Origin of the sequence: Curtobacterium sp. 9128, assembly GCF_007673775.1 — a bacterium.
Lineage (GTDB): Bacteria > Actinomycetota > Actinomycetes > Actinomycetales > Microbacteriaceae > Curtobacterium.
Window position 1 is genome coordinate 114,006 of sequence record NZ_VEAF01000002.1, and the last position, 170,590, is coordinate 284,595.

At 71.7% G+C, this 170,590-nt stretch carries 153 protein-coding genes, 2 tRNA genes and 1 riboswitch (1 of these 156 running past the window's edge); of the genes, 55 read left to right on the top strand and 100 right to left on the bottom strand.

The annotated features are described in order from the left end of the window. The 4 genes in view from rlmB to FS641_RS03805 are tightly spaced (at most 32 nt apart) and all read right to left on the bottom strand, a layout consistent with a single transcriptional unit that may run on beyond the window. Window positions 1–518, bottom strand: the 5' portion of a protein-coding gene (gene rlmB, locus FS641_RS03790; RefSeq protein ID WP_144760189.1) for a 23S rRNA (guanosine(2251)-2'-O)-methyltransferase RlmB. Its footprint begins 493 nt before the window's first position; 518 of the gene's 1,011 nt are visible here — the first part of the coding sequence; it begins with the start codon at window positions 516–518; its stop codon lies off the left edge, out of view. Between the two features lie 28 nt (window positions 519–546). Then, the gene (gene cysS / locus FS641_RS03795; RefSeq protein WP_144760192.1) at window positions 547–1,956 is read right to left on the bottom strand and encodes a cysteine--tRNA ligase; all 1,410 of its coding nucleotides are present in this window, start codon (window positions 1,954–1,956) and stop codon (window positions 547–549) included. 32 nt (window positions 1,957–1,988) lie between these two features. Continuing rightward, window positions 1,989–3,191 (bottom strand): 2-C-methyl-D-erythritol 4-phosphate cytidylyltransferase, encoded by a 1,203-nt coding sequence (gene ispD / locus FS641_RS03800; RefSeq protein ID WP_144760195.1) that lies wholly within the window; start codon window positions 3,189–3,191, stop codon window positions 1,989–1,991. Window positions 3,192–3,198: 7 nt separating this feature from the next. Continuing rightward, on the bottom strand, window positions 3,199–3,681 hold the full coding sequence (locus FS641_RS03805; protein ID WP_017888066.1) for a CarD family transcriptional regulator: 483 nt from the start codon (window positions 3,679–3,681) through the stop codon (window positions 3,199–3,201). Between the two features lie 165 nt (window positions 3,682–3,846). Between FS641_RS03805 and FS641_RS03810 the strand changes: the two genes are divergently transcribed. Beyond that, entirely contained in the window at window positions 3,847–4,458 is a 612-nt protein-coding gene (locus FS641_RS03810) for a hypothetical protein (protein ID WP_144760198.1), read from the top strand. 110 nt (window positions 4,459–4,568) lie between these two features. Here the strand turns inward: FS641_RS03810 and FS641_RS03815 are convergent, their stop codons facing one another. Next, window positions 4,569–5,249: a response regulator transcription factor gene (locus FS641_RS03815; RefSeq protein WP_144760201.1), complete on the bottom strand. Its 681-nt coding sequence runs from the start codon at window positions 5,247–5,249 to the stop codon at window positions 4,569–4,571. Then, window positions 5,246–6,412, bottom strand: a complete 1,167-nt coding sequence (locus FS641_RS03820; protein ID WP_144760204.1) for a cell wall metabolism sensor histidine kinase WalK — start codon at window positions 6,410–6,412, stop codon at window positions 5,246–5,248. Before FS641_RS03820 ends, FS641_RS03815 begins: the two co-directional genes overlap by 4 nt. Before the next feature lie 157 nt (window positions 6,413–6,569). On the opposite strand from FS641_RS03820, the gene phoU reads away from it, so the two are divergent. Next, window positions 6,570–7,235: a phosphate signaling complex protein PhoU gene (gene phoU, locus FS641_RS03825; RefSeq protein WP_144760207.1), complete on the top strand. Its 666-nt coding sequence runs from the start codon at window positions 6,570–6,572 to the stop codon at window positions 7,233–7,235. Window positions 7,236–7,302: 67 nt separating this feature from the next. Continuing rightward, window positions 7,303–7,842 carry an AAA family ATPase gene (locus tag FS641_RS03830; RefSeq protein WP_186317566.1) on the top strand — a complete coding sequence of 180 codons (540 nt, stop codon included), beginning with the start codon at window positions 7,303–7,305 and terminating at the stop codon, window positions 7,840–7,842. Window positions 7,843–7,909: 67 nt separating this feature from the next. Here FS641_RS03830 and FS641_RS03835 read toward each other — a convergent pair whose 3' ends face one another. Beyond that, a complete protein-coding gene (locus FS641_RS03835; protein ID WP_144760213.1) occupies window positions 7,910–8,656 on the bottom strand; it encodes a phosphoglyceromutase in 747 nt (248 codons plus the stop codon). 44 nt (window positions 8,657–8,700) lie between these two features. Here FS641_RS03835 and FS641_RS03840 point away from each other — a divergent pair, with 44 nt between their 5' ends. Continuing rightward, entirely contained in the window at window positions 8,701–9,474 is a 774-nt protein-coding gene (locus FS641_RS03840; protein ID WP_144760216.1) for a class I SAM-dependent methyltransferase, read from the top strand. 51 nt (window positions 9,475–9,525) lie between these two features. On the opposite strand, the gene FS641_RS03845 is transcribed toward FS641_RS03840, so the two are convergent. From FS641_RS03845 to FS641_RS03855, 3 genes are all read right to left on the bottom strand, one after another. Continuing rightward, window positions 9,526–10,593 carry a folate-binding protein YgfZ gene (locus FS641_RS03845; RefSeq protein ID WP_144760219.1) on the bottom strand — a complete coding sequence of 356 codons (1,068 nt, stop codon included), beginning with the start codon at window positions 10,591–10,593 and terminating at the stop codon, window positions 9,526–9,528. Then, window positions 10,593–11,207, bottom strand: a complete 615-nt coding sequence (locus tag FS641_RS03850; protein WP_144760222.1) for an FABP family protein — start codon at window positions 11,205–11,207, stop codon at window positions 10,593–10,595. The genes FS641_RS03845 and FS641_RS03850 overlap by 1 nt, the downstream gene beginning before the upstream one ends. A gap of 151 nt (window positions 11,208–11,358) precedes the next feature. Continuing rightward, window positions 11,359–11,640 carry a hypothetical protein gene (locus tag FS641_RS03855; protein ID WP_144760225.1) on the bottom strand — a complete coding sequence of 94 codons (282 nt, stop codon included), beginning with the start codon at window positions 11,638–11,640 and terminating at the stop codon, window positions 11,359–11,361. An 85-nt stretch (window positions 11,641–11,725) separates the two neighbouring features. On the opposite strand from FS641_RS03855, the gene FS641_RS03860 reads away from it, so the two are divergent. From FS641_RS03860 to FS641_RS03870, 3 genes are read left to right on the top strand one after another with little or no spacing between them, the layout of a single operon-like run. Continuing rightward, the gene (locus FS641_RS03860) at window positions 11,726–12,409 is read left to right on the top strand and encodes a response regulator transcription factor (protein ID WP_144760228.1); all 684 of its coding nucleotides are present in this window, start codon (window positions 11,726–11,728) and stop codon (window positions 12,407–12,409) included. Further along, entirely contained in the window at window positions 12,406–13,236 is an 831-nt protein-coding gene (mshD, locus tag FS641_RS03865; RefSeq protein ID WP_144760231.1) for a mycothiol synthase, read from the top strand. Before FS641_RS03860 ends, mshD begins: the two co-directional genes overlap by 4 nt. A 47-nt stretch (window positions 13,237–13,283) precedes the next feature. Continuing rightward, on the top strand, window positions 13,284–15,323 hold the full coding sequence (locus FS641_RS03870; protein WP_144760234.1) for a serine/threonine-protein kinase: 2,040 nt from the start codon (window positions 13,284–13,286) through the stop codon (window positions 15,321–15,323). Between the two features lie 12 nt (window positions 15,324–15,335). Here the strand turns inward: FS641_RS03870 and FS641_RS03875 are convergent, their stop codons facing one another. Genes FS641_RS03875 through FS641_RS03885 form a run of 3 tightly spaced genes read right to left on the bottom strand, consistent with a single transcriptional unit; the run spans window position 15,336 to window position 23,769 of the window. Continuing rightward, window positions 15,336–19,586 (bottom strand): FtsK/SpoIIIE domain-containing protein, encoded by a 4,251-nt coding sequence (locus tag FS641_RS03875; protein WP_144760238.1) that lies wholly within the window; start codon window positions 19,584–19,586, stop codon window positions 15,336–15,338. 53 nt (window positions 19,587–19,639) lie between these two features. After that, entirely contained in the window at window positions 19,640–21,010 is a 1,371-nt protein-coding gene (locus tag FS641_RS03880; RefSeq protein WP_144760241.1) for an ABC transporter substrate-binding protein, read from the bottom strand. Next, window positions 21,007–23,769 carry a hypothetical protein gene (locus FS641_RS03885; protein WP_144760244.1) on the bottom strand — a complete coding sequence of 921 codons (2,763 nt, stop codon included), beginning with the start codon at window positions 23,767–23,769 and terminating at the stop codon, window positions 21,007–21,009. The genes FS641_RS03880 and FS641_RS03885 overlap by 4 nt, the downstream gene beginning before the upstream one ends. 274 nt (window positions 23,770–24,043) lie before the next feature. Between FS641_RS03885 and FS641_RS03890 the strand changes: the two genes are divergently transcribed. Then, window positions 24,044–24,514, top strand: a complete 471-nt coding sequence (locus FS641_RS03890; RefSeq protein ID WP_144760247.1) for a hypothetical protein — start codon at window positions 24,044–24,046, stop codon at window positions 24,512–24,514. Window positions 24,515–24,536: 22 nt separating this feature from the next. Further along, window positions 24,537–24,929, top strand: a complete 393-nt coding sequence (locus tag FS641_RS03895; protein ID WP_144760250.1) for a hypothetical protein — start codon at window positions 24,537–24,539, stop codon at window positions 24,927–24,929. A 51-nt stretch (window positions 24,930–24,980) separates the two neighbouring features. Here the strand turns inward: FS641_RS03895 and FS641_RS03900 are convergent, their stop codons facing one another. The 4 genes from FS641_RS03900 to FS641_RS03915 all read right to left on the bottom strand — a co-directional run bounded on the left by FS641_RS03900 (window position 24,981) and on the right by FS641_RS03915 (window position 31,621). Then, on the bottom strand, window positions 24,981–25,370 hold the full coding sequence (locus FS641_RS03900) for a hypothetical protein (protein ID WP_144760253.1): 390 nt from the start codon (window positions 25,368–25,370) through the stop codon (window positions 24,981–24,983). A gap of 20 nt (window positions 25,371–25,390) precedes the next feature. After that, on the bottom strand, window positions 25,391–25,813 hold the full coding sequence (locus tag FS641_RS03905; RefSeq protein WP_144760256.1) for a hypothetical protein: 423 nt from the start codon (window positions 25,811–25,813) through the stop codon (window positions 25,391–25,393). Then, the gene (locus tag FS641_RS03910) at window positions 25,810–31,233 is read right to left on the bottom strand and encodes a DUF6531 domain-containing protein (RefSeq protein ID WP_144760259.1); all 5,424 of its coding nucleotides are present in this window, start codon (window positions 31,231–31,233) and stop codon (window positions 25,810–25,812) included. Before FS641_RS03910 ends, FS641_RS03905 begins: the two co-directional genes overlap by 4 nt. A 106-nt stretch (window positions 31,234–31,339) precedes the next feature. Further along, window positions 31,340–31,621 carry a hypothetical protein gene (locus FS641_RS03915; RefSeq protein WP_058740961.1) on the bottom strand — a complete coding sequence of 94 codons (282 nt, stop codon included), beginning with the start codon at window positions 31,619–31,621 and terminating at the stop codon, window positions 31,340–31,342. 239 nt (window positions 31,622–31,860) lie between these two features. On the opposite strand from FS641_RS03915, the gene FS641_RS03920 reads away from it, so the two are divergent. The 6 genes from FS641_RS03920 (at window position 31,861) to pstB (ending at window position 39,418) form a co-directional block, all read left to right on the top strand. After that, on the top strand, window positions 31,861–34,026 hold the full coding sequence (locus FS641_RS03920; RefSeq protein ID WP_144760262.1) for an RNA degradosome polyphosphate kinase: 2,166 nt from the start codon (window positions 31,861–31,863) through the stop codon (window positions 34,024–34,026). Next, a complete protein-coding gene (locus FS641_RS03925) occupies window positions 34,023–34,970 on the top strand; it encodes an NUDIX hydrolase (protein WP_144760265.1) in 948 nt (315 codons plus the stop codon). Before FS641_RS03920 ends, FS641_RS03925 begins: the two co-directional genes overlap by 4 nt. Before the next feature lie 411 nt (window positions 34,971–35,381). Continuing rightward, on the top strand, window positions 35,382–36,491 hold the full coding sequence (locus FS641_RS03930; protein WP_144760268.1) for a phosphate ABC transporter substrate-binding protein PstS: 1,110 nt from the start codon (window positions 35,382–35,384) through the stop codon (window positions 36,489–36,491). A gap of 86 nt (window positions 36,492–36,577) precedes the next feature. Beyond that, window positions 36,578–37,525: a phosphate ABC transporter permease subunit PstC gene (pstC, locus tag FS641_RS03935; RefSeq protein WP_144760271.1), complete on the top strand. Its 948-nt coding sequence runs from the start codon at window positions 36,578–36,580 to the stop codon at window positions 37,523–37,525. Between the two features lie 14 nt (window positions 37,526–37,539). After that, entirely contained in the window at window positions 37,540–38,619 is a 1,080-nt protein-coding gene (pstA, locus tag FS641_RS03940; protein ID WP_144760273.1) for a phosphate ABC transporter permease PstA, read from the top strand. Window positions 38,620–38,638: 19 nt separating this feature from the next. Further along, a complete protein-coding gene (gene pstB / locus FS641_RS03945; RefSeq protein ID WP_144760276.1) occupies window positions 38,639–39,418 on the top strand; it encodes a phosphate ABC transporter ATP-binding protein PstB in 780 nt (259 codons plus the stop codon). A gap of 228 nt (window positions 39,419–39,646) precedes the next feature. On the opposite strand, the gene FS641_RS03950 is transcribed toward pstB, so the two are convergent. From FS641_RS03950 to FS641_RS03960, 3 genes are all read right to left on the bottom strand, one after another. Next, complete coding sequence (locus FS641_RS03950; RefSeq protein ID WP_144760279.1) at window positions 39,647–40,498, bottom strand: anti-sigma factor domain-containing protein; 852 nt, start codon at window positions 40,496–40,498, stop codon at window positions 39,647–39,649. Beyond that, a complete protein-coding gene (locus tag FS641_RS03955) occupies window positions 40,495–41,094 on the bottom strand; it encodes a sigma-70 family RNA polymerase sigma factor (RefSeq protein ID WP_144760282.1) in 600 nt (199 codons plus the stop codon). Before FS641_RS03955 ends, FS641_RS03950 begins: the two co-directional genes overlap by 4 nt. Window positions 41,095–41,638: 544 nt before the next feature. Beyond that, window positions 41,639–42,268, bottom strand: a complete 630-nt coding sequence (locus FS641_RS03960; RefSeq protein WP_144760285.1) for a DNA-directed RNA polymerase subunit beta — start codon at window positions 42,266–42,268, stop codon at window positions 41,639–41,641. A gap of 136 nt (window positions 42,269–42,404) precedes the next feature. Here FS641_RS03960 and FS641_RS17915 point away from each other — a divergent pair, with 136 nt between their 5' ends. The 4 genes from FS641_RS17915 (at window position 42,405) to FS641_RS03970 (ending at window position 43,327) form a co-directional block, all read left to right on the top strand. Beyond that, on the top strand, window positions 42,405–42,566 hold the full coding sequence (locus FS641_RS17915; RefSeq protein WP_186317567.1) for a hypothetical protein: 162 nt from the start codon (window positions 42,405–42,407) through the stop codon (window positions 42,564–42,566). Between the two features lie 63 nt (window positions 42,567–42,629). Continuing rightward, window positions 42,630–42,702: transfer RNA gene (locus FS641_RS03965), tRNA-Lys, on the top strand. A 59-nt stretch (window positions 42,703–42,761) separates the two neighbouring features. Continuing rightward, window positions 42,762–42,834 (top strand) — tRNA-Lys (locus FS641_RS17920). Window positions 42,835–43,003: 169 nt separating this feature from the next. Then, window positions 43,004–43,327, top strand: coding sequence for a hypothetical protein (locus FS641_RS03970; RefSeq protein ID WP_144760288.1), 324 nt, complete (start codon window positions 43,004–43,006; stop codon window positions 43,325–43,327). Here FS641_RS03970 and FS641_RS03975 read toward each other — a convergent pair whose 3' ends face one another. Then, window positions 43,328–44,260: an aldose 1-epimerase family protein gene (locus FS641_RS03975; RefSeq protein WP_144760291.1), complete on the bottom strand. Its 933-nt coding sequence runs from the start codon at window positions 44,258–44,260 to the stop codon at window positions 43,328–43,330. Next, window positions 44,257–45,114, bottom strand: coding sequence for a DeoR/GlpR family DNA-binding transcription regulator (locus tag FS641_RS03980; protein WP_186317568.1), 858 nt, complete (start codon window positions 45,112–45,114; stop codon window positions 44,257–44,259). Before FS641_RS03980 ends, FS641_RS03975 begins: the two co-directional genes overlap by 4 nt. A gap of 65 nt (window positions 45,115–45,179) precedes the next feature. On the opposite strand from FS641_RS03980, the gene galT reads away from it, so the two are divergent. After that, window positions 45,180–46,277 (top strand): galactose-1-phosphate uridylyltransferase, encoded by a 1,098-nt coding sequence (galT, locus tag FS641_RS03985; protein ID WP_186317569.1) that lies wholly within the window; start codon window positions 45,180–45,182, stop codon window positions 46,275–46,277. After that, window positions 46,274–47,407, top strand: a complete 1,134-nt coding sequence (gene galK, locus FS641_RS03990; protein WP_144760297.1) for a galactokinase — start codon at window positions 46,274–46,276, stop codon at window positions 47,405–47,407. The genes galT and galK overlap by 4 nt, the downstream gene beginning before the upstream one ends. Window positions 47,408–47,519: 112 nt before the next feature. Here galK and FS641_RS03995 read toward each other — a convergent pair whose 3' ends face one another. Both FS641_RS03995 and glyA read right to left on the bottom strand, forming a co-directional pair. Then, window positions 47,520–48,446, bottom strand: coding sequence for a tetrahydrofolate dehydrogenase/cyclohydrolase catalytic domain-containing protein (locus FS641_RS03995; protein ID WP_260855702.1), 927 nt, complete (start codon window positions 48,444–48,446; stop codon window positions 47,520–47,522). A 2-nt stretch (window positions 48,447–48,448) separates the two neighbouring features. Next, complete coding sequence (gene glyA / locus FS641_RS04000) at window positions 48,449–49,795, bottom strand: serine hydroxymethyltransferase (protein ID WP_260855678.1); 1,347 nt, start codon at window positions 49,793–49,795, stop codon at window positions 48,449–48,451. Window positions 49,796–49,846: 51 nt separating this feature from the next. Continuing rightward, window positions 49,847–49,932: riboswitch (ZMP/ZTP riboswitch) on the bottom strand. Between the two features lie 37 nt (window positions 49,933–49,969). Between glyA and clpS the strand changes: the two genes are divergently transcribed. Then, on the top strand, window positions 49,970–50,257 hold the full coding sequence (clpS, locus tag FS641_RS04005; RefSeq protein ID WP_144760300.1) for an ATP-dependent Clp protease adapter ClpS: 288 nt from the start codon (window positions 49,970–49,972) through the stop codon (window positions 50,255–50,257). Beyond that, window positions 50,254–50,730 carry a DUF2017 family protein gene (locus FS641_RS04010; protein ID WP_144760303.1) on the top strand — a complete coding sequence of 159 codons (477 nt, stop codon included), beginning with the start codon at window positions 50,254–50,256 and terminating at the stop codon, window positions 50,728–50,730. The genes clpS and FS641_RS04010 overlap by 4 nt, the downstream gene beginning before the upstream one ends. Before the next feature lie 33 nt (window positions 50,731–50,763). Here FS641_RS04010 and FS641_RS04015 read toward each other — a convergent pair whose 3' ends face one another. Further along, window positions 50,764–51,636: an NAD(P)H-binding protein gene (locus FS641_RS04015; RefSeq protein ID WP_144760305.1), complete on the bottom strand. Its 873-nt coding sequence runs from the start codon at window positions 51,634–51,636 to the stop codon at window positions 50,764–50,766. 59 nt (window positions 51,637–51,695) lie between these two features. Between FS641_RS04015 and FS641_RS04020 the strand changes: the two genes are divergently transcribed. From FS641_RS04020 to nagA, 6 genes are all read left to right on the top strand, one after another. Beyond that, window positions 51,696–52,154, top strand: a complete 459-nt coding sequence (locus FS641_RS04020) for a MarR family winged helix-turn-helix transcriptional regulator (protein ID WP_144760308.1) — start codon at window positions 51,696–51,698, stop codon at window positions 52,152–52,154. Between the two features lie 49 nt (window positions 52,155–52,203). Continuing rightward, the gene (locus tag FS641_RS04025) at window positions 52,204–52,623 is read left to right on the top strand and encodes a MarR family winged helix-turn-helix transcriptional regulator (RefSeq protein ID WP_144760311.1); all 420 of its coding nucleotides are present in this window, start codon (window positions 52,204–52,206) and stop codon (window positions 52,621–52,623) included. Next, window positions 52,512–54,062 carry an MFS transporter gene (locus FS641_RS04030; RefSeq protein ID WP_260855679.1) on the top strand — a complete coding sequence of 517 codons (1,551 nt, stop codon included), beginning with the start codon at window positions 52,512–52,514 and terminating at the stop codon, window positions 54,060–54,062. The genes FS641_RS04025 and FS641_RS04030 overlap by 112 nt, the downstream gene beginning before the upstream one ends. A gap of 225 nt (window positions 54,063–54,287) precedes the next feature. Continuing rightward, window positions 54,288–55,166: a formyltetrahydrofolate deformylase gene (gene purU / locus FS641_RS04035; RefSeq protein ID WP_144760317.1), complete on the top strand. Its 879-nt coding sequence runs from the start codon at window positions 54,288–54,290 to the stop codon at window positions 55,164–55,166. Window positions 55,167–55,174: 8 nt separating this feature from the next. Next, a complete protein-coding gene (locus FS641_RS04040; protein ID WP_144760320.1) occupies window positions 55,175–55,582 on the top strand; it encodes a YrdB family protein in 408 nt (135 codons plus the stop codon). Beyond that, window positions 55,579–56,727, top strand: a complete 1,149-nt coding sequence (gene nagA, locus FS641_RS04045) for an N-acetylglucosamine-6-phosphate deacetylase (protein WP_144760323.1) — start codon at window positions 55,579–55,581, stop codon at window positions 56,725–56,727. The genes FS641_RS04040 and nagA overlap by 4 nt, the downstream gene beginning before the upstream one ends. A 143-nt stretch (window positions 56,728–56,870) precedes the next feature. On the opposite strand, the gene FS641_RS04050 is transcribed toward nagA, so the two are convergent. After that, window positions 56,871–57,767 carry an SDR family NAD(P)-dependent oxidoreductase gene (locus tag FS641_RS04050; RefSeq protein WP_186317570.1) on the bottom strand — a complete coding sequence of 299 codons (897 nt, stop codon included), beginning with the start codon at window positions 57,765–57,767 and terminating at the stop codon, window positions 56,871–56,873. Window positions 57,768–57,831: 64 nt separating this feature from the next. Here FS641_RS04050 and FS641_RS04055 point away from each other — a divergent pair, with 64 nt between their 5' ends. Then, window positions 57,832–58,407: a TetR/AcrR family transcriptional regulator gene (locus FS641_RS04055; protein WP_144760329.1), complete on the top strand. Its 576-nt coding sequence runs from the start codon at window positions 57,832–57,834 to the stop codon at window positions 58,405–58,407. Window positions 58,408–58,412: 5 nt separating this feature from the next. Then, window positions 58,413–59,594, top strand: coding sequence for a MalY/PatB family protein (locus tag FS641_RS04060; protein ID WP_144760332.1), 1,182 nt, complete (start codon window positions 58,413–58,415; stop codon window positions 59,592–59,594). Window positions 59,595–59,639: 45 nt separating this feature from the next. On the opposite strand, the gene nagB is transcribed toward FS641_RS04060, so the two are convergent. Further along, complete coding sequence (gene nagB / locus FS641_RS04065; protein ID WP_144760335.1) at window positions 59,640–60,425, bottom strand: glucosamine-6-phosphate deaminase; 786 nt, start codon at window positions 60,423–60,425, stop codon at window positions 59,640–59,642. Between the two features lie 58 nt (window positions 60,426–60,483). On the opposite strand from nagB, the gene FS641_RS04070 reads away from it, so the two are divergent. Beyond that, a complete protein-coding gene (locus tag FS641_RS04070; RefSeq protein WP_144760337.1) occupies window positions 60,484–60,963 on the top strand; it encodes an NUDIX domain-containing protein in 480 nt (159 codons plus the stop codon). Window positions 60,964–61,007: 44 nt separating this feature from the next. On the opposite strand, the gene FS641_RS04075 is transcribed toward FS641_RS04070, so the two are convergent. Genes FS641_RS04075 through FS641_RS04090 form a run of 4 tightly spaced genes read right to left on the bottom strand, consistent with a single transcriptional unit; the run spans window position 61,008 to window position 65,033 of the window. Then, window positions 61,008–62,078: an ABC transporter ATP-binding protein gene (locus FS641_RS04075; RefSeq protein ID WP_144760340.1), complete on the bottom strand. Its 1,071-nt coding sequence runs from the start codon at window positions 62,076–62,078 to the stop codon at window positions 61,008–61,010. Beyond that, window positions 62,075–62,944 (bottom strand): ABC transporter permease, encoded by an 870-nt coding sequence (locus FS641_RS04080; RefSeq protein WP_144760343.1) that lies wholly within the window; start codon window positions 62,942–62,944, stop codon window positions 62,075–62,077. The genes FS641_RS04075 and FS641_RS04080 overlap by 4 nt, the downstream gene beginning before the upstream one ends. Next, complete coding sequence (locus tag FS641_RS04085) at window positions 62,941–63,888, bottom strand: ABC transporter permease subunit (protein WP_144760346.1); 948 nt, start codon at window positions 63,886–63,888, stop codon at window positions 62,941–62,943. Before FS641_RS04085 ends, FS641_RS04080 begins: the two co-directional genes overlap by 4 nt. A 5-nt stretch (window positions 63,889–63,893) precedes the next feature. After that, window positions 63,894–65,033 (bottom strand): ABC transporter substrate-binding protein, encoded by a 1,140-nt coding sequence (locus FS641_RS04090; RefSeq protein ID WP_144760349.1) that lies wholly within the window; start codon window positions 65,031–65,033, stop codon window positions 63,894–63,896. A gap of 177 nt (window positions 65,034–65,210) precedes the next feature. On the opposite strand from FS641_RS04090, the gene FS641_RS04095 reads away from it, so the two are divergent. Further along, window positions 65,211–65,648, top strand: coding sequence for a YdeI/OmpD-associated family protein (locus tag FS641_RS04095; protein WP_144760352.1), 438 nt, complete (start codon window positions 65,211–65,213; stop codon window positions 65,646–65,648). A 129-nt stretch (window positions 65,649–65,777) separates the two neighbouring features. Here the strand turns inward: FS641_RS04095 and FS641_RS04100 are convergent, their stop codons facing one another. The 6 genes from FS641_RS04100 to FS641_RS04125 form a co-directional block, all read right to left on the bottom strand. Beyond that, window positions 65,778–66,659 (bottom strand): NAD(P)H-hydrate dehydratase, encoded by an 882-nt coding sequence (locus tag FS641_RS04100; protein ID WP_144760355.1) that lies wholly within the window; start codon window positions 66,657–66,659, stop codon window positions 65,778–65,780. After that, window positions 66,643–67,392, bottom strand: coding sequence for a histidine phosphatase family protein (locus FS641_RS04105; RefSeq protein ID WP_144760358.1), 750 nt, complete (start codon window positions 67,390–67,392; stop codon window positions 66,643–66,645). The genes FS641_RS04100 and FS641_RS04105 overlap by 17 nt, the downstream gene beginning before the upstream one ends. Window positions 67,393–67,651: 259 nt before the next feature. Further along, on the bottom strand, window positions 67,652–70,660 hold the full coding sequence (locus FS641_RS04110; protein WP_144760361.1) for a glycoside hydrolase family 38 C-terminal domain-containing protein: 3,009 nt from the start codon (window positions 70,658–70,660) through the stop codon (window positions 67,652–67,654). A gap of 142 nt (window positions 70,661–70,802) precedes the next feature. Next, window positions 70,803–71,633 carry a PhzF family phenazine biosynthesis protein gene (locus FS641_RS04115; protein ID WP_144760364.1) on the bottom strand — a complete coding sequence of 277 codons (831 nt, stop codon included), beginning with the start codon at window positions 71,631–71,633 and terminating at the stop codon, window positions 70,803–70,805. Between the two features lie 97 nt (window positions 71,634–71,730). Next, the gene (locus FS641_RS04120; protein ID WP_144760367.1) at window positions 71,731–73,983 is read right to left on the bottom strand and encodes a lamin tail domain-containing protein; all 2,253 of its coding nucleotides are present in this window, start codon (window positions 73,981–73,983) and stop codon (window positions 71,731–71,733) included. Window positions 73,984–74,137: 154 nt separating this feature from the next. Next, a complete protein-coding gene (locus FS641_RS04125; protein ID WP_144760370.1) occupies window positions 74,138–75,385 on the bottom strand; it encodes an ROK family transcriptional regulator in 1,248 nt (415 codons plus the stop codon). Between the two features lie 107 nt (window positions 75,386–75,492). Here FS641_RS04125 and FS641_RS04130 point away from each other — a divergent pair, with 107 nt between their 5' ends. Together FS641_RS04130 and FS641_RS04135 are read left to right on the top strand one after the other, a co-directional pair. Continuing rightward, entirely contained in the window at window positions 75,493–75,945 is a 453-nt protein-coding gene (locus FS641_RS04130) for a GNAT family N-acetyltransferase (RefSeq protein ID WP_144760373.1), read from the top strand. Continuing rightward, a complete protein-coding gene (locus tag FS641_RS04135; protein ID WP_144760376.1) occupies window positions 75,945–76,271 on the top strand; it encodes an MGMT family protein in 327 nt (108 codons plus the stop codon). The genes FS641_RS04130 and FS641_RS04135 overlap by 1 nt, the downstream gene beginning before the upstream one ends. Here the strand turns inward: FS641_RS04135 and FS641_RS04140 are convergent. The 8 genes from FS641_RS04140 to sucC all read right to left on the bottom strand — a co-directional run bounded on the left by FS641_RS04140 (window position 76,268) and on the right by sucC (window position 87,822). Next, a complete protein-coding gene (locus tag FS641_RS04140; protein WP_144760379.1) occupies window positions 76,268–76,693 on the bottom strand; it encodes a DUF805 domain-containing protein in 426 nt (141 codons plus the stop codon). The two genes, FS641_RS04135 and FS641_RS04140, sit on opposite strands and share 4 nt — an antisense overlap. Before the next feature lie 128 nt (window positions 76,694–76,821). Continuing rightward, window positions 76,822–78,678, bottom strand: coding sequence for an ABC transporter ATP-binding protein (locus FS641_RS04145; protein WP_260855704.1), 1,857 nt, complete (start codon window positions 78,676–78,678; stop codon window positions 76,822–76,824). 65 nt (window positions 78,679–78,743) lie between these two features. Continuing rightward, a complete protein-coding gene (locus FS641_RS04150; RefSeq protein WP_144760382.1) occupies window positions 78,744–80,552 on the bottom strand; it encodes an ABC transporter ATP-binding protein in 1,809 nt (602 codons plus the stop codon). Between the two features lie 812 nt (window positions 80,553–81,364). Next, a complete protein-coding gene (purH, locus tag FS641_RS04160) occupies window positions 81,365–82,987 on the bottom strand; it encodes a bifunctional phosphoribosylaminoimidazolecarboxamide formyltransferase/IMP cyclohydrolase (RefSeq protein WP_144760387.1) in 1,623 nt (540 codons plus the stop codon). After that, the gene (purN, locus tag FS641_RS04165; RefSeq protein ID WP_144760390.1) at window positions 82,984–83,577 is read right to left on the bottom strand and encodes a phosphoribosylglycinamide formyltransferase; all 594 of its coding nucleotides are present in this window, start codon (window positions 83,575–83,577) and stop codon (window positions 82,984–82,986) included. Before purN ends, purH begins: the two co-directional genes overlap by 4 nt. Before the next feature lie 29 nt (window positions 83,578–83,606). Next, window positions 83,607–85,658: a DUF6350 family protein gene (locus FS641_RS04170; protein ID WP_144760393.1), complete on the bottom strand. Its 2,052-nt coding sequence runs from the start codon at window positions 85,656–85,658 to the stop codon at window positions 83,607–83,609. Between the two features lie 95 nt (window positions 85,659–85,753). After that, a complete protein-coding gene (gene sucD, locus FS641_RS04175) occupies window positions 85,754–86,641 on the bottom strand; it encodes a succinate--CoA ligase subunit alpha (protein ID WP_144760396.1) in 888 nt (295 codons plus the stop codon). A gap of 11 nt (window positions 86,642–86,652) precedes the next feature. Further along, a complete protein-coding gene (sucC, locus tag FS641_RS04180) occupies window positions 86,653–87,822 on the bottom strand; it encodes an ADP-forming succinate--CoA ligase subunit beta (RefSeq protein ID WP_144760399.1) in 1,170 nt (389 codons plus the stop codon). 176 nt (window positions 87,823–87,998) lie between these two features. On the opposite strand from sucC, the gene FS641_RS04185 reads away from it, so the two are divergent. The 8 genes from FS641_RS04185 (at window position 87,999) to FS641_RS04220 (ending at window position 95,222) form a co-directional block, all read left to right on the top strand. Then, entirely contained in the window at window positions 87,999–89,624 is a 1,626-nt protein-coding gene (locus FS641_RS04185) for an ATP-dependent DNA helicase RecQ (protein ID WP_144760402.1), read from the top strand. A gap of 148 nt (window positions 89,625–89,772) precedes the next feature. Continuing rightward, complete coding sequence (locus tag FS641_RS04190) at window positions 89,773–90,207, top strand: ester cyclase (RefSeq protein WP_144760405.1); 435 nt, start codon at window positions 89,773–89,775, stop codon at window positions 90,205–90,207. A gap of 74 nt (window positions 90,208–90,281) precedes the next feature. Continuing rightward, window positions 90,282–90,575 (top strand): hypothetical protein, encoded by a 294-nt coding sequence (locus tag FS641_RS04195; protein ID WP_144760408.1) that lies wholly within the window; start codon window positions 90,282–90,284, stop codon window positions 90,573–90,575. A gap of 62 nt (window positions 90,576–90,637) precedes the next feature. Then, complete coding sequence (locus FS641_RS04200) at window positions 90,638–91,432, top strand: oxygenase MpaB family protein (RefSeq protein ID WP_186317571.1); 795 nt, start codon at window positions 90,638–90,640, stop codon at window positions 91,430–91,432. Window positions 91,433–91,471: 39 nt separating this feature from the next. Next, window positions 91,472–92,305: a phosphoribosyltransferase family protein gene (locus FS641_RS04205; RefSeq protein WP_144760413.1), complete on the top strand. Its 834-nt coding sequence runs from the start codon at window positions 91,472–91,474 to the stop codon at window positions 92,303–92,305. Continuing rightward, a complete protein-coding gene (locus FS641_RS04210) occupies window positions 92,302–93,864 on the top strand; it encodes a nicotinate phosphoribosyltransferase (protein ID WP_144760416.1) in 1,563 nt (520 codons plus the stop codon). The genes FS641_RS04205 and FS641_RS04210 overlap by 4 nt, the downstream gene beginning before the upstream one ends. Next, on the top strand, window positions 93,861–94,589 hold the full coding sequence (locus FS641_RS04215) for an NUDIX domain-containing protein (RefSeq protein ID WP_144760419.1): 729 nt from the start codon (window positions 93,861–93,863) through the stop codon (window positions 94,587–94,589). Before FS641_RS04210 ends, FS641_RS04215 begins: the two co-directional genes overlap by 4 nt. 18 nt (window positions 94,590–94,607) lie before the next feature. Then, entirely contained in the window at window positions 94,608–95,222 is a 615-nt protein-coding gene (locus FS641_RS04220; RefSeq protein ID WP_144760422.1) for a pyridoxal 5'-phosphate synthase, read from the top strand. A gap of 22 nt (window positions 95,223–95,244) precedes the next feature. Here the strand turns inward: FS641_RS04220 and FS641_RS04225 are convergent, their stop codons facing one another. The 3 genes from FS641_RS04225 to FS641_RS04235 are packed head-to-tail and all read right to left on the bottom strand — an operon-like array spanning window position 95,245 to window position 100,633. Next, a complete protein-coding gene (locus FS641_RS04225) occupies window positions 95,245–97,584 on the bottom strand; it encodes a GNAT family N-acetyltransferase (RefSeq protein WP_144760425.1) in 2,340 nt (779 codons plus the stop codon). After that, complete coding sequence (locus FS641_RS04230; RefSeq protein WP_144760428.1) at window positions 97,581–99,017, bottom strand: lysine N(6)-hydroxylase/L-ornithine N(5)-oxygenase family protein; 1,437 nt, start codon at window positions 99,015–99,017, stop codon at window positions 97,581–97,583. The genes FS641_RS04225 and FS641_RS04230 overlap by 4 nt, the downstream gene beginning before the upstream one ends. Continuing rightward, on the bottom strand, window positions 99,014–100,633 hold the full coding sequence (locus FS641_RS04235; protein WP_144760431.1) for a pyridoxal-dependent decarboxylase: 1,620 nt from the start codon (window positions 100,631–100,633) through the stop codon (window positions 99,014–99,016). Before FS641_RS04235 ends, FS641_RS04230 begins: the two co-directional genes overlap by 4 nt. Window positions 100,634–100,838: 205 nt before the next feature. On the opposite strand from FS641_RS04235, the gene FS641_RS04240 reads away from it, so the two are divergent. After that, window positions 100,839–101,324, top strand: a complete 486-nt coding sequence (locus FS641_RS04240; RefSeq protein WP_144760434.1) for a GNAT family N-acetyltransferase — start codon at window positions 100,839–100,841, stop codon at window positions 101,322–101,324. Between the two features lie 22 nt (window positions 101,325–101,346). On the opposite strand, the gene FS641_RS04245 is transcribed toward FS641_RS04240, so the two are convergent. From FS641_RS04245 to FS641_RS04260, 4 genes are read right to left on the bottom strand one after another with little or no spacing between them, the layout of a single operon-like run. Continuing rightward, window positions 101,347–103,797 carry an ATP-dependent helicase gene (locus tag FS641_RS04245; RefSeq protein ID WP_144760437.1) on the bottom strand — a complete coding sequence of 817 codons (2,451 nt, stop codon included), beginning with the start codon at window positions 103,795–103,797 and terminating at the stop codon, window positions 101,347–101,349. Window positions 103,798–103,808: 11 nt separating this feature from the next. Further along, window positions 103,809–104,840: a glycerophosphodiester phosphodiesterase family protein gene (locus tag FS641_RS04250; protein ID WP_144760440.1), complete on the bottom strand. Its 1,032-nt coding sequence runs from the start codon at window positions 104,838–104,840 to the stop codon at window positions 103,809–103,811. Window positions 104,841–104,850: 10 nt separating this feature from the next. After that, window positions 104,851–105,936, bottom strand: coding sequence for a LacI family DNA-binding transcriptional regulator (locus FS641_RS04255; RefSeq protein ID WP_144760443.1), 1,086 nt, complete (start codon window positions 105,934–105,936; stop codon window positions 104,851–104,853). 7 nt (window positions 105,937–105,943) lie between these two features. Further along, window positions 105,944–107,188 (bottom strand): Gfo/Idh/MocA family protein, encoded by a 1,245-nt coding sequence (locus tag FS641_RS04260; protein WP_144760446.1) that lies wholly within the window; start codon window positions 107,186–107,188, stop codon window positions 105,944–105,946. 160 nt (window positions 107,189–107,348) lie between these two features. On the opposite strand from FS641_RS04260, the gene FS641_RS04265 reads away from it, so the two are divergent. Together FS641_RS04265 and FS641_RS04270 are read left to right on the top strand one after the other, a co-directional pair. Then, on the top strand, window positions 107,349–108,344 hold the full coding sequence (locus FS641_RS04265; RefSeq protein ID WP_144760449.1) for a DUF817 domain-containing protein: 996 nt from the start codon (window positions 107,349–107,351) through the stop codon (window positions 108,342–108,344). A 64-nt stretch (window positions 108,345–108,408) separates the two neighbouring features. After that, a complete protein-coding gene (locus FS641_RS04270; RefSeq protein WP_144760452.1) occupies window positions 108,409–109,266 on the top strand; it encodes a Bax inhibitor-1/YccA family protein in 858 nt (285 codons plus the stop codon). Between the two features lie 498 nt (window positions 109,267–109,764). On the opposite strand, the gene guaA is transcribed toward FS641_RS04270, so the two are convergent. The 12 genes from guaA to FS641_RS04325 form a co-directional block, all read right to left on the bottom strand. Beyond that, complete coding sequence (gene guaA / locus FS641_RS04275) at window positions 109,765–111,345, bottom strand: glutamine-hydrolyzing GMP synthase (RefSeq protein WP_144760456.1); 1,581 nt, start codon at window positions 111,343–111,345, stop codon at window positions 109,765–109,767. Next, entirely contained in the window at window positions 111,342–111,788 is a 447-nt protein-coding gene (locus FS641_RS04280; protein WP_260855680.1) for a DUF3817 domain-containing protein, read from the bottom strand. Before FS641_RS04280 ends, guaA begins: the two co-directional genes overlap by 4 nt. Before the next feature lie 10 nt (window positions 111,789–111,798). Further along, window positions 111,799–112,554, bottom strand: coding sequence for an SURF1 family cytochrome oxidase biogenesis protein (locus FS641_RS04285; protein ID WP_144760462.1), 756 nt, complete (start codon window positions 112,552–112,554; stop codon window positions 111,799–111,801). Window positions 112,555–112,559: 5 nt separating this feature from the next. Further along, window positions 112,560–113,975, bottom strand: a complete 1,416-nt coding sequence (locus tag FS641_RS04290) for a cation:proton antiporter (protein WP_144760465.1) — start codon at window positions 113,973–113,975, stop codon at window positions 112,560–112,562. 6 nt (window positions 113,976–113,981) lie between these two features. Next, window positions 113,982–114,515, bottom strand: a complete 534-nt coding sequence (locus tag FS641_RS04295; protein WP_144760467.1) for a cation:proton antiporter regulatory subunit — start codon at window positions 114,513–114,515, stop codon at window positions 113,982–113,984. Between the two features lie 71 nt (window positions 114,516–114,586). Then, window positions 114,587–116,347: a glycerol-3-phosphate dehydrogenase/oxidase gene (locus FS641_RS04300; RefSeq protein ID WP_260855705.1), complete on the bottom strand. Its 1,761-nt coding sequence runs from the start codon at window positions 116,345–116,347 to the stop codon at window positions 114,587–114,589. 174 nt (window positions 116,348–116,521) lie between these two features. Continuing rightward, the gene (locus FS641_RS04305) at window positions 116,522–117,643 is read right to left on the bottom strand and encodes a GuaB3 family IMP dehydrogenase-related protein (protein ID WP_144760473.1); all 1,122 of its coding nucleotides are present in this window, start codon (window positions 117,641–117,643) and stop codon (window positions 116,522–116,524) included. A 20-nt stretch (window positions 117,644–117,663) separates the two neighbouring features. Further along, complete coding sequence (locus FS641_RS17925; protein ID WP_186317572.1) at window positions 117,664–117,840, bottom strand: hypothetical protein; 177 nt, start codon at window positions 117,838–117,840, stop codon at window positions 117,664–117,666. A gap of 348 nt (window positions 117,841–118,188) precedes the next feature. Beyond that, window positions 118,189–118,914 carry an ABC transporter ATP-binding protein gene (locus tag FS641_RS04310; RefSeq protein WP_260855706.1) on the bottom strand — a complete coding sequence of 242 codons (726 nt, stop codon included), beginning with the start codon at window positions 118,912–118,914 and terminating at the stop codon, window positions 118,189–118,191. An 83-nt stretch (window positions 118,915–118,997) separates the two neighbouring features. Continuing rightward, the gene (locus FS641_RS04315) at window positions 118,998–119,987 is read right to left on the bottom strand and encodes an ABC transporter ATP-binding protein (protein WP_260855681.1); all 990 of its coding nucleotides are present in this window, start codon (window positions 119,985–119,987) and stop codon (window positions 118,998–119,000) included. After that, window positions 119,980–120,966 carry a branched-chain amino acid ABC transporter permease gene (locus FS641_RS04320; RefSeq protein WP_144760479.1) on the bottom strand — a complete coding sequence of 329 codons (987 nt, stop codon included), beginning with the start codon at window positions 120,964–120,966 and terminating at the stop codon, window positions 119,980–119,982. Before FS641_RS04320 ends, FS641_RS04315 begins: the two co-directional genes overlap by 8 nt. A 12-nt stretch (window positions 120,967–120,978) precedes the next feature. Then, window positions 120,979–122,418, bottom strand: coding sequence for a branched-chain amino acid ABC transporter permease (locus FS641_RS04325; RefSeq protein ID WP_260855682.1), 1,440 nt, complete (start codon window positions 122,416–122,418; stop codon window positions 120,979–120,981). Window positions 122,419–122,682: 264 nt separating this feature from the next. Between FS641_RS04325 and guaB the strand changes: the two genes are divergently transcribed. After that, a complete protein-coding gene (guaB, locus tag FS641_RS04330; protein ID WP_144760485.1) occupies window positions 122,683–124,185 on the top strand; it encodes an IMP dehydrogenase in 1,503 nt (500 codons plus the stop codon). A 344-nt stretch (window positions 124,186–124,529) separates the two neighbouring features. After that, window positions 124,530–125,861, top strand: coding sequence for an ABC transporter substrate-binding protein (locus FS641_RS04335; RefSeq protein WP_144760488.1), 1,332 nt, complete (start codon window positions 124,530–124,532; stop codon window positions 125,859–125,861). An 81-nt stretch (window positions 125,862–125,942) separates the two neighbouring features. Here the strand turns inward: FS641_RS04335 and rarD are convergent, their stop codons facing one another. Next, entirely contained in the window at window positions 125,943–126,878 is a 936-nt protein-coding gene (rarD, locus tag FS641_RS04340) for an EamA family transporter RarD (protein WP_260855683.1), read from the bottom strand. A 131-nt stretch (window positions 126,879–127,009) separates the two neighbouring features. Continuing rightward, on the bottom strand, window positions 127,010–127,306 hold the full coding sequence (gene groES / locus FS641_RS04345; RefSeq protein ID WP_056121496.1) for a co-chaperone GroES: 297 nt from the start codon (window positions 127,304–127,306) through the stop codon (window positions 127,010–127,012). Window positions 127,307–127,453: 147 nt separating this feature from the next. Here groES and FS641_RS04350 point away from each other — a divergent pair, with 147 nt between their 5' ends. Next, complete coding sequence (locus FS641_RS04350) at window positions 127,454–128,647, top strand: class I SAM-dependent methyltransferase (RefSeq protein ID WP_144760492.1); 1,194 nt, start codon at window positions 127,454–127,456, stop codon at window positions 128,645–128,647. 138 nt (window positions 128,648–128,785) lie between these two features. Here FS641_RS04350 and FS641_RS04355 read toward each other — a convergent pair whose 3' ends face one another. The 6 genes from FS641_RS04355 to FS641_RS04380 form a co-directional block, all read right to left on the bottom strand. Further along, a complete protein-coding gene (locus tag FS641_RS04355) occupies window positions 128,786–129,589 on the bottom strand; it encodes a DUF4190 domain-containing protein (protein ID WP_144760495.1) in 804 nt (267 codons plus the stop codon). A gap of 68 nt (window positions 129,590–129,657) precedes the next feature. Continuing rightward, window positions 129,658–130,713, bottom strand: coding sequence for a tRNA (adenosine(37)-N6)-threonylcarbamoyltransferase complex transferase subunit TsaD (gene tsaD, locus FS641_RS04360; protein WP_144760498.1), 1,056 nt, complete (start codon window positions 130,711–130,713; stop codon window positions 129,658–129,660). Further along, window positions 130,700–131,230, bottom strand: coding sequence for a ribosomal protein S18-alanine N-acetyltransferase (gene rimI, locus FS641_RS04365; RefSeq protein ID WP_186317573.1), 531 nt, complete (start codon window positions 131,228–131,230; stop codon window positions 130,700–130,702). The genes tsaD and rimI overlap by 14 nt, the downstream gene beginning before the upstream one ends. Next, the gene (gene tsaB, locus FS641_RS04370; RefSeq protein WP_144760502.1) at window positions 131,227–131,835 is read right to left on the bottom strand and encodes a tRNA (adenosine(37)-N6)-threonylcarbamoyltransferase complex dimerization subunit type 1 TsaB; all 609 of its coding nucleotides are present in this window, start codon (window positions 131,833–131,835) and stop codon (window positions 131,227–131,229) included. The genes rimI and tsaB overlap by 4 nt, the downstream gene beginning before the upstream one ends. Window positions 131,836–131,876: 41 nt before the next feature. Next, window positions 131,877–134,486: a polynucleotide kinase-phosphatase gene (locus FS641_RS04375; protein ID WP_144760505.1), complete on the bottom strand. Its 2,610-nt coding sequence runs from the start codon at window positions 134,484–134,486 to the stop codon at window positions 131,877–131,879. Next, window positions 134,483–135,976 (bottom strand): 3' terminal RNA ribose 2'-O-methyltransferase Hen1, encoded by a 1,494-nt coding sequence (locus FS641_RS04380; RefSeq protein WP_144760508.1) that lies wholly within the window; start codon window positions 135,974–135,976, stop codon window positions 134,483–134,485. The genes FS641_RS04375 and FS641_RS04380 overlap by 4 nt, the downstream gene beginning before the upstream one ends. 257 nt (window positions 135,977–136,233) lie before the next feature. On the opposite strand from FS641_RS04380, the gene FS641_RS04385 reads away from it, so the two are divergent. Further along, window positions 136,234–136,983, top strand: coding sequence for a glycoside hydrolase family 16 protein (locus FS641_RS04385; RefSeq protein ID WP_144760511.1), 750 nt, complete (start codon window positions 136,234–136,236; stop codon window positions 136,981–136,983). A 79-nt stretch (window positions 136,984–137,062) separates the two neighbouring features. Here the strand turns inward: FS641_RS04385 and FS641_RS04390 are convergent, their stop codons facing one another. From FS641_RS04390 to glmS, 7 genes are all read right to left on the bottom strand, one after another. After that, window positions 137,063–138,568 carry a transglycosylase SLT domain-containing protein gene (locus FS641_RS04390; RefSeq protein ID WP_144760514.1) on the bottom strand — a complete coding sequence of 502 codons (1,506 nt, stop codon included), beginning with the start codon at window positions 138,566–138,568 and terminating at the stop codon, window positions 137,063–137,065. Between the two features lie 96 nt (window positions 138,569–138,664). Further along, complete coding sequence (locus tag FS641_RS04395; RefSeq protein WP_186317574.1) at window positions 138,665–139,339, bottom strand: SGNH/GDSL hydrolase family protein; 675 nt, start codon at window positions 139,337–139,339, stop codon at window positions 138,665–138,667. A gap of 76 nt (window positions 139,340–139,415) precedes the next feature. Beyond that, the gene (gene tsaE / locus FS641_RS04400; RefSeq protein ID WP_144761516.1) at window positions 139,416–139,874 is read right to left on the bottom strand and encodes a tRNA (adenosine(37)-N6)-threonylcarbamoyltransferase complex ATPase subunit type 1 TsaE; all 459 of its coding nucleotides are present in this window, start codon (window positions 139,872–139,874) and stop codon (window positions 139,416–139,418) included. A 38-nt stretch (window positions 139,875–139,912) separates the two neighbouring features. Beyond that, complete coding sequence (gene alr, locus FS641_RS04405) at window positions 139,913–141,076, bottom strand: alanine racemase (RefSeq protein ID WP_222122043.1); 1,164 nt, start codon at window positions 141,074–141,076, stop codon at window positions 139,913–139,915. After that, window positions 141,073–142,176: an alanine racemase gene (gene alr, locus FS641_RS04410; RefSeq protein WP_186317575.1), complete on the bottom strand. Its 1,104-nt coding sequence runs from the start codon at window positions 142,174–142,176 to the stop codon at window positions 141,073–141,075. Before alr (FS641_RS04410) ends, alr (FS641_RS04405) begins: the two co-directional genes overlap by 4 nt. Before the next feature lie 144 nt (window positions 142,177–142,320). Further along, window positions 142,321–142,701 (bottom strand): holo-ACP synthase, encoded by a 381-nt coding sequence (locus tag FS641_RS04415; protein WP_144760523.1) that lies wholly within the window; start codon window positions 142,699–142,701, stop codon window positions 142,321–142,323. Window positions 142,702–142,706: 5 nt separating this feature from the next. Continuing rightward, entirely contained in the window at window positions 142,707–144,554 is a 1,848-nt protein-coding gene (glmS, locus tag FS641_RS04420; RefSeq protein WP_144760526.1) for a glutamine--fructose-6-phosphate transaminase (isomerizing), read from the bottom strand. A gap of 72 nt (window positions 144,555–144,626) precedes the next feature. Between glmS and FS641_RS04425 the strand changes: the two genes are divergently transcribed. Further along, a complete protein-coding gene (locus tag FS641_RS04425; RefSeq protein ID WP_144760529.1) occupies window positions 144,627–145,112 on the top strand; it encodes a glutathione peroxidase in 486 nt (161 codons plus the stop codon). 139 nt (window positions 145,113–145,251) lie between these two features. Next, entirely contained in the window at window positions 145,252–146,196 is a 945-nt protein-coding gene (coaA, locus tag FS641_RS04430; RefSeq protein WP_144760532.1) for a type I pantothenate kinase, read from the top strand. 101 nt (window positions 146,197–146,297) lie between these two features. Here coaA and glmM read toward each other — a convergent pair whose 3' ends face one another. The 10 genes from glmM to truA all read right to left on the bottom strand — a co-directional run bounded on the left by glmM (window position 146,298) and on the right by truA (window position 156,172). Next, window positions 146,298–147,671: a phosphoglucosamine mutase gene (gene glmM / locus FS641_RS04435; protein ID WP_144760535.1), complete on the bottom strand. Its 1,374-nt coding sequence runs from the start codon at window positions 147,669–147,671 to the stop codon at window positions 146,298–146,300. Window positions 147,672–147,693: 22 nt separating this feature from the next. Beyond that, window positions 147,694–148,179 (bottom strand): 30S ribosomal protein S9, encoded by a 486-nt coding sequence (gene rpsI, locus FS641_RS04440; protein ID WP_144760539.1) that lies wholly within the window; start codon window positions 148,177–148,179, stop codon window positions 147,694–147,696. 39 nt (window positions 148,180–148,218) lie between these two features. Then, window positions 148,219–148,665, bottom strand: a complete 447-nt coding sequence (rplM, locus tag FS641_RS04445) for a 50S ribosomal protein L13 (protein WP_144760542.1) — start codon at window positions 148,663–148,665, stop codon at window positions 148,219–148,221. A gap of 296 nt (window positions 148,666–148,961) precedes the next feature. Further along, window positions 148,962–151,997: an ExeM/NucH family extracellular endonuclease gene (locus FS641_RS04450; protein WP_144760545.1), complete on the bottom strand. Its 3,036-nt coding sequence runs from the start codon at window positions 151,995–151,997 to the stop codon at window positions 148,962–148,964. 93 nt (window positions 151,998–152,090) lie between these two features. After that, on the bottom strand, window positions 152,091–152,348 hold the full coding sequence (locus tag FS641_RS04455; protein ID WP_144760548.1) for a hypothetical protein: 258 nt from the start codon (window positions 152,346–152,348) through the stop codon (window positions 152,091–152,093). After that, window positions 152,345–153,055 carry a hypothetical protein gene (locus FS641_RS04460; protein ID WP_144760551.1) on the bottom strand — a complete coding sequence of 237 codons (711 nt, stop codon included), beginning with the start codon at window positions 153,053–153,055 and terminating at the stop codon, window positions 152,345–152,347. The genes FS641_RS04455 and FS641_RS04460 overlap by 4 nt, the downstream gene beginning before the upstream one ends. Then, window positions 153,052–153,921 carry an ABC transporter ATP-binding protein gene (locus FS641_RS04465; protein WP_144760554.1) on the bottom strand — a complete coding sequence of 290 codons (870 nt, stop codon included), beginning with the start codon at window positions 153,919–153,921 and terminating at the stop codon, window positions 153,052–153,054. The genes FS641_RS04460 and FS641_RS04465 overlap by 4 nt, the downstream gene beginning before the upstream one ends. Window positions 153,922–153,983: 62 nt before the next feature. Next, window positions 153,984–154,406 carry a hypothetical protein gene (locus FS641_RS04470; protein ID WP_144760557.1) on the bottom strand — a complete coding sequence of 141 codons (423 nt, stop codon included), beginning with the start codon at window positions 154,404–154,406 and terminating at the stop codon, window positions 153,984–153,986. Window positions 154,407–154,526: 120 nt separating this feature from the next. After that, window positions 154,527–155,273 carry an MBL fold metallo-hydrolase gene (locus FS641_RS04475; RefSeq protein WP_144760560.1) on the bottom strand — a complete coding sequence of 249 codons (747 nt, stop codon included), beginning with the start codon at window positions 155,271–155,273 and terminating at the stop codon, window positions 154,527–154,529. Further along, the gene (gene truA, locus FS641_RS04480; protein WP_260855684.1) at window positions 155,270–156,172 is read right to left on the bottom strand and encodes a tRNA pseudouridine(38-40) synthase TruA; all 903 of its coding nucleotides are present in this window, start codon (window positions 156,170–156,172) and stop codon (window positions 155,270–155,272) included. Before truA ends, FS641_RS04475 begins: the two co-directional genes overlap by 4 nt. 89 nt (window positions 156,173–156,261) lie before the next feature. Between truA and FS641_RS04485 the strand changes: the two genes are divergently transcribed. Further along, on the top strand, window positions 156,262–157,251 hold the full coding sequence (locus tag FS641_RS04485) for an ATP-binding cassette domain-containing protein (RefSeq protein ID WP_144760563.1): 990 nt from the start codon (window positions 156,262–156,264) through the stop codon (window positions 157,249–157,251). After that, window positions 157,248–158,078 (top strand): ABC transporter permease, encoded by an 831-nt coding sequence (locus FS641_RS04490; RefSeq protein WP_144760566.1) that lies wholly within the window; start codon window positions 157,248–157,250, stop codon window positions 158,076–158,078. Before FS641_RS04485 ends, FS641_RS04490 begins: the two co-directional genes overlap by 4 nt. 11 nt (window positions 158,079–158,089) lie before the next feature. On the opposite strand, the gene FS641_RS04495 is transcribed toward FS641_RS04490, so the two are convergent. From FS641_RS04495 to infA, 8 genes are all read right to left on the bottom strand, one after another. Further along, window positions 158,090–161,299, bottom strand: a complete 3,210-nt coding sequence (locus FS641_RS04495) for a BTAD domain-containing putative transcriptional regulator (RefSeq protein ID WP_144760569.1) — start codon at window positions 161,297–161,299, stop codon at window positions 158,090–158,092. Between the two features lie 189 nt (window positions 161,300–161,488). Next, window positions 161,489–162,613, bottom strand: coding sequence for an FUSC family protein (locus FS641_RS04500; RefSeq protein ID WP_144760572.1), 1,125 nt, complete (start codon window positions 162,611–162,613; stop codon window positions 161,489–161,491). Between the two features lie 230 nt (window positions 162,614–162,843). After that, window positions 162,844–163,431, bottom strand: a complete 588-nt coding sequence (rplQ, locus tag FS641_RS04505) for a 50S ribosomal protein L17 (protein WP_144760575.1) — start codon at window positions 163,429–163,431, stop codon at window positions 162,844–162,846. Window positions 163,432–163,496: 65 nt separating this feature from the next. After that, entirely contained in the window at window positions 163,497–164,492 is a 996-nt protein-coding gene (locus FS641_RS04510) for a DNA-directed RNA polymerase subunit alpha (RefSeq protein WP_056121453.1), read from the bottom strand. Window positions 164,493–164,697: 205 nt separating this feature from the next. Continuing rightward, the gene (rpsK, locus tag FS641_RS04515) at window positions 164,698–165,096 is read right to left on the bottom strand and encodes a 30S ribosomal protein S11 (protein ID WP_017885507.1); all 399 of its coding nucleotides are present in this window, start codon (window positions 165,094–165,096) and stop codon (window positions 164,698–164,700) included. 9 nt (window positions 165,097–165,105) lie between these two features. After that, a complete protein-coding gene (gene rpsM, locus FS641_RS04520; RefSeq protein WP_144760579.1) occupies window positions 165,106–165,480 on the bottom strand; it encodes a 30S ribosomal protein S13 in 375 nt (124 codons plus the stop codon). Window positions 165,481–165,661: 181 nt separating this feature from the next. After that, window positions 165,662–165,778, bottom strand: a complete 117-nt coding sequence (rpmJ, locus tag FS641_RS04525; RefSeq protein WP_022903266.1) for a 50S ribosomal protein L36 — start codon at window positions 165,776–165,778, stop codon at window positions 165,662–165,664. 70 nt (window positions 165,779–165,848) lie between these two features. Continuing rightward, the gene (gene infA / locus FS641_RS04530; RefSeq protein WP_017885509.1) at window positions 165,849–166,070 is read right to left on the bottom strand and encodes a translation initiation factor IF-1; all 222 of its coding nucleotides are present in this window, start codon (window positions 166,068–166,070) and stop codon (window positions 165,849–165,851) included. Window positions 166,071–166,332: 262 nt separating this feature from the next. Between infA and FS641_RS04535 the strand changes: the two genes are divergently transcribed. Further along, window positions 166,333–167,568 carry an LCP family protein gene (locus FS641_RS04535; protein WP_260855685.1) on the top strand — a complete coding sequence of 412 codons (1,236 nt, stop codon included), beginning with the start codon at window positions 166,333–166,335 and terminating at the stop codon, window positions 167,566–167,568. Between the two features lie 79 nt (window positions 167,569–167,647). On the opposite strand, the gene map is transcribed toward FS641_RS04535, so the two are convergent. Genes map through secY form a run of 3 tightly spaced genes read right to left on the bottom strand, consistent with a single transcriptional unit; the run spans window position 167,648 to window position 170,396 of the window. Next, window positions 167,648–168,481 (bottom strand): type I methionyl aminopeptidase, encoded by an 834-nt coding sequence (map, locus tag FS641_RS04540; protein WP_395878945.1) that lies wholly within the window; start codon window positions 168,479–168,481, stop codon window positions 167,648–167,650. Window positions 168,482–168,486: 5 nt separating this feature from the next. Then, window positions 168,487–169,077: an adenylate kinase gene (locus FS641_RS04545; protein ID WP_144760582.1), complete on the bottom strand. Its 591-nt coding sequence runs from the start codon at window positions 169,075–169,077 to the stop codon at window positions 168,487–168,489. Next, entirely contained in the window at window positions 169,074–170,396 is a 1,323-nt protein-coding gene (secY, locus tag FS641_RS04550) for a preprotein translocase subunit SecY (RefSeq protein WP_144760585.1), read from the bottom strand. The genes FS641_RS04545 and secY overlap by 4 nt, the downstream gene beginning before the upstream one ends. Between the last annotated feature and the right edge of the window lie 194 nt (window positions 170,397–170,590).

Sequence of the window (170,590 nt, forward strand, 5' to 3'; positions counted from 1 at the left end):
TCCTCGGCGACGGCGTACTCGTACGCCGGGACCTTGAGCGCGACGCCCTGGTGCACACTGTCGTGCCCGGTGATGCGGTCGAGCTCCGGGCGCATGATCTCCATGATCGGCACACCGCGGTGGTTGGCGAGCGCCAGGATCTCCTTGACGCGGTCGTCCACCTCGATCCGTGCGGCGATGTAGAGCGTCGTCGACGGCGTCTTCGTTCGGAGCGCCTCGAGCACCGAGTTGCGCCCGGTCACCAGTTCGGAGTCGTCGGTCTTCCGCTGCGGCGGACGGCCAGTCCGGTTCGACGGCGAGCTCGATGCGCCGTGGCGTCCGCGGGCGGCCTCGTACCGCTCCTTCGCCGCCTTGCGCTTGCCGGCGGGGTGGTACGGGCGGTCCTCGGCCTTCGGCGTGGGCTTGCGCCCCTCGAGCGCCTGGGCGCCCTGGCCGCCGGAGCCGACCTGCTTGTTGCCCTTGCGCCCGGAGCGCACGGCACCGGGACGGCCCTTCTTGTTGCCCGAGACGTTCTTCATGGTTCTCTCCTGTTCGGCACTGCCGTGGTCAGGCGATGCTCCAGCGTGTTCCGGACGTCGTGTCCTCGATCGTGATGCCCGCGGCCGCGAGGTCCTCGCGCACCCGGTCGGCCGTGGCGAAGTCCCGCGACGCCCTTGCGTCGGAGCGCTCCTGGACGAGGCGTTCGACGAGCGCGGCGAGCGGTGCGGCGGAGGGGTCCTGTCCGGCACCGGACCAGTGGGACGCCCGCGGGTCGATGCCGAGCACCTCCACCATCGCGGCCACCTGATGGTACGCGGTCCCGAGCGCTTCCGCATCGTCGGCGTCCGCCGCGGCGTTCCCGGCACGGACGGTCTCGTGCAGGACGGCCAGCGCCTGCGGGACCGAGAGGTCGTCGTCCATCGCACTGGCGAAGGCCTCGGGGACGCCGGGGGCGTCGGCGAGCGAGACCCCTTCCAGCCGGGCGGCGGCGCGGTCGAGGAACCCGGAGATCCGGTCGAGTGCAGCCTCGGCCTCGGCGAGGGACCCCTCGTGGTGGTCGATCGTGGAGCGGTAGTGCGCGGCGCCGAGGAAGTACCGCACGACGATCGGCCTGGCCGCCCCGAGGAAGTCCGCCGCGAAGATCGAGTTGCCGAGCGACTTCGACATCTTCTGGCCACCGACCGTGACGAGCCCGTTGTGCAGCCAGTACGAGGCGAAGGGGTCGCCGGCCGCGGTGGACTGGGCGAGCTCGTTCTCGTGGTGCGGGAACCGGAGGTCGAGTCCGCCGCCGTGGATGTCGAACGCGGGACCGAGGTAGCGCCGGGACATCGCAGAGCACTCGATGTGCCACCCGGGTCGGCCGGCGCCCCACGGGGAGTCCCAGCTCGCCGTGGCCGGCTCGCCGTCCTTCGCGCCCTTCCAGAGCGCGAAGTCGCGGGCGTCCCGCTTGCCACGGGGGTCGGCGTCGGCGGCCTCGACCATGTCCTCGCGACGCTGTCGGGTGAGCGCGCCGTACGCGTCCCAGCTCGCGGTGTCGAAGTAGACGTCCCCGGAGCCGTCCGCCGCCGGGTAGGCGTGGCCGCGCTCGATGAGCGTGGCGATGATCGCCTGCATCTCGGGGATGCTCGCGGTCGCCCGTGGTTCGTACGTCGGCGGGAGGATGCCGAGGGCGGCGTACCCGGCGGTGAACTCGAGCTCGACGCGGTACGCCCGCGCCCACCAGGGCTCGTCCGTCTGAGCCGCGAGGTCGAGCACCTTGTCGTCGATGTCCGTCACGTTCCGCACGAGGGTCACGCGGTACCCGCGGTGCGTCAACCAGCGACGCCAGATGTCGTACACCAGCGCGGAGCGGAGGTGCCCGATGTGCGGCGACGACTGCACCGTCGGACCGCACACGTACATGCTGACCTGTCCGTCGACCAGGGGAACGAGGTCGACGACGTCTGCGGCGCGGGAGTCGTAGAGGCGAACGGTCACGGCACAACCCTAATCGGCACGGGCACGCCGTCTCAGGAGGCGCGGACCAGCGCCGTCGCGATCGCCGCGAGCCCCTCGCCGCGGCCGGTGAAGCCGAGTCCGTCCGTCGTCGTGCCGGAGACCGCGACCGGGGCCCCGACCACCGCCGACAGCGCGGCCTCCATCTCGGTGCGCCGCCCGCCGATCCGGGGACGGTTCCCGATCACCTGCACGGTGACCGACGTCGGGGCGAGGCCGGCGTCCAGCAGTGCCGCGACCGCACCGCGCAGGAAGACGTCCCCGGTCGCACCGGCGTACGCGGGGTCCGCCGTGCCGAAGCGGCCGCCGATGTCACCGAGCCCCCCGGCGGAGAGCAGGGCGTCGCAGACCGCGTGCGCCACGGCGTCGCCGTCGCTGTGCCCGGCGAGGCCGTGCTCGCCCGGGAAGTCGAGGAGTCCGACGCGGCACGGAGCATCGGCGTCGAAGGCGTGCACGTCGACCCCGAGGCCGAGCCGCACGTCGGGTGCACTCGGTTCCGTGCGCGCCGACACGATGCTCGTCGCCCGGCGGAGGTCCCACGGCGTCGTGACCTTGAACGCGTCCGCGTCGCCCGGGACGACCCGGACCGTCCCGCCGGCGGCTTGGAACACCCCGGCGTCGTCGGTCTCGGACCGCTCCGACGCCGCGTACGCCGCGCGGAGTCCGGCGAGGGGGAACCCCTGCGGTGTCTGCACGCCGACGAGCGAGGACCGGTCGACGGTCGCCTCGACGACGGCACCGGACACCCGCTTCACCGTGTCGACGACCGGCAGCGCCGGAACGATGCCGGCTCCGGTGGCGTCGACCGCGTCGAACACCGCCGCGAACTGGGCGGCCGGCGTCAGGCAGCGTGCGGCGTCGTGCACCAGCACGGTCTCGATCGAGGACGGCAGCGCCTCGAGGCCGGCCTGCACCGAGGCGTGTCGGTCGGCGCCGCCCGCGACCACCGCGGTGTACCCGACGGCCGGACCGGCCACCTCGGCGACGACCTCGGCGCACCGCGCCAGCAGGTCCGCGGGGGCGACCACGACGACGAACGTCGGGGACTCCAGGCTGAACAGCGGCGTCAACGCCCGCTCGAGCATGAGCTGCCCGGCCACCGGCACGAACGCCTTCGCGGTACCGAGGCCGAGTCGCGTGCCGGAACCGGCCGCGACGACGACGACCGCCCGGACTGCATCAGTCCGGGCGGTCGTCGTGGAGTACTGCTCCGTCACAGCGTCGTCAGGAGGCGAGGACCTCGTCGAGGACGGTCGATGCCTTGTCCTCGTCGGTCTTCTCCGCGAGCGCCAGCTCCGAGATCAGGATCTGACGCGCCTTGGCGAGCATGCGCTTCTCGCCGGCGGAGAGACCGCGGTCCTGGTCGCGGCGCCAGAGGTCGCGGACGACCTCGGAGACCTTGATGACGTCACCGGAGGCGAGCTTCTCGAGGTTCGCCTTGTAGCGACGAGACCAGTTCGTGGGCTCTTCCGTGAACGGTGCGCGCAGCACTTCGAAGACCTTGTCGAGGCCTTCCTTGCCGATCACATCTCGGACGCCGACCAGGTCGACGTTGTCCGCCGGCACCTCGATCGTCAGGTCACCCTGCGTGACACGCAGCTTCAGGTAGACCTTTTCCTCGCCCTTGATGACTCGCGTCTTGACTTCAGAGATGGTTGCCGCCCCGTGATGGGGGTAGACGACGGTCTCGCCGACCTCGAATTGCATGTATCAAGCTCCGTTCCGCAACACCCAGTTTACCACAAGGGAATTTCGGGTAAGGCTTGCCTGACCGCGAGCACTCCCGGCTGATCGGTAGGATGGAGGGCGCGCGGGACCGATCGGCCAGCGCATCGTGATCTTCGGAGGAATCTCTTGCGAGCTCGGGTACTCGTGTCCGTCGCCGTTGCGGCAACCATCGCGATCGGTGCGACCGGCTGCGCGTTCATGACGCCGCAGGACACCACGATGATCAAGCAGATCACCGACGGCGTCAACGTCACGACCGGCAAGATCGACGTCCGCAACGCGCTGCTCATCTCCGACACCGGCAAGAGCGCCCGCTTCGTGGGCACGGTCGTGAACAGCAGCAACGACGACATCACCCTGACCGTCGAGGTCTCCAGCGTGGCCCAGACGATCGTGGTCCCCGCGAACTCGCACGTCGACCCGTCCTCGTCGTCGTCGCAGCGCGCCGAGTCGAGCGTCGAGAGCGGCGACTCGGAGCAGGGCACCCGCGCCGCCGAGTCCGACGACGTCGTGTTCACCGGCGTGAAGACCCGTCCTGGCTCGCTCGTCAAGGTGTACTTCTCGTACCCGGGCGCCGAGGGCGTCTCCGCCAGCGTCCCCGTCCTGACGAACGCGCAGGAGGAGTACCAGACCCTCGCGCCGACGCCGTCCCCGACCTCGCGCGTCACGCTCCCGGCCGAGTCCCCGACGGCGACGCCCGGTGCCGACGGCACGGCGACGCCGAGCGACGACACCACGGCCACCCCGGCCGGCTAGTCCCCTCCGGCCCGCCCCGGGCCGAGAACGCACAGCCCCACACCGCACCGCACCGCACCGGGCCCGCGTCGCCGAGCCCGTGGCGGCGCGGCCGGGCCTCCTGTCCGTCGCTACGCCTCGATGCGGTACCCGAGACCGCGGACGGTGACCAGCACCTCCGGCGCCGAGGGGATCCGCTCGATCTTCGAGCGGATCCGCTTGATGTGCACGTCGAGCGTCTTGGTGTCGCCGAAGTAGTCGGACCCCCACACCCGGTCGATGAGCTGTCCGCGGGTGAGCACGCGCCCGGCGTTGCGGAGGAGCAGCTCGAGGAGCTCGAACTCCTTGAGGGGCATCGGCGTCTCCGTGCCGTCGACGGACACCGTGTGTCGCTCGACGTCCATCTTGATGCCGCCGACCTGCAGGACGCCGCTGTCGCCGGGGTCGTCCTCGGTGCGTCGGCGAAGCACCGCGCGGATGCGGGCCAGGAGCTCCCGGGTCGAGTACGGCTTCGTCACGTAGTCGTCGGCGCCGAGCTCCAACCCGACGACGATGTCCACCTCGGAGTCCTTCGCCGTCAGCATGATGATCGGGGCGTTCGACCGCGTGCGGATCTGCCGGCACACCTCGGTGCCGGACAGTCCCGGCAGCATGAGGTCCAGCAGGACGAGGTCCGGGTTCTCCGCGTCGAACTTCGACAGCGCGGTCACGCCGTCCGCCGCGACGGAGGTCTCGTACCCCTCGCGCTGCAGGAGGAACTCCAGGGGCTCGCTCAGGGCCGGCTCGTCGTCGACGATGAGGATCTTGGTCACGATGGCTGCTCTTCCAGTTGCTCTTCGAGTGCTGTTGTCAGTTCGGAGTCCGCCTCGGGCAGGCGGATCGTGAAGGTCGAGCCCTTGCCGGGCTGGGACCACACGCGCACGTCGCCGCCGTGGTTGCCGACGACGTGCTTCACGATCGCGAGGCCGAGGCCGGTGCCCCCGGTGGCACGCGATCGTGCGGGGTCGACGCGGTAGAACCGCTCGAACACCCGGTCGAGGTCGGCCTCCGGGATGCCGACGCCCTGGTCGGTCACCGCGATCTCGACGAAGCCCTTGCTGCTCCGGACGCCGACGCCCACGCGGGTGTGGTCCGGGGAGTACTTGACCGCGTTCGCGATGAGGTTCGACACCGCCACCTGCAGCAGGCCGGGGTCGCCCATCACCCGCAGGCGGGACTTCTTCGCCCGGACCAGCTCGATGTCGCGCGCCCGCGCGACGACCTCGTTCGCGTCGACGGCGGCCTGGACGACCTTGTCGATGGACGTCTCCTCGCTGGCCTCGAGCGCGTCGACGGACTGCAGCCGGGACAGCTCGATGATGTCCTTCGTCAGGGCGCCGAGCCGCTCGGACTCGGTGACGAGCTGCGCGGCGAACTTCTTCACGTGCACGGGGTCGTCCGCGGCGGCGATGAGGGTCTCGGACAGCAGGCCGATCGCGCCGATCGGGGTCTTCAGCTCGTGCGAGATGTTGGCGACGAAGTCACGCCGGACCTCGTCGATGCGGCGGGACTCGGTGAGGTCGTCCGCCGTGACGAGCACGTACCGGTTGCCGAGCTGCGCCGCCCGGAAGCTCAGGTAGCTGATGAGCTCGCCGCGGTGCCCCCGCGGGAGCTCGAGGTCCTCGGCGCCCATCTCCCCGCTCGCCCGCACCCGGTCCACGAGTGCGCGGAGCTCGTCGTGCGCGAGCCGGCGTCGGACGACCAGCCCGACGGTGAGGGCCTGCGGCGACGCGGCGACCACCGTGTTCGACGGGTCGACGACCACGGCGGGGTTGTGCATCGTCGCGATCACCGCTGCGACGCCGTCCGGCAGGGTGCGTTCGGCGACGTCGGCTGCACGTGCCGTGCGCTCGGCGGTGATGATCAGCACCACGACGCCCGCGCCGAAGACCCCGCCGAGGAGCATCGACAGTGGCACGAGCCACGCGTTGTCCATGCCGTCAGTGTAGGAGTCGTCACGAGGGGTTCCGGCACCGTTCACCCGCTTCGGGCCCGCTCTGCCCGTCGGATCGCGAAGCGTTCAGGCACAGGTCACCATCCGTTCACCTGCGCTGACGACACTCTCCCGGTACGCATCAGAGAGGCCATCCCCCATGCGCGAAGTGTTCCAGCAGGAACTCCAGGACGTCCAGGAGCGTCTGACCGACATCGCCGGGCTCGTCGAGTCCGCGATCACCCGGGCGACGCAGTCCTTCAGCGAGTCGGACGTCGCCCTCGCCGAAGAGGTGATCGCCGACGACGCGAAGATCGACGAGGCCGCATCGAGCCTCGACGAGATCGCGATCGACATCCTCGCCCGCCAGGCTCCGGTGGCGCGTGACCTCCGCGTCGTGGTGACCGCGCTCCGTGTCAGCTCGTCGCTCGAGCGCATGGGCGACATGGCCGAGCACATCGCGCAGCTCACCCGGCAGCGCTTCCCCGAGAAGGTCGTGCCGAAGGGCCTGCGCGGGACGTTCAAGAAGATGGGGCAGCTCGACGTCGCGATGGCGCAGAAGCTGACGCGGCTGCTCGCGACCGAGGACATCGCCCTGGCCGGCGAGATCCGCGACGAGGACGACGCCATCGACGAGCTGCACGCCAGCGTGTTCGACTTCGTGCTCGGCGAGACGTGGAAGGGTGCGCCGATCGACACCGTCGACGCGACCCTGGCCTCGCGGTACCACGAGCGCTTCGCGGACCACGCGGTCTCGATCGCCAAGAAGGTCGAGTACCTGGCGACCGGCGACTGGGTGGGTGCGAGCTCCAGCGCGAGCGTCTGACCGACGACGACGAGGACGGCCAACCCGGATGGGTCGGCCGTTCCGTCGTCTCTGCCAGGATCGTTGCATGGCTCAGGTCGCGATCGTCGTCAACGGCATGCCCGCTTCGGGCAAGAGCACCATCGGTGCCGCCCTCGCCGAGGTGCTCGGCTGCCCGTTCCTGTCGAAGGACCGGATCAAGGAACCCCTGGCGGACATCGCCGGGCCGATGATCCCGTCGCGGGAGCTCGGTGCGATCGCCATGGACACGATGTGGCAGATGGCCGGCGCGGTGGCGAACGGCGTGGTCCTCGACGCCGTCTGGCTGCCGTCGCGCGACCGCGCCTTCCTGGAGGCCGGGCTCACCACCGCCGGGTCACCGCGCGTCGTCGAGGTGTGGTGCCACGTCGACGCGGACACCGCCCGGGAGCGGCTGGCGGACCGGTACGACCCGGGTGCTCCCGTGCGGCACGAGGTGCACGGCGACCTGGCCGACATCCTCGCGTTCTGGGACGAGCACGGGCCCGACGCGGGTCCGGTCGGGGTCGGGCCCGTCGTCCGGGTCGACACCACGGAGCCCTACGACGTCGGCGCGCTCGTGCAGGAGATCGCGTCCCACTTCGTCTGAACCGTCCGGCAGACGTGACGGTGCCCCGCGGGTCTCCCCACGGGGCACCGTCGTCGTGAGCGGTGGGCTACTTCTTGGCGCCCTGGGCGGCGACGGCGGCGGCACCGGCCGCTGCGGCCTCGGGGTCGAGGTAGTACGAGGGCTTCGTCGGGCGGAAGTCGTCGTCGAGCTCGTACACGAGCGGGATGCCCGTCGGGATGTTGAGCCCCGCGATGTCGTCGTCGGAGATGCCGTCGAGGTGCTTGACGAGCGCGCGGAGCGAGTTGCCGTGCGCCGTCACGAGGACGGTCTTGCCGGCGCCGAGGTCCTTCGTGATGTCGGACTCCCAGTACGGCAGCAGCCGGTCGATCACGAGCTTGAGCGACTCGGTCCGGGGCAGCTGGTCGCCGAGGTCGGCGTACCGACGGTCGCCGAACTGCGACCACTCGGCGTCGTCGGCGATGGGGGGCGGCGGGACGTCGAACGACCGACGCCACTCCATGAACTGCTGCTCGCCGTACTGCTCGAGCGTCTGCGCCTTGTCCTTGCCTTGCAGGTCGCCGTAGTGCCGCTCGTTGAGGCGCCAGTCGCGCTTGACCGGCAGCCACGCCAGGTCGGCTTCGAGCAGGGCGATTTCGGCGGTCTGGATCGCGCGGGTCAGGAGCGACGTGTAGAGGACGTCGGGGACGATGCCGGACTCGGCGATGAGTTCGCCGGCCCGCTTCGCCTCCTTCTCGCCCAACTCGGAGAGCCGGACGTCGACCCAACCGGTGAACAGGTTCTTCTGGTTCCAGTCACTGTTGCCGTGACGGAGCAGGACGAGCGTGGAGGTCATGCCCAGGAGTCTACCGAGCAGCACGCTCCGTCTACCCTTGGGGGATGCCCATCGGGAACGTCACGCGCGGCACGACCGGGGTCAACCGGCTCCGACGCGTGGACCGGTGGATCGCCGCGCTCCCGGCCCTCCGGCGGACGTCAGACCCCCTCGTCGCGGACGTCGGCTACGGCGCGAGCCCGACGACGACGCTGGAGCTCCGCGACCGCCTGGCCGCCGTGCGTCCGGACGTCGAGGTCACCGGGATCGAGATCGAGCCGGCGCGCGTCGCGCTCGCGAACGCCGGCACCCGCGACGGCGTGACCTTCCGCCTCGGGGGCTTCGAGACCCCGACGCCGGGCGGGCGGCGACCGGCGGTGATCCGGGCGTTCAACGTGCTCCGGCAGTACGACGAGTCCGAGGTCGAGGCGTCGTGGCGGATCATGCAGGACCGTCTGCAGCCGGGCGGCGCGCTCGTCGAGGGCACGTGCAACGAGGTGGGCCGTGTCGCGTCGTGGGTGACGCTCGACCCGGAACGACCGGTCGCGTTCACGGTGTCGCTCCGGCTCGCGGACCTCGACGTGCCGAGCATCGTCGCGGAGCGCCTGCCGAAGGCGCTCATCCACCGGAACGTCCCGGGTGAACGCGTGCACGGGTTCCTCCGCGACCTCGACCTGGCCTGGGCGGTCGCCGCTCCCCTCGGGACGTACGGCCCGCGGCAGCGGTGGCTCGCGACGGTGCGCGGGATGCGCGACCGCGGCTGGCCGGTGCTGCACGGCACGACGCGGTGGCGCCTCGGCGAACTCAGCGTCCCGTGGTCGTCGGTCGCCCCGACCTGACCTGCCGACCGACCGGCCGCCGCACCCGGACTCGGCGCAACCGGGCCGCGACTAGGAGCGGCGGACGGCGCCGAGCCGCGGTAGCCGCGGCACGTCGGCGGTCGCGCCGGCGCCCGGCGGGACGATGGTCTCCTGCGCCGCGGTGACGACGACGTCGTCCACGGTGAGCGTCAGCACGGCGGCCGGGTCGAGGGACCGCTTGACGACAGCGAGGCCGACCGGCCCGAGTTCGTGGTGCACGGCGGAGGCGGTGAGCCGTCCGACGTCCTTGCCGTCGAGCGTCACGGTCGTGCCGGGTGCGGGCAGCACGGCGTCCGACCCGTCGAGGTGCAGCATCACGACCCGGCGCGGCGGGTGCCCGAGGTTGTGGACCTTCGCCACGGTCTCCTGCCCGCGGTAGCACCCCTTGCTCAGGTGCACGGCGGACCGGAGCCAGTCGAGCTCGTGCGGGATCGTCCGCTCGTCGACGTCGGCGAGCGAGGGCCGCCACGCCGCGATGCGGAGCGCCTCGACCGCGAGGAGCCCCGCTGCGGGCCGGTCGGTCGCGGCCAGGGCGACCGCGGCGGTGGACTCGAGGACCGCGATCCGCAGCGTCCACTCGGAGCCGGGATGGGCCTCCTGGTCGGCGTAGCCCCAGCCGCCCGGCGTGACGGTGCTCCACGGGTCGACCCACTCGACGACCGTGCCGTCGACGGGTGCGGACCCCGCGAACGAACCGACGGTGACGAACGACGCCGACACGTCGGCCACCTCGACCCGGAGCATGAAGCGCATCGACGACAGCCAGGCCGCGAGCGGCTCCGCGTCGGCGGCCTCGGTCAGCAGCCACGTCGTCGCACCGTCGTCGACGACGCGTGCCGCGTGCTCGACCCGACCCGACTGGTCGAGCACGAGCGTCTCGGTGCTGACGCCGGGCGCGAGCCCGAGCAGCAGCTGCGACGTGATCGAGTTCAACCACGACAGCCGGTCGGGACCGGTGACCGTGACGACCCCGAGCCCGAGCTCGACGACCGCCGAGCCCCCGGCGAGCAGGCGCTGCTCACCGAGCGGGTTGCCGAAGTGCGCGGCGGGACCGCCGTCGGACGCGACGAAGCCCGCGCGCGCCGAGAAGACGGCCATCAGTCGACCTTCGCGAGCTGCCCCGAGGCGTGCGAGGTGAGTTCCCGGCCGAGCGCCGCGATGTCCCACGCCCAGAAGAGCTTGCCCTCGACGAGCCCGTACATGCGGGTCGCCGCGGAGTAGTCCTTCGCGTTCGCGGAGCGCATCACGGCGTCGGTGGCGAGGTCGATGCGGCCCTTCCGGACCTGGCCGACGTAGAGCTCGTTGACGCCCGTCGGGTGGATGATCGCCGCCTCCACGTCGAAGCCGTCGTTCGCGTTGCGCAGGGTCTCGACGCTCTGGGTGGTGGTGAACGGGACGACGCCCTCGCCCATCAGCATCGCAGGGCCGCGGTCCCCCGGCTCCGACGGACGGTCGAGCCGCCAGTAGCCCATCTCGGCCGCCAGCGGCGTGTGCTCGTCGTCGAGCAACCACGTCGTCGACGAGTAGTTGAGGTAGGGCAGGCCGTCGTGGCTGAAGCTGACGCGCTGGCCGAACTCGTACGTGCGGACGTCGGGCTCGTCGCCCTCGGCCGCACCGACCGGGTACTCGACCACGCCGGTGCCCTCCCAGACGCCGACCAGCCAGGACAAGGGCACGAGTTCGGGGGCGAGGCCCTCCGGCAGTTCGATCAACGCTGACCCTTGAACAGCTTCACGACGACGGTCACCGAGACGAACGCGATCGCGAGCGACGCCAGACCCAGCAGGCCGACGTAGAAGAGCTCGAGCGCAAGCAGCGAATCCATGCCAGGAGTCTACGCGGCCCCCTCAGGAGCGCGCTGCCTCAACGCGCCAGGAGCACCACGGCCGTGACGAGCACGACGACGAACGACCCCGACGACGCGATGCTGATCCGCTCGACCAGGCCGTCCTTCGTCGCGGTGATCAGCTGCAACACGAAGCTGACGAACACCGTCGCCACGAACACGAGCAGCAGCCAGGCGAAGGAGTCCTTCTCGCTGAGGGTCAGCACGAGCACGGCGCCGACGATCGCCAGCAGCCAGACGGGCAGCACGGACGTGAGCTTGAGGCGGCGCTGGTCGGCGGGCGGGACGGGCTCGGTCACGAGGCCATCATTGCAGGCCGGTCGGGGGGACTTGTCGAGCATCACTAGGATGTCCGCACGACGTCTCATCCGTTCTGGAGGTCCTGTGGCACAGCTCCTGGTACTCACCTCGGCCGCGCCCGGCGACGTCCTGCCGAGCCTCGGCCTGCTGAGCCACCGGATCCGCCACGTGCCGGCCGAGGCCGCACAGCTCGTGAACGCGCCGCAGAGCGACCTGATGTTCGTCGACGCCAGGACGGACCTGGTCAGCGCGAAGGCCCTGTGCAAGATCCTCTCCACCTCGGGGTCGACCACCCCGATCGTGCTCGTCGTCACCGAGGGCGGTCTCACCGCGGTCACGAGCGAGTGGAACATCGACGACGTCGTGCTCGAGACCGCCGGTCCCGCCGAGGTCGACGCCCGCATCCGACTCAGCGCCGGCCGCGCCGCGAAGAACCAGACCGGCTCGAAGATCCAGGCCTCCGGCGTGGTCATCGACGAGGCGAGCTACTCGGCGAAGGTCCGCGGCAAGCCGCTCGACCTGACCTTCAAGGAGTTCGAGCTCCTGCGCTTCTTCGCCACGCACCCCTCGCGCGTCTTCACCCGCGAGCAGCTCCTCAGCGAAGTATGGGGCTACGACTACTTCGGCGGCACCCGCACGGTCGACGTGCACGTCCGGCGCCTGCGCGCCAAGCTCGGCGACCTCGAGTCCCTCATCGGCACGGTCCGCAACGTCGGCTACCGCTTCAACGTGTACGACGACGAGGCCGAACGCCTCATGGGCCAGTGACTGCGACGCCGGACCTCGCGCGCTTCGCCGTCCCCGGCGAGGCTCCCCCGTTCTCCGACCAGACCCTGGTCGACGTCCGCGCCGGTCGCGCGGTGGTCCTCGTCGAGCCCGACGGATCCGCGGAACCCGACGGGGTCGCCGTGGTCCGCGACGGCGAGCTGGAGCTCGTGGTCGGCCTGGAGGCACGGGGGCACGGCATCGGGACGCGCCTGGTCGACCGGGCGCTCGCCCTGGGCGGCGGGGCCGCTCCGCGGCTCGCCTGGGCACACGGCGACGCCCCGGCGGCACGCGCGATCGCGACCCGGTACGGGTGGGCCGCGACCAGGACGCTGCTGCAGCTGCGCGCGCCGGTGCCGACGTCTGCACCCGATGCGAGCCTCCCGCCCGGGTACACCGTGACCGCGTTCCGGACCGGCACCGACGAGACCGACTGGCTGACCCTGAACCGTGCGGCGTTCGCGTCGCACCCGGAGCAGGGCTCGATGACGCTCGAGGACCTGCGGGCCCGGGAGGCCGAGCCGTGGTTCTCCGGTGACGACCTCGTGCTGCTGCGCGACGCCGCCGGCGACCTGGCCGGGTCCTGCTGGCTCAAGGTCGAGGACGGCATCGGCGAGTTCTACGCCGTGGCCGTGCGCCCCGACCTGCAGGGACGGGGCCTCGGCGGGGTGCTCATGCGCGCCGGGACCGCACGGCTGGTCGGTCGCGGGCTGACCGCGGCCGCACTCTACGTCGAGGGCGACAACGAGCCGGCGCTGGCGCTCTACCGTCGGTCCGGGTTCACGGAGGCCGCCGTCGACGTGCAGTACGCGGCGCCCACCGGCCGGTAGCCTGGACCGGTCGGCGCGGGGCCGACCACGGCGGACTCGGGGGACCTGTGGCGCAGTACGGGCAAGGGGAGCCGCTCGGTGCCTCCTGGCGGCTGGTCGAGCTCCTCGGCTCCGGCGCAACCGGCGAGGTCTGGCGCGTCGACCACGGTCCCACCGGTGACGCCGCCGCGGCGAAGCTCCTCCGCGCCGAGCTCGCCGCCGACCCGGGCATCGTCGAGCGCTTCGTCCGCGAACGTTCCGTCCTGCTCGGCCTGCAGCACCCGTCGATCGTCCGCGTCCGCGACCTCGTCGTCGAGGGTGACCGGCTCGCCATCGTCATGGACCTGGTGCCGGGAGGGTCGGCCCGCGACCTCCTCGCGGCCGCCGGCACGCTGTCGCCCCGGGACGCGCTGACCATCACGGCGGAGACGCTCGACGCCCTGGCCACCGCGCACCGTCAGGACGTCGTCCACCGCGACGTGAAGCCCGACAACGTGCTGCTCGACGCGGAGTGGTCGCCCGGTGCGACGGGGCTCGTCCGGGTCACCGACTTCGGGATCGCCTCGGTCGTCGCCGAGCGGGAGCGCACGACCACGGGCCTCCTCGGCACCCCGCAGTACATGGCGCCGGAGTCGATCAGCCACGGGCGCTCCGGGCCGGCCGCCGACGTCTACGGCGCCGGCGTGATGCTCTACGAGCTGCTGTCCGGACGCACACCGTTCGCCGGCCCCGGGACGGACTTCGCGGTCGCGTACCGGCACGTCACGTCGACGCCCCCGGTGCTCGAGGTGCCCGACGCCCTCTGGTCGACCCTGGCGACCATGCTCGCGAAGGACCCCGCTGCCCGGCCGTCCGCGACCGACGCCGCCGCGACCCTCCGTCGGCTCGCACGGTCCCTCGCCGACGTGCCCGCGCTCGAGCCGACGGTCGACCCGGAGGAGTTCGCCGCGGTGGAGCGCCCGGCGACGGTCGTCCGCGGATCGGTCGCGTCCGGTGCTACCGGAACAGCCGGGACTGCCGGACCGGACGGCGCTGCGGCCGACGACGACGTAGCGGAGGACGACGGCACAGCGGGGTCGGTGCCGGAGCTCGGTCCGGCGGGCTCGGCGACCGTCGTCCGACCGATGGCCAGGCAGCCGCTCCCGGTGGCGTCGGACCCGGCCGCCTCCCCCGCGACGCGGACAGCCCGGTTCCGGCGCCCGGACTGGTTGACGAACCGCGCGGCCGGCTTCGGCGCGCTCGGCCTGGCACTCGTCGTGGTGCTCGTGGTCGGGGCCGTCGTCTGGCTGCCGGGCAGTCGGGGCACCACGCCCGGACGACAGGCCACCGCGCAGGCCGCCAACGCGTACCAGCAGGACCGGCCCCTCCCGACCGGACTGACCACCACCCGCAAGGCGACGCTCGACCCCGAGTCCGGCGCCGTCGAGCTGACGACGACCTACACCGCCCAGGGTGCGACGCTCTCCGGGCCGCTGGTCGAGGTCCTGCCGGCGGCCCGGTCGGGCGGCTCCTGCCCCACCGTCCGGTGGCGTGACGGCCCCGTCACCGCCACACGGAACCAGCCGTCCGTGACCGGGGTCGACACCGCATGCGCCTGGTCCCTCAGCGGCGCTGCAATCGAGCCGGGGTCCGACGTCGCGGTGCAGGCGACGGTGCGGGTGCCCTCGGTCACGGACGGTGCCTCGCTGCAGACGTGGCTCGACGCCGTCGGCACCGCGACCACCGGGGTCGTCACCGACCAGTCCGTCAGCGGGACGGCCTACCCGGTGCAGCGGCTGCAGGACGTCGTCGTGCGGACGCCGGACCGCACGGTCAGCCAGACGGCGCTGCCGGTCACCCTGCTCCCGGTGTGGCCGAGCGGGACCGACGAGCTGAACCCGCTGTACCGCAGCCCCGCGAGCGGCGCACCGTCGCAGATGCTGCAGGACGTGGCCGGCGGCGAGTCCGGCGTGCGGTTCGCCGACGGGTGCTCCGGCGCGCTGGCGGTGTCCTCGGACGGCCTCGTCGTGACCGCGCTGTCGGTGGCACCCGCGTGCACGGTGCGCGCCACGGTCGGGGCGTTCTCCGACCTCGAGAGCGCGCCGTTCAGCATCACGACACGCGACTGAGCGCCGAGCGTCTCAGGACGTCCGCTCGACCGCGAGGTCGGCGCTGGCCGTCTGGACGAGGCGGACCCGACCGCCGGACACGGCGTAGCCGCGACCCGCCGACATCGCCACCGGGGACCGACGGGGCACCTGGACCCCGAGCAGCTCCCCGTCGTAGTCGACGTCGGGCTGCAGCAGCACGCCGCACCGGCTCTTGCGGACGGCCTTCGTCCAGTGGCTGTACAGCGAGCGGAGGTCCACCGAACGACCGGCAGCCACCACGCAGAGCCCCGGACGCTCCGACGCGAGCAGCCCGGCCAACGCCTGGTCGCCGTCGTCGAAGCGCTCGGCGTCGTCCACGAGCAGCAGCACGGGGCCGCGCTCGAGCCGCAGCCCGGCGACGAGGGCCGGGACCTCGTCCGGACCGACCGCGAGCCGGTCGAAGTCCCCGGAGGCGAGCGGCGAGCGGCGGTCGCAGATCGCCCACACCGCGGGCCGCGTGCCCTCGGCACGCCGGGCGGTGTCGGCGAGCGCCAGCAGGACGCTCGACTTGCCCGAGCGGGCCGGGCCGGCGACGAGGACGTGCTCGCCGTCGTACACCTCGAGCGCGGTGGTGGCGAGGTCGTCCTCGGCGAGACCGATCGGCAGGCGCCACGGCTCGGTGTCGAAGGACGCGGGCACCGCGAGCTCCGTCACGGTCACCACGTCCGGCAACCGCCCGACGGCGCTCGCCTTGCGCGGTGCGTCGCTCCAGCGCTCGGCCGTGTGCGTCACGGCGTCGGCGAGGGGCACGTCGGGGGTCGCCACGTGGGACTGCAGGCGGGCGACGGAGTCGATGAAGCGCCCGGGCACCGGTGGCGGGACGTCCTTGGGTCGCACACCGATGGAGGAGTAGTCGTACGGGTCGGCGAGCCGGAACAGCCACTTCTGGGTCGTGACCTCGTCCATCGCGCTCGGGACGGCCTTCGCGCGGGTGGTCGACACGGCGAAGGAGATGCCGAGTGCCGGTCCCTCCGCGTACACGCGGTACAGGGCGTCGAGCAGCTGCTGCCCCTCGAAGTCCTGGTACTCGTCGCGGAGCGCCGCGAGACCGTCCAGGAGCACGACCGCTCGACGTCCGCCCGGTGCCGCCCGACGGCGTTCCAGCTCCGTGCGCAGGTGCCGCAGGAACCGCGCCTGCAGCTCGCCGGCACCCGGTCCGGAGCCGACGTACGCGGTGGTGTGCGGGAGGTGTTGGAGCGGTGCGAGGTCCCCCGCGCCCATGTCGAGCACGAGCAGGTCGAGGTCGGCCGGGTCCGTCGCGGCGGCCAGACGCAGGGCGATCGCGGCGAGGGCGGTGCTGGTGCCGCTGCCCGGGATCCCCATGAGCATGAGGTTGCCCTGCGCGAGGTCCCACCCCGTGGTCACCTGACGCTGGTGGTCCGGGTCGTCGGCGAGCGCCACCGGCACGACCTCGGCGCGGGTCGAGCCGGTGTCGAGCGCGGCCACGTCGACCCGCTCGCCGAGGGCCTCCGGCCAGATCGGCCGCGGCGGGGCGAAGCCGGCGTCCGCGTTCGCCTGCGTGATCGCGTCGATGAGCCGGTCGAGGTCGGTCTCGTCGGCGGCGGTCGGCGCTGCGGAGGGCGCGGGCGCCGGGACGCCGAACACCCCGGTCGGCCGGACGGCCACGGCGGCCTCGGCGGCGGCGTCGCGGGCTCGACCCGTCACGAGGGCGGTCTGCACCGGGGTGATGTCGTCCTGGCCGAGCTTGACGTAGGCGCGCCCGGTCTGCTGCCGGCTGATGGCCGAGGCGGCGGGGACACCGATGACGTTGACGGAGTCCTCACGGCTCTGCACGCGCAGCGCGACCCGCATGTTCGTGTTCGCGAGGATGTCCTCGCTGACGACGCCGGCCGGTCGCTGGGTCGCGAGGACCATGTGCACGCCGAGCGTCCGGCCCACGGCGGCGATGCTCACGAGCGAGGTCAGGACGTCGGGGAAGTCCTTGGCGAGCATCGCGAACTCGTCGACCACGAGCAGCAGCCGCGGCATCGGTTCCGTCGGTCGGGTCGCCAGGTACGCGTCGAGGTTGTCGATGTCGGCGCCGGCCTCGGCGAACACGCGCTGCCGGCGTTCGAGTTCCGCCTCGAGCGCGCGGAGCGCCCGGTCGGCGAGCTGCTCGTCGAGGTTGCTGATCGTGCCGATGGTGTGCGGCAGCCGCTCACACGCGGCGAAGGCGGCACCGCCCTTGAAGTCGACGAGCAGGAAGTTCAGCGTCGTCGGTGCGTTGCGCGCCGCGAGACCGGCGACGAGCGACCGCAGGAACTCGCTCTTGCCGGACCCGGTCGTCCCGCCGACGAGCCCGTGCGGCCCGTCGCGGACCAGGTCGAGTTCGAGGGGTCCCGACTCGGACGAACCGATCGGGGTGGAGATCCCGGTCCGGGCGTCCCACGCGGCGCGGACGGCCTGCGGGGTGTCGACCCGCACCAGGTCCGGGAACCGGACGAGCGACGGCAGGGACGCACCCGGGACCGAGAGCTCCGGGTCGTCGAAGTGCGCGAGGTCCCGCGCACAGCGCTCGGCGACGGCCGTCGAGAGCCCGGCGAGGACGACGTCGCGCACCTCGGTGCGGTCCTCCGGCCGGTACACCGTCGCCGCGGCGTCGGCCTCGACGGTGATGATCGTCGTGCACGCTGCCGGGAGCTGCTGGGCGTTCGCCGCGATCACGATGCCGCTGACCCGGCGGGGCTCCTCGTCCGGACGGAGCGTCCGCCCCGGGACCGAGCGGCCCTGCCCGAGCAGGCTCCGTGCCGGGGCGTCGCGGCCCTCGGTGAGCACCTCGGAGTCGATGACGACGAGCATCGTCTGCGTGGGGAGGTCGTCGACCGAGTCGCGGAGCCCCCGGAGCACGGCGGCGCTGTGGTCGCGCTGCGCCGACATCCACCGTTCGCCGGTGCTGCTGCCGGCCACCCGGGTGTGGGGCAGCCAGGACGCCCACGACCAGTCCGCCTGCCGTCCGTCGTCGCAGAACACCCCGATCGTCAGGTCGGCGGGCCCGCAGTGCACCGCCGCCTGCGCGAGGAGGCTCCGGGCCAGGGCGAGTGCGCCGTCGCGGTCGCCGACGATGCCGACCACGCCGGCGTCGGACAGGTCCGCGACGACCGGCGCCGCGGTGAGCCTGCTGTCCGCGATGGCGGCCTTCGCCTCGTCGTCGAGCTTCGCCGACGTCGCCCGTGCGTCGACCTCCGGTCGCCAGGGGGCGTCACCGGTGCCGGCGTGCAGGGTGAGGAAGTCGGCGTCGGCGGACCGGCGCTGCCAGAGCGTGGTCGTCGGGAGGGCGGCGCGGCGGACGACGGTCGCCGGGTCCGGGACGAGTTCCTGTCGCCGCGCGGCCTCGACACCGGCCGCGGCGGCGATCTCCTGGCGGAACGCCTCCACCGCCCCCGCGAAGCGCTCGTCCTCCTCACGCAGGTTCCGTGCCCGGCGGTGCTTCTGCTCGAACCACATGCCGATCGCCGTGACCGGGCTCAGCAGCGCGAACAGGGCGAACCGGGCGTCACCGAGGAGCAGCACCATCGCGCCGGCGAGCACGAGCGGCGCCGCGATCGTGATCCAGCTGAACTTCGAGGCCGGCGGGACGTCCTTCCGGGTCGGCGGGACGACGGTCTCCTGCTCGGTGTCCCGCCCCGGACGCGGCGGGCGGTTGTAGGGCGCGGTCGCCGCCGGGGTGAGGTTCGGCAGGGTGCCGGGCGCGGGCACGGTCGTCTCGTGCAGGGCCGGTCGGACGAGCAGCACCGCCCCGCCGACGATGACGCTGGTCGTGCCGGTGACGAGGACGCCCTCGTCGTCGAGGCGGGCCCCGGCGACGACGGTGCCGTTGGTCGAGCCGGCGTCGCGGATCCGGACACCGTCGGCCTCGCGCTCGATCGTGCAGTGCTCCCACGACGCGGTCTCGGTGGGCAGGACGAGGTCGGCCTGCGGGGCACGCCCGACGACGAGCGGTCGGGAGCGCGGCACGGCGAGGACCCGGCCGGCGTCGAGTCCCCCGGCGAGGGTGACCGTCCAGCCGTCGACCGTCCGCGGACGGTCCTCCGGGGTGCGGGCGATGCGCGACCCCTCGAGCAGCACCAGGTCGCGCAGCGGCGTCTCGGCACTGGTCACGTGGGCGTCCACCGCCAGAGTGGCGTCCGGCTCGAGGACGGGTCCGACGGCCGCCGCGACGAGCTGCCCGAGCGTGGACGTCTCGGCCCAGCCGTCGACCTCGACCGCTTCGACACGGTCGTCGAGCTCGATCACCACCCGCATGCGCCTGCTCCTGTCGTCGTGGTCCGGTCGTGGCGACCCGTGATGGGCCGGTCCTACCGACCCGTCGTGTCCTCGAACCAGACCAGCGCCGGCGCCGAGGTCGTCTCGGGTCGCAGCCCGAGCGCCTGCGCCGAGGAGGCCAGGACGGTGGCCCCGGTCCCGAGCGCCTGCGGGTCGGTGAAGTCGAGCGCCGGACCGGCGAGCCCGTCGTCGACGTCGAGCGACGTCGTCGCGAGGGCATCCGTGACGGCCTCCGGGTCGGTGCTCCGCGCGGCACCCACCGCGTGCACGAGGGCGATGACCGCGTCGTGGCTCCGGGCGTCCGCGGCGGCGGCCACCGCCGAGAACGGCTGGTCACCGGTCAGGTTCCGCGCGTCCTGGTCCTTCGCGACGACCCGGACCGCGCCGAGGAACGCCGACATGGCCCGTCCGGCGGCCCCGGCGTCGAGTGCGGTCGCGTCGTCGGTCGCCACCCCGGCGGTGCGGAAGTCCCCGGAGACGCTGCCGCCCGCCGCGGTGAGCGCCGAGCCGAACGCGGGGCTGGTGGCGTCGGGGGTGAGCACGACGGGGACGGTCACGTCCGTGGCCTGCAGTGCTGCGACGAAGGCCCCCTGCCGGGCAGCGCTGCCGCTCACCACGACGGCGTCGGAGTCGGCGGCCGGGGCGTCGCCGCCGGTGTTCGTGTCGCCGTCCGGCGTCGAGGTCGGCACGGCGCCGGTCCTGGCCGCGACGGTCGTGGCGAGGGACGTCATGTCGGTGTCGCCGGCCGGCAGGACGTGGGCGACCCGCAGCCCGGCCGGTGCCCCACCGCCGAGGTCGACGAGCAGCGGCGAGGCGGCACCGCCGAGTGCCCGCTGCATCGCGCTGGCGACGGACTGCGAGGACGGCGCGGTGGACCAGGCGTCGTCGACGGCGCCGGCGTACGGCATGACGACCGGGATGCCGGCGTCGGCGGCAGCTGCGGCGGCCGCGGCGACGTGCGCGCCGGACGAGGCGACGACGATCCCGGCGACGTGCTGGCGGACCAGCTCCTCGACGGCGGCACGCGCGCCGTCGGTCGTCCCGCTGTCGTTCTGCGTCACGAGCTGCACGCGGGTCCCCCCGAGCGCCAGACGCCGCTGCGCGACGACGGCACCCTGGGCGGCCTGGTTCCACTCGGATCCCTCGCCGTCACCCAGGGTGACCACGACGCCGATCGCCACCCGGTCGGGGACGTGCGCCACGGTGACCGGGACGGGGACCGTCGCCGGGACCGCCTCGGCCGGCTCGGCCGAGAGCGCACGGAACGTCAGCACGGCAGCGACGACCGCGGCCACGAGCAGGACGGCCAGACCGACCACCAGGAGCCGACGTCGGGAGGCGGGCCGAGCCTCCTGGCCGTCCACCGTCTGGTCGCCGTCGACGGTCTGCGGCTGGTCGGTCATCGGTCGTCCCCGATCCGGAAGGCGTAGAGCGTCGTCGACGTGGCGGTCGACGGCACGTCGAGCGCGAAGGCCGGCAGCTTCGTCGCGGCGTCGAGCGACGCCCGCAGCTGCTCCTGCTGGAGCAGGATGCCCGCGACGTCCTCGGCACGGACGTTGGCGTACCCGGCCGCGTTCTGCGACGCCAGCGCCAGCTGGTAGTCGGCGGAGTCGGACTTCGCCGCGCTCGTCGCCATCGCACCGAGGATGCCCGACCCGTTCACCTTCCGGTCGCCGAGGTCCAGCATCACGCGGTTGAGGTCGCCGGTGAGCAGCGTCCGCGCACCCTCGACGTCGCGGGTGGACGCGCTCGTGCTGGCGTCGATGCGCTGCAGGCTCAGGGCGGTCTGCGCGTCCACGGCGCCCGCGAGCGTGCCGCTCTCCCGCTGCAGCGTGCCCTTCTGCGTGTCGATCGTGCCCTTCGCGTCCTTCGTGACGTCGCCCGAGGTGGACCGCAGCCCGGTGATGGAGGCGTCGAAGGCCTGGATCACCGCGTCACGGCTGCCCGTGGCGGTGTCGCTGACCTTGCGGACCTGCTGGTCGACGATGTCCTGCACCTGCTTCGCCGACTCGTCCGAGGCGTCCTGGAACGCCGCCGTGACCGCGTCCTGCAGCGTCTTCTGCTGGTCGCTCACCGCGACGAGCTGGGTGTGGACCGCGGCGCTCTCGCCGCCGGCCTGAGCGAGCAGGGCACGGAGCCGGGCGACCTCGCCGCTGATCGTGCCGTCGTCGCTGCTGACCGCGCGCCGCACGTCGGCGACCGCGGTCGTGACGGCGTCGAGGTGCGTGGCGAGGGTCTGGACCGCACCGCCGACACCGACCTGCGCGTCGGGGTCCGTGGCGGCGACGACGGCGTCCCATGCGTCGGCCTGCGCGGTGAGCCGCTCGTCCATCGGCGTGCTGAAGCCGAGGCCGGGACGGAGCGTCGTGCCCTCCGGCGCGCCGGCGCACGGTGTCGCGGTGAGGTACCCCCGCAACGACGCCGCCTCCTCCGGCGAGAGCTCCCCCGCGGCGGCGAGCACGCAGAGCTGGTCGGCCACGGCGCTGTTCTGCGCCTGCATGGACGAGCTGAGCACGCGGTCCCCCGCCGTGCCGAGCTCCGCCCGCGTGGCGATCGCCTGGCGGTGCACGGTCCGCACCGACTCCCGCAGCGGGTCGAGGTCCTGCTTCGCCTGCGCCACGGCGGCGTCGAGCGCGTCGAGCGTCCGTGCGACGTTCCCGTCGCCGTCGCTGCCCACACCGTCCAGCGAGGTGGCGAGCTGACCGAGCGTGCCGTTGAGGGCGTCGGACTGCTCGATCGCCTTGTCGGCGAGCTGCGGGTCGAGCTGGTCGGCGAGCGCCTGCCCCTTCGCCACGAGCCCGATCAGGGACGACGAGACGGCGGACGACGACGCGAAGAGCGCGCAGGTGAGCGAGTCCTGGTTCTCGGGGACCGCACACGTGGCGGTGTCCGGATCGGTCGGACCGACGGCCGATGCGAGCTCGCCGCTCACCTGCTGCTTGCAGGCCTCGCTCGCGTCGGCGTACCCGTCGAGCTGGGCGGAGACCCGGAGCAGGTTGCCGTAGACGCTCGAACCGGCGGTCGGGGTCGTCGGGGTCGCCGCACACCCGGCGCCGTCGAGCGTCACGGGCGGTGCCGTGGCCGAGGTGTCGCCGAGCAGCGCGTCGAGGCTCGACGTGGTCTGCTGGAGCTGCTGCAGCACGGTGGACTGGGTCGCCTTCGCCGTGGAACCGAGGTCGCTCTGGAGCGAGCCCAGTTCACCGGTCAGCGACTGCATCGTGCCCGCGAGCGCCGCGCTGCTCTGCTGCAGCCGCTCCGCCGTCTGCACGCCGAGGGTCTGCGACGTGGACTCGAGGTTCGTCCGGACCTCGGTGATCGTCCCACCCGCCCGTGCGAGGACCTCGTTGACCTGGGCGATGAGGTCGATCGTGCGGCGTTGCAGGGCGAGCTCGGAGTCCGCGTCCGACCCGAACGCGCCGTTCATCACGCCGGCGGCGGACAGGTCCGTGGTGATCCCGGGCTGCGCGGCGATGTCGATCGTGGGGGCCGAGAAGTCGTGGACGTCGGCGACGAGGTGCAGCGTGCTGCTCGCACCCGACGTCGGCGGAGCGAGCAGTCGCCCCCACTGCACGACCGCGTCGCCGTCGTGGTTCGTGCTGACGACACCGTCCGTCGCCGTCCCGTGGGCGTCGGCGCCGTCGGTGACGACCGCGTCCGCCTTCGTCCCCGGCAGCACCGTCGACGCCGCGACGCTGAACGGAGCACCCACCAGCGCCGGCGTCGTGCGCGACGACCCGGCGACGTCGTACGTGAGGTTCTTCGACCGCACCGTCAGGTTCTCGATCGTCAGGTCGATCTCCACCCGCCCGGAGTACCCGTCGAGGTCGGCGAGGTCACTGCCGGTCTTCTTCGCCGTCGTGTACTGGGTCGTCACCCGCAGCGGCAGGTCACCGGCCGCCTTCGCCGGGTCGTGGTCGGTGGTGGTGCTCGAGGACTCCTTGCCCGCGACGGAGATCGCGGTGTCCTGGATCGACCGGACCGAGCCGTCCGCGGCGAGACGGGTGTCGACGGTCTGCAGGACACGCGACGGGTCCTCGACGGTGTCGTCCCGGGCGGTGCAGCCGGCGAGCACCAGCGCGACGACGCCGGTCAGGGCGGCGGCCCCCAGGATCCGCTGTCCGGCCTGTCGTGCACCGGTCGTACCGGCACGGTTGCTGATCACGTTCTTTCCCCCCGAGAGAATGGACGACCCCGTCGATGCTAGTTGCTCCGACCCGCGAGGGCCCGGCCCGGAACCCACTCCGGGACCCCCCGTTCGGGCCACGGACACACGGGAGCGCACCCTGATACGTTGCACGCGACATGTGCACAGCGGGCGCCGCCTCGGGGAGGCGCCGACGTCTCGCTGTCACCGTCCACCCGACGGCGCCGCCGTCCGGGACCGTCCGACCCCGGACCGACGTCCGCGGGGTCACCACACCAGGGGGATCACGACCATGACCAGCGTTCGCCGAATCGGCTCCTTCGTCCTCACCGGAGCCCTCACGGTCGGCCTCGCCGGCTGCGCGGGCTCCGACACCAGCACGGCATCGGACGGCCCGACCCGCTCCGACATGTCGCAGGCGCAGCGGAAGGCGGCGCTCCCGGACCTGCAGCGCGACGCGGAGACGGTCGCGAACGGCATGCTCGAACGGATCGGCGCCGGGGACCTCACGGCCGACGGTGACGCCTGGGTCGACGCACACCCGCTCGCCGAACACCACCACCTCGGGAAGTGGACGATCAAGGACGAGTCAGCGTCGACGGGCTTCGTCACCGGGACCGTCTGCGTGGAGTACCGCCCGGCGAAGGGCAGCGAGGCCGTCGCGATGGCCACCGCGAACGTGCAGTACATGCTCGCGCACGGGTCGTCGCCGGCGGACGGGCGCATCGGCTTCGTGGGGACCGGTCTCAACGTGGGCTGCTGACGGGCGTCCTACGATCAGCTGCATGGCAGAGCCCGCTCCCCTCCCGGAACCGCACACGTGGGACGTCGACGGCGTCCGGGTCACCGCTTCCGCGGAGACCGGCCGCTTCCGGCGCCGTCCCCACCTCGTCGTGACCCTGGAGGCCCCTCGGCTCACGAGCAGGTTCCGGGGCGACGACCTCGTGCGGCTCATCGACGGCGAGGCGCGACAGATCGACTCCGATTCGGAGCCCCTCGCGTTCCTGGTGGCCGGCGGCGGGCCAGCCATCGGAGCCGCCATCGACCCGGTGCGCACGCAGACACCGAGCGACGCGATCGCGCTCGTCGTCACGCCCGACGTCGGGTGGGCGGTGCACACGTTCTCGGCTGCGGACGTCGAACAGCTGCGGTGGTGGCCCCGGGGCAGCCGGCACTGAAGTAGCAGGCACCGAGGCGCGGCGCTCGGGCAGCGGACTGCCGGGAGCTCGTCACCCTCCCGGGAGCTGGCGGACCCAGGCCTCGAAGGAACGGGCTTCGTCGGGGTGCAGCACGATCGGCTCCTCGGCCTCGGACTCGCTCAGCAGGACCAGACTCCCCTGGGGGACGGTCCCCATCGACGCGGCCGCCGACGAGCCGCGCGTTGGCGCGTCCGGCGTGCAGAGGTACACGAGGGGGTCGTCCCCTCTCGACTCCGCGATGCGGATGGACCCGTCGAGCAGCTCGAGCAGCTCGGCACCCCAGAACTGGACGTCGTGGCCGAACGCAGCGACGCGGACTCCGGGCTCCTGACGGCCCCGTCGTCGGATGACCGGGTCCCACGCCGCCTCGTGCGGACCCCGTCGCCACGTGGCGTCGAACGGCTCAGGTGCCCCTTCCACACGCCTGCCCCACAGTGCCATCAGCGGTCACCGTCCTTCCCGATCGGCGCTGTCCGGGGTCTGGACCGGAGCCACGCGCGATGTCGCAGCCCGGAGCCGAGGGCCGAGCCGGCGAACGTCCCGAGCAGGTAGCCGGGCACCGCCAGCTGCCAGCCTCGTCCGACGGTCGAGAAGACGACCACGGCGATGACGAGTGCCACGATCATGACCGGGGTGCCCGCTGAGGCCGGGGCGAGCCGGAGGGCCAGGAGCCCGACGGCGACGCCGAGCAGCGAACCGGCGACCGCGTACGGCAGGACGCCGAGCACGTTCCCCACGCGCGCCCCGATGACCAGCGGGATGAACAGTCCCACCAGCGCGATCACCAGCGCGAACACCGCCCTGCCGCGGCTGAGAGGGGCCCCACCTCGGTTGCGCTCGTTCCCCGCGTCCGATCGCTTCACGCCAGTCCCACCGTCTTCGCCACCTCGTGCAGTCCGTCGACGCCGAACCCGACTCCGGCACCGACACCAGCCGAGCTCCACAGGCGCAGCGCGTTCGCTCCGGTGCTGAACACCCCATCGACGCTGCTCGGGTTGAACCGTCCGAACTGGTTGAGGGTCGATGCCTGTTTGGGCCCGCCGGGGATCAGCGTACCGCCAGCGCCGGCGGCACCGTTCCAGAGCAGGTCGAGGCCAGAGGTCTGGTCACCCGCGATGGTGTTCCCCGTGTACCCGCCGAGCATCGATCCGCCGCCGGCGACGGTCGCACCCCACGCGGACGCGACCCGCGAGGTCGCACTGGAGCCGGTGACCTTCGCGAGCGTTCCGCCGGCCGGACCCGCGATCCCGCCGATCCCGCTCGCGATGCCACCGCCGACCATGTTCCCGACGAGACCCCGCGGCGTCCAGTCGGGGTTGTGTGCCACGTAGGACACACCGCTTCCCGCACTGCCGACGGCACCGTTGACGCTGGCGTTCGCGACCACTGCGCGCCCGACTCGACCGGCGGACGAGGCCGTCTTCGCCACGAGCGCACCTGCGCGCGCGCCGGCACCACCCAACAGTCCAGTGACACCGCCGATGACGGTGTCCACTCCGACGGCACCCCAGTCGACCTTGCCGTCGTCGCCTCGGTGCCCCTGGATGGAGAGGCCGCCGGCCAGGGCCGCCCCACCACCCGCAGCGAGAGCGAGCGCGACGACCGGACCGAAGGGGGTGAACATCGAAGCCACGGTCAGCCCGACGCCCACGACCATCGCCACCTTCGAGATGGCATCCGCATGCTCGTCCGCCCAGTCACGCAGGTCACCGAACATCCCCTGGTGCGCATCCCGGTAGCCCTGGATGTCCTCGTCCGTCGCGGGACGCAGCCCCAGCGGGTCCAGCGCGTGCAGCGGGTCGTTCCCCGCGTACGAGTACGGGTTCCCCGACCACCCGGTCCCGAGCACCGGCTCGAGTGGGTCCACGGAGAGGAACCCCCGCGCCGCCGGATCGTACACGCGGGCCCCGAGCCACTCGAGGCCGCCGATGCTGACGCTGCCGTTCGGGGTGAGCCCGACGCCGTCCGGCAGGGTGGCGCCACCGACGCCGGCGAGCACCGCCCACGGGTCGGCCGCGTCGGTCGCACGCGCACCGCGCCAACCGGGTGCCGCCCACTCCGACCCGACGGCGGCGACGCCCCCGGGCAGGTCGAGCACGCTCGTCCCCGCGATCGACACCAGGGACGGCACCGTAGCGGCGGTGTCCCACCACGCCTGGACGCCGTTGACCGTGGCGAGCTCCCCGAGCGCGTCCGCCCAGACCTCGGTGCGTGCCGACTCGGCGTAGGCGCGGTCCCGGACGACGACGCCGGCCAGGTAGCCGAGCGCCGACCACGCGTACTCGGTCGTCGAGCCGTCCGCGTCGGTCCGGCGGACGCGTCGGCCGAGCCCGTCGTGGACGTACTCGGTACGGAGGCCGTCGCGGACGGACGCGGTGAGCTCCCCCGCGATGTCGTACTCGTGGACGGTGGTCACCCCGCCCACCGTCTCGGCGACCATCCGGCCCGCGGAGTCGTACTCCCAGCGGGAGTCCCCGGCACGGACGAGCTGCCCCGCGGTGTCGTGCCCGTACTCGACCCGCCCGTCGCTCCCGACGACCGCGACGATCCGGCCGTCGTCGTCGCGCTCGATGTGCGTCGTCTCCGCGCCGTCGAGCGTCGTCGTGGTGTGCGCGACGAGCACGCCCCGCTCGTACGACCACGCCTGGACGACGTCGCCCGTGGCGGACTGCACGATCCGCCCGGCCGCGTCGTACGCGAACGTCCCGGCGCCCAGGCCGTCGCGTTCGACCGCCACGATCCGGCCGGCGGCGTCGCGGCGGTACGCCGTGCGGGTGCCGTCGGGGTCGACGCGGGCGGTCCGGAGGCCGTCGGCGTCGTACTCCCAGCTGATCGCCGCGCTGCCTCGGGCCCGTCGGACGAGCAACCCGCGACGGTCGAGTTCGAGCTCGTGGTCGACGGCACGTCCGGCGCCGCGGGTGTGGTCCGTCACGACGAGGGTGCGGGCCACCGGGTCGTGTCGGATCTCGGACTGCAGGACCCCGTCGACCAGCAGCTGGTGCTGTCGGCCGGCGGCGTCGAAGGTCCACGTCGTCGTGCGGCCGTCGGGGTCGGTCTGCCCGGTCTGCCGGCCCGCCGCGTCGTAGGTCGCGGTCGTGGTCCGGCCGAGCGGGTCCGTGACGGCGACGAGTCGGTCCGCGTCGTCGTACACGCGCCGTGTCACGCCGCCGGCGGCGTCGGTGACGCTCGTCAGACGACCGCGCTCGTCGTACGCGAACGCGGTGACCCCGCCGACGCCGTTGACGACCTCGACGAGCTGGCCGGCGGCGTCGTACCGGAACCGACGCTGACCGAAGCGGACGTCGGTGCTGGCGACGAGCCTCCCGGCCCGGTCGTACCGGAACCGCGCCGTGCCGGAACCGGGAGCGGTCTGCGCGACGACCCTGCCGAGGGCGTCGCGGGTGATCTCCTCGACGTCGCCGGTGGGGAGGGTCCGCCGGACCACCCGGGAGTCCGCGTCGTAGGACAGCGTCGTCCGTGCCCCCGCGGCGTCGGTCGCCGCGACCGGCCGGCCGCATGCGTCGTGCTCGTACACGGTGCGAGCACCCGACGGTGCGACGACCGCGACGACGCGACCGGCGAGGTCGCGCTCCAGTCGGGTGAGCCCGCCCTCCCCGTCCACCAGCTCGACGGGCCTGCCGGCCGCGTCGTACGTGACGAGTTCGGATCCGGTCCGGTCGCTGGTCGACTCGACCGGACGACCGTGGGCGTCGAAGCGCACGGTCGCCACGGCGAACGCGTCGCGCAGCGTCGCGACGCCTGCCTGCGGGTCCGTCGTGAACTCCTGGCGGACGCCGGTCGGGTCGGTCGTGGCGGCCAGGCCTCCGGTGACGTCGTACTCGCGTCGCCACGTCGCGCCGGTGGGGTCGGTGACGGCCAGGAGGCGCGACAGGCCGTCGTGCGCGAACGTCCAGACCGCGCCGCCCGGCGTCTCGAGCCGCGCCAGCTCCGCCTGGTCGTCGTACGTCCGCCTCGTGGTGCGACCCAGCGGGTCGGTCACGGTGTGCAGCTCGCCGTCGGGCGAGTACGTGTACTCCGTCCGGCCACCGAGCGGATCGACGACCGCGCTGGTCCGGCCGCCCACGGTGTGTTCGAAGCGCCAGACGGCGCCGTCCGGGTCCTGCCGGGCGACGAGCAGGCCGGCGGCGTCGTGGCGGAACTCCGTGCGGGCGCCGGACGGATGCACGGCCGCGACCACGCGACCGGCCGCGTCGTACTCGATGCGGGCGGTGTTCCCGGCGGCGTCCGTCGTCGCGACGACCTCGCCGAAGGCGTCGTGCTCGAGCGTGATCGTCACGCCGGTCGGGTCGACGACACGTCGCAGCAGGCCGTCGTCCCAGGTCAGCTCCGTCCGGCCGCCGACCGGGTCGACGACGACGGACGGGTCACGGTCGTCGCCCACGTACTCGTACGTGACGACCGCTCCGGCGTCCGTGACGACCGTCGTCACGCGGTCCTGGTCGTCGTACCCGTACGTGACGTCGCCGCCGGAGGGAGTGACCGTGCGGGTCTTCCGGCCGCGACCGTCGTACGCGTGCACCGTCACGGAGCCGTCGCGTTCGGTCACCGCGACCAGGTTGCCGTGGGCGTCGTAGCTCATGGACTGGCGGTGGTCGTCCGAGTCGACGATCCCGACGAGTCGTCCACGCGGGTCGGCGATGTACGAGTTCGACCGGCTGCCGTCCGGGTCCGAGACGACGGTCACCCGCCCCGGGAGGTACGCGAACCGCACCGTGCGACCGTGCGGGCTGACCTGCTGCGTGACGCGGCGCTGGGCGTCGTAGGTGTTGTCCACCTCGACCACGCCCGCGGCCGAGGTGACCGTGCTGATCAGGTCGTCGTCGTTCCACCCGTAGGTGCGGGTGCCGACCGCGTCACGCACCGACGTGAGGCGCCCGCGGTCGTCGTAGCCGTACTCGACACGGCGGCCGTCGGAACCCCGGAGCACCGCCACCCGACCGTCCACGTGCTCGACGTCGACCGACCGGCCCCGCTCGTGGACGAGGCGCGTCACGAGGTCGTCGGCGTCGCGCTGCACCGAGATCGCGGTCCCCGGTGCGCCGCGCTGCCCGAGCCACTGCCCGGACGGGGTGAAGTCGATGCGGCCGCCCGCGTTGTCGCGGACGACGAGCAGGCCGTCCTCGGTCGCGAGCCAGCGGTTCTCGCCGATGCCCCGGCTCCAGCCCGCACCGTCGCGGGGGAACCGGATCTGCCGGCCGTCGGCACCGACGAAGGACGCACCCTCGTCGTCGAGGAGCAGCCGGGTCTCCAGGACCGAGGACCAGCCGAGCCCGAAGACCCCGACACGGTCGTCGAGGGAGTTGTACATCCGGGTGACCTGCAGCGCCGCCGACGCCCCCGCGAACGCCAGGTCGACCTCCGGCTCGAGGAAGTTGCCGGTCGTGGTGTTGACCGGGTCCATCGAGAACCCCGTGGTCGGCTGCGCGCCGTACGCCGTCGGCGGGTCGAACTGCACGTCCGACCGGCTCGCACCGACTCCGGCGGCCTGCAGCGCCGCGGCGAGCGCCGAGTCCGACACCGTCGAGACGTCGCCCTCGCCCCCGGCAGCGGCGAAGGCGTCCGCGAGCGTCTTCGCCCAGGTCACGTCGTCGTCGTTCGCCGCGAGCCACTGTCGGAAGGCCGACACCAGGCTGCCCGCGTCGATGTGCGCCCACGAGCACCTGCTGGCGAAGTCGTCGAGCTTGCCGGACACCTGCCCCGGCTTGCCGTCGAGCTGCTGGTTCAAGCCGGCGGACCCGGTGGCGAACGACCGGAGGTCCGAGGGGCGCGCGGACGAGGTCCCACCGCCACCGCCACCGCCACCGCCGGGGTTCGGCGTCTGCCGCGGTGTCGCCGTGACCGCCGGTGCGGGGAAGGACGGCGGCTCCGTGTTCTCGACCTGCGGCATGGGGTCGTAGTGGAACGTGTCGTTCCAGAAGTCCTGGAACCCGTTCCGCTCGTCCTCACGCTCCTGCCACTCGCGCGCCTTCTTCCGGTTCTCGCGCTCGGTCTTCGCCGCGGCCTTCATCTTCTCGACCCAGCCGGCGACGGTCCGGAGCGCCTCGGAGATGTCCGTCGCGTCGGCTGCCGCCGTCGCGGCGTTCTCGGTGAAGAGCTGCGAGAAGCGTCCGCGGAACTCCTGCGAGGCGGTGCTGACGAACGAGCGACGCGACCCCGTCTGTCCGGAGATCGCCTCGGCAGCGCCGTTGAGCGCGGTGATGAGCGCGTCAGCGGTGCCGTCGTCGAACTCGATCGCTTCGGTGTTGGCGTGGATCTTCGCCATGGTCGTCCCCCCGGAGGTGTTGCTGGATGTCGTGCTGGCCGGCCCGCCCCGGACCGAGGACGCCCGGGCCACCGTGGTCACGGCAGCCCGGGCGTCGACGTGCTGACTACGCGCCGCCGCCCGCGGTGAAGATGTCCTGGGAGATCTTGTCGAGCTGGGTGCGGAGCTGCTCGAGCTCGGTCTTCGCCTTGTCGAGCGCCGCCTTGGTCTCCGGCCAGGTCGACCCGCGGAACGTCGAGGCGAGCGGCCCGTCCCAGACGTTCGAGTCGGACAGGATGCGCCCCTGGGCGTCGAGCTGCGAGATCTGGTCGGTGAACCCGCCGTTGACGATCGACTGGATCTGGCGGATGGCCGACTTGGCCTGCTCGGTGGAGAGCACACGTGACATGGTGAACCTCTTTCGTTTCGTAGCTGCACCCCCGCGCAGTGGAATCCCCCCGGAGGCTCTGACCCCGCCACCATACCCACGTGCGTCGACAGATGTCACCGGCCGCATATCGTGACGATTCCTCCCCCCGTTCGGGTGACAACGCATCGGCGCGGTCCTGACACCCGATCGGAGGAGGGTCGTCCACAGGCACGCCGGCAACCCCCGCTGCGGCGATCGTCGGGTGGCAGGATGTGGGGATGGACACCGAACCGCAGCTCGACGGCGACTCCGTCGCGCCCGACCTCGACGACTTCGACGAGGTCGTCGAGATCGAACACGAGTCGCTGCCTTCGGATCGCTACTCCGACCGCGAGATCAGCTGGCTCCGGTTCAACCAGCGCGTGCTCGAGCTCGGCGAGGACCGCACGGTGCCGTTGCTCGAACGCGCGAACTTCCTGGCGATCTTCGCGTCGAACCTCGACGAGTTCTTCATGGTCCGCGTCGCCGGCCTCAAGCGCCGCATCGACACCGGGATCGCCGTGCCGACGAACGTCGGCCGGGCGCCGAGCGACGTCCTCCGCGACATCGCGACGAAGGCGCACGAGCTGCAGGACCGGCACGCCCAGGCGTTCATCGGCTCGCTGAAGCCCGACCTCGACGCCGCGGGCATCCACATCGAGCACTGGTCCGACCTGGCCGAGGCCGACCGGCTCCGGATGCGCGAGTACTTCGCCGAGCAGATCTTCCCGGTGCTCATGCCGCTCGCGGTCGACCCGGCGCACCCCTTCCCGTACATCTCCGGGCTCTCGCTCAACCTCGCCGTGCGCGTCCGCAACCCGAAGTCGCAGCGCCAGGAGTTCGCCCGGCTCAAGGTCCCGCAGAACTTCTCGCGGCTGATCGCGCTGCCGGACGACAACTCCGGACGCATGCGGTTCATCCCGCTCGAAGACCTCATCGCGAACCACCTGGACGACCTCTTCCCGGGGATGGAGGTGCTCGAGCACCACGTCTTCCGGGTCACCCGCAACGAAGACGTCGAGATCGAGGAGGACGAGGCGGAGAACCTCATCCAGGCCCTCGAGCGCGAGCTGCTGCGTCGGCGCTTCGGTCCACCGATCCGCCTCGAGATCACCGAGGACATGGACCCGGTGACCCTCGACCTCCTCGTGCGCGAACTCGACATCACCGAGCAGGAGGTCTACCGACTCCCGTCGCCGCTCGACCTCGGGTGCCTGTTCGAGATCGCGAAGATCGCCCGACCGGAGCTGCACTACCCGAAGCACGTGCCGACGACGCCCGTGCAGTTCCAGCCGGGCGAGCCGAACACCAAGCCCGACCTCTTCCGCGCCATCGCGGCACGGGACGTCCTGGTGCACCACCCGTACGAGTCCTTCGCGACGAGCGTGCAGGCCTTCCTCGAGCAGGCCGCCGCCGACCCGAACGTGCTCGCGATCAAGCAGACGCTGTACCGCACCTCCGGCGACAGCCCCATCGTCGAGGCCCTGATCGACGCCGCCGCGGCCGGCAAGCAGGTCCTGGCACTCGTCGAGATCAAGGCCCGCTTCGACGAGCAGAACAACATCACCTGGGCGCGCAAGCTCGAGAAGGCCGGTGTGCACGTCGTGTACGGCCTGGTCGGGTTGAAGACGCACTCGAAGCTGGTGCTCGTCATCCGGCAGGAGGGCGGCACGCTCAAGCACTACAGCCACATCGGCACCGGCAACTACAACCCGAAGACCTCGCGCATCTACGAGGACATGGGGCTCTTCACGTCCGACGACACCGTCGGCAAGGACCTCACCCGGCTGTTCAACGAGCTCTCCGGCTACGCCATCGAGAAGAAGTTCAAGCGACTGCTCGTGGCGCCGCTGCACCTGCGCAAGGGACTGCTCAAGCGCATCCAGGTGGAGACGGACAACGCCGCCGCCGGCAAGCCCTCCGGCATCCGGATCAAGGTCAACTCGATGGTGGACGAGCAGATCATCGACGCGCTGTACCTGGCCAGCCAGGCCGGGGTGCCCGTCGACGTCCTGGTCCGTGGGATCTGCTCCCTGAAGCCCGGGATCGAAGGTGTCAGCGAGACGATCCGCGTCCGCAGTGTCGTCGGCCGGTACCTCGAGCACTCGCGGGCATTCGCCTTCCACAACGACGGCGACCCCTTCGTGTTCATCGGCAGCGCCGACATGATGCACCGCAACCTCGACCGTCGCGTCGAGGCCCTGGTCCGGCTGTCCGACCCCGCACACGTCGCCGAGGTCCAGGAGATCTTCGACCTGGCGATGGCGGACACGACCAGTTCGTGGCACCTGGAGTCCGACGGCGAGTGGACGCGCCACTCGACCGACGACGCCGGTCACCCGCTCGACGACGTGCAGAATGTCCTCATGCGGAAGATCTCTGCCCGGAAGCGTTCCACGCGGTGAGTGGCGGGTCAACGGGTCCCGTCCTCGCGGCGGGTGCGGTGGTCTGGCGTGAGCAGGGCGGGGTCCCACTCGTGCTGCTCATCCACCGTGAGCACCACAAGGACGTCTCGTTCCCCAAGGGCAAGGTCGATCCGGGCGAGGCCGTCCCGACGACCGCTGTGCGCGAGATCGAGGAGGAGACCGGGTACCGCGTCCACCTCGGGGCGCCGCTCGGGACCGCCGAGTACGTCCTGCCGAACGGTCGCGACAAGGTCGTGCACTACTGGTCCGCCCGGGTGGGGACGAAGGAGTTCGAGCGTGCCGGGGAGTTCACGCCGAACGACGAGGTCGCCTCGCTCGAGTGGGTCTCGATCGACCAGGCACGCACCCGGCTGACCTACGCCCGCGACGTCGCGATCCTGGAGCGGTTCGCCGAGCGCGCCGCCGTCGGACACCACCGCACGTTCGCGCTCATCACCCTGCGCCACGCCAAGACGGTCCCCGGCTCGGACTGGCAGGGCACGGACGCCACCCGTCCACTGCTGCCCGTGGGGCGATCGCAGGCGAAGGCCGTCGCGTCCCCCGTCGCCGCGTTCGGCCCGCGCAAGATCGTCAGCAGCACGGCGGCTCGGTGCCTGGCGACCGTCGAACCGCTGTCCGCCGCGACGAAGCTCGGTGTCGCCAGCACGCCGGACATCAGCCAGGACGCCCACGACCACGGCGCGGCCGACGTGAAGGGCGTCGTGCGGAAGCGGCTCGAGAAGGGCAAGACCACGGTGCTGTGCTCGCACGGCCCCGTGGTCCCGGACATCATCGCCCGCATCGCCACGGTCACCGCCGACGACAGCGGCCGGTTCGACCTCCGCCGGGCCGCGATGCTCTCGGTCGGGGACTTCTCGGTCATGCACATCGCCGACGGGCACCTCGTCGCCGTCGAGACCCACCGCAACACGATCTCCGCGTAGCACGACCGGCCGATCCTCCCGAGAACCGGCCGATCCTCCCGAGAACCGGCCGGTCCTCCGGCGACCGGCCGGGGGGCGGGGGCGGGCACCACGTCGGGGGCGCCCCCCGGCCCCCCCCCCCCGAGCCCCGGCCGGCCCCCGGGCGCCGGGCCGGGAGCCGGGGCCGAGCACCACGTCGGAGCCGACCCGGGCCTCCCGTCCGCACCCCCAGACGCAGGCACGCTGTTCCCGAGCATGCCCCCGGATCCGCGGGAGCGCGCGGATTCCGCGCCGGGTCAACACGTCGTTCACCTTCCGTTCACCAACGGGCGTGATGCCGGTCACTTCGCGTCCCTACAGTCGCTCCCGGGTCAGCACCGGCCCACGGGACCGACAGCGGTCCCACCTGCATTCATTCCCGAAGGGACCCCTGTGAACATCAAGCGAATCGGCATGGTCGCGGCGATCGCGATCGCCGGCGCGGTCGTGCTCTCCTCGTGCGCGGCGAACGAAGGCGGCTCGGGCAGCACCGCGTCGGCTTCGGCCTCGGGTGTCGACTACTCGAAGCTCTCCGGCACCCTGACCGGCTCGGGCTCCTCCGCCCAGCAGACCGCCGAGGCCACGTGGGCCGCCGGCTTCCAGGACCAGGCCTCCGGCGTCACGGTGAACTACTCGCCCGACGGCTCGGGTGCCGGCCGCAAGAACTTCATCTCGGGTGCCGCGGACTTCGCCGGCTCCGACGCGGCCCTCTCCGACGAGGAGCTCTCGGGCTCCTTCGGCCTCTGCGCCGCGGACTCGAAGGCCATCGACGTCCCCGTCTACATCTCCCCGATCGCCATCGCCTACAAGGTCGACGGCGTCAAGGACCTGACGCTGGACGCCAAGGCGATCGCCGGCATCTTCTCCGGCAAGATCACCAAGTGGAACGACTCGGAGATCGCGGACCTGAACAAGGACGCGAAGCTCCCGGACGCGAACATCACCGTCGTGCACCGCTCCGACGACTCCGGCACGACGCAGAACTTCTCCGAGTACGTCTCGGCGAACGCCGGTGACGTGTGGACCCAGGCTCCGAGCCAGACCTACCCGTACCAGATCGGTGACAGCGCGAAGGGCACCTCGGGTGTCGCCTCGGCCATGCAGGGCGCCTCGAACGCGATCACCTACATCGACGACTCCGGCGCGGGTTCGCTCGACAAGGCGAAGCTCATGGTCGGCGGCAAGGCCACCACGATCTCGGCCGAGGGCGCTGCCCAGGTCGTCGCCGACTCGAAGACCGTCTCGGGCCGTGAGACCAACGACCTCGCGATCGACATCGACCGTAAGGACACCGCCAAGGGTGCATGGCCGCTCGTCCTCGTCTCCTACGCCATCGCGTGCCAGGAGTACAAGGACTCGACCAAGGCGGACCTCGTGAAGTCCTACCTGACCTACGTGGTCTCGGACGACGCCCAGAAGGCCGCCGCGTCGGAGGCCAAGTCGGCCGCCCTCTCGAGCGACCTCGCGAAGAAGGCCGCTGACGCGGTCGCGTCCATCAAGTAACACCTCCTGAGAGCCCGGATGCCGGTCCGTCACCACCGACCGGCATCCGGGCCCTTCCCCGTATCCCGACAGGAGTCCTGCGCCCCATGACGACCGCACCGGTCCGCCCCGCGTCACCGACCATCCCGAAGCCGAAGCCCGTCGTCCGTGTCGGCGACCGGGTCTTCTCCGCCGCCTCGGTGATCTCCGGCGGCCTCATCCTGATCGTGCTCGCGCTCGTCGCGGCGTTCCTCGTGTGGCAGAGCATCCCCGCCTTCTCCGCGAAGGTCGGCGAGCTGCCGAACCAGGCGACGAACTTCTGGGACTACGTGGGACCCCTCGTCTTCGGGACGGTCTGGTCCGCGCTCCTGGCGCTCGTCATGGCCGTGCCGCTGTCGATCGGCATCGCGCTCTTCATCTCGCACTTCGCACCGCGCCGCATCGCGCCGGTGCTCGGCTACGTCATCGACCTGCTCGCCGCGGTGCCCTCGGTGGTCTACGGGCTGTGGGGCATCGTCGTCCTGGCCCGCTTCGTGCAGCCGTTCTACGCCTTCCTGAACGAGTACCTCGGCTGGATCCCGCTCTTCTCCGGCCAGGTGTCCGGCACCGGGCGCACGATCCTGACGGCGTCGATCGTCCTCGCCGTCATGGCCATCCCGATCATGACCGCGGTCATGCGCGAGATCTTCCTGCAGGCGCCGACGCTCAACGAAGAGGCCGCCCTCGCCCTCGGGGCCACGCGCTGGGAGATGATCCGCCTGTCGGTCCTGCCGTTCGCGAAGTCCGGCATCGTGTCCGCGATCATGCTCGGGCTCGGGCGAGCGCTCGGCGAGACGATGGCGATCGCGCTCGTGCTCTCCGTCTCGACGAACGTCACCTTCCAGCTGCTCACGTCGCTGAACCCCTCGACGATTGCGGCGAACATCGCCCTGCAGTTCGCCGAGGCATCCGGGCCCGCCCTGAACGCGCTCATCGCGTCGGGCCTGATCCTGTTCGTCATCACCCTGGTCATCAACATGCTCGCGCGGTACATCGTCCGCAAGCGCGTCAGCTGAGAGGTCGCACCCCGATGTCCCTCGCACTCCGTCAGTCCTCCGGCAACGTCTTCGCCAACGGGAAGCTCCACGCCTCCGTCCCGTGGCTGCTGCTCGCCGGCAGCTGGGTCGCCCTGGCCCTCGTGTTCGCGCTCCTCAACGCGGGCGGCTCCCTCAAGGACTTCAACATCGTCGCCGCGCTCTTCCTCGGCACGGTCCTGTTCGACGTCCTCATCGTCGTGGTATCGCGGATCGTCGAGGGCGGCCGGAAGGCGGTGGACCGGCTCGTCACGTCGCTCGTCGTCACCGCCTTCGTCATCGCGGTGCTGCCGCTCGTGTCGCTGCTGTACACCGTCCTCGCCGACGGCCTCGCGCGCTTCGACGCCCAGTTCTTCTCGTACTCGATGCGCGGTGTCATCTCCGTCGGCGGCGGCGCGCTGCACGCCCTCATCGGCACGATCGAGATCACGCTCTTCGCGGCGCTGATCAGCGTGCCGATCGGCCTGCTCACCTCGATCTACCTGGTGGAGTACGGCACCGGCCCCCTCGCCAGGGGCATCACGTTCTTCGTCGACGTCATGACGGGCATCCCGTCGATCGTGGCCGGTCTGTTCGCCTACTCGCTCTTCGCGCTGTTCCTCGGACCGGGGGCACGCTTCGGCCTGGTCGGCTCGGTCGCCCTCGCGGTCCTGATGATCCCGATCGTCGTGCGGTCCACCGAGGAGGTCCTGAAGATCGTCCCGATGGAACTCCGCGAGGCGTCCTACGCCCTCGGTGTCCCGAAGTGGCTCACGATCGTCAAGGTCGTCCTGCCCACCTCGCTCGCCGGCATCACGACGGGCGTCATGCTCGCGATCGCCCGCGTCATCGGTGAGACGGCCCCGCTGCTGGTCACGGCCGGGTTCACGACGAGCATGAACTACGACCTGTTCGGCAACCCGATGATGACGCTGCCGGTGTTCGCGTACACGCAGTACTCGCAGCAGGGCGCCAACCCGGTGCCGTTCGTCGACCGGGCGTGGACCGCGGCACTCGTCCTCATCCTCATCGTGATGGTGCTCAACCTGCTGGCCCGCTTCATCACCCGCCTCTTCGCTCCCAAGCTCTCCCGCTAGAACCTCCGGAAGGTCCACTGTGTCCAAGCGCATCGAGGTCGACGGCCTCAACGTCTACTACTCGAAGTTCCGCGCCGTCGAGGGCGTCGACATGACGATCGAGCCCCGCACGGTGACGGCGTTCATCGGCCCGTCCGGCTGCGGCAAGTCCACCTTCCTCCGCACGCTGAACCGCATGCACGAGGTGATCCCCGGCGCCTACGTCGAGGGCTCCGTCAAGATCGACGGCGACGACCTGTACGCGCCCGGCGTCGACCCGGTCATCGTCCGCCGTCAGGTGGGCATGGTGTTCCAGCGTCCGAACCCGTTCCCCACCATGAGCATCAAGGACAACGTCCTGGCCGGTGTGAAGCTCAACAACAAGCGCGTCTCCCGCTCCGAGGCCGACGACATCGTCGAGCGGTCGCTGCAGGGCGCCAACCTCTGGAACGAGGTAAAGGACCGCCTCGACAAGCCCGGCATGGGCCTCTCCGGCGGTCAGCAGCAGCGTCTGTGCATCGCGCGCGCCATCGCCGTGCAACCGGACGTGCTCCTCATGGACGAACCCTGCTCGGCGCTCGACCCGATCTCGACCCTGGCGATCGAGGACCTCATCGAGGAGCTGAAGAAGGAGTTCACGATCGTGATCGTGACCCACAACATGCAGCAGGCATCCCGGGTCAGCGACAAGACGGCGTTCTTCAACATCGCCGGCACGGGGGCGCCCGGGAAGCTCATCGAGTTCGACGACACGGCGACGATGTTCTCGAACCCGTCCGTGCAGGCCACCGAGGACTACGTCTCCGGCCGCTTCGGGTGACCGCGCGGGTCGGCCGGGCCTCCTCGTGTCGACTCGGAACGACAGCGTCGGGCCTCCTCGTGCCGACTCGGAACGACAGCGTCGATGTCGCACGACATCGACGCTTTCGTCGTCTGCGGCCGCAACTGCCGGCGCACGCAAGGAACGACGGAGTCGCTGTCGTACGACAGCGACTCCGTCGTTCCGAGTCGACCGGGCCGGACCCGGACACCAGCCCCGGCCAGCGCCCTACGCCGTGGGAACCGCCACGATCGGCGCCGAGGTCGGCTGCTTCGATCCCCCGGCGGGCTCCACCGTGATCCCGACCGTCGCGCCGGAGGTCATCGCGCCGCTCAGCACCGCCGAGCGCACACCCCCGTCGACGTCGTTCATGAGCCCGGCCGACTTGATCGTGCCGCCGGATTCCTGGGAGTTGATGTACCAGAGCTCGTAGGTCTTGTCGGACGGAGCAGCCTGCACGCCGTCGAGGATGACCGCGGACTTGCCGAGCTGCTGGGACCACACGACCGTGGCCGTGCCGCCGCCGGACACCTGCGACGTGGAGCGCCGGAAGTCGGCTGCCGCGTAGATCTGGTCGAGGCCGGAGGCTGCCTGGGAAGCACTCGTGCCGGGGCCGCTGTCCTGCCCGAAGAGGACGCCACCGGCGCCGAGCCCGAGACCGAGGAACGCCACACCACACGCGGCGGCGACGCTCACCATCGCGGCCGGACGCTGGAACCACCGGCGGCGAGCAGCGGAGGACGCGGCACCACCGGCGGAGGCGACGTCCGTGACGGAGGCGATCGGAGCCTCCTCGACGGGCTCGTCGGCGACGTGACGCGCAGCCGGAGCTGCGGACGGGGCCTCTTGAGGCGTCGTCTGGATCGCTGCCATCAGCGATGCCTTCAGCGACGCGGGCGGCTCGACGGGCTCGACCGCGAAGGCCAGGGCCCGTGCGGTCTCGGCGAGCGAGTCGACCTCGCCGCGCAGCTCGGGCCATGCGGTGATCGCAGCCTCGACCTCGTGCCGCTCGGCGTCGTCCAGGGCGTCGAGTGCGTAGGCACCGGTGAGGAGTGCCGGGTCATCGTGCCGTTCGGTCATGATGCCACTCCCATCTCGTCGCGCAGTCTGATCATCCCGTCACGGAGACGGGTCTTCACGGTGCCGATCGGCACCCCGAGCATCTCGGCCATCTCGCTGTGCGAGTAGCCGCCGTAGTAGGCCATCTGCACGGCCTGGCGTTGGAACTCCGTCAGCCGGCCGAGGGCCCTGCTGACACGTTCGTGTTCGATCCGGATCTCGACCGACTCAGAGACCTGGTCGAAGCCGGACTCGAAGTCGCGGATGCCGATCTTGGTGTCGCGGTCGCGGGACGCCTGAGCGGCACGCACCCGGTCGACCGCGCGGCGGTGGGCCATCGTCAGCACCCAGCTCGAGGCGCTGCCCCGGTTGGTGTCGAACTTGGCGGCCTGCTGCCACACCTCGAGGAAGACCTCCTGCGTGACCTCTTCCGACTGCGCGCGGTCCTTGAGGAGGCGCGTGATGAGTCCGAGGACACGGCCGGAGAGCTCGTCGTAGAGCTCGGAGAAGGCCTGCTGGTCGCCCTGGGCGACTCGGACGAGGAGGGAGTCCGGCGACGACGGGACGGGCTCGGTCGAGCTCCAACGTTCAGTGTCGCGTTCCACGATCGCAAGCATTGCAGGTTTTCCTCCTTCCGGTGTCCGGGTTGCCTGGTACTGAGCAGATCCGCTGAGACCTTGCAGCGAGGGCCCCGTGCGGCCCGCAGGGAATTACTCCGGCGGGTGAGCCGGGTCGGATCGCACGGGGACCCTCGCTGTGTGACGACCAGGGGATCGTCACGGAGATGATTCGGCACCCTCGCCCCGACGGATTGGACCGGATCGGTACTGATCCTCACCAGTTGCGTGGCGCGCCCGGGATCCGGTGTGTCCACCGAGAGTGAACACAGCGGCGCACACAGCGTGTGTCTCGTAGAATCGATATCGCCGGGCCGCAGCAAGCCCCGGGCTCCAAAATTCGCCGCTTCGAGCGGCCTCGCGCCGAGAGGCGCTTCTGCGGCCCGGCTTTCGCATGCCCGGCGCCGGCTCGTCCGGTTGCGGGCTCGTCCGGTTGCGGGCTCGTCCGGTTGCGGGCTCGTCCGGTTCCGGGCGCGGGCGGCTGCAGCCGTCCGGCCTGGAGGCTCGGGTCGGCTCGGAACCGCCAGTCGCGCCCGCGGGCGCTTCAGTCCAGTGCGTCGCGCCGCCACAGCGCGGCGGCTGCGGACAGGTCCTCTGCGAGCTCGGACAGCCGGAAGGCGCGGACCGTCAGGACACTCGCCCGCTCGTCGGCGGTCAGGTCCGAGTCGTCCGCCACGCTCGTGGCTCCCGCGGCAGCGAGGCGGCAGAACGCGGCACCACGATCGAGCGCCACCGCGAAGTCGCCCGTGTACAGCCCGTGCAGGATGCTGTCCGCGAGCGTGAGGATCTCCCCCGGCCCGGTCGGCTGCTCGGCACCCGCGACGGCCTGGTCGATCGTCCCGATCTGCTCCGTCCCGCGGGTGAAGAGGAACGCGACCTCGTCCGGGTTCTGCCGGATCACCGTGCGCATGAGGTAGATCCGCCAGAGTGCCCCCGGCAGCGTGTGCGCCCCGACCCGTGCCCACAGCTCCGCGACGGCCTCGATGCCGTGCACGTCCGTGTAGGTCACCAGGCGCTCGACGACCTCGGGGTCCGGGTCCTGCCGCACACGGTGGAGCAGCGCGTTGGCGGTCTCGTGCGCAACGCGGTTCACCAGCGCCGGGTCCTCGCCGCCCTGGATGGCGGCGAACTCGGCGTCGGTGAAGTGGACGGGACGGTGGTGATCGCGAGGCACCGCAGCAGTGTAGGCGTCGCCGGTGACGCCCCCCCCCCCCCCCCCCCCCCCCCCCCCGCCCCCCCGGGGGAGCGCACGAGTACCGTCCTCGGGCGTGAGGGAGACATTCCTCCCACATGCGAAGAGAGGACCCCCCATGAACGCCCTGCTCATCATCCTGGCCGTCATCGCCGTGATCCTGCTGTTCGTCGGCGGGTTCGCCGCGAGCCTGAAGTTCCTGCTCTGGGTCGGCCTCGTGCTGCTCGTCATCGCGATCATCGCGTGGCTGCTGCGGACGCTGACCGGACGTCGCGGCTGACACCCGACGTCCATCCGACCGAGTTCGGTCCTGGAGGCCCTTGCCCGCTAGCCTTGCGGGTGAGGGCCTCTAGCTCAGTTGGTAGAGCACCGGACTTTTAATCCGAGGGTCGTGGGTTCGAGCCCCACGGGGCCCACCTCTGGTCGGCCCGCCCACCGGACTTTTCATCCGAGGGTCGTGGGTTCGACCCCCACGGGGCCCACCTCTGGTCGGCCCGCCCACCGGATTTTTCATCCGAGGGTCGTGGGTTCGAGCCCCACGGGGCCCACCTCCGTCACCACCGGGGTACACGCACCCCACAGCTTCTCCTCTGCCGATCCACTGCACAGTCCAGGCTCCGTTCAGCGGACTGCTGGGGCAGCGACGATATGGTCGTTCCCGGATCCACACCTCGTGGATCACCAGCAGCACCAGCACGAGAACGAACGGGGTACACCGTGACCGAGCCCATCGACGCCACGCAGACCAGCACCACCGGTGCCGCGCGCCGCATCGTCGAGCTCGCAGCATCGACCGGCACCGTCATCAGCGACGAGCTCCTGCTCGACACGCTCCGCCGCAACGCCCAGGTCAGCACCCGCCACATCCGGAAGGACTTCGTCGAGGTCGCGACCTCGTCGAGCGTGCTCGGCTACGTGTGCCGGCAGCGCAAGCAGTTCATCGCCCTGCGCGGGGACGACCCCGCGTGGGCGCAGGAGATCGGCCGCTACGACTCCGAGTCGCTCGCGGTCGAGGCCCTCCGGATGCGCCGCGCTTCCTGATCAGGACCAGACGCGGCGGATCCCCCACGAGCCCGTCCAGGTCTCGTCGGGCTCGAGCCACCGGAGTCCTTCGCCGGAGTTGAGCGCGTCGGCCGGTGCGGTCATCGGCTCGACGGCGACCGCCAGGCCCGTGCCGTCCCCGCGCGGGAACGTCCGCGACGTGAACACCTGCACGTACGGGAACGACGGGTCCTGCCAGAGCTGGACGCCGTCGCCCTCCGGGCCGTGCAGCGTGGTGCGGCGGATGCCGTCGGCGTCGGGGGTCACGTCGGTGTAGGCGGTGTCGAGGTCGGAGTCACCGGCGCGACGCCCCTGGCGGAGGTCGCGGTCAGTACCCTCGACCGGCTCCGTGCCGTTCGGGATCTTCCGGTCGTCGACGGTGAAGGCCGTTGCCGCGTCGAGCGTGACGACGAGGTCCTCGGCAGGGGTGTCCCCGGCACGCAGGTAGGGGTGGGCTCCGACGGCGAAGGGTGCGCGGACGTCCGAGCGGTTCGTGATCTCGTGGGTGATCCGGATGCCGTCGTCGACGAGTTCGTGGTGCACCCGGGTCTCGAGGGTGAACGGCCAGCCGTGCTGCGGGTGGACCGTGGCCTCCTGCACCAGGGCGCTCTCGGACTGCTCCACCACGCGGTACGGCGAGAACCGGAGCAGTCCGTGCGAGGCGTTGCCGTACTTGGGCTCCGAGATGTCGAGCTGCTGTGCGGCGCCGTCGAGGACCCACCTGCCGCCCGCGACGCGGTTCGGCCACGGCACGAGCACGATGCCGTTCGCCCCTGCCGGCGCCTCGGACGCGGGGAACGGCTCGGTCAGGTCGAAGCCGGCGACCCTCAGCTGGCGGATGCCGGCGGCGACCTCGGTCACGACGGCCTCGACGACCCCGTCGGGTCCGGCGTGACGGAGGTGGTACTGGCCCCCGGTGGGTGCTGCGGTCATGCGCTGTGGTTCCTTCCCGGTCCGGTGCCGTCGGTCCGGCCGTCGTCGGCGAGGACGACCTCGACCCCGGCGGCACGCACCTGCTCGACGAGCTCGGGGGGTGCCTCCGCGGTCACGACGACGTCGATGTCCTCGAGGCCGCTGACGACCCCGACGTGGGCGCGCCCGAACTTCGAGCCGTCCACCACCACGACCGTACGCCCGGCCCGGGCGACGAGCATCCGCTTCGCCTCGGTCTCGGGCAGGTTGACGTTCGTGAGTCCGTGCTCGGCGTCGAGCCCGGTCCCGCCGAGGAACACCACGTCCGCCGCGATCATCGGCAGGACGGCCGTGTTGAAGGGCGCCACCAGGGAGTGCTGGAGCGGGCGGAGCGTCCCACCCGTCACGACGACCGTGAAGCGGGGTACCGCGCGTTCGAGGGCGAGCGCCGTGGTGAGCGAGTTCGTGACGACCGTGACGTCGACCAGGTCGTCACGGGCGACGAGCGCCTCCGCGACGGCGGCCGGTGTCGTGCCGACGTCGAGCACGACGCACTGGCCGGAGCGCACGAGCGCGGCCGCCGCGCGGCCGATCGCGGCCTTCGCCGCCGGGTGTTCGACCGCGGTCTCCTCGAAGGGCCGCTCGCCGGAACCGGCACCGAGACGGAGCGCACCGCCGTGCACCCGCCGGAGCCGTGCCTCCCGGTCGAGGACCGCGAGGTCCTGGCGGACCGTCACCTCGCTCGTGCCGAGTGCCGCGGCGAGCGCGGTGGTGCGGACCATCCCGGGTGCGCCGTCGACGATGGCGACGATGCGGTCCTGTCGGAGCGGTGCCGGCATCGCGCCGGCGAGGAAGGAGAGGTCGGCGTCGCTCACCACCCCAGTTTCACTTGCTTCCGGTCGCTTTCGCAATCCTTCGTTCATCGGGTACGCTCGGTCGGGTGATCACCAAGCGCGCGACGACGCTCGCGGACGGCCGCGACCTCATCTACTTCGACGACGCGGACACGACGCTGCCCGCCGACCGCCGGGTCGACGAGCGGACGCTCGACCCCCGTCCGCCGACCGCGCACATGCGGCAGGACGTCCTCACGGGCGAGTGGGTCTCGATCGCGAGCGCCCGGCAGAACCGCGCGTTCCTGCCGCCGGCCGACCAGGACCCGCTCGCGCCGCAGAGCGACGCCAACCCCTCGGAGATCCCGAGCCGCTACGACGTCGCCGTGTTCGAGAACAAGTCCCCGTCCTTCGGCCCGGACCTCCAGGCGGACGACGCTCCGGATTCGCTCGCGTCCCTGACCGACGTCGGGTTGAACCGGACGTTCCGTTCCGTCGGCCGGTGCGAGGTCGTGTGCTTCTCCCCCGAGACCTCGGGCTCGTTCGCCTCGATCTCGGAGTCGCGAGCGCGCACCGTGGTGGAGGCCTGGGCGGACCGCACGGCGGCGCTCTCCGCGATGCCGGGGATCCAACAGGTCTTCCCGTTCGAGAACCGCGGTGAAGCGATCGGTGTCACGCTGCACCACCCGCACGGGCAGATCTACGCCTACCCCTACGTCACCCCGCGCACGCAGCGCCTCCTGGAGTCGATCGAGCGGTTCGGGCCGGACCTGTTCGAACGACACCTGGCGAACGAGCGGGACTCCGAGCGGGTCGTCCTCGCCGGTGAGCACTTCACCGCCTTCGTCCCCTTCGCCGCACGCTGGCCCCTCGAGATCCACATGCTCCCGCACCGGCACGTCCCGGACTTCGCCGGCCTGACCGACGCCGAGAAGGACGAGCTCGCGCACATGCACCTGCGCCTGACGCGGGGGATGGACCAGCTCTACGGTGACCCCACCCCCTACATCGCAGCGTGGCACCAGGCGCCGGTGCACACCGCCCGGGACACCGTGCGGCTGATGCTGCAGATCACGTCTCCGCGACGGGCCGAGACGAAGCTGAAGTTCCTGGCCGGCAGCGAAGCCGCCATGGGGGCCTGGATCGGCGACGTCGTCCCCGAGCAACAGGCCGAGTTCATCCGAGGAGGGATCGAGCGCGCATGACGTTCCAGCAGGAGTTCGGGTACGAGCCCACGGTGCGGTACTCCGCCCCCGGCCGCGTCAACCTGATCGGCGAGCACACCGACTACAACGACGGCTACGTGCTGCCCTTCGCGATCGACCGTCGGACGACGGCGTCGATCGCCCAGCGCGACGACCGCGTGCTCCGGGTCGCGTCGGCGTTCTCCCCCGGTGAGGTCGTCACGCTCTCCCTGGACGACCTCGCACCGGACGCGATGGACGGTTGGTCCGCGTACGTCCTCGGCATCGCGTGGGCACTCCGCGAGCAGGGCGCCGACCTGTCGGACACGACCGGCTTCGACGTCTTCATCGAGTCGGACGTACCGGTCGGCGCCGGGCTGTCCTCGAGCGCGGCCATCGAGTGCGGGGTGGCGCTGGCCTTCAACGACCTGTGGGAGCTGGGACTCGACCGCAAGCAGCTCGCCCGTGTCGGCCAGTACTCCGAAAACCACGCTGTGGGCGCGCCGACAGGGATCATGGACCAGTCGGCGTCGCTCCTCGGGGAGCGCGATGCCGTCGTGTTCCTCGACTGCCGCACGCTCGACACCGAGGTGGTGGACCTGGCGCTCGAGGCGAACGGGCTCGAGGTCCTCGTCGTCGACACGCACGTCGAACACGCCCACGCGACCGGCGGCTACAAGGCCCGGCGGGAGTCGTGTGAGCGCGGGGCGCAGGTCCTCGGCGTGCGGGCCCTCCGCGACGTGACCGTGGACGACCTGCCGCGGGCCGCGGAGCTCCTCGACGACGAGACGTTCCGGCGCGTGCGCCACATCGTGACCGAGGACCAGCGCGTGCTCGACACGGTCCGGACCCTGCGCGAGCAGGGCCCCCGCGCGATCGGCGACCTGCTCGTGGCGTCGCACGCGTCGATGCGCGACGACTTCGAGATCTCGGTGCCCGAGCTCGACCTCGCCGTCGCGACCGCGATGGAGCACGGTGCGGTGGGCGCGCGGATGACCGGCGGTGGTTTCGGTGGTGCCGCGATCGCCCTGGTCGACCGGGAGGCCCGTGATGCGATCGCGACGGCCGTCACCTCGGCCTTCGCCGCGGCCGGGTACCGCGAGCCGACCGTGTTCACGGTGCACGCTGCGCAGGGCGCCCGCCGCGACTGAGCGCGGCCGCGCGGCGCGGCGCCGCCGCGTCGGCGCCCGGTTCACGCGCTGAGCGACAGTCCGCGGGGCCGAGGGCCCGTGGACTGTCGCTCAGCGCGAGGAGTCGAGTCGGCTAGTGCAGGTGCCGCTCGGCGGCCTCGACGACGTTCTTCATGAGCATCGCGCGGGTCATCGGCCCGACACCACCCGGCGTGGGCGACATGAAGCCGGCCACCGCGGCGACCGCGGGGTCGACGTCGCCGCGCAGCTTCGCCTTGCCGGTCTCCGGGTCGACGACACGGGTGATGCCGACGTCGATGACCGCCGCACCGGGCTTGACCCAGTCCGGCTGCACGAGTCCCGCGACCCCCGCAGCGGCCACGATGATGTCCGCTCGGCGACACTCGGCGGCGACGTCCTCCGTGAGGGAGTGCGTCAGGGTCGCCGTGGCCTCGAGCCGGGTCAGCAGCAGGCCGAGCGGGCGCCCGACCGTCAGCCCCTGACCGATGATCGTGACGTGCTGCCCGCGGATCGGGATGTCGTACGCCTCGAGCATGGCGACGATGCCGCGCGGTGTGCACGGCAGCGGGGCGTCGATCGTGCCGGCACCACCGGGCACGGCGAGCACGAGCTCACCGAGGTTCGTCGGGTGCAGGCCGTCGGCGTCCTTCGCCGGGTGCATGAGCTCGAGCATCGGGATCGGGTCGATGCCCTGCGGCAACGGGAGCTGCACGATGAACGCGGTGACCCGCGGGTCGTCGTTCATCTGCAGGATCGCCGCCCGGATGTCGGCGGCACTCGCCGTCTCCGGCAGGTCGATGCGGATCGAGTCGAGCCCGATCTGCGCCGAGTCGCGGTGCTTGCCGGCGACGTACGACATCGAGCCGGGGTTCTGCCCGACCATGATCGTCCCGAGTCCGGGGCGGAACCCGTGGTCGTGCAACCGGTCGATCCGGACCTGCAGGTCGTCGAGGGTCCGGGCGGCGAGGGCCGTGCCGTCGATGCGCACGGCGGAGTCCTCGCCGTCCCACCGGGTGTGCGGGAGGGCCGGCAGCGTCACGGTCACGCGTACAGCGGGAACGCGTCGGTGAGGGCCTTCACCCGGGCCGAGAGCGCGTCGATGTCGGGGTCCGGCATGAGCGTCAGCGCGATGATGTCCGCCACCTCGGTGAACTCGGCGTCGCTGAACCCGCGCGTCGCGAGCGCCGACGTGCCGATGCGGACACCCGAGGTGACCATCGGCGGGCGCGGGTCGAACGGGACGGAGTTGCGGTTCACGGTGATGCCCACGGCGTGCAGGAGGTCCTCGGCCTGCTTGCCGTCGACCTCGGACTCGCGCAGGTCGACGAGCACCAGGTGCACGTCGGTGCCGCCGGTGAGGACGTCGATGCCAGCGGCCTTGGCGTCGTCCGCGGTGAGACGGGCGGCGAGGGCCTGGGCACCGCGGATGGTGCGCTCCTGGCGGTCCTTGAACTCCGGGGTGCCGGCGAGCAGGAACGCCGTGGCCTTGGCGGCGATGACGTGCATGAGCGGGCCGCCCTGCTGCCCCGGGAACACCGCCGAGTTGAGCTTCTTGAACAGCGACTCGTCGTTCGACAGGATCAGGCCGGAGCGCGGGCCGGCGAGCGTCTTGTGCACGGTCGAGGAGACGACGTGCGCGTGCGGGACGGGCGACGGGTGCAGACCGGCCGCGACGAGCCCGGCGAAGTGCGCCATGTCCACCCAGAGCTTCGCGCCGACCTCGTCCGCGATCTCCCGGAACTTCGCGAAGTCGAGCTGGCGCGGGTACGCCGACCAGCCGGCGATGATGACCTTCGGCTGGTGCTCGACGGCCTTCGCGCGGATGTCGTCGTAGTCCACCTCGAACGTGGTGGGGTCGACGCCGTACGACACCGCGTTGTAGATGCGGCCGGAGAAGTTGAGCTTCATGCCGTGGGTCAGGTGGCCACCGTGCGCGAGCTCGAGACCGAGGATGGTGTCCCCGGCGGACGCGATGGCGTGCAGGACGGCGGCGTTGGCCGTGGCACCGGAGTGCGGCTGGACGTTGGCGTACGCGGCGCCGAACAGTGTCTTGGCCCGCTCGATGGCGAGCGACTCGGCGACGTCGACGAACTCGCAGCCGCCGTAGTACCGCTTGCCGGGGTAGCCCTCGGCGTACTTGTTCGTCAGGACGGACCCCTGCGACTCGAGCACGGCGCGGGGGACGAAGTTCTCGGAGGCGATCATCTCGAGGTAGTCGCGCTGTCGTCCGAGCTCCTGCTGCAGGACGGCGGCGATCTCGGGGTCGACCTCGGCGAGCGGGGCGTTGAAGGCGGCGCGCGCGGCGGCCTGGGCGGCACCGGCGGACGCGGCCGCGGGCTCGGCAGGTCCGGTCTCGGCGACGAACGGGGGCAGATCGGTGATGGACACGGGACTCCTACGGTGTGCGGACGACCTCGCGGTCGTGCTCGGACGGTCGGTGGGCGCTGCCCAGGCGTACGGCAGCGCTCCGTGTCATGTGTCGCTCCCCGATGGTGACCCATCCAACGCCAGTCGCGACCCCACGATCGTACCGAGCAGCCTCGGCTGTGTCACCCTGGAGACATGACCATGCTGTCCCCGGACGTCGACGAACGCGCCGGCACCCGTGCTGATGCGCCGTGGGTCACCGTGGTCTGGGACGACCCGGTCAACCTGATGACGTACGTGACGTACGTCTTCCAGAGCTACTTCGGGTTCCCGAAGGCGAAGGCCGAACGGCTCATGCACCAGGTCGACTCCGAGGGCCGGGCCGTCGTGGCCACCGGGCACCGCGAGGAGATGGAGCGGCACGTCGAGGCCATGCACGGCTACGGGCTCCAGGCCACGGTCGACCGGGCCCCGGGGGCGTGATCCCGTTCGTCCGTCGAGGTGACGGCATCCACCTCGACATGGCCTCCGGCGAGCGCGCCGTGCTGACGGACCTGACCGAGCAGCTCCGGCAGATCCTCGACGGGGACATGGACTCCGACCCGGTGACGCTCCGGATGTTCCCGGACGCCTACCCCGGGGACCGTGCGGCGAGTGCCGAGTTCCGGCGGTACACCCAGAGCGACCTCCGCACGGCGAAGTCCGCGAACGCGCAGGTCGTGCACGACTGGCTGACGGGGACGAAGGACGGCGCGTTCGCACCGACGGACGAACAGGCGTGGATCCGGTGCCTCACCGACCTCCGCCTGACGATCGCCGACCGACTCGGGATCGTGGACCAGGCGACGGAGGACGCGACCCGGACGGGGAACGGCGGCGTCGGGCTCCGCGACGTCTACGACTGGCTCGGCTTCGTGCAGGAGCACCTCATCACGACGATGACCGAGGACCGCTGACACGACGGTCACGACGCCCGGAGGGGGCCGGGCTCAGCCGAGCAGCTCCCGTCGGTGGTCAGCAGCCCATGCCCGCATCGTGCGGGGCGGGACACCGGTGATCCGCGTGACGTCGTCGCTCATCACGTCGACCCCGTCCAGACCCCGGCGGAGCACCCGACCGAACTGCTGACGCAGCCCCTCGGCCTGCCACGCCGGCACGCCGCCCGCCCGGACCACCGCGCGCCAGACCCGACTCGGCAGCTGCTGCGACCGGACGCGGCGACCGAGCCCGGCGGTCAGCTCCGCCGCGATCCCCCGGGCGTCGAGCGCCGCCGGACCGGTGAGCACGGGTTCGGTGCCGTCGTGGTCGGTGCTGGTGAGGACCGTCGCGGCGGTGCGGGCGATGTCGGCGGTGTCGATCCAGCCCGCGCGGCCGCGCCCCGTGGTGTGCGGGTACCAGCCGCGGTGGATCGCCGGTGCGGAGGGGAGCAGGTTCGTCATGAACGCGGAGGGGTGCAGGATCGTCCAACCGAGTCCGCTCGTGCGCAGGAGGCGATCGGTCTGCCAGGCCGCGGCGGCCCAGGGCATCGGCGAGTGCTCGGCAGCGTCGCCGCCCGACAGGTGCACGACCCTGGTCACACCGGCACGCTGCGCCGCCCGGATCCCGGCGGCTCCGTGTTCCGCCTGGCGGGGGCTGACCGGCGTGACCAGGAACAGGCGGTCCGCGCCCTCGAGCGCCGCGGTGAGGGCGTCGACGTCGTCGAGGTCGGCAAGCCGGGCCTCGATCCCACGACGAAGGAGCGTCTCGACCTGCTCGGGGCGGCGGACGACGGCACGGACCGTGCTCTCCGCGTGCTCGAGCAGGTCGATGGTCTTGCCTCCCACGTCCCCGGTGACGCCGGTGATTGCGATCGTCTCGGTCATGGACCACTCCTTCGGTATCAGTTAACTGTTTCTGGAGACTACGTCGGTAGCATCGGGACGTGCCCAGCAACTTCTCGGTGACGCACGACGACGTCGACGCGATCGCGACCTGGACGGTGGTCCGCGCGGCCCGGGAGCTCGCCCGTCGCCTGGCCGAGGAGCTGGCGCCGCTCGAGCTGTCCCCGGTGGACTTCGGCGCCCTCGTCCAGCTGGCCGCCGGTGGCGAGCTGAACCAGGCCGAACTCGCCCGCGCGGTCGGGGTCCGCGCCCAGAGCATGAGCGCCGTCGTCGGCGCGCTCGAGGCGCGGGGACTCGTCGCGCGCGGTGCTGTGCCGGGCCGAGGACGAGCCTCCCGTCTGCGCCTCACCGACGCCGGACGCGACCTGCTCGCCACGGCGTGGCCGCGCGTGCAGGCGAGCAACGCGTGGTTCGCGGACGACGGCGACGCCGTGGGACGGACGCTCCGTCCGTTCACGAGCCGGGGCACCCTGCGCGGAGCGGCGGACGGCGTCGCCTGATCGGAAGGATGCCTTGCAAGTTCTGCTGCGAAAGTAGTACCGTCACGGTATGGAATCGCACGTCGAGCTCGCCGGCGACCTCCTGACCCTGCACGGGCGGATCCGCCGGACCCTGCTCACCGGCAAGGCCGACGAGGTCACCGCATCGCAGACGGCTGCACTCGGCCGGCTCCTGCGGTACGGCGAGAGCACCGTGGCCGACCTCGCGCGCGCCGAGGGCGTCCGACCGCAGTCGATGGGCGCGACCGTCCAGGGTCTCGTCGACCTCGGCCTGGTCGAGCGGCGCCCGGACCCCGCGGACGGCCGACGGACACTCGTCCGCGCGACCGAGACCGGGGCCCGTGCGCGCGAGGACTCGTGGGCGACCCGCACGGGGGTGCTGGCCGACCGCCTCGCCGCACTCCCCGAGGACGACCGCGCGACCGTGGCCCGTGCCATCGCGATCCTCGCGCCCCTCACCGAACCCTGACCGTCCCTCCCCGGAAGAAGCCCGCCACGTCCACGCCCACCGCGCACCAGCCCGACACCGCCAGCGTCACCACCGGCGGGTCCGGCTTCGGCCCGAAGCTGCTCATCCCCGTCCTGGTCGGCCCGCTCCTCAACCCGATCAACACCACGATGGTGTCCGTCGCCCTCGCGCCGATCTCGCGCGACCTCGGCATCGGCGCGTCCCAGGCGATCTGGCTCGTCGCGGCGCTCTACCTCGCCAGCGCGATCGCGCAGCCGACCATGGGCAAGCTGGCGGACCGCTTCGGGCCGAAGAAGGTGTTCATGGCCGGGCTCGTGGTGGTGGGGGTCGCCGGACTCGTACCGGAGGTCCTGACGGGCTTCGGCGGCGCGGTGTTCGCCCGGGTGCTCATCGGCATCGGGACGTCATCGGCGTACCCGGCGGCGCTCACCACGCTGCGACAGCACTCCGCGCGGATCGGGAAGCCGACCCCGTCGCTCGTCCTCGGTGCCCTGTCGATCACGTCGCTCGTGTCCGCCGCCGCCGGACCGCCCCTCGGTGGTGCGCTCATCGCGGCGTTCGGGTGGCACGCGATCTTCCTGGTGAACGTCCCGCTGGCGGCGTTCGGCCTCGTCGTCGCCGGGCTCTGGCTGCCGTCCGACCGGCTCCGGCCCCGCTACGACGCCGACGTGCCGGTGCTCACCGCGCTCGACCCGTTCGGCATGGTGCTCATGACGGGCACGGTGTCCGCGCTCCTGGTGTTCCTGCTCGACGTCTCGGCGGGGCTCTGGTGGCTCCTCGGCGTCGCCGTCGTGCTGCTCGTCGCGCTCGTGGCGTGGGAGCTCCGCGCCGCGAAGCCGTTCATCGACGTGCGGATGCTCGCCCACAACGGGGCACTGTCCCGCACGTACGCACGGCTGTTCCTCGTCTACATGCTCGCGTACACGATGACGTACGGCTTCTCGCAGTGGGTCCAGGACGTCGCGGGCTACTCGAGCGACGCAGCCGGGTACATCCAGCTCCCCGCCGCGGTCGTCGCCGGGATCGTGTCCTTCGTCGTCGCCCGGAAGACCGCCGTCCGCGGGCCGCTCGTCGTCGCCGCCACGGTGCCGATCGTCGGCGGGCTGCTGCTGCTCGGGCTGCACACCGGGTCGCCCGTCGTGCTGCTCGCCCTGGCGCCGGCCCTGTTCGGCATCCCGCAGGCCCTGGCATCGGTGTCGAACCAGGCGGCGCTGTACCGGATCGTGCCGCCGGAGTCGATCGGGACGGCCGCCGGCCTCTCGCGCACCAGCATCTACATCGGGGCGATCGCCGCCTCGTCGCTCATCGGCGGGGTGTTCGGCCAGGCCCCGACGACGGCGGACCTGCACGTGCTCGGGTGGGTCATCGCGGGGATCGCGGTGCTGCTCACCGTGCTGACGGTGTCCGACCGGGCGCTCGGCGACCGCGCCGCCCGCTGAGCGCGGCGGGCCGTCGCCGTGGTCCGTGGTCCGTGGTGCATCCGCACAACCGGAGGCACGACGCGCAACGCAACGACGCGGCGCGACCGGCTTCCCGTTGTGCGAACGCGGAAGATGCGGCCGGCACCACCGCCGCTCCCCCACAGGCCCGCGGACAGCACCGACTCGTCCACAGGAGGCCCGCCGCGAGGCCGAGCCGCGCCTCCCGGCCGGTAGCCTGAACCGGTGACCGACCCGACCGACGCAACCGCGACGCAGCCCACGCACTGGACCCTCACACTCGTCTGTGACGACCAGCCCGGGATCGTGCACGCCGTCTCCGGAGCGGTCGTCGCGGCGGACGGCAACATCACCGAGTCGCAGCAGTTCTCGAGCGTCGACACGAACACGTTCTTCATGCGTCTGCAGGTGATGGCCCCGGTGGACCGCGCCACGTTCGAAGCCGCACTCGCCCCGGTCGCCGAGCGGTACGGTGCGCGGGTCCAGCTCGACGTGGTGGGCCGACCGCTGCGCACGCTGGTCCTCGTCTCGAAGGCGGGGCACTGCCTGAACGACCTGCTCTACCGGCAGCGGGGTGGGCAGCTCCCGATCGAGGTGCCCCTCGTCCTGTCCAACCACACGGAGCTCGGCGGGTTGGCGTCGTTCTACTCGGTGCCGTTCGAACACCGGCCGGTCACCGACGCGGCGAGCAAGCAGGCGATGGAACAGCGCATCCTGCAGGCGGTGCAGGAGCACGACATCGAGCTCGTCGTCCTCGCCCGGTACATGCAGATCCTCTCGCCGGAGCTCTGCGCCGCGCTCGAGGGCCGCGCCGTCAACATCCACCACTCCTTCCTGCCCGGCTTCAAGGGTGCGAACCCGTACCGGCAGGCGCACGCCCGCGGGGTGAAGCTGATCGGCGCGACGGCGCACTTCGTCACGAGCGACCTCGACGAGGGCCCGATCATCGAGCAGAACGTCGTCCGCGTCGACCACACGAAGGACCCGTCCGAGCTCGTGTCGATCGGCCAGGACGAGGAGTCCCGCACCCTCACCCAGGCGGTGCGCTGGATCGCGGAGGACCGCGTCCTCCTCGACGGCGCACGCACGATCATCTTCAAGTAGGACCCACCATGAGCAACGCACCACGCTCACCCCTCGACTGGGGCGACACCCCGGATCCGTCCGCGATCGGCAAGCCCCGGCGCGAGTTCGACGCGTGGAAGGTCCTCCGGGTCGTCGTCTGCACGTTCGGCCTGCTGTCGCTGGCGTACTGGGGCTACATCGCGTGGCCGTTCCCGATGCCCGGCATCCTGTTCATGATCGGCGCGCCGGTCTTCGCGATGCTGGTCTGGTACTTCTTCCGGTCGCCGCGGTCCCCCATCGAGACCGACATCGTCGGCAAGACCATCGTCGAGGTGGCGCTGGTGATCGCGGCTGGTGGCTGCTGGGTCTCGATCGGGCACCCGGTGGTGGGCCTGGTCTTCGTCGTGGTCGCAGCGGTCTCCGGGATCGTCACGTTCCGGCAGGAGACCCGATGACCGGCCTGGAGGCCCGACGCGCGCTGGTCCGCGCCGCCCACGTCGTCGACGTGGCCGGGTCCACCGCCGACGGCTGGGTCCTCCTCGACGGTGACACCATCCGAGCGGTCGGCTCCGGTGCCGACGCCCCGACGGCGGACGCGGTCCTCGACCTCGGCGACGCGGTCCTCACCCCGGGCTTCATCGACCTGCACGGGCACGGCGGCGCGACCGAGTCCTACGAGGACGACGACGTCGCCGCGGCCCTCGCGATGCACCGGTCGCACGGCACGACCCGTTCGGTGCTCTCCCTCGTCGCCAACCCGGTCCCGGACACCGCGGCGTCGCTCGCCCGGATCCGCACCCTGATGCACGACGACCCGCTCGTGCTCGGCGCCCACCTCGAGGGCCCGTTCCTCTCCCCGCACAACAAGGGCGCCCACAACGAGGCGTTCCTGGTCGATCCGACGCCGGCGTCCGTCGATGCCCTGCTGTCGGCCGGCGACGGGGTCGTCCGCCAGGTCACGATCGCCCCGGAGCTGCCCGGCGCGATCGACGCGGTCCACCGTCTCGTCGCCGCGGGTGTGGCCGTCGCGGTCGGGCACACCGTGGCCACGTACGACCAGGCCCGGGCGGCGTTCGACGCCGGCGCGACGATCCTGACCCACGCGTGGAACGCCATGCCGGGGCTGCACCACCGCGCACCCGGGCCGATCGGCGCGGCCGTCGCCGACGATCGCGTGACGCTCGAGCTCATCCTGGACGGCGTGCACGTGCACCCCGTCGTCGCCACGGCGCTGATGCGGGCCGCTCCGGGCCGGGTGGCACTCATCACCGACGCGATGGGGGCCGCCGGCGCCGCGGACGGGTCCTACCGACTCGGCTCGCTCGACGTGACCGTGACCGACGGGGTGGCGCACGTCGCCGGGACGGACACGATCGCGGGATCGACGCTCACGCAAGACGTCGCGCTGCGGAACGCCGTGACGCTCGTCGGTCGTCCGCTGCCCGATGCTGTCGCGGCGCTCACGAGCATCCCGGCCGGGGCGCTCGGACTCGGCGACCGGCTCGGGCGCCTCGCTCCGGGGTTCGCCGCCGACCTCGTGGCGCTGTCGCCCGAGCTCGCGGTGCAGCGCGTGTGGGCAGACGGACGAGCGCTGCGCTGATCCGCCCCTGACCGATCCCGTGCCGTTCCGCTCGGCCTGACGACGACTGCACGTGCGGGCGCGCGTGCGGTCGTCGTCCACGCGAGCAGGTCCCACCGGATCGCCGCGCGGTCAGCCCGCCGCGCGGTCAGCCCGCACCGCGATCAGACCGCCGCGCGCTCGACGACCCCCGCCACGAAGGCCCGGACCCGGTCCCGGAACGCCGGGTCCGCCGCGGCGCCGCGGACCGGCACGGGGTGGAGACGACGGTCCGAGCGCCGCAGTGCCGGACCGATGAAGGTGCCCTCGGGGACGTCGGCCGCCGTCGCTGCCCACAGCGTGGAGCGGGCACCGTCCTCGGCGGTGCGGGCTGCGAGCCGCGCGACCCGGCCGGCGAGCCTGGCGCCGAGGGTCTCGGCCTGCCCGTTCATCCCCGTCGCGGCGATGCCCGGGTGCGCCACGACCGACCGGACCGGCGACCCCGATGCCCGCAGCCGCAGCCCGAGGTCCACCGCGAGGGCAGCAGCCGCGGTCTTCGAGTCGGTGTACGCCGCGAACTGCCGGTAGCGCTCCGGCCGGTCGACCGCGTCGAGGTCCGGCACCCGGGACGTCCGCTGCGACAGGTTCGACCCGACGAGCACGACGCGCGGCGCCGGGCCGCCGAGGACGGGCAGCATCGCCTCGGCGAGGACCGCGGGCCCGACGACGTTCGTCGCCCAGGTGCGCTCCACCCCGTCGACGCTCCGGGCGAAGCGTGGGACGGAGACGCCCGCGTTGTTGACGAGTGCGTCGACGACGACCCGGTCGTCGTCGAGGCCGTGGACGAACGCCCTGACCGAGGCGACGGACGCGGTGTCGAGGAGCCGTGCCTCCAGACCGTCCAGGGCGGGCAGGACGCGAGCGGCCTTGTCGAGGTCCCGGACACCGGCGACGACGCGCGCACCGGCGGCGGCGAGACGCGTGGCGACGACGAGACCGAGGCCGCCGGTCGCGCCGGTCACGACGACGGTCCGGCCGTGCTGGTCGGGCATCTGGGCGGGTTCCCACGGGAAGGGCTGCATGGTGACTCCTGACGAAAGCGGATGGATGATCCGGAACGGTAGCACAACCGGATAGACTGTCCGCATGGTCGAACTCGCCCGCCCGGACTCCCTCCGCTCCGACGCGCTCCGGAACCGGTCGGCCCTGCTCGAGGTCGCCCGCCAGCACCGAGACCGAGGCGAGCCGGCGCAGCTCAACGCCGTCGCGCGCGAGGCCGGCGTCGGTGTCGGGACCGCCTACCGGCACTTCCCGACCCAGCAGCACCTGCTCGAGGCACTGGCGATCGACGGGTTCGAGGCGATGCTCGACCGTGTGCGCGTCGCGGTGGTCCTGCCGGACCCCGAGGACGCCTTCCGCGGCGTCGTCACGGCGGCGTTCCACGGGATGGTCGAGGACACGGCCCTCGGCGACCTCCTCACCGACGGCGGCTTCTCGTGCGCGGACACGACGGCACTCGCCGGCGACCTGGTCGACGAGGTGCGCGCGCTGCTGGAGCGGGCCTCGGCCGCCGGGGTCGTCCGGGCCGACGTCGGGCCGGACGACCTCCGTCGGCTCATCTGCGGGGTGCGGACGGCCGCCACCGCGGGCGGCGTGCCGGTGCCGGATCCTGAGCGGTACGTCGACATCCTGCTCGCCGGGCTCCGACCACTGCGAGGATGAGCCCCATGAGCGTGATGGTCTCCCTGTTCGACGCCAGCCGGTCCCGCACGAGCGAGAAGTACACGGCATACCCACCGGACGTGCTGCCGATGTTCGTCGCGGAGATGGACAGCTCCCTCGCCGAGCCCGTACGGGATGCCCTCGTGGCCGCGGTCAGCGCCGGGGACACCGGGTACGTGGGGCACGGGCGCGCACTGCCCGAGGCGTTCGCGGACTTCGCGGCCGACCGGTGGGGGTGGCGGGTCGACCCCGACCTGGTCCGGACGACCACCGACGTGTCCGTCGCGGCGGTGGAGGTCCTCCGTCGGGTGATCGAACCCGGCGACCAGGTCGTCGTCATGCCGCCCGTGTACCCGCCGTTCTGGGACTACGTCACCGAGGCCGGCGGCTCCGTGACCGAGGTCCCGCTCATCGCGCCGGAGGGGGAACCCGATCCGTTCGACACGACCGCCGGGTGGCGGATGGACCTCGACGGCATCCGGCGCGCGTTCACCGACGGTGCTCGCACGGTGCTGCTCTGCAACCCGCACAACCCGCTCGGGCTCGTCCACGACCGCGACGCCCTCGTGGCGCTGGCGCAGCTCGCCGCCGAGTTCGACGCCGTGGTGGTCTCCGACGAGATCCACGCGCCGCTCGTGCACGCCGACGCGACCTTCACGCCGTTCCTCGACTCGTGCCCGGAGGCCGCTGCGCTCGGCGTCGCCCTGACGAGCGCGAGCAAGGCGTGGAACACCGCCGGCACGAAGTGCGCCCTCATGGTCGGCGCGTCAGACCGGGCGCGCGGGTGGTTCGACGGACTGCCGGCCGAGGTCGTCGAACGCACCAGCATCCTCGGCTACACGGCCAGCGTCGCCGCGTTCCGGGAGGGCGGCCCCTGGCTGGCGTCCCTGCTGGCCGAACTCGCCGCGAACCGGAGGATCCTCGCCGAGGAACTCGCCACGGCCCTGCCCGGTGCGCGAGCCCGACAGCCGCAGGCGTCGTACCTGTCGTGGATCGACATGACCGCCCTGCCGTGGGGCGACGACCCCGCGGCAGCGCTGGTCGACGAGGCCCGGGTCGCGCTCGCCAGCGGGCCGGCCTTCGGGCGGCAGGGGCGCGGCTTCGCGCGGCTCAACTTCGGGTGTTCGGAGGAGACCCTGCGCGAGGGGCTCTCCCGCCTGCACGCCGCGTACGACGCACGACGCTGAGCCACGGGTCGGCCCCGCGGCGGGCCGACCTGACCGGCGCCGCGGCTACTCGAACCGCTGCCAGGACGGCTTGTTCGCGTACGTGTACCGGTAGTAGTCGGCCAGGCGCAGCCCGGCGGCGGCCTCCTCGTCGACGACGACGGTGGCGTGCTCGTGCAGCTGCAGCGCGCTCCCCGGCACGAACGACGACAACGGCCCCTCGACCGCCGCAGCGACCGCGTCCGCCTTCGCCGACCCCTGCGCCACCAGCACCAGCTCCCCCGCCTCGAGGATCGTGCCCAACCCCTGCGTCATGCAGTGCGTCGGCACCTGGTCCGGGCTGTCGAAGAACCGAGCGTTGGCTTCGCGCGTCGACGGTGCGAGCGTCTTGATCCGCGTCCGCGAGGCGAACGAGGACGTCGGCTCGTTGAACCCGATGTGTCCGTTGGCCCCGATGCCGAGGATCTGCACGTCGATCCCGCCGGCTGCACGGATCGCCGCGTCGTACTCCTTCGCCGCGAACTCGATGTCGTCAGCACGCCCGTCCGGCACGCGGACCCGCGACTGGTCGAAGCCGAGCGGCTCGACGACGTCCCGCGCGATGACACTCGCGTACGACTCGGGGTGTTCCTCCGGGATCCCGACGTACTCGTCCAGGGCGAACCCCCGTGCAGCGGCGAAGGAGATCTCCCCCGCCTCCACTCGACGCCGCAGGTCGGCGTAGATGCCCTGCGGACTCGACCCGGTCGCGAGACCGATCACGGCGGACGGCTTCTTCGCCACGACCGAAGCGATCTTCGCCGCAGCGACGCGACCGACCTCGGCAGGCGTGGGCAGGATGATGATCTCCACACGACCACCCTACTGGTCATGACCAGTCCCGGACAGGGTGGATCAGTAGCGTGGTGCCATGCCGACGCCTGACTTCGTCCTGTCCCTCCGCCGAGCGATCGGCCACGACCCGCTCTGGCTCACCGGCGTGACCGCGGTGGTCACCCGCGGCGAGGGGCCGGACCGCGAGCTCCTCGTCGTCCGCCGTGCCGACACGGGGGCGTACACGCCGGTCACGGGCATCGTCGATCCCGGCGAGGAACCCGCCGTCGCCGCGGAGCGCGAGGTCCTCGAGGAGGCCGACGTCGTCGCGGTCGCCGAACGCCTGGCGTGGGTGCACGTCCTGCCGGAGATGACCTACCCGAACGGTGACCGGTCGCAGTACATGGACCTCGTGTTCGCGTGCCGGTGGGAGTCGGGCGACCCGTTCCCCGCCGACGGCGAGAACACCGAGGCGTTCTGGGCCCGCCTGGACGCCCTGCCCGAGATGGGCGCCGACATGCGTGCCCGGGTGGCGGCGGCGCTGGCCGACGAGGGCCCGACCCGCTTCGAGCGCTGACGGGAGGCGCGGGGCGGGCCCGCCCCGCGCCTCCCGTCAGCGCGCTACGCGATCGGAGCGACCGCCACCGGGGCGCCGAGCAGGCGGACGGCGACGGGGTCGCCCGTGGCGCGGCGGTCCCCGACGTCGTGCTGCACGGTCACGACGGTGTCGTCGTCGAGCCGGACCGTCGTGCGGCGGATGGACCCGAGGAAGCTCGACGCGACGACCGTGCCGGTGACGCCCTCCGACGCGAAGGCGACGTCCTCCGGGCGGACGTAGGCGATGACCGGGCCGTCCGTCGCCGCCGGGTCGAGGGCCGGCACGCGGAACCCGTACACGAACACGTCCCCGCTCCGGAGGTCGCCGCGGAGCCGGTTCGACTGCCCGACGAAGTCCGCCGTGAACGCGGACGACGGTGCCCGGTACAGCTCCTCCGGTGTGCCGATCTGCTCGATGCCGCCGGCGTTCATCACCGCGATCCGGTCGGAGACGGCGAGCGCCTCTTCCTGGTCGTGGGTGACGAACACCGTGGTGATGCCGAGGTCGGACTGGATGCGCCGGATCTCGTCGCGGAGGGACACCCGCACCTTGGCGTCGAGTGCCGACAGGGGTTCGTCGAGCAGCAGCACCCGGGGCCGGGTGACGAGCGCACGGGCGAGGGCCACGCGCTGCTGCTGACCCCCGGAGAGCTGGTGTGGGTACCGGTCGGCGAAGTCCGCCAGGTGCACCATGTCGAGCGCGTCGATCACCCGTTCGCGCCGCGCGGCAGCCGGGACCCGCCGCATCTCGAGGCCGAACGCGACGTTCTGCCGCACGGTCATGTGCGGGAACAGCGAGTACTGCTGGAAGACCATCCCCATGTCGCGCTTGTTCGCCGGCGTGCTCGCGACGTCGGTGCCGTCGATGCGGATCGCGCCCGCGTCGACGGACTCGAGGCCGGCGAGCGCACGGAGCGCGGTCGTCTTGCCGCAGCCCGACGGGCCGAGGAGCGACAGGAACTCCCCCGGCTCGATGCGGAGTGACAGGCCGGCGAGCGCGAGGTGCGTGCCGTAGCGCTTCTCCACGGCCTCGAGCTCGACGACGGCGCCGGTCTGGGCCAGCGAGGCCGGGGCGACGGGGGTGATGGTGGTCATGCGGACTCCTTGGTGGGGCGGCGACTGCCGATCCGCCCGATGGCGACGAGCAGCACGAAGCCGAACACGAGTGCGCCGAGCGAGAAGATCGCCGAGACGTACGGGTCGGTCTGCTGCACGAGCACGAGCGCCGTCTGGAACGTCGTGCGGGAGAGGAACGAGGCGAGCGTGTACTCGCCGAGGACGACCGTGATCGCGAGGAAGCACGCGGCGAGGATGCCGCGGCGGAGGTTCGGCAGCAGCACCCGGCGGGTGACCGTCCACCACGAGGCGCCGAGCGACCGGGCCGCCTCGGACAGCGTCGTCATGTCGGTCGCGGTGATCGCCGCGGCGATCGGGCGGAACGCGAAGGGCAGCGCGACGATCCCGATGGCGAAGGACAGCGTCCACGCCCCGGACCCGAGGACCTGCGAGACGACCTGGTAGACGGGCACGAAGCCGACGACGAGCACCACGGCGGGGACGGTGATCGGCACGATGCAGACGAACTCGAGGACCCGACGGAGCCGCGGGTACCGCAGTGCCGTGACGACCTGCGCGGGGAGGAGCACGAGCAGCACGATCGCGACGGTGATCAGGGCGATCACGAGGCTGGCACCGAGGCCGTCGAACACGGGCTGGTACGTCGCCTGGTTCACCGGGTCGACGATCGCGGCGTAGTGCGCGCCGGTGAGGGCGCCGGTGGTGCCCTGGCGGAACGTGAACTGCACGAGCGCGAGCAGCGGCACGGCGAAGACCACGCCGACGACGACCAGGACGACCACGGCGGCGCTCCGGGACGGCGCCGCGCCGAACCGTCGCGCGGTGGGACGTGACCGACGTGCGTCGACCTGCTCGGGGCGAGCCGAGCCTCCCGTCCCGCTCATCGCTGCCACCTGGCGGCCCGGCGCTGCAGGAGCGAGTAGGCGCCCATCACGACCGCCATCACGACGACCATGCCGAGCGCCAGGACCCCGGCGACGTTCTGCAGCCCGATGATCGTCTCGCTGGTGAGCTGCGCGCGGATCGTCAGCGGCACGATGCCGCCCTGCGAGATGAGCGCGGCGGCGGTGGCGAACGACGAGAACCCGTTCGCGAACAGGAGCAGCAGCGACCCCCAGAACGCCGGGGCGAGCACGGGCACCGCGATCCGGCGCCAGTACGTGGCGCGGGACGCTCCGAGTGTCGCGGCGGCCTCGCCCCACTGCGTCTTCACGCCCTCGAACGCCGGCATGAAGGTCAGCACCATCAGCGGCACCTGGAAGTACACGTAGGGGATGACGAGTCCGGGGACCGTGTAGAGGAACGCACCTCCGGCATTGAGGTCCCAGTGGAAGACCGACGCGAGCCACGCCGTCACGAGGCCCTGGGTCCCGATCGTCGCGATGAACGCGAACGCGAGCATCACGCCGCCGAACTGGGCGAGGACGCTCGCGGCCGAGTCGATCATCGACCGGACGACGCCGTCGGGGCGGAGCGCCGAGAGCGCCCAACAGACGACGGCCCCGATGACCGCGCCGATCACGGCCGACACCGCCGACAGGCCGGCGGAGGCGCCGAACGCCCGGAGCACGCTGGGGTCGGCGAACGCGGCGAGGTTCGCCAGCGTCGGCGTCCCCGACGCGTCGAAGAACCCGCTGCCGACCGCGATCGCCGCCGGGACGGCGAGGAACAGCAGGACGTAGGCGGCGAACGGGGTGAGACCGAGCCACGCGACGCCGCCGCGTCGCCGGACACGGGGTCCGACGCCGCGGCGGGCGGTGGCACCGGCCTGCTCGCTCGTGACGAGCGTCGCGCCGACGGTGGGCGCTGGGGCCGATGCGGTGGTCATGCCGGTCAGGAGCCCATCGTGGCGGACCACTTGGCGGCGAGGACCTCGGCGGCCTTGGTCACCTGTGCGTCGGAGAGCTCGACGTAGTCCTTCGGCGCGCCACCGGCGGCGTCGAGGGCGTCCTGGTCGACCTTGCCCGACTTCTCCAGCGCGGCGAGGGTCGAGGGGAAGGCGCCGGCCTGCAGGTACAGGTTCTGCACGTCGGGGCTGGCGATGTACTCCTGCCACAGGCGCGCGGCGGCGGGGTGCGGGGCGTCCTTGTTGATCGCCTGCGAGTAGTACGAGCCGAGCGCCTGCCCCTCCGGCACGACGGTCTTCCAGTTCTGGTTGCCGGAGGACCCCGCGGCCGGGCCCCACGCCAGGTTGTTGTACGACCACTGGATGACGACCGGGGTCTCCCCGGAGGCGACCGTCGCCTGCGTCGGCAGCACGTTCTGGAAGTTGCCGGCCTGCTTGAGCTTGCCGAAGTAGTCCACGCCCTTGGTGATGTCGTCGGCCGAGCCGCCGTTCTCGAGCGCCGCGAGGTAGACGGCGCTGGCGGCCTGGTTCGCCTGGGTCGGGTCGCCGGAGATCGAGACCTTGCCCTTGTACTCGGAGCCGAGCAGGTCGCCCAGGTCCTTCGGCGCGCTCCTGATCTTCGACGAGTCGTACCCGATCGACATCAGGCCCGTGTAGTCGCGGGTCCACTTGCCGTCCGCGTCCTTGAGGTCCGTGGGGATGTCGTCCCAGTTCGCCACCTTGTAGTCCGTCAGCAGGTCGAGGTTCTGCTGCAGCACCGCGTTGCCGAGGTCGAGCACGTCCGGTGCGGTGGACTGGCCCTTCTGGGACTTCACGGCGGAGACCTCGTCCGCGCTCGACCCGTTCGGGTTCGCGGAGGTGACCTTGATGTCGTACTTCTTCGTGAAGCCGTCGATGATCTTGCCGTAGTTGGCCCACGACGGCGGCAGCGCGATGACGTTCAGCTGTCCCTCCGCCTTCGCGGCCTTCACGAGTGCGTCCATGCCACCGGCGCTCGCGGCGCTCGTCGCGGTCTTCCAGTCGGAGTCGGAGCCGGAGGCGGCGGAGCTCGTCGCCGAGCAGCCGGCGAGGGTGACCACGGCTGCGGCGGCCAGGGCGAGGCCGGCGAGGGTGCGCTTGTACTGCACGGGAGGTGCCTTTCGGGTTCATCGGGCCCGGGGACCGGGTTCGCCATGATCGTGGCCCCGGCCGGTTTCCGGCCCGTGCTCGGAGGGTGAACGGTGGCGGAACGGCGGGTGCGGCGGTACGGTCGGCGCACGCGGCGCGTTGCGGGCGGCGCGGCGGGTGACGGACTGGAGGCTCGGGTGGAGTTCACGACGACGGTGCTGCAGGCACGGAAGACCGCGACCGGACTGCCGGTGCCGGCCTCGGTCATCGACGCGCTCGGCGCCGGCAAGCGCCCACCGGTGGTCGTCACCCTGGACGGCGGCTACACCTACCGGTCGACGGTGGGTGTGATGCAGGACCAGTTCCTGGTCCCGCTGTCCGCCGAGCACCGTGCGGCCGCCGGGGTCGCAGCCGGCGACTCGGTCGTGGTCACGATCGAGATCGACACGCTCCCCCGGTCGGTCGACCTGCCCGAGGACCTCGCGGCAGCGCTCGGTTCGGCCGGTGTCCGGGCGGCGTTCGACACGCTCTCGAACTCGCGGCAGCGCGCGCTCGTCGACCCCGTCGTGCAGGCTAGGGCGCCGGAGACCCGGCAACGGCGGATCGAGAAGGCCGTGGAGTCGCTGCGGGGCTGAGGTCTCCGACGGTGGCAGCCGTCCTTTCGCGCTCAGCGACACCTCACGGGCGCGCACGGCCGTGAACTGTCGGTGAGCGCGTGAGGACGTCGGGACGCGCGCGCAGCTGCACCCGCCCGCCCGCGCGCCTCAGGCGCCGAACTCGACCAGCACGCGCGGGATCTCGGCGAGCAGTTCGCTCGCCAGGTACCCCATCGGTCCGACCTGCACCGCGAGCCGGTCCCCGGCTGCCGCGTGCACCTGCGTCGCCCACGCCGTGGCCTGCGCGACGTCGGCACCCCGGGCGAGGAGACCCGTGATCGCCCCGGAGAGCACGTCACCGCTCCCGCTGGTCCCGAGCCCGCCGGCCCCGGTGCCCTTCGACCACGTGCGACCGTCGGGTGCGGCGACGACCCCGCCGAGCGACACGACCGCTCCGTAGCGGTCGGCGATCTCCAGCGCGTCGGCCAGGTCGTCGCCCTCGGACCCGTCCTGCCGGCCGAGGAGCCGCGCGGCCTCGCCGGAGTTCGGCGTCATCACGAGCCGCCCCCGGAGCGGTGCGAGTGCGTCGTGGAGGTCCGCTGCGACACCGAGCGCGAAGGCGTCGAGCACGACGACGGTCTCCGCGCCGACCGAGCCGGCGACCCCGCGGACGAGGTCACGGCTGCCGTCCGGCTCGTCGAGCCCCGGGCCGACGAGCACCGCGTCGGCAGTGCCGAGGTCGTCGACGAGCACGCCGACCGCGCCGACGGCCACGTGTCCGCCGTCGTCCTCGTCGAGGGGCTGGACGCCGGACTCGGGCAGGGCCACCGCGACGTGTGCGGACACGCTCCGGGCGACCGCGAGCGTGAGGCGGCCACCGCCGACCCGCAGCGCCGCGGTGGCGGAGAGCATCGCCGCGCCGGGGGTCTTCGCGGCACCGCCGACGACGAGGACCTGCCCGCGGCCGTACTTGCTGCCGCCCGGTTCCGGCAGCGCCCACGAGCGGAGCAGGTTCGGGGTGATCGGTGTCGGGTCAGCGGACACGGGCATCGTCCTTCCGGCCGCTGTGCTCGGTGACCTCGGCGTCGGCGTCCTCGGCGAGGTGCTCGACGGCGGAGAACTCCTCGAGCGTCCACGGTGCCCCGACCGCGTCGCGGCGGAGCCGGGTCAGCGAGGCGTTCGCGACGGTGTGCGTCGCGGCGAAGTCCATGAGCGCGTGTTCGTCGAGGTCGAGACAGGTCGACACGACGAGCATGACGACGGCGTCGTGCGCGGCGACCAGCAGCCGCTCCGGGCCGTCGAGCCGGTCCACGTCGACGAGCACCGAGCGCAGCCGGAGCACGACGTCCGCCCACGACTCGCCGCCGGCCGGCCGGTGGTAGTACTTCCCGAGCCACTGCCGACGGCGTTCCTCGTCCGGGTGCAGGTGCTGCACGCCCGTGCGGGTGAGGAGGTCGAGGACCCCGAGCTCGCGGTCGCGCAGCCGTTCGTCGACGCGACGCGGCGGCTCGGAGAGACCCCCGGAGCGGAGCGCGATGTCGATCGTCTGCTGCGCCCGGAGGTACGGGGACACCCAGAGCGCGACCGGGACGTCGTCGACCCCGCGCTCCGCGAGCTCCGGACCGAGGGCGCGCGACTGCTCCTCGCCCAGCGGGCTCAGCGGGACGTCGGCATCGCGGTGGTCGACCTCGATGACGTCGGCGCCTGCGGCCTCGGCGCGGGCTGCGGCGACGTTCGCGGTGGACTCCCCGTGGCGGACGAGCCAGATCTCGGTGACTGCCATGCCGCCACGGTAGGCCCCGGCGGATCACACCGCGGACAGGAACGTCCGGCGCGGGTCGAGCGCCGCGAACAGGAACGTCCGGAGGTGGTCGGGCGACCCGACCGCCTCCGGACGGTTCGACCCCCGACGCGCGGGTCGGCCGCCGGCCCTCTCCCCAGAACCGGCGACCCGCCCCACGCGGGGACCTGCGCACGGAGCTGCCACTCCGCGCGACACGATGCCGGACGGACGCACCCGTGCCCGTCCGGCGTCGCGGTCTCTACGCCCGCCGCACCCGCAGCGTGACGATCTCGAACGGCCGGAGCGTCAGGACGACGGGGTCCCCGGCGTCCCACGAGCCCGTCAGCGGGCGCTCCAGCAGGTCGACCTCGGTCACCGAGGCGACGTCGAAGCCGAAGTCCACCGCCACGTCCGTCGCCCGGCCGCCGAGCGCCTCGTACAGGCGCACGACGACGTCACCGGAACGGTCCTCGGCGAGCTTCACGGCCTCGACGAACACCTGCGGCGACGAGACCCGCACGAGCGGCTCGACGGTCGCGGACCCCGCGACCGACCGCACCGGCAGGTTGAGCCGGTAGCCGGAGTCGGCGGCGTCGAGCACCGACGCCCCCACACGCAGCACCGTGCGGAACACGTGGTGCCCCTGGTCGGCGTGCGGGTCGGGGAACGTCGGCCCGCGCAGGAGCGACTCGCGGACGACGGTCGTCGTGCCACCGTCGGCCCGGGTCGCCCGGGTGATGTCGTGCCCGTAGGTGGAGTCGTTCGCCACGGCGACGCCGAACCCGGGCTCGGCGACGTGCACCCAGCGGTGCGCGCTCGTCTCGAAGCGGGCGAAGTCCCACGAGGTGTTCTGGTGCGTCGGTCGGTCGATGTGCCCGAACTGGATCTCGCTCGAGGCCTGGTCGGCCTTGAGGTCGAGCGGGAACGCGAGCTTGAGGAGCTTCTGCTGCTCGTGCCAGTCGACCTCGGTCTCGACGGTCAGCTCCGGCTGTCCGGCAACGGCCGAGTAGCGGGTCGTCACGGTCGACGAACCCACCGACCGCACGACCACGACGGTGTCCCCCTCGATCTCGACGCTCGACGCGGTGAGCGGGTTGCCGTTGCGCTGGTAGGCGCGGTCGATGTCCCACGCCTCCCACTGGTTCGGGGTGTCCCGGAACAGCGTGTACTCCGCGGCGGCGGCGCCCGGAGCGATGGCGTCGCGGCCCGTCGCCCGCTCGACGAACGACACGACGTGGCCGGCAGCATCGATGGTCGCCGTGACGACGCCGGTGTCGAAGACCAGGTGGTCGCCCGAGCGGACGGGAGGCACGGCCTCCGTGGACACGACGACGGAACCACCCAGGGCGGTTGCGCTACCCGCGGAGACGGGCGAGGCGTTGAACTGGACGACGGAGCCGTCGGCTGCGCCGCCGGCGAGCGCCGACGTCGCGGTGCCGATCAGTCCCTCGAGCACCTCGGCGACCCTGGCGTAGTTCTCCTCGGCGTTCTCGTACACCCAGGCGATGGAGGACCCGGGCAGGATGTCGTGGAACTGCTGGAGCAGCACCGTGTGCCACGCGTCCTCGAGTTCCGCGTACGGGTACTCCGCACCGAGTCGCACGGCTGCCGTCGCCGCCCAGAGCTCGGCCTCGCGGAGGAGGTGCTCGGACCGGCGGTTGCCCTGCTTGGTCCGGATCTGCGACGTGTAGGTCCCGCGGTGGAACTCGAGGTACATCTCACCGGACCACACGCCGGGGACCGGGAGCGCACGCTCGAGCTCCTCGAAGACCTGTGCCGGGGTGCCGAGGTCGACCCGCGGCGAGCCGTCGAGGTCGTGCTGGCGGTGGGCCGCGGCGAGCATCTCGCGCGTGGGGCCGCCGCCGCCGTCCCCGAAGCCGTAGAGCAGCATCGACGTGTTCGCGGTGCCGCGCTCCTTGTTCTGTCGCTCGCCGCGGTGCAGGTCCGCCGGCGAGACGTCGGAGTTGTAGGTGTCCGCCGGCGGCAGGTGCGTCAGGATGCGCGAGCCGTCGATGCCCTCCCAGTGGAACGAGGTGTGCGGGATGACGTTGGTCTCGTTCCACGACGGCTTCTGCGTGACGAACCACTTCGAGCCGGCGGCGCGGACGATCTGCGGGAGTGCCCCGGTGTACCCGAACGAGTCCGGCAGCCAGGCCTCCGGCGTGTCCACCCCGAACTCCTCGAGGAAGAACCGCTTGCCCGCGACGAACTGCCGGGCGAGCGCCTCGCCACCCGGGAGGTTCGTGTCGGACTCGACCCACATCCCGCCGACGGGGATCCACCGCCCCTCGGCGACCCGCTCCTTGATGCGCGCGAAGATCGAGGGGTACTCGTCGCGGATCCAGGCGTACTGCTGCGCGGAGGAGCACGCGAAGGTGAACTCCGGGTCGCGGTCCATCAGGTCGAGCACGTTCGAGAACGTCCTGGCGCACTTGCGCTTGGTCTCCCGCACCGGCCAGAGCCACGCGGAGTCGATGTGGGCGTGTCCGACGGCGATCGCGCGGTGTGCGGCCCCGGATGCGGGCACGGCGAGCGCCGGCGCCAGCGCCGCCCTGGCGTCCGCGGCGGTCCCGGCGACGTCGTCGGGGTCGAGGGCATCAGCTGCCCGTTCGAGCGCCCGGAGGACGTCGGCGCCGCGGGTGCCGTCGGTCGGCAGCTCGGCCATCAGCCCGCGCAGGACCCAGACGTCCTGCTGCAGCTCCCAGACGGTGTCGTCGCGCTCGGCCACCTCGACCGCCGTGAGCCGGTAGATCGGCTCGTCGCCCGCGGTCGACCGGGACCCGAGCGGGGTCGCACCCTGGAAGGAGTCGCCACCGATGTCCGGGTTGGCGCCGGCCTCGACGTAGAGCTCGAACGACTCCCCGGGCGCCACCTGCAGCGGGACCGCGTTGTTCCACGGCTGGATGGCCTTGATCGTCGTGCCGTCCGGCCGGAACGCCAACCCCTCCGCCTGGAACCCCGGGTGTCGGCCCGAGAACCCGAGGTCGACGTGCAGCTCGGCGGTGGTGCCGTCGGCGGTGCCGAAGTCCTCGGGCACGGTGCCCGTGATCCGGAACCACGTCGTGCCCCACGGCCGGCCGCCCCACGGGTCCCCGATGGTGAACGGCGTGAAGTCCTGGGTGAGGGCGACGTCGACGGGGACCGGCTCGTCCGGCACCTCCCAGGCCTCGACCGTGACGGGCGCGGTCCGCCGGTACACCGCGGGGTCGATGCGGTCGCGGACGAGGCGGGCGATGCGTGCCTCGACGAGGGGTTCGTCCTTGTGCATGGTCTTCCTCCAGGGGCGTCGTCGTTGTCACACCCCCGGTTACTCCACCGTATTGACTTATTTGTTGTCAAGGGTCGTCGGCCGATCGGTGGAGAACGGCGGAAGGTGGCCAGCCCGGGGAGGAGTCGCGACCGGGCGCGGTTCAGATCGGAGTCGCGCCGCCCCGCACGGTGATGCCGCCGGACGCCGGCACGTCGACGAGCAGGATGCTCGGACGTCCGACGTGCCGGCCCTGGCGGATGACGATCCGGTCCCCCGCCGCCGCACGGCCGATCGCGCGCAGGTAGGCGCCGGTGGAGGCTGCCGCCGACCCGGTCGCGGGGTCCTCCGTGATGCGGCCGGCCGGGAAGAGGTTGCGCGCCTCGTACTCCCCCGGGCAGGTCGGGTGGAGCACGGTGACGGTCCCCGCCCACCCGCGCTCGCGCTTGAGCTCGGCGAGCGCGACCGGGTCGAACCGGAACTGGTGGAACAGCTCGGCGTCGGCGAGGACCACGACCGGGTGCCGGTTGCCGGCGAAGGACTCCAGCAACGGGTACCCCGCGGCGACGTCGTCCGTCGTCAGCCCGAGCAGGTGCAGCAGCGGTGCCGCGTCGAAGGGCCGGACGTCGGGCTCGACGCTCGTCATCGCCACCTCGACATCGCCGTGCTCGTCCACGACCGTGTCGAGCGCGATCGCCCCCGCCGCGGTCGCGAAGACCCGCGGACCTGTGCCGTGCCGCTCGGCGAGCGCCACCGCGAGGGCGACGGTCGCGTGGCCGCAGAACGGGACCTCGGCGGCCGGGGAGAAGTAGCGGACGCGGGGACCGTCGTCGGTCCATCCGGTGACGAACACGGTCTCCGGGTACCCGACCTCGGCCGCGACGGCCTGCATCGTCACGGCGTCGAGCTCCGCGGCGTCGAGCACGATGCCGGCGGGGTTGCCGCCGCCGGGCTCGGCGGCGAACGCGGTGTAGCGGAGGACCTCTGGCTGCATGCGTCCAGGGTCCCACGCCGCCGGGGTCGGAACCGCTCCCGACGTGGGACGGGAGGCGCGGTGCCGGCCGACACCGCGCCTCCCGACCGGTGACCGCCTACGCGGCGCTGGCGCGGCGGCGGCGTGCGACGAGCACACCGGCCCCCGCTGCGAGGAGCAGCAGTGCTGCGACGACGGCGCCGCCGAGGTCTGCACCGGTGTACGCGAGCGCCCCCGGACGCGCGGTGGCACCGCCACGGTCACCGACCGCGGTGGGCAGGACCGGCGTGGTGCCGCCACCCTGCTGCGGACCGGTGCCGGCGGCCGGACCGGTCGGGTCGGTCCCCGGCTCCGTCGGGTCGGTGCCCGCATCGTCCGTCCCCGGGAAGGTGCCCGCACGCAGCGAGGAGCCGTCGGTGTCGTTGTCGTCCGCGTAGAACGTCCGGCGGACGCCGTCGACGCTGCCGTCGGTGATCGCGAAGCCCTCGTTGGCGAGCGCGCGGTCCGCGTTCGCCGGCGCCTCGTACACGGTGTCGAGCGTGAAGACACCGTCCTGGATCGTGTACAGCGCCGTGCGGCCGGAACAGGCGTCGTCGCAGACGACCCAGAGCGCGTCGAGCGTGGGGTCGAACTGCACCTCGGCGACGACCGCGAACGGCGACGCGATCGTGGCGACGCGCTGGAACGAGCCGTCGTCCATCAGGGCGTAGCCGTACGTGCTCGCGGTGCCCTCGACGCCGACGAAGAACAGACCGGCACCGTGCCCGGGGTAGCTCGACGGCGCGTAGGCGGCACCGGTGTGCTCGTCGACGAAGCCCTGCGCGGTGAGCCAGGAGTCCGGGATCCAGGTGACGCCCTCCAGGCCGGCGTTCGCGCCGAGGCCCGGGAAGTCCGCAGCCAGGTCCCACTCGTCGGTGGCGTCCAGGGCCGACTCGGACCCGTCCTGCGTGGCGAAGCGGAGGACCGCGGGTCGGCTCGTCGACGACACGTCGTTGTCGCGCTCGGTCGAGACGTAGACCGCACCGGGATCGTCGCCGGTCACCGTCACCCCCTCGGCGTCCGGCGTGCCGGAACCGTCGGCGTAGTGCAGCTCGGTGCCCGCGGTGTTCGCGGGCGCCCAGCCGCCCCTGCCGTCGGAGACGATGCGGTAGAGCAGGCCGTCGCCGTTCTGCACGCCCCAGAGGACGCCCCCACCGGGAGCGGTGGACGAGGACTGCCAGTCGAGGCCGCTGAGGTCGACGGAGAAGGTGTCCTCGGCGTCGAGCGCGGTCTCGTCCGGGCTGCCCGGCCACGCCTCGGCCGTCACGACGCCGGCGAAGCGGTTCGCGGCGCCCTTGGTCGGCGCAGCGGTCTCGGCGAAGTCGCCGGTGCCGTCGGGGTTGCGGCCGTAGGTCGTGGCTGCGTGTGCCGTCCACGAGTACCCGTCGACCTGGGTGCCGTTCGGGTCGAACAGGCGGACGGCGTCGGCCTTGCCGAGTCCGAAGCCGAAGGCCGACTCGTCGAGCACGGTGAAGCCGCCGGGAGCGACGGTCGTGCCCGCCGGGATGCGGTAGGCGTGGTCGTCCTCGCTGTCCTTCAGGACGTAGCCGCCGAGGTCCACCGCGGTCGTGCCGGTGTTCGTCAGCTCGACCCAGTCGCCCGGTGTGCCGTCCTGCGACTCGACCTCGTTGATGCGCACCGGCGAGGAGCAGTCGTTCGCGGCACCCTTGGTCGAGCGCGTCGTGTCGACGAACGCGCCGGAGCCGTCCGGGCAGCGGCCGTCGGTGACCGCCGCGTGGTCCTGGTAGGCGTGGTCGAGGACGAGTGCGCCGGAACGGTCGAAGATCCGGACCTCGTCGGGGTTGCCCAGACCGAAGTCGAACCCGGGCGCTGTCGTCGACTTCTGGTTCAGCACGAACCACCCACCCGGTGCGACGACCGAGCCCGTCGGCAGCACGTACGGAGTGTGTGCGTCGCTGTCGTCGAGCATCGAGAACCCGCTGATGTCGATCGCGACCGCCGAGGTGTTCTTCAGCTCCACCCAGTCGACGTCGTCGCCGTTCGACTCGACCTCGTTGATGACGAGCCCGGCGGGGGCGGCTGCGGCGGGGGCCGCTGCGGGCACCGCTGCGGCCCCCGGTCCCGCTGTCGAGGTCGGTTCCGCTGTCGGGGTCGGGGCGACGGCGGCCGGGTCAGCGGCGGCGGGCGCAGTGCTCGTCTCCGCGGCGGACGCGGCGGGCGCGCTGGTCTCGACGTCGGACGTGGCGGCGGGCGCGCTGGTCTCCGCGTCGGGCGCGGCGGACGCGGCGGCGGGCCCGCTGGCGAGGACACCGGCGACGAGCACGGCGCAGGTCGCGGCAGCGGCACCGATGCGCTGGACTGGGGTGGGCATGCAGGATCCTCCGAGCGGGACGAGGCGGACCTGCACGATCGTTCAGCACCCCGGCGTCCGCACGGTGACGCGACGGTGAACGACCGGTGTCGTCGCCTCCGCCACCCGCGCCGACGACGGTGCCGATCCCGGCGCCGCTGCAGCCCGCGCCGGGTCAGTGCCGGATGAGCAGCGCGCTCGCCCGCGGTGACAGCGCGGCGTCGAGCACGAGACACGCGGCACCGACCGCGGCCACGTCCGTCCCGCGGTCGCTCGCCACCACCGTGACGGGGTGCTTCGGCACGAGCAGCGGCGAGCCCGTGATCGCCGCACGGGCCGCCGGCAGCGCGGCGTCCGAGATCCGCGACCAGAACGGGCCGCCGAAGACGACCCGGTCGATGTCGAGCAGGTTCACGATGAGCACGACGGCCCGCCCCATCACCGTGCCGGCGTCCGCGGCGAGCTCGAGCGCCGTCGGGTCCCCGGTCGCGATGGCCTCGGCGAGCGCGTCCCACGCCCGGTCGACGTCCTCCGCGCCCACGTCCGCCGCTGCGCCGAGGTCGAGTCCCCGTTCGGCGGCGACCCGCACGAGTCGCGCCGGGGAGACGGCGGCTCCGACCTCGCCCCGGTCCCCGCTGCCGTCCCGGGTGCCGGCGAGCGCCCCCTGGTCGACCATGAGGTGTCCCGCGTCGCCCGCGTTCGCACCGGTCCCGCGCACGGGCTCGTGGTCGAGCACGAGCCCGACGCCGAACCCGGTGCCGAAGTACACGAACGCGAAGTTCCGCGTCGACGCCTCACCGGCCAGGAACATCTCACCGACCGCGGCCGCCGTGACGTCCTTCTCCAGGAGCACCGGGTGCCCGGTCGCCGCACCGAGCGCGTCGCGGAGGGGCACGTCCCGCCACCGCGGCAGGAACGGCGGGTCGACGACGATGCCGGCGTCGATGTCGATCGGGCCGGGGCTGGCGATCCCGAGGCCGAGCACCGCGTCCCGGTCGACCTCCGCGTCGACGACGAGACGGTCGACCGCCGATGCCATCGTCCGCACCACCTGCTCCGGGTCGTCGGCGGTCGGGGTCGACGTGGTGGTCGAGGCGACGACCGTGCCCGCGAGGTCGAGCAGCACGTAGGTGACGACGGCGGGGTCGACGTGCACGCCCACGGCGAACCGGCTGCCCGGTTCGAGCCGCAGGATCGTCCGGGGCTTCCCACGCCCGGACACGACCGTGCCGGACTCGACGATCATGCCCGCGTCGATGAGGAACCGCGTGACGTTCGACACCGTCTGTGCGCTGAGTCCGGTCCGTCCGGCGAGCTCCACCCGGCTCAACCCCTCGGGGGAACGACGGATGGCGTCGAGCACGACCGTGCGGTTGAACCCGCCGATCGACGGCAGGTTCGCGCCGCGCCGGTGATCCGCCATGTCTGGACCATACCGCTCCCGGCCGCGCCCGATGCCCGCGCGGGTCCCGCGCTCCCCGGCGCCCCGCGCACTGGCCCCCGCACGGGTACCACCGTTAGCCTGACCGCATGACGGACCTCCGCCTCGAAGAACTCTCCGCGTCGACCGCCGCCGCGGCCAACTCCCTGACGCTCAAGCCGGGTCAGGAGCAGTTCGTGCAGCCCACGACCTACGGCGTCGCCGAGTCCGACGTCAAGCCGAGTGCGGCGTGGCCGAGGGTCGTCCTCGACGGGGACGAGGTGGTCGGGCTCATCATCGGCAGCTTCGACGCCGAGAACCCGGAGGAAGAGCTGCAGGCCTGCATCTGGCGCGTCAACGTCGCCGCCACGGCGCAGGGTCGCGGGGTCGGCCGGTTCGCCGTGCACGGGCTCGCGGACGAGGCGCGGAGCCGCGGCTTCGAACGCCTCACCGTCGTGTACGAGCCGGGTGAGGGCAGCCCGGAGGCGTTCTTCCGCGCCGTCGGCTTCGACGTCGTGCGCGAGACCCGGTACGGCGACCACTTCGCGGTGCTGACCCTGTAGTGTCGGACCCCGCGGACTTCGGCGCCGCCGTCGCGGAGGTCGTCCGGTCGATCCCGCCGGGACGCGCGATGACGTACGGCGACGTCGCCGCCGTGCTCGGCTCCCGCGCGTCGCGTGCGGTCGGCAAGGTCATGGCCCACGAGGGTGCCGACCTGCCGTGGTGGCGTGTGGTCCGGTCCGGTGGGCTGCCGCCGCTCGGCCACGAGGAGCGTGCACTGGCGCAGTACCGCGCCGAGGGCACGCCCCTGACGTGGGGCCGGACGGCCTGGAGGCTCGACATGCGTCGGGCGCGCTGGTCGCCGGAGACGGACGACCCGCTGGACTAGCCGTCGAAGCGCGCGCCCTTCGGGTTCGCCGACAGCAGGAACATCACGAAGAGCACGAGCGACCCGATGCCGGGGATCACGTGCAGGAACTGCCAGAAGCCGGACAGGTTCGCGTCGTGCAGCCGTCGGGCGCCGAGCGCGAGGGAACCGACGAGCGTGGCGACGACCCAGAGCACGAAGAGGTACGAGCCGACCGGGTTCTCGAGCATCGGGGTGTCCGGCGTGAAGACCTGCGGCACGAGCTGCAGCACGAGCCCGATCGCGAACGAGGTGATCCACCACCACCAGAACTCGGAGCGGGACGCCCGCCCGGTGAACCTGGTGTACTTCCGCCAGAACCGGCGGACGGCCTCGGTGAACGGTGCGCCGTAGAAGGGGTCGCCGAGGGCCACACCGCCGGGCTGCGGACTGTCGTTGGTCATCCGCCCAGCCAACCACGCGCGCCCTGCCGATCACGGCCGGACACGGGACACGCGCCCGGAGACGGACATCGCGCCCCGTCGGGACGGGGCGCGATGTCCGTCGCCGGGGTGCGATGCCGGTGGGGGCGCTAGACGAGCGAGTCGCGCCAGGCCGCGTGCAGCTGGGCGAACCGCCCGGTGCCGGCGATGAGGTCGTCCGGCGTGCCGTCCTCGACGATCCGGCCGTACTCCATGACGAGCACCCGGTGGGCGATCGCCACGGTGGAGAGCCGGTGCGCGATGATCACGGCCGTGCGGTCGGCGAGCAGGGTCTCGAGGCCCTCCTGCACGAGCCGCTCGGACGGGATGTCGAGCGACGCCGTCGCCTCGTCGAGGATGAGCACCTTCGGGTCCGCGATGAACGCCCGCGCGAACGAGAGCAGCTGTCGCTGCCCCGCCGACACGCGGCCACCGCGCTTGTTCACGTCGGTGTCGTACCCGTCGGGCAGCGCCATGATGAACTCGTGCGCGCCGACGGCCTTCGCCGCCGCCTCGATCTCGTGACGCTCCGCCCCGGGCTTGCCGAGGGCGATGTTGTCCGCGACCGTGCCGGAGAACAGGTACGCCTCCTGCGTGACCATGACGATCGCACGGCGCATGTCCCGCGGGTCGAGGTCACGGAGGTCCACGCCGTCGAGCCGCACGGAACCCCGCGTGGGGTCGTAGAAGCGCGCCATGAGCTTGGCGAGCGTCGACTTCCCCGCACCGGTGGACCCGACGAGGGCGATCGTCTGTCCGGCCGGGATGTGCAGGTCGAACTCGGGCAGGACGACCTTGCCCTTGTTGTAGGCGAACTCGACGCCGTCGAAGTCCATCTTCCCGTGGGCGTCCGCGAGTCGGGTGGGCTTCGCCGGCTCCGGCACGCTCGGCCGTTCCTCGAGGACGCCGGAGATCTTCTCCATCGCCGCCGACGCCGACTGGTACCCGTTGTAGAACATCGCGAGTTCCTGCGCCGGGTCGAAGAACCGCTTGGCGTACAGCGCGACCGCGAGCAGCGCGCCGACCTCGAGCGTCCCCCCGACGACCCGGAACCCACCGACGATGACCACGGCGGCGAGCGTCGCGTTGCCGATCAGCACGAGCACCGGGTCGAACGTCCCGAACAGGTTGAACACCTTCGTGTTCGCCACGCGGTAGTCCTCGACGTACCCGCCGTACTCGTCCCGGTTGCGGGACTCCTTGCGGAAGGCCTGCACGGCCCTGATGCCCGTCATCGTCTCGACGAAGTGCACGATCACCCGGGCCGAGGTGACACGGGTGGAGCGGAACAGGGTCTGCGAGTTCGTCTGGAACCAGCGGATCAGGAACCACAGCGGCACGAGCGACACCGCGAGCACGAGCCCGGAGGTCGGGTCGAGCGACACGAGCGCGATCGCCGTGAACGCCATGTACAGCACGCCCTGGATGAGCTGGTTCAGCCCGGAGTCGAGCAGCTCACGGATCGAGTCGAGGTCACTCGTCTGGCGGGAGATGATCCGGCCGGACGTGTACGTCTCGTGGAACTCGAGCGAGAGCCGCTGCGTGTGCAGGAACACGCGCTTGCGGAGGTCGAACAGGATCGCCTGGCTGATCCGAGCCGCCAGCACCGTGTACCAGGCGGTGAGGACCGCGCCCGCGATCGCCACGACGACGTACGTCGCGACGACGGCGAACGCCGGCATCCAGTCGTTCCGGTCGAGGACGTCGGGCAGGGCGTTGTCGATGCCCCACGCGATGAGCGCCGGACCTGCGACCTGTCCGCCGGTCGAGACCACCACGACGAACCCGAGCAGCACGAGGCGCAGCTTCAGCGGCGCCGCGAGCGACCCGAGGAGGGCGAGGGACCGGCGCCGCAGGCGCTTGCTCTCGGCCTTGGTGAAGTCCTCGCGCTCCTCGCCGCGCACGCCGAGGGTGGTGATCGACGCGGTGACGGGTGCGGCAGCCTGCGCAGCCGCGGGGTCCTGCATCTCGGGATCCGGGCCTCCAGGCCGGTCCGTCGTCTCGACCAGGCGGTCGGTCTCTCCCTGCTGGCTCATGCCATCGCCTCCTCTCGGGCGGTGACGTCGTCGTCGTCGAGCGACGAGATGACGTAGCGGTAGTGCTCGTTGGTGGCCATCAGCTCCGAGTGGGTGCCGACGGCGGTGATGACGCCGTTCTCCATGAGCGCGACCCGGTCGGCCAGCGTGACGGTGGACGGACGGTGCGCGACGATGAGCGACGTGGTGTCGGCGAGGACCCGGCGGAGGCCGGCCTCGACCCGCGCCTCGGTGTCGACGTCGAGCGCGGACAGCGGGTCGTCGAGCACGAGGACCGACGGCCGCGCCGCGATCGCGCGGGCGAGTGCGAGGCGCTGCCGCTGTCCACCGGACAGCGAGAGTCCCTCTTCGCCGACGCGGGTCTCCACGCCGTCGGGCAGGTCGTCCACGAACGAGGCCTGGGCGATGTCGAGGGCCTCGCGCATGAGGGCGTCGGCCTCCGCTCCGGTGACGTCCGGACGTCCGAGCAGGACGTTCTCGCGCACGGTCGTCGAGAACAGGGTGGCGTCCTCGAAGGCGACACCGACGTGGCGGCGGAGCTCCTCGCGGGTGAGGTCGCGGATGTCGACGCCGTCGATCGTCACCGACCCGCCGGTCACGTCGTACAGGCGCGGCACGAGCGAGAGCAGCGTCGTCTTGCCGGACCCGGTCAGCCCGACCAGTGCCATCGTCTCGCCCGGCTGCAGCTGGAGCTCCACCCCGTTCACGAGGTCCGGGTACTGCGGCGGCGAGTCCTGGTAGCGGAAGTGCACCGCGTTGAACGACAGCGCACCGTGCGGCTCGGCGATCGTCTTCGGGTGCTCCGGGTCCGTGATGGTGTTCTCGGAGTCCATCACCTCGAAGAACCGGTCGACCGCCGTGCGGGTGTCGAACGTCATCGACAGGAAGAACCCGATCGACTCGATCGGGAAGCGCAGCACCGTCGCCGTCGCGAAGAACGCGAAGAGCTGCCCGACGCTCAGCTGCCCCTGGCTGGCGAGCCAGATGCCGGCGAGCAGACAGAGCGCGAAGGCGACGTCCGGCATGAGCAGCAGCCACAGCCAGATGCTCGCGATGGCCTTGGCCTTCTGGATCTCGGTGCCGCGGAGCGCCTCGGCCTGCTCGCTGAACTCCGCGAGCTTGTGGCCGCCGCGACCGAAGGCCTTGAGCACGCGGATGCCGTGCACCGACTGCTCGACGCTCGTCGCGAGGTCGCCCACCTGGTCCTGGCTGCGACGAGCGACGACGGAGTACTTCCGCTCGAACAGCAGGCCGTTGATCCAGAGCGGGATCGACGCGACGAGGAAGATCAGGCCGAGCAGCCACCCGAAGGTGAACAGCACGACGAAGCCGACGATGATCGTGACGATGTTCACCACGAGCAGCACGACGCCGAACGCCAGCCAGCGGCGGATCAGCGACAGGTCGGACACCGAGCGGGACAGCAGCTGCCCGGACTCCCAGCGGTCGTGGAAGGCGACGGGCAGGTCCTGCAGCTTGGCGTACAGCGCGTTGCGCATGCTCGTCTCGATGCGGGTCGACGGGCGCATCACCATGCGGCGGCGCGAGGCGATGAAGAACGCCTCGAGCACGCCGAGGGCGAGCACGCCGAGGCCGGCCGGCCAGATCTGGGCGTCGTCCTTCGAGGACAGCGGGCCGTCGACGAGCCACTGCAGGACGTACGGGATGGCGAGCGCGACCAGGGAGGCACCCATCGCCGCGGCCATGCCGGCGATGAGGCGGCCCTGGTAGGGCTTCACGTAGGGGTAGATCCGCGCGATCGCGCGGAAGGTGGACGGGCGCGCCGTGGTGGGCGACTTGGACATGCGTTGCGTCCTCATGCGTCTGCCGAGACCGGCAGGTCGGTCCGTGGTGTGCTCGGACCGGGCCTGGAGGCTCGGTGCTGCGTTGCGTGGTCGTCGTCGGCCGGGCGCGTGGTCGCGCGCCACCGCCGTCACGCGTGTGACGTCGGTCGGGCCGGAGGGCACCGAGGGACACTCGTCCCCCGGGTTCTCAGCGGGTGGTTCGCGGGCGCCGGACTTGCTCGGCGCCGCGGGGCCGTGGGAGCGGCCTGGCTAGGCGGCGGCCGCGGCCCGGTCGGATCGTGCTCGAACGGATCGAGCTCGGCCGGTTCGCGGTGCGGGAGTGGTCCCCACGATCCACACGCGACCTGCCCGGGCAGCCGTCGCCACTGTTCCGGTCGTCGTGTCCATCGTCACTCCAGTCGTCGTCGTCGTCACCGTTGTGTCCGCGGTGCCGCCGACTCCTGGGAGCCGTCGGCGTGCCTGCCGCGGAGCCTTACAGACTATTCGCAGCAACTCACAGCGCGCAATGGGGTTCGCGAGATTTCTTCCGTTCGTTGGACGAAGTGCCCGCCCGCGAGGCCGCACCGCGAGGTTCCGCAGGGTGCCACCCCGAGGTTCCGCAAGGCCCCACCCCGAGGTACCGCGGGCTGCCACCCCGAGGTTCCGTAATTGCGGCATCTCGGGGCTCGCAACCGGGCATTCGTGGAACCTCGGCGGACATGAGCGGCGAGTTGTGGAACCTCGGAGAGACCCCCGCCCCGTCCCCACGCGGCCCAGGCCCCGGCCCAGGCCCCGGCTCAGGCTCAGGCCCAGGCCCCGGCTCAGGCTCAGCCTCAGTGGAAGAAGTGCCGCTCGCCGGTGAAGTACATCGTCACGCCGGCGGCCGTCGCGGCGGCGATCACCTCGTCGTCCCGGACGCTGCCCCCCGGCTGCGCCACCGCACGGACCCCGGCGTCGAGGAGCACCTGCAGCCCGTCGGCGAAGGGGAAGAACGCGTCGGACGCCGCGACCGAACCGGCAGCGCGGTCCCCGGCGCGATTCACGGCGAGGTGGCACGAGTCGACGCGGTTGACCTGCCCCATCCCGACACCCACCGAGGCGCCGGCGTTCGCGAGCAGGATCCCGTTCGACTTGACCGCACGCGACGCCTTCCACGCGAACGCCAGGTCCGCCAGGGTCTGGTCGTCGGCGGGCTCGCCGGACACCAGGTCCCAGGTGGACTGGTCGAAGGCCGTGAAGCGGTCGGCGTCCTGCACGAGGAACCCACCGGAGATCTGCTTCACCTCGCGCGCGGCGAGTGCGAAGTCTGCGGGGAGCGTGAGCAGGCGGATGTTCTTCTTGCGGGCGAGGAGCTCGAGCGCCTCGGGCTCGAAGCCGGGGGCGACGACCACCTCGGTGAAGATGTCCGCCACCGTCTCGGCCATCGCCAGCGTGACCGGACGGTTCGCGGCGATGACCCCACCGAACGCCGACAGCGGGTCGCAGGCGTGCGCGGCCGCGTGGGCGGACGCGATCGGGTCCGCGGCGTCGGGCGCGCCCACGGCGATGCCGCACGGGTTCGCGTGCTTGATGATCGCCACGGCCGGCTCGTCGAAGTCGAACGCGGCGCGCACGGCGGCGTCCGCGTCGACGTAGTTGTTGTACGACATCTCCTTGCCGTGCAGCTGCGTCGCCTGCGCGATGCCCGTGCCGTCGTCGGCGGTGTACAGCGCCGCCGCCTGGTGCGCGTTCTCGCCGTAGCGGAGCGTCGCCGCGAGGTCCGCGCTGAGCGCGAGGGAGGGTTCGAACGACCCCGGCGTCTCGATGTCCCGGTGGGTGTCCGCGGCGACGACGTCCGACGCGAAGTACGCGGCCACGGCGCCGTCGTACGCGGCGGTGTGCGCGAAGGCCTGGGCGGCGAGGCGCTTCCGGAGCTCGAGCGACGTCCCGCCCGCACGGACGGCCTCGACCACCTCGGCGTAGGACGCCGGCGACACGACGATGGCGACGTTCGGGTGGTTCTTCGCCGAGGCTCGGACCATCGCCGGGCCACCGATGTCGACGTTCTCGACCACGGTGGCGGTGTCGGCGCCGGACGCCACCGTCTCGACGAACGGGTACAGGTTGACGACGACGAGCTGGAAGGGCTCGATGCCGAGGTCGGCGAGCTGCTGCTCGTGCGACTCCAGCCGCAGGTCGGCGAGGAGTCCCGCGTGCACCGACGGGTGCAGGGTCTTCACGCGGCCGTCGAGCGACTCGGGGAAGCCCGTGACGCTGGCGACGTCGGTCACGGCGTACCCGGCATCGCGGATCGCCTGCGCGGTGGAGCCGGTCGAGACGATCTCGACCCCGGCGTCGGCGAGGGCCCCGGCGAGCTCGAGCAGGCCGGACTTGTCGCTCACCGAGATGAGTGCTCGGCGCACGGGCACGACGTCCCGGTCGCGGTACAGGCTGGGGTCGGCTGCGTGCACGCTCATGCGCTCGTGGTGCCCTTCAGGTCGGTGGTGCCGTTGGCGATGTCGAGGACGGTCTGGATGAGGAGGCGGCGTTCGACCGGCTTGATGCGGTCGTGCAGTGTCGACTCGGAGTCCCCCGGCAGCACGGGGACCCGCTCCTGCGCGAGGATCGGCCCGCTGTCGACCCCGTCGTCGACCTGGATCACGCTGGCACCGGTCTGTTCGACGCCGGCAGCGAGGGCGTCCCGGACACCGTGCGCCCCGGGGAACTCGGGCAGGTAGGCGGGGTGCGTGTTGATGATCGCCGGCCCGAACTCGGACACCACGGCCGGCGGCAGCAGCCGCATCAAGCCGGACAGCACGAGCAGGTCGGGCGACCACGGGCGGATCTGCTCGGCGAGCGCCTGCCCCCACTCGGCACGGGACGCGTAGCGCGAGAACGGGACCGTGAAGGTCGGGATCGCGTACTCCTCGCCGAGTCCGAGCCCGTCGGCGTCGCGATCGGCCCCGATGGCGACGACGCGGGCCGGGTACTCGGCGTCCCGGGTCGCTTCGAGCAGGGCCCGGAGATTCGATCCGGTACCGGAGATCAGGACCACCAGTTCGAGCACGCGACAAGCCTACCGGCGGCGGTGCGTCGCTACGTTCGGTCGTCCTCGGACCGGCGCCACCAGGGCAGGTCCTCGTCGGCGACCTGGTCGGTGGCGTCCCAGCGTGGGCGGGTCGGCGGCGTGGCGGGTGCCGGGTCGGCCGGCTCGTCGTCGCGTCCGGCGACGAACTCCTCGGTGCTCCAGGGGAACGCCGGCTGTTCGTCCCCGAGGCCGGCGGCGGCCGCTTCACGGGGCCGCTCATCGCGCACGGTGCCCGGCTGGGCCGACCGTGCCGCATCCGACCGCGCTGCGTCCGACCGCACCGCGTCCGGCCGTGCAGCGTCCGGCCGCTCGGCGTCCGCACCGGTCACCCGGTCGCGCAGGTCCCCGGCACGGTCGCGGAGGCCGCCGGCGCGCGCACGGAGTCCGTCGGTCCGGTCGCGCACCCCGTCCGCCGCGTCCCGGAGGCGGTCGCGGATGCTCCCGCCGCGTCGTCCGGTCGTCGACGGCGACGCGGGCTCGGTCATCGGAGCCCCGACCGCTCCGGTGCGCGCCCACTCGGGCAGTTCGACGTCCGCATCGGCGTCGCGTTCCGGTCCGGTCGGCGCGGACGGCGCCGGACGGGAGGCTCGTGCCGCGTCCGTCACGACGCGCACGTCGTCCGCGATCGGCTCGGTCACGTCGTCCGACGGAGTCGGGGCAGCCGTCGCTCCGGCGCGGGCAGGGGCGTCGTGCGCCTCGGTCACCACGAAGCGGTGCACGTCCGTCGTCCGACCGGCACCGGCGCGGTCGAGCGCGTCGAGCAGCGAACCCGCCTGCTCGACGGACTCGGCGGTGTCGTCCTCGGTCTCGTGCCAGCGCTCCCGCTGCCAGGTGCGCTCGGGCATCCGGACGAGGTCCTGTCCGACCGCGAGCGCGACGATCGCCGGGACACCCACCTCGAGTGCGGCGAGGGCACCGACGGCGAGCGCGTCCGGCCCGACGTCCGCGAGCCGCCCCGGTCCGAACGACCCGGAGGACAGCCAGGCGACGAGCCCGGTCGCGATGCCGGCGACGATGCCGGTCGCGAGCCCGCCGGCGGCGCGGAACAGCGCGCTGTCGGCGGTCCCGAGCGCACGGACGAGCCGAGGCCGGAGCAGGCCGCCGGCGGCGAACCCGGCGAGGACCGGCACGAGCACCCAGAGCAGTCCGAAGGTGTGGCCGGCCGCGGGCAGCGCGCCGAACACGGGGAGGGCGGGGATGGGGCCGAGGGTCGTGCCGATCGGGGACACACTCGAACCGGTGCCGATCGAGAACCCGGGTCCGACGAGCCACGCGGTCGCCCAGCCGATGAAGTCGGGGAGGAACGCGAGCTGCCCGATCGTCAGCGAGATACCGCCGACGACTCCGGCGTGCGAGCGTTCGTAGAGCGTGATGACCTCGGCGAAGGACCCGAGGAGGACGAAGCCGACGACGACGGCGGCCACCGCGACGACCATCGCCGACGCGGCCGTGCCCGCGCGGAACCCGAAGCCGATCACGGCGCGCCAGACGGCGGGCACCCGGTCGGCCAGGGCCACGACCCGCGCGGTGACCCGGTCCGCCGCGAGCGACCGGCGTCGACGGGTGACCTCGGCGGCGACGAGCGCCGGGATCCCGAACCACAGCGCCGGGAAGACCACGGCCTGCCAGACGGTGGGGTGCGAGGCGGCGGAGGTCGAGGACAGCGCGAGTCCGAGCCCGAGGACGGCGACCACCCCGGTGCCGACGAGCACTCCCGTGACGCGGTGGTCGGTCTCGGCGAAGCGCCGTCCCGCGCGGCCGCCGAGCCAGGCCGTGACGACCGCGAACCCGAGCGCCGCGAGCGTCACCGCGATCGGGGCGCCGGCGCCGCTGACACCGGAGGCCTTCGCGGCGGCGGAGCCGAGGACGAAGGTCACGTCGACGCCGTGCCCGACGAGCCAGACGCTGCCCGCGGCCTTCCAGAAGACGTCCCAGTCGACCTGCAGGCCGTACTCGAACCCCCACAGCAGCGTCAGCGGCACGAGCGCGATCCCCACGCCCACGCCGACCGTCACGATCGCCTCGACGGCGGCGAGCAGAGCGGTTCCCAGGCGGTTCATCGCAGCGAGGATACGTGCCGAGCCACGGGAACAACGGGAGGCTCGGCGCGGAACCCGCGCCGAGCCTCCTGGCAGTCCGGTCAGCCGTGTGCCGCTCAGCGAGCGGCGACCACCTCGCGCAGCAGCGCGGCCGTCTCGGACGGCGTCTTGCCGACCTTGACGCCGGCGGCCTCGAGCGCCTGCTTCTTGGCCTCGGCCGTGCCCGCCGAACCGGACACGATCGCGCCGGCGTGGCCCATCGTCTTGCCCTCCGGCGCGGTGAAGCCGGCGACGTACCCGACGACCGGCTTCGTGACGTGCGCCTTGATGTAGTCGGCCGCACGCTCCTCGGCGTCACCGCCGATCTCGCCGATCATGACGATGGCCTCGGTCTCGGGGTCGGCCTCGAACGCGGCGAGCGCGTCGATGTGCGTCGTGCCGATGACCGGGTCGCCGCCGATGCCGATGGCGGTCGAGAAGCCGAGGTCCCGCAGCTCGTACATCATCTGGTAGGTCAGGGTGCCCGACTTCGACACGAGGCCGATCGGCCCCTTGCCGGTGATCGTCGCGGGGGTGATGCCGACGAGCGACTCCCCCGGGGTGATGATGCCGGGGCAGTTCGGCCCGATGATCCGGGTCTTCCCGCCGAGCGCCTTGGCGTGTGCCCAGAACGCGGCGGAGTCCTGCACCGGGATGCCCTCGGTGATGACGACGACGAGCGGGATCTCGGCGTCGATGGCCTCCATCACGGCGTCCTTCGCGAACGCCGGCGGCACGAAGACGATCGAGACGTCGGCACCGGTGGTGTCGATGGCCTCGCGGACCGAGCCGAAGACGGGGAGCTCGACGTCGCCGTGGGTGACGGTCGTGCCGGCCTTGCGGGCGTTCACGCCGCCGACGACCTGGGTGCCGGCCTTGAGCATGAGCGCGGTGTGCTTGGTGCCCTCGCCGCCGGTGATGCCCTGGACGATGACCTTGGAGTCCTTGGTGAGGAAGATCGACATGGTCAGTCCCTTCAGGCCGCTGCAGCGGCGAGTTCGGCGGCCTTCTCGGCCGCGTCGTCCATGGTCGCGGCGACGGTGACCAGCGGGTGCGCTGCCTCCGCCAGGATCCGACGACCCTCGTCCACGTTGTTGCCGTCCAGGCGCACGACGAGCGGCTTGGTGGCCGCGTCGCCGAGGATGCCGAGGGCGGCGACGATGCCGTTCGCGACGGCGTCACAGGCGGTGATCCCGCCGAAGACGTTCACGAACACGCTCTTGACCTGCGGGTCGCCGAGGATGACGTCGAGGCCGTTGGCCATGACCTCGGCCGAGGCGCCACCGCCGATGTCGAGGAAGTTCGCGGGCTTCACGCCGCCGTGACGCTCACCGGCGTACGCGACGACGTCGAGCGTCGACATGACGAGCCCGGCGCCGTTGCCGATCACGCCGACCTCGCCGTCGAGCTTGACGTAGTTGAGGCCGTGGGCCTTCGCCTTCGCCTCGAGCGGGTCCTCGCTGGCGGTGTCCTCGAGCTGCTTGTGCGCGTCGTGGCGGAAGTCGGCGTTCTCGTCGAGCGAGACCTTGCCGTCGAGCGCCAGGATCTGCCCGTCGCCGGTGCGGACGAGCGGGTTCACCTCGACCAGGGTGGCGTCCTCGCCGGCGAAGACGTCGTAGAGCTTCACGAACACGCCCGCGACCTGCTCGACGAGCTCGTCCGGGAACCCGGCCTGCCGTGCGATCGCCTCGCCGGCCTCCTGGTTGATCCCGGTCAGGGGGTTCACCTCGACGCGGGCGAGCGCCTCGGGCTTCTCGACCGCGAGCTGCTCGATCTCCATGCCGCCCTCGACGCTGACGAGCGAGAGGTACGAGCGGTTGGCGCGGTCGAGCAGCACGGAGAAGTAGAACTCCTCGGCGATGTCGGCTCCCTGCGCGACCATGACGCGCTGGACCGTGTGGCCCTTGATGTCGAGGCCGAGGATCGCCTGCGCGTGCTCGAACGCCTCGTCGGGGGTCTTCGCGACCTTGACGCCGCCGGCCTTGCCGCGGCCACCGACCTTCACCTGGGCCTTGACGACGACCACGCCGCCGATCTGCTCGGCCGCTGCCTTCGCCTGCTCTGGGGTGTCGGCGATGATGCCCTGCAGCACAGGGACGCCGTAGGACTCGAAGAGGTCCCTGGCCTGGTACTCGAAAAGATCCACGCTGTTCTTCTTCCCGCACGGTTCGTGCGATCGGCATCGGTTCCACGCGGTCGCAGCACTCTCCATCGAGGGTCGCTCGATGTCGAGACAACGGCCGACACCGAGCCTAGCGCCGCGAAGTCCGGGGGACGCACTCTCCGTGCACCTCACCAGGGAGCGCCCGGCACGGTGGTCCGGTGCACCAGGAACTCCTCACCCGCGCCGCCGACGTGTTCGGCTGGCAGCTCCACGCCGACCAGCAGACCGTGATCGACGCCGTCCTCGACGGCCGCGACGCCGTCGCCGTCATGCCGACCGGCTCGGGCAAGTCTGCGATCTACCAGGTCGCCGGGTTGGCGCTCGACGCCGTCGTCCTCGTCGTCTCCCCGCTCGTCGCGCTGCAGGAGGACCAGGTCGTCGGGCTCGCCGAGCACCCCGACGCCCCGCGCGCCGTCACCGTGAACGCCACCAAGCGTGCTCGCGACCTCACCGAGGCGTGGGACGCGATCGACGCCGGCGAGGTGCGGTACGTCTTCCTCGCCCCGGAGCAGCTCGCCAAGCCGGACGTGCTCGAGCGTCTGCAGCAGGTCGGTGTCGGACTCGTCACCGTCGACGAGGCCCACTGCGTCTCCTCGTGGGGCCACGACTTCCGGCCCGACTACCTGGCACTCGGCGAGGCCATCGAGCGCCTCGGACACCCGCCGGTGCTGGCGCTCACCGCGACGGGTCCCGGACCCGTGCGGGACGACATCGTGGAACGCCTCGCCATGCGGGACCCCTTCGTGCTGGCGACCGGGTTCGACCGGCCGGAGCTCCGCCTCGAGGTGCGCCGCCACGAGGACGCCGAGGCGAAGCGGGAGGCCGTCGTCGCCCAGGTCGCCGGGCTCGAGGGGACCGGCATCGTCTACGTCGCGACCCGCGCCGAGACGCTCGTCTACGCCGACGAGCTCGTCGAGAACGGACGCGTCGCGCGGCCGTACCACGCGGGTCTCCGGGTCGTCGACCGCGAGGAGGTCCTCACCGGCTTCCACGACGGCTCGATCGAGGTGGTCGTCGCCACGAGCGCGTTCGGCATGGGGATCGACAAGGCCGACGTCCGTTTCGTCGTGCACGCAGACGTCCCGGAGTCGGTCGACGCCTACTACCAGGAGGTCGGTCGCGCCGGCCGTGACGGCGACGCCGCGCTCGCGACGCTGCACTACCGGGCGGAGGACCTCGGCCTCCGCCGGTTCTTCGCCTCCGGGTCCCCGCGCCCGGCATCGCTGCGTGCCGTCTTCGGGGCCGTCCCCGCGACGGGCAGCATCGACCGCGCCGAACTCGCGTCGGCATCGCAACTGGCCGGTCGGACCGCCGGACGCGCCACGAACGCGCTCATCGAGGCCGGCGTCCTGGTGGACGGGCGGGACGGCGTGGCCCGCGCGCCCGGGGTCCCCGACGACGCCGCGGCAGCGGTGGACCGTGCGAAGGAGCGAGCGCACGAGCGTGAGCGGGTCGAGGAGTCCCGGATCGCGATGATGCGACAGCTCGCCGAGACCGGTGGGTGCCGTCGGCAGTTCCTGCTCGGGTACTTCGGCGACGAGATGCCGGAGCCGTGCGGCAACTGCGACACGTGCACCGCGGGCACCGCGGAGCAGACGCACACCGTCGACGGCGCTCGCGACGAGGAGTGGCCGCCGAACGCCGACGTCGAGCACGCCGAGTGGGGCCGCGGCACGGTGATGAGCACCGAGGACGACCGGATGACCGTGTTCTTCGAGTCCGCCGGCTACCGCACGCTCGCGATCGCCGACGTCGAGCAGCGACACCTCCTCGAGCGCGTCTGACAGCACGCCCGACAGCGCGTATGAGAGCACGATCGGCAGCACGTCCGAAGTGCGCGTCCGACGACCGGGCTCACCACGAGACTGCGGACGAGCTGGGCTGCTCCCGAGCCCGACGGCGTACACATGGACCCCCACGGAAGGAGCGCGGATGAGCGCGGAACAGAACCAGCAGGCACAGGAACGACTCGGCGAGATCCTGGAGGCGCGGGCCTTCGACCGCTTCTCCGAGGTCTGGGCAGAGGACGTCGTCGACCACGACCCGGCGCCCGACCAGGGACCTGGTCTCGCGGGCATCGTCGACTTCTGGACGCAGTTCACGACGGCGTTCCCCGACCTGTCCCTCACGCCGGACCCGCTCGTCGTGACGGACGACTTCATCACGGCGGTCTTCACCATCCGCGGGACGCACACCGGCCCGTTCCAGGGGCACGAGCCGACCGGTCGGTCGTTCGAGGTGCGCGGCATCCAGGTGTCGAAGTTCCGCGACGGCAAGATCGCCGAGCGCTGGGGCGCCACCGACGAGCAGGGCATCGCCGAACAGCTGCACCTCGGCGAGCCCGACACGAAGTTCGTCAGCGCCTGACGTCGAAAGCCTGACGTCGAGCGCCTGACGTCGAGCACCTGACCACGACCCCCACCACACAAAGGAGCACCACCATGAGCGATCCCGGCATCAGCCCCGTCGACGACTTCGACTCGCAGCAGCGCCGCGACGACGACGTCGACCGCGAGCACGTCGGCCCGTACGAGGTCGACGAGGACGACGCGGCGCAGGAGACCGTCACGAACGACGCCGTGGCCGGCGAGACCGTCGAGCCCCAGCCGGGCGACGGCACCGACGACGGCCCCACCGGCGGCGCGCCTCGCGAGGGCTCCCCCGACCTGTGGGAGCACGACGACGACACCGAGCGTCCCGACCTCGGGAACGACCTCGGGACGAAGCCGCTCTGATCCGCTCGCAGCGCGGCCGCCCGGGTCGCGGGACGACGGTGGGCCCACGGACGGGAGGCTCGGTGCCGGACGCGCACCGGGCCTCCCGTCCGTCCGCTGGTCGCGCCCACGACCTGGACCGGTTCCTCCGCGACGCGACGCCGGTCCTGGCCGGCGGTCGCGCGATCCTGCTGCAGATCGCCGACCCGGTGGTCGCCGCCGGCGTGCGCCGGCACTCCGACTTCGCCCGCCGCCCGCAACAGCGGCTCGTGCACACGCTCATGTACGTCTACGCGGTCGTCATCGGCACGCCCTCGGACGCGTCCACGGCCACGTCGTTCGTGAACCGTGCGCACACCCCCGTCGCGGGTGCGGACGACGTCGACCGCCAGCTCTGGGTCGCCGCCACGCTGTACGACTCCGCGCTCCGGGCCCACGAGGCGTTCGGCGACCCGGTGCCGCCGGAGTTTGCTCGTCGCGTGCTCGACGCCTACGCACCGCTCGGGGTCGCGCTCCGGGTACCAGCCGAACGCTGGCCGTCCACCGTCGCCGCCTTCGAGGAGTACTGGGCGAGCACCCTCGCCGCGGTGCGCGTCACCGACGACGCCAGGAGCGTCGCGCGGGACCTGCTGCACCCGCGTCTCGCGCCGGCATGGGTCCGGGCCGCGATGCCGCTCGTGCGCGTCGTCACCGTCGGGATGCTCCCCGATGCCGTGCGCGCGCAGTACGGCTTCGCGTGGGGCCCCCGCGAGCGACGTCGCTACGAACGTGTCACGACCGGGCTACGCTGGTTCCGCGCCGTCGTGCCCGGCCCGCTCCTCCGCCTGCCGGGGCCGCTGCTGCTCCGGCGGATGCGGACCATGGGGACCCGACACTAGTTATTGTCAGACTGACAAGTACCGTGCTACGCTCGGGCCATGGCAGTCGAACTCAGCACCCGGGACGCATCCGGGACCATGGCGACCCCGACGTTCTCCACCATGCGGTTCCCCGCTGGTGAAGCGCACGTCAAGGTCGCGAACGACGACGCCGACGCGGGGGGCCTCACCGAGATCGCGACCCTGCGCGGCGCGAGCGGCGACGACCTCCTCATGCTCGGCATGTGGGCGGACGCCGTCCGGCAGCGCGGCTCGAGGTCCGTCGCGCTCGTCCCCTACCTCCCCGGCGCGCGGCAGGACCGCGGCCTCCCGTTCGGCGCGCGGGTGTACGCCGACGTCCTCAACGGCTTCGGCATCGGCCAGGTCATCGCGTTCGACCCGCACTCGCCGGTCATCGTCGAGCTCGTCGAGCGCCTGACCGTCGTCACGAGCGAACAGGTCGTCCGCGACGCCGTCGTCGCCGGGTCCGACTACGTCGGCGTCATCGCCCCCGACAAGGGCGCGGTCGCCAGGGCCACCGCGGTCGCCGACGCGTCCGACCTGCCGGTGTTCCGCGCGGAGAAGCACCGCAACCCCGACACCGGCAAACTCGACGGCTTCACGTGCGAACCACTCCCCGACGCCGGTCGACTGCTCGTCGTCGACGACATCTGCGACGGCGGCGGGACCTTCATGGGCCTCGCGAGCGCGACGGGGCTGCCGAGGGAACGACTCGGCCTCTGGGTCTCGCACGGGGTCTTCTCCGGCCGCGCACCGGCGCTCGCCGACCACTTCGGCGAGATCGTCACCACCGACTCGTACCCCGCGCAGAACCCCCCGACGGGCCTGCGCACGATCGAACTCGCACCGTCCCTGCTCAAGGAGATCCGATGACCACCACGACCACCGCCGGCATCGAGCCCCGCCACACCGCGCCGAGCCCGATCGCACCGCTCCTCGCCGTCGACGGCTACAAGCACTCGCACCGGCAGGTGTACCCGGCCGGGACCACCCGGATCCTCATCAACTGGACGAACCGGTCGAACGCGCACATGCCCGAGTCGACGCACGCCGTCGTCTTCGGCCTGCAGGCGTTCATCCAGCGCTCGCTGGTCGAGGCGTGGGAGCCGTTCTTCGCGGCATCGGAGGACGAGGTCGCCGACCGCTTCGAGCAGGCGCTCGAGGGCTACTTCGGGCCGAACCACATCGGCGTCGACCACGTCCGCGCGCTGCACCGGCTCGGGTACCTCCCGCTCACCATCAGGGCCCTGCCCGAGGGGACGCTCGCGCCGATCGGCGTCGCGACCCTGACCGTCGAGAACACCGTCGACGAGTTCTTCTGGCTGCCGAACTACATCGAGACCGCGCTGTCGGCGTCGATCTGGCACCCGTCCACCGTCGCCACGAAGGCCCTGGAGTACCGGGACCTGATGGAGGACTGGGCAGCGCGCACGGGCGCCGTCCCCGAGGGCATCGACTACGCCGCCCACGACTTCTCGTTCCGCGGCCAGTCGAGCATCGAGTCCGCAGCGGCCGGCGGCGCGGGACACCTGCTGTCGTTCCTCGGCACCGACTCGATGCCGTCGCTCGACTTCATCGACCGCTACTACCCCGGTGACAACGGCACGGTCGCGGCGAGCGTCCCGGCGACCGAGCACAGCGTGATGTGCGTCCGCGGTGCCGACGGGGAGCTCAAGACCTTCGAGCAGATCCTCGACGTCTACCCGACCGGGATCGTGTCCGCGGTCAGCGACGGCTTCGACCTGTTCAAGGTGATCACCGAGACGCTCCCGGCACTCAAGGACCGGATCACCGCCCGCGACGGCAAGCTCGTCATCCGCCCGGACTCCGGCGACCCGGTCGACATCGTCACGGGGACCGTCCACGACGTCCCCGAGGCCGAGCTCACCGATCCCGCGCGCAGCCACGAGGAGAAGGGCGTCGTCGAGCTCCTGGACGAGGTGTTCGGCCACACGGTCAACGCGGCCGGGTACAAGGTCCTCGACCAGCACATCGGCGTCATCTACGGCGACAGCATCACCCTCGACCGTGCGCGTCGGATCTACGAGCGACTCGCGGCCAAGGGCTGGTCGAGCGACAACATCGTGCTCGGCATCGGGTCGTACACGTACCAGTACATGACCCGCGACAACCTCGGGAGCGCGGTCAAGGCGACGTGGGCGCTCGTGGACGGCGAACCCGTGGACATCCAGAAGGACCCGAAGACGGGCAGCGGCAAGAAGAGCGCGAAGGGTCGCATCGCCCTGCACCGGGACGCGACCGGTGAGATCCGGCAGACCGACCAGGCGAGCGCGGAGGACGAGGCGACGAGCCTCCTCCAGCCGGTCTGGACGGACGGCCGCTTCCTGGTGCACCAGTCCTTCGCCGACGTCCGGGCCACGCTCCGTCGCGAGCGCGCCGACCGCGCGGCCCGCCGGGCGGCATCGGCGTGACCACCGGCGCCGTGGCGACCCGCGACCAGCCGCTCATCGCGATCGACGTCGTGCCGATGTCCTTCACGACGAGCGAGGGGCTGCGGGTCGCCACCGCGCGTCGGGCGTACGACCCGTACGCCGGACAGGAGGCCCTCCCCGGCGTGCTCCTGGACGCTGCGGAACTCCTCGCGGACGGGGCGCGGCGCGCGCTCCGCACCAAGGCCGGGATCGACGACGAGTCGGTCCGGCACCTCGCGCAGGTCGGCGCGTTCGACGGGCCCGAGCGGGACCCGCGGTCGGCGGCGATCAGCATCGCGTTCGTCGCGGTGGTGACGGGTCCCGATCCCGACGCCGACGCCGAGCTCGCGGCAGAGGGCTCCGGTGCGGGCGGACACCAGGGGGTCGGTGCACGCACCGGGGCCGCCCCCGCGGCGGTGTGGCGCGACCCCGCCCAGGCCGACCAGGGCCTCCCGTTCGACCACGACCGGATCATCCAGGCAGCACTCGACCACGTGCGCACACGGTTGTGGCGGGACCTGCCGCTCACCCGCGCGCTCCTCGGGACGTCGTTCACGACGGCGGACGCGAGCCGGCTGCAGACCGCGGTGACCGGCGTCACCCCCGACCCCGGCAACCTGAACCGGGCCCTGCGCACCAACCCGTCGCTCGTGCGGTCGGCAGCAGCCACGTCCTCGGGTCAGCGCGGCGGACGTCCCCCGGTCTCCTGGACGTGGGTGGACTGACCGGGGTTGGCTGAGGGCATGCCAACAGCACCCCTCTCCGGTGACCCGTCGTTCGCGTTCCCCGAGTTCACCGACCCGCCCGCCACACCGATGGCCGCCGCACGGGCGTGGCTCGCGGGCGCCGATGACGTGTCCGAGCCGCTGTCCATGACCCTCGCGACAGCGGCGGACGGGGTGGTCAGCGCACGGACCGTCGACGTCAAGCGGCTCGACGACGACGGGCTCGTGTTCGGGTCGTCGACCGAGAGCCCGAAGGGACGCCAACTCGCGGCGAACCCGGCTGCAGCACTGCAGGTGTACTGGCGCGAGACGATGCAGCAGATGCGCTTCGAGGGGGTCGTCACGGTGCTCTCCGACGACGAGTCCGACGGGCTGTTCGCGGACCGGTCGCCGAAGTCCCGCGCCGCGACGGCCGCCGCACGCCAGTCCGAGCCGCTCGACGGCACGTTCGACGACCTGCTCTCCGCCGCCGGGGCCCTCGGCGACGACGTCCCCCGTCCGGCGTCGTGGGTCGCCTACCGACTCGAACCCGTCACGGTCGAGTTCTGGCACGGCAGTCGCGACCGGATGCACCGACGCCTGCAGTACCGCCGGACGGACGACGGGTGGGCGACGCGCGTGCTGCAGCCGTGAGCTGAGCACGCGCGCCGGCGACTCATGTGCGCGCGATCGGGTTCGGCATCGCCCCCGCTCGGATGAGCGACGACGACTGGTCCGCCAGGTCGACCATCGCCAGGGTGTTCCGCAGCTGCAGCCGGTTCAGGCAGGAGTGCTCGAACACCGACGCACGCAGGTCGAGCGGGCGGCGTCGGTCCGGGTGGGCCTCCGCGTGCCGGTCGACGCACGCGCCGACGAGCTCCCAGAACCGGGACTCCGGCAGGACCCCGTCGTCGTCGAGGATCGCCGCGACGAACCGCAGCACCCCGTCGAACACGTCGGTGAACACGGCGAGCGCCGCCTCGTCGTCGCCGACCGGATGCACGATCCGCTCGATCCCGGCCGGGACGGCGACCGGAGCGAGCACCACGACCTCCTCCCCGATGTCCTTCATCACCGCCCGGGTCACGACGCCGTCGCGGAGCACCAGCACGACGTTCTCCCCGTGCGGCATGAAGGCGAGGTCGTGCATGGTCAGGCAGTGCACCACGGGGAGCAGGTACGCGTCGAGGTAGCGCCGCACCCACTCGTCCGCCGGCAGTCCCGACCGGTCGATCAGCGCGGCCACGACCGAGGCCCCGGCACCGTCGCGGTGCAGGAGCGCCGCCATCGTCATGAGCTGCTCGCCGTCCGCCAGCCGCGACACGGGGCTCTCCCGCCAGAGCGCCGCGAGCATCTTCCGCTGCGGTGTGGGCACGTCGACGCGGTGGTACGCGTCACCCGTGTAGCCGACCGCCGCGTGCTCGCGCAGCACCGTGAAGCCAGCGGACCGCAGTGTCGGATCGGCGGCGACGATCCCGGCGACCCAGTCGTTGACCGCCGGGGTGGTCCGCATGTACGCGGGCGACATCCCGCGGAGGAACCCCATGTTCTGCACCGCCAACGCCGTCTTGACGTACGACCGGGTCGGGTCCGTCCGGTCGAAGGCCGTCCGGATCGACTGCTGCGGCTGGAACGCATCCGGCCCCTCGCCGAGGTCGACGAGGTCCTGCCGCCCGAGGTCCGGTGCGAACGTCACGGCGATCCGGTGCTGCCACTGCCAGGGGTGCACGGGCAGCCACACGTGGTCGTCCGGGTCGAGCCCGCGCCGCTCCAGCGTCCGCCGGAAGCCCGCGACCGTCGCGGCGGGCAGTTCTGCCGCCCAGTGCGCTTCCTCGGTCCGGTCGGCGGCGAGTGCCAGGTGCGTGTGTTCCCGGCGGGCCGCGAGCCAGCGGTACCGGAACGTGCGTCCCGACTCGGGCGCGTAGGACCGGTACTCGTCGAGTCCGAACCCGATCCGGCCGTTCGAGGCCACGAACGCCGGGTGCCCCTCGGTCATCGCCGCCTCGGTCGCCTGGAACGCCGCGACCACGTCCGCCCGTCCCCGCGCGAGCTGCGCTGCGGACGGGCCGCCGCGCCGGTGCTTCGCCGCGGCGCTGGCGAGGGTCGAGGCGATCTCCTCGAGGTAGGTGCCGAGCAGGTCGTCGGGGATCCCGAGGACGTCCCGGAGCTCGAGGACGAGGTCCTGCGCGCTGAGCGGCGCGGGTACACCGTCGCGGGTCCGGGTGAGCGAGTGCTCCTCGATCGACCAGTGCTCGAGCGCGTGCAACCGTGCGGCGAACCGGTACGTGGACCGCCCCGCGGGGACGCACCACCCGTCACCGTCGGTCTCCGGGGTGATCAACCGCTCGTGCGTGAACTCGGCGAGCGCCTTCGCCACGAGGTGCCGCTCCGCGACGTCGAGGTGCTCCGGCCGCAGGTGGGCCGCAGGGCCGTCGTCGTCCGGCACGCCGATCCGGTCGGTGTCGAGCACCGACAGCAGTGCGCGCTTGCCGTCGACGTCGACCTCGCGGAGCACCCGGAAGCCGACCTCGGCGTTCTTGACGTGCACCGCGGTGTTCCGGACGTCGGGTTCGACGACGACGCGGCGCGCACCGAGGGCGTCCCGGCAGTGCTCCACCACGGCGCGCATCACGGCGCTGGTGAGCCCGTGCACGCGACCCTCGGCCGGTGGCGGCGCGACGAGCAGGTGCATGCCGACGTCCCCCGGGACGGCGGGCCAGACGTCGGTCAGCAGCACGGTGGCCGGGTCGTACGTCTCGGCGAGGAAGCAGGCTTCGCCGTCACGGCGCCCCAGCCACGCCGCCTGCGCCGGGTCCGCCTGCACGCCGGCCAGGTAGGCGCGTACGGCGTCGACGTCGAGGTGGCCCATCTCCCACCACGAGGACGCCGGGTGGGCGAGCCACGCCTGCACGACGGCGGCGTCGCGATCGGGGTCCACGGGTTCGATGGACACCACGCCCGGGGTGACGCCCGCCGCGCCGGGCTCGCCGAGCCGGGTGGTGCCGTCCCCGGTCATGCGCGCACCGCCCCTCGCTCGGTGCCGCGCCGGTCCGGGGCGGCACCGGGCGCTCCGGACCGTCGTGTGGCGGGCAGGCCGAACTCCTGGAAGGCGATCCGGTCCTCCAGTCCGTGGACGGGGCGACCCGTGACGGACCGGATGATCGATGCGTTCCGCCAGGCACCCATGCCGAGGTCCGGGGCGGTCACCCCGTGCGTGTGCTCCTCGGCGTTCTGCACCCAGATCCGGCCGCCGATGGTGTCCACGTGGTGGTCGCGAGCGACGGCGAACCGCCCACGGGAGTCGCGCGCGACCAGGTGCTCGACCGGATCGAGGAACCGCGTCGAGCGCGGTGCGTAGCCGGTCGCGAGGACCAGCCGCTCCACCTCGTGCTCGTACGTCTCGCCGAGCTGTTCGTGTCGGAGCGTCAGTCGGTACGTGCCGCGGTCGGCGAGCCAGGTCGCGTCCACGACGCTCGTCTCGGTCCGGAGCGACGTCGGCACCGGGCCCGCGGCGCTGATCCGGTACAGCGCGTCGTAGAGGTCGTCGACCAGGTCGGCACTGATGCCCTTGTACAGTCCCCGCTGTTCGCGACCCAGGCGGTCGCGGAGGTCCTCGGGCAACCCGTGGAAGTGGTCCGTGTACTCGGGGCTCGTCATCTCGAGCGTGAGCTTGGTGTCCTCCATCGGGAAGAACCGTGGCGACCGGGTGATCCAGTCGAGCTCGTAGCCGTGCGCCCGGACGTCCTCGAGCAGGTCGCGGTAGACCTCGGCGGCGGACTGCCCGCTGCCGATCACCGCGATGCTGCCGGCGCTCCGGAGGGCATCCCGGTTCGGCACGTACTCGGCGGAGTGGATCACCGGGCCGGGGAGGTCGCGGAGCGCCGCCGGGACGGACGGCTCGGTGCCGACGCCGATGACGACGTGGCGCGCGCGGTACGTCTCCGGGCCGTGGTCGGTGTCGGCGTGCACGGTGAACAGGTCCGTCGCCTCGTCGTGTTCGACCGCCGTGACCGTGCGGCCCCACCGGAGGGTGTCGAGGCGCTCGGCGGCCCAGCGGCAGTACGCGTCGTACTCGCTGCGGAGGGGGTGGAAGTCCTCGCGGATGTAGAACGGGTAGAGCCGGTTCGTCTCCTTGAGCCACGCCAGGAACGAGAACGGGGACGTCGGGTCGGCCATCGTCACGAGGTCGGCCATGAACGGCACCTGGATCGTGGCGTCGTCGAGCATCATGCCGTGGTGCCAGGCGAAGCCGTCGGCGGCGTCGAGGAACACCGCATCGAGGTCCTCCAGCGGATCGGTCAGGCAGGCGAGGCCGAGGTTGAAGGGGCCGATGCCGACGGCGACGAGGTCGTGGGGCGCTCGGGGTCCGCGTGGTGCGGCGGACGTTGGTGCGGATGCGGGGGCGGGTGCGGATGCGGGTGTGTGGGGTGCGTGCGTTGGTGTGCTCATCGTGACGCTCCGGCGGCTGCTCTGGGGGTGGCGCTGGGGGTACCGCTGGGGGTACCGCTGGGGGCGCCGGTGTCGCTGGGGGCGCCGGGGGCGCCGGGCGTCGCTCTCGCGGCCGCCGTTGCTGCCGCCGTCCGCGCCACGTGGTCGAGGGACGCGCGCATCTGGTCCGGCGTCGTCTCCGGGTTGAGCAGCGTGAGCTTGTTGCACGGCCGCCCGTCGATCACGGTCTTGGCGACGAGGACCCGCCCCTCAGCGAGGAGCGCGGCGCGGATCGGTGCGACCAGGGCATCGGCCTCGTCGTCGGCCATCCCCGCCGGCTGCCAGCGGAACAGCACCGTGCTGAGCTCCGTCGGTGCCACGAGCTGGAGGTCGTCGTGCTCGGCGACGATGGTGTGTGTCGCCGCCGCGAGGTCGATCACCGCGTCGAACGCCGCGCCGATCGCGTCCGCACCGGTGGCTCGGAGCGTCGCCCACAGCTTCAGGGCGTCGAAGCGCCTCGTCGTCTGCAGGGACTTGTCGACCTGGTTCGGTTCCGCCGCGTCCTCGGGGTTCAGGTAGTCGGCGTGCCAGGCGATCCTGCGGAGGTCGTCGGGGTCGCGGACCAGCAGGGCGCTCGAGGAGACCGGTTGGAAGAACGACTTGTGGAGGTCCGTGGTCACGCTCCGCGCACGGTGGATGCCGTCCAGCAGGTGCCTGCGGGTCGGCGACACGAGCAGGCCGCACCCGTACGCGGCGTCGACGTGGAGCCAGACGTCCTCGAGGTCGCAGACGTCGGCGATGGGTTCGAGCGGGTCGATGACGCCGCGGTCGGTCGTGCCGGCCGTCGCGACGACGGCCAGCGGGACGCGGCCGGCGGCGCGGCTCTCGGCGACGGCTTCGGCCAGGGCTGCGGGGACCATGCGGCCGATGGCGTCGGTGGGGACGATGCGCACCTCGCCGATCCCCAGCAGGCGTGCGGACTTCGCGACGCTGAAGTGCGTCTCGGCGGTGGTGAAGACCGTGGTCGGCGCTCGCCGTTCGCGCTGGTCGGAGCGGTCTCGCTGGTCGGAGCGGTCTCGCTGTCCAGGGCGGTCTCGATGCTCGGGGTGGGCTCGCTGCCCGGGGTGCTCCTGCTGTCCGGGTCGCTCGAGTCGCTCCCGCGCGATGAGGAGCGCCTGCAGGTTCGACTGCGAGCCCCCCGACGTGAAGATGCCGTCCCCCGCCGCGAAGCCGATCCGGCCCGCGAGCCAGTCGACGACGTGTCGTTCGATCTCGGTGCCGATCCGGGACTGATCCCACGTGTCGACGGACGGGTTCACCGCCGCGAGGACGGCCTCCGCGGCCACGGCGGGCAGCGCCACCGGACAGTTCAGATGTGCGAGCGAGCCCGGATGGTGGAACCACACCGCCTCCCGGACGAACAACTCGTCGAGTTCGGCGAGGGCCTGTTCCGTCCCGAGCGGCGCCCCGTCGAGGTCGATCCCGGTGACACGGTCGTGGAGGTCGGCGGCCGGCGTGCTCGTCGTCGGTGCCGTCACTCCGGCGACGCGCTCGGCGAGCCGGTCCACGGTCGATCCCACGAGGTCGCGGTACCGGGCAGCGGTGGTGTTGGTCAGCGTTTCGATCAGTGGTGTCACGTTAGGTAAGGCTAACCTCACTCGTCTGCCGTGTCACCCGAAAAGGGGGCCGGGCGTGGCGCACAGCGTCCGCGACGGCGCAGGACGGGGAGCTCGAGCACACGACTCTTGGGGGCACGAGGCCGTCCGGGCCGCGGGATGCGGGATGCGGGACGCGGGATGCGGGACGCGGGATGCGGGATGCGGGATGCGGGATCATCGTCAGATGAACGACCCCGTGATCCGTCCCGCGAGCGTCCCGGACGCCGACCGCATCGCACAGGTGCACGTGCAGGCCTGGCGGGAGGCGTACGCCCATCTGCTCCCGGCGTCGTTCCTGGCGTCCCTCGACGTCGACGCACGGGCCGATCGGTGGCGTCGCATCATCGCCGACCCCCAGACCGACGTGGTCCTCGCCACGATCGACGACGTCGTCGTGGGGTGGGCGTCCGCGGGGCCCGGGCGCGAGGCCGGCGCGCCCCGCGAGCGCGAGCTCGAGGGCATCTACGTGGTGGCCTCGGCGTACGGTTCGGGTGCCGGGCAGGCGCTCCTCGACGAGGCCGTCGGCGACGCGCCCGCCTACCTGTGGATGGCGGCGGACAACCCGCGCGCCGAGGCGTTCTACCGGCGCAACGGGTTCACCCGGGACGGAGCCGCGAAGGAGCAGCAGCTCGGCCCGCACGCGATCGACACGGTCCGCATGGTGCGCTGAGGCACGGCGCGGTCCGACTCGGTCAAAGTTTCTCGATCGGCGCGATCTTGATCAGGAGCTTCTTGCGGCCGGCACTGTCGAACGCGATCTCCGCGATGCGCTTCGCCCCCTGCCCGGTGACCGCCGAGACCGTGCCCTCGCCGAAGTCGACGTGCTTGATGCGGTCGCCCGAGGCGAGCTCCATGTCGCCGTTGTCGCGGACCTGCCCGGACACCCGGTTCGCCCATTCGGTCTTCGGACGGGTCTTCGCCGCCGCAGCCGCACGGTCGTAGGACCCGCCGCCCCAGCCGCCTCCGCCGCGGTAGCCGCCACCGCCACCGCCACCACCGAAGCCGCCACCGTCGCGCTTCGCGTTGAGTGCCCTGGGCTCGGTGCCCCCGCGACTGTTCGCCATGCCCGGCGACTGCTTCCAGTCGATGAGGTCGGCGGGGATCTCCTGGAGGAAGCGCGAGGGCATCGCCACGTTGACGTCGCCGAACTGCGCGCGGGTCATCGCCAGCGACAGGAACAGCGACTTCTTCGCGCGGGTGATGCCCACGTAGAACAGACGACGCTCCTCGGAGGGGCCGCCCGGTTCGTTCGCGGACATCCGGTGCGGCAGGAGGTCCTCCTCGACGCCGGTCAGGAACACCGCATCGTACTCGAGGCCCTTGGCGGTGTGCAGCGTCATGAGCGACACCGTGCCCGATGAGTCGTCGAGTTCGTCCGCCGCGGCCACGAGCGACACCTCGGTCAGGAAGTCGCTGAGCGTGCCGTCGGGGTTGTTCTTCTGGAACTCCCGTGTCACCGCCACGAGCTCGTCGATGTTGTCCGCGCGCGCGGAGTCCTGCGCGTCCGGGGACTTCCGGAGCTGTTCGAGCAGCCCGGACCCGTCGAGCAGCTGCGTCAGGGTGTCGACGACGGGCTGGTCCGGCGCCTTGGCGGACACCTCGTCCAGGAGCGCCGCGAACGCGGTGATCGCGTTCCGGACCTTCGGGCCGAACCCGAGCTCGTCCGCGTGCCGCAGGGCTTCGCGCATGGTGACGTCGTGGTCGTCGGCGTACCGCTGCAGGGTGGTCTCGGTCACGGCACCGATGCCGCGCTTCGGGACGTTGAGCACGCGACGCAGCGCCATCGGGTCCGCGGGGTTCGCGACCGTGATCAGGTACGCCATCGCGTCCTTGATCTCGGCCCGCTCGTAGAACTTCGTCCCACCGAGCACCCGGTAGGGGATCGCCGCGCGGATGAAGATCTCCTCCAGCGCACGGGTCTGCGAGTTCGTGCGGTAGAACACCGCCATGTCGCGGTAGTCCGTTCCGTCCTCGTGGAGCCGCTGGATCTCGTCGGCGACGAACTGGGCCTCGTCGTGGCCGGTGTAGCCGGTGAACCCGACGATCTTGTCGCCCGCGCCGACCTCGGTGAACAGGTTCTTCACCTGGCGGTCGAAGTTGTTCGCGATGACGGCGTTCGCGGCGTCGAGGATGTTCTGCGTGGAGCGGTAGTTCTGTTCGAGCAGGATCACCTTCGAGTTCGGGAAGTCCCGCTCGAACTCCACGATGTTGCGGATGTCGGCGCCGCGGAAGGCGTAGATCGACTGGTCGGAGTCACCGACGACGGTCAGCGACGCCCCGGCGATCGACCCGTCCGCCTCCCGCATGCGGGCGACGTGCTGCCCCTCGTCCTCGAGCCGGTCGACCTGCTCCACCGGCACCGGACGCGTGAGCTCGCGGATCAGGGAGTACTGCGCGTGGTTGGTGTCCTGGTACTCGTCGACGAGGATGAACCGGAACCGCCGCTGGTAGAGCGCAGCGACCTCGGGGAAGGCGCGGAACAGGAACACCGTCTGACCGATGAGGTCGTCGAAGTCGAACGCGTTCGCGCGGCGGAGGTCGTTCGTGTACCGCCGGAAGACCTCCGTGAACATGACCTCCTGCGGGTCGTTCGCGTTGATGTTCCTGGCGTACGAGTCGATGTCCTGCAGCTCGTTCTTGAGCTTGGAGATCTTCGAGGCCGCTGCCCCGACGGTCAGACCGAGCGAGTCCGCTTCGAGGTCCTTGATGATCCGCTTCAGCAGCGCACGGGAGTCGGCGGAGTCGTAGATCGTGAACGACTGCGGGAACCCGAAGCGCTCGGCCTCGCGACGGAGGATGCGCACGCAGGCCGAGTGGAACGTCGAGATCCACATGCCCTCGGACGCCTGCCCGACGAGCGCCCGTACCCGCTCGCGCATCTCGGCCGCGGCCTTGTTCGTGAACGTGATCGCCAGGATCTGCGACGGCCAGGCCTCACGGTTGGCCAGGAGCAGGGCGATGCGCCGGGTGAGCACGCTGGTCTTGCCGGACCCCGCGCCGGCGACGATGAGCAGGGATTCGCCGCGGTACTCGACCGCTTCCTTCTGCTGGGGGTTCAGACCCGCGGTGAATGGGTCTTCGTAGGGACGGTCCCCGGCACCCGGCTCGGGCGTCGAGTCGAATGGGTCGAGCACGATCGTCATGTCCGAACAGTCTAGGCCGGGCCCCCGACACCGGAGGCGAGGTCCTCGACGAGCGAACGCGCCTGCACCGCGAGGTCGGCATGGTCGGCGAAGACGCCGTCGACCCCCGTGCGGATCACCGACGTGAACCACTGCCGCCAGTCGCCGTGCGCCGCGACGTCGCCGCCGCGGCGGAGCGGAGCCGGCAGGAACCGGTTCTCCGGACGCAGCGTCCAGGTGAACACCAGGAGCCCGGCCGCGTGCGCTCGGTCCACGATCGCGGAGCGGACCTGACGCGGGTCGTCGACGGGCACGGGATCGGTCCCCGCCATCAGCGTCTTCAGGGCGACGCTGATGCCGTCGAACTCCTCGGCCAGCGACGCGAGCGCACCGTCGGTGCGCTCCTGCGCGTAGGTGGGAGCGGAGGACCCGTGGACGGCGACCTCGTCCGCGGCGCTGCCACGGGCCTCCTGGAGGTACACGAGCCGGCCACCCGTGCCCCGCGAGCCGAGGTCGCGCAGCACGCCCTTCTCGAAGCTCTCGATCGTGAGGCGCTCGTCCCCGCGCCACCCCGCTGCGCCGAGTGCGTCGTCCACGAGCGCCCCCATGGGGAAGCCCGCGCGGTCGAAGAAGGCGGCGTGCTTGACCTCGGCGACGAGACCGACCGGCCGCGGGGCGGCGTCGAGGACGGCGAGCAGGTCCTCCAACCGCAGGATCGGATCCGTCCCGTCGTGCTCGGCCGACTGCGGGCGCAGGGCGGGCAGTCGCTCGCGGGTGCGGAGCGTCGCGAGCTCGTCCCACGTGAAGTCCTCGGTGAACCAGCCGGTGAGCTGCTGCCCGTCCACCGTCTTCGTCGTGCGCCTGTCGGCGTACTCGGCGTGGTCGGCCACGTCGGTCGTCCCGGAGATCTCGTTCTCGTGGCGCAGGACCAGGACGCCGTCCTTGGTCGGCACCAGGTCCGGTTCGATCGCGTCCGCGCCGAGGGCGATGGCACGTTCGTAGGCACTGCGGGAGTGCTCCGGACGGTACCCGGAGGCTCCGCGGTGGGCGATCACGAGCGTCATGCGGCCGACCCTACTGCTCGTGTGCGACGGGTTCGTGGGCGTCAGGGGCGCCGTCGTGAGGATCCTCTCGGGCAGTGCCGTCGGCTCCGTGCTCGCCGCAGGAGGCTCGGATGACCAGCTCCGGCGCGAACTCCCGGTGCTCGCCACCGGGCTCCCCCACCAGACGCGCGACGGCGGCCTCGGCCATCGCCACGACGGGCTGCCGGACGGTGGTGAGGGGCGGCCAGGTGTACTCGGCTTCCCACGAGCCGTCGAACCCGACCAGTGCGACGTCCTCGGGCACCCGGACCCCGACCTCGTGGAATGCCCGGAGCACCCCGACCGCCGTGCGGTCCGACGCGGCGAACACCGCATCGGGACGGTCCTCGGAGTCGGCGATCACGAGTCCCGACACGAACCCGCCTTCGCGGGTGTACCCGCCGTCCAAGACCGGCCCTGGAGGCACGCCCCACCGCTCGCACGCATCCCGCCATCCGCGGTGGCGGGCTTCCTGGCCGTCGAGCTCGCCGACGAAGGCCACCGTCCGAGCGCCGTGCTCGAGGAGGTGCTCGGTGGCCCGTTCAGCCCCACCGCGGAGGTCCGTCCCGACACTCGCGACACCGGCACGCGGAGACGACACGTTCAACTCGACCCAGGGCAGGCCGACCGGGTCGATCGTCGTGGGGTCGGCGGCTCCGCTCGAGAGCACGAGGACGCCGTCGACCATGCGGGCAGCGAACTCCTCGAACCGTGTGCGGAGCCGCTCCGGTTCGAAGCTCGTCGCGGTCGTGTAGAGCGCGTAGCCCCGCTCCCAGGCTGCGGACTCGATCGCCGCTGCGTACTCGGCGAAGAACGGGTTGGCGAAGACGGGGTCGTCCCGGTCCGGCACCGCCAGCACGAGCGTGCGGGCAGAGCCGGACCGGAGTGCCCGAGCCGCCTGGTTCGGCCGGTACCCGAGCTCGGCCACCGCCTCGAGGATGCGACGACGAGTCCCCGGGGCGACCGGCGCGCCGCCGTTGAGCGCGTAGCTCACCAGAGCGTCCGACACCCCGGCGAGCCGGGCGACGTCGCGCCGCGTCGCCTTGCGTGGACGCTCGTCCTGCGAACCCGTTGTCACCGGTCGATCATGACACCCGGTCGGCCGTGGGCAGCGACTCGCCGACCGGGACGGGGGCGTCACCCTGGTCCGGGATCGGCAGGCGTTCGCCGTCACGCCGAGCAGACTCGAGCGCGATCAGCCCCGGCAGCGTGTACCGAGCCGCCTGCCACGCGTTGACCGGCGGCAGCACTCCGTCGTTCACAGCCCGGACGAAGTCGTCGGCCAGGAGCTGGTGGGACCCTTCGTGGCCGTTCGGCGCGAAGGCGAACTCCTCGGGGAGCCGGTCCGTCAGCCCGTCGTGCACCGGAGCGTGCCCGGAGACGAAGGAGCTCCGCAGTGCCGGCGAGACGTCCGCCAGACGCGGGTCGTCCTCGGACATGGTGGGCCGGGTCGCGATCTGGTCCGATACGTCGGTGACACCCTCTCGGTCCTGCCACACGGAGGTGGTGACGAGCTGCTCGAAGCTGCCGTCCGTGCCGAACCAGCGGAAGCGGCTCTCACGGATGAAGGACGGGAACCCGACCCGGCGGAACTCGTTGATGCGCATCGACCCGCCACCGTCGAGCTCGAACAGCGCGGTCATGTTCGAGAAGTCGTTGTCGAACATGCTCACCTCGGTGTCGAACACACCGTCACCGCGGTCGTCGTGGACCCCGAGGCAGCTGACGCTCGTGGCGTGCCGAGGCACCGCGCCGAGGACGCCACCGATCGCGTGAGTCGGGTACCACATGGGCGGGTAGCTCGCGGTGGCCTTCCAGTCCTCGCCACCGCTGTACCGGTAGGCGTCGTAGAAGCCGAGGTCCATGTCGTGGACGTAGTCACCCTCGGCGTAGAAGACCCGGCCGAACGCACCCTGCTCGGCCTTCTGGCGCGCGAAGACCGTGGCGGGGTTGTACTGGCTCGTCTCGCCCATCATGTACGTGAGGCCGGTCTCGCGCACCGCGGTGATGATCGACTCGATCTCGGTGACGCTGGTCGCCATCGGCACGGCGGAGTACACGTGTTTGCCCGCGCGCAGGGCCTGCAGCACGAGCGGGCCGTGCGTCCAGCGCTGGGTGAAGATCGCGACCGCGTCGACGTCGGCGCTGTCGAGCATCGCCTCGAAGCTCGGGAACGTCCCGGCGAGGTCGAGCTCGGCGACGAGCTGCTCCGCGCGTTCCGGGACGACATCGGTGGCGTACACGTCGGAGATGCCCGGGTGCTTGGCGAAGAGGGTCGCGAAGTGGCTGGCGAACTGGCCGGCTCCGACCATGCCGAGGGTGAACGTCATGCTGGCTCCTTGGGTGGTTGCGCGTCGTTGCCCGTCCATTCTGCTGACTCGGGTTTACTCGTGTCAACGCCCGAGCTCGGACGGGGACAGCGATGTACCCAGGGGCACATGTGGAGGAACGACAACCTCGGACCCCAGGCGGCGGAGTCACCATCCCGCCATGACCGAACGCTCCCTGGCCACCGTCGTCGAGTCCCGCATCGACCGTGCCGCACGCCGGATGCTCGATGCGGGGCGGCAGCCCAGGACACCGACACGACAGTTCGTGACCGAGTTCCTCGTCTTCGGCGCGAAGCAGGCGTGGGCCTGCACATTCGGGGTCGCGCTCCTCGGCACGATCGTGCTGGCGCGAGCAGTGTGGCCACCGGAGGCTCCGCTGGCCAGGAACGACGCCGTCACGATCGCGGCGGTCCTCGTCCAGGTCGCGATGCTCGTGTTCGGACTCGAGACGGTGCGGGAACTCCGGGTCGTCCTGCTCTTCCACGTCGTCGGCACCGTCATGAAGGTGTTCAAGACCGATGTCGGCTCGTGGAGCTACGACACCGGAGGAGTCCTGCGCATCGCAGCCGTCCCGCTGTTCTCCGGCTTCATGTACGGCGCCGTCGGGTCGTACATGGTCCGCGTGTACCGACTGTTCGACCTGCGCTTCTCGCGGTGGCCCCGGCAGTGGTGCATCGTGGTGCTCGCAGCAGGTGTGTACGGCAACTTCTTCACGCACCACGTGGTCTGGGACGCACGGGTCGTGCTGCTCGGACTCGTCGTCCTGCTCTTCGCCCGCACGACCGTGCACGTCCGAGTGCACTGCGCGACGATGCGGATGCCGGTCCTCGTCGCCATGGGTCTGGTCGCTGTCGTCATCTGGATGGCGGAGAACCTCGCGACCTGGGCCGACGCGTGGGCATACCCGGCGCAGGCAGCTGCTTGGACGCCGGTCGCTCCCACGAAGATCACGGCCTGGCTGCTGCTCATGACGATCTCCGTTGCGCTCGTCACCTGGCTGTACCCGGCGCGTCCACCCGACGGGTGCTCGGCGAACTCCCGACATGCACCGAACCATCCCGCAGCCGGCGCCCGTAGAGTGCTCCCACAGACGGCAGCAGAGCCGTCCGCTCGCCGCGAATCCTCAGCCTTTCGGCGCGACGCACACCTAGGCTGAGAGGACGTGAAGGAACGGTCAGTCGTTCATCACGACCCGAACACAGAGGAATGACGAGGACACCATGGCCTTCAAGCCCGGTTTCGACCAGTCCCCCGCCTTCAACGACGCGGGCCGGAACGCCTGGGGTGCCGGCGCCGGCTCGAAGCAGGGCGGATGGGGTCAGACCCCGCAGCCGACCGCGGGCATGACGCCTGAGCAGCTGCAGTACATGTACGACCGCCCGTCGGCGAGCACCGTCGACACCGACCGGATGTCGTACGAAGACACCATCGTGAAGACCCTCATGGCGTTCGGCGTGCTCATCGTCGGCGCCGTGGCCGGCTGGAACCTGCCACCGGTCGTGTGGATCGTCGGCGCGATCGTCGGGTTCGTCCTGGCGCTCGTCAACACGTTCAAGAAGAAGCCGTCCGCGGGTCTCGTGCTGGCGTACGCGTTCTTCGAGGGTCTGTTCGTCGGCGGGATCTCCAGCGCGTACAACACCATGTGGGACGGCATCGTCACGCAGGCCGTGTTCGGCACGCTCGGCGTCTTCTTCGTGACGCTCCTGCTCTTCCGCTCCGGCAAGGTCCGCGCGACGCCCAAGGCTACGCGCTTCTTCCTCGTCGCGATCGTGGGCTACATGGCCTTCTCGCTCGTCAACCTCGTCCTCATGTGGACCGGCGTGACGAACACCGCCTTCGGCCTCCTCGGCGTGACCGTGTTCGGCATCCCGCTGGGCGTCGTGATCGGCATCTTCGTGGTGGTCATGGCCGCGTACTCACTGATCCTCGACTTCGACCAGATCAAGACGGGCGTGCAGCGTGGTGCTCCGCGGGTCTACGGCTGGACGGCAGCGTTCGGGCTCATCGTGACGCTGGTCTGGCTCTACCTCGAGATCCTGCGCATCCTCGCCATCATCGCGAGCAGCTCCCGCAACTAGCGGCAGCGCACACGCGAAGGGCCCCGGCACGCGCCGGGGTCCTTCGTCGTTCCCGGACCCGCCGCGTCCGTCGCGCTCGATCGACGATCGCCGCCGAGCGGTCACGAAGCCCCGCTCACGATCGCTGACAGGGCAGGATCGGTCGTCATGTCCCATGCCGAGCGACAGCTCTCGACCGCTCGGCGTCGGCCGACGGGGTGACGTGACCGCGCGATGAGTGCGAGAGCACGGCGAGAGCTGTGCGAGAACACGGCGAGAACACGGCGAGAACACGGCGAGAGCACGGCAAGGGCACGCACCGGGCCCGCGCCGGACGAGGTTCCACGACTCGCCGCTCCCCACACGTGGGGGTTCCACGACTCACCCGTGGAGCACGCCGAGATGCCGCAATTGCGGAACCTCGAGCCCCGCCGAGCCCCGCCGAGCTCTGCTCCCCCCGCCCCCCGCACGCAGAAGGGGCCCGGCGCGCCAGCGCCGGACCCCTTCAGGACGGGAGGGTCACTCCCACTCGATCGTCCCCGGCGGCTTCGACGTGACGTCGAGCACGACGCGGTTGACGTCGCGAACCTCGTTCGTGATGCGGTTGGAGATCTTCGCGAGCACGTCGTACGGCAGACGCGTCCAGTCGGCCGTCATGGCGTCCTCGGACGAGACCGGACGGAGCACGATGGGGTGCCCGTAGGTTCGCCCGTCGCCCTGCACGCCGACGGAGCGGACGTCGGCGAGGAGCACGACCGGGCACTGCCAGATCTCGTCGTCCAGACCGGCTGCGGTCAGTTCCTCGCGCGCGATCGCGTCTGCGGCGCGGAGGATCTCGAGTCGGTCCTTGTCGACGGACCCCACGATGCGGATGCCGAGGCCGGGGCCCGGGAACGGCTGGCGTCCGACGATGACCTCGGGCAGCCCGAGCTCGCGGCCGACGGCGCGGACCTCGTCCTTGAAGAGGGTGCGCAGCGGCTCGACGAGTTCGAAGGTCATGTCCTCCGGCAGTCCGCCGACGTTGTGGTGCGACTTGATGTTCGCGGTGCCGGATCCGCCGCCGGACTCGACGACGTCCGGGTAGAGGGTGCCCTGCACGAGGAACTTCACCTCGGCGTCGCCGTCCGCCGCGCGGGCCTCGAGCACGAGGGCCTCCGCCGCCTGCTCGAACGTCCGGATGAACTCGCGACCGATGATCTTGCGCTTCTGCTCCGGGTCGCTCACACCGGCGAGGGCGTCGAGGAACTGCTCCTCGGCGTCCACCGTGATCAGGCGGACACCGGTCGAGGCGACGTAGTCCTCCTCGACCTGCTTGCGCTCGTCGGCACGCAGGAGCCCGTGGTCGACGAACACGCACGTGAGCTGGTCGCCGACGGCACGGTGCACCAGGGCAGCGGCGACGGCGGAGTCGACGCCGCCGGAGAGCCCGGCGATGACGCGGGAGGAGCCGACCTGCTCGCGGATGCGGGCGACCTGCTCCTCGATGACGTTGTTCGAGTTCCAGTCACCCGGGAGGCCGGCAGCGCGGTGCAGGAAGTTCTCCAGCACGGCCTGGCCGAACGCGGAGTGCTTGACCTCGGGGTGCCACTGCACGCCGTAGAGCTTGCGCTCGTCCGACGCGAAGGCCGCGACGGGCGTCGAGGAGCTCGATGCGAGGACCTCGAAGCCCTCCGGCGCAGCGGACACCGAGTCGCCGTGCGACATCCAGGTGGTCTGCGACGCCGGCTGACCGCCGAGCAGGACACTGTCCGTGCCGGTCACCGCGACGTCGGTGGCGCCGTACTCGCGCAGGCCGGTGTTCGCGACGGTGCCGCCGAGCGCGGATGCCATCGCCTGGAAGCCGTAGCAGATGCCGAGCACGGGGACGCCGAGCTCGAGGATCGCGCCGTCGAGTGCGGGGGCACCGTCTTCGTACACGGACGACGGGCCTCCGGACAGCACGATCGCTGCCGGGTCCTTCGCACGGATCTCTGCGGCACTCATCGAGTGCGGGACGATCTCGCTGTAGACGTTGGCCTCACGCACGCGACGAGCGATGAGCTGCGCGTACTGGGCTCCGAAGTCGACGACGAGGACGGGACGCTGGTCGGTCTCGCTCACCGAGCGGCCTCCTTCTCACGCGCCTGCTGCGCGTTCAGCTCGTGGTAGGTGTCCATGGCGATCTTCTGCATGCGGTGCTCGACCACGAACGACATGAACGGGATGATGCCGCCGAGCGCGATGAGCAGGAAGCGGATCGGCTTCCAGCGCATGATGCTCCACAGGCGGAAGTCGGTGAAGAGGTACAGCACGTAGAGCCAGCCGTGGGCGATCAGGATGCCGATCGACAGGTTGAACGTGCCCGGCTCCTTGCCCGCCGTGCCCTCCGGCACGAAGAACGCCCCGCCACCGAGCTGCATCTCGAGGTGCAGCGGTGTGTACTTGATGGCCATCTCGAGCACGAGGGCGAGCAGCAGCACACCGGTGATGTAGGCCGACACGCGGTACCACTTCACCGCGCCCGGGATCTTCGGGACGTCGCGAGGTCGGACGGTCAGAGCCATATCGGCCATCCTACCGTCGAGCGAGGAGGACCTCTTCGTCCTCGTTCTCACGTTCCCAGGCGTCCTTCACGAAGCGCCACCACAGGAACACGGCGAACCCGGCGAAGACGACCCACTCGACCGCGTAGAAGAGGTTCAGCCAGTCGAACTGGACCTCGCGCGTCGGTGCGCGATCGGCGACGGTGCCGAGATCGGCGGCCTTCGCGGTGGTGCCGTCCGCGACGACGTACCCGCCGTACATGCGGTCGTCGAAGGCTTTCCAGGTGTTCACGAAGCGCGCCGGCGCGACGGCCGAGTACTCGCCCTTCTGGAAGGCGTCCTGGTCCGGCGACTCCGCCGGGTAGTACCGGCCCTCGACCGTGACGGTCGCGCCGTCCGCCATCCGGTCACCGCCGGCAGCGGCGGTCGCCTTCTGGTCGGACCACCCGATGACGACCGGGAGGCTCGCACCGGTGGTCGTGTCGACCATGTGTCCGACGGTCTGCCAGCGTCCACCCCCGCTGCGTCCGGTGAGCAGGGTGGTGTCGCCCGGCACGAACCGCCCCGTGACGGTCACCTTCTGACCGGCGAGGCTGTCGCCCACCCCGCGCTCGGGCTTCGCGACGTCGGACAGCACGTGTCGGGTCTCGGTGGTGGCCGGCAGCGGCTTGCCGTTCTCGATGCTCCGCTCGAGCTGCCACTTGCCGAGGAAGGCGAACACCGCTGCGAGGACCAGCGCGAGCAGCAGCAGCGCGATCCACCTCGGTCGTCGGGCTACGGCCCACATGCGTATCAGTACTCCGGATCGCGCTGGCGTGCCGGGCGTTCGGGACGCTCGGCGGGGATCTCGACCGACGACGTCCCGGTGCTCACCGTCTCCGGTTCGCGCTCGGTGGTCGTCTCCGGTCGCCCATTCTCTCGCTCCTGGCTGCCAGCTGCCTCCACGAGGGCGATCTCCTCCGCGAACCGGGCGTCCCGCTCGGCCTTGCGGGCGGCTGCCGCCTCGGCAGCGGCCCGCTCGCGCCCGCGCAACCGCCTGACCCGACCGGGCCGCTCCACGAGGCGGCCGATCCGGTCCGAGTTCACCGCGAGCAGCGGCCCGAGGATCGCCATCACGAGGACGTACAGGCCCGCGAACGCGGTGATCCGGGCCTCCAGTCCGGCGGCAGCCGAGAGCGTCGCGAGGATCAGCGCGAACTCGCCACGGTTCACCAGGATCACGGCGGTGTTGATGCCCTGCTGGACGTTGAAGCCGTTCATGCGGGCGACGAGCTGCCCTGCGACGGCGTTCAGCACGACGGTCATGCCGATGGCACCGAGCACGGGCCAGAGGACCTCGCCGAAGGTCGAGATGTCGAGGCCCAGGCCGAAGTTCACGAAGAAGAAGGCGGCGAAGACGTCACGCATGGGGAGCGCGAGCTGCTCGATCCGGTCGCGGTAGCGCGTGGCGCCGCAGAGCAGGCCGATGACGAACGCACCGATCGCGTCGGTGACACCGAGCAGGTCGCCGATGCCGCCGAACATCACGGCGAGCCCGAAGAACAGGATCGTGAACAGCTCGTCGTCGCGGGTGGCGAAGATCCTGGAGACCTGCTTGCCGCCCCAGCGCGCCAGGCTGAACATGACGACGAGGAACCCGAACGCCAGCGCGAGCTTCCCGATCACGCCCCAGAGGTTCGTGTCGCCGGAGAGCACCACCGAGACGATCGCCAGGTAGATCGCGATGAAGACGTCCTCGATGACGGTGACGCCGAGGATCATCGGGGTCTCGTCGTTGGCGAGCCGCCGGAGCTCGATGAGGAGCTTCGTCACGATCGCACTCGACGACGTCGCCGTCATCCCCGCGATGATCAGGGCTTCCCGGGTGCCCCAGCCGAGCGAGAACCCGAAGGCGAACCCCACGCCCATGTTGATCGCGACGTAGGTGCCACCGGAGACCAGGAGCTTGCCGGCGTTGCCGTAGAACTCCTCCTGGTCGAACTCCAACCCGAGGTTGAACAGCAGCAGGATCAGCCCGAAGGTGGCGATGAGCTCGATGGTGTGGGACTCGACGCTCAGCCCGATCCACGGCGTGTGCGGGCTCGCGATGAGCCCGACGATCATGTAGATCGGGATGGCGGGCAGGCCGATCAGCTTGCCGAGCCGTCCGAGGACGTAGGCGATGAGGAACAGGCCGCCGATGGTGAGCAGCTCACCACCCAGGTGCATCCCGGACTACCTTCCGGGCGGGGCCTCGGCAGCAGCAGCCGCCGCGAGCTCTCCGCTGCGGTAGAACGAGAACGCCTTCGCGACCTTCTCGGGAGCACCGGCGACGACGATGGTGTCGCCGGGGAAGACGACGAAGTCCGGGGAGGGTGCCGGGTTGGCGCTGTCGCCGCGGACGACCGCCACGACAGTCAGGCCGATGAAGCCGGAGTCGTGCAGGTCGCCCAGGGGCTTGCCGGCGATCGCGTCGTCGTAGTCGACCGAGAACCAGTCGATCGACAGGCCGGGGATCTCGTCGAGCTTGTCGAGCCCCTCGGTGATGCGGGTGCCGCCGAGCAGCTCGGCGAGGGTGTGTGCTTCGTCCTCACTGAGGCGCAGCGACACCTTCTCCGACTTGTCGGCGCCGTCCGAGACGTCCGCGAAGGAGATGAGGTCGGAGTGGCCCGACCGGTGCGTGATGACACCACACTTGCCACCGTCGTCGGTGTAGAAGCTGTGCAGCACGCCGACTCCGGGGAGTTTGACGCGGTGAACGTCGACCATGATGGCTCCCTTTTCGAGTACGCCCATGCTAACCATCGCAGCAGCCGGGCCATTCCCCCTGTGGATGAGTCCTACTCCGGTTCGGTCGTCTTCTCCCCCACGACCTGCTCGTCACTGGCGGACGCACCCTCGGCGCCGTCGCTGCGACCGCCGCCGACGACCACGTCGTCCTCGTCGAAGCCGAACGCGATGTCGGGAGCCTCGAGTCGGACGCGGTCGGCGGACTCGTCGTCGGGCTGGAGCTGCGACGCCCGCTCGGCGGCCACGCGCTTGCGGTAGTTGGCGACCTCGGCCTCGGTCTGCTCCTGGTCCCACCCGAGCACACCGGCCATCAGCCTCGCCGCAACCGGTGCTGCGGACTCGCCGCGGTCCCACGCCTCGATCGAGATGCGGGTCCGTCGGGCGAGCACGTCCTCGAGGTGCAGGGCGCCCTCGTGCGAGGCCGCGTAGACCACCTCGGCCCCGATGTAGTCGTCGGCTCCGGGCAGCGCCTCGGCGAGCGCCGGGTCCTCCTTGACGAGCTGGAGCACCTCGGTGCTGAGCGTGCCGTAGCGGTTCAGCAGGTGCTCGATGCGCACCTTGTGCAGGCCGAACGTGCGCGCGGTGCGCCCGCGCTTGTTCCAGGCCGCCGGGTAGCCTTCGGCGCCGAGGAGGGGGATGTCCTCGGTCGTGGACTCGGCGATCTTACCGTCCATCGCGGCCACGGCCTCGTCGATGGCGTCCTTGCCCATCACGCGGTAGGTGGTCCATTTGCCGCCGGCGACGACGACGAGCCCGGGAGCGGTGTGCGCGACGACGTGCTCACGGCTGAGCTTCGACGTCTGGTCGGACTCCCCCGCCAGCAGCGGACGGAGTCCGGCGTAGACACCCTCGACGTCCTCGCGGGTGAGCGGGACGCGGAGGACCTGGTTGACGTGCTCGAGGATGTAGTCGATGTCGGCCGCGGTCGCCGCCGGGTGCGCCTTGTCGAGGTACCAGTCGGTGTCCGTCGTGCCGACCAGCCAGTGCCGCCCCCACGGGATCACGAACAGCACGCTCTTCTCGGTGCGGAGGATCATGCCCATGTTCGACTGGAAGCGGTCGCGCGGGATCACGAGGTGCACGCCCTTCGACGCCCGCACCTTGAACTGCCCCCTGGTGCCGACCATCGCCTGCGTGTCGTCGGTCCAGACGCCGGTCGCGTTGACGACCTGCTTCGCGCGGATGTCGAAGCGCTCCCCGGTCTGGATGTCGTGCGCGTGCGCGCCGACGACCCGCTCGCCGACCTTGATGAAGCCCTCGATGCGGATCCGCGACGCGGCGTGTGCGCCGTAGGAGACGGCGGTGCGGACGAGCGACGAGACGTAGCGGGCGTCGTCGACCTGGGCGTCGTAGTAGGTCATCCCGCCGACGAACGCGTCCTTCTTCAACGACGGCATGGACTTCAGCACCTGCGTGCGACTGAGGTGCCGGTGGTGCGGGACGCCGGGCGGACGACCACCGGACCAGCTGAACGCGTCGTACATCGCCATGCCGATGCCGATGTAGAACCGCTCCCACACGCGGTGGTTGAGCGGGTACAGGAAGCGGACTGGCTTGACCAGGTGCGGGGCGATCCGCTGGAGCAGCAGCCCGCGTTCGATGAGGGCCTCACGCACGAGCGCGAAGTTGAGCTGCTCGAGGTACCGGATGCCACCGTGCACGAGCTTCGACGAGCGGCTCGAGGTCCCGGAACCCCAGTCCCGCGCCTCGACGATGCCGACGCTCAGGCCGCGGGTCACGGCGTCGAGCGCGCTGCCGCCGCCGACGATGCCGCCGCCGACCACGAGGACGTCGAGCTCCCGGGTCTTCATCGCCTCGATCGCGGCAGCGCGTTCGTCCGGTCCGAGCTTCGCCCGGGGGTCGAACCCCGCCGTGCCGAACGCACCCTCCGGTGCCTTCTTGCCCGAGACCGTCGTTGCCATCATCGCCTCCGCTGCCGTTGCGAGCGGCGCCGGAGGGTCACCCGACCAGTGCGGGTGCCACCGTCACTGCTGGTGGTACGGCGCCACGACCACTTCTACTCGCTGGAACTCCTTGGCGTCGGAGTACCCGGTCGTCGCCATCGAGCGGCGGAGTGCGCCGACGATGTTCGCGCGGCCGTCCCACGTCGGGGTCGGGCCGTTCAGGATCGTCTCGAGCGGGCCGATCGTGCCGACCTCGACCCGGCGGCCGCGGGGCAGCTCCGGGTGGTGTGCCTCCGCACCCCAGTGGAACCCGCCACCAGGGGCCTCGCTCGCACGCGCCAGCACGGTCCCGAGCATGACCGCGTCCGCGCCCATGGCGATCGCCTTGACGACGTCACCGGCGGTGTCGAGGCCGCCGTCGGCGATGACGTGCACGTACCGTCCGCCCGACTCGTCCATGTAGTCGCGACGGGCACCGGCGACGTCGGCGACCGCGGTGGCCATCGGCGCGTGGATGCCGAGCGCGGCACGGGTGGTGGACGCAGCTCCGCCGCCGAAGCCGACGAGCACGCCGGCCGCGCCCGTGCGCATGAGGTGCAGCGCCGCCGTGTAGGTCGAGGCGCCCCCGACGATCACGGGGACGTCGAGCTCGTAGATGAACTTCTTGAGGTTGAGCGGCTCGGTGTTCTGCGACACGTGCTCCGCCGACACGGTGGTGCCGCGGATGACGAACAGGTCGACACCGGCGTCGACGACCGTCTGCGAGAACTCCTGGGTGCGCTGCGGGCTGAGCGAGCCGGCTACGGGCACCCCGGCTGCGCGGATCTCCGCCAGGCGTGCCGTGATCAGCTCGGCCTTGACGGGCTCCGCGTAGATCTCCTGCATGCGCTTGGTGACGTTGCCGTCGGTGAGCGCCCGGATCTCGGCGTAGTAGGGCTCCGGGTCCTCGTACCGGGTCCAGAGTCCCTCGAGGTCGAGGACGCCGAGGACGCCGGCCTTGCCCATCTGGATCACGGTCGACGGGGACGCGACGGAGTCCATCGGTGCGGCGAGGATCGGCGCTTCGAAGGTGAACGCGTCGATCGACCACTGGACGTTGACGTCCTGCGGGTCACGCGTGCGGCGCGAGGGGACCACCGCGATGTCGTCGAACGCGTACGCGCGGCGTCCGCGCTTGCCAGCACCGATCTCGACTTCACTCACCCGGCAAGCCTAGCGGTGGGCTACCGCGTGCGTCGTCGGCGGAGTAGACGGAGCGTCAGGCCGAGCGCGAGCGCCAGCACGACGAGCACCACGAGCAGCGCGGCGGCGACCTTCACCAGGAGCGCGGCACCCACGAAGAGCACGACGAAGACGACCCAGACGAGCACGTCCATGGCGACCGCAGCGAACCTGTCCACGTCTCGAACGCTACCCGCACGGCGGGGCCGAGCCGAGCCTCCCGTCCGGGTGCGACGCGACCGAGCGTGAGCGAGGGGCCGTGCGGCGCATCAGCGACTTCGCACGACCCCTCTCGGTGCCGGTACCGCCCCCACAGCGGTACCGACGGCCGACACCGCTCAGCGAGCGGCGTCGGCGTCCTTGCGCGGAGACCGCACAGTGACCATCGAACCCCACTCCGTTCAACGAGCGGCGTCGACGTCCTTGCGCGGAGACCGCACAGTGACCATCGAACCCCACTCCGTTCAACGAGCGGCGTCGACGTCCTTGCGCGGAGACCGCACAGTGACCATCAAACCCCACTCCGTTCAACGAGCGGCGTCGACGTCCTTCGCGAGCGTCCCCAGGTAGAGCTCGATGACCTTCGGGTCGTCGGCGAGCTCACGCCCGGTGCCCGAGTACGCGTTCTTCCCCTGGTCGAGCACGTACCCACGATCGCAGATCTGGAGACAGCGTCGCGCGTTCTGCTCCACCATGATGATCGACACACCGGCCTTGTTGATCCGGCGGGTCCGGATGAAGGTCTCGTCCTGGCGTACCGGCGACAGTCCGGCGGAGGGCTCGTCGAGCAGCAGTACCTTCGGGTCCATCATCAGCGCCCGCGCCATCGCCACCGACTGCCGCTCACCACCGGAGAGCGACCCAGCCCGCTGGCCGCGACGCTGCCCGAGCACCGGGAACAGGTCGTAGATCACCTCGAGGCGCTCGGCGAACTTCTTCGGCCGCAGGTAGAGGCCCATCTGCAGGTTCTCCTCGATGGAGAGCGACGGGAACACGTTGTTCGTCTGCGGCACGAACCCCACGCCCGCCTGCACGAGCTTGTTCGCCTTCATGTTGGTGATGTCCTCGCCCTGCAGCGTCACCGACCCCTCGCGGACCGACACCAGGCCGAAGAGCGCCTTGAGGAGCGTGGACTTCCCCGCACCGTTCGGGCCGATGATCCCGATGAGCTCGCCCGGGTAGCAGTCCAGGTCGCAGCCGTTCAGGATGTTCACGCCCGGCAGGTACCCAGCCACCAGCCCGCTCGCCCGCATCACCGGCTCGAGCGTGGCGGTGCCGCCCGCCGTCGTGCCCGGACTGGAGGCCCGGCTCGGCTCCGCCGGGTTCGTCGCGTCGGTCATCGGGTCGCCTTCCCGTCGTCGGCGGCAGCGCTCTCAGCGCCGCCGTCTGCTCGCTGTTCGTGTGCCTGCTGCTCGTGCTCGTGTGGCTGCTCTTCCTCGGCCACCTCGTCGGCGAGCTCCTCGTACGTCTCCTCGGTGAGGAGCGAGTCGTCGCCGAGGTCGGTGTCGTGGTGTGCGCCGAGGTACGCGTCGATGACCGCCTGGTCGTCCATCACCGTGCTCGCCGGACCCTCGGCGACGACGCGGCCCTCGGCCATCACGACCACCCAGTCGGAGATGTGCCGGACCATGTGCATGTCGTGCTCGACGAAGAGCACGGTCATGCCGTCGTCGCGGAGGGACTGGATGTGCCCGAGGAGTGACTGCGTCAGCGCCGGGTTCACGCCGGCCATCGGCTCGTCGAGCATGATCATCGTCGGGTCCGACATCAGCGCCCTGGCCATCTCGAGGAGCTTCCGCTGGCCGCCGGAGAGCGAACCGGCGTAGTCGTCCTTCTTCTCGAGGAGCTTGAAGCGGGCGAGCAGGTCCTCGGCCTTCGCGGTGATCTCCCGCTCCCGCTTCCGCCAGACGGGGGCGATCAGCGCGGCGAAGAAGTTCTCCCCCGGCTGGTCCTTCGCGCCGAGCAGCATGTTCTGCATCACGGTGAGCCGCGAGAGCGCCTTGGTGAGCTGGAACGTGCGGACCATCCCGGCACGTGCGACCTTGGCCGCGCCGGTGTTGCCGAGTGTCGCGCCGTTGAAGACCCAGCTGGCGTCCTTGCCGCTCGAGGGCTTGTCGAAGCCGGTGAGCAGGTTGAAGAACGTCGTCTTGCCGGCACCGTTCGGGCCGATCAGGGCCGTGATCGACCCACGCTGGACCTCGAGGTGGTCGACGTCGACCGCGGTCATGCCGCCGAAGCGCCTGGTGATGTTGTCGACGGTGAGGATGGCGTCGGGCTTCGCAGCCCCGGGCGTGTGCGCCACCGGGGTGGCCTGTGGTTCAGACACTGAAGGTCAGCTCCTTCTTGTTCCCGAGGAGTCCCTGTGGACGGAAGACGATGAGCAGCATGAGCGCGACGCCGACGAGCACGTAGGAGAACTGCTCCGCCTGCTGCGCGTTCATGATCGAGTTGGGGATGAAGTCCCCGGCGAGGGTCCGGATCGCGAGCCGCAGCACGAAGAACAGCACGGCCCCGAGCACCGGCCCGAAGACGGTGGCCGCGCCGCCGAGGATGAGCGCCGTCCAGATGAAGAAGGTCATCGAGCGGCCCATCGCATCGGGCTGCACCGAGCTCGGCAGGACGTAGATGACCCCGGCGAGCGCACCGAGGGCACCACCGAAGACGAGCGCCTGCATCTTGTACGAGTAGACGCTCTTTCCGAGGGAGCGCACGGCGTCCTCGTCCTCGCGGATGGCCTTCACCACGCGACCCCACGGGCTCCGCATGAGCAGGAAGAGGACGAGGGTGAACAGGGCCACCAGGCCCCATCCGACGATCCGGATCCACCAGCCGTTGACGCCGTTGTTCGAGTACGTGAACCACAGGATCGTGGTCGTGCCGTCCGGCAGGAAGCTCAGCGCGTTGAACGGGTCGCGGTAGCTCGAGCCGGTGATGCCGTTCGATCCGCCGGTGGTGGTGGTCAGCAGGCTCGACCTGCCGACCATGCGGATGATCTCCGCGCCGGAGATCGTCACGATGGCCAGGTAGTCGCCGCGGAGCCGGAGCGTCGGGATGCCGAGGATCACGGCGAAGACCATCGCCACGAGCAGCGCGACGAGCACCGCCATCCCGAGGGGCAGCCCGTTCGAGATCGAGATCGCGAACCCGTAGGCACCGAGCAGCAGGAACGCGGCCTGGCCCATGTTGACCAGGCCGGTGAGCCCGAAGTGCACGTTCAGCCCGATCGCGGCGAGCGCGAACGCCGCCGTGGTGGGCGCGAGGGCCTCCTGCGTCAGTGCGCTGAGGAGGTTGACGATGTAGTCCATGACGGCGCTCCCTTAACCGATCCGCTCGGCGCGACCGAAGATGCCCTGCGGCCGGAACAGCAGGATGAGGATGAGGATGACGAGTGCGGTGGCGTACTTGAAGTCACCGGGCAGCACGAGGTTCGTGAGCTCGACGACGACGCCGATGATCATCGACCCGACGAGGGCGCCGTACGCCGTGCCGAGACCGCCGAGGGTCACCGCGGCGAACATGAGCAGGAGCAGCTGCAACCCGGTCTGCCAGTTGACGCCGTTGAGCACGAGCCCGAGCATCACGCCGGACAGTCCGGCGAGGCCGGCGGCGAGCGTCCAGACGAACCGGATCACCCGGTCGACGTCGATGCCGGACGCGGCGGCCAGCGCCGGGTTGTCCGACACCGCCCGGGTGGCCCGACCGAACCGGGTCTTCGCGAGGAACAGCCCCGTCGCGACGAGCACGACGAGCGCGATGCCCATCGCCACGTAGGACTGCACCGTCAATGTGACCCCGGCGAACGTGACGGTCGACGGGTTGCTCTGCTGGATGCGGACGGTCGAGGCGCCGAAGAAGTACTGGAACGCGTACTGCGCCGCGATGGAGAGCCCGATCGTGACGATCATCAGCTGCGTGAGGCTGATCCGTCGTCGTCGGAGGGGCCGCCAGATGAGCATGTCCTGGAAGTACCCTGTCGCCGCGCAGAGCACCACCACGACGATCCCGGACAGCCAGATGTTCCAGCCGAGCTGGTTGGCGAACACGTACGCCAGCAGACCGCCGAGGGTCACCTGCTCGCCGTGGGAGAAGCTGGAGAGCCCGGTCGTGCCGTAGATCAGCGACAGGCCGATCGACGCGAGCGCGATGAGCAGGCCGAGCCGGATCCCGGACACGAACTGTTGCCACGCCCGCGCGGCCGTCACGCTCGTGGTGTCGTCGCTCGTGGTGACGCCCTGCTGGTCGGACAGCTGGAAGATCTGTCCGGCGTTGGCGTTGAGGTTCGCCTGCACCGTGCGTTTGGCGTCCGCCGCGTTCGTCAGGAACTGGCCCTTCGGCAGGGTGTCCTGGTCGACGGTGACCGAGTACTGCCCGGCGGCCGGGACGCTGACCGACCACCGCCCGGCCGACGTGGTGGTCGACGTCGCGGTGAAGCCGCCGGGGCCGGCGACGTCGACGTCGATGCCGGAGGCCGGCTTCCGGTCGGAGTCGAGGATCGTGCCCTGGATGCAGCCGTTCGTCGGGCTGACGGTGCAGGGCTGGGTGCTGGACGGCGCGGTGCCGGTGGTCGCGCTCGCACTCGCACTCGCACTGGGTGCGGCGGTGGCTCCCTGGGCGGGGAGCGTGACGGCCCAGTCGATCAGGAAGGTCGCCAGGAAGGCCGCGACGAGCACGACGACGAGCACCAGTCGGCGACGACCTGGCGCACCGGGGCGGAATCGGCGCAGGAGCGCAGACCCCGCAGGAGTGATGGATCCCACGGAAGAGCCTCTCGTTCGGATGCCGAGGAACCTATGGCGCATTTGTGTCGCGGGTGTTTCCGAAACGTTCCCTGTGTGATTCGTTCCAAAACTGTGACCCTGTGGAGGAACGAGCACCGAGGACGGGGACGAGACCGGCGGGCCGTCGAGCCGGGCTGTGCCGGTCGGAATGGGCGGTCGGTCGCGCGCGTTAGCATGGTCCATCCGGAACCGACGCTGCGTCCGGTGTTGCCGACCACTTCACCTCGCCCACGAAGGGGACCCATGGACCAGCCGGATCCGTTCGGATTCATCGGACTCACGTACGACGACGTCATGCTCCTGCCGGGGCACACCGACGTCATCCCGAGCGAGGCGTCCACCGCGTCCCGGCTCACCAAGCGGATCTCCGTCAACGTGCCACTGCTCTCCGCAGCGATGGACACCGTCACCGAAGCCCGCATGGCCATCGCCATGGCGCGGCAGGGCGGCATCGGGATCCTGCACCGCAACCTCTCGATCGAGGACCAGGCCGCCTACGTCGACAAGGTCAAGCGCTCGGAGTCGGGCATGATCACCAACCCGGTCACCACCACGCCGGACGCGACCGTGGCCGAGGTGGACGCCATCTGCGGCCAGTTCCGGGTGTCGGGCCTGCCCGTGGTCGAGCCCGACGGTACGCTCGTCGGCATCATCACGAACCGCGACATGCGCTTCGTGGCCGCGTTCGAGCAGCAGACCACGCTCGTCCGCGACGTCATGACGAAGGCCCCGCTGATCACCGCGGCCGAGGGCATCGACCCGGAGGAAGCGGTCGCGATCTTCGCGCAGCACAAGATCGAGAAGCTGCCCCTGGTCGACGCCGACGGCAAGCTCCGCGGGCTGATCACCGTCAAGGACTTCGACAAGAGCGAGCAGTACCCGGACGCCACCAAGGACGACGAGGGCCGCCTGCGTGTCGGCGCTGCGATCGGGTTCTTCGGTGACGCCTGGGAGCGCGCGGTCGCCCTGCGCGACGCCGGGGTCGACGTGCTCGTCGTCGACACGGCGAACGGCGAGAGCGAGGGCGTGCTGGACATGGTCCGCCGCCTGAAGGCCGACGCGAGCTTCGCCGCCATCGACGTCATCGGCGGCAACGTCGCGACCCGTGCCGGTGCGCAGGCGCTCATCGACGCCGGTGTCGACGCGGTCAAGGTCGGCGTCGGACCCGGCTCGATCTGCACCACCCGCGTCGTCGCCGGGGTCGGCGTCCCGCAGGTGACCGCGGTCTACGAGGCCTCGCTCGCCGCGCGCGAAGCCGGTGTCCCGGTCATCGCCGACGGTGGTCTGCAGTACTCGGGCGACATCGCGAAGGCCCTGGTGGCCGGTGCCGACACCGTGATGCTCGGCTCCCTGCTCGCCGGCACCGACGAGTCCCCCGGCGACCTCGTGTTCGTCAACGGCAAGCAGTTCAAGGCCTACCGCGGAATGGGCTCGCTCGGCGCACTGCAGACGCGCGGCAAGAAGACCTCGTACTCGAAGGACCGCTACTTCCAGGCCGACGTCCCCTCGGACGACAAGCTGATCCCCGAGGGCATCGAGGGCCAGGTGCCGTACCGCGGGTCGGTCGGCAACGTCGTGTACCAGCTCACCGGTGGGCTCCGGCAGTCGATGTTCTACGTCGGCGGCCGCACGGTCCCCGAGCTCAAGGCCCGCGGCAAGTTCGTCCGCATCACCGCGGCGGGACTCAAGGAGTCGCACCCGCACGACGTGCAGATGGTCGTCGAGGCGCCGAACTACACGCGCTGACCCACAGCACCTCCACCGACACAGCAGCGCCGGCCCCGTGTGGGCCGGCGCTGCTGTGTCGACGGGACCGTGGGCCGGCCCCCTCGACCCGATGCATGCGTCGGGAACGGACGCCGTGCCTCCCGGGCGCGCAGCCGGACCATCCGCCGGCCGCGACGGCCGCTGCACTGCCGACGTTCCCGAACGGTTGCACAGCTTCGTCACGGCTCGGTAACGAAACGTCCAGGTTCTGATTTCGTCACACGGGCGAAACACAATGACCCTACTTTTGCTCGCATCCCACACGGAGGCGTCGCACTCGACCCGATGCGATTCCGCCTCCGTGCCGAGAAAGGGTTCCACGGATGATCAGAACCACCCGCGTCACCACGGCGCTGGCACTGGCGGGAGCGGCAGCGGTCCTGCTCGCCGCGTGCTCGACCACCAGCAGCAGCAGCGACCCGTCGTCGTCCGCGTCCGGGGCGAAGAAGGACCCGGCGTCGAGCTGCAAGGCGCCGTCGTCGCCTGGTACCGACGCGCTGAAGATCGGCACCATCCTGCCGCTCACCGGTTCGCTCGCGTACCTCAACCCGCCCGCCGAGTCCGGTGTGGGCCTCGCGGTCGAGGACATCAACGCCGCGGGCGGTGTGCTCGACAAGGACGTGTCGATCGACCCGCAGACGGACTCCGGCGACAGCACGGACATGACCGTCTCGAGCTCCGCCGCGACGAAGCTCGTGAACGCGAAGGTCCCGGTCGCGATCGGCGCCGAGTCGTCCTCGGTCACGCTCAACGTCATCGACCAGCTGACCAGCAACTGCATCGTGGAGATCTCGCCGGCGAACACGGCCACCGACCTGTCGGGCTACTCGTCGTACTACTACCGGACCGCTCCGCCGGACTCGGTGCAGGGGTCGGCGCTCGGCCAGCTCGTCACGGGTGACGGCAACGCCAAGGTCGCGTTCCTCGTCTTCAACGACACGTACGGCACGGGCCTCCGCAACTCGGTGCAGAAGGCCGTCGAGGCCTCCGGTGGCCAGGTCGTCTACGGCGGCAAGGGCAAGGGCCAGGAGTTCCCCCCTGGTCAGACCACGTTCTCGTCCGAGGTGACGGCCGCGCTCGCCACGAAGCCGGACGCGATCGTCGTCCTGGCGTTCGACGAGACGAAGTCGATCATCCCCGAGCTGAAGTCGCAGAACGCGGACATGGCGAAGATCTACATGTCCGACGGCAACACGGCCGACTACTCGAAGGACTTCGACCCGGGCACGCTGAACGGCGCGCAGGGCACGATCCCCGGTGCCTCGCCGAAGGACGAGCTCAAGCAGCGCCTGGTCGACTACTACAAGCAGTCCTCGGGCAAGGACCTGGCGGACTTCTCGTACGCCGCTGAGTCCTACGACGCCACGACGCTCGCCGCCCTCGCCGCCGTGAAGGGCAAGGGCACCGACTCCGGCACGATCCAGGCGAACATGGCCAAGGTCTCCGGCGCCGACGGTGGGACCGAGTGCTCGACGTTCAAGGACTGCAAGGCGCTCCTGGACGACGGCAAGGACATCCACTACACCGGCCCGTCGGGCATCGGCCCGTTCGACGAGAACAACGACCCGTCGACCGCCTACATCGGCATCTACAAGTTCGACGGTGACAACAAGCCCGTGTACCAGAGCGCCATCCAGGGCTCGGTCGCGAAGTAACCACACCACCACGAACGGCCCCGGCAGCACTGCTGCCGGGGCCGTTCTGCGTGCGGAGGGCAACGCTCCGTCACGCCTCGGTCAGCGCGGAACCACGGCGAGCGCGCGGGCGCGGCGCGCTGCCACGAAGGAGTCCGTGGTCAGGACCACGAGGGCGAGCCAGACGATCGCGAAGCCGATCCACCGCGAGGTGCTCATCGCCTCGTGCTGGACCGTCACGCCCACCACGAGCTGCATCACGGGCGTCAGGTACTGCGTGAGCCCCAGTGTGGACAACGACAGCCGTCGAGCCGAGGACGCGAAGAGGAGCAGCGGCACGGCCGTCGCGGGACCGGCACCGATCATGAGGAGCGCGTGCGCCCACCCCTCGGCCCCGAAGGTGACCCCGCCGCCGAGGCCGGTGACGCCGAGCACCACGAGCGCGGCGACGGCGAGCGGGGTGAGCCACATCGTCTCGACCGTCAGCCCGGACAGGGCGTCGACGGTGCCCCCGACGCGCTTCTTCACGAGGCCGTACAGTCCGAACGAGAACGCCAGCACGAGCGAGATCCACGGCATCTGCCCGTAACCGACGGCGATCACGACGACGGCGACGATGCTGATGCCGACCGCTGCCCACTGCGCCGGACGGAGTCGCTCCCGGAGGAGCACCACGCCGAGCGCGATCGTGACGAGCGGGTTGATGAAGTAGCCGAGTGCGGCCTCCACCGTGTGACCGGTCGTCGTGGCGAGCACGTACACGGTCCAGTTCACGAGGATGAGCACCGCGGCGACCGCCATCACCCCCATCACCCGCCGTCGGACGAGCAGGGCGCGGGTCCGGAGCCACGACCGGGTCACGGCGATCGCGATCGCGCAGAAGCCCAGCCCGAAGACGATCCGCCAGGCGACGATCTCGAACGCGCCGGCGGGCGCCATCGCCGTGAAGAGCAACGGCATGAGGCCCCAGAGCCCGTAGGCGACGACCGCCTGCAGGACCCCGACGGATGCTTCGCTCCTGGCCTCGCGCTCGCTCACGAACCAATGCTACGGACGCACTGGACGCGAGAGCCCGCGCCGCGAGACTCCCCGGCGGTGCGCCACCGTGTCGGGAACGACGAACGCCCCGCCAGCGGAAGCTGGCGGGGCGTTCGACGGTGGAACTGGGTTCAGTGCTCGATGACCGCGAGGACGTCGCGAGCCGAGAGGACCAGCAGGTCCTCGCCCGAGTACTTGACCTCGGTGCCGCCGTACTTCGAGTAGATGACCTTGTCGCCGACGGCGACGTCGAGCGGGACGCGGTTGCCGTTGTCGTCGATGCGACCCGGACCCACGGCCACGACCTCGCCCTCCTGCGGCTTCTCCTTCGCGGTGTCCGGGATGACGAGACCGGAAGCGGTGGTCTGCTCCGCTTCGACCTGACGGATGACGATGCGATCTTCGAGCGGCTTGATGGTGACGGCCACGGTGACCTCTTCTTTCTCGGTACTGACTCGGTACAGATGAAAACCGGTTGGCACTACGCACACGAGAGTGCCAGGTCCAACTGTAGGGCGCTGCTGGCACTCGGTCAATCCGAGTGCCAGCACGTCCGATGATGCCAGGATCGTCTCATGGACGCAGCCGATCTCGCCGAGCTCTTGACCCCGGACGGCATGGCGCTGCTCGATCGCACACCGGGCGTCTCCGACGACGGCGAGATCGTCCGCGTGGTGTCCCGGCTCCGCGCCGAGGGACACGCACCCGGGCTCGTCGCCGCCGTGCTGACGCAGGCGAGGCTCCGGCAGAAGGCCCGCGCGAAGTTCGGCGACTTCGCCGGGCGGATGCTCTTCACCGAGGCCGGCCTGGAGCAGGCGACGCGCCTGTCGGTGGCCGCACAGCACGCGGGTCGGTTCGCCGCGGCCGGGTTGCACCGCGTCGCGGACCTCGGCTGCGGGATCGGCGGGGACGCGATGGCGATGGCGGCGCTCGACCTCGACGTGACGGCGGTGGACCGCGACGAGGTGACAGCGGCGGTCGCGACCCACAACCTCGCACCGTGGCCGGACGCGCGCGTGGAGCTCGGCGATGCAGCGACGTTCGACCTCTCCCGTGTCGACGGCGTCTGGATGGACCCGGCGCGGCGGACGGCGGGTCACGCGAACACGCGTCGTCTGTCCGACCCCGACGACTGGTCACCGTCGCTCGACACCGTGTTCGCCGCCGCGACGACGACGCCGACCGGGGTGAAGCTCGGTCCGGGGATCGACCGCGACCTGATCCCGGACACCGCGGAGGCGCAGTGGACCTCAGTCGACCGCGAGGTCGTGGAGCTCGCCCTCTGGTTCGGCCCGCTCGCGCGTCCCGGCGTCACCCGCGCGGCGACCGTCATCGGTGCACACGGCATCGCCGAGCTGACCGCCCCCGGCGACACCGAGGACGAACCCGTCGGGCCGATCGACGAGTACCTCTACGAGCCGGACGGCGCCGTCATCCGTGCACGGTTGATCGGCGACCTCGCGCGGTCGATCGGCGGCCACATGCTCTCCGACGGCATCGCCTACGTGACGTCCGCGCGGGCGGTGACCACGCCGTTCGCGCAGGGCTTCCGGGTGCTCGACACGATGCCGCTCGACGTGAAGCAGATCGCGGCACGCCTGGCCTCGGACGGCGTCGGCACCGTGGAGATCAAGAAGCGCGGGGTCGACGTCGACCCCGCGCAGTTCCGGAAGCGCCTGCGACTCCGGGGCGGGACCGGCCGCATGACGCTCGTGCTCACGCGGCTCGAGGGGCGGCACACGGCCGTCCTCTGCGAGCGGCTCGTCTGACGCCCATCAACCGCCGGACCGTGCCCTCGTCTGACGCCGAACACCCGCCGACCGCGCCCTCGCCGAGCCGCACACGCGGAAGCGCCGCGGCCGCCACGAGGAACGTGGCGGCCGCGGCGCCGGACCTGCTGACGGCGCTCAGCCGATGAACGCCCCCGTGTTGCCGGAGTCGTACGACCCGTCGTCGTAGTAGCCGTCGCCGGCGTGCCCGACGACGGCGACGAGGAGCACGATCCAGGCGATCCACACCGCCGTCATGACCCACCCGGCGATGATGCCGGTCAGGGCGAGCCCACGGCCCTGCTCACCGCTGCGCTTGATCCTGCCGAGCGCCAGGTGGCCGAGGACCGCGCCGGCAGGGCCGAGCAGGATCGCCATGAAGAACAGCGGGACGGCGCCGAGGCCGAACACGATCGACAGGATCGCGAGGAGGTTGGTCTTCGGGCGCTGCGCGTACGGCTGGTACCCCGAGCCGTACGCCCCGGGCGCTGCGTAGGGGTTCGCGGAGGGCGCGGCGTATGAGTTCTGAGGCGCGCCGTACTGCGGCTGCTGCCCGTACTGGGTCTGCCCGCCGTACTGCGGCTGCTGGCCGTACTGCTGCTGCTGCCCGTACTGGGCCTGCTGGCCGTACTGCTGCCCGTACTGCGCCTGCCCGCCGTACTGCGGCTGCTGGCCGTACTGCGGCTGCCCACCGGGCTGCGACGCCCCGTACGGGTTCGGCTGCTGCCCGCCGGACTGCTGCCCGCCGGACTGCTGCGCACCGGACTGCTGCGCACCGTACGGATTCGGCTGCCCGTACGGGTTCGGCTGCTGCGGGGTGTCCTGCCCGTACCCGCCCGGCTCCGCGACGGACCCGGGAGCGGGAGCGGGCGTCGACGCGATCGGCTCGTGCGAGTCCGGCTGCTGCTCGCCCGGCTTCTGCCACTGGTTCTGATCGGACACGGTGCACCCCTCCCGACGACCCGTGCGGCCGTCGGGATCGATCCTCCCACAAGCGCGGGAACCCGGGTTCAGACCTGGACGGTCGTCACCGGCAGGGTCGAGTCCGCGGCGATGCCGAGGTCGCTCGGGGCGTGTCCCTCGGCGACGAGTCGCGCACCGACCGCGGCGATCATCGCCCCGTTGTCGGTGCAGAGGTCGAACGGCGGGATCCGGAGTTCCACCCCGGCTGCGGCGCAGTGCTCGGTGGCGACCGCGCGGAGCCGGGCGTTGGCCACGACGCCGCCGCCGAGCAGCAGCCGGTCGACGCCGGTGTCCCGACAGGCGGCCAGCGCCTTCGTCAGCAGCACGTCCACGACGGCCTCGCGGAACGAGGCGGCGACGTCGGCGACCGGGACCTCGCGCCCCTCGTCACGGCAGCGCTCGACCCAGCGCGCCACGGAGGTCTTCAGGCCGGAGAACGAGAAGTCGTAGCGGTGCGCTGCCATGTCCTTGGGCAGGGTCAGGCCGCGCGGGAACCGGATCGCGGTCGGGTCGCCCTCGGCCGCGGCTCGGTCGATCTGCGGTCCGCCCGGGTACGGCAGCCCGAGCAGCCGTGCGACCTTGTCGAACGCCTCGCCGGCGGCGTCGTCGATCGTCTCGCCGAGGAGCTCGACGTCCCCCACCAGGTCACGGACGAGGAGCAGCGACGTGTGGCCGCCGGAGACCAGGAGCGCCACGGTCGGCAGCGCGATCGCAGTGCCGTCCGCGCGCAGGACGTCCGCGCCGACGTGGCCGACGAGGTGGTTGACGCCGTAGAGCGGCTTGCCGGTCGCGACGGCGAGTGCCTTCGCGGCCCCGACGCCGACCATGAGCGCTCCGGCGAGCCCGGGTCCGGCGGTCACGGCGACGGCGTCGAGCTCGTCGAGGGTCACCCCGGCCTCGTCGAGTGCCCGGGTCAGCGTCGGGGTCATCGCCTCGAGGTGGGCGCGCGCGGCGACCTCGGGGACGACGCCGCCGTAGCGCGCGTGCTCGTCCATGCTCGACGCGATGACGTTGGCGAGCAGCGTGGTCCCCCGCACGATGCCCACGCCGGTCTCGTCACAGCTGGTCTCGATGCCGAGCACCAGCGGTTCAGCTGCGGTCATCGACGGCCTCCTGCCCGATCGGTCCTGGTCCCGGTGTCGAGGGCGCGAGCGGCAGGCGCATCACCCACGCGTCGACACCGTCCGGCTGGTAGTACCGCGGACGGACCGCGATCTGCTCGAAGCCCGCGGCGGTGTACATCGCCTGGGCGACGGGGTTGTCGGCGCGGACCTCGAGGAACACCTCGTCCACCGCGCGGCGGCGGGCCTCGTCGAGCAGCTCGGTGAAGAGCACCCGCCCGATCCCCTGCCCGCGGTGGTCGGCCGCGACCGCGATCGTCTGTACGTCGGCGACCGGGTTGCCCGGCAGCGAGGAGAGCCCCGCGTACCCGACGACCGTCGGCGCACCGTGCTCGGTGGTCTCCACGACCACGTAGTACCCGTGCGGCGAGTACAGCTCGCCGGCCATCTGCGACGCCGACCACGCGTCGGTCGGGAACGAGGCGTGCTCGAGCCACATCACGTCGTCGAGGTCCTGCGGGACCGCGCGCCGCAGGCGCAGCCCGTCGGGCAGGGTCACCGCGCCACCCGCTTCGGCGCGCCGGGCACGGTGACGTCGGGGTCGCGGAGGTAGAGGGGGGTGTCGTCGGCGAAGGGCGCGCCGGAGGCGAGCCGGTCCGCGGCGAGCGCGCCGAGCCTCCGGGCCGGGATCGTGGCGGCCGTGACCCGCCGTTCGGCACGGGAGGCTCCGAGCACCTCGTCGAGGTCCGCCGGCTTCGCGAGTCCGGGGCCCGCGGTGCGCGCGCCGGTCTCGTCGTACACGGTCCAGTAGACCTCGCGGCGGCGCGCGTCGGTCAGGACGACGACACCGCCGGTCTCACCGGCGGCGACGGCGTCGTGGCTGACGAGCGGCAGGAACGGCACGCCACGTGCCGCGGCGAACGTGCGCGCGGCGGCGATGCCGACGCGGAGGCCGGTGAACGGTCCCGGCCCCATGCCGGCGACGACGCCCGTGACCTCGGACGCGGTGATGCCGGCCTCGTCGAGGACGCCCTGCAGGAAGGGTCCGATGACCTCGGCGTGCCGTCGGGTGTCCTCGGTGGAACGGTCGGCGAGCAACTGCCGCGTCGCCGGGTCGACGACGGCGACGCTCGTTCCGGCGGACGTGTCGATGGCGAGGAGCACCCGTCCATCGTAGGTGTCCTGGTGCGCCGCGGTGCGCGGCCTCAGAGCCGCGGGTCGACCGGCTCCGACTCCATCGCGAGCACGGCGAACACCGGCTGGTGCACGCGCCAGAGCGGCTCACGGGCGACGAAACGCTCGAGGGACTCCAGGCCGAGGGCGTACTCCCGCAGCGCCATGGAGCGCTTGTGACCGAGCTGCCGGTCCTTGAGCCGCGCCAGGTTCGCGGGCTCGGTGTACTCGGGGCCGTAGATGATGCGGAGGTACTCGCGGCCGCGGACCTTCACCCCGGGCTGGGCCAGTCCGGCCGGGCCGCGCACGAGCCCCGCCTCGGGCTTGACGACGGCGCCCTCCCCGCCGGCCGCGGTGAGGTCCTGCCACCACGCGGTCCCGGCGGCGACGGACTCCTCGTCCCGCACGTCGACGAGGAGCGAGCGGGTCGGGTGGACGACGTCCGGGCTGGCGGCGGCGAGCCGTGCGGCGACGTCCATGTGCCAGGCGTGCGGCTCGGCGGTGAACGTCCGGCCCTCGGCGGCGAGCACCTGGAACGGTGCGAACCGGACGTCGGCGATGCTCGCCGCCGGTGTCGCGTAGCGGCGGTACGACGCCACGTAGGCGTCCGCGTCCGCCGCACGACGCTCGGTGCGCTCGAGCAGCGCCCCGACGTCCACACCGCGGCCGCGAGCGCGGGCGAGGGCGTCGAGGGCGTTGGGGAACGCCCCGGCTGCGGCGGCTCCGACCTCGGCGTACCAGTCGCGGATCATCGACTCGGCCTTGACCGCCCACGGCAGGACCTCGCCGTCGAGCAGCACCCAGTCGGAGTCGAGCTCGGCCCAGACGCCGGCACGCTCGAGCGCACCGTCGAGGGCACCGAGGAACGTCGCGGTGTCGGCGGTGTCGAAGAACGACCGACCCGTGCGCGTGTACAGGACGCCACGCCACCCGGCGGGCGCACCGAAGCGCTCGGGGTCGCGGGCGAGCAGCACGGTGCCGCGGGAGCCCATGTGCTTCTCCTCCATCCGCACCCGGTCGACGCCTGCCTTCCGGTAGGCGGCGAAGGCGTCCTCCGGGTGTTCGAGGTGGTCCGGGCGCGACGACGACGACACCGGGCTCATGGTCGGCGGCAGGTACGGCAGCCAGCGGGGGTCGATGGCGAAGCGGCTCATCACCTCGAGGGCGCCAGCGGCGTTCTCGCTGCGGACGGCGACGCGGCCGTGGTGCCGGGTCTCGACGACCTGTCGGCCGGTCACGTCCGAGACCGCGAGCAGCCCGGGGACGCGACGGGGCGTGGCGGTGCCGGCCACGGGCCTCCCGTCCGCCATCGCCGGCGCGGCAGCCGGACCGTCGGACGCGGCAACGCGCTCCGCCCGGAGCGGCTCCAGCGGCTTCGCCGGTGCGTAGTGCTCGCGCTCCGCGGGCACCTGGACGACCTCGCGCTCCGGCCAGCGCAGTGCGGAGAGCTTGCCCCCGAACACGCATCCGGTGTCGAGGCACATGGTGTCGTTGATCCACTCGGTGTCGACGGTCGGCGTGTGGCCGTAGAGCACCGTCGCGGAACCCCGGTACGAGTCGGCCCACGGCAGGCGCACCGGCAGCCCGTACTCGTCGCTCTCACCGGTGGTCTCGCCGTAGAGCGCGAACGAGCGCACGCGGCCCGACGCCCGCCCCTGGTAGGCCTCGAGCATGCCGGCGTGCGCGACGACGAGTGCGCCGCCGTCCAGGACGAGGTGGCCGACGAGCCCGCGGCAGAACTCGCGCACCTCCGCACGGAAGTCGTCGGACTCCGCCGCGAGCTGGGTCAGCGTCTCGGCGAGCCCATGCGACGTCTGCACCTTCCGCCCGTCCAGCGCACGCACGAGCTTGTCCTCGTGGTTCCCGGGCACGGCGAGTGCGTGGCCCGCGCGCACCATGCCCATCACGAGCCGGAGGACGCCCGGGGTGTCCGGCCCCCGATCCACCAGGTCGCCGAGGAAGACCGCCCGACGACCGTCCGGGTGGGTGGCGTCGACCGGTCGTCCGAGGTCGTCACGGACGACGTCCCAGCCGAGCCGACCGAGCAGGGACTCGAGCTCGGAACGGCAGCCGTGGACGTCGCCGATCACGTCGAACGGCCCGAGCTCGTCGCGACGGTCGTTCAGGAGCGGCTCGCGGACGACCGTCGCCGCGGCGACCTCGTCCTCGCCCCGGAGGACGTGCACGCGCCGGAAGCCCTCCTTGCCGAGGGCCCGCAGCGAGCGACGGAGCTGCCCGTGCTGCCGCCGGACGACCGCGGCGCCCACGTCACGGCGCTCGCGGACCGCGTTGCGCGCGATGCAGACGTCCTCGGGCAGGTCGAACACGACGGCGACCGGCAGGACGTCGTGGTCCCGCGCCGTCCTGACCCAGGCTCGTCGGGCGTCGGGCTGGACGTTCGTGGCGTCGACCACCGTCAGGAGTCCGGCGCGCAGCCGCTTCTCGACGACGTACCGCAGCGCGTCGAAGGCCGCCGGCGTCGCGGACTGGTCCTCCTCGTCGTTCGACACCAGCCCACGGAAGAAGTCGCTCGACAGCGTCTCGAACGGCGCGAAGTGCTGCGCCGCGAACGTCGACTTGCCGGATCCGCTGACGCCGACGAGGAGCACCAGGGACATGTCGGCGATGCGCAGGACGCTCATGCGGAGGCCTCTCGGGTCGGGGCGACGGCGGTCCGGCGGAACAGGGCGAGCTGGGTGGGCGGACCGACCTCGGGGTCGTCGTCCCCCACCGGGCGGAACTCGACGGTGTAGCCGTGCCGGTCGCCGACGGCCGTCGCCCATGTGCGGAACTCCGCGCGCGTCCACTCGAAGCGGTGGTCCTGGTGGCGGAAGCGGCCGGCCGGGAGGTGCTCGAAGCGCACGTTGTGCTCGGCGTTCGGGGTCGTCACGACGGCTGCTCGTGGTCGTGCGGCCTGGAACACCGACGCCTCGAGCGACGGGAGCCGCTCCGGGTCGACGTGTTCGACGACCTCCATGAGGACCACCGCGTCGAGCCCGGCGATCCGGTCGTCGGAGTAGGTCACCGAGGACTGCAGCAGCTGCACCCTGGCGCGCTTGGCGTCGCTGGCCTCGTCGAGGTGCAGGCGCCGCTCGGCGCGTTCGAGTTCGCGGGGGGCGACGTCCGTGCCGATGACCGTCGTGTACCGCTCGTCGACGAGCAGGCGCGCGAGCAGTGCCCCTTCGCCGCATCCGACGTCGGCGACCGTGCGGGCGTCGACGTCGCGCAGGGCGGTGAGGACCGCGTCGGCGCGACGGCGGTACAGCGGCGTGGGGGTCGGCGTGGCGGCAGCTGCGGCCGCGGCGCCGTCCGGGCTTCCGGCCGGGCTTCCGGCCGGGCTTCCGGCCGGGCTTCCGTCCGGACTGGAGGCTCGGGTCGTCTCCTGCGGCTCGGCTGCGGTGATGCGCGCGGTCGCGTCCTCGATCAACTCGCGCTGGTGCGCGAGCGACCTGGTGGTGATGAGCTCGCGGAGCGGGTGCTCGTGCAGCCACCCGGCGCCGCGCCGCAGCAGCTTGCCGACCTCGTCGTCGCCGACCCAGTAGTGCTTCGCGTCGTCGAGCACGGGGAGCAGCACCGTGAGCTGCCGCAGGGCGTCACCGAGGCGGACCGAGCCGCGGAGGCGCAGCCCGACCGTCGCTGCCCCGCCCCACTCCGGACGCGTCGTGTCGAGCGGCGGCCGGGACTCCTCGACGTCCCACCCCAGCGGCGCGAAGAGCCGTGTGGCGAGGCCGGTCCCCGTGCCGTCGGGCTCGCTCGGCACCGACGTCAGGGTGATCTCGAGGTCGATCGGCGCCGCGGCGCGCTCCGGTCGGGACTCGCTCCGTCCGGCCATCGCACTGCGGAAGACCTGCCCGATCGCGACCGCCAGCATCGAGGTCGACGCGTAGGGACGGTCGTTGACGTAGCGGGACAGGGCCTGCGCGTCGGCACCGTAGCGCTTGCTCCGTGCGAGCGCGACGGCGTCGACCTCGAGCAGCAGCGCGACGGTGCAGACCTCGCCGTCGTCCTCCGGGTAGAACACGTGCGCGGTGCCGACGGTGAGGTCGAACTCCTGCGCCCGGCCCGGGTGCTTGTGCAGCAGGAACGACAGGTCGGGTGCGGCGACGCCCCGTGTCGACAGGGTGAGGATCACTGGGGCTGCCTCTCGGGCTCGGGCGACGCATCCGGCGGGTGTCCGCCGACGGCCCGGCGGAGCGGGCAGGAGGACGAGCCTAGCGCCGGTGTCCGGAGCGGACCAGGCCCTCCGACTGGGGGGAGCACCGGGCTGTCGGGCGGCCCGCCTCGTCCGACAGTGGCGGGTGCAGGCCGATCCGCGTCGGGTTCCGTGACCGGGTCGACGTGCTCCGCGCGGGCCACCGTGGTCCGCCTCGACGCAGGGAGCCAGAGCGCATGCAGCAACGCACGATCCGGTCGGTGGCCTCGGCCGTGTTCCTCAGCGCGGCCCTCGTCGCGGTGTCCGTCGGCGGCGGGTCCGCCGCGCAGGCCGCGGCGCCGACCGGGAAGACCGCGGCCGCGCAGTCCTTCCGCGAGGACTTCAGCACGCCGGCGGCGGCGAAGGGGCAGTTCGCGAGGACGTACGCGCGGTCCTGGCAGCCGTACCCGGACGGCATGGGGGACGGCAAGTACTGGTCGGGGACGCAGATCAGCGCGCACGGCGGCGTGATGGACGTCGCCCTCGACGGCAAGCACGGTGCCGCGGGCACGTTCGGCACCCCGACCGGGGCGTGGTCGCACGTCGGCGGCACGTTCAGCGTCCGCGCGCGGGCGACCGGCGGCACCGGCAACGGGGCGGCGTTCATGCTGTGGCCGACGTCGAACGTCTGGTCCGACGGCGAGGTCGACTTCCCGGAGAGCAACTTCGAGGACACCCCGATGGCCCACCAGCACGCCATGGTCCCCGGCAGCGAGTGGAACGCCACGAGTGCGTCGACACGCGTGTCGTGGCGGGACTGGCACATCTACTCCGTCGAGTGGGTGCCGAGGAAGTCGGTGACCTACCTGGTCGACGGGCGGGTGGTGCAGCGGGTCACGAGGGACGTCCCGTCCACGCCGCACCGCTTCATGTTCCAGGTGGGGAACTGGGGCGCCCCCGGACACCTCGAGATCGACTGGGTCAGCACCGCCGACCTCCGTCCCTGACCGGCGGGACCCCTGGACGACGCCGGGGCTGCCGGACACGCACTGGTCGTGTCCGGCAGCCCCGTCGTGGTGGTGGCGGTCAGCGCGGCAGGATCGCCGGGCTCGTCCCCGCTGCCATTCCGACACCGAAGGAGGTGGCGGCGTTCGTGTTCGTGACGGTCCAGAGGTCACTCGAGTTCGTCTGCACCGCGACGACGTACCCACTCCCCACGGCGGCGATCGACGGGCTCGTCCCCGCTGCCATCCCGATCGAGAAGTGCGTCGCGGCGTTCGCGTTCGTCACGCTCCACAGGTCGCCGTTGTTCGCCTCGGCCGCGACGACGTAGCCGCCGGACGTCGCGAGGATCGCGGGACTCGTGCCCGCCTGCATCCCGATGTGGAAGGCGGTCGCGGCGTTCGCGTTCGTGATCGTCCACAGGACGTTCGTGTTCGTCTGCACGGCCACGGTGTACCCGCCGGAGGTCGCGGCGATCGACGGACTGGTCCCGGCGGCCATGCCGACGTCGAACGCGGTCGCGGCCTTCGTGTTCGTGATCGTCCACAGCTTGCCGGTGTTCGCCTGCACCGCGACGGTGTAGCCGCCCGGGGTGGCGACGATCGACGGGCTCGTGCCCGCGGCCATCCCCACGTCGAACGCCGTCGCCGCCTGCGTGTTCGTGATCGTCCAGAGCGCCCCGGAGTTGGTCTGGACGGCGATGACGTAGCCACCGCCGGACGTCGCGATGATCGACGGGCTCGTGCCGGCCTTCATGCCGACCGGGAAGTGCGTCGCCGCACCGCCCGACGTGATCGACCAGAGGTCACCACCGGACGCCTGGAACGCGATGACGTAGCCGCTGCCCTGCGCGGCGATCGCCGGACTGGTGCCGGCCGCGACGCCGACCGGGAAGGACGTCGCCGCCTTGCTCGACGTGATGCTCCACAGACCGGTGGTCTGCACGTGGGCCGCGGTGACGTACGACGACGACGACGGCGGCGTCGGCGTGTTCGGGATCCCGGGGCCGTAGGTGGCACCGGGCTGGGAGGAGTTGTGCGTCCCGGACGGGGCGGACCCGCGCGGCGTCCACTGGCCCGGGTCGGCGATGTACGCGGGTGCGACGGACTGCAGGTACGACGCGTAGGACCCGTTCGTGTAGGTCGTCCACGGCGAGAAGCTCTCGCCCGCGGCGGCGTACTTCGCGAACGCCGCCTCCGCGTTGTTCCACGGGTCGAGCATCTGGAAGTCCTGGCCGTACTTCGGCACGGAGTTGCCACAGGTGATCTGCCACAGCCCCCACCCGGCCCGGTCGCTCCCGGCGCCGCAGTAGCCGACCCCCTGCTGGATCGCACCGGGGTTGCCGCCGCTCTCCGCGATGGCGATCGCCGCAGCGGTCTTCGCGGACGCGGGAGTGCCACCGGCGTCGACCCAGAACCCCTCGATCGCCGTGTACGACAGTGCCCCGCTGCCGCCCGATGCCGCCGATGCGGACGTGGTGCTGGTCACGGCAACCCCTGCCATGACCAGTGCTCCGACGGCGACGCCGCCCATGAGCCTGAAGAACGAGAACCGCTTGCGCCGGTGGACCGACGCCTCCCCTGGTGTCATGGGATCAGGCTGGACCTCGAACCCGTCCTGAGCGGTCCTCGAACCTGGGAAGGACGACGGCAGCCTGAGAGTCTCGGAAGCTCGACGGGCGGGCTCTCAGAGTCGGACGCCTGCGCGGCGCAGGTCCTCCGCGAACGCCTCGGCCAGCACCCGCTGCCCGGCGGCCGTCGGGTGCTCGCTGTCGGACTGCAGCATGCCGGCCTTGCCGGCGATGGGTTGCCCGACGTCGACGAACGTCCCGCCGACGGCCGAAACGGCGGACCGGAGGGCGTCGGAACTCGCCGCCACCTCGTCCGGCACGGCTCCCGGCTGGTCCCACAGGGTGCTCAGGCCGACCAGCCGTGCGTGCGGCAGGACGGCGTGCAGGTGGTCGATCGTCTGGGTCGTCGCCTGCCGGAGCGTCGTGGTGTCCTGCCCCTCGTCGTTGTCGGACGACTGCACGATCACGACGCTCGGCTTCGCGGCGACCGCCTGTGCGACCAGACCGTCGTAGTCGGTACCGCACTGCCCGTCCGCGACGAACCCCGCACCGCTGCAGGCGACGTTCGTCAGCCGGACGTGCTCAGCGCTCGCCAACAGTGCCGGCCACGCGTCCGCGGTGCCGGACAGGCCGTACCCGGCCATGATGGAGTCGCCGATGGTCACCACACGCGGCTCGGCGGCGGTCGTGGTCGCGGTGGCGGAACCGGTCCGGAAGGCGCTGACGCCGGCGACGAGGGCGACCACGGCGGCCACTCCCGCGGCGACGAAGAGGACCCGGCGTGCTCGCATGGCCCCACGGTAGCGGCCGTGACCGGATCGTGACCTCCCGGACGGCGGAACACCCAGGAGCTTCATCACCGGTCGATCAGATCGTGACGTCCGCCCACCGTGGTCCGGTGCCGGTGACGACGACCCGGCGCGGCTCGTCGGGGACGTCGTCAGGGTCGAGGTCGGCGCCCGGGGCGGTCGTGTCCGCTCCGGTGGCGCGGACGATCTCGACGTCGAGCACGCTGTCGGACACACCGTCGACGAACCCGCGGCCCCACTCCACGACGACGATCGCGCCGTCCCAGTCGAGGTCGAGGTCGTCGAGCTCGACGGGGTCCGAGAGCCGGTACGCGTCGACGTGCACCAGGTCCGGTCCGGCGGTCGTCGGGTGCGTGCGCGCCAGGACGAAGGTCGGGCTCGACACCTGTCCCCGAGCACCGAGCGCGGCGCCGAGGCCGCGCGTCAGCGTCGTCTTGCCGGCGCCGAGCGGCCCCGTCAGCACGACGAGGTCCCCCGCGCGGAGGACCGCGGCGAGCCGGGCGCCGAGCGCGCCCATCGCGTCCGTGCCGTCCACCGTGGTGTCGAGCAGGACGCTCACGCGTGCTCGCCCCGGAGGTACTCGCCGACCCGACCCTCGACCGAGTGGCCCTGGTACACGCGCTGCACGCGCGACCCGATCCGGCAGACGACCTCCTCACCGATCGTCCCGAGCGCCGCGCCCCACTCGAGCACGGTCATCTCGTCGCGTTCGCCCGTGCCGAAGAGCACGACGGTGTCACCGACGCGGACGTCGTCGTCCCCGACGTCGACCAGGAACTGGTCCATCGCGACGCGACCCGCGATCGGGTAGCGCCTGCCGCCGATCGTCACCTCGAGCCGTCCCTGCGCCGACCGCGGCACCCCGTCGGCGTACCCGACGGGCACGAGCGCCAGTGTCGTCTCCGCGGTGGTGCGGTAGGTGTAGTCGTAGGAGACCCCGGTGTCGACGGGCACGCGCTTGGTCTTGGCGACCGAGGCGGTGAGCGTCATCACGGGTTCGAGCCCGAGGTCCGCCGCGGAGACGCCGTCCGCCCCGGGGATGCCGAACAGGTTCGCACCCATCCGGACCATGTCCTTCCGGAACTCCTTGCGCTCGAGCCCGGCGAGCGACGCGGCGACGTGTTCGACGGGGATGTCGAGGCCGAGGTCCTCCGCACGCTCGACCGCGGCGTCGAAGAGCCCGACGGCCGCGCTGTCGTCCTCGTCCGACGACTCGGCGAGGTGCGTGTAGGCCGCGACGACCTCGATGCGGCCCGCGCGCTGGGCGTCCCGAGCGGCCTCGACCAGCGCCGGCCAGTCGTCGACCGAGGACCCGTCGCGGTGCAGGCCGGTGTCCACGCCGAGGTGCACCCTGGCCGGTCGCTGGTCGACGGCGTCCACCACGCGCTGCAGCTCGGCGACGTTCGACACCCCGAGGTCGACCGCGGAGTCGATGGCGTCCCGGAAGTCGAGCGCCGGGTCGTGCTGCCAGGTGAACAGGTGGACGTCCTCGCCGACCCCGATCGACCGGAGTCGCAGCGCCGCGGGCACCGTGAGGACGCCGATCCAGCGCACACCGGCGTCGACGGCGGCGAGCGCGACGGGCTCGAGGCCGTGGCCGTAGGCGTCGGCCTTCATGATCGCCATCACCTCGACGGGGTCCATCCACTCCCGGACCAGGTCGAGGTTGGCGCGGTAGGCGTCGAGGTCGATCTCCGCCCGACGCAGCGACGCGGTCACGTCGTCCTCCGTTCGATGCTCCGGCCGAGCCGGGCCACCACCTCGTAGTTGATCGTGCCGACGGCTGCCGCCCAGTCCTCCACGGCCGGGTCGCCGTTCGCCGGGTCGCCCCAGAGCACGACCTCGTCCCCGACCGCCACCTCGGCGTCGCCGATGTCGATGTGCATCGCGTTCATGGCCACGCGGCCGACCACCGGGAACGTCCGGTCTCCGATCCGCACCGAGACGTGGTTGCCGAAGGCCCGGTCGAGTCCGTCCGCGTACCCGAGGCCGATGACCGCGAGCCGCGTGTCCGAACCGGCGCGCCACGTGTACCCGTAGCTCACGCCGTCGCCCGCCGGCACGACGACCGTGCGGAGCACCGACGCGGTCAGACGCATCGCCGGCCGGAGCCCGAGCTCGGCCGACGTCCGGTCCGCGAAGGGGCTCAGCCCGTAGAGCGCGATGCCGACGCGGGCGAGGTCGCGGCGGGTCTCCGGCACCGCGATGCTCGCGGCACTGGCGGCGAGGTGGACCACGCCGGGCACGACCCCGACCGCGGCGAGGCCGTCGAGTGCCCGCTGGAGCGCGGCGTCCTGGTCGAGGTCGTCGGTGCGCGAGGCGTTCGACAGGTGCGACATGAGTCCCTCGACGCGGGTCCTGGCACCGTTCTGCAGGAGACGACCCGCGGTCGCGAAGAGCTCGGGCCACTCGGACTCGACGGCGCCGTTCCGGCTGAGGCCGGTGTCGACGCAGATGTGCACGGCCGGCACCTCGGAGTCCGCCGCGGCGGCCAGCTGCGAGACGCTCGACACCGCCGGGGTGATCCCGTACTGGGCGGCCCGGCGGAAGTCCTCGTCGGGGGCGTGCAGCCACGCGAGGATCCTGACCCCCTCGTCGATGCCCGCCTGCCGGAGCGCGATGCCCTCGTCGATGTCGGCGACGCCGAGCCACTCCGCGCCGGCGTCCACGAAGGCCTGCGCGGCGTCGGCCGCGCCGTGCCCGTACGCGTTCGCCTTCACGACCGCGATGACGCCGGACGGGGCCACCTGGTCGGCGAGGGTCGCGTAGTTGGCGATCAATGCCTCCCGGTCGACCGTGATCCCCGTGAACGCACTCACCTGACACTCCTGTCGGCGATCAACGACAGAACCGTCGACCGGCGGTCGACCGTGATCCCCGTGAACGCACTCACCTGACACTCCTGTCGGCGATCAACGACAGAACCGTCGACCGGCGGTCGACCGTGATCCCCGTGAACGCACTCACACCGGTTCCCCTGTTCCTTCCAGCACCACGAAGGCCGTGGCGATCCCCCCATCATGGGAGAGCGACAGGTGCACGCTGGTCACGCCACGCGCATCCGCCACCTGCCGCGCCTGTTCGTGGAGCGTCAGCGACGGGTTCCGCTGGTCGTCGGAGACGACCTCGAGGTCCTGCCAACTCAGTCCGGCGCTCGACCCGAAGGCCTTGATCAGCGCCTCCTTCGCGGCGAACCGCGCAGCCAGGGACGCCAGCGGCCGCGGCTCGCCGTCACGGAGCTGCTCGGAGCTGGTGAACAACCGCGTCCGCATCGCCGGTGTCCGCGTCAGCACCCGCTCGAACCGCTCCAGGTCGACCACGTCGACCCCGATCCCGATGATCACGACGACTACTCGACGGTGACCGACTTCGCGAGGTTGCGCGGCTGGTCGACGTCGAGGCCCTTGGCCGCGGCGAGCTCCATGCCGAACATGTGCAGCGGTGCGACGGCGAGCAGCGGCTCGAACAGCGGCGTCGCGAGCGGGATGCGCAGGACCTCGTCGGCGAACGGCAGCACGGCGGCGTCGCCCTCTTCGGCGATGGCGATCACCCGGGCGCCGCGGGCGCGGATCTCCTGGATGTTCGACACGACCTTCGGGTGCAGCGACCGGGCGTCGCGCGGCGACGGGACGATGACGAACACGATCTGCCCTGGCTCGATGAGCGCGATCGGACCGTGCTTCAGCTCGCCCGCGGCGAAGCCCTCGGCGTGGATGTACGCGAGCTCCTTGAGCTTGAGCGCCCCCTCGAGCGCGATGGGGTACCCGACGTGGCGCCCGAGGAACAGCACGCTGCGGGTGTCCGCCATCCACTTCGCCAGCTCGGCGACACCGGACGCGTCGTCGATGGTCTGCTGCAGCTTCGGCGCCAGGGACTCCAGCTCAGTGACCTGCTCGGCGATCTGCTCGGCCGTCATCGTCCCGCGGAGCGTCGCGAGGTGCAGCCCGAGCAGGTAGAGCGCGACGCCCTGCGCGAGGAACGCCTTCGTCGAGGCGACCGCGACCTCCGGCCCGGCGTGCGTGTAGATCACCGCGTCGGACTCGCGCGGGATGGTCGCGCCCTGGGTGTTGCAGATCGAGAGGACCTGCGCCCCCTGCTCGCGGGCGTACTTGACGGCCATGAGCGTGTCCATCGTCTCGCCGGACTGGCTGATCGAGACGACCAGGGTGCGGTCGTCCAGGACCGGGTCGCGGTAGCGGAACTCGTGCGCCAGCTCGACCTCGACGGGCACCCGGGCCCACTGCTCGATGGCGTACTTGCCGAGGATCCCGGCGTAGGCGGCGGTGCCGCAGGCGATGACGATCACGCGGTCGACCTGCTGCAGGCGCTCGGCGATCGGGTCGAGGTCGGTCAGGGTGACGGCACCGTCGTGCACGCGGCCGAGGATCGTCTTCGCGACGGCCTCCGGCTCCTCGCTGATCTCCTTGGCCATGAACGACGACCAGCCGCCCTTGTCCGCCGCCGATGCGTCCCAGTTCACCTCGAACTCGGTGCGGTCGGCCGGGGTGCCGTCGAAGCGGATGACGTCGACACCGTCGGGGCGGATCGTCGCGATCTCGTCCTGCCCGATGGACAGCGCGCGCTGCGTGTACGCCACGAAGGCGGCGACGTCGGAGCCCATGAAGTTCTCGCCGTCGCCGAGCCCGACCACCAGGGGCGAGTTGCGGCGGGCACCGACCACGACGCCGGGCTGGTCGGCGTGCACGACGAGGAGCGTGAAGGCCCCTTCGAGCCGCTGCACGGTCTGCTGCATGGCCCGGGTCAGGTCACCGGTCTCCCGGAACGCGCGGGCCACGAGGTGCGCCGCGACCTCGGAGTCGGTCTCGCTGAGGAACTGCACGCCATCGGCGACCAGCTCCGCGCGGAGCTCCGCGAAGTTCTCGATGATGCCGTTGTGGATGAGCGCGAGCTTGCCGCCGTCCGCCAGGTGCGGGTGCGCGTTCTCGTCCGTCGGGCCGCCGTGCGTCGCCCAGCGGGTGTGCCCGATGCCGGTGCCGCCGTCGGGGATCGGGTGCGACTCGAGCTCGTCGACGAGGGCCTGGAGCTTGCCGGCCTTCTTCGCCGAGGACAGCGCACCCGACGGGTCGATGACGGCGATCCCGGCCGAGTCGTACCCGCGGTACTCGAGCCGACGGAGGCCGCCGAGGAGCACGTCCGTGCTGCTGTTGGTCCCGACGTAACCCACGATTCCACACATGTTCCCGATCCTACGGTCTGGCCGGGGTCGCTCCCTGCGAGGGTCCGGATCGTGCGGGATACCGTGAGCACCATGGGACGCTTCGACGACATCGACATCACGACGCTGCACGGTGAGCACACCACCTTCGGCGCCTTCGCGGACAGGGCGGTGCTCGTGGTGAACGTGGCGTCGCGCTGCGGCCTCGCTCCGCAGTACGAACAGCTCGAGGAGCTGCAGAAGACGTACGGTCCGCGCGGCTTCACGGTGCTCGGCTTCCCGAGCAACCAGTTCCTGCAGGAGCTCGGCTCGTCCGAGGCGATCGACGAGTACTGCTCCACCACCTGGGGCGTGACCTTCCCGATGTCCGAGAAGGTCAAGGTGAACGGCGGGAACGCGCACCCGCTCTACAAGGAGCTCAAGCAGACGCCGGACGCCTCCGGCAAGGCCGGACGGGTGATCTGGAACTTCGAGAAGTTCCTGGTGGCACCGGACGGCACCGTCAGCCGGTTCCGTCCGACGACCAAGCCGGACGCCCCGGAGGTCATCGCGGCCATCGAGGCGGCCCTGCCCGCCTGAGCGGGCTCCGGACTGGGCCCACGCCGCCGGTTCCGGACCGACGCGCCAGCGGCGGGTCGGCCGTGCCGGTGGGGAGAGGCTCGGCGGAGGTCCGCCGCGTCGCCCGCCTGCGCCGCGCCTCCCGTCTACGCTCGGACGCATGCCGATCCCGGAAGCCACCGTCGCGCACCCCACCCCCTTCGTGGAGATCCCCCGCGACGACTGGGCGCAGCTCGCGCCGAAGGAGCACCTCTCCCTGAGCGAGACGGAGATCGTGCAGCTGCGGGGCCTCGGTGACCGCCTCGACATGCAGGAGGTACAGGAGGTCTACCTCCCGCTCTCCCGGCTGCTCACCCTGTACGCGGCGGGGGCACGCGACCTGCACGCGGAGACCAGCCGCTTCCTCGGCGAGCGGGCCGGACGGACGCCGTTCGTGATCGGTGTCGCCGGGTCCGTCGCCGTGGGCAAGAGCACCGTCGCCCGCCTGCTCCGCGAGCTGACCAAGCGCTGGCCGGACACCCCCCGCGTCGAACTCGTCACGACCGACGGCTTCCTGTACCCGAACGCCGAGCTCGAGCGCCGCGGGATCATGGACCGCAAGGGCTTCCCGGAGTCGTACGACCGCCGCTCCCTGCTGCGCTTCGTCAGCCAGGTGAAGAGCGGCGCGACCGAGGTCCGGGCGCCGTACTACTCGCACCTGGTCTACGACATCGTCCCAGACGCCGAGATCGTCGTGCGGCAGCCGGACGTCCTCATCGTCGAGGGCCTCAACGTGCTCGCGCCGCCGGTGCACGGGCGGCTGGCGCTCTCCGACCTGTTCGACTTCACCATCTACGTCGACGCGAAGACGAAGGACATCGAGTCCTGGTACGTCGACCGGTTCCTCGCCCTGCAGGAGGAGGCGTTCGCGAGCCCCGACTCGTTCTTCCACCGGTTCGCGAGCCTGTCGCGGGAGGACGCGATCCGCACCGCGACCGAGGTCTGGCGCGCGATCAACGAGCCGAACCTCGTCGAGAACGTGCTGCCCACGCGCTCCCGGGCGACGCTCGTGCTCAAGAAGGGCGCGAACCACAAGGTGAACTCGGTGCTGCTCCGCAAGATCTGAGGGTGCGCGGGTCTTCGCACCCCAACACGAACATCGCACCCCGTCGTGACGGGGTGCGATGTTCGTAGCGGGGTGCGAAGCGCACCCGGGGTGGGTCGCCCCTACGCCGCGTGCAGCGCCAGGCGGTCCTGGACCACCGCGGCGAGCTCCTCCGCGACACGCTGGGCGACGTCCTGGGACGCGGCCTCGACCATCACGCGGACGACCGGCTCGGTGCCCGACGGCCGGAGCAGCACACGCCCGGTGTCCCCGAGCGACGCGGTGGCGGCAGCGACGGCGTCCTGCACACCCTGGTCCGCGAGGCCGTGTCTGTCGACGCCCTTCACGTTGAGGAGCACCTGCGGGAAGACCGTCATGCACGACGCGAGCTCCGCCAGGGTCTTGCCCGTCCTGGCCATCTCGGCGACGAGGTGCAGGCCGGTGAGGATGCCGTCGCCCGTCGTGGCGTACTCGTTGAAGATGATGTGGCCGGACTGCTCGCCACCGAGCGAGTACCCGCCCTCGGTCATCTTCTCGAGCACGTAGCGGTCGCCCACACCGGTCTCGAGCATCGTGATGCCCGCATCGGCCATCGCCCGCTTGAGCCCGAGGTTCGACATGACGGTCGCGACGAGGGTGTCGTCGTGCAGCCGACCGCGCTCCTGCAGCGACAGCGCGAGGATGGCCATGATCTGGTCACCGTCGACGGCGTTGCCCGCGGCGTCGACCGCCAGGCAGCGATCGGCGTCGCCGTCGTGCGCGATGCCGACGTCGGCGCCGTGCTCGAGCACCGCGCGGGCGAGGTTGTCGATGTGGGTGGAGCCGACACCGTCGTTGATGTTCATGCCGTCCGGGTCGGCCCCGATGAGCGTCACCCGGGCACCGGCGTTCACGAACACCTCGGGCGAGACGCCGGCCGCGGCACCGTTCGCGCAGTCGAGCACGACGTGCACCCCGTCGAGCCGGTGGGGCAGCGTGCCGAGCAGGTGGACCACGTAGCGGTCCTCGGCGTCGGCGAACCGGGTGATCCGGCCGACGTCGGCACCGGTGGGGGTCGGTGCGGACTGGTCGTGCATGGCCGCCTCGATGCGGTCCTCGACCTCGTCGGGGAGCTTGCGCCCACCGGCGGCGAAGAACTTGATCCCGTTGTCGGGCGCCGGGTTGTGCGATGCGGAGATCATCACGCCGAAGTCGGCGTCGATGTCCGCGACGAGGAACGCGGCAGCGGGGGTCGGGATGACCCCGGCGTCGAGCACGTCGACGCCGGCGGAGGCGAGCCCGGCCGCCACCGCGGCACCCAGGAACTCGCCGGAGACGCGCGGGTCGCGCGCCAGGACCGCGCGGGGGCGCGGTCGGCCGGACGCCCGGCGGGCGTCCGCATGGTGTCCGTGTGTGAGCACGGCCGCGCTCGCCTGGGCAAGACCCAGTGCGAGCGCGGCCGTCAACTCGCCGTTGGCGAGGCCACGAACGCCGTCGGTACCGAACAGACGCGGCATTGCATCCTCCGCCGTCGGTTGATCAGCGCTTCGAGAACTGCGACGCCTTGCGGGCCTTCTTGAGACCGGCCTTCTTGCGCTCGATGACGCGGGCGTCACGGGTGAGGAAGCCGGCCTTCTTGAGGGTGGCGCGGTTGTTCTCGCGGTCGATCTCGTTCAGCGTCCGGGCGATCGCGAGGCGGAGGGCACCGGCCTGACCCGAGGGGCCACCACCCGTGATGCGGGCGGTCACGTCGTAGGCGCCGAGGAGCTCGAGCACCTTGAACGGGTCGTTGATGAGCTGCTGGTGCAGCTTGTTCGGGAAGTAGTCCTCGAGCGAGCGACCGTTCACCGTGAAGGTGCCGGAGCCCGGGACGAGGCGCACGCGGGCGATGGCCTCCTTGCGGCGCCCGACGGCACCGCCGGAGACGTTGAGGATCTGACGGGGAGCGGCCTCGGCAGCGGCGGGTGCGCTCTCCGTGGTGAAGCTCTCCGGGGTCTGGTCGAGGGAGTCAGCGATCTGAGCCATGAGTTTTCTCTAGTCCTTGGAAGTCGTCGTGGCCGTGCGCTACTGCGAGACCTGGTCGAAGGTGTACGTCGTGGGCTGCTGCGCCGCGTGGGGGTGCTCGGCGCCCGCGTACACCTTGAGCTTCTTCAGCTGCTCGCGGCCCAGCGTGTTCTTCGGGAGCATGCCGCGGATCGCCTTCTCGACGGCGCGGGTCGGGTGCTTCTCGAGCATCTCCGGGTACGAGGTCGCCGTGAGGCCGCCCGGGTAGCCCGAGTGACGGTAGTAGACCTTCTTCGCGAGCTTGGAGCCGGTGAGGGCGACCTTGTCCGCGTTGATGATGATGACGTAGTCACCCATGTCCATGTGCTGGGCGAAGGTGGCCTTGTGCTTGCCGCGGAGGATCGCCGCGGCGTGGGAGGCGAGGCGGCCGAGGACGACGTCGGTGGCGTCGATGACGATCCAGTCGTGCTGGACGTCTGCCGGCTTCGGTGAGAACGTGCGAGTCACAGGAGTGCTGCTTTCGTGTCGAGGTGAGGAGTCCGTGAATCCCGCTCCGGTGGGGTGTTCCGGCGGGTGACACCCGCTGAACGCCCCGGTGGAGGGCTCATCTGACTGTCTGGCACACGGCGGTGCGCAGACCAAGGTGAGAGCCTACCGGACGCCGGTCGACCCGGTCAAACGCGGGCACGATGGACGGGAGGCTCGGTGCCAGCCGGCACCTGGGCCCACGCCGGCCGGTTCCGGACCGACGCGCCAGCGGCGGGTCGGCCGTGACCGGTGGGGAGCCTCCCGTCTGGCGGTCCCTACGCGGCGCTGGGGCGGCGGCGACGCGCGACGAGCACGCCGGCTCCCGCTGCGAGCAGCAGCAGCGCCGCGGCGACGCCGCCGGTCAGCTCGGCACCCGTGAAGGCCAGCTGGCCCGTCACCGGGTCGATGCGGATCGTGGTCCACCCGATCAGCGAGCCGTCCGCGGCGGTCACCGCGAGCCGGTGCTCCCCCGCGGTCGTGCCGGTCGGGATCGTGACCCGAACCGTGCCGTCGGCAGCCACCACCACCGTGCCGAGCAGCGTCGGCGTGGAGTACAGGAACACGCTGATCCGCTCACCGGCGTGCTCGCGGCCGACGCCGACCGTGATCGTCTCCCCTGGGCGGGCCGACGCCGGTGCCGTCACCGAGCCGCGGTTCGCCGCCGTCAGCGACGTCCCCGCCGGAGCGGCCGGAGCGGCGCCGGTGCCGCCGCCAGTGCCCGGACCGGGGCTCGTTCCCGGGCCCGTCGGCCCCGTGCCGGGGTCGGCGGGCTCCGTGTCGCCGGCCAGGTCGAAGCCGACCAGGATCGGGTCGTGGTCGCTCGCCCGGTAGACGTCGTCCGAGTAGAGGATCGTCGTGTTGGAGTTGTAGCGGCTGTACTCCAGGGCGACGGACTCGACGGAGTTGATGTTCCAGATGTCCACGCCGGTGACCGTCGCGAGCGCGGCGGGCGAGGCGAGCACGTGGTCGAGCGACCCGCTGAGACCGCTGAACACGTACGAGTACTCCGATGGGTCGAGCGCCGGGCCGAGGTCCGTGTAGCCGGCGTCGTGCAGGACGACCATCGGGTCCTCCTGGCTGTACGCGTTGAAGTCGCCGAGCATGAACACCTTGTCGGTGCCGTACTGCGTCTGCATCGCCGTGGAGAACGTGGCGAGCGCCGTCGCCTGGCGGACGCGGTCGGCGTTCGACGCCCCCTGGCCGTCGCCCTGGTCGGCGTTCTCGCCGGAGCCGGAGCCCTTGGACTTGAAGTGGTTCGCGATGACGAGGAAGTCGTCGTCCGCGGTCCCACCGACCGGGCGGAACGCGTCCGCGACGGGCTGGCGGGCGTTGGTGAACGCGGAGTCGAGCAGGATCGTCGATCCGCCGGTCGGCTGGACGCGGGCCTTCTTGTAGACGAGCGCCAGTCGGATGACGTCCTCGCTCGCCGGCAGGACCGCCGGGGACCGCACGTAGTCCCAGGTGTCGGAGCCGGTCGCGGCGTTGAGGGCGGCGACGAGGGTCTTCACGGCCGCGTCGCGGTCCTCGCCGAACCGAGCGGAGTTCTCGATCTCCTCGAGCGAGACGACGTCGGCACCCAGGCCGTTGATCGCCGTGACGATCTTGACCTGCTGGCGCTGGAGGTCCTCCTGCTCGGCGGCGCCGCGGGCGTCGCAGCCGGAGTTCACCGTGACGGGGTCGCCGTCGCGGTCGGTGTAGTACGTGCAGCCCGGGAGTTCGTCACCGGTCGTCGGGAAGTAGTTCAGGACGTTGAACCCGGCGAGCTTGAGATCGCCGCCGACGTCAGCGGGCTTCGCGGTGCGGACGTTCGAGAACGTCGTGGGGAGGTCGGCCTTCGGGGTGGCACCCGTGATCGGCGACGTCGGCTGGAACTTCCACGCGTCGTTGCGGTAGTCGAGCACGACCGGCTTGGTGAACGTCGCCGCGGCACCGACCGTGACGGGGCCGTCGTTCGACAGCCACGACACCGGGATGCTGGTGTTCGCCTTCGTCAGGAAGTTCGTGCTGCCGCCGTCGTCGAGCGTGACCCGACGCGCGGCGTTGTCGGCCTCGACGGCCTTCGCGGCGGCCGAACCGGGGCGAGCGACCTCGGTCGGCTGGATGAGGCGCTCCGTACCGGACGCCAGGACGATCTCGCCGTACTGGTTCGTCGTGTAGTTGTCGGCGACGGTGTAGTCGCCCTGCGGCGCGACGAGCATGCTCTCGAGGGACTCGCGCTGCGCGTCGGTCGCCGGGAACGCCACGGCGGCGGGCTGCGGTGCCGCGACGGTGTCGGTGAGCTTCGTCATGCCGCCGGCGGCGACGTTCAGCTCGGTGAGGCCGTTGTACTCCGCGACCGAGCCGGTGACCCGCACGTGGTCGCCCTCGGCGACCTGCGGTGCCGTGGCGGCCGAGAAGACGAAGAGGCCGTCGGACGCGGTGTGCGTCGCGAGGTCGAGCGCGCCACCGGTGCCCGGGGTCTGCACGGTGTAGCCGTTGAAGCCGCCCGTCGCGTACACGGCCGTCACGACGCCCGTGGTGACGACGTTCTTCCCGACGTAGGGGGAGGTGTCGGTGGTGCCCTGGACCTGGGCGATGGTCACGGTCTCGGCCGGCGTGCCCGGGTCCGTCGGCGTGCCGGGGTCGGTGGGCTCGGTCGGCGTGGTGGGTGCCGACGTCTCGCCCTTGGAGTTCGTCGGCGTGATCGTCGACGTGAGCGTGAAGTCGGCCGCGTTGTCGTCGGTGTCCGTGCCCGCGGCGTTCCGGACGAGTGCGTCCGGGACGTCGTTCGCGCTCGCCGGGTTCGTGGCGGGGGCCGTCTCGAACGTGTTCGACGTGCCGTACCCGAGGACGTCGACGACGCCGGCCGTTCCTGCTGCGACCGGACCGGCCGGCAGCGTCAGCGCCGTTGCCTGGTCGGCGAGGACGAGCGTCCCGCTGGCGCCGGAGGTGTTCAAGGACGACGTCACGTCGGGCGTCGGCAGCGCCGCACCGTTCTTCCCGTTCGACCCGCCCGACACGAGGAACGTGCCCTTCGCCGGGACCGTCCCCGTGAGCGGGACCACGGTCGACGACTTCCCGGTGCTCGTCGCGGCGCGGTACTGCAGCGACCAGCCCGCGACCGACACGGGGGCGTCGGTGGGGTTCCGGAGCTCGACGAACCGGTTCGTGAACGGCTGGTTCGCGCTGCCGCCCTTGAGGAAAGCCTCCGCGATGACGAGGCCGGTCCCGGCGGTGTCCGCGCTGGCGGCGGAGACGGAGGCGAGTGGCGCTGCGAGGAGCGTCGCGGCCACGGTGGCGCACAGCAGGGTGCGCCCGACGATCTTGGGCATGCTGACCTTCGGTCGGAGACGGGGATCGTCCGACCGTACCGACCTGCGGAGTCCCTCAGGTTGCGCTCCGGTAAACCCTTGCGATCGATCCCGTCAGCCCTCGCTCAGCACGCGCAAGAGCGTCACACCGATCGCGATGACGTACCAGCCGACCATGTTCCCGCGCCTCGTGGCGAGTGCCAGCGAGCCCGCCATCGCGGCGAGCGCCACGGCGGCTGCGAGGAGCCGGATGGCCGGGCTCTGGTGGTCGACGCCGACCACGCAGCAGGCGAGCGTCGCGAGGACGACCAGTAGTGCGGTGAATCGCCTCCGTCGGGGAGTGCCTGTGCCCAACGAAGTTTGTTCGCTCACGGCGCCACCGTCCTGGTCCGCAGCCAACCAGCAAGGACCGGAAGCACGATCCAGATCAGGCCTGAGGTGATCGTCGCGAGGATCTCACCCTCCCCCGTCATGCCGTTCTGCACCGATCCGAAGCGGATGTAGGCGGTCCAGGACCCGAGGAACGCGAGGACGACGTCGAGCACGAGCATCACTCCGAGAACAGTCACGAGGCCGAGTGCCAGGGAGCGAAGACTCGCGCCGATGCCGAACCCGAAAGCCGCTGAGGAGAAGCAGAGAGCGGCAACCTGCAGGACGGACGCTCCGATGGACCACGAGGAGAGGTGGCCCCCGAGTGCGACGCCCACGAGCGCTCCTGCTGAGCCCACCAGGGCCGTGAACACGATCACGCCCGCGATGATCGCACCACATGCAACGAACCTCCCCCAGTAGATCGCGTCACGGGTGAGGCCGGCGAGCAGGCCATCACGTTCGCCTCCGCGTGACGCATCGCCAACGCCGACCACGACGCCGACGATCGACGCAGCCAACGCCGCGGGAAGGCCCGCCGTCACGATGACCTCGCCCGCGTTGAAGCTCGACGTCTTCGTGATCAGCGAAACACTGAATCCACCGCACACGACGATGAGCAGCGCGAGGACTCCGAAACCCGCGGCCGCACCCGCGGTGTCGAGGCGCTTCAGCACCTCGATCTTCGTCAGCTCGACGAAGGTGATCACTGCACTCCCTCCGCTTCGAACTCAGCCGAGGTGATCTCCTCGTACAGCGATTCCAGCGACCGCGCCACGGGCGCCGCAGACAGCACGTCGACGCCGATGGCGGTGGCGATCCGGACTGCCTCGGCTGTAGTCGTTCCGAGTCGCACCGCGCTGCGGTGCAACGTCGCAGGCACACCACGCTCGCTGGCCGCCGCCACCAGAACGGCGGGATGGTCGACCTCGAGCTCGCACGCAACAGCCTTCGAAGCGCTCATGCGCTCGACGCGCACGATCTCCCCCTTGCTGACGAACACTGCGTCGTCGATCATCGTCTCCAACTCGCCGAGCAGATGACTCGACACGATCACTGTCGCGTCGGCGCGGCGCAGGCTCGCTACGACCCCCCGCACCCAGGTGATGCCGTTCGGGTCGAGACCGTTCATCGGTTCGTCGAGGAGAACGAGGTCCGGCGACCCGAGGAGTGCAACCCCGATCGAGAGCCGCATCTTCATCCCCAGCGACAGCGCTCCCACACGGCGCTTCAGTACGGCTCCGAGGCCGACCTGGTCGGCCATCGCGGCAGCAGCGGCAGGACCGGCGCCCACGAGTCGAGCGCGGAGGAGCAGCACCTCCCTGACCGATCGGCCACGATGCAGGTCCGCGTCACCGAACACGGCACCAACTGCTGCCCCGTGTTGCCACGGCACCCCTTCGAGCGAACCCCGGTCGGGCAACACGAGGCCCGCGAGAACAGACAGCAGTGTGGACTTCCCCGCACCATTGGGACCGATCAGACCGTAGACCCGTCCCGGTTGCAGCTGTATCGAGGCCTCGCTGAGACGAGGCCTCCCGCGCCCCCGGAGACTGACGTTGCTGATTTGGATCATCTTTCGTCCCCTTCAACGGTGTGGGCGACCAGATCGCCCGGCCGCCCACACCACGACTCAGATCATCCGAAGAAGTAGTCCCAGAGAGCACTGAACAGCTCCTGGAGGCTCATCTGCGCGATCGCGTTGATGCCTGCTCGGATCCACGCTGCGAGCCCGTTCCACCAGCTCTTGAACGCATTGACGCCGTTCCGCAGTGCCGTCTTCATCGCTGGGATGACGGACGACGCGTTGCGCTTGATCCAGTCGACGATCGGTCCGATCGGGACGCGATCGGTCGAAGGCTCACCCGCCGGCGCGTTCGTCCCGGCCACCGACCCATTGGTGACCGTGACGGGCATGGCCCTTGAATTGGTCGCGGTCCCGCCGATGCTCGTTGGGCTGATGCTCGCCGGCTGCGCTGAGGCAGCAGTGACCCCGACAGAACCGAGCATCGCTCCCGCGACGATGACCCCGACGACACCAGCGACACGGATGTTCTTCATGGTGATTCCCCAATCGTTCAGCGGCTTCTCTGCCGCAGAACCACCATGTCATACATCTCGTCTCATATTCCAGTGGCTCGGCGATGGTGGAGATGGGAACAAGGCATCGGGTCCGGATTGTCAGGACCCCACCGGCACCCACTCCCGCCCCACCCGGTGCACCGCGGGCCCGTGCCCCGGCAGCACGATCTCCGGGATCGGCAGCGCCCGCGCGGACTCGAGCGCGACCGCCTGGTCCGCCGTGAAGAACGGCGTGATCATCCGCGGCCTCGGTGCCCACGACGCCGGCTGCGTGTCGTGGCGGGAGACGACGGCGTCCCCGGTGACGATCGCATCAGCCGCGGGCAGCAGGTACGCGGTGGACCCGTCGGTGTGCCCGGTGGCGGGGAACGGCGTGATCGCCCGACCGTCGAAGTCCGCCGCGGTGAACGCGCGCACGCTCGGCACCTCGGTGCGCCGGAGTGCGTCGGACCGCACCGCGCTGGCGAGCCAGCGCAGGACCCGCGGCGCGGCGAGCCGGCCGCCGAGCTCGGCGGGCGTGACCTGCTGGCGCGACGGTCCGCGGACGTTCGCGACCTCGTCCGCGTGCGCGAGCACCTCGACGTGCGGGTGCCGCTCGAGGATCCCCGGGATGCCGCCGACGTGGTCGACGTGCCCGTGCGTCACGTAGACCCGGCGGAGGTCGTCGAGGTCGTGTCCGGCGTACCGGACGGTGTCGAGCACGAGCTCGGTGTCGGCCGGGTAGCCGGCGTCGATCAGGGCGACCCCGTCCTCCTCGGCCAGGACCACCCAGTTCGACACCGGTCCCTCGACGAACACCACCCCGGGTGCGACGGAGACGACGGAGCGGGGTTCGCGAGCGGTCATCCACCGACGCTATCGGAGCCGTCGTCGGCCGATCGCTTCGCGCGCGTCTGCACGGCGCGGGCGGCCAGCTCGTCGTCGGCCGGGTAGCCGACCTCGGTGAGCGTCAGCCCCTTCGCGGGTGCGACCTTGAACGCGCTGGTCCGCTCCCCCGCCACCCGCAGCTCCTCGAGCCGCTCCGGCCCGAAGCGGCCCTCGCCCACGGCGATGGTGGCCCCCACCATCGCACGCACCATGGAGTGACAGAACGCGTCGGCCTGGAGGCTCGCCACCAGCACGCCATCCGGCTCGCGGTCCCAGCGGAACTCCTGGAGCGTCCTGATGGTCGTCGCGCCCTCGCGCGGCTTGCAGAAGGCCGCGAAGTCGTGCAACCCCAACAGCGTCAGCGCACCTCGCTCCATCGCTGCCGCGTCGAGCCGCGCCGGGTGCCAGAGCGTGTGCCCACGACGCCGTGGATCGCGGGGGGCGTCGAGGTCGGCGACCCGGTAGGCGTAGCGCCGCCAGAGCGGGGAGAACCGGGCGTCGAACCCGGCAGGTGCGACCGAGGCCCGCGCGACGACGACGTCCCCCTCCGGTCCGGCCAGGCCGTTGAGCCGCCGCACCAGCCCGTCGAGCGACGCCGCTGGCGAGCCGCGCTTCGCCACGAGCGCCGCCCACTGCTCGGCCGTGAGGTCCAGGTGCGCGACCTGCCCGGACGCGTGCACCCCGGCGTCGGTGCGCCCGGCGACGGTGAGCTGCGGGGCGTCCCCCCAGCGCGTGAACACGGTGGCCAGCGCCGCCTCGAGCGCCCCCTGCACGGTCCGCAGCCCCGGCTGCCGGGCCCACCCGGAGAACGCCGCCCCGTCGTACGCGACGTCGAGCCGCAGCCGCACCCCGTCCTCCTGCAGCCCGGTCTCGCTCACACCCCCACGGTACCGATGTCAGCGCCGCGTCAGCGCCACGTGAGTGCCGGGCGGCAGCATCGGTCACGACATCGACGAGAGGAACAGCGATGACGACGACACCACCCGCCGTGGAGGCCATCGGCCTGGTCAAGACGTTCGGCCAGAACCGCGCCGTGGACGGGGTCGACCTCCGCGTGGAGGCCGGGACCGTGTACGGCGTGCTCGGCCCGAACGGCGCCGGCAAGACCACCACGATCAGCATGCTCGCGACCCTGCTGAAGCCCGACGCCGGCGAGGCCCGCGTCTTCGGCCACGACGTCCGTCGGGAGCCCCAGCAGGTCCGCCGGCTCATCGGCGTCACCGGCCAGTACGCGAGCGTCGACGAGACGCTCAGCGCGACCGAGAACCTCGTCGTCTTCTCGCGGCTGCTCGGTCTGTCCCGCGCCGAGTCGAAGCGGAAGTCGGCCGAGCTCCTCGAGCGGTTCGGCCTGACCGAGGCCGCCAGGCGCCCGCTCAAGGCCTTCTCCGGCGGCATGCGACGGCGTCTCGACCTGGCGGCGAGCCTGATCGCGCAGCCGCCGCTGATCTTCCTCGACGAGCCGACGACCGGCCTCGACCCGCGGACCCGCGCGCAGATGTGGGACACGATCCGGGAGCTCGTGCAGACGGGCTCCACGGTGCTGCTGACGACGCAGTACCTCGACGAGGCCGACCAGCTGGCCGACCGGATCGCGGTGATCGACCACGGTCGTGTCGTCGCCGAGGGGACCGGCGACGAGCTCAAGGCGTCGATCGGCACCGCGTCGCTGCAGCTCCGACTCGCCGACGCCCTCCGGCTCGACGCCGCGAGGAGCATCGTCCGGACGACCCTCGGCGTGGAGGCGGTGGTGAGCCCAGAGGGCTCCCGCCTGACCGCGCCGATGGCCGAGCCGGACCGGGTCACCGACCTGCTCGTGTCGTTCCGCGACGCCGGCATCTCCCTCGCCGAGATGAGCGTGCAGAAGCCCACGCTCGACGAGGTCTTCCTGACCATCACGGGTGCCCCGGCCACGGCCGACGAGGACACCCAGCGCGAGCTCGAAGGGAGCATCGCATGACCACGCTGACCCCGTCGGCCCCCACCACGCCCCGCATCACCCCGCGGCCCGGAGTCGGCGGCACCGGACTCGGTGCCACGGTCCGGCAGTCCTTCACGATGGCGTACCGCGGCCTGGTCAAGGTCCGTCGCACGCCGGAACAGCTGTTCGACGTGACGCTCATGCCGATCGTCTTCACGGTGATGTTCACGTACATCTTCGGCGGCGCGATCTCCGGCAACGTGGCGGCCTACCTGCCGATCATCATCCCCGGCATCCTCGTGCAGACGAACATCACGTCGTCGATCGTCACCGGTGTGCAGCTCCGCGAGGACATGGACAAGGGTGTCTTCGACCGCTTCAAGTCGCTCCCGATCGCCCGCATCGCCCCGCTCGCCGGGGCGCTGCTCGCCGACACGGTCCGGTACGCGATCGCGACGACCATCACGTTCATCACCGGCTTCGCGATGGGACTGCGTCCGGCCGGTGGCCTCGGTGCGGTCGTGCTGGCCGCAGTGCTCGTCATCGTGGTCGCGTGGGCGATCAGCTGGATCTTCGCCTACTTCGGCGTCGTGGCACGCACCGCGTCGAGCGTCTCCGGCATCTCCAACCTGGTGCTGTTCCCGCTGACCTTCCTGTCGAACGCGTTCGTGCCGGCCGACACGCTGCCGGACTGGCTGCGCTGGTTCTCCGAGGTCAACCCGATCTCGCACCTCATCACGGCGGTCCGCGACCTCGTCAACCACGGCCAGGTCGGCGGGGACCTGGTGTTCTCGCTCGTCGGCGCCGCGGTCGTCGTTGCCGTGTTCGCACCGCTCACGGTGCGCGCCTACATGCGGAAGGCCTGACACCTCCGGGTTCAGGCGACGGTGCACAGCTCCTCGAGCAGTGCCCGCAACGCCGTCACGGCCTCGGTCCGGTCCCATCCGGCCGAGGCCGTCTCGGCGTCCACGACCGCATCCGCTCCGACCACGTCGACCAGCAGCGGACGCAGCCGGCGGTGGGCGAGCACCGCGAAGTCCTGCCGCGAGCCGAACCGTGTCGCCAGGCCCCAGCACCTGGCAGCCTCAGCGGGCATCCCCCGGCGCAGCGCGACGAGCGCGATCCCGATGAGCGTGGTGCCGATGACCGGCAGGTCCAGCCACCACGGGTGCAGACGCAACATCACCAGGGCCCCGATCCGCAGGTGGCGCGCGATGGCCCGCTGCTCGGCCTGGAGGCCCGGCTCGGTCCCGCCGGACCGGCTCGCCGCCGCCTCGTCCTCCGCCACGATGCGCGCGGCCCCGGCCATCAGCCACCAGTTCTGCGTGCGCTTGCGTCGGGGCACCACGAAGTCCCACGCGCGGCGCCAGTGCTCGGCGGCGCCGTCGAGGTCGCCGTCCGCGCGGCTGCACTCGGCGTCGATGGCGATCGCGATCACCCCGACCTGCACGGCGTCGTCCTCGAAGCCGCCGCGGTTCGCCACCGGCTGGTCGCCGAGGTCGGCGGCGATCGACCTGGCGAGGTCGACGTCCCCGGTGGCCGCGGCACAGAGTCCGACGGTCCATCCGATCTCGTACAGGTCGTCCTCGGCGCCGAACACCTCGAGCCGTTCCCGCGCGACGGCCGCCGCGGCGAGCGCCTCGGCGTGCTGCCCGTCCTGTGCGAGGAGCTGTGCCAGCGTGACGGCGACGGAGCCCAGCGCCCACGCGTCGTCGACCCGTTCGGCGAGCTCCCCGGCGCGATGGGCGAAGCGCAGCGCGTCCGCGTGCTCGCCGTCGTTCTCGGCCAGGGGTGCGCTGAGCAGGAACGCGAGACAGGCCACGCCCTCGTCGTCGCCGTCCCGGTAGCGCGCGAGCAGAGCCATGCCGTCGTCGGGGCGCCCGAGGGTGAGGAGCAGGGCCGCCTGGGCGTCGAGTGTCGCCGCGCCGGTGGGCCCGAGACGCACCACCCGGCGGAGCGCGGAGATGGCCCACGCGGCGGTCCGACGGTCGGTGAAGACGGACGACGCCCCGATCAGGACCAGCCCGAGCGTCACGGCGGCGCGGTCCTCCGGCAGCGGCGGGGTCCGGCGGAGCATCGGCAGCAGGTCCGGGGCGATCGTGACCACCTCACCGTGCGCACCACGGAGCGTCCAGTACCCGCCGAGCGCGGCGAAGACCTGGGCGACCGTGCGGTGGTCCCCGTCGTGGAGCCCCCACCGGAGCAGCGTGACGAGGTTGTCGGCCTCGTGCCCGACCTCGCGGAACCACCGGCGCTGCCGCTCCCCCGTCGCCGTGAACATGTTGCGTTCCGCCGAGAAGTCCCGTCCCCAGCGGAGCATGGCCGCACGGACGGCATCCGTGGCGCCACGCTCGGCGAGCCGGGCCGCACCGAACTCGCGCACGGTCTCGAGCAGGCGGTACCGCACCGGCTCACCCTCGTGCTCGACGAGCTGCACGAGGGACTGCTCGACGAGCTCCGCCAGGTCGTCGAGGGCGTCCTCGTGCCGGGCCGGGTCGGCAACGGCTTCGACCGCGTCGACCGCCAGCCCGTCCGGGAAGAGCGCGAGCCGGGTGAGCAGGTCGCGGGCTCCGTCGTCGAGCAGCCGCCAGCTCCACTCGATCACGGCGAGGAGCGTCCGGTGTCGCTCGGGCGCACTGCGGTCGCCGCCGCGGAGCAGGGCGAACCGGTCGTCGAGCCGCCCTTCGATCTCCTCGGCGCTCATCCCCCGGATGCGTGCTGCCGCGAGCTCGATCGCGAGCGGTGACCCGTCGAGTCGCGTGCAGATGCTCCGGACGGTGTCGACGGGGAGCACGGCACCGGGGCGTGCGGCCCGTGCTCGTTCGGTGAACAGCCGGACCGCGGACCCGTCGGCCTCGACGGGCAGCGGTGCGAGGGCTGCGACGACCTCGCCGGCGATGGCGAGGGGTGCCCTGGACGTCGTCAGCACGCGGAGCGACGGCAGCACGGCGAGCAGGTCGGCGGTGAACGCGGCGGCGGCCTCGACCAGGTGCTCGCAGTTGTCGAGCACGAGCATGGTCGGTTCCTCGGCGAGTGCCCGGACCACCCGTCCCCACAGGTCGGAGACGACCGCATCCCGGAGCGATCGAGCGCCCCGCACCTCAGCGATCCCGAGCAGCGCCCCGAGCGCGGGCACGATGTCCTCGCCGACGGTGAGCGGCGCGAGTTCGAGCACGACCACACCGCGGTCCTCGGCGACCGTGGCCGCGACCGCCTGCGCCAGCCGTGTCTTGCCGAGCCCACCCGCCCCGAGGATCGTCACCAGCCGCCCCTCGGACAGCAGGTCCGTGACGGCCGCGAGGTCGGCCTCCCGTCCGACCAGCGTGTTGGGCGCTGCCCGCAGGCCGACGCGGCGGACGGCACCGGGACCGGCGGGCGCTCGGCGGAGCATCTCGGCGTTCAGCCGCACGAGCTCTGCGGACGGGTCGGCACCGAGGCCGTCGGCCAGGCGTTCCCGGTGGGCGGCGAAGGCGGCGAGCGCCTCGGCGGTGCGTCCGGCCGCGTCGAGCGCGCGCATCGAGCCGGCGACGGCGGCCTCGTCGAACGGGTCGGCATCGGCCTGCTCTCGCCAGACGGCCACGGCGCCGTCCGCGTCCCCGGCGTCGAGCAGGGCCGAGCCGAGTGCGCGGCGGAGTGCACGGCGAGCCACGTCCGCTCGGTGGGCGAGCGCTTGCCCGAGGTCACCCTCGACGTCGTCGCCCGGCTCGCCACGCCAGGTCGCGAGCGCCGCCCGGAGTCCGGCGTCCGCCCGGGTGCCCTCGGCGGCCAGCTGCTCGGCGCAGGCGAGGTCGACGTCCTCGGGGCGGACGCCGAGCGCGTACCCGGTCGCCGTCGAGACGACCAGCCCGTCGGTGGTGGTCCGTCGGAGCCGTGAGACGAGGGTCTGGAGCGCTGCCCGAGCGCCCTTCGGCGGGGTGTCGCCCCAGAGCTGGTCGATGAGCGCGTCCGTCGTCATGGCGTGCCCCCGAGCGAGGACCAGCGCGGTCACGAAGGCCCGCGCGAGTGCTCCGGGCACCGGTGCGGGGACGCCCGTCGGGTCCTCGACCAGGACCGGTCCGAGGACGGCGATGCGGGGGTGCGCTGCCACAGAGCGAGTCTAGGTCGGGGACGGCGGACGCGGTCTTCTCGTCCACGCCGGGTGCGGCCTGGCGCACGTGCGACGACACGGCTTGCACGGTCGACGTCGTCCACGACGGCACGTGGACGCGGTACTTCCTCACGAAGCGGGTCGCGCCGGACACCGGTTCCGCCGTCCAGCGGTGGGCGGAGTCGTCCTTCAGCTCCGCGGCTGACCGACCTCGGAGCCGAACGGTCCGGTCTTCGTGTCGAGGGACTCCGTCGCGCGGCGCTCCGACTCGACGATGCCCCGCAGCGCCACGAGCGCCGCGGACGTCACCGCCACGTCCGACGGGTTCTCGCGGCTCGCGTCGAGGGCACGCTCCACCTCGGCGATCGCCTCGTCGCCGGCGCTCGCCGGGCACTCGCCCCGGATCATGCACGCGAGGTCGCGGAGTGCCTTCGCGAGCGGTCCCGCGAAGGCCGGGTCCGGGCGTCCGAGCCCGGCGGAGACCGGACCGGTCCGGGCGACGAGCTCGGTGAGGTCGGTCGTGTACCAGGCGACCCGCTCCAGCGCACGGAAGCGTGCGCCGTCCTGCTGCAGACGAGCCCGCGATCCCCGCAGGGCCCCGCGCGGGTTCAACTTGCGGCTCTCGTGGGCGATCGAGACGCGAGACCGGACGTCGGCGATCGCGCGGTCCAGCCGGTCCTGCTGCTGGTCCCAGGCACGCTCGTCACGCTCGCCGGTCTCGAGGACCTCGGCGAGGCCGTCGATGTGGTCCGCGAGCACCCCGTTCACCGCGTCGATGCGGTGTTCGGCGTCCCAGAAGCGCAGCGGCGGGAAGATGAGGAAGTTCACGAGCAGACCGATCACCACGCCGACCGCCATCTGCACGAGGTACCCGAGCGAGTACCCCTCGGCGTGCGCGCCACCGACGAGCAGGACGAACAGGGCCGCCGTGGAGACCCACGAACTCCCCTCACCGAGGATCCGGAACCCGCCGACGAGCACGCCGATGCCGACGGCGAGGGCGATCGCGATGAAGCCCGGGTCGCCGATCCACATCGTGAAGCCGGCGATGACGATCCCCAGGCCGATGCCGACGAGTGTCTGGATCCCGCTGCGGAGCCCGGCGAACACCGTCGTCTGCATCGCCACCACCGCGCCGAGCGGGGCGTAGTACGGGTACTCCGACGCGACGCCGGGGACGTGCTGCGCGACGAACCACGCCAGGCACGCGGCGAACGCGGCCTTCGCGGCGTGCAACAGCCGCGGCTGTGTGCCCGACGTCCGGCTCCAGCGCCAGACCCGCGTCCCCGCCCCCGCGACGTGTTCGAATCCCATGCGTCCCTCTCGATGCGGACCTCGGCGGGCCCGACCGGTCACCGTACCGGCCGGCGGCTGTGAGCCCGACCGCCCCGGGCCTCGCGGCTGCCGATGCGGACCTGCCCGACGCGGACATGCCGGACGCGGATCTGCCGGGCGCGGACCCGTCAGGCGCGGACCCGCCGGATGCGGAACGGCCCCCGCAGCGGCGTGCTGCGGGGGCCGTTCGTGCTCGTGTGCGAGCGGACCTACTTGTCGTCGGCCTTCTCGGCGGCGTCGGCCTCGACCTCGGCGGCAGCCGGGGTCTCGGTCTCCGACTCGACGGGAGCGGACTCCTCGGTGGTCTCGGTCTCCTCGACCGGGGCCTCTTCGGTGCTCGTCTCCTCGGTGCTGGTCTCCTCGGCGGTCGGCTCCTCGACCGGCGCTGCGGCGGCCGGGGCCGCGGAGCTGCGCGTCACGGGGGCCGGCGTGCCGGAGACGGGCTCGAGCACGAGCTCGATCGACGCGAGGGGCGCGTTGTCGCCCTTGCGGAAACCGAGCTTCGTGATGCGGGTGTAGCCGCCCTGGCGGTCGGCCACCTGCGGCGCGATCTCCGTGAACAGCGTGTGCACGACGGTCTTGTCGCGGAGGGCCGCGATGACCCGACGACGGGCGTGCAGGTCGCCGCGCTTCGCGAACGTGATGAGCCGCTCGGCGACCGGACGGAGGCGCTTGGCCTTCGTCTCGGTGGTCGTGATGCGACCGTGCGTGAAGAGGGCGTTGGCGAGGTTGCTCAGGAGCAGGCGCTCGTGGGCGGGACCGCCACCGAGGCGGGGGCCCTTGGTGGGCTTCGGCATGTCAGTTCTCCAGTGGTGAAAGAGTGGTGCGCGCCGTGACGACGCGCGTGCGCATCAGCGCGAGGTCAGTTGCTGGACTCGTCCTCGTCGTACCCGCTGTAGAAGTGGGCGCCGTCGAATCCGGGGACGGTGTCCTTGAGGGACAGGCCGAGCTCGGTGAGCTTGTCCTTGACCTCGTCCACCGACTTCTGACCGAAGTTGCGGATGTTCATGAGCTGCGTCTCCGACAGGGCGACGAGCTCGGACACCGTGTTGATGCCCTCCCGCTTGAGGCAGTTGTAGCTGCGGACCGACAGGTCGAGGTCCTCGATCGGGGTCTGCAGCTCGTTCGAGAGCACGGCGTCGACCGGCGCCGGGCCGATCTCGATGCCCTCAGCCGCCGTGTTCAGCTCGCGGGCGAGACCGAACAGCTCGACGAGCGTCCGACCGGCCGACGCGATGGCGTCGCGCGGCGTGATGGCCGGCTTCGACTCGACGTCGACGACCAGACGGTCGAAGTCCGTGCGCTCACCGGCACGCGTCGCCTCGACGCGGTAGGTGACCTTGAGGACCGGCGAGTAGATCGAGTCGATCGGGATCTGACCGGCCTCGCTGAACTCCGAACGGTTCTGCGTCGCCGAGACGTAGCCGCGGCCACGCTCGATGGTGAGCTCGAGCTCGAAGCGCGCGGTGTCGTTCAGGGTCGCGATGACGAGGTCCGGGTTGTGGATCTCGACGCCGGCCGGCGCGGAGATGTCCGCGGCGGTGACCTGACCGGCACCCTGCTTGCGCAGGTACGCCGTGATGGGCTCGTCGTGCTCGCTGGAGACGACCAGGCTCTTGATGTTGAGGATGATCTCCGTGACGTCTTCCTTGACACCGGGAACGGTGCTGAACTCGTGGAGGACGCCGTCGATGCGGATGCTCGTGACCGCAGCACCGGGGATCGAGGAGAGGAGCGTGCGGCGCAGCGAGTTCCCGAGGGTGTAGCCGAAGCCCGGCTCGAGCGGCTCGATGACGAAGCGCGAGCGGTGCTCGGAGATCGACTCCTCAGTGAGGGTGGGGCGCTGTGCAATGAGCACTGTGGGATTCCTTTCGGCGAAGTGTCCGCTATATGACACTTGGCGGTACGACGGGGCCGGCGAGGCCCCGACGGGTCTGTTGAGTTGTGATCACGCGCACTGACGTACGCGATCGAACGACCAGGAATGGCCGTCCCCGCTCGGGCCCTCCGGGAGACGGATCTCCGTCAGGGACCGAGTAGGGGACGGCCGGTTGCTCCTCGCGTCAGACGCGACGGCGCTTGGGCGGGCGGCACCCGTTGTGCGCCTGCGGCGTGACGTCGTTGATCGAGCCGACCTCGAGGCCAGCGGCCTGGAGGGAGCGGATCGCGGTCTCGCGACCGGAACCCGGGCCCTTCACGAACACGTCGACCTTCTTGACGCCGTGCTCCTGCGCCTGACGCGCAGCGGACTCGGCGGCGAGCTGCGCCGCGAACGGCGTCGACTTGCGCGAGCCCTTGAAGCCGACGGCACCGGAGGACGCCCAGCTGAGGACGGCGCCCGACGGGTCGGTGATGCTGACGATGGTGTTGTTGAACGTGCTCTTGATGTGGGCCTGGCCCACTGCGACGTTCTTCTTCTCCTTGCGGCGCGGCTTGCGCGCGGCAGTCTTGGGGGTAGCCATGGTGATCTCCTATCGGGCCTTCTTCTTGCCTGCCACGGTGCGCTTCGGGCCCTTGCGGGTACGCGCGTTGGTCTTGGTGCGCTGACCGCGCACGGGGAGACCACGACGGTGGCGGAGACCCTCGTAGCTGCCGATCTCGACCTTGCGGCGGATGTCGGCGGCCACCTCGCGGCGGAGGTCACCCTCGACCTTGAAGTTGCCCTCGATGTAGTCGCGGAGGGCGACGAGCTGGTCGTCGGTGAGGTCCTTGACGCGGATGTCACCGGAGATACCGGTGTCCGCGAGCGTCTTGACCGCGCGGGTGCGGCCGACGCCGTAGATGTACGTGAGTGCGATCTCCACGCGCTTCTCGCGCGGGATGTCGACGCCTGCTAGACGTGCCATGTGCTGGCTGCTCCTGTTGTCGATGGAGGTGTGGCGCAGTACCGGTGCTCGGGCCTCCGCCCCGAGGTGTCCCCCCGTCCCGGCCGGAGCCGCGAGCGGAGTTCTGGTACTGCGTGTTCGGTGTTCAGTTGTGGTTCCTGCGCAGGCCGCCGGTCGGCGTCCGGTCAGGCAGACCCGGGGACTAGCCCTGGCGCTGCTTGTGACGCGGGTTGCTCTTGCAGATCACCATGACGCGGCCCTTGCGGCGGATGACACGGCAGTGCTCGCAGATGGGCTTGACGCTGGGGTTGACCTTCATTGCTGTTTCCTCGTGCTCGCTGGCTTCGTGCTCGGCGGGTTCGCCGGGCCGTTCCTTTCCAGCTCGCGGATCACTTGTAGCGGTAGACGATCCGGCCGCGGGTCAGGTCGTACGGGCTCAGCTCCACGATCACGCGGTCCTCGGGGAGGATGCGGATGTAGTGCTGGCGCATCTTCCCGGAGATGTGCGCGAGGACCTTGTGCCCATTGGTCAGCTCAACGCGGAACATCGCGTTGGGCAGAGCTTCGAGCACCGAGCCTTCGATCTCGATGACGCCGTCTTTCTTGGCCATAGCCTCACTGTCGCTTGGTTGGATTACGGTGTGATCCCCGAACCGGTCTGCGGGTCGGGCGCCACGCCGAGACGGCATGACACACCAAAGATCGATCTTATGGGAAAGTGGTCGGATTGCCAAGTGTGGGCGGCGCCTCCCCCGAGTTGGGGTGTTCCTGAGGGCGTGGCCGCCGTTCCACAGTGGTTCCACGGCGCGTTCGCGGGGGAGGACGAGGAGTCCAGCCCTACGGTGACGATGCAGCCACCTGAACGGAGACCACGTGCCCGACGCCACCAGGCCCTTCGCTCGTCACGGACGACTCCCCCGCCGGCGCGGCTGGGCGACGCTCGTGATGGTCGTCGCCTCGACGCTCGCCGTGGTCCTCGTCAGCGGGACGAGCGTCGCGGCCATCGCCGGTGCCCAGCTCGCCAGCGCCCCGAAGTCGGTCAAGCTGAGCAAGGACGACCAGAACACCGCGGCGTCCGCCGACATCACCGCGATCCCGGGCGGCGCGAACATCCTCCTGATCGGCAGCGACACCCGCGTCGGGCAGTTCGACGCGAGCGATGACGTCGAGGGCGCCCGCAACGACGTCACCATGCTCATCCACGTATCCCAGGACCACACCCAGCTGACCGCGGTGAGCTTCCCGCGCGACCTGATGGTGCCGATCCCCGCATGTTCGAACCCGGAGACGGGCACGAGCTACCCGGCGGCACGGTCCGCACAGTTCAACACCGCGCTCGGCAACGGCGGCGTCTCGTGCGTCGTGGACACCGTCGAGAACCTCACCGGGCTGACCATCCCGTACGCCGGGATGATCACGTTCGACGGCGTCATCGAGATGTCGAACGCGCTCGGCGGCGTCGACGTCTGCGTCGCGAAGGCCATCGACGACTCGTACACGGGGTTGCACCTGGACGCCGGGTCGCACTCGCTCGAGGGGTCGGACGCCCTCGCCTTCCTCCGCACCCGGCACGGCGTCGGCGACGGCAGCGACCTCGCCCGGATCAGCTCGCAGCAGGTCTTCCTCTCCGCGCTCCTGCGGAAGGTGACCTCCGACGGCACGCTCTCCAACCCGATCACGCTCTACAAGCTCGCCGGAGCGGCCCTGCACAACATGGTGCTCTCCGACGGGCTGAACCAACCGCGGACCCTGGTCGGCCTCGCCGGCATGCTGCGCGGGATGAGCACGTCCGACATGCTCTTCGTGCAGTACCCGGTCGCGGACGACCCGGACGACTCGGCACGGGTGGTCGTCGACGAGACGGCGGCACACACGCTGAACGTGGCCCTGCAGACCGACCAGAAGACGACGCTCGGCGACTCGACCACGGGGCGCGCATCCGAGGAGCAGAGCGACGCACCCAGCACGCCGGCGGCCCCGACGACTCCGGCGCCGACGGCGCCGACGGGCGGCGCGAGCACCAGCGCGCCGAGCCAGAGCGCCACGCCGCTGCCGTCGTCGATCACCGGGCAGAGCGCGGCGGAGCAGACCTGCTCCGTCGGCAACTGACGCCGACGGGGCGGGCGCACACCGCGCCTCCCGTCCGGCTCGCGCCGTCCGCAGTGCGGGACCGGACGGGAGGCCGGCCCTACGCGATCGGGACCGGCGTCACTCCCAGCGGGGCCAGCCCGGATGCGCCGCCGTCGGCGGCCGTGAGCACCCAGATCCCGTCGGCGTGGACGGCGACGCTGTGCTCCCAGTGCGCCGCGTCGGAGCCGTCCAGGGTGCGGACGGTCCACTCGTCGTCGTCGGTCGAGCTGTCGATCGTGCCGGCCGTGACCATCGGTTCGATGGCGACGACCAGTCCGGGCCGGACCGCCGGACCGGCACCGCGGACACGGTGGTTGTACACCGGCGGTTCTTCGTGCATGGACCGGCCGATGCCGTGCCCGGTGAAGTCCTCGACGATGCCCCAGGCACCCGTCTCGTCGATGGCGTCCTCGACGGCGGCACCGACCTCGTGGAGGTTCCTCGCATGCGCCAGCGCGGCGATGCCGTGCCAGAGCGACCGCTCGGTCGTGTCGCAGAGCGTCTGCCGCGCCGTCGTGACCGCAGCGTCGCCGCCGGGGACCACCATGGTGAACGCGCTGTCGCCGTTCCACCCGTCGACCTCGGCGCCGGCGTCCACCGAGACGATGTCGCCCGGCTCCAGGACGCGGTCACCGGGGATGCCGTGCACGATCTCGTCGTTCACGGAGACACAGAGCGTGTGCCGGTACCCCGGCACGAGCTGGAAGTTCGGGATCCCGCCGCCGTCCCGGATGGTGCGCTCCGCGATCGCGTCGAGCGCACCCGTGGTGACACCGGGACGGACAGCCGCACGGACGGCCACGAGCGCTTCCTCGGTGAGCAGTCCTGGGCGCACCATGGCCCGGAGCTCCTCCGGCGTCTTGTAGATCGAGGGCTTGCGGAACCGCACCACGGGCGTCAGACGCCGGCGGTGAGCCCGCGCGACGCGAGCGCCGCCTGGATGCGGTCGCCGACCTCGTCGACCCCGCCCAGTCCGTCGACGTCGACCACGAGACCGCGCTGCTGGTACGCGTCCACGATCGGCGCGGTCTGCTCGACGTACACGGCCTGGCGACGACGGATCGTCTCCTCGTTGTCGTCGCTGCGTCCCTGCTCACCGGACCGCTTCAGCAGACGCCCGACGAGCGCGTCCTGGTCGGCGACGAGCCGCACGACGGCGTCGAGACCGGTGCCCTGCTCGGCGAGGAGGGCGTCGAGGTACTCGACCTGACCCACCGTGCGGGGGTACCCGTCGAGCAGGAAGCCGTGCTCGGCGTCGGGCTCTGCCAGTCGGGACTTCACGAGCTCGTTCGTCAACGAGTCGGGCACGTAGTCACCCGCGTCCATGATCGCCTTCGCCTGCACCCCGAGCGGCGTGCCCTCGGACACGTTCTTCCGGAAGATGTCACCCGTGGAGACGGCGGGGATCCCGAAGGTCTCGGCGATGCGGCCGGCCTGCGTTCCCTTCCCGGCTCCGGGAGGTCCGACGATGATGAGACGTGCGCTCAACGGAGAAGCCCTTCGTAGTGACGTTGCTGCAGCTGCGAGTCGATCTGCTTCACGGTCTCGAGACCGACACCCACGATGATGAGGATGCTCGCGCCACCGAACGGGAAGTTCTGGTTCGCGCCGAACAGCGCCAGTGCTGCCAGCGGGATGAGCGCGATGAGACCGAGGTAGAGCGAGCCGGGCAACGTCACCCGGGTCAGGACGTAGTCGAGGTACTCAGCGGTGGGTCGACCGGCACGGATGCCGGGGATGAACCCGCCGTACTTCTTCATGTTGTCGGCGACCTCTTCGGGGTTGAAGGTGATCGCGACGTAGAAGTAGGTGAACCCGACGATGAGCAGGAAGTACAGCACCATGTAGAACCAGTTGTCACCCGAGGTCAGGTTGCTCTGGATCCACGTGACCCACGCGGCCGGCGCGGAGCCGTCGGAGGGCTGGTTGAACTGCGCGACGAGTGCCGGCAGGTACAGCAGCGACGAGGCGAAGATGACGGGCACGACGCCGGCCATGTTCACCTTGATCGGGATGTAGGTGTTGTTGCCGCCGTAGGTCCGACGGCCGACCATGCGCTTGGCGTACTGCACCGGGATCCGTCGCTGCGACTGCTCGACGAATACCACGGCCATCATGATCACGAGGCCGACGAGGATGACGAAGAGGAACAGCTCGAAGGACTGCGACTGCTCGATCGCCCAGAGCGCGGAGGGGAACTGCGCTGCGATGGACGTGAAGATGAGCAGCGACATGCCGTTGCCGATGCCGCGCTCGGTGACGAGCTCACCCATCCACATGATCAGGCCGGTGCCGGCGGTCAGCGTGACGACCATGAGCATGATCGCGTACCAGCTGTCGTTCGAGATGATCGACGAGCAGGAGGGGCTGGCGTTCGTGCCGAAGAGCTGCCCGGAGCGGGCGACCGTGATCAACGTCGTGGACTGGAGCACACCGAGCGCGATCGTGAGGTAGCGCGTGTACTGGGTCAGCTTCGCCTGACCCGTCTGGCCCTCCTTGTAGAGGGCGTCGAAGTGCGGGATGACCACACGCAGCAGCTGCACGATGATCGACGACGTGATGTACGGCATGATGCCGAGCGCGAAGACCGAGAGCTTCAGCAGCGCGCCGCCGGAGAAGAGGTTGATGAGGTCGTAGAGCCCGCCGGAGGAGGACGCGCTCGCCAGGCAGGTCTGGACCGCGGCGTAGTCGACGTACGGTGCCGGGATGTACGACCCGAGGCGGAACAGCGCGATGATCGCGAGGGTGAAGCCGATCTTCTTGCGAAGGTCGGGGGTGCGCATGATGCGCGCGACCGCTCTGAACACGAGGACTCTCCGAACTAGTGGGACCGGACTTGCCGATCGAGCCGGGCGTGACTGCCCGAGGCCGGTACGCCGACCGCGCGACCCGGTGTCGCCACCGAGGTGACGGAGGACACCGGGCCTGCCATCAAGGAAACCGCAACGGCGGGGGCGGCGGGGGGCGAGGCGAGGTGGCGCCGGGCGAGAGGCCGGGCGGG

What these genes read in the sequence shown, in the direction of transcription:
- FS641_RS03805 (WP_017888066.1), bottom strand. Translation starts at nt 3,681, where the DNA reads ATGCAATTCGAGGTCGGCGAGACCGTCGTCTACCCCCATCACGGGGCG.
- FS641_RS03820 (WP_144760204.1), bottom strand. Translation starts at nt 6,412, where the DNA reads ATGGACAACGCGTGGCTCGTGCCACTGTCGATGCTCCTCGGCGGGGTC.
- phoU (WP_144760207.1), top strand. Translation starts at nt 6,570, where the DNA reads ATGCGCGAAGTGTTCCAGCAGGAACTCCAGGACGTCCAGGAGCGTCTG.
- FS641_RS03830 (WP_186317566.1), top strand. Translation starts at nt 7,303, where the DNA reads ATGGCTCAGGTCGCGATCGTCGTCAACGGCATGCCCGCTTCGGGCAAG.
- FS641_RS03835 (WP_144760213.1), bottom strand. Translation starts at nt 8,656, where the DNA reads ATGACCTCCACGCTCGTCCTGCTCCGTCACGGCAACAGTGACTGGAAC.
- FS641_RS03840 (WP_144760216.1), top strand. Translation starts at nt 8,701, where the DNA reads ATGCCCATCGGGAACGTCACGCGCGGCACGACCGGGGTCAACCGGCTC.
- FS641_RS03845 (WP_144760219.1), bottom strand. Translation starts at nt 10,593, where the DNA reads ATGGCCGTCTTCTCGGCGCGCGCGGGCTTCGTCGCGTCCGACGGCGGT.
- FS641_RS03875 (WP_144760238.1), bottom strand. Translation starts at nt 19,586, where the DNA reads ATGCGGGTGGTGATCGAGCTCGACGACCGTGTCGAAGCGGTCGAGGTC.
- FS641_RS03880 (WP_144760241.1), bottom strand. Translation starts at nt 21,010, where the DNA reads ATGACCGACCAGCCGCAGACCGTCGACGGCGACCAGACGGTGGACGGC.
- FS641_RS03890 (WP_144760247.1), top strand. Translation starts at nt 24,044, where the DNA reads ATGACCAGCGTTCGCCGAATCGGCTCCTTCGTCCTCACCGGAGCCCTC.
- FS641_RS03895 (WP_144760250.1), top strand. Translation starts at nt 24,537, where the DNA reads ATGGCAGAGCCCGCTCCCCTCCCGGAACCGCACACGTGGGACGTCGAC.
- FS641_RS03910 (WP_144760259.1), bottom strand. Translation starts at nt 31,233, where the DNA reads ATGGCGAAGATCCACGCCAACACCGAAGCGATCGAGTTCGACGACGGC.
- FS641_RS03915 (WP_058740961.1), bottom strand. Translation starts at nt 31,621, where the DNA reads ATGTCACGTGTGCTCTCCACCGAGCAGGCCAAGTCGGCCATCCGCCAG.
- FS641_RS03920 (WP_144760262.1), top strand. Translation starts at nt 31,861, where the DNA reads ATGGACACCGAACCGCAGCTCGACGGCGACTCCGTCGCGCCCGACCTC.
- pstC (WP_144760271.1), top strand. Translation starts at nt 36,578, where the DNA reads ATGACGACCGCACCGGTCCGCCCCGCGTCACCGACCATCCCGAAGCCG.
- pstA (WP_144760273.1), top strand. Translation starts at nt 37,540, where the DNA reads ATGTCCCTCGCACTCCGTCAGTCCTCCGGCAACGTCTTCGCCAACGGG.
- FS641_RS03950 (WP_144760279.1), bottom strand. Translation starts at nt 40,498, where the DNA reads ATGACCGAACGGCACGATGACCCGGCACTCCTCACCGGTGCCTACGCA.
- FS641_RS03955 (WP_144760282.1), bottom strand. Translation starts at nt 41,094, where the DNA reads ATGCTTGCGATCGTGGAACGCGACACTGAACGTTGGAGCTCGACCGAG.
- FS641_RS17915 (WP_186317567.1), top strand. Translation starts at nt 42,405, where the DNA reads ATGAACGCCCTGCTCATCATCCTGGCCGTCATCGCCGTGATCCTGCTG.
- FS641_RS03975 (WP_144760291.1), bottom strand. Translation starts at nt 44,260, where the DNA reads ATGACCGCAGCACCCACCGGGGGCCAGTACCACCTCCGTCACGCCGGA.
- galK (WP_144760297.1), top strand. Translation starts at nt 46,274, where the DNA reads ATGACGTTCCAGCAGGAGTTCGGGTACGAGCCCACGGTGCGGTACTCC.
- clpS (WP_144760300.1), top strand. Translation starts at nt 49,970, where the DNA reads ATGACCATGCTGTCCCCGGACGTCGACGAACGCGCCGGCACCCGTGCT.
- FS641_RS04015 (WP_144760305.1), bottom strand. Translation starts at nt 51,636, where the DNA reads ATGACCGAGACGATCGCAATCACCGGCGTCACCGGGGACGTGGGAGGC.
- FS641_RS04025 (WP_144760311.1), top strand. Translation starts at nt 52,204, where the DNA reads ATGGAATCGCACGTCGAGCTCGCCGGCGACCTCCTGACCCTGCACGGG.
- FS641_RS04040 (WP_144760320.1), top strand. Translation starts at nt 55,175, where the DNA reads ATGAGCAACGCACCACGCTCACCCCTCGACTGGGGCGACACCCCGGAT.
- nagA (WP_144760323.1), top strand. Translation starts at nt 55,579, where the DNA reads ATGACCGGCCTGGAGGCCCGACGCGCGCTGGTCCGCGCCGCCCACGTC.
- FS641_RS04050 (WP_186317570.1), bottom strand. Translation starts at nt 57,767, where the DNA reads ATGCAGCCCTTCCCGTGGGAACCCGCCCAGATGCCCGACCAGCACGGC.
- FS641_RS04055 (WP_144760329.1), top strand. Translation starts at nt 57,832, where the DNA reads ATGGTCGAACTCGCCCGCCCGGACTCCCTCCGCTCCGACGCGCTCCGG.
- FS641_RS04060 (WP_144760332.1), top strand. Translation starts at nt 58,413, where the DNA reads ATGAGCGTGATGGTCTCCCTGTTCGACGCCAGCCGGTCCCGCACGAGC.
- FS641_RS04070 (WP_144760337.1), top strand. Translation starts at nt 60,484, where the DNA reads ATGCCGACGCCTGACTTCGTCCTGTCCCTCCGCCGAGCGATCGGCCAC.
- FS641_RS04075 (WP_144760340.1), bottom strand. Translation starts at nt 62,078, where the DNA reads ATGACCACCATCACCCCCGTCGCCCCGGCCTCGCTGGCCCAGACCGGC.
- FS641_RS04080 (WP_144760343.1), bottom strand. Translation starts at nt 62,944, where the DNA reads ATGAGCGGGACGGGAGGCTCGGCTCGCCCCGAGCAGGTCGACGCACGT.
- FS641_RS04085 (WP_144760346.1), bottom strand. Translation starts at nt 63,888, where the DNA reads ATGACCACCGCATCGGCCCCAGCGCCCACCGTCGGCGCGACGCTCGTC.
- FS641_RS04100 (WP_144760355.1), bottom strand. Translation starts at nt 66,659, where the DNA reads ATGCCCGTGTCCGCTGACCCGACACCGATCACCCCGAACCTGCTCCGC.
- FS641_RS04105 (WP_144760358.1), bottom strand. Translation starts at nt 67,392, where the DNA reads ATGGCAGTCACCGAGATCTGGCTCGTCCGCCACGGGGAGTCCACCGCG.
- FS641_RS04110 (WP_144760361.1), bottom strand. Translation starts at nt 70,660, where the DNA reads ATGCACAAGGACGAACCCCTCGTCGAGGCACGCATCGCCCGCCTCGTC.
- FS641_RS04115 (WP_144760364.1), bottom strand. Translation starts at nt 71,633, where the DNA reads ATGCAGCCAGAGGTCCTCCGCTACACCGCGTTCGCCGCCGAGCCCGGC.
- FS641_RS04120 (WP_144760367.1), bottom strand. Translation starts at nt 73,983, where the DNA reads ATGCCCACCCCAGTCCAGCGCATCGGTGCCGCTGCCGCGACCTGCGCC.
- FS641_RS04125 (WP_144760370.1), bottom strand. Translation starts at nt 75,385, where the DNA reads ATGGCGGATCACCGGCGCGGCGCGAACCTGCCGTCGATCGGCGGGTTC.
- FS641_RS04130 (WP_144760373.1), top strand. Translation starts at nt 75,493, where the DNA reads ATGACGGACCTCCGCCTCGAAGAACTCTCCGCGTCGACCGCCGCCGCG.
- FS641_RS04140 (WP_144760379.1), bottom strand. Translation starts at nt 76,693, where the DNA reads ATGACCAACGACAGTCCGCAGCCCGGCGGTGTGGCCCTCGGCGACCCC.
- FS641_RS04145 (WP_260855704.1), bottom strand. Translation starts at nt 78,678, where the DNA reads ATGCAGGACCCCGCGGCTGCGCAGGCTGCCGCACCCGTCACCGCGTCG.
- FS641_RS04150 (WP_144760382.1), bottom strand. Translation starts at nt 80,552, where the DNA reads ATGTCCAAGTCGCCCACCACGGCGCGCCCGTCCACCTTCCGCGCGATC.
- purH (WP_144760387.1), bottom strand. Translation starts at nt 82,987, where the DNA reads ATGAGCGTGCACGCAGCCGACCCCAGCCTGTACCGCGACCGGGACGTC.
- FS641_RS04170 (WP_144760393.1), bottom strand. Translation starts at nt 85,658, where the DNA reads ATGAACCGCCTGGGAACCGCTCTGCTCGCCGCCGTCGAGGCGATCGTG.
- sucD (WP_144760396.1), bottom strand. Translation starts at nt 86,641, where the DNA reads ATGTCGATCTTCCTCACCAAGGACTCCAAGGTCATCGTCCAGGGCATC.
- FS641_RS04190 (WP_144760405.1), top strand. Translation starts at nt 89,773, where the DNA reads ATGAGCGCGGAACAGAACCAGCAGGCACAGGAACGACTCGGCGAGATC.
- FS641_RS04195 (WP_144760408.1), top strand. Translation starts at nt 90,282, where the DNA reads ATGAGCGATCCCGGCATCAGCCCCGTCGACGACTTCGACTCGCAGCAG.
- FS641_RS04205 (WP_144760413.1), top strand. Translation starts at nt 91,472, where the DNA reads ATGGCAGTCGAACTCAGCACCCGGGACGCATCCGGGACCATGGCGACC.
- FS641_RS04210 (WP_144760416.1), top strand. Translation starts at nt 92,302, where the DNA reads ATGACCACCACGACCACCGCCGGCATCGAGCCCCGCCACACCGCGCCG.
- FS641_RS04220 (WP_144760422.1), top strand. Translation starts at nt 94,608, where the DNA reads ATGCCAACAGCACCCCTCTCCGGTGACCCGTCGTTCGCGTTCCCCGAG.
- FS641_RS04225 (WP_144760425.1), bottom strand. Translation starts at nt 97,584, where the DNA reads ATGACCGGGGACGGCACCACCCGGCTCGGCGAGCCCGGCGCGGCGGGC.
- FS641_RS04230 (WP_144760428.1), bottom strand. Translation starts at nt 99,017, where the DNA reads ATGAGCACACCAACGCACGCACCCCACACACCCGCATCCGCACCCGCC.
- FS641_RS04240 (WP_144760434.1), top strand. Translation starts at nt 100,839, where the DNA reads ATGAACGACCCCGTGATCCGTCCCGCGAGCGTCCCGGACGCCGACCGC.
- FS641_RS04245 (WP_144760437.1), bottom strand. Translation starts at nt 103,797, where the DNA reads ATGACGATCGTGCTCGACCCATTCGACTCGACGCCCGAGCCGGGTGCC.
- FS641_RS04250 (WP_144760440.1), bottom strand. Translation starts at nt 104,840, where the DNA reads ATGACGCTCGTGATCGCCCACCGCGGAGCCTCCGGGTACCGTCCGGAG.
- FS641_RS04260 (WP_144760446.1), bottom strand. Translation starts at nt 107,188, where the DNA reads ATGACGTTCACCCTCGGCATGGTCGGAGCCGGCCAGTTCGCCAGCCAC.
- FS641_RS04265 (WP_144760449.1), top strand. Translation starts at nt 107,349, where the DNA reads ATGACCGAACGCTCCCTGGCCACCGTCGTCGAGTCCCGCATCGACCGT.
- FS641_RS04270 (WP_144760452.1), top strand. Translation starts at nt 108,409, where the DNA reads ATGGCCTTCAAGCCCGGTTTCGACCAGTCCCCCGCCTTCAACGACGCG.
- FS641_RS04280 (WP_260855680.1), bottom strand. Translation starts at nt 111,788, where the DNA reads ATGGCTCTGACCGTCCGACCTCGCGACGTCCCGAAGATCCCGGGCGCG.
- FS641_RS04285 (WP_144760462.1), bottom strand. Translation starts at nt 112,554, where the DNA reads ATGTGGGCCGTAGCCCGACGACCGAGGTGGATCGCGCTGCTGCTGCTC.
- FS641_RS04290 (WP_144760465.1), bottom strand. Translation starts at nt 113,975, where the DNA reads ATGCACCTGGGTGGTGAGCTGCTCACCATCGGCGGCCTGTTCCTCATC.
- FS641_RS04295 (WP_144760467.1), bottom strand. Translation starts at nt 114,515, where the DNA reads ATGGTCGACGTTCACCGCGTCAAACTCCCCGGAGTCGGCGTGCTGCAC.
- FS641_RS04300 (WP_260855705.1), bottom strand. Translation starts at nt 116,347, where the DNA reads ATGAAGACCCGGGAGCTCGACGTCCTCGTGGTCGGCGGCGGCATCGTC.
- FS641_RS04310 (WP_260855706.1), bottom strand. Translation starts at nt 118,914, where the DNA reads ATGCGGGCGAGCGGGCTGGTGGCTGGGTACCTGCCGGGCGTGAACATC.
- FS641_RS04320 (WP_144760479.1), bottom strand. Translation starts at nt 120,966, where the DNA reads ATGGACTACATCGTCAACCTCCTCAGCGCACTGACGCAGGAGGCCCTC.
- guaB (WP_144760485.1), top strand. Translation starts at nt 122,683, where the DNA reads ATGGACCAGCCGGATCCGTTCGGATTCATCGGACTCACGTACGACGAC.
- FS641_RS04335 (WP_144760488.1), top strand. Translation starts at nt 124,530, where the DNA reads ATGATCAGAACCACCCGCGTCACCACGGCGCTGGCACTGGCGGGAGCG.
- FS641_RS04350 (WP_144760492.1), top strand. Translation starts at nt 127,454, where the DNA reads ATGGACGCAGCCGATCTCGCCGAGCTCTTGACCCCGGACGGCATGGCG.
- tsaD (WP_144760498.1), bottom strand. Translation starts at nt 130,713, where the DNA reads ATGACCGCAGCTGAACCGCTGGTGCTCGGCATCGAGACCAGCTGTGAC.
- FS641_RS04375 (WP_144760505.1), bottom strand. Translation starts at nt 134,486, where the DNA reads ATGAGCGTCCTGCGCATCGCCGACATGTCCCTGGTGCTCCTCGTCGGC.
- FS641_RS04385 (WP_144760511.1), top strand. Translation starts at nt 136,234, where the DNA reads ATGCAGCAACGCACGATCCGGTCGGTGGCCTCGGCCGTGTTCCTCAGC.
- FS641_RS04390 (WP_144760514.1), bottom strand. Translation starts at nt 138,568, where the DNA reads ATGACACCAGGGGAGGCGTCGGTCCACCGGCGCAAGCGGTTCTCGTTC.
- FS641_RS04395 (WP_186317574.1), bottom strand. Translation starts at nt 139,339, where the DNA reads ATGCGAGCACGCCGGGTCCTCTTCGTCGCCGCGGGAGTGGCCGCCGTG.
- tsaE (WP_144761516.1), bottom strand. Translation starts at nt 139,874, where the DNA reads ATGGGCGCGCTCGGCGCCCGGCTCGCCGCGGTCCTCCGCGCGGGGGAC.
- glmS (WP_144760526.1), bottom strand. Translation starts at nt 144,554, where the DNA reads ATGTGTGGAATCGTGGGTTACGTCGGGACCAACAGCAGCACGGACGTG.
- FS641_RS04425 (WP_144760529.1), top strand. Translation starts at nt 144,627, where the DNA reads ATGGGACGCTTCGACGACATCGACATCACGACGCTGCACGGTGAGCAC.
- coaA (WP_144760532.1), top strand. Translation starts at nt 145,252, where the DNA reads ATGCCGATCCCGGAAGCCACCGTCGCGCACCCCACCCCCTTCGTGGAG.
- glmM (WP_144760535.1), bottom strand. Translation starts at nt 147,671, where the DNA reads ATGCCGCGTCTGTTCGGTACCGACGGCGTTCGTGGCCTCGCCAACGGC.
- rpsI (WP_144760539.1), bottom strand. Translation starts at nt 148,179, where the DNA reads ATGGCTCAGATCGCTGACTCCCTCGACCAGACCCCGGAGAGCTTCACC.
- FS641_RS04450 (WP_144760545.1), bottom strand. Translation starts at nt 151,997, where the DNA reads ATGCCCAAGATCGTCGGGCGCACCCTGCTGTGCGCCACCGTGGCCGCG.
- FS641_RS04465 (WP_144760554.1), bottom strand. Translation starts at nt 153,921, where the DNA reads ATGATCCAAATCAGCAACGTCAGTCTCCGGGGGCGCGGGAGGCCTCGT.
- FS641_RS04470 (WP_144760557.1), bottom strand. Translation starts at nt 154,406, where the DNA reads ATGAAGAACATCCGTGTCGCTGGTGTCGTCGGGGTCATCGTCGCGGGA.
- FS641_RS04475 (WP_144760560.1), bottom strand. Translation starts at nt 155,273, where the DNA reads ATGACCGCTCGCGAACCCCGCTCCGTCGTCTCCGTCGCACCCGGGGTG.
- FS641_RS04485 (WP_144760563.1), top strand. Translation starts at nt 156,262, where the DNA reads ATGACGACGACACCACCCGCCGTGGAGGCCATCGGCCTGGTCAAGACG.
- FS641_RS04490 (WP_144760566.1), top strand. Translation starts at nt 157,248, where the DNA reads ATGACCACGCTGACCCCGTCGGCCCCCACCACGCCCCGCATCACCCCG.
- FS641_RS04500 (WP_144760572.1), bottom strand. Translation starts at nt 162,613, where the DNA reads ATGGGATTCGAACACGTCGCGGGGGCGGGGACGCGGGTCTGGCGCTGG.
- rplQ (WP_144760575.1), bottom strand. Translation starts at nt 163,431, where the DNA reads ATGCCGAAGCCCACCAAGGGCCCCCGCCTCGGTGGCGGTCCCGCCCAC.
- rpsK (WP_017885507.1), bottom strand. Translation starts at nt 165,096, where the DNA reads ATGGCTACCCCCAAGACTGCCGCGCGCAAGCCGCGCCGCAAGGAGAAG.
- rpsM (WP_144760579.1), bottom strand. Translation starts at nt 165,480, where the DNA reads ATGGCACGTCTAGCAGGCGTCGACATCCCGCGCGAGAAGCGCGTGGAG.
- rpmJ (WP_022903266.1), bottom strand. Translation starts at nt 165,778, where the DNA reads ATGAAGGTCAACCCCAGCGTCAAGCCCATCTGCGAGCACTGCCGTGTC.
- infA (WP_017885509.1), bottom strand. Translation starts at nt 166,070, where the DNA reads ATGGCCAAGAAAGACGGCGTCATCGAGATCGAAGGCTCGGTGCTCGAA.